Source organism: Burkholderia arboris (assembly GCF_038723655.1).
Lineage (GTDB): Bacteria > Pseudomonadota > Gammaproteobacteria > Burkholderiales > Burkholderiaceae > Burkholderia > Burkholderia arboris.
Map to the genome: position 1 here is coordinate 2,039,456 of NZ_CP109821.1, position 227,451 is coordinate 2,266,906.

The 227,451-nt window shown below is 66.6% G+C and carries 212 protein-coding genes, 3 tRNA genes, 1 other RNA gene and 2 pseudogenes (1 of these 218 running past the window's edge); 91 read left to right on the forward strand and 127 right to left on the reverse strand.

Annotation, left to right across the window (positions count from 1 at the left end; genetic code table 11):
* Positions 1-16 precede the first annotated feature (16 nt).
* Together OHZ10_RS09575 and OHZ10_RS09580 are read left to right on the forward strand one after the other, a co-directional pair.
* Positions 17-526, forward strand: coding sequence for a TraI domain-containing protein (locus OHZ10_RS09575; RefSeq protein WP_425394770.1), 510 nt, complete (start codon positions 17-19; stop codon positions 524-526).
* A gap of 38 nt (positions 527-564) precedes the next feature.
* Entirely contained in the window at positions 565-819 is a 255-nt protein-coding gene (locus OHZ10_RS09580) for a hypothetical protein (protein ID WP_176047872.1), read from the forward strand.
* Between the two features lie 166 nt (positions 820-985).
* Here the strand turns inward: OHZ10_RS09580 and OHZ10_RS09585 are convergent, their stop codons facing one another.
* From OHZ10_RS09585 to OHZ10_RS09615, 7 genes are all read right to left on the reverse strand, one after another.
* On the reverse strand, positions 986-1,831 hold the full coding sequence (locus tag OHZ10_RS09585; protein ID WP_342702232.1) for a lysozyme inhibitor LprI family protein: 846 nt from the start codon (positions 1,829-1,831) through the stop codon (positions 986-988).
* A gap of 404 nt (positions 1,832-2,235) precedes the next feature.
* Entirely contained in the window at positions 2,236-2,802 is a 567-nt protein-coding gene (gene phaR, locus OHZ10_RS09590) for a polyhydroxyalkanoate synthesis repressor PhaR (protein ID WP_059234033.1), read from the reverse strand.
* A 118-nt stretch (positions 2,803-2,920) separates the two neighbouring features.
* Positions 2,921-3,661, reverse strand: coding sequence for a 3-ketoacyl-ACP reductase (locus OHZ10_RS09595; protein ID WP_059234032.1), 741 nt, complete (start codon positions 3,659-3,661; stop codon positions 2,921-2,923).
* Positions 3,662-3,781: 120 nt separating this feature from the next.
* Positions 3,782-4,963, reverse strand: a complete 1,182-nt coding sequence (locus OHZ10_RS09600; RefSeq protein WP_059234031.1) for an acetyl-CoA C-acetyltransferase — start codon at positions 4,961-4,963, stop codon at positions 3,782-3,784.
* 99 nt (positions 4,964-5,062) lie between these two features.
* A complete protein-coding gene (phaC, locus tag OHZ10_RS09605) occupies positions 5,063-6,946 on the reverse strand; it encodes a class I poly(R)-hydroxyalkanoic acid synthase (protein ID WP_059234030.1) in 1,884 nt (627 codons plus the stop codon).
* Positions 6,947-7,306: 360 nt separating this feature from the next.
* Positions 7,307-8,146, reverse strand: coding sequence for a peptidoglycan editing factor PgeF (pgeF, locus tag OHZ10_RS09610; protein ID WP_342702234.1), 840 nt, complete (start codon positions 8,144-8,146; stop codon positions 7,307-7,309).
* A 6-nt stretch (positions 8,147-8,152) separates the two neighbouring features.
* Positions 8,153-9,364: an RluA family pseudouridine synthase gene (locus OHZ10_RS09615; protein WP_174994111.1), complete on the reverse strand. Its 1,212-nt coding sequence runs from the start codon at positions 9,362-9,364 to the stop codon at positions 8,153-8,155.
* A 41-nt stretch (positions 9,365-9,405) separates the two neighbouring features.
* On the opposite strand from OHZ10_RS09615, the gene OHZ10_RS09620 reads away from it, so the two are divergent.
* Complete coding sequence (locus OHZ10_RS09620; RefSeq protein ID WP_059234028.1) at positions 9,406-10,230, forward strand: outer membrane protein assembly factor BamD; 825 nt, start codon at positions 9,406-9,408, stop codon at positions 10,228-10,230.
* Positions 10,231-10,350: 120 nt separating this feature from the next.
* Here the strand turns inward: OHZ10_RS09620 and OHZ10_RS09625 are convergent, their stop codons facing one another.
* The 3 genes from OHZ10_RS09625 to OHZ10_RS09635 form a co-directional block, all read right to left on the reverse strand.
* Positions 10,351-12,600 carry an ATP-dependent DNA helicase gene (locus tag OHZ10_RS09625; RefSeq protein WP_059234027.1) on the reverse strand — a complete coding sequence of 750 codons (2,250 nt, stop codon included), beginning with the start codon at positions 12,598-12,600 and terminating at the stop codon, positions 10,351-10,353.
* Positions 12,601-12,655: 55 nt separating this feature from the next.
* Complete coding sequence (locus OHZ10_RS09630) at positions 12,656-12,871, reverse strand: YdcH family protein (protein WP_006478692.1); 216 nt, start codon at positions 12,869-12,871, stop codon at positions 12,656-12,658.
* A 76-nt stretch (positions 12,872-12,947) separates the two neighbouring features.
* A complete protein-coding gene (locus OHZ10_RS09635) occupies positions 12,948-13,700 on the reverse strand; it encodes a hypothetical protein (protein ID WP_342702239.1) in 753 nt (250 codons plus the stop codon).
* 164 nt (positions 13,701-13,864) lie between these two features.
* Between OHZ10_RS09635 and OHZ10_RS09640 the strand changes: the two genes are divergently transcribed.
* Positions 13,865-16,189, forward strand: a complete 2,325-nt coding sequence (locus OHZ10_RS09640) for a Tex family protein (protein WP_059234025.1) — start codon at positions 13,865-13,867, stop codon at positions 16,187-16,189.
* A gap of 407 nt (positions 16,190-16,596) precedes the next feature.
* Entirely contained in the window at positions 16,597-17,622 is a 1,026-nt protein-coding gene (locus tag OHZ10_RS09645; protein WP_174994115.1) for a terpene synthase family protein, read from the forward strand.
* Positions 17,623-17,644: 22 nt separating this feature from the next.
* Here OHZ10_RS09645 and OHZ10_RS09650 read toward each other — a convergent pair whose 3' ends face one another.
* The 17 genes from OHZ10_RS09650 to ndk all read right to left on the reverse strand — a co-directional run bounded on the left by OHZ10_RS09650 (position 17,645) and on the right by ndk (position 36,352).
* Complete coding sequence (locus OHZ10_RS09650) at positions 17,645-19,561, reverse strand: potassium transporter Kup (protein WP_342702242.1); 1,917 nt, start codon at positions 19,559-19,561, stop codon at positions 17,645-17,647.
* Between the two features lie 275 nt (positions 19,562-19,836).
* Positions 19,837-20,433: a phosphoribosyltransferase gene (locus OHZ10_RS09655; protein ID WP_059234022.1), complete on the reverse strand. Its 597-nt coding sequence runs from the start codon at positions 20,431-20,433 to the stop codon at positions 19,837-19,839.
* 7 nt (positions 20,434-20,440) lie between these two features.
* Entirely contained in the window at positions 20,441-21,787 is a 1,347-nt protein-coding gene (locus tag OHZ10_RS09660; RefSeq protein WP_059234021.1) for an adenylosuccinate synthase, read from the reverse strand.
* Between the two features lie 113 nt (positions 21,788-21,900).
* Positions 21,901-23,049: an ATP phosphoribosyltransferase regulatory subunit gene (locus OHZ10_RS09665; protein ID WP_059234020.1), complete on the reverse strand. Its 1,149-nt coding sequence runs from the start codon at positions 23,047-23,049 to the stop codon at positions 21,901-21,903.
* A gap of 103 nt (positions 23,050-23,152) precedes the next feature.
* A complete protein-coding gene (locus OHZ10_RS09670; protein WP_009687995.1) occupies positions 23,153-23,344 on the reverse strand; it encodes a DUF2065 domain-containing protein in 192 nt (63 codons plus the stop codon).
* 36 nt (positions 23,345-23,380) lie between these two features.
* Positions 23,381-24,280, reverse strand: a complete 900-nt coding sequence (hflC, locus tag OHZ10_RS09675) for a protease modulator HflC (RefSeq protein ID WP_174994117.1) — start codon at positions 24,278-24,280, stop codon at positions 23,381-23,383.
* A 15-nt stretch (positions 24,281-24,295) separates the two neighbouring features.
* Entirely contained in the window at positions 24,296-25,642 is a 1,347-nt protein-coding gene (gene hflK, locus OHZ10_RS09680; RefSeq protein WP_342702245.1) for an FtsH protease activity modulator HflK, read from the reverse strand.
* Positions 25,643-25,689: 47 nt separating this feature from the next.
* Positions 25,690-26,865, reverse strand: a complete 1,176-nt coding sequence (gene hflX, locus OHZ10_RS09685) for a GTPase HflX (protein WP_174994142.1) — start codon at positions 26,863-26,865, stop codon at positions 25,690-25,692.
* 72 nt (positions 26,866-26,937) lie between these two features.
* Complete coding sequence (gene hfq, locus OHZ10_RS09690; protein ID WP_006754897.1) at positions 26,938-27,180, reverse strand: RNA chaperone Hfq; 243 nt, start codon at positions 27,178-27,180, stop codon at positions 26,938-26,940.
* A 141-nt stretch (positions 27,181-27,321) separates the two neighbouring features.
* On the reverse strand, positions 27,322-28,659 hold the full coding sequence (der, locus tag OHZ10_RS09695; protein ID WP_059234015.1) for a ribosome biogenesis GTPase Der: 1,338 nt from the start codon (positions 28,657-28,659) through the stop codon (positions 27,322-27,324).
* A 249-nt stretch (positions 28,660-28,908) separates the two neighbouring features.
* A complete protein-coding gene (bamB, locus tag OHZ10_RS09700) occupies positions 28,909-30,054 on the reverse strand; it encodes an outer membrane protein assembly factor BamB (RefSeq protein WP_059234014.1) in 1,146 nt (381 codons plus the stop codon).
* 41 nt (positions 30,055-30,095) lie between these two features.
* Positions 30,096-30,725, reverse strand: coding sequence for a tetratricopeptide repeat protein (locus tag OHZ10_RS09705; RefSeq protein ID WP_059234013.1), 630 nt, complete (start codon positions 30,723-30,725; stop codon positions 30,096-30,098).
* 55 nt (positions 30,726-30,780) lie between these two features.
* Positions 30,781-32,121 carry a histidine--tRNA ligase gene (gene hisS / locus OHZ10_RS09710; RefSeq protein WP_059234012.1) on the reverse strand — a complete coding sequence of 447 codons (1,341 nt, stop codon included), beginning with the start codon at positions 32,119-32,121 and terminating at the stop codon, positions 30,781-30,783.
* A gap of 20 nt (positions 32,122-32,141) precedes the next feature.
* Positions 32,142-33,446 carry a flavodoxin-dependent (E)-4-hydroxy-3-methylbut-2-enyl-diphosphate synthase gene (gene ispG, locus OHZ10_RS09715; protein ID WP_059236726.1) on the reverse strand — a complete coding sequence of 435 codons (1,305 nt, stop codon included), beginning with the start codon at positions 33,444-33,446 and terminating at the stop codon, positions 32,142-32,144.
* A 112-nt stretch (positions 33,447-33,558) separates the two neighbouring features.
* Complete coding sequence (locus tag OHZ10_RS09720) at positions 33,559-34,581, reverse strand: helix-turn-helix domain-containing protein (protein ID WP_174994119.1); 1,023 nt, start codon at positions 34,579-34,581, stop codon at positions 33,559-33,561.
* Positions 34,582-34,731: 150 nt separating this feature from the next.
* Positions 34,732-35,871 carry a 23S rRNA (adenine(2503)-C(2))-methyltransferase RlmN gene (gene rlmN / locus OHZ10_RS09725; RefSeq protein ID WP_011549686.1) on the reverse strand — a complete coding sequence of 380 codons (1,140 nt, stop codon included), beginning with the start codon at positions 35,869-35,871 and terminating at the stop codon, positions 34,732-34,734.
* 55 nt (positions 35,872-35,926) lie between these two features.
* Positions 35,927-36,352 (reverse strand): nucleoside-diphosphate kinase, encoded by a 426-nt coding sequence (gene ndk, locus OHZ10_RS09730; protein WP_017332230.1) that lies wholly within the window; start codon positions 36,350-36,352, stop codon positions 35,927-35,929.
* 249 nt (positions 36,353-36,601) lie between these two features.
* On the opposite strand from ndk, the gene OHZ10_RS09735 reads away from it, so the two are divergent.
* Positions 36,602-37,300 carry a Bax inhibitor-1/YccA family protein gene (locus OHZ10_RS09735; RefSeq protein ID WP_006761414.1) on the forward strand — a complete coding sequence of 233 codons (699 nt, stop codon included), beginning with the start codon at positions 36,602-36,604 and terminating at the stop codon, positions 37,298-37,300.
* Positions 37,301-37,363: 63 nt separating this feature from the next.
* On the opposite strand, the gene rlmD is transcribed toward OHZ10_RS09735, so the two are convergent.
* Positions 37,364-38,761, reverse strand: a complete 1,398-nt coding sequence (gene rlmD, locus OHZ10_RS09740; RefSeq protein ID WP_256084957.1) for a 23S rRNA (uracil(1939)-C(5))-methyltransferase RlmD — start codon at positions 38,759-38,761, stop codon at positions 37,364-37,366.
* Positions 38,762-38,981: 220 nt separating this feature from the next.
* Here rlmD and OHZ10_RS09745 point away from each other — a divergent pair, with 220 nt between their 5' ends.
* Positions 38,982-39,836: an endonuclease/exonuclease/phosphatase family protein gene (locus tag OHZ10_RS09745; protein WP_342702251.1), complete on the forward strand. Its 855-nt coding sequence runs from the start codon at positions 38,982-38,984 to the stop codon at positions 39,834-39,836.
* 30 nt (positions 39,837-39,866) lie between these two features.
* Here the strand turns inward: OHZ10_RS09745 and OHZ10_RS09750 are convergent, their stop codons facing one another.
* The 10 genes from OHZ10_RS09750 to ffs all read right to left on the reverse strand — a co-directional run bounded on the left by OHZ10_RS09750 (position 39,867) and on the right by ffs (position 49,444).
* Entirely contained in the window at positions 39,867-40,643 is a 777-nt protein-coding gene (locus tag OHZ10_RS09750; protein WP_059234007.1) for a 3'-5' exonuclease, read from the reverse strand.
* 3 nt (positions 40,644-40,646) lie between these two features.
* On the reverse strand, positions 40,647-41,741 hold the full coding sequence (gene rpoS, locus OHZ10_RS09755) for an RNA polymerase sigma factor RpoS (protein WP_059234006.1): 1,095 nt from the start codon (positions 41,739-41,741) through the stop codon (positions 40,647-40,649).
* 11 nt (positions 41,742-41,752) lie between these two features.
* On the reverse strand, positions 41,753-42,643 hold the full coding sequence (locus tag OHZ10_RS09760; protein ID WP_174994122.1) for a peptidoglycan DD-metalloendopeptidase family protein: 891 nt from the start codon (positions 42,641-42,643) through the stop codon (positions 41,753-41,755).
* A gap of 5 nt (positions 42,644-42,648) precedes the next feature.
* Complete coding sequence (locus tag OHZ10_RS09765) at positions 42,649-43,581, reverse strand: protein-L-isoaspartate(D-aspartate) O-methyltransferase (RefSeq protein WP_059236724.1); 933 nt, start codon at positions 43,579-43,581, stop codon at positions 42,649-42,651.
* Positions 43,578-44,339, reverse strand: a complete 762-nt coding sequence (surE, locus tag OHZ10_RS09770) for a 5'/3'-nucleotidase SurE (RefSeq protein WP_174994124.1) — start codon at positions 44,337-44,339, stop codon at positions 43,578-43,580. Before surE ends, OHZ10_RS09765 begins: the two co-directional genes overlap by 4 nt.
* Positions 44,340-44,547: 208 nt before the next feature.
* Positions 44,548-45,753: a CaiB/BaiF CoA transferase family protein gene (locus OHZ10_RS09775; RefSeq protein ID WP_006496407.1), complete on the reverse strand. Its 1,206-nt coding sequence runs from the start codon at positions 45,751-45,753 to the stop codon at positions 44,548-44,550.
* A 48-nt stretch (positions 45,754-45,801) separates the two neighbouring features.
* On the reverse strand, positions 45,802-46,398 hold the full coding sequence (gene recR, locus OHZ10_RS09780) for a recombination mediator RecR (RefSeq protein WP_034181272.1): 597 nt from the start codon (positions 46,396-46,398) through the stop codon (positions 45,802-45,804).
* Between the two features lie 31 nt (positions 46,399-46,429).
* Positions 46,430-46,756 (reverse strand): YbaB/EbfC family nucleoid-associated protein, encoded by a 327-nt coding sequence (locus tag OHZ10_RS09785; protein ID WP_014896896.1) that lies wholly within the window; start codon positions 46,754-46,756, stop codon positions 46,430-46,432.
* 94 nt (positions 46,757-46,850) lie between these two features.
* Positions 46,851-49,217 carry a DNA polymerase III subunit gamma/tau gene (locus tag OHZ10_RS09790; RefSeq protein WP_342702260.1) on the reverse strand — a complete coding sequence of 789 codons (2,367 nt, stop codon included), beginning with the start codon at positions 49,215-49,217 and terminating at the stop codon, positions 46,851-46,853.
* A 128-nt stretch (positions 49,218-49,345) separates the two neighbouring features.
* Positions 49,346-49,444, reverse strand: an RNA gene (gene ffs / locus OHZ10_RS09795) — signal recognition particle sRNA small type.
* A gap of 390 nt (positions 49,445-49,834) precedes the next feature.
* Here ffs and trxA point away from each other — a divergent pair.
* The 8 genes from trxA (at position 49,835) to OHZ10_RS09835 (ending at position 58,429) form a co-directional block, all read left to right on the forward strand.
* Entirely contained in the window at positions 49,835-50,161 is a 327-nt protein-coding gene (gene trxA / locus OHZ10_RS09800) for a thioredoxin TrxA (RefSeq protein ID WP_006402348.1), read from the forward strand.
* A gap of 195 nt (positions 50,162-50,356) precedes the next feature.
* The gene (gene rho / locus OHZ10_RS09805) at positions 50,357-51,619 is read left to right on the forward strand and encodes a transcription termination factor Rho (RefSeq protein ID WP_006478662.1); all 1,263 of its coding nucleotides are present in this window, start codon (positions 50,357-50,359) and stop codon (positions 51,617-51,619) included.
* Positions 51,620-51,748: 129 nt separating this feature from the next.
* Positions 51,749-52,249, forward strand: a complete 501-nt coding sequence (locus OHZ10_RS09810) for a MerR family transcriptional regulator (protein ID WP_059234002.1) — start codon at positions 51,749-51,751, stop codon at positions 52,247-52,249.
* Positions 52,246-53,802, forward strand: coding sequence for an MFS transporter (locus tag OHZ10_RS09815; protein WP_174994127.1), 1,557 nt, complete (start codon positions 52,246-52,248; stop codon positions 53,800-53,802). The genes OHZ10_RS09810 and OHZ10_RS09815 overlap by 4 nt, the downstream gene beginning before the upstream one ends.
* 38 nt (positions 53,803-53,840) lie before the next feature.
* Complete coding sequence (locus tag OHZ10_RS09820; RefSeq protein WP_059234000.1) at positions 53,841-54,674, forward strand: zinc-dependent peptidase; 834 nt, start codon at positions 53,841-53,843, stop codon at positions 54,672-54,674.
* Positions 54,675-54,832: 158 nt separating this feature from the next.
* On the forward strand, positions 54,833-55,093 hold the full coding sequence (locus tag OHZ10_RS09825) for a type B 50S ribosomal protein L31 (protein ID WP_059233999.1): 261 nt from the start codon (positions 54,833-54,835) through the stop codon (positions 55,091-55,093).
* 145 nt (positions 55,094-55,238) lie between these two features.
* Positions 55,239-57,071, forward strand: a complete 1,833-nt coding sequence (locus OHZ10_RS09830; RefSeq protein WP_155627131.1) for an ArnT family glycosyltransferase — start codon at positions 55,239-55,241, stop codon at positions 57,069-57,071.
* A 2-nt stretch (positions 57,072-57,073) separates the two neighbouring features.
* A complete protein-coding gene (locus OHZ10_RS09835; RefSeq protein ID WP_059233997.1) occupies positions 57,074-58,429 on the forward strand; it encodes an MATE family efflux transporter in 1,356 nt (451 codons plus the stop codon).
* A gap of 11 nt (positions 58,430-58,440) precedes the next feature.
* Here the strand turns inward: OHZ10_RS09835 and lipA are convergent, their stop codons facing one another.
* From lipA to OHZ10_RS09865, 6 genes are all read right to left on the reverse strand, one after another.
* Complete coding sequence (lipA, locus tag OHZ10_RS09840) at positions 58,441-59,406, reverse strand: lipoyl synthase (protein ID WP_340624180.1); 966 nt, start codon at positions 59,404-59,406, stop codon at positions 58,441-58,443.
* Positions 59,407-59,408: 2 nt separating this feature from the next.
* Positions 59,409-60,524 (reverse strand): acetoin dehydrogenase dihydrolipoyllysine-residue acetyltransferase subunit, encoded by a 1,116-nt coding sequence (locus OHZ10_RS09845; protein WP_342702268.1) that lies wholly within the window; start codon positions 60,522-60,524, stop codon positions 59,409-59,411.
* Between the two features lie 4 nt (positions 60,525-60,528).
* Positions 60,529-61,533, reverse strand: coding sequence for an alpha-ketoacid dehydrogenase subunit beta (locus OHZ10_RS09850; protein ID WP_256084963.1), 1,005 nt, complete (start codon positions 61,531-61,533; stop codon positions 60,529-60,531).
* Positions 61,534-61,587: 54 nt separating this feature from the next.
* Positions 61,588-62,571, reverse strand: a complete 984-nt coding sequence (locus OHZ10_RS09855) for a thiamine pyrophosphate-dependent dehydrogenase E1 component subunit alpha (RefSeq protein WP_059233993.1) — start codon at positions 62,569-62,571, stop codon at positions 61,588-61,590.
* Positions 62,572-62,648: 77 nt separating this feature from the next.
* Positions 62,649-63,425: an SDR family NAD(P)-dependent oxidoreductase gene (locus OHZ10_RS09860; RefSeq protein WP_059233992.1), complete on the reverse strand. Its 777-nt coding sequence runs from the start codon at positions 63,423-63,425 to the stop codon at positions 62,649-62,651.
* Positions 63,426-63,483: 58 nt separating this feature from the next.
* Positions 63,484-64,542, reverse strand: a complete 1,059-nt coding sequence (locus OHZ10_RS09865) for an ATP-NAD kinase family protein (RefSeq protein WP_342702271.1) — start codon at positions 64,540-64,542, stop codon at positions 63,484-63,486.
* A gap of 540 nt (positions 64,543-65,082) precedes the next feature.
* Here OHZ10_RS09865 and OHZ10_RS09870 point away from each other — a divergent pair.
* Positions 65,083-66,999 (forward strand): sigma-54-dependent Fis family transcriptional regulator, encoded by a 1,917-nt coding sequence (locus tag OHZ10_RS09870; protein WP_342702273.1) that lies wholly within the window; start codon positions 65,083-65,085, stop codon positions 66,997-66,999.
* A 19-nt stretch (positions 67,000-67,018) separates the two neighbouring features.
* On the opposite strand, the gene OHZ10_RS09875 is transcribed toward OHZ10_RS09870, so the two are convergent.
* A complete protein-coding gene (locus tag OHZ10_RS09875) occupies positions 67,019-67,453 on the reverse strand; it encodes a carboxymuconolactone decarboxylase family protein (RefSeq protein WP_059233989.1) in 435 nt (144 codons plus the stop codon).
* Entirely contained in the window at positions 67,437-67,898 is a 462-nt protein-coding gene (locus OHZ10_RS09880; protein ID WP_174994133.1) for a MerR family transcriptional regulator, read from the reverse strand. The genes OHZ10_RS09875 and OHZ10_RS09880 overlap by 17 nt, the downstream gene beginning before the upstream one ends.
* Positions 67,899-68,183: 285 nt before the next feature.
* On the opposite strand from OHZ10_RS09880, the gene OHZ10_RS09885 reads away from it, so the two are divergent.
* Together OHZ10_RS09885 and OHZ10_RS09890 are read left to right on the forward strand one after the other, a co-directional pair.
* Complete coding sequence (locus OHZ10_RS09885) at positions 68,184-68,795, forward strand: ComEA family DNA-binding protein (protein ID WP_342702276.1); 612 nt, start codon at positions 68,184-68,186, stop codon at positions 68,793-68,795.
* An 88-nt stretch (positions 68,796-68,883) separates the two neighbouring features.
* Complete coding sequence (locus OHZ10_RS09890; protein WP_059233986.1) at positions 68,884-69,321, forward strand: YidB family protein; 438 nt, start codon at positions 68,884-68,886, stop codon at positions 69,319-69,321.
* A 117-nt stretch (positions 69,322-69,438) separates the two neighbouring features.
* Here OHZ10_RS09890 and clpB read toward each other — a convergent pair whose 3' ends face one another.
* Entirely contained in the window at positions 69,439-72,036 is a 2,598-nt protein-coding gene (gene clpB, locus OHZ10_RS09895; protein WP_059233985.1) for an ATP-dependent chaperone ClpB, read from the reverse strand.
* A gap of 157 nt (positions 72,037-72,193) precedes the next feature.
* Positions 72,194-72,712 (reverse strand): Rrf2 family transcriptional regulator, encoded by a 519-nt coding sequence (locus OHZ10_RS09900; RefSeq protein WP_059233984.1) that lies wholly within the window; start codon positions 72,710-72,712, stop codon positions 72,194-72,196.
* Positions 72,713-72,963: 251 nt separating this feature from the next.
* On the opposite strand from OHZ10_RS09900, the gene OHZ10_RS09905 reads away from it, so the two are divergent.
* Positions 72,964-73,524: a group III truncated hemoglobin gene (locus OHZ10_RS09905; RefSeq protein ID WP_059233983.1), complete on the forward strand. Its 561-nt coding sequence runs from the start codon at positions 72,964-72,966 to the stop codon at positions 73,522-73,524.
* A gap of 75 nt (positions 73,525-73,599) precedes the next feature.
* On the opposite strand, the gene OHZ10_RS09910 is transcribed toward OHZ10_RS09905, so the two are convergent.
* From OHZ10_RS09910 to OHZ10_RS09935, 6 genes are all read right to left on the reverse strand, one after another.
* Complete coding sequence (locus tag OHZ10_RS09910) at positions 73,600-74,076, reverse strand: molybdenum cofactor biosynthesis protein MoaE (protein WP_174994136.1); 477 nt, start codon at positions 74,074-74,076, stop codon at positions 73,600-73,602.
* Positions 74,077-74,135: 59 nt separating this feature from the next.
* The gene (gene moaD / locus OHZ10_RS09915; RefSeq protein ID WP_012328655.1) at positions 74,136-74,393 is read right to left on the reverse strand and encodes a molybdopterin converting factor subunit 1; all 258 of its coding nucleotides are present in this window, start codon (positions 74,391-74,393) and stop codon (positions 74,136-74,138) included.
* Between the two features lie 19 nt (positions 74,394-74,412).
* The gene (glp, locus tag OHZ10_RS09920; RefSeq protein WP_256084969.1) at positions 74,413-75,660 is read right to left on the reverse strand and encodes a gephyrin-like molybdotransferase Glp; all 1,248 of its coding nucleotides are present in this window, start codon (positions 75,658-75,660) and stop codon (positions 74,413-74,415) included.
* A gap of 234 nt (positions 75,661-75,894) precedes the next feature.
* On the reverse strand, positions 75,895-77,346 hold the full coding sequence (gene thrC, locus OHZ10_RS09925; protein ID WP_059233982.1) for a threonine synthase: 1,452 nt from the start codon (positions 77,344-77,346) through the stop codon (positions 75,895-75,897).
* A 14-nt stretch (positions 77,347-77,360) separates the two neighbouring features.
* Positions 77,361-78,689 carry a homoserine dehydrogenase gene (locus OHZ10_RS09930; protein ID WP_059233981.1) on the reverse strand — a complete coding sequence of 443 codons (1,329 nt, stop codon included), beginning with the start codon at positions 78,687-78,689 and terminating at the stop codon, positions 77,361-77,363.
* A gap of 53 nt (positions 78,690-78,742) precedes the next feature.
* Entirely contained in the window at positions 78,743-79,981 is a 1,239-nt protein-coding gene (locus tag OHZ10_RS09935) for a pyridoxal phosphate-dependent aminotransferase (RefSeq protein WP_059233980.1), read from the reverse strand.
* A gap of 316 nt (positions 79,982-80,297) precedes the next feature.
* Between OHZ10_RS09935 and OHZ10_RS09940 the strand changes: the two genes are divergently transcribed.
* From OHZ10_RS09940 to OHZ10_RS09980, 9 genes are all read left to right on the forward strand, one after another.
* On the forward strand, positions 80,298-80,672 hold the full coding sequence (locus tag OHZ10_RS09940) for an Mth938-like domain-containing protein (RefSeq protein ID WP_012328660.1): 375 nt from the start codon (positions 80,298-80,300) through the stop codon (positions 80,670-80,672).
* 124 nt (positions 80,673-80,796) lie between these two features.
* The gene (locus OHZ10_RS09945) at positions 80,797-82,473 is read left to right on the forward strand and encodes a glycosyltransferase family 39 protein (protein ID WP_174994138.1); all 1,677 of its coding nucleotides are present in this window, start codon (positions 80,797-80,799) and stop codon (positions 82,471-82,473) included.
* A 13-nt stretch (positions 82,474-82,486) separates the two neighbouring features.
* Positions 82,487-82,858 (forward strand): SMR family transporter, encoded by a 372-nt coding sequence (locus tag OHZ10_RS09950; protein ID WP_059233978.1) that lies wholly within the window; start codon positions 82,487-82,489, stop codon positions 82,856-82,858.
* 130 nt (positions 82,859-82,988) lie between these two features.
* A complete protein-coding gene (locus OHZ10_RS09955; protein ID WP_059233977.1) occupies positions 82,989-84,140 on the forward strand; it encodes a DegT/DnrJ/EryC1/StrS family aminotransferase in 1,152 nt (383 codons plus the stop codon).
* Positions 84,141-84,146: 6 nt separating this feature from the next.
* A complete protein-coding gene (locus tag OHZ10_RS09960) occupies positions 84,147-85,184 on the forward strand; it encodes a glycosyltransferase (RefSeq protein ID WP_174994139.1) in 1,038 nt (345 codons plus the stop codon).
* Positions 85,181-86,128, forward strand: coding sequence for a formyltransferase (locus OHZ10_RS09965; protein ID WP_059233975.1), 948 nt, complete (start codon positions 85,181-85,183; stop codon positions 86,126-86,128). Before OHZ10_RS09960 ends, OHZ10_RS09965 begins: the two co-directional genes overlap by 4 nt.
* On the forward strand, positions 86,125-87,180 hold the full coding sequence (locus tag OHZ10_RS09970; RefSeq protein ID WP_059233974.1) for a bifunctional UDP-4-keto-pentose/UDP-xylose synthase: 1,056 nt from the start codon (positions 86,125-86,127) through the stop codon (positions 87,178-87,180). Before OHZ10_RS09965 ends, OHZ10_RS09970 begins: the two co-directional genes overlap by 4 nt.
* 13 nt (positions 87,181-87,193) lie before the next feature.
* Positions 87,194-88,090: a polysaccharide deacetylase family protein gene (locus OHZ10_RS09975; protein WP_256084972.1), complete on the forward strand. Its 897-nt coding sequence runs from the start codon at positions 87,194-87,196 to the stop codon at positions 88,088-88,090.
* A gap of 108 nt (positions 88,091-88,198) precedes the next feature.
* A complete protein-coding gene (locus OHZ10_RS09980; RefSeq protein ID WP_034207483.1) occupies positions 88,199-88,660 on the forward strand; it encodes a peroxiredoxin in 462 nt (153 codons plus the stop codon).
* Positions 88,661-88,845: 185 nt separating this feature from the next.
* Here OHZ10_RS09980 and OHZ10_RS09985 read toward each other — a convergent pair.
* Positions 88,846-89,099 (reverse strand): annotated as a pseudogene (locus OHZ10_RS09985) (hypothetical protein); the annotation flags it as partial.
* Here OHZ10_RS09985 and OHZ10_RS09990 point away from each other — a divergent pair.
* Together OHZ10_RS09990 and OHZ10_RS09995 are read left to right on the forward strand one after the other, a co-directional pair.
* A complete protein-coding gene (locus OHZ10_RS09990) occupies positions 88,995-90,791 on the forward strand; it encodes a PhoH family protein (protein WP_059233972.1) in 1,797 nt (598 codons plus the stop codon). The pseudogene OHZ10_RS09985 and the gene OHZ10_RS09990 overlap by 105 nt on opposite strands.
* 237 nt (positions 90,792-91,028) lie before the next feature.
* Positions 91,029-92,123: a C40 family peptidase gene (locus tag OHZ10_RS09995; protein ID WP_342702286.1), complete on the forward strand. Its 1,095-nt coding sequence runs from the start codon at positions 91,029-91,031 to the stop codon at positions 92,121-92,123.
* A 144-nt stretch (positions 92,124-92,267) separates the two neighbouring features.
* On the opposite strand, the gene OHZ10_RS10000 is transcribed toward OHZ10_RS09995, so the two are convergent.
* The 10 genes from OHZ10_RS10000 to OHZ10_RS10045 all read right to left on the reverse strand — a co-directional run bounded on the left by OHZ10_RS10000 (position 92,268) and on the right by OHZ10_RS10045 (position 100,932).
* Positions 92,268-93,278, reverse strand: a complete 1,011-nt coding sequence (locus OHZ10_RS10000; RefSeq protein ID WP_059233970.1) for an inorganic phosphate transporter — start codon at positions 93,276-93,278, stop codon at positions 92,268-92,270.
* A gap of 10 nt (positions 93,279-93,288) precedes the next feature.
* Entirely contained in the window at positions 93,289-93,915 is a 627-nt protein-coding gene (locus OHZ10_RS10005; protein WP_034188683.1) for a DUF47 domain-containing protein, read from the reverse strand.
* A gap of 138 nt (positions 93,916-94,053) precedes the next feature.
* The gene (gene dnaB / locus OHZ10_RS10010) at positions 94,054-96,474 is read right to left on the reverse strand and encodes a replicative DNA helicase (RefSeq protein WP_342702288.1); all 2,421 of its coding nucleotides are present in this window, start codon (positions 96,472-96,474) and stop codon (positions 94,054-94,056) included.
* A 139-nt stretch (positions 96,475-96,613) separates the two neighbouring features.
* Positions 96,614-97,066, reverse strand: coding sequence for a 50S ribosomal protein L9 (gene rplI, locus OHZ10_RS10015; protein ID WP_342702290.1), 453 nt, complete (start codon positions 97,064-97,066; stop codon positions 96,614-96,616).
* A gap of 27 nt (positions 97,067-97,093) precedes the next feature.
* Positions 97,094-97,369, reverse strand: a complete 276-nt coding sequence (gene rpsR / locus OHZ10_RS10020) for a 30S ribosomal protein S18 (RefSeq protein ID WP_006486248.1) — start codon at positions 97,367-97,369, stop codon at positions 97,094-97,096.
* Between the two features lie 4 nt (positions 97,370-97,373).
* Positions 97,374-97,673 (reverse strand): primosomal replication protein N, encoded by a 300-nt coding sequence (gene priB / locus OHZ10_RS10025; protein ID WP_034188684.1) that lies wholly within the window; start codon positions 97,671-97,673, stop codon positions 97,374-97,376.
* A 40-nt stretch (positions 97,674-97,713) separates the two neighbouring features.
* Positions 97,714-98,088, reverse strand: coding sequence for a 30S ribosomal protein S6 (gene rpsF / locus OHZ10_RS10030; RefSeq protein ID WP_004193673.1), 375 nt, complete (start codon positions 98,086-98,088; stop codon positions 97,714-97,716).
* A gap of 243 nt (positions 98,089-98,331) precedes the next feature.
* Positions 98,332-99,228 carry an anti-sigma factor gene (locus OHZ10_RS10035; protein WP_342702302.1) on the reverse strand — a complete coding sequence of 299 codons (897 nt, stop codon included), beginning with the start codon at positions 99,226-99,228 and terminating at the stop codon, positions 98,332-98,334.
* Positions 99,218-99,859, reverse strand: coding sequence for an RNA polymerase sigma factor (locus tag OHZ10_RS10040; RefSeq protein WP_059233966.1), 642 nt, complete (start codon positions 99,857-99,859; stop codon positions 99,218-99,220). Before OHZ10_RS10040 ends, OHZ10_RS10035 begins: the two co-directional genes overlap by 11 nt.
* A 161-nt stretch (positions 99,860-100,020) precedes the next feature.
* Positions 100,021-100,932, reverse strand: a complete 912-nt coding sequence (locus OHZ10_RS10045; RefSeq protein WP_059233965.1) for a LysR family transcriptional regulator — start codon at positions 100,930-100,932, stop codon at positions 100,021-100,023.
* Positions 100,933-101,103: 171 nt separating this feature from the next.
* Here OHZ10_RS10045 and gcl point away from each other — a divergent pair, with 171 nt between their 5' ends.
* The 4 genes from gcl (at position 101,104) to lysM (ending at position 105,597) form a co-directional block, all read left to right on the forward strand.
* Complete coding sequence (gene gcl / locus OHZ10_RS10050) at positions 101,104-102,879, forward strand: glyoxylate carboligase (RefSeq protein ID WP_059233964.1); 1,776 nt, start codon at positions 101,104-101,106, stop codon at positions 102,877-102,879.
* A 43-nt stretch (positions 102,880-102,922) separates the two neighbouring features.
* Positions 102,923-103,732 carry a hydroxypyruvate isomerase gene (gene hyi / locus OHZ10_RS10055; RefSeq protein ID WP_011657073.1) on the forward strand — a complete coding sequence of 270 codons (810 nt, stop codon included), beginning with the start codon at positions 102,923-102,925 and terminating at the stop codon, positions 103,730-103,732.
* 41 nt (positions 103,733-103,773) lie between these two features.
* Positions 103,774-104,667: a 2-hydroxy-3-oxopropionate reductase gene (locus tag OHZ10_RS10060; RefSeq protein WP_059233963.1), complete on the forward strand. Its 894-nt coding sequence runs from the start codon at positions 103,774-103,776 to the stop codon at positions 104,665-104,667.
* 459 nt (positions 104,668-105,126) lie between these two features.
* Complete coding sequence (lysM, locus tag OHZ10_RS10065; protein ID WP_059233962.1) at positions 105,127-105,597, forward strand: peptidoglycan-binding protein LysM; 471 nt, start codon at positions 105,127-105,129, stop codon at positions 105,595-105,597.
* A gap of 86 nt (positions 105,598-105,683) precedes the next feature.
* Here the strand turns inward: lysM and OHZ10_RS10070 are convergent, their stop codons facing one another.
* Positions 105,684-106,706: an asparaginase gene (locus OHZ10_RS10070; protein ID WP_059233961.1), complete on the reverse strand. Its 1,023-nt coding sequence runs from the start codon at positions 106,704-106,706 to the stop codon at positions 105,684-105,686.
* 271 nt (positions 106,707-106,977) lie between these two features.
* Here OHZ10_RS10070 and OHZ10_RS10075 point away from each other — a divergent pair, with 271 nt between their 5' ends.
* The 3 genes from OHZ10_RS10075 to OHZ10_RS10085 all read left to right on the forward strand — a co-directional run bounded on the left by OHZ10_RS10075 (position 106,978) and on the right by OHZ10_RS10085 (position 108,811).
* Positions 106,978-107,268 carry a PsiF family protein gene (locus OHZ10_RS10075; protein WP_059233960.1) on the forward strand — a complete coding sequence of 97 codons (291 nt, stop codon included), beginning with the start codon at positions 106,978-106,980 and terminating at the stop codon, positions 107,266-107,268.
* Between the two features lie 258 nt (positions 107,269-107,526).
* A complete protein-coding gene (locus OHZ10_RS10080) occupies positions 107,527-107,976 on the forward strand; it encodes a hypothetical protein (protein ID WP_050013249.1) in 450 nt (149 codons plus the stop codon).
* A gap of 247 nt (positions 107,977-108,223) precedes the next feature.
* The gene (locus OHZ10_RS10085; protein WP_059233959.1) at positions 108,224-108,811 is read left to right on the forward strand and encodes a BPSL1445 family SYLF domain-containing lipoprotein; all 588 of its coding nucleotides are present in this window, start codon (positions 108,224-108,226) and stop codon (positions 108,809-108,811) included.
* 105 nt (positions 108,812-108,916) lie between these two features.
* Here OHZ10_RS10085 and OHZ10_RS10090 read toward each other — a convergent pair whose 3' ends face one another.
* From OHZ10_RS10090 to mltG, 9 genes are all read right to left on the reverse strand, one after another.
* Positions 108,917-109,981, reverse strand: coding sequence for a glycosyltransferase family 4 protein (locus tag OHZ10_RS10090; protein ID WP_059233958.1), 1,065 nt, complete (start codon positions 109,979-109,981; stop codon positions 108,917-108,919).
* Positions 109,982-110,260: 279 nt separating this feature from the next.
* Positions 110,261-111,436 (reverse strand): AAA family ATPase, encoded by a 1,176-nt coding sequence (locus tag OHZ10_RS10095; RefSeq protein WP_342702306.1) that lies wholly within the window; start codon positions 111,434-111,436, stop codon positions 110,261-110,263.
* A gap of 37 nt (positions 111,437-111,473) precedes the next feature.
* Positions 111,474-112,646 carry a mechanosensitive ion channel family protein gene (locus OHZ10_RS10100; protein WP_256084992.1) on the reverse strand — a complete coding sequence of 391 codons (1,173 nt, stop codon included), beginning with the start codon at positions 112,644-112,646 and terminating at the stop codon, positions 111,474-111,476.
* Positions 112,647-112,735: 89 nt separating this feature from the next.
* Positions 112,736-113,092, reverse strand: coding sequence for a Rap1a/Tai family immunity protein (locus tag OHZ10_RS10105; RefSeq protein ID WP_006485939.1), 357 nt, complete (start codon positions 113,090-113,092; stop codon positions 112,736-112,738).
* Between the two features lie 120 nt (positions 113,093-113,212).
* A complete protein-coding gene (locus tag OHZ10_RS10110) occupies positions 113,213-113,923 on the reverse strand; it encodes an ankyrin repeat domain-containing protein (protein WP_059233955.1) in 711 nt (236 codons plus the stop codon).
* A gap of 45 nt (positions 113,924-113,968) precedes the next feature.
* The gene (locus OHZ10_RS10115; protein ID WP_174992988.1) at positions 113,969-114,748 is read right to left on the reverse strand and encodes a TatD family hydrolase; all 780 of its coding nucleotides are present in this window, start codon (positions 114,746-114,748) and stop codon (positions 113,969-113,971) included.
* A 141-nt stretch (positions 114,749-114,889) separates the two neighbouring features.
* Complete coding sequence (locus OHZ10_RS10120; protein WP_059233953.1) at positions 114,890-115,918, reverse strand: DNA polymerase III subunit delta'; 1,029 nt, start codon at positions 115,916-115,918, stop codon at positions 114,890-114,892.
* A gap of 19 nt (positions 115,919-115,937) precedes the next feature.
* Entirely contained in the window at positions 115,938-116,558 is a 621-nt protein-coding gene (tmk, locus tag OHZ10_RS10125; RefSeq protein ID WP_059233952.1) for a dTMP kinase, read from the reverse strand.
* A complete protein-coding gene (gene mltG / locus OHZ10_RS10130; protein ID WP_059233951.1) occupies positions 116,558-117,577 on the reverse strand; it encodes an endolytic transglycosylase MltG in 1,020 nt (339 codons plus the stop codon). Before mltG ends, tmk begins: the two co-directional genes overlap by 1 nt.
* Positions 117,578-117,654: 77 nt before the next feature.
* On the opposite strand from mltG, the gene OHZ10_RS10135 reads away from it, so the two are divergent.
* Together OHZ10_RS10135 and OHZ10_RS10140 are read left to right on the forward strand one after the other, a co-directional pair.
* Positions 117,655-118,689: a YgfZ/GcvT domain-containing protein gene (locus OHZ10_RS10135; RefSeq protein WP_059233950.1), complete on the forward strand. Its 1,035-nt coding sequence runs from the start codon at positions 117,655-117,657 to the stop codon at positions 118,687-118,689.
* Between the two features lie 76 nt (positions 118,690-118,765).
* The gene (locus OHZ10_RS10140) at positions 118,766-119,611 is read left to right on the forward strand and encodes an NRDE family protein (protein WP_174992989.1); all 846 of its coding nucleotides are present in this window, start codon (positions 118,766-118,768) and stop codon (positions 119,609-119,611) included.
* Between the two features lie 16 nt (positions 119,612-119,627).
* Here the strand turns inward: OHZ10_RS10140 and OHZ10_RS10145 are convergent, their stop codons facing one another.
* From OHZ10_RS10145 to OHZ10_RS10165, 5 genes are all read right to left on the reverse strand, one after another.
* Positions 119,628-120,068: a GNAT family N-acetyltransferase gene (locus OHZ10_RS10145; protein ID WP_059233948.1), complete on the reverse strand. Its 441-nt coding sequence runs from the start codon at positions 120,066-120,068 to the stop codon at positions 119,628-119,630.
* 44 nt (positions 120,069-120,112) lie between these two features.
* A complete protein-coding gene (locus OHZ10_RS10150; RefSeq protein WP_342704401.1) occupies positions 120,113-121,072 on the reverse strand; it encodes an alpha/beta hydrolase in 960 nt (319 codons plus the stop codon).
* 156 nt (positions 121,073-121,228) lie between these two features.
* The gene (locus OHZ10_RS10155) at positions 121,229-121,708 is read right to left on the reverse strand and encodes a PaaI family thioesterase (protein WP_006483907.1); all 480 of its coding nucleotides are present in this window, start codon (positions 121,706-121,708) and stop codon (positions 121,229-121,231) included.
* Complete coding sequence (locus tag OHZ10_RS10160) at positions 121,705-122,019, reverse strand: Dabb family protein (RefSeq protein WP_027787175.1); 315 nt, start codon at positions 122,017-122,019, stop codon at positions 121,705-121,707. The genes OHZ10_RS10155 and OHZ10_RS10160 overlap by 4 nt, the downstream gene beginning before the upstream one ends.
* A gap of 232 nt (positions 122,020-122,251) precedes the next feature.
* Positions 122,252-122,647: a RidA family protein gene (locus tag OHZ10_RS10165; RefSeq protein ID WP_340624194.1), complete on the reverse strand. Its 396-nt coding sequence runs from the start codon at positions 122,645-122,647 to the stop codon at positions 122,252-122,254.
* Between the two features lie 840 nt (positions 122,648-123,487).
* Here OHZ10_RS10165 and OHZ10_RS10170 point away from each other — a divergent pair.
* The gene (locus OHZ10_RS10170) at positions 123,488-125,629 is read left to right on the forward strand and encodes a hypothetical protein (RefSeq protein WP_342702317.1); all 2,142 of its coding nucleotides are present in this window, start codon (positions 123,488-123,490) and stop codon (positions 125,627-125,629) included.
* A gap of 73 nt (positions 125,630-125,702) precedes the next feature.
* Here OHZ10_RS10170 and OHZ10_RS10175 read toward each other — a convergent pair whose 3' ends face one another.
* The 5 genes from OHZ10_RS10175 to OHZ10_RS10195 form a co-directional block, all read right to left on the reverse strand.
* Positions 125,703-127,103, reverse strand: a complete 1,401-nt coding sequence (locus OHZ10_RS10175) for a GGDEF domain-containing protein (protein WP_059233944.1) — start codon at positions 127,101-127,103, stop codon at positions 125,703-125,705.
* Between the two features lie 261 nt (positions 127,104-127,364).
* Complete coding sequence (locus OHZ10_RS10180) at positions 127,365-128,543, reverse strand: acetyl-CoA C-acyltransferase (RefSeq protein ID WP_174992997.1); 1,179 nt, start codon at positions 128,541-128,543, stop codon at positions 127,365-127,367.
* Positions 128,544-128,605: 62 nt separating this feature from the next.
* The gene (gene pncA / locus OHZ10_RS10185; protein WP_059233942.1) at positions 128,606-129,238 is read right to left on the reverse strand and encodes a bifunctional nicotinamidase/pyrazinamidase; all 633 of its coding nucleotides are present in this window, start codon (positions 129,236-129,238) and stop codon (positions 128,606-128,608) included.
* 44 nt (positions 129,239-129,282) lie between these two features.
* Positions 129,283-131,367: a 3-hydroxyacyl-CoA dehydrogenase NAD-binding domain-containing protein gene (locus OHZ10_RS10190; protein WP_059233941.1), complete on the reverse strand. Its 2,085-nt coding sequence runs from the start codon at positions 131,365-131,367 to the stop codon at positions 129,283-129,285.
* 189 nt (positions 131,368-131,556) lie between these two features.
* Entirely contained in the window at positions 131,557-133,200 is a 1,644-nt protein-coding gene (locus tag OHZ10_RS10195; RefSeq protein ID WP_059233940.1) for a 3-(methylthio)propionyl-CoA ligase, read from the reverse strand.
* A 151-nt stretch (positions 133,201-133,351) separates the two neighbouring features.
* On the opposite strand from OHZ10_RS10195, the gene OHZ10_RS10200 reads away from it, so the two are divergent.
* The 5 genes from OHZ10_RS10200 (at position 133,352) to OHZ10_RS10220 (ending at position 137,172) form a co-directional block, all read left to right on the forward strand.
* Complete coding sequence (locus OHZ10_RS10200) at positions 133,352-134,920, forward strand: protein adenylyltransferase SelO (protein WP_342702319.1); 1,569 nt, start codon at positions 133,352-133,354, stop codon at positions 134,918-134,920.
* A gap of 45 nt (positions 134,921-134,965) precedes the next feature.
* Positions 134,966-135,397: a peptide-methionine (R)-S-oxide reductase MsrB gene (gene msrB / locus OHZ10_RS10205; protein ID WP_059233938.1), complete on the forward strand. Its 432-nt coding sequence runs from the start codon at positions 134,966-134,968 to the stop codon at positions 135,395-135,397.
* A 133-nt stretch (positions 135,398-135,530) separates the two neighbouring features.
* A complete protein-coding gene (locus OHZ10_RS10210; protein ID WP_059233937.1) occupies positions 135,531-136,061 on the forward strand; it encodes a septation protein A in 531 nt (176 codons plus the stop codon).
* Position 136,062: 1 nt separating this feature from the next.
* Positions 136,063-136,371: a BolA family protein gene (locus OHZ10_RS10215; RefSeq protein WP_059233936.1), complete on the forward strand. Its 309-nt coding sequence runs from the start codon at positions 136,063-136,065 to the stop codon at positions 136,369-136,371.
* 18 nt (positions 136,372-136,389) lie between these two features.
* A complete protein-coding gene (locus OHZ10_RS10220; protein ID WP_059233935.1) occupies positions 136,390-137,172 on the forward strand; it encodes a peptidylprolyl isomerase in 783 nt (260 codons plus the stop codon).
* Positions 137,173-137,300: 128 nt separating this feature from the next.
* On the opposite strand, the gene OHZ10_RS10225 is transcribed toward OHZ10_RS10220, so the two are convergent.
* Positions 137,301-137,846 (reverse strand): GNAT family N-acetyltransferase, encoded by a 546-nt coding sequence (locus OHZ10_RS10225; protein ID WP_256086049.1) that lies wholly within the window; start codon positions 137,844-137,846, stop codon positions 137,301-137,303.
* A 5-nt stretch (positions 137,847-137,851) separates the two neighbouring features.
* Positions 137,852-141,916, reverse strand: coding sequence for a phosphoribosylformylglycinamidine synthase (gene purL, locus OHZ10_RS10230; protein WP_342702320.1), 4,065 nt, complete (start codon positions 141,914-141,916; stop codon positions 137,852-137,854).
* 327 nt (positions 141,917-142,243) lie between these two features.
* Here purL and OHZ10_RS10235 point away from each other — a divergent pair, with 327 nt between their 5' ends.
* The 3 genes from OHZ10_RS10235 to pgi all read left to right on the forward strand — a co-directional run bounded on the left by OHZ10_RS10235 (position 142,244) and on the right by pgi (position 146,877).
* Positions 142,244-143,545, forward strand: a complete 1,302-nt coding sequence (locus OHZ10_RS10235) for an FAD-dependent oxidoreductase (protein WP_059233933.1) — start codon at positions 142,244-142,246, stop codon at positions 143,543-143,545.
* A 53-nt stretch (positions 143,546-143,598) separates the two neighbouring features.
* Complete coding sequence (locus OHZ10_RS10240) at positions 143,599-145,143, forward strand: NAD(P)H-hydrate dehydratase (protein ID WP_342702321.1); 1,545 nt, start codon at positions 143,599-143,601, stop codon at positions 145,141-145,143.
* A 111-nt stretch (positions 145,144-145,254) separates the two neighbouring features.
* On the forward strand, positions 145,255-146,877 hold the full coding sequence (pgi, locus tag OHZ10_RS10245; protein WP_059233931.1) for a glucose-6-phosphate isomerase: 1,623 nt from the start codon (positions 145,255-145,257) through the stop codon (positions 146,875-146,877).
* Positions 146,878-146,950: 73 nt separating this feature from the next.
* On the opposite strand, the gene OHZ10_RS10250 is transcribed toward pgi, so the two are convergent.
* Positions 146,951-147,652, reverse strand: coding sequence for an ABC transporter ATP-binding protein (locus OHZ10_RS10250; protein WP_342702323.1), 702 nt, complete (start codon positions 147,650-147,652; stop codon positions 146,951-146,953).
* Here OHZ10_RS10250 and OHZ10_RS10255 point away from each other — a divergent pair.
* Positions 147,651-148,319 carry an arylesterase gene (locus tag OHZ10_RS10255; RefSeq protein WP_174993003.1) on the forward strand — a complete coding sequence of 223 codons (669 nt, stop codon included), beginning with the start codon at positions 147,651-147,653 and terminating at the stop codon, positions 148,317-148,319. The two genes, OHZ10_RS10250 and OHZ10_RS10255, sit on opposite strands and share 2 nt — an antisense overlap.
* Before the next feature lie 68 nt (positions 148,320-148,387).
* Here OHZ10_RS10255 and OHZ10_RS10260 read toward each other — a convergent pair whose 3' ends face one another.
* The 7 genes from OHZ10_RS10260 to tig form a co-directional block, all read right to left on the reverse strand.
* Positions 148,388-150,322, reverse strand: a complete 1,935-nt coding sequence (locus tag OHZ10_RS10260) for a SurA N-terminal domain-containing protein (protein ID WP_342702325.1) — start codon at positions 150,320-150,322, stop codon at positions 148,388-148,390.
* A 276-nt stretch (positions 150,323-150,598) separates the two neighbouring features.
* Positions 150,599-150,675, reverse strand: a tRNA-Asp gene (locus tag OHZ10_RS10265).
* Between the two features lie 23 nt (positions 150,676-150,698).
* A tRNA-Val gene (locus OHZ10_RS10270) sits at positions 150,699-150,774 on the reverse strand.
* Positions 150,775-150,978: 204 nt separating this feature from the next.
* Positions 150,979-153,402: an endopeptidase La gene (lon, locus tag OHZ10_RS10275; RefSeq protein WP_059233927.1), complete on the reverse strand. Its 2,424-nt coding sequence runs from the start codon at positions 153,400-153,402 to the stop codon at positions 150,979-150,981.
* A gap of 197 nt (positions 153,403-153,599) precedes the next feature.
* Positions 153,600-154,871, reverse strand: coding sequence for an ATP-dependent Clp protease ATP-binding subunit ClpX (clpX, locus tag OHZ10_RS10280; RefSeq protein ID WP_006489345.1), 1,272 nt, complete (start codon positions 154,869-154,871; stop codon positions 153,600-153,602).
* Between the two features lie 163 nt (positions 154,872-155,034).
* The gene (clpP, locus tag OHZ10_RS10285; RefSeq protein WP_010092137.1) at positions 155,035-155,688 is read right to left on the reverse strand and encodes an ATP-dependent Clp endopeptidase proteolytic subunit ClpP; all 654 of its coding nucleotides are present in this window, start codon (positions 155,686-155,688) and stop codon (positions 155,035-155,037) included.
* 140 nt (positions 155,689-155,828) lie between these two features.
* Entirely contained in the window at positions 155,829-157,175 is a 1,347-nt protein-coding gene (gene tig / locus OHZ10_RS10290) for a trigger factor (protein WP_059233926.1), read from the reverse strand.
* Positions 157,176-157,575: 400 nt separating this feature from the next.
* On the opposite strand from tig, the gene OHZ10_RS10295 reads away from it, so the two are divergent.
* Both OHZ10_RS10295 and OHZ10_RS10300 read left to right on the forward strand, forming a co-directional pair.
* Positions 157,576-158,721: a glycerate kinase gene (locus OHZ10_RS10295; protein ID WP_059233925.1), complete on the forward strand. Its 1,146-nt coding sequence runs from the start codon at positions 157,576-157,578 to the stop codon at positions 158,719-158,721.
* 62 nt (positions 158,722-158,783) lie between these two features.
* Positions 158,784-159,233, forward strand: a complete 450-nt coding sequence (locus OHZ10_RS10300) for a MarR family winged helix-turn-helix transcriptional regulator (protein WP_039367176.1) — start codon at positions 158,784-158,786, stop codon at positions 159,231-159,233.
* A 180-nt stretch (positions 159,234-159,413) separates the two neighbouring features.
* Here the strand turns inward: OHZ10_RS10300 and OHZ10_RS10305 are convergent, their stop codons facing one another.
* Both OHZ10_RS10305 and OHZ10_RS10310 read right to left on the reverse strand, forming a co-directional pair.
* The gene (locus OHZ10_RS10305; protein ID WP_342702335.1) at positions 159,414-160,412 is read right to left on the reverse strand and encodes a 2-dehydropantoate 2-reductase; all 999 of its coding nucleotides are present in this window, start codon (positions 160,410-160,412) and stop codon (positions 159,414-159,416) included.
* A 100-nt stretch (positions 160,413-160,512) separates the two neighbouring features.
* Positions 160,513-161,661: a helix-turn-helix transcriptional regulator gene (locus tag OHZ10_RS10310; protein ID WP_340624203.1), complete on the reverse strand. Its 1,149-nt coding sequence runs from the start codon at positions 161,659-161,661 to the stop codon at positions 160,513-160,515.
* Between the two features lie 302 nt (positions 161,662-161,963).
* Between OHZ10_RS10310 and OHZ10_RS10315 the strand changes: the two genes are divergently transcribed.
* From OHZ10_RS10315 to OHZ10_RS10330, 4 genes are all read left to right on the forward strand, one after another.
* On the forward strand, positions 161,964-163,010 hold the full coding sequence (locus tag OHZ10_RS10315) for a porin (protein WP_342702337.1): 1,047 nt from the start codon (positions 161,964-161,966) through the stop codon (positions 163,008-163,010).
* A 21-nt stretch (positions 163,011-163,031) separates the two neighbouring features.
* Positions 163,032-164,240, forward strand: coding sequence for an MFS transporter (locus tag OHZ10_RS10320; RefSeq protein ID WP_174993009.1), 1,209 nt, complete (start codon positions 163,032-163,034; stop codon positions 164,238-164,240).
* Positions 164,241-164,256: 16 nt separating this feature from the next.
* Positions 164,257-165,366 carry a class II histone deacetylase gene (locus OHZ10_RS10325; RefSeq protein ID WP_340624206.1) on the forward strand — a complete coding sequence of 370 codons (1,110 nt, stop codon included), beginning with the start codon at positions 164,257-164,259 and terminating at the stop codon, positions 165,364-165,366.
* Between the two features lie 110 nt (positions 165,367-165,476).
* The gene (locus tag OHZ10_RS10330) at positions 165,477-165,707 is read left to right on the forward strand and encodes a hypothetical protein (RefSeq protein ID WP_059233918.1); all 231 of its coding nucleotides are present in this window, start codon (positions 165,477-165,479) and stop codon (positions 165,705-165,707) included.
* A 105-nt stretch (positions 165,708-165,812) separates the two neighbouring features.
* Here the strand turns inward: OHZ10_RS10330 and OHZ10_RS10335 are convergent, their stop codons facing one another.
* Complete coding sequence (locus tag OHZ10_RS10335; protein ID WP_059233917.1) at positions 165,813-166,109, reverse strand: hypothetical protein; 297 nt, start codon at positions 166,107-166,109, stop codon at positions 165,813-165,815.
* Positions 166,110-166,291: 182 nt separating this feature from the next.
* Positions 166,292-166,378, reverse strand: a tRNA-Leu gene (locus OHZ10_RS10340).
* Between the two features lie 237 nt (positions 166,379-166,615).
* Here OHZ10_RS10340 and hpnD point away from each other — a divergent pair.
* Positions 166,616-167,449 (forward strand): presqualene diphosphate synthase HpnD, encoded by an 834-nt coding sequence (hpnD, locus tag OHZ10_RS10345; RefSeq protein WP_342702338.1) that lies wholly within the window; start codon positions 166,616-166,618, stop codon positions 167,447-167,449.
* A gap of 10 nt (positions 167,450-167,459) precedes the next feature.
* On the opposite strand, the gene OHZ10_RS10350 is transcribed toward hpnD, so the two are convergent.
* The 3 genes from OHZ10_RS10350 to OHZ10_RS10360 all read right to left on the reverse strand — a co-directional run bounded on the left by OHZ10_RS10350 (position 167,460) and on the right by OHZ10_RS10360 (position 170,662).
* The gene (locus OHZ10_RS10350; protein ID WP_059233915.1) at positions 167,460-168,680 is read right to left on the reverse strand and encodes a DUF1501 domain-containing protein; all 1,221 of its coding nucleotides are present in this window, start codon (positions 168,678-168,680) and stop codon (positions 167,460-167,462) included.
* A 67-nt stretch (positions 168,681-168,747) separates the two neighbouring features.
* Complete coding sequence (locus OHZ10_RS10355) at positions 168,748-170,250, reverse strand: DUF1800 domain-containing protein (protein ID WP_342702340.1); 1,503 nt, start codon at positions 170,248-170,250, stop codon at positions 168,748-168,750.
* A gap of 133 nt (positions 170,251-170,383) precedes the next feature.
* A complete protein-coding gene (locus tag OHZ10_RS10360) occupies positions 170,384-170,662 on the reverse strand; it encodes a hypothetical protein (protein WP_342702342.1) in 279 nt (92 codons plus the stop codon).
* Positions 170,663-170,920: 258 nt separating this feature from the next.
* Between OHZ10_RS10360 and ompR the strand changes: the two genes are divergently transcribed.
* The 4 genes from ompR to OHZ10_RS10380 all read left to right on the forward strand — a co-directional run bounded on the left by ompR (position 170,921) and on the right by OHZ10_RS10380 (position 174,399).
* Positions 170,921-171,655, forward strand: coding sequence for a two-component system response regulator OmpR (gene ompR / locus OHZ10_RS10365; protein WP_006478565.1), 735 nt, complete (start codon positions 170,921-170,923; stop codon positions 171,653-171,655).
* Between the two features lie 40 nt (positions 171,656-171,695).
* A complete protein-coding gene (locus tag OHZ10_RS10370) occupies positions 171,696-173,057 on the forward strand; it encodes an ATP-binding protein (protein ID WP_059233913.1) in 1,362 nt (453 codons plus the stop codon).
* Positions 173,058-173,246: 189 nt separating this feature from the next.
* On the forward strand, positions 173,247-173,795 hold the full coding sequence (locus OHZ10_RS10375) for a peroxiredoxin (protein WP_011352387.1): 549 nt from the start codon (positions 173,247-173,249) through the stop codon (positions 173,793-173,795).
* A gap of 76 nt (positions 173,796-173,871) precedes the next feature.
* Positions 173,872-174,399 (forward strand): carboxymuconolactone decarboxylase family protein, encoded by a 528-nt coding sequence (locus tag OHZ10_RS10380; protein ID WP_011352388.1) that lies wholly within the window; start codon positions 173,872-173,874, stop codon positions 174,397-174,399.
* Between the two features lie 135 nt (positions 174,400-174,534).
* On the opposite strand, the gene ispF is transcribed toward OHZ10_RS10380, so the two are convergent.
* Both ispF and ispD read right to left on the reverse strand, forming a co-directional pair.
* Complete coding sequence (gene ispF / locus OHZ10_RS10385; RefSeq protein WP_059233912.1) at positions 174,535-175,020, reverse strand: 2-C-methyl-D-erythritol 2,4-cyclodiphosphate synthase; 486 nt, start codon at positions 175,018-175,020, stop codon at positions 174,535-174,537.
* A 29-nt stretch (positions 175,021-175,049) separates the two neighbouring features.
* Entirely contained in the window at positions 175,050-175,760 is a 711-nt protein-coding gene (gene ispD / locus OHZ10_RS10390) for a 2-C-methyl-D-erythritol 4-phosphate cytidylyltransferase (protein ID WP_059233911.1), read from the reverse strand.
* A gap of 107 nt (positions 175,761-175,867) precedes the next feature.
* Between ispD and mfd the strand changes: the two genes are divergently transcribed.
* From mfd to OHZ10_RS10410, 4 genes are all read left to right on the forward strand, one after another.
* The gene (mfd, locus tag OHZ10_RS10395) at positions 175,868-179,338 is read left to right on the forward strand and encodes a transcription-repair coupling factor (protein ID WP_342702349.1); all 3,471 of its coding nucleotides are present in this window, start codon (positions 175,868-175,870) and stop codon (positions 179,336-179,338) included.
* 105 nt (positions 179,339-179,443) lie between these two features.
* On the forward strand, positions 179,444-180,664 hold the full coding sequence (gene argE, locus OHZ10_RS10400; RefSeq protein WP_059233909.1) for an acetylornithine deacetylase: 1,221 nt from the start codon (positions 179,444-179,446) through the stop codon (positions 180,662-180,664).
* A gap of 60 nt (positions 180,665-180,724) precedes the next feature.
* On the forward strand, positions 180,725-181,744 hold the full coding sequence (locus OHZ10_RS10405) for a threonine/serine dehydratase (protein ID WP_174993013.1): 1,020 nt from the start codon (positions 180,725-180,727) through the stop codon (positions 181,742-181,744).
* 145 nt (positions 181,745-181,889) lie between these two features.
* Entirely contained in the window at positions 181,890-182,324 is a 435-nt protein-coding gene (locus tag OHZ10_RS10410; RefSeq protein WP_174993014.1) for a DUF3574 domain-containing protein, read from the forward strand.
* Positions 182,325-182,409: 85 nt separating this feature from the next.
* Here OHZ10_RS10410 and OHZ10_RS10415 read toward each other — a convergent pair whose 3' ends face one another.
* On the reverse strand, positions 182,410-184,932 hold the full coding sequence (locus tag OHZ10_RS10415) for a penicillin-binding protein 1A (RefSeq protein WP_059233906.1): 2,523 nt from the start codon (positions 184,930-184,932) through the stop codon (positions 182,410-182,412).
* Positions 184,933-185,375: 443 nt separating this feature from the next.
* Here OHZ10_RS10415 and OHZ10_RS10420 point away from each other — a divergent pair, with 443 nt between their 5' ends.
* The 4 genes from OHZ10_RS10420 to OHZ10_RS10435 all read left to right on the forward strand — a co-directional run bounded on the left by OHZ10_RS10420 (position 185,376) and on the right by OHZ10_RS10435 (position 188,739).
* Positions 185,376-186,056: a PspA/IM30 family protein gene (locus tag OHZ10_RS10420; RefSeq protein WP_059233905.1), complete on the forward strand. Its 681-nt coding sequence runs from the start codon at positions 185,376-185,378 to the stop codon at positions 186,054-186,056.
* An 84-nt stretch (positions 186,057-186,140) separates the two neighbouring features.
* A complete protein-coding gene (locus OHZ10_RS10425; protein WP_256085007.1) occupies positions 186,141-187,304 on the forward strand; it encodes a tetratricopeptide repeat protein in 1,164 nt (387 codons plus the stop codon).
* Positions 187,305-187,527: 223 nt separating this feature from the next.
* Positions 187,528-187,959 (forward strand): large conductance mechanosensitive channel protein MscL, encoded by a 432-nt coding sequence (gene mscL, locus OHZ10_RS10430; protein ID WP_059233903.1) that lies wholly within the window; start codon positions 187,528-187,530, stop codon positions 187,957-187,959.
* 333 nt (positions 187,960-188,292) lie between these two features.
* Entirely contained in the window at positions 188,293-188,739 is a 447-nt protein-coding gene (locus tag OHZ10_RS10435) for a hypothetical protein (protein ID WP_027784713.1), read from the forward strand.
* Between the two features lie 66 nt (positions 188,740-188,805).
* On the opposite strand, the gene OHZ10_RS10440 is transcribed toward OHZ10_RS10435, so the two are convergent.
* Positions 188,806-189,699, reverse strand: a complete 894-nt coding sequence (locus OHZ10_RS10440; RefSeq protein WP_342702352.1) for an NAD(P)-dependent oxidoreductase — start codon at positions 189,697-189,699, stop codon at positions 188,806-188,808.
* Between the two features lie 135 nt (positions 189,700-189,834).
* On the opposite strand from OHZ10_RS10440, the gene OHZ10_RS10445 reads away from it, so the two are divergent.
* Positions 189,835-190,044, forward strand: a complete 210-nt coding sequence (locus OHZ10_RS10445) for a dodecin (protein WP_011352399.1) — start codon at positions 189,835-189,837, stop codon at positions 190,042-190,044.
* Positions 190,045-190,264: 220 nt separating this feature from the next.
* Complete coding sequence (locus OHZ10_RS10450) at positions 190,265-191,194, forward strand: LysR substrate-binding domain-containing protein (RefSeq protein WP_006490213.1); 930 nt, start codon at positions 190,265-190,267, stop codon at positions 191,192-191,194.
* A gap of 107 nt (positions 191,195-191,301) precedes the next feature.
* Here the strand turns inward: OHZ10_RS10450 and OHZ10_RS10455 are convergent, their stop codons facing one another.
* Entirely contained in the window at positions 191,302-192,714 is a 1,413-nt protein-coding gene (locus OHZ10_RS10455; protein WP_342702356.1) for an 8-oxoguanine deaminase, read from the reverse strand.
* Positions 192,715-193,223: 509 nt separating this feature from the next.
* Between OHZ10_RS10455 and uraH the strand changes: the two genes are divergently transcribed.
* Complete coding sequence (uraH, locus tag OHZ10_RS10460) at positions 193,224-193,577, forward strand: hydroxyisourate hydrolase (RefSeq protein WP_011352401.1); 354 nt, start codon at positions 193,224-193,226, stop codon at positions 193,575-193,577.
* Positions 193,578-193,629: 52 nt separating this feature from the next.
* On the forward strand, positions 193,630-194,823 hold the full coding sequence (locus OHZ10_RS10465; RefSeq protein ID WP_059233900.1) for a urate hydroxylase PuuD: 1,194 nt from the start codon (positions 193,630-193,632) through the stop codon (positions 194,821-194,823).
* 93 nt (positions 194,824-194,916) lie between these two features.
* On the opposite strand, the gene OHZ10_RS10470 is transcribed toward OHZ10_RS10465, so the two are convergent.
* On the reverse strand, positions 194,917-195,327 hold the full coding sequence (locus OHZ10_RS10470) for an ACT domain-containing protein (protein WP_059233899.1): 411 nt from the start codon (positions 195,325-195,327) through the stop codon (positions 194,917-194,919).
* A gap of 71 nt (positions 195,328-195,398) precedes the next feature.
* Positions 195,399-196,319 (reverse strand): LysR substrate-binding domain-containing protein, encoded by a 921-nt coding sequence (locus OHZ10_RS10475; protein ID WP_340624210.1) that lies wholly within the window; start codon positions 196,317-196,319, stop codon positions 195,399-195,401.
* A 133-nt stretch (positions 196,320-196,452) separates the two neighbouring features.
* Between OHZ10_RS10475 and OHZ10_RS10480 the strand changes: the two genes are divergently transcribed.
* Positions 196,453-197,268 carry an aminotransferase class IV family protein gene (locus tag OHZ10_RS10480; RefSeq protein WP_342702361.1) on the forward strand — a complete coding sequence of 272 codons (816 nt, stop codon included), beginning with the start codon at positions 196,453-196,455 and terminating at the stop codon, positions 197,266-197,268.
* 16 nt (positions 197,269-197,284) lie between these two features.
* Here the strand turns inward: OHZ10_RS10480 and OHZ10_RS10485 are convergent, their stop codons facing one another.
* Entirely contained in the window at positions 197,285-197,689 is a 405-nt protein-coding gene (locus OHZ10_RS10485; RefSeq protein WP_059233896.1) for a RidA family protein, read from the reverse strand.
* Positions 197,690-197,841: 152 nt separating this feature from the next.
* Here OHZ10_RS10485 and OHZ10_RS10490 point away from each other — a divergent pair, with 152 nt between their 5' ends.
* On the forward strand, positions 197,842-198,804 hold the full coding sequence (locus OHZ10_RS10490) for a LysR family transcriptional regulator (RefSeq protein WP_059233895.1): 963 nt from the start codon (positions 197,842-197,844) through the stop codon (positions 198,802-198,804).
* A gap of 97 nt (positions 198,805-198,901) precedes the next feature.
* Here OHZ10_RS10490 and OHZ10_RS10495 read toward each other — a convergent pair whose 3' ends face one another.
* From OHZ10_RS10495 to OHZ10_RS10545, 11 genes are all read right to left on the reverse strand, one after another.
* A complete protein-coding gene (locus OHZ10_RS10495; protein WP_059233894.1) occupies positions 198,902-199,414 on the reverse strand; it encodes an ureidoglycolate lyase in 513 nt (170 codons plus the stop codon).
* Positions 199,411-200,424 (reverse strand): allantoicase, encoded by a 1,014-nt coding sequence (alc, locus tag OHZ10_RS10500; RefSeq protein ID WP_342702364.1) that lies wholly within the window; start codon positions 200,422-200,424, stop codon positions 199,411-199,413. Before alc ends, OHZ10_RS10495 begins: the two co-directional genes overlap by 4 nt.
* Positions 200,425-200,486: 62 nt before the next feature.
* On the reverse strand, positions 200,487-201,008 hold the full coding sequence (gene uraD, locus OHZ10_RS10505; RefSeq protein WP_342702365.1) for a 2-oxo-4-hydroxy-4-carboxy-5-ureidoimidazoline decarboxylase: 522 nt from the start codon (positions 201,006-201,008) through the stop codon (positions 200,487-200,489).
* Complete coding sequence (puuE, locus tag OHZ10_RS10510) at positions 201,005-201,958, reverse strand: allantoinase PuuE (protein WP_059233891.1); 954 nt, start codon at positions 201,956-201,958, stop codon at positions 201,005-201,007. The genes uraD and puuE overlap by 4 nt, the downstream gene beginning before the upstream one ends.
* A gap of 149 nt (positions 201,959-202,107) precedes the next feature.
* Complete coding sequence (locus OHZ10_RS10515; protein WP_059233890.1) at positions 202,108-202,899, reverse strand: aspartate/glutamate racemase family protein; 792 nt, start codon at positions 202,897-202,899, stop codon at positions 202,108-202,110.
* A gap of 10 nt (positions 202,900-202,909) precedes the next feature.
* Positions 202,910-204,394: an NCS1 family nucleobase:cation symporter-1 gene (locus tag OHZ10_RS10520; protein WP_059233889.1), complete on the reverse strand. Its 1,485-nt coding sequence runs from the start codon at positions 204,392-204,394 to the stop codon at positions 202,910-202,912.
* 149 nt (positions 204,395-204,543) lie between these two features.
* The gene (locus OHZ10_RS10525) at positions 204,544-205,248 is read right to left on the reverse strand and encodes a GntR family transcriptional regulator (RefSeq protein WP_059233888.1); all 705 of its coding nucleotides are present in this window, start codon (positions 205,246-205,248) and stop codon (positions 204,544-204,546) included.
* A 308-nt stretch (positions 205,249-205,556) separates the two neighbouring features.
* Positions 205,557-206,495: a muramoyltetrapeptide carboxypeptidase gene (gene ldcA, locus OHZ10_RS10530; RefSeq protein ID WP_174993022.1), complete on the reverse strand. Its 939-nt coding sequence runs from the start codon at positions 206,493-206,495 to the stop codon at positions 205,557-205,559.
* Between the two features lie 99 nt (positions 206,496-206,594).
* Positions 206,595-207,179, reverse strand: a complete 585-nt coding sequence (tadA, locus tag OHZ10_RS10535) for a tRNA adenosine(34) deaminase TadA (protein ID WP_059233886.1) — start codon at positions 207,177-207,179, stop codon at positions 206,595-206,597.
* Positions 207,176-207,577: a DnaJ family domain-containing protein gene (locus OHZ10_RS10540; protein WP_027784729.1), complete on the reverse strand. Its 402-nt coding sequence runs from the start codon at positions 207,575-207,577 to the stop codon at positions 207,176-207,178. The genes tadA and OHZ10_RS10540 overlap by 4 nt, the downstream gene beginning before the upstream one ends.
* A gap of 280 nt (positions 207,578-207,857) precedes the next feature.
* Positions 207,858-209,075, reverse strand: coding sequence for an MFS transporter (locus OHZ10_RS10545; protein WP_342702369.1), 1,218 nt, complete (start codon positions 209,073-209,075; stop codon positions 207,858-207,860).
* Positions 209,076-209,366: 291 nt separating this feature from the next.
* Here OHZ10_RS10545 and OHZ10_RS10550 point away from each other — a divergent pair, with 291 nt between their 5' ends.
* From OHZ10_RS10550 to OHZ10_RS10600, 11 genes are all read left to right on the forward strand, one after another.
* A complete protein-coding gene (locus tag OHZ10_RS10550) occupies positions 209,367-210,137 on the forward strand; it encodes a GntR family transcriptional regulator (RefSeq protein WP_342702371.1) in 771 nt (256 codons plus the stop codon).
* On the forward strand, positions 210,134-211,873 hold the full coding sequence (locus OHZ10_RS10555) for a fumarate reductase/succinate dehydrogenase flavoprotein subunit (RefSeq protein ID WP_174993024.1): 1,740 nt from the start codon (positions 210,134-210,136) through the stop codon (positions 211,871-211,873). Before OHZ10_RS10550 ends, OHZ10_RS10555 begins: the two co-directional genes overlap by 4 nt.
* A 10-nt stretch (positions 211,874-211,883) precedes the next feature.
* A complete protein-coding gene (locus OHZ10_RS10560) occupies positions 211,884-212,129 on the forward strand; it encodes a 4Fe-4S dicluster domain-containing protein (protein WP_059233882.1) in 246 nt (81 codons plus the stop codon).
* A 48-nt stretch (positions 212,130-212,177) separates the two neighbouring features.
* Complete coding sequence (locus OHZ10_RS10565) at positions 212,178-213,602, forward strand: ABC transporter substrate-binding protein (protein ID WP_342702373.1); 1,425 nt, start codon at positions 212,178-212,180, stop codon at positions 213,600-213,602.
* Positions 213,603-213,649: 47 nt separating this feature from the next.
* Positions 213,650-214,525 (forward strand): ABC transporter permease, encoded by an 876-nt coding sequence (locus tag OHZ10_RS10570; RefSeq protein ID WP_059233880.1) that lies wholly within the window; start codon positions 213,650-213,652, stop codon positions 214,523-214,525.
* Positions 214,522-215,310, forward strand: a complete 789-nt coding sequence (locus OHZ10_RS10575; RefSeq protein ID WP_059233879.1) for an ABC transporter ATP-binding protein — start codon at positions 214,522-214,524, stop codon at positions 215,308-215,310. Before OHZ10_RS10570 ends, OHZ10_RS10575 begins: the two co-directional genes overlap by 4 nt.
* A gap of 39 nt (positions 215,311-215,349) precedes the next feature.
* Positions 215,350-216,345 carry a HEAT repeat domain-containing protein gene (locus OHZ10_RS10580; RefSeq protein ID WP_342702375.1) on the forward strand — a complete coding sequence of 332 codons (996 nt, stop codon included), beginning with the start codon at positions 215,350-215,352 and terminating at the stop codon, positions 216,343-216,345.
* A complete protein-coding gene (locus tag OHZ10_RS10585) occupies positions 216,342-216,620 on the forward strand; it encodes a gamma-butyrobetaine hydroxylase-like domain-containing protein (RefSeq protein WP_256085014.1) in 279 nt (92 codons plus the stop codon). The genes OHZ10_RS10580 and OHZ10_RS10585 overlap by 4 nt, the downstream gene beginning before the upstream one ends.
* A gap of 107 nt (positions 216,621-216,727) precedes the next feature.
* Positions 216,728-217,612: an NAD(P)-dependent oxidoreductase gene (locus tag OHZ10_RS10590; protein ID WP_059233876.1), complete on the forward strand. Its 885-nt coding sequence runs from the start codon at positions 216,728-216,730 to the stop codon at positions 217,610-217,612.
* A 50-nt stretch (positions 217,613-217,662) separates the two neighbouring features.
* The gene (locus tag OHZ10_RS10595; RefSeq protein WP_342702377.1) at positions 217,663-218,154 is read left to right on the forward strand and encodes an NUDIX hydrolase; all 492 of its coding nucleotides are present in this window, start codon (positions 217,663-217,665) and stop codon (positions 218,152-218,154) included.
* A gap of 113 nt (positions 218,155-218,267) precedes the next feature.
* On the forward strand, positions 218,268-218,732 hold the full coding sequence (locus tag OHZ10_RS10600; RefSeq protein ID WP_059233874.1) for an acetyltransferase: 465 nt from the start codon (positions 218,268-218,270) through the stop codon (positions 218,730-218,732).
* A gap of 114 nt (positions 218,733-218,846) precedes the next feature.
* Here OHZ10_RS10600 and OHZ10_RS10605 read toward each other — a convergent pair whose 3' ends face one another.
* Entirely contained in the window at positions 218,847-219,401 is a 555-nt protein-coding gene (locus OHZ10_RS10605) for a TetR/AcrR family transcriptional regulator (protein WP_174993029.1), read from the reverse strand.
* A gap of 96 nt (positions 219,402-219,497) precedes the next feature.
* Here OHZ10_RS10605 and OHZ10_RS10610 point away from each other — a divergent pair, with 96 nt between their 5' ends.
* Together OHZ10_RS10610 and OHZ10_RS10615 are read left to right on the forward strand one after the other, a co-directional pair.
* A complete protein-coding gene (locus OHZ10_RS10610; RefSeq protein WP_342702380.1) occupies positions 219,498-220,163 on the forward strand; it encodes a DJ-1/PfpI family protein in 666 nt (221 codons plus the stop codon).
* 233 nt (positions 220,164-220,396) lie between these two features.
* A complete protein-coding gene (locus tag OHZ10_RS10615; RefSeq protein ID WP_059233872.1) occupies positions 220,397-221,014 on the forward strand; it encodes a 3'-5' exonuclease in 618 nt (205 codons plus the stop codon).
* Between the two features lie 154 nt (positions 221,015-221,168).
* Here OHZ10_RS10615 and OHZ10_RS10620 read toward each other — a convergent pair whose 3' ends face one another.
* Positions 221,169-221,462: a hypothetical protein gene (locus OHZ10_RS10620; protein WP_059233871.1), complete on the reverse strand. Its 294-nt coding sequence runs from the start codon at positions 221,460-221,462 to the stop codon at positions 221,169-221,171.
* 554 nt (positions 221,463-222,016) lie between these two features.
* Positions 222,017-222,112: pseudogene (locus OHZ10_RS38620) on the reverse strand (hypothetical protein); the annotation flags it as partial.
* A 77-nt stretch (positions 222,113-222,189) separates the two neighbouring features.
* On the opposite strand from OHZ10_RS38620, the gene OHZ10_RS10625 reads away from it, so the two are divergent.
* Complete coding sequence (locus OHZ10_RS10625; protein ID WP_342702383.1) at positions 222,190-223,377, forward strand: site-specific integrase; 1,188 nt, start codon at positions 222,190-222,192, stop codon at positions 223,375-223,377.
* A 322-nt stretch (positions 223,378-223,699) separates the two neighbouring features.
* Here OHZ10_RS10625 and OHZ10_RS10630 read toward each other — a convergent pair whose 3' ends face one another.
* Together OHZ10_RS10630 and OHZ10_RS10635 are read right to left on the reverse strand one after the other, a co-directional pair.
* A complete protein-coding gene (locus OHZ10_RS10630; RefSeq protein WP_342702384.1) occupies positions 223,700-224,644 on the reverse strand; it encodes a hypothetical protein in 945 nt (314 codons plus the stop codon).
* An 11-nt stretch (positions 224,645-224,655) separates the two neighbouring features.
* Positions 224,656-225,228, reverse strand: coding sequence for a hypothetical protein (locus OHZ10_RS10635; protein WP_342702385.1), 573 nt, complete (start codon positions 225,226-225,228; stop codon positions 224,656-224,658).
* 147 nt (positions 225,229-225,375) lie between these two features.
* Between OHZ10_RS10635 and OHZ10_RS10640 the strand changes: the two genes are divergently transcribed.
* Positions 225,376-225,798 (forward strand): transcriptional regulator, encoded by a 423-nt coding sequence (locus tag OHZ10_RS10640; RefSeq protein ID WP_342702387.1) that lies wholly within the window; start codon positions 225,376-225,378, stop codon positions 225,796-225,798.
* Between the two features lie 24 nt (positions 225,799-225,822).
* Here the strand turns inward: OHZ10_RS10640 and OHZ10_RS10645 are convergent, their stop codons facing one another.
* On the reverse strand, positions 225,823-226,713 hold the full coding sequence (locus tag OHZ10_RS10645) for a hypothetical protein (protein WP_342702388.1): 891 nt from the start codon (positions 226,711-226,713) through the stop codon (positions 225,823-225,825).
* 130 nt (positions 226,714-226,843) lie between these two features.
* On the opposite strand from OHZ10_RS10645, the gene OHZ10_RS10650 reads away from it, so the two are divergent.
* Together OHZ10_RS10650 and OHZ10_RS10655 are read left to right on the forward strand one after the other, a co-directional pair.
* Positions 226,844-226,990, forward strand: a complete 147-nt coding sequence (locus OHZ10_RS10650; protein ID WP_175768849.1) for a hypothetical protein — start codon at positions 226,844-226,846, stop codon at positions 226,988-226,990.
* A 112-nt stretch (positions 226,991-227,102) separates the two neighbouring features.
* A protein-coding gene (locus OHZ10_RS10655; protein ID WP_342702389.1) for a DUF932 domain-containing protein crosses the window boundary here: on the forward strand, positions 227,103-227,451 show its 5' end (the start). 617 nt of this gene lie beyond the right edge of the window; the window shows 349 of its 966 coding nt (coding positions 1-349); its start codon is at positions 227,103-227,105; its stop codon lies beyond the right edge, outside the window.

Here is a 227,451-nt window from a genome sequence, read left to right on the forward strand (position 1 = left end):
ACAAACTCCTTGGCTGATGTTGCTGGAGCACATCCGGCAACGCGCGTTGTTGTCCAGCACACAGTTCACCGTGCCGTATCGGCAGCCGCTGGAACGCTCTGCGGTGCTGATGCAAGAGCGCCCCGCGTCGGAGCGACACCACCATGCCAAGCACAGGGCGGAATGCTGGACTACGCGGCCTGGAGATCGTCGCCTACGCGCTCAAGCTGACCCAGCCGCGCCTGCTGCCGGTCGGCACCGCACCAGAAGAGGATCAGGCGGCGCAGGCAGAATCTGGACGGCCGCGACGGCCTACGCCGCGCTGCTGCACGACCCGGGAAAAATTGCGGCGGATTTCGTTGTTGAATTGGCTTGGCGCCCATGGCATGACCCACCGAACCATCCGTATCGGTTTCGCTATCGTGACGGGCGCGCAATTCGCCTGCACTGCGCAGCCACGGGGCTGCTCTCCATGCAGCCCCCATCCTCGACTGGCCGCATCGCGCAACACCAGCACGAATGCTGCCAGCCGCTATGCGAAAATTGAGGCTTCCAGTCTCTTCAATCAGCCATATCGGGGCCCGTATGACTACCCACATCACGATCGAATTCACCGAACACGCAGCGGAAGCCATCGGCGAGCAAACCAGCACCAGTTTCTCCTACGACCAGGGTGCGCACGTACCGCAACCGGGCGACTTCGTCGAACTCGAGAATTCGCGGCAGACGTTCCTCGTGATCGGCCGCGTGTTTTCGCTCAAGGCGAACTACAGCGCCGTCAAGCTCGTGCTCGACCTGCCACCGTCAGACGACGACCAGGACTTCAGTCCCGCGCACTGAACGACAACGAAACGCATGGCCTCGGTCTGAGCCGCTGGTCATGCGACGCACGCGTGGGTGACATCGCAGCCGATGATCGATCGACATCGGCTGCGCATGCCCCCCGCCGACGAACAATAAAAAAGCCCGCCATGGCGGGCCTTGCTGGAACACGGAGCGTCACACGTTACCGCGCATCCGGAAACACCGACGCAGTCAGACACCGCTCGAACCACACCGCATCGTCGCCATCGCCGATCGGCCACATTTCCGCATCGAGTTGCGGCAAACCGGTTGCCGGTGCGGGCGTACGTTTATCGTCACCGGACACCCCCGCACGCATCCACCCCGATTGTGCGCCACCGTTATCGCACGCATGCCCATGCGCCTGCGTCTCGCAGAACGCCACCGGGCGCACCTTCCCGCCGTCGGCCGCGCTCACCGAGCGGTACTGAAAAACCGCGCCGGTCGCCCAGTCCTCGCTCTGGCTGCAGACGCGCGCACGATGCTGCACATGAACCGCGCCGAAACACGCATATGAAACGTGTGCGCCGCTCGCATCGTCGGGAATGAAATCGCAGTTGCCATCGAAGCCGGTCAACGGGCCGCCCGTGTATTTCGCAAGCCACTGGCGCTCGGCCAACGCTCGCGCGACCAGTCCTTTACCGGACTGATCGTCCAGCTCGGCGCTGCGTCGGTCGATTGCCTTGCGCACTTCATTGACGGCCAGCGGATGGCCATCGTAATCGGCATCGAGACGGTTGTTGCGCGCGGCGATCCAGCGGCGCTGGCTGCGCACGAGCATGTCGCGAATAGCGGCATCCGGCGCGGCCTTCAGCGCGCCCGCATAGGCCGAATTCATTCGCGCATCGGCTGCCCGCAGCACGGGGCTCGCGCAGATGCGCTTCTCGACTGGTTGCGCGGCCTTCGCGCAATCCATCGCCAGGGCCGGCAAGGCCAAACCCACGCCACACATGAACACCGAGGCAAGACCGGCCAGCCTGACGGTCGATGCCATTCGAATCCTTCGCATGCGCTCTCTCAGTTAGTTTGTTGTTCTCGGCCGCGCCGGATCGACGCAGCATCGCCTCTCTCGCTTGCCCGGAACCGGTACCGCGCGTTGCCGTGCAGCACCGCTCCGGGTGCGACAGGCACACACCCGCACCGGGTCGAACACACGCCCTCAGGCGCGGCGTGCCCCGGCTTTCATTCACAGGTGACTGGATCTCGATCGACTGGACAACGGTCATGCCCGCCCCATACGCGGCGCGAGCATGTCGTGCCGACGATCACGAACGATCGTCGGCGATATCTTTCGGCAGGCGGCAGCCGCGCATCGTCGTGCCCGGGCACGCGATCGGCCGACCCGCGCCACCTTGCTTCGCGGCACCGACGCCCGACGGCTCGCGCCGCCGCGGCCGGCCTGCCGCGACATCGCTACTTCTTCTCCGGCTCCGACGCACCCGGCTGCTTGAACGGGAACGTGCTGAACATCGACTTCGCCTGATTCTGCATCTGCTCCTGCATCTGCACGAACATGTTCTTCGACTGCTCGATGTAGCTCGTCATCATCCCTTGCATCATCGGCGCCTGCATGTTCATGAACTGCGACCAGACTTCCGGATTCATCGCATTCGTGTCGTACATGTTCTTCGACTGATCCGCGAGCTTGTTCTGGATGTCGATGAACGCCTGGATGTTCTTTTCCAGGTACGTGCCCATCATGCCCTGCATCGCATGGCCGTAGAAACGGATGATCTGCGACAGCATCGACGACGAGAACATCGGCACGCCGCCGCTTTCCTCTTCGAGGATGATCTGCAGGAGGATGCTGCGCGTCAGGTCTTCGTTGGACTTCGCATCGACGACCTTGAAATCCTCCTGCTCCAGCACGAGCTGCTTCACGTCGGTGAGCGTAATGTACGTGCTTGTCTCGGTATCGTAGAGCCGGCGGTTCGGGTACTTCTTGATGAGCCGTTCGGCCGTCTTCTTTGTAGTAGTCATGTAACGCCTTTCAGTGCAGCGTAGCGCAAGTGACGAATCCCCGCCGCCCGAATCCGGGAGGCGGGGGCCTTCGGAACACACCCGGCTGCGCGGCCACCCGGCCCGCGCAGCCCGGGCGTCAGCCCATGTGCAGGCCGCCGTTCAGCGAGAAGTCGGCGCCCGTCGCGAAGCCGGAATCGTTCGACGCGAGCCACGCGACGATCGAACCGATTTCCTCCGGCCCGCCGAGACGTCGCACCGGGATCGTCGCGACGATCTTCTCGAGCACGTCGGGGCGGATCGCCTTCACCATGTCGGTGCCGATGTAGCCCGGCGACACGGTGTTGACCGTCACGCCCTTCGTCGCGACTTCCTGTGCGAGCGACATCGTGAAGCCGTGGATGCCGGCCTTCGCGGTCGAGTAGTTGGTCTGGCCGAATTGACCCTTCTGGCCGTTCACCGACGAAATGTTGATGATGCGGCCCCAGCCACGCTCGACCATCCCGTCGATCACCTGCTTCGTCACGTTGAACAGGCTCGTCAGGTTGGTGTCGATCACGGCCGTCCAGTCTTCATGCGTCATCTTGCGGAACACGACGTCGCGCGTAATGCCCGCGTTATTGACCAGCACGTCGATCTCGCCGACTTCGGCCTTGACCTTGTCGAATGCTTCCTTGGTCGAGTCCCAGTCGCCGACGTTGCCTTCCGACGCGATGAAATCGTACCCGAGCGCCTTCTGGTCCTCGATCCATTTCACGCGGCGCGGCGAGTTCGGGCCGCAACCCGCGACGACCTTGAAGCCGTCTTTCGACAGACGCTGGCAGATGCTGGTGCCGATGCCGCCCATCCCGCCCGTTACGTACGCAATTCGCTGAGACATGAATCTCACTCCATTTTTTGGTTTCGAGAGCTGCCGAGGCCCCCTCTGACTTCACGTAGCGCCGGCCGAAGCCGCAATCGGCCGGCGCCCGGATTCGATACGCCGGTGACGAATGACCGGTTACGGACGCTCGACCGCGAGCGCGACCCCCATCCCGCCGCCGATGCACAGCGACGCCAGCCCGCGCTTCGCATCGCGCTTGACCATCTCGTGCAGCAGCGTCACCAGGATCCGGCAGCCCGACGCGCCGATCGGGTGACCGATCGCGATCGCGCCGCCGTTCACGTTCACCTTCGACGTGTCCCAGCCCATCTGCTTGTGCACCGCCAGCGCCTGCGCAGCAAACGCTTCGTTGATCTCCATCAGGTCCAGGTCGCCCGGCGTCCAGCCCGCGCGCTCCAGACACCGGCGCGACGCCGGCACCGGGCCCATGCCCATCACGCTCGGATCGACGCCCGCGTTCGCGTACGCCTTGATCCGCGCGAGCGGCGTCAGGCCGAGCGCCGCCGCCTTCTGCGCCGACATCACCAGCACCGCCGCCGCGCCGTCGTTCAGCCCCGACGCGTTCGCCGCCGTCACCGAGCCGTCCTTCGAGAACGCCGGCTTCAGCCCGGACAGCGATTCCGCCGTCACGCCGTGGCGCACGAATTCGTCGGTGGCGAACTGCAGCGGCTCGCCCTTGCGTTGCGGGATCGACACCGGCACGATCTCGTCGTCGAAGCGGCCGGCCTTCTGCGCGGCTTCCGCCTTGTTCTGCGACAGCGCCGCGAATGCGTCCTGCTCTTCGCGCGTGATCCCGTATTCCTTCGCGACGTTCTCCGCCGTGATGCCCATGTGGTACTGGTTGTACACGTCCCACAGGCCGTCGACGATCATTGTGTCGACCAGCTTCGCGTCGCCCATCCGGAACCCGTCGCGCGAGCCCGGCAGCACGTGCGGCGACGCGCTCATGTTCTCCTGGCCGCCCGCGATCACGATGTCCGCGTCGCCCGCGACGATCGCGTTCGCCGCCAGCATCACGGCCTTCAGGCCCGAGCCGCACACCTTGTTGATCGTCATCCCCGGCACTGCCGTCGGCAGCCCGGCCTTGATCAGCGACTGCCGCGCCGGGTTCTGCCCCGAACCGGCCGTCAGCACCTGGCCCATGATCACTTCGCTGACCTGATCGGGCTTCACGCCCGCACGCTCCAGCACCGCGCGGATCACCGTCGCGCCCAGCTCGGGCGCCGCAATCTTCGCAAGCGAGCCGCCGAATTTGCCGACCGCGGTCCGCGCGGCCGATACGATCACTACGTCCGTCATTTCCCTTTCCTCCAGGCCCGCACGACACGGCGCATCGTTACCGGCCCTGTTAAAAAAACTGCGGTGCACCGGACAGCGTGCGCCGCTGTCCGGATTTCGTCAATCGCGCTGCAACACGTAGCGTCCCGGCGCCGGCTCGATCACCGGGAACTGCGCGGAACCGGCCCCGGCGGGCGGCGCCACCTTGCGGCCGCCGTACTGGTCGAGCCATTCGACCCACGTCGTCCACCAGCTTCCCGGCTGCTCCGCCGCACCGGCGAACCAGTCGTCCGCGGATTCGGGCAGGTCGCCGTCGTTGATCCAGTAGCTGCGCTTCTTCTTCGCCGGCGGATTGATCACGCCTGCGATGTGACCCGACGCGCCGAGCACGAATTTCAGCGGACCCGACAGGATCGACGTCGATGCGTAGGCCGTCTGCCACGGCACGATGTGATCCTCGCGCGAACCGTAGATGAAGGTCGGCACGTCGATCAGCGACAGGTCGACGGTGTCGCCGCACACGGTCAGCGCGCCCGGCTCGCGCAGCTTGTTCTCGAGATAGGTATTGCGCAGGTACCACGCGTACATCGGGCCCGGCAGGCTCGTCGAATCGCTGTTCCAGTACAGCAGGTCGAACGGCGCGGGCGTGCGGCCCTTCAGGTAGTTGTCGACGACGTAGTTCCACACGAGATCGTTCGGACGCAGGAACGAAAACGTGTTCGCGAACTCGACGCCGCGCATCAGCCCCGGTTGCGTACCGTTCTTGCCGCCGATCGTCTGCTCGCGCATCTGCACGTGCGCCTCGTCGACGAACACGTCGAGGATGCCGGTATCGCTGAAGTCGAGCATCGCGGTGAGCAGCGTCATCGACGCGGCCGGATGTTCGCCGCGTGCGGCGAGCACCGCGAGCGCGGTCGCGAGCATCGTGCCGCCGACGCAGAAGCCGAGCGTGTTGATCTGCTCGCGGCCGCTGACCTGCTGCACGGCGTCGATCGCTGCGAGCAGCCCCTCGTTCATGTAGTCGTCCCACGTCTTGTGCGCGACCGATGCATCCGCATTGCGCCACGACACGAGGAACACCTGATGACCGTTCGACAGCGCGTGCGCGACGAGCGAATTCTCGGGCTGCAGGTCGAGGATGTAGAACTTGTTGATGCACGGCGGGACGATCAGCAGCGGCCGCTCGAACACCTTGTCCGTCTTCGGCGTGTACTGGATCAGCTGGATCAGGTCGTTCTCGTAGACGACCGCGCCTTCAGTACACCCGAGGTTCTTGCCGACCACGAACTGCGATTCGTCGGTCTGCGAAATCTTGCCGCGCTGCAGGTCGCCGAGCAGGTTCATCATCCCCTGCCGCAGGCTTTCGCCCTGCGTTTCGAGAATCGATTTCTGTGCGTCGGGATTGAGTGCGAGGTAGTTGCTCGGTGCGGCGGCGGCCGTCCATTGCTGGACCGTGAACCGGATGCGCTCGCGCGTCTTCGGATCGGTCTGAAGCGCGTCGGCCAGCTCCTGCAGATAGCGCGCGTTGAGCAGATACCACGCAGCCGCGAACGCATGCGCAGGCGACGACTTCCACGCGTCGCCGCTGAAGCGGCGGTCCTTCAATTCGGGAGATTCGAGCTTCGTGGCCGCGGCCTGCTGCATCAGCGTCATGCAATCGCGCGCGTAGTCGGCCTGCAGCGCCTGGAGCCGTTCGGGCGGAATCGCGGCAACCGGCAGCTTCAGCCCCGCGAACGGCGAAGCCATGCCGCCAAGGCCCGCGAGGCCACCGAGATCGGGCATCGACGGCATCTGGAACGGAAACGACGCAGGGAACTGGAATGTCGCGAACGGATTGACGGTAGCCGACGCAGTCGCGGCACGCGCCGGATCTGCAAAACCGCGCCACGCGTTCAACCACGACTCGAACATCTGCTGCATCGGCTGGGCGGCCGGATCGAAACCGGTGCTGCCCGCGGAAGTGCCCGCCTGAGCGGACGTCGACGAATTTTTCGATGCTGTCATTACCTGCCTTACCGGTGATTCGTGAGCGTCAATCGTGAAATCCTGCTCGCGCGCGGCGTGCCGGTTGCGAGCCGGGCCGTCATGCTCTGGAGAGGCGTCTCCAGATTCTGCCGCAGTGCGGTATTTTTATCATTATCGTTTTCCCCATGTGAAGCGCCAAGTCAAACCACTGAACATTTCTGCACGGAGATAATCCGCGTGCAACAGGCGGGACAAGGGTTCCGGCGAAACATAAAACATTTTGTTTGGCTTGACTTCGGGATTTTTCATTCAGATGCGCATGCCGCGCCGCATTGCCGTCTAAATATCGAGATAACCCGATTTCGCGACGCAACAAACCGCGCGCGCATGCGCATGCCGTCAATCGGCCAGCCAGATCGCTGCCGCCATGCGGCCCGTCACGCGATCGCGGCGGTACGAATAGAAGCGTGCGTGTTCGGTGACCGTGCAGGCCGTCCCGCCGCTCACGTGCGCCACGCCCGCACGCGCGAGACGCAGGCGCGCGAGCGCGTAGAGATCGGCGAGAAACTTGCCGGGCGCGCCGTCGATCGCGACGAACGCAAGCCGGGTTTTATCATGCTCCGACTGCGGAGCCGTGTCGAGAAACGCGTCGCGCACGTCCGCACCGACCTCGAACGCCTGCGGGCCGATCGCCGGCCCGAGGTACGCATGCAGCGTGTCCGCCGCGCCGCCGGCCAGCGCCGCAACGCGTGCCGCGGTCTGCTCGACGATGCCGGCCGCGAGCCCGCGCCAGCCCGCATGCGCGGCACCGACCGCCCGGCCCTGCGCGTCGCACAGCAGCACGGGCAGGCAATCGGCGACCATCACGACGCAGACGGCCCCTGCCCGGTCCGTAACGCTCGCGTCGGCCTGCACCGGCGCCGCGGCGGCGGGCGCCATCGCGATCACCTCGTCCGCGCGCGCGAACTGCGCACCGTGAACCTGTTCGAGCCATGCGGCGCTCGACTGGCCGGCAAGACCGAGCAAACGCGCGCGATTCGCGGCGACGTGGGCCGGGTCGTCACCGGTATGCAGGCCGAGATTCATCCCGCCCGGCAACGCGTCTCCATCCTGCCAGCGCCCGTACGGGCCTTCGCTCACGCCGCCGTCGCGCGTCGTGATCAGCGCACGCACGCGCGGCGACACCTGCCAGTCGGGCTGAACACAGTCCTGCCACGTCAAGGGCGCCAGGTTCGTCATCGGCACTCATGCCTCCTCATCGTCGTCCAGGTACGGCTCGTCATCGTGATACTCGCCGCCGAAATCGTCATCGTCATAGACACCGTCGTCGTCGTCGAATTCCTCGTCGCCCTGCCCGAAGCCGAGCGCCGCGACGAGCGTATTCATGTCGTCCGGCAACGGGCAGCGCCATTGCATCGCCTTGCCGGTGACCGGATGCACGAGGCCGAGCCGCCATGCATGCAGCGCCTGTCGTGCGAACCCGTCCGGCAGCGGCGTGACCGAGCGCTTGCCGCGCGCCCGCCCGTAGACGGGATCGCCGAGCAGCGGATGCCCGGCGTGCGCGCAATGTACGCGGATCTGGTGCGTGCGGCCGGTTTCGAGATCGCACTGAATCGCCGAAACCGGCTGACGTTGCCACAGGCATGTGTCAACCGTGCGGAAATGCGTGCGTGCGGGCTTGCCCGACGCGCCCGTGACGACGGCCATGCGCGTGCGCTCGCGCGGGTCGCGGCCGATCGGCGCGTCGATCGTGCCTTCCTCCGGCATCGTGCCCCACACGAGCGCGAAGTAGCGGCGCTTCACCGTGCGGGCCTGCAGCTGGCGCACGAGGTCCGTCTGTGCAGCCAGCGTGCGGGCCACCACCATCAGGCCGGACGTTTCCTTGTCGAGCCGGTGGACGATCCCCGCGCGCGGCAGGCCGGCCGCCGCGTCGCCGTAGCGATGCAGCAAACCGTTGAGAATCGTGCCGCTCCAGTTGCCGGCGGCCGGATGCACGACGAGACCGGCCGGCTTGTTGATCACGACAAGCGCGTCGTCCTCGTAGATCACGTCGAGCGGCACGGGCTCCGGCGTGAACGCGAGCTGCTCGGGCAGCAGGTCGGGCACGAGCTCGATCTTCGCACCGAGCGGCACCGGCTGGCGGATCTTCGCCGGCGCGCCGTCGACGAGCACGCGCTGCGCCTCGATCCAGCTCTGCAGGCGGCTGCGGGAGAATTCGGGGAACAGCTGGGCAAGCGCCTTGTCGAGGCGTTCACCCGCGAGCGACAGCGGCACTTCGACGACGCGCGGCGCCTCGTCGACCGCCGCGGACGGCACGACGGGCGGCTGCATCGCGTCGCCGGCCAGATCGTCATCGAGGGAATCCCCCGACGCGGCGTCGGCGGGCCGATCGCTTGGGCTATAATCTTCGCGATTTGGTGTGCCCGGCTGGGCATTCTGCGAACTTGAACGGGTCATTTAGACTGGGTCACCGAGACTTGAAGCTAGGACATGCGAGCATGATGAATTCGACCAAACGTACGGCCAGAACCGTCGCCGCCCGGGCTGCGGCGGTAGCGGCCGCGGCCCTCATCGCCGGCTGCCACGGCTTGCCGCAGAAGCAGGACGAGACGGCTACCTGGTCGAATAACAAATTATACTCAGAGGCCCAGGACGCACTGTCCGGCGGCGACTGGGGCAAGTGCGCGAAATATTTCGAATCGCTGCAAGGCCGCGATCCGTTCGGCCATTTCGCGCAACAGGCGCAGATCAACGTTGCATACTGCAACTGGAAGGACAACGAAGCGGCAGCCGCCGACCAGGCCGTCGACCGCTTCATCCAGCTCCACCCGGATCATCCGGATATCCCGTACGCGTACTATCTGAAGGGGATGATCCACTTCAACGACGATCTCGGCCTGTTCGGGCGCTTCTCCGGCCAGGACATGAGCGAACGCGATCCGCAGGCGCTGCGCGAATCGTACGATGCGTTCAAGGTCGTCGTCGACCGCTTCCCGAAGAGCAAGTACGCGCCCGACGCAGCTGCACGGATGCGCTACATCGTCAACGCGCTCGCGTCGCACGAAGTGCACGCGGCCGACTACTACTACCGTCGTGGCGCCTATGTGGCGGCGATCAATCGCGCACAGCTCGCGATCAAGGATTACAAGGGTGCGCCGGCGATCGAAGACGCACTCCACATCATGATCCTGTCGTACAACAAGCTGAACCAGCCGCAACTCGCCGAGGACACGAAGCGCGTACTCGCGGGCACGTTCCCCGACAGCCCGTACGTCACCGGCCATTCGCGCCCGGGCGCGACGAAGTCGTGGTGGCAGTTCTGACGAACGCACGACGCAACGCCCGCTGCACGAACAAAAAACCCGGCCATCGCGCCGGGTTTTTTATTGGCGCCGCATTCGAGCGGCGCCGGGGCGTTCACGCGGCAAGCGCCGCGCGTGCCGTCATGCGCGCTTGTCCGAACGGTGCTCGTCGAAGAAATCCTGCACGACCGCGATCTCGCGCGTGCGCTTGAACGGCGGCAGGCTCTGCCAGATCCGGCGCCCATAGGGCTTGTCGACGAGCCGCGTGTCGCAGATCATCAGCACGCCGCGATCCGTCTCCGCACGAATCAACCGGCCCGCGCCCTGCTTCAGCGTGATCACGGCCTGCGGCAACTGGTGCACGGCGAACGGGCTCAAGCCCTTCTTCGTCAGCGCATCGAGGCGTGCGGCCAGCACCGGATCGTCGGGCGGCGCGAACGGCAGCTTGTCGATCACGACGAGCGACAGCGCGTCGCCGCGCACGTCGACGCCTTCCCAGAAACTCTGGCTGCCGACCAGGATCGCGTTGCCGTACGCGCGGAAACGGTCAAGCAGTTCGGTACGGCTCGCATCGCCCTGCACGAGCAGCGGCGTGTTCCAGCCGCGCGATTCGATGACATCGCGCAGCTTCGAAGCGATCCGGTCGACCGCCCGCAGCGTCGTGCACAGCATGAAAACGCCGCCGCCGGACGCCTCGATCGCCGGCAGCGCGGCATCGAAGACGGCGTCGGTAAACGCCGGCGAAGACGGTTGCGGCAGGTTGCGCGGCACGTACAGCAGCCCCTGCGACTGGTAATCGAACGGGCTGGCGAGCGTCATTGAACGGCGCGAGCTGAGGCCCATCTGCGCGGCGTAGTGCGTAAAATCGCCGCGCACCGACAACGTCGCCGACGTGAACACCCATGCGCGCGGCACGCCTGCGCGCTGCTTCGCAAAGATCGGCGCGACCGACAGCGGCGTTTCATGCAGCTGGACGGTGTGCGCAAACACCTCGACCCAGCGCACTTTCTCGTTCGGGTCGCCGTCGGATGCCGCCTTGTCGCCGGCCGCCGCCGCGTCGGCTTTCGCGGCCGCCTCCGTCGCGCCGGGCGCGACCCAGCCGGCCAGCAGGTCCTGCAGCTCGCGGGCGCGCCGCAGGCAGGCGCCGAGCGATTCCGCGCGCTCGGCCTGGCTCGCGAGCGCCGACGCGAGCGCGTCGAGCGCCGCCTCGAGCGCGTCGAGCGCGCCGAACATCGGGTGATCGTCACCGAGCTGCGCGAGCGACATGCGCACGATCTGGTCGTTCGCGAACGCGAGACGCAAGTCGCGCGCCGCGCGCTCGAGATCGCCACCGAGCTTCACCCACTCGACCGCGTCGCGTGCATGGCTCAGGCCTTCGGCCACCGTGTCGCGTGCCAGCTCGAGGATCTGCGTGGTCGACAGTGTCTCGCCGAAGAACAGCGTCGCGGTCTCCGGCAACTGGTGCGCTTCGTCGAAGATGACCGTGTTGGCGTTCGGCAGCAGCTCGGCCATCCCGGTATCGCGCAGCATGATGTCCGCGAAGAACAGGTGATGGTTGACGACGACGACGTCCGCCTGCTGCGCCTCGCGCCGCGCCTGCATCACGAAGCATTCCTTGTAATGCGGGCATTCCTGGCCGAGACAGTTGTCGCGCGTCGACGTGACCATCGACCACACGGGCGCCGTTTCCGGCACGCTCGCAAGCTCGGCCTTGTCGCCGCTCTTCGTGATCTTCGCGAAGCGGACGATTTCCTGCAGATAGGCGGTATCCTGCCGCGACGGCAGGCGACCGTTGTCCGCCGTGCGTTGCAGGTAGTAGTGGCACAAGTAGTTGGAGCGCCCCTTGAGCATCGCGACCGACACCGGCACCGCGAGCGCATTGCGCACGGTCGGGATATCGCGCAGGAACAGCTGATCCTGCAGGTGTTTCGTGCCGGTCGACACGATCACCTTGCCGCCCCACAGCATCGCGGGCACCAGGTACGCATAGGTTTTGCCGGTACCCGTGCCGGCCTCGACGATCAGCGTGTTGTCGCCTGTGTCGCTGTCGGATTCGCCCGACGTGGCGCCGTCCGCGCCCGGCTCGGCCGTCTTGTCGCCGTCGCCGAGGCGGCGCGCCGGCCGTTTGCGGGTCTCGAAGATCTCGGGTTCGGGCATCCGGCGCGCGGACGCCTCCATCGCGGACGCGACTGCACGCGCCATTTCGATCTGCGACGTACGCGGCCGGTAGCCGTCGAGCGCGCGCGCCAGCAACCCGCCATCGCCGAAGATGGTGTCGAGTTCGTCGACGCGCTTGCGGCTCAGCTCGAAGGTGCCTTCGGGCGCACGAACGCGCCCGGCAGACGTCGTGTCGCGCCGGGCATCGGGGGTGGCTTCAAGCGGTGAATTCAAGGCAAGCGTTCCTGTGTCCAGCGCCCGGGCGGCGCCGGCGCTTGCCAGGCCGCGCTCAGGCGCGCTTATCCGGTTCGAGCTGCGATTGCAGCAGAATGATTTTGTCCTTGGCGGCCAGCTTTTCCTTCTTCAGCCGGTGCAGCGTGATGTCGTCGATGTCGGAGTGTCCTTCCTTCAGCTCGATCTCCCGAGCGAGCTGCTGGTGCTGCTCCTGCAATGCAGCCAAACGGTTGTGCAATTCCTGCTGCTGTTCCGTGTGACGGTTTTGCATACTTGCCTCCTCATCGAAGCAGCGCGACGGCTGGCATGCCGGCGCGCCCGAGACTGATCCCGATCAATCCAACACGTTACTGCCCCTGCTGTTGCTGCTGCTTGGCCTTGTCGGCCGCTTCCTGCTGACGCCGCTCGACATCGGCCTTGTGCTGCGCGGCTTCCTTCTGCTTCTGCTCGTAGCGCGTGGCGTTGTCCGCCCGCTCCTGCGCCTTCTGCCCAGCCTGCTGGTGCGCCTGGTCGAGCTTGTGCTGGAAATCCGCCTGCTTCTGGTCGTATGCCTGCTTGCTTGCCGCGTGTTGCGGCCCTTCCGCGCCGCGTTGCGCCTGCTTCAGTGCATTCTGCTCCTGCTTGTCGCGGAATGCAGCCGCGTTTGCCGCCTCGTTCGCCGCGCGCTGCGGCGCTTCCGCCGCATTCTGTGCCTGCTTCAGCGCCTGCTGCTGGTCGCGCTGCTGCGCGCGCACCGCACGCTGCTCGTCGTTGAGCGCGAGCTGCTCCTGGCGAATGCCTGCCCGCTCGTCGCGCATCTGGTCGCGCGCCTTGCCGAGACAGTAATTGACGAAGAACTTGCTGTAGCAATCGTGCTCGGCCACCGCATAACGATAATCGTTTTCGGCGGAGCGTTGATTGAGCACTTTTTGACGGGCGTCGAAATCCGGCGCGGCGGAGGCTGCAACGGGTGCGGCCGCGACGGCGTCCGGCGCGGGTGCGCCCGAGGCCTGCGCGAACGCGCCGGAAGGCCCGGCGGACAAAGCCGCGGCGAGCGCTGCGCCGAGCGCGACGAGAGAAATTCGGGAAGTTGGCAACGTCGTAGGAAAGCTGCGGGACATGTGTCAAATTCTATCACCCCCGGCTGGACGCTCCGCCATTTATGGCAAAATGCCCCGCTTCACTCACCCGCGGCATCTGGCCCGCCGGGCCCGCCATGCAGCCCGCCGCTCCGGGCCTGCCGGCCCTCGCCGCGATTTCAGCAGGCAGATAGACCATCTACGACATGACGGAAACCGTAGCACTCAAGATCGTACAGCGCATCGCCACCGAACTGTCCGTCCAGCCGCGCCAGGTCGCGGCGGCCGTGCAACTCCTCGACGAAGGCTCGACCGTTCCGTTCATTGCCCGGTACCGCAAGGAAGTGACCGGCAACCTGGACGACACGCAGTTGCGCCAGCTCGAGGAACGCCTCCTGTATCTGCGCGAGCTCGAGGATCGCCGCGCGGCAATCCTGTCGAGCATCGACGAACAGGGCAAGCTGACCGGCGAGCTGCGTGCCGCGATCGACGCAGCCGACAGCAAGCAGGTGCTCGAAGACCTTTATCTGCCGTACAAGCCGAAGCGCCGCACGCGCGCACAGATCGCCCGCGAGGCCGGTCTCGAGCCGCTCGCGCAGGCGCTGCTCGCGAACCCGCTGCTCGACCCGCAGGCCGAGGCGGCCGCGTACGTCGACGCCGACAAGGGCGTGGCCGACGTGAAGGCTGCGCTCGACGGCGCGCGCGACATCCTGTCCGAACAGTTCGGCGAAACGGCCGAGCTGCTCGGCAAGCTGCGCGACTACCTGCACAACCAGGGGGTCGTGTCGTCGGCTGTCGTCGAAGGCAAGGAAAACGAGGAAGGCGAGAAATTCCGCGACTATTACGACTACGCGGAAACGATCAAGACCGTGCCGTCGCACCGCGCACTCGCGTTGTTCCGCGGCCGTAACGCAGGCGTGCTGACGGTCAAGCTCGGCCTCGGTGAAGAGCTCGACGCGCAGGTGCCGCACCCCGGCGAGGCGATGATCGCGCGCCATTTCGGCATCGCGAACCAGAACCGGCCGGCCGACAAATGGCTGTCCGACGTCTGCCGCTGGTGCTGGCGCGTGAAGGTCCAGCCGCATATCGAGAACGAACTGCTCACGCAGTTGCGTGAAACGGCCGAAGCCGAAGCGATCCGCGTGTTCGCGCGCAACCTGAACGACCTGCTGCTGGCCGCGCCGGCCGGCCCGAAGGCCGTGATCGGTCTCGACCCCGGCCTGCGCACGGGCGTGAAGGTCGCGGTCGTCGACCGCACCGGCAAGGTACTCGCCACCGACACGATCTACCCGCACGAGCCGCGCCGCGACTGGGACGGCTCGATCGCGAAACTCGCGCGCATCGCCGCGCAGACGCAGGCCGAACTGATCAGCATCGGCAACGGCACCGCATCGCGCGAAACCGACAAGCTTGCGAGCGAACTGATCGCGAAGCACCCGGAGCTGCGCCTGCAGAAGATCGTCGTGTCGGAAGCCGGCGCATCGGTCTACTCGGCTTCCGAGCTCGCTGCGAAGGAATTCCCGGAGCTCGACGTGTCGCTGCGCGGCGCCGTGTCGATCGCACGCCGCCTGCAGGATCCGCTCGCCGAGCTCGTGAAGATCGAGCCGAAGGCAATCGGCGTCGGCCAGTACCAGCACGACGTGAACCAGCGCGAACTCGCGCGCTCGCTCGACGCGGTCGTCGAGGATTGCGTGAACGCGGTCGGCGTCGACGCGAACACGGCGTCGGCGCCGCTGCTCGCGCGCGTGTCGGGGCTGAACGCAACGCTCGCACGCAACATCGTCGACTACCGCGATGCGAACGGCCCGTTCCCGTCGCGCGAGCACCTGCGCAAGGTGCCGCGCCTCGGCGACAAGACCTTCGAACAGGCCGCCGGCTTCCTGCGCATCAACGGCGGCGAGAATCCGCTCGACCGCTCGTCGGTGCACCCGGAAGCGTATCCGGTCGTCGAACGGATGCTCGCGAAGATCAGCAAGCGTATCGACGACGTGCTCGGCAACCGCGAAGCACTGTCGGGCCTGTCCCCGACGGAATTTGTTGACGAGCGTTTCGGCCTGCCGACCGTGCGCGACATCCTGTCCGAACTCGAGAAACCGGGCCGCGATCCGCGTCCGGAATTCAAGACGGCGACGTTCCGCGAAGGCGTCGAGAAGGTGTCGGATCTCGTGCCGGGCATGACGCTCGAGGGCGTCGTGACGAACGTCGCCGCGTTCGGTGCGTTCGTGGATATCGGCGTTCACCAGGACGGCCTCGTCCACGTGTCCGCGATGTCGACGAAGTTCATCAAGGACCCGCACGAAGTCGTGAAGGCCGGCCAGGTCGTCAAGGTGAAGGTGATCGACGTCGACGTGAAGCGCCAGCGCATTGCGCTGACGATGCGCCTCGACGACGACGCGGCAGCGCCCGGCATGTCGTCGCGCAGCGGCCAGGATCGCGGCAACGCGGGACGCGGCGCGGCTCGCCCGCAGCGTTCGCGCGAGCCGGAACCGGCCGGCGCGATGGCCGCGGCATTCGCGAAGCTGAAGCGCTGAGCACGCGAAAGCCGTCGACGCACAAAAAAGCCCGCCTTACGGCGGGCTTTTTTATTGCATCGCCGCACGGATTCAGGATTCGCGATGAAAAACGAATATATGCAATTTCGTCACCACTTCCCTGTTTCCAATCAGCGAGTTAAACAATTCGCACTGCAGCATGCATTTTCTTGACGCGTCGGATACCGTACATAAAATTAATTCGCAAACGGCATTTCAATGCCCTGGAAAGGCGAAATGATCTTTCCGCTCGGCAACAGGATTCCCAGCGGCGCTCAGACGCGCCGCGCGCGTCAGGCCTCCCGTCTCTCATTACCACGTTCTGAAGTCGATTCACGACGCATGACATCCGGAATGGGCGCCGGCCAGCAAGCCGGCCCCTATTCGCCAAAATGGATCGGGGAATCATGAAAGCAGATGATCTGGAAACCGAACTGGCCGCCTTGCGCATTCCCGTTTTCGATGTGCCGTGGGCCGGTGCCTGTTCACCGCACGTCGAGCTGATCGAATCGCGCATGCTCGAATGGGCCGGCGCATACGGCCTGCTCGCCTCCGACGACCATCGGGAGCGCGTCGCCCGCACCCGATACGGCTGGCTCGCCGCGCGCTGTTACCCGAACGCCGATCCTCCGCTGCTGCAGGCGCTTGCCGATTATTTCGTGTGGTTCTTTCTCGCCGACGACGCGTTCGTCAATCGCGCGGAGCCGATCGGCCCCGATACGCTGCGCAACCTGACCGCGATGATCGACGTACTCGACTACGAATGTACGGGCCCCGAGCCGGTCTACGGCGAGCGAGCGTGGTTCGACGTATGTCAACGGCTGCGTGCGCGCCTGTCCGCCGAGCATTTCGCGCGCTTCGCGCAAGGGATGCGCCTGTGGGCCACCACGGCCGGATTGCAGATTCTCGGTCACCTGAAAGTCGAGCCGGTCGCCGTGCCGCAGTACGAAACGATCCGGCGCCACACGAGCGGCATGAATCCTTGCCTGGCGCTGGCGGACGTGGCCAATTCCGGCGCCGTCCCGCCCGACACGTTTCACCGGCCTGAGATCCAGGCGCTGGGCCGGCACGCGAACCATATCGTCTGCTGGTGCAACGACATCCAGAGTATCGGTATCGAAGCACGCCAGCCGGGCCAGTTCAGGAACATGGTGATGATCCACGCGGCGCGCGGTCATTCGCTGCAGGCCGGCGTCGATTACACGGCCGACCGCGTACGCGCCGAGATCGCCGAGTTCGTGCAGTGCGCCGATGCGCTTGTCCAGCACGCCGACACGCGCGTGCGCGGCCTTGTCGACGGCTACCGGTACTGGATACGCGGCTATCTGGATTGGGTGACGCGGGACACGCAGCGCTATGCGGCTGCGTTCGCGGCGGGCGATGCGGACGATCGCGGCGCGATGGCGCTGTCGGCGAACGCGGCGCGCGGCTGAACCGCCTGCGCGCCGCGCCCGGTCAGATCTCGATCTTCGTACCGAGCTCGACGACGCGGTTCGCCGGAATCGAGAAGAAGTCGGTCGGCTTCGCGGCGTTCTGGTGCATCCACGCGAACACGCGCTCGCGCCAGATCGACATCCCGGGCAGATGCGTCGGCACGACCGTTTCGCGCGCGAGGAAGAACGACGTGTCCATCAGCTCGAACGTCATGTCGTGCGTGCGGCCGAATTCCTCGAGCACGGCCTTCACGTCCGGCGTCTCGTTGAAGCCGTACTCGGCCTTGACGATGTACAGCCCGCCGCCCGCATCGCGCGAAGTCTGGCGCTTGTCGCCGCGGACGTAAGGAAAGTCGCGCGTGACGAACGTCAGGAAAATGGTCCGCTCGTGCAGCACCTTGTTGTGCTTCAGGTTGTGCAGCAGGCTGACGGGCACGAGCTTGTCGTTGCCGGTCAGGTAGATCGCGGTGCCCGACACCCGATGCGGCGGATGCGCAAGCAGCCCCTGCAGGAACGGCTCGAGCGGAATACCGTCGGCCGCCGTGCGTTCCTTGACGATGTGACGCCCCTTGTACCAGGTCATCAGCAGGAAGAACAGCAGCGCGCCGATGCCGAGCGGCAGCCAGCCGCCTTGCGCGACCTTCAGCAGGTTCGCGCCGAAAAAGCCGAGGTCGATCGCGAGAAACACCGCGATGATCGCGCCGACCAGCAACCGGTTCCAGTTCCACACCTTCACCATCACGACGCACGCGAGCACGGTCGTGATCACCATCGTCGCCGTCACCGCAATGCCGTACGCAGCCGCGAGGTTATCGGAGCTCTTGAAGCCGACCACGATACAGAGGATCACGAACAGCAGCAGCCAGTTCACGACCGGCACGTAGATCTGGCCGATCGCGAGTTCCGACGTGTGCAGCACCTTCATGCGCGGCACGTAGCCGAGCTGGATCGCCTGCGACGTCAGCGAATATGCGCCCGAGATCACGGCCTGCGACGCGATCACGGTCGCGACCGTCGACAGCACGACGAGCGGCAGCAGCCCCCACTCGGGCGCCAGCAGGAAGAACGGGTTTTCGATTGCTTTCGGGTTCTGGATCAGCAGCGCGCCCTGGCCGAAGTAGTTCAGCACGAGCGACGGCATCACGAGCCCGTATGCGGCGATCCGGATCGGCTTTGCACCGAAGTGGCCCATGTCCGCATAGAGCGCTTCCGCCCCGGTCAGCACCAGCACGACCGAGCCGAGCACGACGTAGGCCTGCAGCAGGTGGTCGGCCATGAACGATGCCGCGTAGTACGGGTTGACGGCCGCGATGATGCCCGGCACGCGAACGATGTGGTACACGCCGAGCGCTGCGATCACGACGAACCACAGGACCATGATCGGCCCGAACAGCTTGCCGACCAGCGCGGTGCCGTGGCGCTGGATCCAGAACAGCGCGATCAGGATCACGATCGTGATCGGCAGCACGAGATGGGACAGGTGCGGCGTCGCGATTTCGAGACCCTCGACCGCCGACATCACGGAGATTGCCGGCGTGATCACCGCGTCGCCGTAGAACATGCACGCGCCGAAGATCCCGAGCGCCATCAGCGCACCCGCGACCCGCGTTTTCGAGTCGAGCGGCCGCAGCGACAGCGCCATCAGCGCGAGCACGCCGCCTTCCCCGTTGTTGTCGGCCCGCATCACGAACAGCAGGTACTTGACGCCGACCACCAGGATGATTGCCCAGAACAGCAGCGAGATCACGCCGAGAATCGACCCCTCGGTGAGCGGAATGCCGTGGGCGGGGCTGAACGCCTCCTTCAGCGAGTACAGCGGGCTGGTGCCGATGTCGCCGAACACGACGCCGATGGCTGCTATCGCTAGCGCCCGCATCGAGTGTTGTTGCGTCGAATGCGGCGCGTGTGCGGCGTCGGTCGCGTGGGTCGTGTCGTTCATATGAAACGTAATAATCGGGTCCGGGTCGGACAAAACGAGCGCTATTCTACTCGCGCCCCCGTGAAACGCCGCCCTGCTCTGTTGCCGTGGAACCACGTGAGCCACACTGCGCATGCAATCCGGCGCGAGCTGTGGCAGGGGCTGCCATCATAGCCGGGGCCGCGCCGTCTGCCTACCGGATCCGCGGCACGCACCGCCCGGCGCACCCGGCGCGCCAATGAAAAACGGCGCCGCAAGCGGCGCCGTACAAGGCTTTCCTTCGATCGGGCAGGTGCTTACGCGCCCGAACCGTCGCGCTGCGCGCGACCGCGCTTGATCCACGCCTCGAGGTTGTGCGGACGAACCGTGTCCCACTCCTCGAACGGCTGGTGAATCCACGGATTCGTCGGCAGAAACTGCGTGTGATAGTCGGGCTTGACCTTCGAGCAACCCTTGTACCAGAGCACGGCCGAGCGCACGGCCGTCACGGACGGATAGCGCTCCTTCAGGTGCTCCTGCACGCGCGCGAGCGTGACGCCCGAATCGACGAGATCGTCGACCAGCAGCACGTTGCCCGCCAGATTGCCGCGCGTCATCGTGATGTACTGCGCGATGTCGAGCTCACCCTGCTCGGTGCCCGCCGCTTCCCGGTACGAGCTCGTCGCGAGAATCGCGAGCGGCACGTCGTAGATGCGCGACAGCTGATCACCGACACGCAGGCCGCCGCGCGCGAGGCACAGGATCTGGTCGAACTTCCAGCCCGAGGCGTGCACCTGGAGCGCGAGCAGCTCGATCAGACGGTGATACTCGTCCCAGCCCACCCAGAGGTTCTTGTCGTCGTTGCGCGGATCGGTCATCAAATCTGCCGCCGTCATCGAAATTTGCTGCGTCATCTGAGAATTACACCTTGAACGGATGGCGGAGCAGGATCGTTTCGTCGCGGTCCGGGCCCGTCGACACCATGTCGACCGGCACGCCAGCCACTTCCTGGACGCGGGACAGGTACGCCTGCGCGTTCGCCGGCAGCGCATCCCACGTCTTGATGCCGACCGTGCTTTCCTTCCAGCCGGGGAACGTTTCGTACACGGGTTCGCAACGCGCGACATCGGCTGCGCCGCGCGGCAGGATGTCCACATCCTTGCCGTCGATCTTGTAGCCGACGCACAGCTTGACTTCGTCGAGGCCGTCGAGCACGTCGAGCTTCGTCATGCACAGGCCCGACACGCCGTTGATCTGGATCGAACGGCGCAGCGCAGCGGCGTCGAGCCAGCCCGTGCGGCGCGGACGGCCGGTGACCGAGCCGAATTCCTTGCCGACGTTCGCGAGCGTGACGCCAACCTGGTCCTGACGCTGCGGATTGTCCGCATCGTACAGTTCGCTCGGGAACGGGCCCGAACCGACGCGCGTGCAATACGCCTTCGTGATGCCGAGGATGTAGTTGAGCTTCTGCGGACCGACGCCCGCGCCAGCCGACGCCGCACCCGCGACGCAGTTGCTCGACGTGACGAACGGATAGGTGCCGTGATCGATGTCGAGCAGCGTGCCTTGCGCGCCTTCGAACAGCAGGTTCTGACCCGCGTTGTTCGCGTCGTACAGGCGACGCGATACGTCTGCCACCATCGGCTTCAGGCGGTCGGCATAGCCGAGCATCGTGTCGAGCGTGGCCTGGAAATCGACGGCCGCGCCGCCCAGGTACTGGGTCAGGACGAAGTTGTGGAAATCGAGGTTTTCGCGCAGGCGGTCGGCGAAGGTCTTCGCGTCGAACAGGTCCTGCACGCGCAGCGCGCGGCGGCCGACCTTGTCTTCGTACGCAGGGCCGATGCCGCGGCCCGTCGTGCCGATCTTGCCCGCGCCCTTGCGCGCTTCGCGTGCCTGGTCGATCGCGATGTGGTACGGCAGGATCAGCGTCGTGGCTTCGGAGATGAACAGACGGTCGCGCACGTTCACGCCGGCTTCTTCGAGCTCGCCGATTTCCTTGAACAGTGCTTCGGGGGACAGGACGACGCCGTTGCCGATGTAGCAGGCGACGCCTTCACGCATGATGCCCGACGGAATGAGGCGCAAGATCGTTTTCTTGCCGCCGATGATGAGGGTGTGGCCGGCGTTGTGACCGCCCTGGAAACGCACGACGCCCTGAGCGTGGTCCGTCAGCCAGTCGACGATCTTGCCCTTGCCTTCATCACCCCATTGCGTTCCCACGACGACGACATTGCGCCCGGGAGTCACGTTCACTGCGCTGGCAGACATGTTGATTCGTTAGCTGGTTAAAAACGTATTCTACCTATGTTCGCGGGCGATTCCGAATTTTTCCGTTTCGCTTCAACGATATGCACGCCGAAGCACGGCCCGCGAACGCCTGTTTATCGGGGTTCGACCACCCATGCACCGTTGCGCTCGACGAGCGAACGGTCGCACGCGAACTCGTCGAGCACGTGATCGTGACCCGGCAGTGCCTGGATCACGACCTCGCCCGCATCGCGCAGCGCGGCGACGGCCGCGCCCAGCGCATCGTCCTGCGCCCACGGCGCGAGGATCGCGGTGCCGCGCGCCTCGACCGGCGAAATCCGCGCGAGCTCGCGCAGGTCGAGCGAGAAGCCCGTTGCCGGGCGGGCACGGCCGTACGCCTGCCCCACGTGGTCGTAACGGCCGCCGCGTGCGATCGCGTTCGGCACGCCGTCGATGTACGCGCTGAACATCGCACCGCTGTGGTACGCGTAGCCGCGCAGGTCGGCGAGATCGATCGCGACTTCGGCGCCCTTCGCTTGCGCCGCGAGCTGCGCCAGATCGTCGAGCGCCCGCGTGATTTCGGGCAGGACCGGCAAGCGTGCGCGCGCCTCGGCGAGCACGCTCGCGTCGCCGTAGAGGTTCGGCAGTGCGCGCAGCGCGGCACGCGTATCGGCGCCGAGATCGTCGGTGAGTTCGTTCAGGAGCGGCACGTCCTTGCCCGACAGCGCGTCGTACAGCGACTCGCCACGCTCGGCGGCCTGCGCGTCGCGCGCCAGCAGCGCCGCGAGCACGCCCGCGTGGCCGAGGTCGAGGCGGATGCGCGACAGGCCCGCGAGATGCAGCGCGTCGAGCATCAGCTGCTGGATCTCGAGGTCGGCTTCCAGCCCGGCATGCCCGTAGATTTCGGCGCCGATCTGGATCTGCTCGCGCGTCGCGTGCAGGCCGCGCGGACGCGTATGCATCACGTGGCCCGCATAGCAGAGACGCGTCACGCCCTGACGGTTCAACAGGTGCGCGTCGATCCGTGCCACCTGCGGCGTCATGTCCGCGCGCAGGCCGAGCGTGCGGCCCGACAACTGGTCAACCAGCTTGAAGGTGCGCAGACGAAGGTCCGCGCCACCGCTCGTCAGCAGCGACTCGAGATACTCGAGCAGCGGCGGCATCACCATTTCGTAGCCGTACGAACGGAAGCGGTCGAGCAGCCTGCGACGCAGCTCCTCGATCTTGCGCGCTTCCGACGGCAGTACGTCGGCGATATTCTCGGGAAGTAACCAGGTCGACATCGGTACGGTCCTACGACGGGGAACGGCGCGCGACACACGCGCCGCGAGTTGAAATCGGAACTTCGGAATCGGGCGGAACGGAACGGCGGATGCGCCTTCCGGATCAGGTGGCGAGCAGCAGCAGCACGAGCCCGAGCGCCATCACGATCAGCCCGCCGATCCGGATATGATGCGGCGGCCGCTCAGCTATTCTACGAAACGTGTCGCGCCAGGCGACGGGAAACACGAAGGGAAACGCCCCCTCGATGATCAGCATCAGCGCTACTGCGAGCAACAACGAGCCAGCCAGGTCCATGCGAGCGACGGCGCCGCTCGACGCGGCGCCCCAAGGTCAATGTTTGCGGGGAGCAGGTGCCGCCGGTGCGGCACCGCCCGTCGGGCTGCGCATGAAGCGGAAGAACTCGCTGTCAGGATCGACGACGATGATGTCGTTGCGCTTGAACGTGTTCCGGTAGGCCTGCAGGCTCGCGTAGAACTGATAGAACTGCGGATCGCGGCCGAACGCATCGGCGGCAATCGTCGCGGCCTTCGCGTCGCCCTCGCCCTTGATCGTCTGGGCGGACTTGTACGCGTTCGCGAGCACGGCCTGCTGTTCGCGTTCGGCGTCGGCCTTGATCTGCTCGACGTCGGACGCACCTTGCGCGCGCACCTGTGCAGCCTGATCGCGCAACGCGCCGATCATCCGTTGGTAGACGGCATCCGTCTGCGCGGCCGGCAGGTCGACGCGCGTCAGCTGGACGTCGACCACATCGACGCCGAAACCGGACGCTTTCGCCTTCGCCGCATCGCGGGCCGCATCGGCGATCGCGCGCTGGCCACCGAGCGCATCGTCGAGCGCGCGCGTACCGAACGCGTCGCCGAGCGCACTCTTCAGCGCGCCGGACAGCCGTTCGGTCGCCGCCGCCGGGTCGCCGCCCGTCGCGGTGAAATACTTCATCGGATCGCTGATCCGATACTTCGCCGCATACGCGACGAGCAGGTCGTGCTTGTCTTCGGTTGCCAGTTGCAGCGGATCGGACGACTCGAGCGACTGCAGGCGCGTGTCGATCAGCGTGGCCGTCTGCAGCGGCGGCGGCAGCTTGAAATGGATGCCGGGGCCTGCGAGTTCGGGCTGCGCGCCGTCGCGGCCCGACAGCACGGCCGTATGGCGCGGATCGACGGTCAGGACCGTCGACGACGCCGCGAAGGCAACGATCACGATTGCGACGACGAGCGCAATGATTCGGTTCATGTTCTGCGCTCCCCGTTACTTCGTATCGTCTTCGCGCGACCGGCTGCGAAACGCTTCACGCGATCGCAGCACATCGACGCCCGATGTCGCGGCGGCCGGTGCGGCGCTCGCGGGCACAGCTGCGGCTGCCGCCGGCGCCACGGCCGCCGGTGCCGACGCCGCGTCGGGCGCGGACGCGCCGGTCGACGCTGCGGCGTTTTGCCGCCCCTGCTCGACGAGCTTGTCGAGCGGCAGGTACACGACGCTGTTGCCGCCCTTGTTGCCGACGAACACCTTCGTCGCGTTCGAATAGATTTCCTGCATCGTCTCGAGGTACATCCGCTCGCGGATCACCGCGGGCGCCTTCGAGTACTGCGCGTAGACCTGCTTGAAGCGGTCGGCGTCGCCTTCGGCCTGCGTGACCACGCGATCGGCGTAGGCCTTCGCTTCGTCGACGAGCTTCGCGGCATCGCCCTGCGCCTTCGGCAACAGATCGCTTGCATACGCCTGCGCGGCACGCTTGGCGGCCTCGCGCTCGTCGCGCGCCTTCGCGACTTCGGCGTAGGCAGCCTGCGTCTGCTCCGGCGCCGCGACGCTCTGCATCGTGACGGCCGTCACTTCGAGGCCCGACTGGTAGCGGTCGAGATCGCGCTGGATCGCGGCGGAAAGCTGCTCGCGCAGCGCGTCGCGGTCCTGGTTCAGCATGTCGGCCGCGCTGCGCGTGCCGACGATCGCGCGCACCGCGGCCTGCGCGGCCTGCGACACGCTGCGTTCGGGATCGATGCTGCGGAACAGGTAGTCGGTCGCCGAACGGATCCGGTACTGGACGATGAAACGCACGTCGACGATGTCGGCGTCGCGCGTCAGCATCGCGGCTTCCTTCACGTTCGCGAGACGCACGACATTGTTGCGGCCGATCTCGATCGAGCGGACCTGCGACGTGTCGACGATCTCGTGCGACGCGAACGGATACGGCGCGCGCCAGTGCACGCCCTGGCCGACCGTGCCCGACAGCTTGCCGAGCTGCAGCACGACGCCTGTCTGGCCCTCCTGCACGACGAACAGCCCGCTGCCTGCATAGACTGCGACCAGCACGCCGATCACAATGCCGACGCCGACGCGTGCAGCCCGCCCGTTGTCAGGACGGAAGCCGTTGCCGCCCTTGCCGCCGAAAAGGCCGCTCAAGCGCCGGTTGAAGTTGCGCCACATCTCGTCGAGATCGGGCGGACCATCGCCGTCGCCGCCTTGCGGACGCTTCGATTCGTTCGGACGCGGACGGGATCCGTCCTTGCCATTGCCTTCGCCGCGTCCCCAGCGGGGATCGTTGATCGACAGCAAGGCGCGCATCCGCCGCCAGGTACTCCGCTCGTTGTATTCGTTCACCAGAGTTTGTTCACCAGATAAGACGCCGGCGAACCGGCCGGGACCGGTTAGCGCCCGTGTTCGGAAATCGTGTGGTCTTCGTGTGGTTCTGCGGGTGCGCCGTCGAGCGCGCCGCTGGGTAACGTCGCACTGGAGAGGTGTTCCGCGGAGGCGATTTCGGCGATGGCGGCACGCAACGTATCAAGACCCTGACCGGTGCGCGCGCTCAAAAAGACGCGCGAAATATTACCATATTCGTCCCGCTCGACCGCGTCGCCGCGGGCCGCCAGCTCGGGCACGGCGTCGATCTTGTTGAACACCAGCACCTGCCGGATCGTGTCCGCGCCGATCTCGTGCAGCACGCCGTTGACCTGCTCGATCTGCTCGAGCCTGACCGCGCTCGACGCATCGACCACATGCAGCAGCAGATCCGCGTGGATCGTTTCCTCGAGGGTCGCGCGGAAGGCCGCGACGAGCTGGTGAGGCAGCTCGCGGATGAACCCGACCGTATCGGACACGACGATCTGGCCGACCTCGTCGCCGAGGTACACGCGCCGCGACGTCGTATCGAGCGTGGCGAACAGCTGGTCGGCCGCGTAAGCCTGTGCTTTCGTCAGCGCATTGAACAGCGTCGACTTGCCTGCGTTCGTATAGCCGACGAGCGACACCGACATCGTGCCGCTGCGCGCGCGCTGCCGACGCTGCGTGCTGTGCTGCCGGCGCAGCCGGTCGAGCCGCGACTTCAGCATCTTGATGCGCTCGCCGATCAGCCGGCGGTCGGTTTCGAGCTGCGTTTCGCCGGGGCCGCGCAGGCCGATACCGCCCTTCTGCCGTTCAAGGTGGGTCCACGCACGAATGAGCCGCGTCGACAGGTATTGCAGCTGCGCGAGTTCGACCTGCAGCTTGCCTTCGTGGCTGCGGGCGCGCTGCGCGAAGATATCGAGGATGAGGCTCGTGCGATCGACCACACGCCTGTTAAGTGCCTGCTCCAGATTGCGTTGCTGGGCCGGCGCCAGGGCGTGGTTGAAGATGACGATTTCGACGTTGTGCGCGTCGCACGCAAGCCGTAGTTCTTCGGCTTTGCCGCTGCCAATGAACATCTTGGCATCGGGACTGGCGCGACGACCCGTGAGGGTGACGGCGGGACGGGCCCCCGCGCTGGAGGCGAGAAGACTGAGTTCTTCGAGACTGGCTTCGAAATCGGTCTTGCCGAAATCGATGCCGACGAGCGCTGCGTTGATCAAATTATCGGGTGTCAAGATAAGGCGGCTGGCATCGGTCGCTCGCGGCGACCGGATGCCGGCCGCTGCGATAGGTTAGGACGTGGTGGCTTCCGCGTCCGGGTGGAAATTCACCGGACGCGCCGGCACGACCGTCGAGATGGCGTGCTTGTAGACCATCTGGGTCACCGTATTACGGAGCAACACGACGTACTGGTCGAACGATTCAATGTTCCCTTGAAGCTTGATGCCGTTGACGAGGTAGATCGAAACGGGAACGTGCTCTTTGCGCAGTGCGTTCAAAAACGGGTCTTGTAACAATTGCCCTTTGTTGCTCATGGCGTACTCCATCTTTTTTTGCAGGTTGATCTGGATTGGCGGCGAAGAAAAAGAGATCCGGCGCCAATCGCTACACTATAGCCGATTTTGCCTGCCCCGCCCGGGGCGTAGGCCTTGCGGCCTACCCTTGCGGGGCGTGCTTCAGCCCTTGTCCGCGTACGGGTTGTTCGACGAACGGAACTCTATGCGCAATGGAGTCCCGGTCAGCGAGAAAGTTTCGCGGAACCGGTTTTCGAGGTAGCGTTTGTAGGTTTCCGTGACCGCGTCGAGCGCGTTGCCGTGGATGACGATCAGCGGCGGATTCTGGCCGCCCTGGTGCGCATAGCGCAGCTTCGGACGCACCGGGCCGCGACGGCGCGGCTGCTGGAATTCGACGGCCTCGATCAGCGCGCGCGTGAGCTTCGGCGTCGGCAGCTTCGCCATCGCCGCTGCGTACGCGTCATCAACCGAGCGCATCAGCGCGCCAATGCCCGTCTTCTTCGCAGCCGAAATGAAGTGCGACTTCGCGAAGTCGAGGAATTTCAGCTTGCGGGTCAAATCCGCTTTCGCGCGGTCGCGCGCGTGTTCGTCGAGACCGTCCCACTTGTTGACGCCGATCACGAGCGCACGGCCCTGCTCGACGACGAAGCCGGCGATGTGCGCGTCCTGGTCCGAAATATCCTGCTGCGCATCCAGCAGAAGAATGACGACGTTCGCATCGGAGATCGACTGCAGCGTCTTCACCACCGAGAACTTCTCGATCGCCTCGAACACCTTGCCGCGACGCCGCAGGCCGGCCGTGTCGATCAGCGTGTATTTCTTGCCGTTACGTTCGAAGTCGACGTAGATCGAATCGCGCGTCGTACCCGGCATGTCGAACGCGATCACGCGATCCTCGCCGATCAGCGCGTTCACGAGCGTCGACTTGCCGACGTTCGGACGGCCGACGATCGCGATCTTGATGCCGCGCGACGGGTCGTTCTCGTCCTCTTCCTCCGGGCGGTCGGCGTAAGCAACCTCCAGCGCCTCGTTGATCATGTCGGTCACGCCGTCGCCGTGCGCGGCCGAAATCGCGCGCGGGTCGCCGAGCCCGAGCTCGTAGAAGTCGGCCGCGACCGACGTGTACTTCATCCCCTCGGCCTTGTTGACGACGAGGAAGATCGGCCGGCCGGTCTTGCGCAGGTAGTCGGCGATCGACTTGTCCTGCGGCGCGAGCCCGTTGCGGCCGTCGACGATGAAGACGACGATGTCGGCTTCCTCGACGGCCTGCCGCGTCTGGCGCGCCATTTCGTGCAGGATGCCGTCCTTCGCGACGGGTTCGAAGCCGCCCGTATCGACGACCAGGTACGGGCGTTCGCCGACGCGCCCTTCGCCGTAATGGCGATCGCGCGTCAGGCCCGGCAAGTCGGCGACCAGCGCATCGCGCGAACGCGTGAGCCGGTTGAACAGCGTGGATTTCCCCACATTGGGGCGCCCAACGAGGGCAATGACCGGTTTCATCTGTGTTTTCTACGGTGAAGCGCAGCAGCGGGAGGCCCGCTGCTGCGGGCGGCTGCGCTGAATGAAAATATCACGAATTCGCGCCGCCTCGGATGCGCGCGCCCGGCGCGCGTTGCGCGCCGTCGTCTTTCGTCTCGAACTGCCTTTCAAATACCGAGCGGCCGGGAACACCGGCCGCCCTCATGCTGCACGGCCGGGGCGCGCGGGACAAGCCCGCCGCGCCCCGGCCGCACCTGTTTTTCCTGCGCGTCAGCGCGGACGGAACCCGTACAGGCCGCCGTCCTTCGTCTGCACCACGAGCGTATTGCCCGCGAGGACCGGCGCCGCTGCAATCGCGCTGCCGTCGGTCTTCATCCGGGCGATGAAGCTGCCGTCTTCGCGCGACAGGAAGTGCACGAAGCCCTTGTAATCGCCCATCACGACCGCGTGCCCGAGCAGGTACGGCACGCCGACGTCACGGCTCTTCAGCTTGTCGTTGCGCCACAGCTGGTTGCCCGAGGCCGCGTCGTACGCGGTCACGACCGACCAGTCGTCGCCGCCGGCGACCACCGAATCGTCCTGAGCGAGACCGCTGCGGCTCGAGAACGGCTTTTCCCACAGCGCACGGCCCGAGTTCGCATCGAAGCAGCCGAGCTGACCCTGGAACGTCACCGCGCAGGCTTCCGCACCCACGAGCGTCGGCGGGCCGCTGACATCATTGATGCGCTCGACCTCGGTCACGCCCTTCGGGAACGACACCGGGGTCTGCCAGAACGGCTCGCCCGTCTGCAGGTTGATCGCAACGAGACCGCCGCCCGGGAAGCCTGCCAGCACGGCCGCATCCCCCGCGAACGTCATGCCGGCCGACACGCGCAGATTCAGCGGCACCGCACGGTTGCGGTAGTTCCACTTCTGTTCGCCCGTCTGCGCGTTGAACGCGATCACCTGGCCGTCGATCGTGCGGACGACCACGAGGCCGTTGCCGACGAGCGGCGGCGAGAAGATCTCGCCCTGCACTGCCGTCTTCCACAGTTGCTTGCCGTCCGGGCCCAGCACGAACACACCGCCCTTCAGTGCGCCGACCGCAGTCAGGTTGCCGTCGCTGCCGACACCGGCCGACAGGTCCGAACCGACCTTCGAGCGCCAGATGGTCTGGCCCGTCTTCGCATCGATCTTCTCGACCGAACCGTTTTCGCCCGCCGCAAAGACGGCGTCGCCCACGGCCACCGGCGAGAACAGGTAGCGCCCACCCTTGCCGACGCTCGCCTTCCAGACCTGTTGCACGTCCATGACGGGCTTGAACTCGGTGAGCGGCGTCGGCACGCGGCGCGCGTCCTTCGACGACGAGCAGGCCGCCAAAGCGAGGACAGCCGCCGCGCAGGCAACGGGCACAGCGTAACGTTTCAGCAAATTCATCGGTTAGCGAAGCAGAGTTAAGAGGTTGAGGGGACCGGGAGTCAGCCGCCGAGCGCGTCCAGCTTGAACTGCACGAGCTGGCGCGCAGACTGGTCGTCCTTCGACAGGCCGTCGAGTGCGAGCTTGTAAGCGGCGCGCGCATCGTCGGTCTTGCCTTGCGCAGCCAGCAGATCGCCACGACGATCGGCCACGAGGCCCTTGAATGCATCGACCGTCGTACCCGACAGCAGCGCGAGGCCCGCGTCGTACGCCTTTTCGTCGAGCAGCAGCGACGCGAGACGCAGCTTCGCGATCTGCTTGTACTCGTCGTCCTTGGCGTGATCGACGGCCCATTGCAGCTGCGCCTTCGCGCCTGCGGTGTCGCCGGCCGCATACAGCGTCTTCGCGGCCGCGAGCGCCGTCATCTGCGCATACGGCGTGCTGCCGAACTTGTCTTCCATGTCGCCGGCCGCGCGGGCCATCGTCGCCTTGTCGTTCGCGGCGGCGGCCTTCTGAACCTGCTCGTACAGCCCGGACGCCTCGGCGGCCTGACGGCGCTGCCAGTAGTTCCAGCCGTTGAAACCGGCCGCGACGACGAGCGCCGCGAGCACGATCCACGTGGTGAGGTTGCCCCAGCGGGCCCACCACGCCTTGAGACTTTCAATCGATTCTTGTTCGTCGTGATAACTCATCGGCGAGCGATTCCTTCCTGTTCAGGCTTTTCTTGTCGAGCGGATGCCAGCGCGATCAGTCGTCGCCGTCTTCGGCGGATGCAACCATCGCATTGATTAGGAATTCGGTCAAGCTTTCGACCGGTACGGTCTGCTGAACGTTCTTTTCCCCTTCCGCACCCGCACCGCGCAACGCTTTCACGCCCACCGTGCCGTTCGCGACCTCTTCTTCGCCGAAGATCACCGCGAACGCGGCGCCGCTTGCGTCGGCCCGCTTCATCTGCGACTTGAAGCTCGCCGTCGCGCCGTCGGCGCTGCAGTGGAAGATCACGTCGAGGCCCGTATCGCGCAGGCGCTCGGCCGCGATGAACGCCTGTTCGCGCGCCGTGTCGCCCTGGTGCACGACGTACACGTCGACGCCTTCCTGCTCGGGTGCGAGATCCTCTTCCTTCAGCAGCTCGAGGATGCGCTCGATGCCCATCGCCCAGCCGCACGCGGCGGTCGGCTTGCCGCCGAGCTGCTCGATCAGCGGATCGTAGCGACCGCCGGCCGCAACCGTGCCCTGCGCGCCGAGCTTGTCGGTCACCCACTCGAACACGGTCAGGTTGTAGTAATCGAGGCCGCGCACGAGACGCGGGTTGATCTTGAACGGAATGTTGTTCGCGAGCAGCAGGCGCTGCAGCCCTTCGAAGTGCGCGCGCGATTCTTCACCGAGGAAGTCGATCAGCTTCGGCGCGTTCTGCGCGATTTCCTGCAGCGCGGGATTCTTCGTGTCGAGCACGCGCAGCGGATTCGTATACAGACGGCGCTTGGCGTCCTCGTCGAGCACGTCGGCGAACTGCTCGAGGTACTTGATCAGCTCGACGCGGTGTGCGGCGCGCTCTTCGGCGAGGCCGAGCGAGTTGATCTCGAGCTTGATGCCGGTCAGGCCGAGGTCGTCCCACAGGCGCTGGCACATCATGATGATCTCGGCATCCGCATCGGGGCCCGCGAAGCCGAGCGCCTCGACGCCGACCTGGTGGAACTGGCGATAGCGGCCGCGCTGCGGACGCTCGTGACGGAACATCGGGCCGATGTACCACAGGCGCTTCGGGCCGTCGTACAGCATGTTGTGCTCGATCGACGCGCGCACGACGGCCGCGGTGTTTTCCGGGCGCATCGTCAGGTTCTCGCCGTTCAGCGCGTCGGTGAAGCTGTACATCTCCTTCTCGACGATGTCGGTGACTTCGCCGATGCCGCGCGTGAAGAGCTGCGTGTGTTCGACGATCGGCGTGCGGATGTTCTGGTAGCCGTACGCGCGCAGCAGCGATTTCACGGTAGCTTCGAAGAATTCCCACAGGCCGGCATCCTGCGGAAGGATGTCGTTCATGCCTTTGACGCCGGTGAGCTTCTCGATCTTGCGTTTCTGTTCAGTCATCGTTCGTGTGTGTGGACGAATTAGTTCAGGGCCTCGGTGCGGCCGTAATTGCGTGCGACGTAGTCGCTGACGATCTGCTGGAATTCCTCGGCGATCCGCTCGCCGCGCAGCGTCTTGACCTTCTCGCCGTCGATGAAGACGGGGGCGGCCGGGTTCTCGCCCGAACCCGGCAGGCTGATGCCGATGTTCGCGTGCTTCGATTCACCCGGGCCGTTGACGATACAGCCCATCACCGCGACGTTCATCTTCTCGACGCCCGGATATTCCTTGCGCCAGACCGGCATCTGCTCGCGCAGATAGGTCTGGATCTGCATCGCGAGTTCCTGGAACAGCGTGCTCGTCGTGCGGCCGCAGCCCGGGCACGCGATCACCATCGGCGCGAACGAGCGCAGGCCCATCGTTTGCAGGATTTCCTGGCCGACGATCACTTCACCCGTGCGCGATGCGCCCGGCTCCGGCGTCAGCGAGATGCGGATCGTGTCGCCGATCCCTTCCTGCAGCAGCACGCCGAGCGCGGCCGTCGATGCGACGATGCCCTTCGAGCCCATGCCGGCCTCGGTCAGCCCGAGGTGCAGCGCAAAGCCGCAGCGGCGGCCGAGCTCGCGGTACACGGCGATCAGGTCCTGCACGCCGCTGACCTTGCACGACAGCACGATGCGGTCGCGGCCGAGGCCGAGTTCGACCGCACGTTCGGCCGAGCCGATCGCCGACTGGATCAGCGCTTCGTACATCACGCTTTGCGCGCCCCACGGCTGCGCACGCGCACCGTTCTCGTCCATCATGCGCGCGAGCAGGTCCTGGTCGAGGCTGCCCCAGTTCACGCCGATTCGCACGACCTTGTCGTATTTGGCCGCGGCCTCGATCATCAGCGCGAACTGCGTATCGCGTTTCGCGCCCTGGCCGACGTTACCCGGGTTGATCCGGTACTTCGACAGCGCTTCCGCGCAGCCCGGGTAATCGCGCAGCAGCAGGTGGCCGTTGTAGTGGAAATCGCCGACCAGCGGCACGGTCACGCCCATCCGGTCGAGCTGCTCGCGGATCGCCGGCACGGCGGCCGCGGCCTCGGGCGTGTTGACCGTGATGCGCACCAGTTCGGAGCCTGCGTTCGCGAGTTCCTTGATCTGGATCGCCGTGCCGATCGCGTCGGCCGTGTCGGTATTCGTCATCGACTGCACGCGCACCGGCGCGTCGCCGCCGATCGTCACGAGTTGCCCGCCCCAGCGGACATCCACCGCATGCGATACGCGGCGCGGCTGATGCCCGCCGAACACCGGCTCGGTTGAACAAATCTGACTGCTGCGTGGGGATTGAGCTTCGGATTGCATCGATAGATCCATTTACGCGGAATGCGCCGCGACGCGGCGCATGAATTGAAAAAGCGCCGTGCCCGCACGGCCTGCCGATATCGACGACAGGCCTTCGCCACGGCGCTTGACGTCAGGGCAACGTGAACCGTGCCACATTACCCCGCGCTGCCGAATATTTTGCCGGATCGACAGGTTTTCCGTCGAACGCGACTGCGTCGAGGCCTGCCTTGTTGCCGATCGTGACCTTGAACGGCCCGTCGCCGGCGACCTGCTTCGTTTCGCCAGCCCGCACCATCGCCGAGAACAGCTCCTTGCCGTTCTTGTCGCGCACGCTGAACCAGCAATCCTGCTTGACCTTCAGTTCGACCATCGACTGGCCTGCCGCGGCCACGACGCTCGCCGGCTGCGCCGGCGCGGCAGCGCTTGCCGCCGTCGTTGCCACGACGGGCTGCGACGCAGCAGCAGCCGCAACCGGCGCCACGGGCGCCGGGACAGCGGATGCAATCGCCTGCACCGCCGGGGCGGCCGAAGCGGCCGCCGGGGCCGGAACCTCATTGGCGGTGACAGCCGATGCGCCGCTCGAGGCAGCCTCTTCGACCGACGACGAGGATGCCGCCGACGCACTCGCGGCCGACGCGTGCTCCGTGTCGCCGCCCTTGAAGCGCGCGAGCAGGCTCGACGAATCGCCGCCAGTGTGCCACATCAGTACGGCGACCACCGCGACGACGACGATCGCCGTTCCCCACAGCCACGGATGGTGGCGCGACGAACCGCCCAGCGGAATCGACACGCGGCCGCGCGGCAGATCCGTCCCCGACGACGCGGGCATCGACAGATCGACTTCCGGCACCCCGCGCTCACGGCGCAGCGCCTGCGCGAACGGCTCCGGATCGACGCCGAGCATCTTCGCGTAACTGCGCACGACACCGAGCGCGAACGTCACACCGGGCAAATGGCTGATGTCGCCGGCCTCGAGTGCCCGGAGCTTCTGCGGTGCGACCTTGAGTCGCGCCGATACGTCGTCGACCGACCAGCCCTTCGTCTCCCGAAGCTGCGCCAGCCGGCTGCCGACCGCCGCCAGCGATTCCAGTCCCGCCGGTGCCGGCTTCGCGGCATTCGTCTCTGCGCCGTTAGTCGGCTGCGGCTCACTCATCCTTGTCCTCGCGTCGATTCTTCTTCACTGGCGGCCGCCGCCGGCTCCCGCCGGCCCGCGTCCGCAACTGTTCATACCATGCGCGGCGCCGAGGCGCCGCGACCGATCGCTATTCGCGTGCTGTACCGCCAAAAGGTTCGGGCATCCCCGTCAAACCGCCCGAACTTCGATGATTTTTCCTGCTGCGCCCGTTCGTTCCGCGAGGCGCGTGCGGTCCTTCACGGCGCCGGCCAACTGGCCGCACGCAGCGTCGATGTCGTCGCCGCGCGTCTTGCGCACGGTCGTGACGACACCCGCGTCGATGAGGACCTGTGCAAAACGCTTGATCTGCTCCGGCTTCGAGCGGATGAGGCCCGATTCCGGAAACGGATTGAACGGGATCAGGTTGAACTTGCACGGCACGTCGCGCGTGACGGCCAGCAGTTCGCGCGCATGCGCTTCGGTGTCGTTGACGCCGTCGAGCATGCAGTATTCGAAAGTGATGAAGTCGCGCGGCGCGACTTTCAGATAACGCTGGCACGCAGCCATCAGCTCACGCAGCGGATACTTCTTGTTGAGCGGCACCAGCTCGTCGCGCAGCGCGTCGTTCGGCGCGTGCAGCGAAACGGCCAGCGCGACCGGCAGCTCGGCGCCGAGGCGGTCCATCATCGGCACCACGCCCGACGTGGACAGCGTGACGCGGCGGCGCGACAGGCCGTACGCGTTGTCGTCGAGCATCAGCCGCATCGCGGGCACGACCGCGCTGTAGTTCAGGAGCGGCTCGCCCATGCCCATCATCACCACGTTGGTGACGACCCGTTCGGCCTTGCCGTTCGGACCGGGCGCGCGGCCCAGCGACGCTCGCAATGCAAATTCGGCCATGCGGAGCTGGCCGATGATTTCGGCTGTCGACAGGTTGCGGGAAAAGCCCTGCTTGCCCGTCGAACAGAAGCGGCAGTTGACCGCGCACCCGGCCTGCGACGACACGCACAGCGTGCCGCGCGTTTCTTCCGGGATGAACACGGTTTCGACCGCATTGCCGTTTCCGACGTCGATCAGCCACTTGCGCGTGCCGTCGGTGGAAACGTGATCGCTGGCGATATCGGGCATCACGATCGATGCGCGGCCCTTGAGCTTTTCTCTCAGGGACTTCGCAAGATCGGTCATGCCGTCGAAATCGCCGGCGTTGTACTGGTGGATCCAGCGCTGCAACTGCTTGGCGCGGAACGGCTTCTCGCCAAGGCTGCCGCAGTACGCGACAAGACCCTCGGCATCGAAGTCGAGAAGATTGACGGAAGTTTCGCTCGTCATGATGTGCTGCCTTGCCGCGTGCGCTGAATCCGGCCTACTTGCTGTCAGCCAGGGCTTAACGCGAGTAAACGTTCATTTCCGGGAAGAAGAAAGCGACTTCGACCGCTGCCGTTTCAGCCGCGTCCGAGCCGTGCACCGCGTTCGCGTCGATGCTGTCGGCGAAATCGGCGCGGATCGTGCCCTTTTCTGCCTTCTTCGGATCCGTTGCGCCCATCAGGTCGCGGTTCTTCAGGATCGCGCCTTCACCTTCCAGGACCTGGATCATCACCGGGCCCGAGATCATGAAATCGACGAGGTCCTTGAAGAACGGACGTGCAGCGTGAACCGCGTAGAACTTCTCTGCGTCAGCGCGCGACAGGTGCGCCATGCGCGATGCGATGATCTTCAGGCCGGCGCCTTCGAAACGGCTGTAGATCTGGCCGATCACGTTCTTTGCCACCGCATCCGGCTTGATGATCGACAGGGTGCGCTCGATTGCCATAAAAACTCCAAAAAATTAAGAAGTTACAGGTTCAAATGAATCCGCTATTGTAGCACGATCCCGTGTATCATTGCGATTGAACCCTTACACGAATGAAAGGTTCAGAATCCATATGTTTTGTGCCGCACGGCCATTGAAACCTCCCGGCACGGAACGTATCTTAGCCATAGCTGCTCCGGTTTGCTGCGCCGCACACCGCGTGTGCCGAACCGGCCCCGGACGCCCACGCGTTCAATGTTAGGAGAAACCATGAACGACTATCCGTACAATTTCGGCCGCGGCGGTTCCGTCAGCACCGCCGAGGTTCGCAACCGCGTGCTGCGGAACACGTACTGGCTGCTCGCGCTATCGATGGTACCGACCGTGCTGGGCGCCTGGGTCGGCGTCGCGACGGGCTTCTCGCTGTTCGCGGCCACGAGCCCGATGATGAGCCTGCTCGCATTCTTCGCGATCGCGTTCGGCTTCATGTTCGCGATCGAGCGGACGAAAAACAGCGCGGCCGGCGTGTTCGTGCTGCTCGGCTTCACGTTCTTCATGGGCCTGATGCTGTCGCGGCTGCTGAGCTTCATCCTCGGCTTCTCGAACGGCCCGTCGCTGATCATGCTCGCGTTCGGCGGCACCGGCATCATCTTCGCCGCGATGGCAACGATCGCCACCGTCAGCAAGCGCGATTTCTCGGGTCTCGGCAAGTGGCTGTTCATGGGCGTGATCGTGATCCTGCTCGCCTCGGTCGCGAACATCTTCCTGCAGCTGCCGGCGCTGATGCTCACCGTGTCGGTGCTCGCAATCGCGATCTTCTCGGCCTACATGCTGTTCGACGTCCAGCGCGTCGTGAACGGCGGCGAGACGAACTACATCTCGGCCACGCTCGCGATCTACCTCGACCTGTACAACGTGTTCACGAACCTGCTTGCCCTGCTCGGCATCTTCGGCGGCAACCGCAACTGACGCTCGCCACGCCTCAGGAAAAAACCGGCCCTCGGGCCGGTTTTTTTACGTCCGCCGCCCGGCTCAGTCGCGCTCGAACAGCGCGATCGATTCGACGTGCGACGTATTCGGGAACATGTTGACGACACCGGCACCCTTGAGCCGGTAACCGGCCTCGTGCACGAGCAGGCCCGCGTCGCGCGCGAGCGTCGACGGGTTGCACGACACGTAGACGATCCGCTTCGGCAGCGGGCCTTCGCCGCTCTGCGCGATCTCGGCCAGCGCCTTCGACACCGCGAGCGCGCCTTCGCGCGGCGGGTCGATCAGGAACTTGTCGAAGGCGCCGAGCGCGCGCAGGTCGTCGCCCGTCACTTCGAACAGGTTCCGGCAGGCGAACGTCGTGTGGCCGTCGACACCGTTCTCGCGCGCATTCGCCAGCGCGCGCGTCGTCAGCGTGTCGCTGCCCTCGATACCCATCACTTCGCGCGACAGCCGCGCGAGCGGCAGCGTGAAGTTGCCGATCCCGCAGAACAGGTCGAGCACGCGGTCGTCGCGCGACGGCGCGAGCAGGCGTAGCGCGCGGCCCACCAGCACGCGGTTGATCTGGTGATTGACCTGCGTGAAGTCAGTCGGCTTGAACGGCATGCGGATGCCGAATTCCGGCAGCGTGTAGTCGAGCGATACGTCGAGCGGGTAGAACGGCGTCACCGTGTCCGGGCCCTTCGGCTGCAGCCAGAACTGCACCTTGTGCTCGTCGGCGAACGCACGCAGCAGCGCTTCGTCGTCCGCGTTGATCGGCTCCAGCACGCGCAGCACGAGCGCCGTGACTTCCGAGCCGACCGCGAGTTCGATCTGCGGCATGCGATCGCGGATCGACAGCCCTTCGACGAGCCGGCGCAGCGGCACCAGCATCGCCGACACGTGCGGCGGCAACACTTCGCAGCTCGTCATGTCGGCAACATAGCTGCTCTTCTTCTCGTGGAAGCCGACCAGCACGCCGCCCTTCTTCGCCACGTTGCGCACGGTCAGGCGCGCACGATAGCGATAACCCCACGACGGGCCGTGGATCGGCGCGAACATCGTTTCCGCGCGCAGCTTCGCCAGGTGCCACAGGTTGTCCTCGAGCACACGCTGCTTGACCGCCACCTGCGCGCGCATGTCGAGATGCTGCATCGAGCAGCCGCCGCAGGTGCCGAAGAACTTGCATTTCGGCTGCGTGCGCATCACGCTCGGGCGCAGAATGTCGACAACCGTCGCCTGCTCGTAGCTGGGCTTGCGGCGGTAGCTCGAATAGGTCACGCGCTCGCCCGGCAACGCGCCTTCGACGAAGATGACCTTGCCCGGCTCGCCGTCCTCGGTGATCGTGCGGCCGACACCGCGCGCTTCCATGTCGAGCGATTCGATCTCGAGAACCGGGGCGGGCCCGGGCGCGACGGGCGCATTTTTCGATTTGCGCGCAGAAGTGGGGACGGCTTCGGACACCAGCTTTTCCTGACAAACGTTGAAGAAGGCGAGATTGTAGACGACGCAGGCCCGTATCGCGCGCTTTGGATCGGGCAAGCGGCGACACTTGCACATGGACGGCCCTGCGTGGCGCTCGCACGGCCGTTCACGCGACTTCGGGAGGCGCCCGCCCCGGCATGCCGCGGAACCGGCCGGGGCAAGCCCTCGGGCCCGCATCCGCCCGACAGGAGATTCGACCATGCGACTGATCGACTGGAACATCCAATGGGGTCGGGACGCGGACGGCATCGTCGACCTTTCCCGAACCGTCTCGGCGATCCAGCGCCTCGGCGATTTCGACGTGCTGTGCCTGCAGGAGGTCACGCGCGGCTTCGGCGCGCTGCCCGGCGGCCCCGGCCCCGACCAGTTCGCCGAACTCGCGGCGCGGCTGCCCGGCTACACGATCATCGAAGCGATCGGCGCCGACTTGCCGGCGATCGAACCGGGCGCTCCGCGCCGCCAGTTCGGCAACGCGATCGCGACGCGGCTGCCGGCCGGACGCGTGCTGCGCCAGTTGCTGCCGTGGCCGGCCGACGCCGGCGCGCCGTCGATGCCGCGCGTCGCGCTCGACGTCGAGGTGCAGGCGCCGTTCGGGCCGTTGCGCGTGGTCACCACGCATCTGGAGTATTACTCGGCGCGCCAGCGGCTTGCGCAGGTCGGCGCGCTGCGCGACCGGCATCGCGAGGCCTGCGCGCACGCGGCATGCCCGGCGCCCGCCGAGACCGCCGAGGGGCCGTTCAGCGCGACCGGCCAGCCGCGCGATGCGATCGTCTGCGGCGATTTCAACAGCGCATTCGACAGCGATGCGTACCGGCGCTTCCTGGCGCCGATCGCCGACGCGCCGCGCTTCGTCGACGCGTGGGTCGCACGACACCCGGGCCGCACGCCGCCGCCGACGGCCGGCGTCCACGATACGGTGCAATGGTCGGAAGGGCCGCTCGCGTGCGACTTCGTGTTCGTGACCGACACGCTGCTGCCGCGCGTCATCCGCTGCGAGATCGACGGCGACGTGCGCGCGTCGGATCACCAGCCGGTGCTGCTCGAACTGGCCTGATCGCGCCGGTTGCGGCGCGGGCCGCCCGCGCTACGCGTCGAAGCCGGCCAGGTACTCGGCCCAGTGCGGCGCCGGTTCCAGCGCGAGCGCGTTCTTCACGATCAGGATCTCGTCCGCGTACTCGCTCGGCGTCAGGCCGCCGCGCATCAACTGGAACCGGCAGTACAGCAGGTAGGTGTTGACGACGTCGGTTTCGCAATAATTGCGGATTTCGTCGATCCGGCCATCCCGGAACGCCGGCCACACCTGGCTGCCATCCATCCCGAGCTTGCCCGGGAAGCCGCACAGCTTCGCCAGCGCGTCGAGCGGCGCATTTGCGCGCGCCTGATACATCGCGAGCACGTCCATCAGGTCGGTATGCCGCGAGTGATAGCGCGAGATGTAGTTGTTCCACTTGAATTCGCGGTCGTCCTCGCCGAGATCCCAGTAGCGGGTCGCGGGAATGCCGTGCACGAGCGCGCGGTAATGCAGCACCGGCAGATCGAAGCCGCCGCCGTTCCACGACACGAGCTGCGGTGTGTATTTCTCGATCACGCGGTAAAACGACTGGATCAGCGTCGCTTCGTTGTCCTGCGGCGTCCCGAGCGAGCGCACGCGAAAGCCGTTGTTGTCGCGGAACACGCACGAGATCGCCGCGATCCGCTGCAGGTGGTGCGGCAGGAAATCGCCGCCGGTCTTCTCGCGGCGCGCAGCGAACGCGTGTTCGGCCACCGCGGCATCGTCGAGCGTCGCAGGCAGGTCTTCCAGACGGCGAATGCCGTCGACATCGGGAATCGTCTCGATGTCAAAAACGAGAATCGGAGTCATCAGTTACAGAACGGCGTCCTTGCGCACGCCGTTGGAGGCAAAGAACCGCTTGAGGCGCACCAGCGCTTCCTGCTGGATCTGCCGCACGCGCTCGCGCGTGAGCCCCATCTCGTCGGCCAGCTCCTCGAGCGTCGCCGGTTCGATGTGGTTCAGGCCGAAGCGGCGCTCGATCACATGCCGGTGCTTGTCGGACAGCCGCGACAGCCACGCGCGCGTCAGCGTTTCGAGCTCGCGGTGCTGCACCTCGGCGTCGGGCGACTGGCTCTGGTCGTCGGGCAACAGGTCGAGCAGGCTGCTCGCGGGATCGAGATCGAGCGGCGCGTCGAGCGACGCCGTGTGTTCGTTGAGCGCAAGGATATCGGTGACTTCCTCGGCGGTCTTGCCGGTGAGATAGGCGATATCGTCGATACTGGCTTCGCGGCGCTCGGCCGCCTCGCCCGTCGACATCGAATTCTTTTCGAGGTGGCGCTTCGCGCGCAGCACCTGGTTCAGTTCGCGGATCACGTGCACGGGCAGGCGCACCGTGCGGGCCTGGTTCATGATCGCCCGCTCGATGCTCTGCCGGATCCACCATGTCGCGTAGGTCGAGAAACGGAAACCGCGCGTCGGGTCGAATTTCTCGATCGCGTGCATCAGGCCGAGGTTACCCTCCTCGATCAGGTCGAGCAGCGGCACGCCGCGGTTCAGGTACCCCTTCGCGATGCTGACGACGAGACGCAGGTTGCGCTCGATCATCACCTGCCGGGCCTCGAATTCGCCGGCCTTCGCGAGGCGGGAATAGCGCTGCTCTTCCTCGACGGTCAGCAGCGGCTTCACGCTGATCCGGTTCAGGTAATGCTGAATCGTGTCGGCCGTGAGCTCGGCTTGCAGGATCGTGCGGAAATCGTCGACGTCGGGCGCTGCTTCCGAACGCCCTTCGCGCTCGTCGTCGCCACCGTCCGCGTCCGACTCGGCGTCACGTGCCTCGAGATCACGTTCGTTTTCCGCGACGTCGTCTTCGTCGTCCGTCGAAGCACCCGATCGCCCCACCGATGCTTGCGTGGCACGACTGATCTTCTCAGACTCGGCTTGCGGCTCGTGGCGCTTCGATTTCGGCATGGTCGTCTCGGTTATTGAGGCGGCAAATACTTCAGCGGATCGACAGGTTTACCCTGCCGGCGAACCTCGAAATGCAGCATCACGCGGTCGGCATCGCTGTTACCCATCTCGGCGATCTTCTGCCCCTTCGTTACCGCGTCCCCCTCTTTTACCATCAAAGCGCGATTGTGTGCATACGCCGTGAGGTAAGTTGCATCGTGTTTGATGATAATGAGGTTGCCGTAACCACGCAGGCCATTGCCGGAGTAAACGACCCGGCCGTCCGCTGCCGCCTTCACGGTCTCGCCGGCCGTGCCGCCGATATTGACGCCCTTGTTCTTCGCGTCGTCGAACCCGTTCAGCACGGGCCCGCGCGCGGGCCACGCGAACGTCACGGGGCCGCTCGGGGCAGCCGCCGTATCGCTCGACCCGGTTGCCGCAGCCGGCGGCGTGGCGGCAAGTGCCGACGACGTGCCGGCGGCCGGCGTTGCCGGACCGCTGCTCAGCGGCGCGGTCGCCACCGCGGCACCCGCGATCGGCGCGGTAGCCGGTGCGCCCGCAACCGCAGCGCCGCCCGGCGGCGCCACGCGCAGCAACTGGTCGACTTCGATCTGGTTCGGGTTCGCCAGATTGTTCCACGTCGCGATGTCGCGATAGTTCTGCCCGTTCTCGAGCGCAATCCGGTACAGCGTGTCGCCCGGCTTCACACGGTAGAAGCCGGGGGGCGGCGGGCCGAGCGGCACCGCGGGCTGCGCGGCGGCGGTCGTGCCGAGCGAGCCGGAGCGATCGACGACGGGCGCGTTGTCGAGCCGCGTCGCACAGGCGGCCAGTAGCGTGGAGAACGCAGCCACACAGATCGCGCGCTGGGCGAGCGTGAGCGGTTCCCTGGATCGGTTGTTTTGCATCGCGCGCAACATACTCATCGGTTTCAAATCACTCCGGATTTTAAAGGGACAAAGAAAACGCGATCAAGCCGGGACTCTCGCCATTGCGCGTGCGCGACGCGCTCGACGAGCGTGAGCACCTGATGCTGCCCACTTTGCGCGCCGACCGGCGCGACGAGCCGCCCGCCGATCGCGAGCTGCTCGAGCAGCGCCTGTGGCACGTCGAGCCCAGCCGCCGCGATCACGATCGCGTCGAACGGGGCTGCGGACGGCAGACCGACACGCCCGTCGCCGTAGTGCAGACGGATGTTCGGCACGCGCAGCGGCCGCAGGTTCAGCTTCGCGCGCTCATAAAGCGGCTTGATGCGTTCAATCGAATACACGTCGCGTGCCACGTGGCTCAGCACGGCGGCCTGATAGCCGCAGCCCGTGCCGATCTCGAGCACGCGCTCGAGTGTGCGGCCGGCCATCGCGAGCTCGATCATGCGCGCGACAACCGACGGCTTGGAAATGGTTTGCTGGTGGCCGATCGGCAACGCCGAATCCTCGTAGGCCTGCGTCGCGAGCCCCGGATCCACGAACAGGTGGCGCGGCACCGCGGCCATCGCGTCCAGCACGCGCGCGTCGGTCACGCCGTTCGCGCGCAGGCGTTCGACCATCCGCTCGCGCACGCGTTCCGACGTGAGCGCGAACGCGCCGGCCGGCGCGACGCTCGGCGCAGCCGGTTTCGGCATCGCGGGCTTCAGCGCAGTCGGCTTCGGTGCCGTCGCGGGCTTCGCCGTGGCGGGACCGGGCAACGGCGAGCGCGCGGCAACGGGCTTCACCGCAACCGGTTTCAGCACGGCAGCCGGCTTGTCGGCAGCCTTCGACACCGCGACCGCCGCATGGCGTTCACCGGCCCGACCTTCCGATTTGCGTGGCGCTCGCTTGAGATCTTCGAGCGCGAGCGGGAACCGCTTCGCGCGCTCGCCGCTCATGAAGCCCGCCCTCCGGCGCGCGCCCATTCGCGCGTCGCGGGCAGCATCTGCGTATGCGTGAGGTCGAGCTGCAGCGGCGTGATCGACACGAAACCGTTTGCGACGGCGTGGAAATCGGTGCCGTCGCTCGCGTCCAGCGCCGCGCCCGCTGCGCCGATCCAGTAGATCGGTTCGCCGCGCGGGTCGGTCTGGCGAATCACCGGCTGCGACGGATGACGCTTGCCGAGACGCGTGACCTTCCAGCCCTTCAGCTCGTCGTACGGCAGGTTCGGAATATTGACGTTCAGCAGCGGGTTGCCCGCCAGCGGATGCGCGAGGTAGTGCTCGACGATCTCCGCGGCGACGCGCGCGGCGTCCGCCAGATGGGCCCAGCCCTTGTCGGCCAGCGAGAATGCGATGGCCGGCACGCCGAACATGATGCCTTCGGTGGCGGCTGCAACTGTCCCTGAATAGAGCGTGTCTTCGCCCATGTTCTGGCCGTTGTTGATCCCGGAAACGACGAGATCCGGCCGCGCATCGGCCATCCCCGTCAGCGCGACGTGCACCGAATCGGTCGGCGTGCCGTTCACGTAGAAGAAACCCGTACCCGCTGCGCGCTGCACCGACAGCGGCCGCGACAACGTGAGGGAATTCGACGCGCCGCTGCAGTTCTGCTCGGGCGCGATCACAGTGAGTTCGGCCACCGGCCGCAGCGCTTCGCTGAGCGCGGCGAGACCGGGGGCGAGATAGCCGTCGTCGTTGCTGAGTAGGATTCGCATCCGGCGATTGTAACCGAGGAAAGATGGCGCGAGAGCGACAGTCCGGCGGCCGCGAAAGGACGGGTGCGCGCATGCGCGCACGGTGCGCCGCCGCATGGCGCAGCGGCTTTCCGCCTGCTCGGGAAAACGCGGGGCCGCCCCGGGTTTTCCGCCTCGAAGGAAGTCCCGCCGGGGACCTGGCGCGAAGCAACAGCGCCCCGGGCTTCCCCTAGATCGCGCCCGCTTCTCGCAGTGCGGCAATCGCCTGCGCGTCGTAACCGAGGCCGCGCAGCACTTCGTCCGTGTGCTCGCCGAGTTCGGGCCCGAGCCAGCGCGTTTCGCCCGGCGTGTCCGACAGCTTCGGCGTGATGTTCGGCAGCGGGATGTCGGTGCCGTCGGCCAGCTTGAAACGCTGGATCATCTGGCGCGCGACGAACTGCGGATCGGTGAACATGTCGGCGGCGCTGTAGATGCGCCCGGCCGGCACGTCGGCCGCGTTGAGCACGACGAGCGCCTCGTCGATCGTGCGCGGCGCGAGCCATGCGGCGATCGCGTCGTCGATCTCCTGCGTGCGCGGCACGCGCCCGTCGTTTTGCGCGAGCGCGGGATCGTCGGCCAGGTCGTCGCGCTCGATCGCCTTCATCAGCCGCTTGAAGATCGGATCGCTGTTGCCGCCGATCACGATGCTGCCGTCGCGGCACGCGTAGGTATTCGACGGCACGATGCCCGGCAGCGACGCGCCGGTGCGCTCGCGCACCATCCCGTACACTCCGTATTCGGGCACCACGCTTTCCATCATGTTGAAGACGGCTTCATACAGGGCAACGTCGACCACCTGCCCCGCGCCGCCGTTGACCTTGCGGTGATGGAGCGCCATCAGCGCGCCGATCACGCCGTGCAGCGCGGCGATCGAATCGCCGATCGAGATGCCGATGCGCGGCGGCGGCAGATCGGGGTAGCCGGTGATGTGACGCAGCCCGCCCATCGATTCGGCAATCGCGCCGAAGCCGGGCCGGTCGCGATACGGGCCCGTCTGTCCGTAGCCGGACAGACGCACCATCACGAGGCCCGGATTGTCGGCGGACAGCACGTCGTAGCCGAGCCCGAGTTTTTCGAGCAGCCCCGGACGGAAGTTCTCGATCACGATGTCGGCCTCGCTCGCGAGCTGCCGCGCGATCGCCTTGCCGGCATCGGCTTTCAGGTTGAGCGTGACCGATTTCTTGTTGCGCGCCTGGACGGACCACCACAGCGACGTGCCGCCCTGCTCCGGGTGGAGCTTGCGCCACTTGCGCAGCGGGTCGCCGCCGTTCGGATCCTCGATCTTGATCACTTCCGCGCCGAATTCGGCGAACAGCCGCGACGCGAACGGCCCCGCGATCAGCGTTCCGAATTCGAGCACTTTGACGCCCGCGAGCGGGCCCTGGCTGGTGCTCATGTGTCTCCCTGGCATGAGGAACGGCGCCGCCGGCAGGCGGCGCCCGGCTTACATCGTGCGGCGATCGAGCATTGCACGGGCGATGGTGCCCGCGTCGACGTACTCGAGCTCGCCGCCCACCGGCACGCCGCGCGCGAGGCGCGTGACCGCAAGGCCGCGTGCCTTCAGCGTCTGGCCGAGGTAATGCGCGGTGGCTTCGCCTTCGTTCGTGAAGTTGGTCGCGAGCACGACCTCCTTGACGATGCCGTCGGACGCACGCCGCACGAGGCGGTCGAAATGGATTTCCTTCGGGCCGATTCCGTCGAGCGGGCTCAGCCGCCCCATCAGCACGAAATACAGCCCGCGGTACGTCATCGTCTGCTCGAGCATGATCTGGTCGGCAGGCGTTTCGACGACGCACAGCAGCGTCGGATCACGCTCCTCGTCGCTGCAGACCTCGCAGATTTGCGCTTCGGTGAACGTGTTGCACTTCTCGCAGTGCTGCAGGTGCTCGGTCGCGAACAACAGCGACCGGCCGAGCCGTTCCGCGCCTTCGCGGTCGTGCTGCATCAGGTGGACCGCCATGCGCTGTGCGGATTTCGGCCCGACGCCGGGCAGCACACGCAACGCTTCGACGAGAGCAGACAGGGCGGACGGCTGTTTCATACGGCAGCAGACAGTGGCAAGGACGTTACGCTCAGAACGGCAGCTTGAAGCCCGGGGGCAGCGGCAGGCCCGACGTCATGCCGCTCATCTTTTCCTGCGACGTCGCTTCGGCCTTGCGCACCGCGTCGTTGAACGCAGCGGCGACGAGATCCTCGAGCATGTCCTTGTCGTCCGCGAGCAGGCTCGGGTCGATCGCGACGCGGCGCACTTCGTTGCGGCACGTCATCGTCACCTTGACGAGGCCGGCACCCGACTGCCCTTCGACTTCGATCAGCGCAAGCTGCTCCTGCATCTTCTTCATGTTTTCCTGCATTTGCTGCGCTTGCTTCATCAGTCCGGCGAGGTTGCCTTTCAACATGGGAATACTCCTTCTTGATCGTGTGAAAACCGGCACGCGGCGCGTGCCGGTCAATGTGTGCGGGCGTGATTGTGCCTGTCCCGGGGCGGTCAGTTCAATGCAGCGTCGGCGGCACGCCGTCCGGCGCCGAATCGGCGAGCGGACGCACCGAGCCTTCGACGATGCGCGCACCGAAGTCGCGCACGAGCTGCTGGACGAACGGATCGCCGTGAATCTCCTGCTCGGCTTCGCGCTGGCGAGCCGCGCGCGCGGCCGCATCGAGCGCCGCCGCGGTACGCCGTGCGGGCCCGACCTCGACGGTCACCTCGACCGGCTTGCCGAGGGCATCGGCCAGTGCAGCCTTCAGCTTCGTCACCTGCGCGGCGTCCGCATACTGCGGCACCGGCACGGACAGTTTCAACGCGGTCGCGTCGACAGCCGTCAGTTCGCTGTTGAACGCGAGCTGGTACGCGACACCCTTCAGCGGCAACTGCGCGGCCAGCGCCGGCCATTCACCGTCGAAGCCGATCGGGTCGAGCGCGATCGCGGGCGGCAACGGGCGCGCGTCGACCGGCGCAGCCGGACGCGCTTCCGCAGGCTTCGGCGTCACGCGGACATCGTCGGGCCCGCTGTCGAATACCGGCACGAAGCCGTCGTCCGGCGCGCCGAACATCTCGTCGGCGCTGAGCGGCACGTAGTCGTCGGGCGGGATGTCTTCCCACGGCGGCGACGCCTGGCGCGAATCGGCTGCTTGCGGCGCACGGGCGGCAGCACGCGGCGTCGGCACCGGCACGGCGGGGCGCGGCGCAGCCGGTTTCTCGGCGGCCGGCGCGGCAGCCGGTTTCGGCACGGCGCTCGCGCGCCCGCGGTCGGACGACACGCGCATCCCCGCATTGCGCAACACGTCGAGCGCGGCGGCGGCGCCGCCTGCACGCGACGCCGGGCGGGCGGCAGGTTCGGGCGGTGCAGCGCGCTGCACCGGCTCGGCTGATACGGCCGGTTCGTCGTTTCGCTGCGCGACGACAGCAGCGGCAGTCGCAGGCGGCTCGGGTTCCTTGCGGACGGGCGGCGGCAAGTCGCCTGCCGGTGCCGCTTGCGGCGCCTGAGGCACCGCATCCGCTTCCGGTTGCGGCGTTTCGATAACGGGTGCATCGACCGGGGCCGGCGCGGCTGCCTGGACAGGTGCCGGCTTCGCGACCGGCAGGCCTGCGTCATCGCCGGACTGCGCCGGTGCAGAACGCGCAACCGGCACAACCGGCACTGCAGCCTGCGGACGCGCTGCCTCGACCGGCGCAGCCGATACCGGCTTCGCCGCGGCAGCCGACGCCACGGCCGTACGCGGGGCCGGCACGGCACGCGGCACGGACGGCTGCCCGCCCGGCGCACTGCCGGCAGCGACGGCCGGCTCGAACGCGAGCATCCGCAGCAGCGTCATCGTGAAACCGGCGTACTCGTCCGGCGCCAGGCCGAGCTCGGCGCGCCCGACCGTCGCGATCTGATAGAACAACTGAACCTGTTCGGGGCTCAAAGTCTCCGCGAAGCGGCGCAGGTCGGCCGCTTCCGGCCACTCGTCGAGCACCGAACCCGGCGCGAACTGGGCCCATGCGATTCGGTGCAGCAGGCTCGCGAGATCCTGCAGCGCGGTCGAGAACGACAGGCTGCGCAGCGACATTTCGTCGGCGATCGCGAGGATTTCGGGGCCGCCGCCGGCCGCGAGCGCGTCGAGCAGGCGCACCATGTAAGTCTGGTCGAGCGCGCCGAGCATGCCCGACACGGCCGATTCGGTCACTTCGTTCGCCGAATAGGCGATCGCCTGGTCGGTGAGCGACAGCGCATCGCGCATGCTGCCCTGCGCGGCACGCGCGAGCAGGCGCAACGCCTGCGGCTCGAACGTGATCTGCTCTTCGCCGAGGATCCGCTCCAGATGCGACACGATGTGCCCGGCCGGCATCTGCTTCAGGTTGAACTGCAGGCAGCGCGACAGCACGGTGACGGGAATTTTCTGCGGATCGGTCGTCGCGAGGATGAACTTGACGTGCGGCGGCGGCTCCTCGAGCGTCTTCAGCATCGCGTTGAACGCGTGGTTCGTCAGCATGTGCACTTCGTCGATCATGTAGACCTTGAAGCGCGCATCGACGGGCGCGTACACCGCGCGCTCGAGCAGCGCGGCCATCTCGTCGACACCGCGGTTGCTCGCGGCATCCATTTCGACGTAATCGACGAAACGGCCCTCGTCGATCTCGCGGCAGGCGCGGCACACGCCGCACGGCTGCGACGTGACGCCGGTTTCACAGTTGAGCGCCTTGGCGAAGATCCGCGACAGCGTCGTCTTGCCGACACCGCGGGTTCCGGTAAACAGATAGGCGTGATGGAGACGCCCGCCGTCGAGCGCGTGCGTGAGCGCCCTGACGACGTGCTCCTGGCCGACGAGCGAAGCGAAATCCTTCGGACGCCACTTGCGTGCGAGAACTTGATAGGTCATCGGGAAATTGTATCAGTAACGCTGCGTCGCGCCGACACGTGAAACGGTGCGGAACACGGGCAAAGTGCGGGGTCGAACGGAGTGCGATGCAGAAATAAAAAACGCCCTGCGAACGGGGCGAGAAGGAAGGTGACGAGCCCAACCCTCGGCACTGGCGGAAAACGATTGTGGCTGCTTCGTTCCCGACCTGACCAGGTTCACCGCCCCACCATGCGAGGAGGCCCGTCACGGCATATTCTATCACCGCTTCCGGACGAATGCGACCGTTTGTTCGCATCAATGCGAATATCGCCGGGCAAACCGGCATGCCATCCGTTCGCACGACGCGCATGCGTGCCCGCCCCTTGTAATTTGCAGGCCAGCCTCCACTTGCATGGCACAACGGTCGAACGTCGCGTCGTACCCCTACTCGCGTAGCGGCTACTATCGCCGCCCGCAGCAGATAGCAATTTAGGCTAATATGACGCCCGAACGACCCGCGAGCCGCGGCATGCAGCGCCTACGCCCCTCCTTTCCGGAGCGCGGCGTGACCTGCCGCAGCGGCCGGCAGCCTACGGCGGCCGGTACGCCGCAACGCGCAAGCAGGCAGTCCCCGAACCGTAAGAGGTATTGACCCAATGAGCGAACAGATCAAACACATCAGCGACGCATCGTTCGAACAGGACGTCGTCAAGTCCGACAAGCCCGTGCTCGTCGATTTCTGGGCCGAATGGTGCGGCCCGTGCAAGATGATCGCCCCGATCCTCGACGAAGTCGCGAAAGACTACGGCGACAAGCTGCAGATCGCGAAGATCAACGTCGACGACAACCAGGCTACGCCTGCGAAGTTCGGCGTGCGCGGCATCCCGACGCTGATCCTGTTCAAGAACGGCGCGGCCGCCGCGCAGAAGGTCGGCGCGCTGTCGAAGTCGCAGCTCACCGCATTCCTGGACAGCCACCTGTAATACCGGCAGTTCCACGGACGTGTTGTCAGCCGGCAACACGTCCGTCGTCCAGCCGCCGATCGCTCGCTCAAGCGCGAATCGGCCTATGCTAGAATTAAAAAACGTCGACAAGACGCATTTAAGTCTCTGAGCGCTTCCGCTCGCCCTCCTCCCTTATTTTCTTTCGTCGCATCTCCTCCCTGGCGGGTTCTCCGTATGCATTTATCCGAGCTCAAGTCTCTGCACGTCTCCGAACTGATCGAAATGGCCAATGGCCTGGAGATCGAAAACGCGAACCGCCTGCGCAAGCAGGAGTTGATGTTTGCCATTCTTAAAAAGCGCGCCAAGACGGGAGAGACGATCTTCGGCGACGGTACGCTCGAAGTGCTTCCGGACGGTTTCGGTTTCCTGCGTTCGCCGGAAATGTCGTACCTCGCGAGCACCGACGACATCTATATCAGCCCGTCGCAGATCCGCCGCTTCAACCTGCACACCGGCGACACCATCGAAGGTGAAGTCCGCACGCCGAAGGACGGCGAGCGCTACTTCGCGCTGGTGAAGGTCGACAAAGTCAACGGGCAGCCGCCCGAGGCCTCGAAACACAAGATCATGTTCGAGAACCTCACGCCGCTGCACCCGAACAAGCCGCTGTCGCTCGAACGCGAAATGCGCGGCGAAGAGAACGTCACGGGCCGCATCATCGACATGATCGCGCCGATCGGCAAGGGCCAGCGCGGCCTGCTCGTCGCATCGCCGAAGTCGGGCAAGACCGTGATGCTCCAGCACATCGCGCACGCGATCAAGCAGAACCACCCGGACGTGATCCTGTTCGTGCTGCTGATCGACGAACGCCCTGAAGAAGTGACCGAAATGCAGCGCTCGGTCGCCGGCGAAGTGATCGCCTCGACGTTCGACGAACCGGCCACGCGCCACGTCCAGGTCGCCGAAATGGTGATCGAGAAGGCCAAGCGCCTCGTCGAAATGAAGCACGACGTCGTGATTCTGCTCGACTCGATCACGCGTCTCGCGCGTGCGTACAACACCGTGATCCCGGCATCGGGCAAGGTGCTGACGGGTGGTGTCGACGCGAACGCACTGCAGCGTCCGAAGCGCTTCTTCGGCGCAGCGCGCAACATCGAGGAAGGCGGGTCGCTGACGATCATCGGCACCGCGCTGATCGAAACCGGCAGCCGCATGGACGACGTGATCTACGAAGAGTTCAAGGGCACCGGCAACATGGAAGTGCACCTCGAGCGCCGTCTCGCTGAAAAGCGCGTCTATCCGTCGATCAACCTGAACAAGTCGGGCACGCGCCGCGAAGAAATGCTGATCAAGCCCGAGATCCTCCAGAAGATCTGGGTGCTGCGCAAGTTCATCCACGACATGGACGAAGTCGAGGCCATGGAATTCCTGCTCGACAAGATCCGCCAGACGAAGAGCAACTCCGAGTTCTTCGACCTGATGCGCCGCGGCGGCTGATCGCCCCCGCCCCGCAAAACGGCCGCCCGCGCAGCTTGCCCGGCGGCCGTTTTTCCATCCCAACATGAACGTGAACGTACAGGTTGATCTATAATCGTGCCATCACCCCAACCCAACCCACGCCTCCCGATGCCGAACGACGCCACCACCCCGCTGCTGACCGTGAGCGACGCCGCGTCGCGGCTCGGCGTCACGCCGCGCACGCTGAAGTATTACGAAGAGCGCGGGCTCGTCACGCCGTCGCGCAGCGAGGGCCGCTACCGCCTCTACGACGAAGCCGACCTCGAGCGCTTCGCGCGCGTCCTGCGGCTACGCGCGCTCGGCTTCTCGCTGCATGGCATCGCCGAAATGCTGAAGCGCCCGCTGGAAGAAACGGGCGACGGCCGGCGCCGCTATTCGGACGCGTCGTTGCGCGACATCCGCACCAGCCTCGCCGAACAGATCGACACGCTCGACCGGCGAATCGCGGCCGTCCAGCGCGAACTGAAGGAAGCCGTCGCACTGCGCAAGGAACTGCAGCACGACGTCGACTACGTCGAGCGGCGCCTCGCCGGCGAAAACCCCGATGCGCTGATCGCTCAGCGGCAGGCCGAAGCCGGCGCGCGGCGCGCGCGCAAGGATCGCGAATGAACACGGTGCCCGGTCGCCCGCCGCTGTGGAGCCGCGCGAACCTGCGCGCGGACCTGTTCCCGTGGGCGCTCGCACTCGTCACCGGCATCGACTACTTCGACAACGCGGTCTTCTCGTTCTTCGCAAGCTACATCGCGGGCGGCATCAACGCGTCGCCCGACGAACTCGTGTGGTCGTCGAGCGCGTATGCGGTCACGGCCGTGCTGGGCATCCTGCAGCAGCAATGGTGGGTCGACCGGCTCGGCCATCGCCGCTACGTCGCCGGCTGCATGCTGATGTTCTCGTTCGGCGCGATCGCGGCCGCGCTCGCCGATACATCGCTGCAACTCGCGTTCGCGCGCGGTTTCCAGGGGTATTTCATCGGCCCGATGATGGGCGCGTGCCGGATCCTGATCCAGATCAGCTTCAAGCCGCAGGCGCGGCCGCCCGCGACGCGCGCGTTCCTGATCATGATCCTGCTCGGCAGCGCGCTCGCGCCGCTCGTCGGCGGGCTGCTCGTCGCGCATTCGACGTGGCGTGCACTGTTCGCGTGCACAGCGCCGGCCGGCATTGCGTTCGCGGTCCTCGCGCTGCTCACGCTGCCCGATTCGGGCCGGACGCCCGACGACGCACGCGGCTCCGGGCACTTCTGGCCGTACGTCGTGTTCGCGCTCGCGCAAGGCGCGCTGCAGATCGTGATGCAGCAGGTGCATTACCAGCTCTACAGCGGCTCGCCGATGCTGATCGCGCTGACGATCGCGGGAATCGGCGCGCTCGCATGGTTCGCGTATCACCAGTGGAACCACCCGACGCCGCTCGTGCGGCTGCATGCGTTTCGCGAGCGGACCTTCCAGGTCGGGCTGCTGCTTTACATGTTCTATTACTACGAGACGACGGGTTTCAGTTACCTGACGTCGCGCTTTCTCGAAGGCGGGCTCGGCTATCCGGTCGAGAACGCCGGGCGCCTGGTGGGCACGATGTCGCTGATCTCGGCCACCGCGCTGTTCGCGTACCTGCGTTATGCGAAGCTCGTCACGCACAAGAAGTGGTTCGTCGTGCCCGGGTTCGCGATCGCCGTCACGGCGGCGCTGTGGATGACGCGCATGACGCCGCAGGTCGGCGAAGCCGCACTGATCGTCCCGCTGCTGCTGCGCGGGCTGCTGCTGCTCTTCATCGTGCTGCCGGTCGCCAACCTCACGTTCCGGATCTTCGCGATCGACGAATACACGCACGGCTACCGGCTGAAGAACATCGTGCGGCAACTGACGATCTCGTTCGCGACGTCGTCGGTGATCATCGTCGAGCAGCACCGCGTGGCCGTGCACCAGACGCGGCTCGTCGAGCGCGCGAACGTGTTCGACCCGCTGTTCCAGCAGACCGTCGACGCGCTGACGCGCAGCTACGCCGCGGCCGGCCACGCGCTGAACGAGGCGCACGCCCTCGCGATCGCCTCGATTGCGCGGATGGTCGCGCAACAGGCGTCGTTCCTCGCGTCGCTCGACGGCTTTTACTTCCTGGCGGGCGTCGCGCTCGTCGGCGGCGTCTTCGCAGCATGGCAAAAAGAGATCGATTGAGTTAAAAGACAGGCTTTGGATCATCGTCCGCCGCTTCCATGCTCTCGAAACTCACCCGCTGGTTCGACGACCGCCGCCGCGACCGCGCGCTGCGCAGCCACCCGATCTCCGACACGCTGTGGCACGACACGGTCGAGCGCCTGCCGTTCCTCGCGGCGCTGCCGCCCGACGCGCTGGGCCGGCTGCGTGAGCTGACGAGCCTGTTTCTCGCGAAGAAGTCGTTCTCGACCGCGCACGGGCTCGAACTGACCGACGAAATGATCGTCGCGATCGGCGCGCAGGCCTGCCTGCCCGTGCTGAATCTCGACCTGTCGCTGTACGACGGCTGGGTCGGCGTCGTCGTGTATCCGGGCGAATTCGTGATCCGCAAGACCGTGCAGGACGAGGACGGCGTCGTCCACGAAGTCGAGCAGGACGCGAGCGGCGAGGCCTGGGAAGGCGGCCCGGTGATCCTGTCGTGGGAAGACGCGCAGATGACGGACGGCCGGGACGCGTACAACGTCGTGATCCACGAATTCGCGCACAAGATCGACATGGTCAACGGCGCGGCCGATGGCTATCCGCCCCTGTTTCGCCGCTGGCACGCGCCGCACCTCGATGCGCAGGCGTGGGCCGACGTGTTCGAACATGCGTACGACCAGTTCTGCGCACGCGTCGACGCGGTGCCGGACCGTGCGTGGGCGCGCTTCGAGCGGGACTCGCTGATCGATCCCTATGCGGCCGACCACCCGTCGGAATTCTTCGCGGTGTGCAGCGAAGCGCTGTTCGTGCGGCCGAAAGCGTTCGAGTCCGAATTTCCGGAGCTGTACCGGCTGCTCGCGCGTTACTACCGGCAGGATCCGGCCGGCACCGGCGCGCTCGACGCCCCCTGAAAATTATTCGTCAACCATCTGATTTTCTGGCATAATCGCCGTTTTTCGACCTTAGGCAAGTGGCTCGCGCCGGGCTTGGCGTCGTCTGGTATTGCGCAATGTGCGCAGGCCGGCACGGCAAGCGGCGGGTTGGCTACCGCTCTCACCAAGGAAAGACCATGAAAGAAGGCATCCACCCGAATTACCGCGAAGTCGTCTTCCAAGACATGTCGAACGGCTTCAAGTTCATCACGCGCTCGACGATCCAGACGCGCGAAAACATCGAACTCGACGGCAAGACCTACCCGCTCGCCAAGATCGAAGTGTCGTCGGAATCGCACTCGTTCTACACGGGTCAGCAAAAGATCATGGACACGGCAGGCCGTGTCGAGAAGTTCAAGAACAAGTTCGGCGTCCGCGCCAACGGCAAGGCGAAGTAAGCTTCGCATCGTATCCGGTGGCTGTAACGCACCGGTACCGCACAAAAAGGGCAGCCCAGGCTGCCCTTTTTTGTCTCTGCTCGCCCGGAAACGGCCGGCCGGCGTCCGGGCATCGATCTGACGCGTCATCGCCGGCGCGTCTACAATGCCGGATGCTCGAAACCGGCCCGTCCGCGCACGACCGCGCCGGACGCCCGCCCATAACAAAACGCTCATCTGCATGAAGCCTGTCGTCCGTCTCACCGCCTCCGCCACGCGCGCGCTACCGCGCTGGCTGCTGCTCACGCTCTGCCTCGTCTACGCGGCGTTCGGCCTGTTCGGCCGCGACCCGTGGAAAAACGAGGACGCGGCGGGCTTCGGCGTGATGTGGACGATGGCCAAGGGCGGCTGGCACGACTGGCTGCTGCCGAACCTGGTCGGCAAGTTCATCACGACCGACGGGCCGCTCGGCTACTGGCTCGGCGCGCTGTCGATCCGCGGCCTCGGCCCGTGGGTCGATGCGAGCAACGCGTCGCGCGTCGATACGGGCGTGCTGTTCTGCGTCGCGTGCGCATTCGTCTGGTACGCGGCCTACCTGCTCGGCCGGCGTGCCGAGGTCCAGCCGTTCAAATACGCATTCGGCGGCGAACCCGAACCGCGCGACTACGGCCGCACGCTCGCCGACGGCGCGCTGCTGGTGCTGGTCGCATGCTTCGGCCTCGCGGAACGCGGCCATGAAACGACGCCGCAGCTCGCACAGTTCGCGTGGATCGCGATGCTCGTCTACGGGATCGTGCGCGGCATCGACAAGCCGCTGCAGGGCGCGCTGTGGTGGGGCGTCGCGATCGGCCTCGTCGGGCTGTCCGGCAACCCCGTGCTGGTCGTCGCGCTGCTCGCCGGCACGGCCGCGCTGTGGCTCGTCACGCCCGAGATGCGTAACCTGCGCCTGCCGCTGATCGGCGTGCCGCTCGCGGCCGCGATCTTCGCGCTGTGGCCGCTCGCCGCGTTCGTCGCGGCGCCCGACGACGCCGCGTGGTTCTTCAACCAGTGGATCCACGGCAGCCTGATGCGCTTTTCGGGCCCGCCGACGGCCGTGCTCGGCTACGCGGCGAAGAACCTGCCGCTGTTCACGTGGCCCGCGTGGCCGCTCGCGATCTGGGCCTGGTGGAGCTGGGCCGGCATGCGTCGCCGCGCGCACATCGCAATTCCGCTGTCGGTTGCCGTGCCGCTGGTCGCTCTCGTGATCCTGCAGAGCCAGCAGTCGAACCGCATGTACATGCTGCTGATGCCGCCGCTCGCGGTGCTCGCGACGTTCGCGCTGCCGACCCTCAAGCGCGGCGCGATCAACGCGATCGACTGGTTCGCGGTGCTGAGCTTCACGATCCTCGGCACCTTCGTGTGGCTCGTGTGGCTCGCCTCGCTCACCGGCTTCCCGCATCCGCTCGCACGCAACCTCGCGCGCCTCGTGCCCGGCTACGAACCGCATTTCAAGATCCTGTCGTTCATCTGCGCGGTGATCGTCACGGTGTGCTGGTGCTTTCTCGTGCGCTGGCGCATCTCGCGACAACCGAAGGTACTGTGGCGCAGCGTCGTGCTGTCCGGCGCCGGTACCACGCTGATGTGGGTGCTGCTGATGACGCTGTGGCTGCCGATCGTCAACTACGGCCGGACCTATCGCGATGTCGCGCAACAGATCGCCGTCCACCTGCCGTCCGACTACGAGTGCATCTCGCCCGTGCGGCTCGGCGATGCACAGATTGCGACCTTCGCGTATTTCGGCAACATGCACTTCGATTTCTCCGGCGACTGCGACGTGATCCTGCGCCAGGACCGCGCCGACTTCGGCGAGCCGAGCGCGATGTCGCAATACGTGTGGCGTCTCGTGTGGGAAGGCCGCCGCGTCGCCGACCGCGACGAGCGCTTCCGCCTGTACGAACGCATCGAACGGCCGAAGACGCCCGTCAAGAAGCGCCCGCCGCGCCGCCAGGCGGCCGATTGACGATGTTCGGCGACATCCGCCGGATCGTCGGTCTCGCGTGGCCGGTGCTCGTCGGCCAGCTCGCGATCATCGCGTTCGGCGTGATCGACACCGCAATGGTCGGCCGCTATTCGGCCGTCGACCTCGCCGCGCTGGGGCTCGGCTCGTCGATCTACGTCTCGATCTATATCGGCCTGACGGGCATCCTGTCCGCGCTGCAGCCGATCACCGGGCAGCTGTACGGCGCGCGGCGCTACGCCGAAATCGGCGAGGAAGTACGCCAGGCACTGTGGCTCGCGCTGCTGCTCGCGATTCCCGGCTTCCTGCTGCTGCATTTTCCGGAGCCGCTGCTGCGCGTCGCGCACGCGCCTGCCGCCCTGCACGACCGCACCGTCGACTACCTGCGCATCCTGTCGTACGGGCTGCCCGCCAGCCTCGTCTTCCGCATCTACAACGCGCTGACCAACGCCGCCGGCAAGCCGCGGCTCGCGATGATCCTGCAGATCGGCGCACTGCTGCTCAAGTTTCCGCTCAATGTCTGGTTCATCTTCGGCGGGCTCGGCGTACCGGCCCTCGGCGGCCCCGGCTGCGGGCTCGCGAGCACACTGATCAACTGGGGGCTCGCGCTGATCGGCTACACGCTGCTCGCGAAGCTCGACGTGTTCGCGCCGCTCGCGATCTTCTCGCGCTTCTGCTGGCCCGTCTGGGAGCGCCAGAAGGCGATCCTGAAACTCGGGTTGCCGATGGGCCTGTCGTACCTGATCGAGGTCACGTCCTATACGTGCATGGCGCTGTTCATCGCGCAGTTCGGCACGACGACGCTCGCCGGCCACCAGATCGCCGGCAACATCGGCGCGGTGCTGTACATGACGCCGCTGTCGATCGGCGTGGCGGCGTCGACGCTGGTCGCGCGCGCGCTCGGCGCCGGACGTCCCGAAGAAGCCCGGCTGCTCGGCCGGCACAGCGTGATGTTCGCGTGCGGCGTGGCCGCCGCCTACGGCGTGCTCGTCTTCACGTTGCGCCCGCTGATCATCGGCGGCTATACGCCGAACCCGGCCGTCGCCGCGGCCGCGATGCCGCTCGTCGCGATCGTCGCGTGCTACCACGTCTTCGATGCGCTGCAGGTCACGTCGGCGTTCGTGCTGCGCGCGTACAAGGTGGCGGTCGTGCCGACCGTGATCTATGCGGTCGCGCTGTGGGGCGTCGGCCTCAGCGGCGGCTACGTGCTCGGCTTCGACGTCGGCGGCATCGCACCCGCGTGGCTGACGGGCGCACGCGGCTTCTGGTTCGCGAACACGGTCAGCCTGATGCTCGCGGGTGCAGGGCTCGTGCTGTACCTGCGCCACATCAGCCGCGCGCACGTCACCGCCCCTGCCTGACACGCCACCCGCTACGCGTTCTCCAGCACGTCGGCCGCGTGATATGACGACCGCACGAGCGGGCCGGCAACGACTTCCCTGAAACCCAGCGCAAGCGCTTCGTCGCGCCACGCAGCGAACGCGTCCGGGCTCACGTAGCGCCGCACCGGCAGATGGTGTTCCGACGGCGCGAGATACTGGCCGAGCGTCAGCACGTCGACGTCGTGCACGCGCAGGTCGCGCAGCGTGTCGCGCACTTCGTCGTCACGCTCGCCGAGCCCGAGCATCAGCCCCGATTTCGTCACCAGTGCCGGCCGCGCAGCCTTCGCCTGCGCGAGCAATTCAAGCGAGCCGCGATAGTCGGCACCCGGTCGCGCCGCGCGATACAGCGACGGCACCGTCTCGATGTTGTGGTTGAACACGTCCGGCCAGGCTGTCGACAGCGCATCGAGCGCACGCGTCACGCGGCCGCGGAAGTCCGGCGTCAGCACTTCGACGCCGATGCCCGGCACGCTCGCGCGCACCGCCGCGATGCATGCGGCGAAATGCGCGGCGCCGCCGTCGCGCAGGTCGTCGCGGTCGACCGACGTGATCACGACGTAGCGCAGCCCGAGCGCCGCCGCCGCGTCGGCCAGCCGCGCGGGTTCATCGGGATCGAGCGGATCGGGGCGGCCGTGCGCAACATCGCAGAACGGGCAGCGCCGCGTGCACAGCCCGCCCATGATCATGAAGGTCGCGGTGCGCTGCGCGAAGCATTCGCCGATGTTCGGGCACATCGCCTCCTCGCAGACGGAATGCAGCCGATGGTCGCGCAGCACGGCGGCCATGTCGGCCACCGCCGCGCTCATCATCGGCCGTGCGCGCAGCCACGGCGGCTTCGGCAACGCCGTGCCGGCCGCGGGCTCGACGCGCACCGGGATGCGCGCAAGCTTGTCGCGGCTTCGCGCGCCCGGCTGGCCGAGCGCCGTGAGGCTGGGTCGTTCGAGCGCGGCGGCCATCGTCAGTCTCCGAGAAACGCGACGATCAGGCGGTTCACATCGGCAGCCGCCTCCATCTGCACCATGTGGCCGCTGCCGGCGATCACTTCGGCGCGCACGCCGTCCGGCAAGCCCTGCGCATGCTGCGCGGGAATCACCTGGTCGCGCTCCCCCCAGATCACGAGCGTGCGCGGCGCAAGTGTCGCGAGCCCGTCGCGGAACACGCGCCGCTGTGCGGCGCCGTCGAACGCGGCGTTCGCGATCTTCTCCAGCGCGGCCTGCACGCCTTCGAGCCGCTTGTACTTGACGAGATCCTCGACGAGCTGCCGCGTCACCAGCGCGTTGTCGGCGAACAGCGCGCCGAGGTGCGGCTTCAGCGTGTTGCGGCTGTTGCCGGCGACGAAACCGTCGATGTAAGCACGGTTGATGTCGGTGCCGAGCCCCGCGCTCGCGATCAGCGTCAGCGACGCGACGCGTTGCGGTGCACGCTCGGCCGCCGCCATCGCGACCGCGCCGCCCATCGAATGGCCGATCAGGTGCGCGCGCTCGATGTGCTGCGCGTCGAGCAACGCGAGCACCGCGTCGGCGAGTTCGTCGAGGCTGCCGGTGTCGACGGCCTTGCCCGACTCGCCATGCCCGGGCAGGTCGAGCGCCCACACCTGCCGGTGCGCGGCGAGATCCGCGTGATTGAACAGCCAGTTGTTCAGGTCGCCGCCGAAGCCGTGGATCAGCACGGCCGGCGTGCCCGTCCCGTCGCCGAGCTTCAGGAAGCGCACGGTGCGGCCGCCGATCTGCGCCTTCTCGGGCTGCGGGCCGGCTGCTTCGTCGGCAGCCGCGCTCGGTACGAAATCGCGCTGGAAATCGGCGATCGCCGCATCGATGTCGGCATCGCTCGCCTCGGCCGCCGCGACGACCCCGAGCAGCGCGCCGACCGGCAGCGTCTCGCCCTCCTGCGCGACCTGCCGGCGCAGCGTGCCGTCGAATGCGCATTCGACGCCCGACGAGATCTTGTCGGTCTCGACGTCGAGCACCTCATCGCCCTTCGTCACGCGTTCGCCGAGCGCCTTCAGCCAGCCGTTGACCTGCCCCTGCTCCATCGACAGCCCCCACTTGGGCATCGTGATCATGTGAATCGACATCGTGTCAGCTCCTCGTCTTCAGGACCGCCTGCGCAATCGCATCGGCCGTCGGGATGTACAGGTCTTCCAGCACGCTCGCGAACGGCGCGGGCGTATGCGGCGCGGTGACGAGCTCGATCGGCGCCTTCAGCGAATGGAACGCGCGCTGCGCGACGAGCGCGGCGATGTCGGTCGCGATCGAGCAGCGCGGGTTCGCCTCGTCGACGACCACCACGCGCCCGGTGCGCTCAGCGCTTTCGAGGATCGTTTCCTCGTCGAGCGGCGACGTCGTGCGCAGGTCGATCACGTCGCACTGGACGCCGTCCTTCGCGAGCTTCGCGGCCGCATCCGTCGCGAGATGCACCATCCGGCCGTACGTGACGATCGTCACGTCGTCGCCTTCGCGCACCACGTTCGCCTCGCCGAACGGAATCGCATAGGACTCCTCCGGCACGTCGCCTTCGCGCGTATAGAGCAGCTTGTGTTCGAGAAAGATCACGGGATCGTTGTCGCGGATCGCCTGGATCAGCAGCCCCTTCGCGTCGTACGGCGTCGACGGGCACACGACCTTCAGCCCCGGAATGTGCGTGAACAGCGACGTCAGCATCTGCGAGTGCTGCGCGGCCGCGCGCAAACCCGCGCCGTACATCGCGCGGATCACGACCGGCGTCACGGCCTTGCCGCCGAACATGTAGCGGAATTTCGCGGCCTGGTTGAAGATCTGGTCGAAGCACACGCCCATGAAATCGATGAACATCAGCTCCGCGACGGGCCGCATCCCGCACGCGGCCGCGCCGACCGCCGCGCCGATGTAGCCGCCCTCCGACAGCGGCGTATCGAGCACGCGGCCCGGAAACTTGTGGAACAGCCCCTTCGTCACGCCGAGCACGCCGCCCCATGCGTCGTCCTCGCCCGGCGCGCCCGCGCCGCCCGCGTTGTCCTCGCCCATCACGATCACGCTGTCGTCGCGCGCCATTTCCTGCGCGAGCGCTTCGTTGATCGCCTGCGAATAAGTGATCTTCCTTGCCATGTCTGTCTCCTGGAATGTTCGGTTCGCCGTGCCGGCTGCGGTGTCAGGCCGCGCTCACGGATACGACACGTAGACGTCGGTCAGCAGGTCGGCGGCATCCGGCACCGGCGCGGCCTTCGCCTGCGCGACCGCGTCGTCGATCAGCGCCTTCACCTGTGCATCGACCGCGCGCAGGTCGGCCGTCGTCAGCGCTTCGGCGCGCACGACGCGCGTCTCGAAATGCTTCAGGCAGTCCTTCTCGTCGCGCAGCTTCTGCACCTCGCCCGGCGCGCGGTAGGTTTGCGCATCGCCTTCGAAGTGGCCGAAGTAGCGCGTGAACTTCACCTCGACGAGCGTCGGGCCGCCGCCGTTGCGCGCGCGCTCGACAGCTTCGCCGAGCGCTTCGTGCACCGCGAAGAAATCGAAGCCGTCGACGATCACGCCCGGCATCCCGAACCCGTTCGCGCGATCGGCGATGTTGTCGGTCGCGACCGACCAGCTCGACGACGTCGCTTCCGCATAGCCGTTGTTTTCGGCGACGAAGATCGCGGGGAGCCGCCACACCGACGCCAGGTTCATCGATTCGAAGATCACGCCCTGGTTCGACGCGCCGTCGCCGAAGAAGCACACGCCGACGCCGCCCGTCTTCTTGTGTTTCGCCGCGAGCGCCGCGCCGCACACGAGCGGGCCGCCCGCGCCGACGATCCCGTTCGCGCCGAGCATCCCCATCGACAGGTCGGCGATGTGCATCGAGCCGCCCTTGCCGTGGCAAACGCCCGTCTTCTTGCCGTAGATCTCGGCCATCATCCCGTGCACGTCGACGCCCTTTGCAATGCAATGGCCGTGGCCGCGGTGCGTGGTGGCCACGTAGTCGTCGAGGCCGAGGTGCAGGATCGTGCCGACTGCGGACGCCTCCTCGCCGGCATACAGGTGAACGAAGCCGGGAATCTCGCCGGTCGCGAATTCGACGTGCAGGCGTTCCTCGAATTCGCGGATCGTGCGCATCAGCCGGTAGGCGTCCAGCAGCTTGTCCCTGCTGAGCTGTGTCGAAGCGGTCATGTATGTCTCCTGGGTAGGTCTGACTGCGAATGCCGCCGAGGCGGTGCCACGGCGACGGATTACACGGCCGGCGGCCGTCAGTGGAACGTGAAGCCGCCGTCGACGTTCACGGCCTGGCCCGTCACGTTGTCCATCGTCGCGAAGAACAGCGCGAGCCGGCCCATGTCCTCGGGCGTCTGCGCGCGACCCTGCGGGATCAACGCCAACTGGTGCCGCTGCCACGACGCTTCGACCGTTTCGCCGTCGGTCTTCCATTCGTCGGACAGCCGGTCCCACATGTAGGTACGGACGATGCCGGGGCAGATCGCGTTGACGGTCACGCCATCGCGCGCGAGCTCCTTCGCGAGCGCGTTCGTGAAGCCGACGACCGCGAATTTCGATGCGCTGTAGTGCGCGAGATCCGGAAAGCCTTCCTTGCCGGCGATCGACGCGACGTTGATGATCCGGCCACGCCCCTGCGCCTTCAGATGCGCGAGCGCCGCACGGCAGCCGAGGAACGTGCCCTTCGCATTCACGTCCATCACGAAATCCCAGTCGCGCTCGGTCAGTTCGGCAACCGGATGAATGCTGATTACGCCCGCGCAGTTCACGAGGATGTCGAGCCCGCCGAGTTCGGCGAGTGCCTGTGCAACCATCGCCTCGACCTGGGCGGCCTGCGTGACGTCGACCTTCGCCACCGCCGCCCGGCGGCCCAGTGTGCGCACCTCGCGCGCGGTGGCGTCGAGCGCGTCGTCGAGCAGGTCGGCCAGCAGGATGTCTGCGCCTGCGCCGGCAAGCGTCAGCGCAATGCCGCGGCCGATGCCGCGTGCGCCGCCGGTGACGATGGCGACCTGTCCTTCGAGTGGGGCTGTCATGGCAATGTCTCCTTGACGATCGTTATGGATGACGAAATGCTGTGCGCAAACCGGATGTTCAGTCGTGCCACGCGCCGGCGTCGCGCAGCAATTGCCGCGAAGACGCGTAGCGCAACGTGCGGCCGACATCGACCGTCAGCGGCCCGCGCCAGTCGAGCGAAATCTCGTAACGGTCGCCGCGCGCCACCTCGATCTCGCGCTCGCCGTCGAACGCGAGCGTGCCGCGTTCGAACGGAATCGCCTGCCACGTGCCCGGTTCGAGCCGCTCGCAACTGCGCATCACGACGCGATCGACACGCCCCGGCGCGATCGGCGCGACGAGCGGCGTGCCGGCCGTCTTGCCGGCTTGCGCGAAGCGCATCGCGAGCCCGTGCGGCGCGCTGCGCTCGAGCGGCGCCCACGCGCCGCCGAGGGCGGACAGGCCGATACCGTCCGGCTCCGCGAACGTCAGGTAGAGCGAATCGATGTCGTCGGATCCGGAGATCGCGCGCGCGCCGATGAAGCGCTGCCGCGCGGCGCACACGTCGACGAGCGCGATTTCCTCGCGCCCCGGCTGCGCGCCCGCCACGCAGCGCACGACGAGCCGCTTGTTGCGCACGAATGCAACTTCGGCCGGCACGGCGCCGGTCGCGGCAAGCCCTGCCGCGACGCCGGCGACGGTCGCCTCGCGATGTTCGGGAAACGCGTTGTTGGTGCCGGTGGACAGCGCGACGAGCGGCGTCGCGCCGCAATGCGCGGCCACCGCGCGATGGGTGCCGTCGCCGCCGAGCACGACGATCAGCGCGACTTCCATCCGGTGCAGGTACGCGGCGCCGGCTTGCGTGTCGGCGACGGAATCGGTAATCGGCAGGTCGACGAATTCGACCTCGGGCCAGCGTTCGTGCGGCGCGACCGCGCGATGCGTATCGATCGCGCGCAGCAGCAGCGTCGCGATGCCCGTACGGTCGCGCAGCGTCAGCACGCGCTCGACGCCCATCGCGCCGAGGCCGGCCAGCAGGCGCACGATCATGTTCGCCTTCTCGGCCGTCGGAAACACGGAGGCATGCGTCGTGAGGCGGCGGATGTCGCGCCCCGATGCGGGGTTCGCGATCACGCCGACGGTAACGGGCGTCGTCACGGGTTCGTCTCCATCCAGTTGGCCGGGCCGGCATCGGCGCATCGGCGCTTCGTCCAGCCCTGCCGGTTTCGTCCGCTGCCATCGACGGGCAGCGGATCGTCGTCGCCAACGCGACCGCATCGGCTTGCCCGTGATCTCTGCAAGCGGCGTGCCATCGTCACTGCGGTGACCGTGAAACCCGCGCACACGCTGGCGCGGCGGGCTGACGCGTGTTCAGGATGCGCGGCTGCGACGATGCGGACCTCGCGAAACCATCCCTGCGTCTCACGCTGTCGATGCGACGACGCGATGGCCGCGGCACCTGTGCATGCGCGCCGCGCCGCCCGCAAAACCGGCGTTCACGCGGCGCGGCGCGCGTCACGGCAGGCCCGACGACCGCCGCGCGCCACGCATGCGGACGTCTCAACCGCGCGAGACACGGCGAGATGCCGGTGAGACGAACGTCTCACGCGCGCCGCGTGCTGCGATGCAATGTGATCCGCGCAACCGGATGTGCTACAAGGACATCGATATCCCCGCCGTACGGAACCGGAGCCGACCATGCCCTACGCCGTCCCCCAGGCCCAGCACGCCGACCGTGTACTCGGCGCGCTCGCCGGACGCCTGCCCGCGCCGGCCGATTCCGAGCGGCTGGTGTCGTCGTGGCAACGCTCGCTGGAGCGTTATTGTCTCGACCCCGCTTCGTCGATCGGCCCGCGCGTGCTGACCGCGGCCGAGCTGCGCGAAGTACGCGACAAGGAAGAGGCCTTCCTGCGCGCGTCGGGCCAGTGCCTGACGCGGCTGCACGACATGATTCGCGTCGCCGACTACTGCGTGATGCTGACCGACGCGCACGGCGTGACGATCGATTACCGGATCGACCGCGAGCGCCGCAACGACTTCCGTCACGCGGGCCTGCACATCGGCTCGTGCTGGTCGGAAAGCGAGGAAGGGACCTGCGGCGTCGCGAGCGTGCTGACCGATCTCGCGCCGATCACCGTGCACAAGACCGATCACTTTCGCGCGGCATTCACGACGCTCACCTGCAGCGCGGCGCCGATCTTCTCGCCGGGCGGCGAACTGATCGGCGTGCTCGACGCGTCGGCCGTGCATTCGCCCGACGGCCGCGACAGCCAGCGCCTCGTCTACCAGCTCGTGCGGCAGAGCGCGGCGCTGATCGAGGACGGCTACTTCGTGCACAGCACCGCGCAGCACTGGATCTTGTTCGGGCATCCGAATCGTCACTACGTCGAAACGCAGCCGGAGTGGCTGATCGCGTTCGACGACTGCGGCAACATCGTCGCCGCGAACCGTCAGGCCCGCGACGCACTGCCGGCACTGCGCGAGCCGCGCCATATCGACGAGATCTTCGATGCGACCGAAATGCCGCTACGTGACGCCGCGCGGCTCGATGCGATCGTCGCGCTACGGCTGCGCGCGACGGGCGCCCCGCTCTATGCGCGCTTGCGGGCGCCGCTACGGCGTGCCGGCCGCGAGCCCGGCACGGTATCGCGCCGCGCGGGCGCCGCGCCACGTCACGTCGGCGCGCTGACGCCGTTCCTGCACAGCAGCGACACGCATATCGCACAACAGGCGGAACTCGCGCTGCGCGTCGTGAGCAAGCGGCTGCCGATTCTCGTGCTCGGCGAAACCGGGGCGGGCAAGGAAGTGTTCGCGCGCGCGATCCATGACGCCGGTGCGCGGCGCACGCGGCCGTTCGTCGCCGTCAACTGCGGCGCACTGCCGGAAGCGCTGATCGAGAGCGAACTGTTCGGCTATGCGGCCGGCGCGTTCACCGGCGCGCGCAAGCACGGCGCACGCGGCAAGATCGCGCTCGCCGATGGCGGCACGCTGTTTCTCGATGAAATCGGCGACATGCCGCTCGCGTTGCAGACGCGCCTGCTGCGCGTACTCGCCGACGGTGAAGTCGTGCCGCTCGGCAGCGATGCGCCCGTGCGCGTCGATCTCGACGTGATCTGCGCGACGCACCGCGATCTCGCGCGGATGGTCGCCGACGGGACGTTCCGCGAAGATCTGTATTACCGGCTGAGCGGCGCGACGTTCGAACTGCCGCCGCTGCGCGCACGCGCGGACGTGCGCGACGTGATTGCCACCGTGTTCGCCGAGGAAGCGCAGGCGACCGGCCACGTGCTCACGCTCGATCCGACGCTCGCCGAACAGCTCGCGGCGTACGCGTGGCCCGGCAACGTGCGGCAACTGCGCAACGTGCTGCGCTATGCGTGCGCGGTGTGCGACGCCGCGCGCGTGACGCGGCGCGACCTGCCCGCCGACATCGCCGCGCAACTCGGCGCCGCCCCGTCGGGTGCGCTGCCCGACGACGAACGCGGCCGCATCGTCGCGGCGCTCACCGCGCACCGCTGGCGGCCCGACGCGGCCGCCAAGGCGCTCGGCATGTCGCGCGCGACGCTGTACCGGCGCATCGCGAAGCACCGGATCGTCGCGCCGCATCGCGCGTGATGCGCGAGCGCGACAGCGGTCATGCAGCCTGCCCGGCCGCTTGGTTCGCCTGTCCGGCCTCGCCGGCCGCTTCGTCGCGCCGCGTGAACACCTCGTGCGCGGCGAACAGCGCGTTGAGCGCGGCCGGGAAACCCGCGTAGACGGCCATCTGCATGAACACCTCGACGATCTCTTCGCGCGTGCAGCCGACGTTCAGCGCGGCCTCGATATGCACCTTCAACTGCGGCTGCGCGTTGCCGAGCGCGGCCAGCGCCGCGATTGTCGCGATTTCGCGCGCTTTCAGATCGAGCTGCGGCCGGCTGTAGATGTCGCCGAAGCTGAACTCGACCAGCAGCCGCCCGAAATCCGGCGCGATCGGCGCCAGCGCCGCGATCACGCGTTCGCCCACTTCGCCGTCGATTTCCTTCAGTTTGTTCCAGCCGCGCGTGTAGCGGTCTTCAGCGAGTCGTTCCATGGTGTCCGTCCTGTTCGGATATAGCGTGAGAAGGGTTTGCCCGTCGTTCCGCTTCGCGCTCCTGCGCCTCGTAGTACGCGATCTTGTCGCTGATCGCGTCGAGGCTCGCCTGCAGCTCCGCGAGATGCGCGCGCACCGCGTCGCGATGCGTGACCAGCAGGCTGCGGCGCGCACCGAAGGTCGGCTCGCCTTGCGCACGCAGCGCCGCGAATTCCTGCATCTGCGCGATCGGCATGCCGGTCGCCTTCAGGCGCATCACGAAGGCCAGCCAGTCAAGGTCGGCCGGCGCGTAAAGCCGGTGCCCGGCCGCCGTGCGCGAAATCGCGCGCAGCAGCCCGGCCTGCTCGTAGTACCGCAGCGTATGCGTCGACAAGCCGGTCATTTCGGCGACTTGTCCGATCGTCAGCGGACCGGCGGCGGAAGGTTTGGATACGGTTTTCGACATGGCAGAAACAAGGTTAAGAGTTAGAGCCAACTCTAAGTCAAGCGCTTTCGAACGGCCAGTGCAACGACACCCAGCGCGCCCCTGCGACACCGTAAAGAATGGTCAAAATCGGCGCCCGGCACGGGTTTCGGCCTTTACAGCACCGCAAGCCTTCAGCAAGATTCAGTCAGCCTGTCTTAAAAAGGGCACGCATTTGTCCTATGCTTAACGGCGACGTCCGGCCGGATCTCGCCCCGCCGTCCGTTGCAACAGCCATTCATCCGTCAGAACCAGGGAGCCTTTGCCATGCTGAAGAAGCTGCTGATGCTGTTCGTCGCGCTATCGCTGTCGCTCGCCGCCGGCCTTGCCGCGGCCGTCGAAGTCAACTCGGCTGACCAGGCCGCGCTCGAATCCGTGAAGGGTCTCGGGCCCGTGAAGTCGAAGGCGATCATCGACGAACGCACCAGGAACGGCCCGTTCAAGGACGCCGACGATCTCGCGAACCGCGTGAAGGGCCTCGGCACGAAATCGGTCGGGCATCTGGAGGAAAACGGCCTGACGATCGGCGGCTCGTCGACGCCGCCGAAGGGCGTGAAGCTGTCGAAGCCGGCCGCGACCGCACCGGCCACCACGCCGGCCACGACGACGGCAGGCACCGCGTCGACGTCCACGACCGCGACGGCCGGCACGACGACTGCAGCGCCGGCCCCGGCGGCCAGCGCACCGGATGCGGCGGCGAAGCCGGCCAAGGCCAAGCGCGCATCGAAGAAGGACAAAGCAGCGGCCGCAGCGGCGGCATCCGCCGACGCGGGCGCGAGCGCGCCGGCCGCGGCGTCGTCCGCGAAGGCGGCGAAGGGTTCGAAGAAGAAGAGCAAGAAGGACAAGGCAGCCTCCGCCGCCGCGGCGTCGGGCGCCTGATGTGCGCCGCGCGCGCGACGGCGTGCGCGCGGCATTCGTTCAACGGGCGCCGTCGTCACGGCGCCCTTTTCAGTGAAGGTGAAGAACCATGGGTCTCCTCGACATCGTTGGCGGTCTGATCGGCGGCCAGGCAGGCGGCAACTCGCAAAGCGCGCTGATCACGACCGCGCTCGAATTCATCAACAACCAGCCGGGCGGCCTGAACGGCCTGATCGAGAAGTTCAAGGCAGGCGGCGCCGGCGACATCATCGGTTCGTGGGTCGGCAACGGCCAGAACCAGCCGATCTCGCCGGATGCGCTGCAGAACGTGCTCGGCTCGGACGCGATCGGCGCGCTGGCAAGCAAGTTCGGCGTCGACCCGTCGATGGCGTCGACCGTCCTCGCGCAGGTGCTGCCGCACGTCGTCAACCACGCGACGCCGGACGGCGCGGTGCCGGCCGACGGCCAGGCACAGGTCGACACGTCGAACGTGCTCGGCTCGCTGTCGCAGCTCGCCGGCCTGTTCGGCGGCAACAAGCAGGGCTAAGCACGCCACGCTACCGGGCGGCCCGTTCGGCCGCTCCATAAGCAAACACCCCGCCGAGGCGGGGTGTTTGTTTTTGCGCGCCCGGCGCGAACCGGGCACGCAGCCGCTGGCAGGCGATCAGTGCACGACGCGGTCGAACACGAACTTGCCGTCGTGGACGTCGACCGGAATCACGTCCTTCGGACCGAAGCGGCCCGCGAGGATCAGCTTCGCGACCGGGTTCTCGATCTCCTGCTGGATCGCGCGCTTCAGCGGCCGCGCACCGAACAGCGGATCGTAGCCGACCTTCCCGATCTGTTCGAGCGCCGCTTCCGACACGTCGAGCGCCATGTCGAGCTTCGCGAGCCGATCGTGCAGGCGCGCCAGCTGGATCTTCGCGATCGACTGGATGTTGCTGCGGTCGAGCGCATGGAACACGACGACGTCGTCGATCCGGTTCAGGAACTCGGGGCGGAAATGCTGCTTCACCTCGAGCCACACCGCGTCCTTGATCTCTTCCTGCGGCGCACCCGTCATCGCCTGAATCACCTGCGAGCCGAGGTTCGACGTCATCACGATGACCGTGTTCTTGAAGTCGACCGTGCGCCCCTGCCCGTCCGTCATGCGGCCGTCGTCGAGCACCTGCAGCAGCACGTTGAACACGTCCGGATGCGCCTTTTCGATCTCGTCGAGCAGGATCACGCTGTACGGCTTGCGGCGCACGGCTTCCGTCAGGTAGCCGCCTTCCTCGTAGCCGACATAGCCCGGCGGCGCGCCGATCAGCCGCGCGACGCTGTGCTTCTCCATGAACTCGCTCATGTCGATGCGGATCAGGTGCTCTTCCGAGTCGAACAGGAACGACGCCAGCGCCTTGCACAGCTCGGTCTTGCCGACCCCCGTCGGACCGAGGAACAGGAACGAACCGTACGGACGGTTCGGATCCGCGAGACCCGCGCGCGAACGGCGGATCGCATCGGCCACCGCGCTGATCGCCTCATGCTGGCCGACCACGCGCTCGTGCAGCTTTTCCTCGATGTGCAACAGCTTCTCGCGCTCGCCCTGCATCATCCGCGACACGGGAATCCCCGTCGAACGCGACACGACTTCCGCGATTTCCTCGGCGCCGACCTGCGTGCGCAACAGGCGCGGACGCGTCGGGTTGTGCTGCTCCTGCTCTTCGGCCTGCGTGACCTGCTTCAGCTGCGCCTCGAGCTGCGGCAGCTTGCCGTACTGCAGCTCGGCAACCTTCTCCAGCTTGCCGTCACGCTGCAGCCGCGCGATGTCCGCACGCACCTTCTCGATCTCTTCCTTGAGCTGGGCGCTGCCCTGCACCGCGGCCTTCTCGGCGGTCCAGATCTCTTCCAGGTCCGCATACTCGCGGCCAAGGCGATCGATCTCTTCCTCGATCAGCTGCAGGCGCTTCTGCGACGCTTCGTCCTGCTCCTTCTTCACGGCTTCGCGCTCGATCTTCAGCTGGATCAGACGACGGTCGAGCTTGTCCATCTCTTCGGGCTTCGAATCGATTTCCATCTTGATCTTCGAAGCGGCTTCGTCGATCAGGTCGATGGCCTTGTCGGGCAGGAAGCGGTCGGTGATGTAGCGGTGCGACAGCTCGGCCGCGGCGACGATCGCCGGATCGGTGATGTCGACGCCGTGGTGCAGTTCGTACTTCTCCTGCAGCCCGCGCAGGATCGCGATCGTCGCCTCGACGCTCGGCTCGTCGACGAGCACCTTCTGGAAGCGGCGCTCGAGCGCGGCGTCCTTCTCGATGTACTTGCGGTATTCGTCGAGCGTGGTCGCGCCGATACAGTGCAGCTCGCCGCGCGACAGCGCCGGCTTCAGCATGTTGCCCGCATCCATCGCGCCTTCGGCCTTGCCCGCGCCGACCATCGTGTGGATTTCGTCGATGAAGACGATCGTCTGGCCTTCGTCCTTCGCGATGTCGCTGAGCACCGCCTTCAGGCGCTCCTCGAATTCGCCGCGGTACTTCGCACCGGCGAGCAGCGCGGCCATGTCGAGCGACAGCACGCGCTTGCCCTTCAGCGTCTCCGGCACCTCGCCGTTGACGATCCGTTGCGCGAGCCCTTCGACGATCGCGGTCTTGCCGACGCCCGGCTCGCCGATCAGCACCGGGTTGTTCTTCGTGCGGCGCTGCAGGATCTGGATCGAGCGGCGGATTTCGTCGTCGCGGCCGATCACCGGGTCGAGCTTGCCCGCACGGGCGCGCTCGGTCAGGTCGACCGTGTATTTCTTCAGCGCTTCGCGCTGGCTTTCCGCGTCCTGGCTGTGCACCTGCGAGCCGCCGCGCACCGCGGCGATCGCGGCTTCGAGCGCCTTGCGCGTGAGGCCGTGCTGACGCGCGAGCTTGCCGGCCTCGCCCTTGTCGTCGGACGCGGCGAGCAGGAACATTTCGCTCGCGATGAACGTGTCGTTGAGCTTCTGCGCTTCCTTGTCGGCCTGATTCAGCAGCCCGGCCAGTTCACGGCCGATCTGGATGTCGCCGCCCGTGCCCGTCACTTGCGGCAGGCGCGAAATGGCTTCGTTCAGCGCGCCTTGCAGCGCCTGCACGTGAACACCCGCGCGCGACATCAGCGAGCGGGCGGAACCGTCGTGCTGCGCGACCAGCGCCGCGAGGACGTGAACGGGTTCGATGTATTGATTGTCGCGGCCTGCCGCGAGGCTTTGCGCGTCCGCGAGTGCTTCCTGGAACTTGGTGGTGAGCTTGTCGATTCTCATTTAGTCGAGACCTCCAATTTTCGATTAACACCAAGATGAGGATGGTTATGCGGCTTTCAAGCGAAATTCGGGTTGATTCAGCGCAAAAATTGCTGGATAGACTGGAAGTGGCCCGGGGACGGGCCGCGGTCGGCGCGCGGGGCGCGGCTCCCGCGTGTCAGTGCGTCTTGGACGGCGGTTCGGCGACTGCCGGCGCTTCGTCCGGCGACGTTGCGGCACGCACGAGCGCGACCGGACGGATGCCGAGCAGCGCCACGAGCGGCGACGCGGGCTCGGCCAGTTCGCCGAGCGTGTGACGATCGAGTTCGGCGAAAAAGGCATCGCGCGCGGCCGCCAGCACGCCCTTCAGCCGGCACTGCGGCTCGATCACGCAGCCGCGCGAGTCGCTGCCGTCAGCCGAAAAGCAGCCGACCAGCGCAAAGTCGTTCTCGGTCGCACGCACGACCTCGCCGACCGTCAGTTGCAGCGATTCGGGGAACAGCCGCAGCCCGCCATTGCGGCCGCGCACAGTGTCGACCCATCCCAGCTCGCCGAGCTGCTGCACGACTTTCATCAGATGGTTCTTCGAGATACCGTAGGCATCCGAGATCTCCTGGATCGTCGCGAGCCCCTCGCCGCGCACGGCAAGGTACAGCATCACGCGCAGCGAATAGTCGGTGTAGTCAGTGAGTCTCATGGGCGAATACGGAAATGATCGATCGTGCCCCGATAACGTGAACCGGGCCGACCGCGATGCGCGCAGGGCCGGCTGACGGCCCCGTTCCGCCACCCCGGGTTGCCGGGATCGCGTGCGCGCAATAAGATGCGTGACAGTTACACGTTTTTCAGGGGGTATTGGACGCTATTCTGCGTCAAAATCCGACCGGCGTCCTCCCCGATCACCACGCTACCGCCCGTCGCCGCCCCGATCTACCCGCCCTTTTTGCCATGACTGCCCTGCCTGCCTCGCCCGAAACCGCACCGGCGCGCCCTCGCGACGCCGAGCCGACCGAAGACAACATCCGCGAACTCGTCTACGCGTTCTACGATCGCGTGCGCGCCGATCCGCTACTGGGGCCCGTGTTCGACGCGAAGCTGGCCGGCCGCTGGGACGACCACCTGCCGAAGATGGTGACGTTCTGGTCGAGCCTCGTGCTCGGCACCAAGGGGTATCGCGGCAACGTGCAGCAGGCGCATCAGCCGCTCGACGGGATCGAGCCGGCCCATTTCAGCCGCTGGCTGGCGCTGTTCCTGAAGACCGTCGAGACGCGCTACGCGCCGCCCGCGGCGATCCGCTTCATGGAGCCCGCACTGCGGATCGCGCAGAGCCTGCAGTTGAGCCGGTTCGGCTGGGACTATCAGATTCCGCCCGAGCAGCAGGCGCTGCTCGACGCGATCGCGCCGCGCCGCCGCGACGCGGGGGACGATCCGCACGCGCCGCCGTCGCGCGCCCGCGGCGAACCGTTTCCGACGAAGATCATCGGGCGCAGCATCGATCCGGACGCGTAACCGACGGCGATACGCGACGCCCGGCGGCAACGCCACCTGCGGCACATGGCCGCACCGCCTGCCCGGATGCCGCGCTCAGCGCGGCGTGTTGCCCGACTCGACGCCCCAGCGCGCGAGCGCAGCGTCGTCGGTACTGCGCGCATCGACCCAGCGCTCGCCGTCCGGCGTCGTTTCCTTCTTCCAGAACGGCGCTTCGGTCTTCAGATAGTCCATCACGAACTCGCACGACGCGAACGCATCGCCGCGGTGCGACGCGACCGTCGCGACCATCACGATCTGGTCGAGCGGCAGCAGCTTGCCGACGCGATGCACGATCGCGACGTCGATGCCCGGCCAGCGCCGGCCGGCCTCGGCCGCAATCTTCTCGAGCGCCTTCTCGGTCATCCCCGGATAGTGCTCGAGCTCCATCGCGGCGACCGAATCGCCTTCGTTCAGGTCGCGCACCGTGCCGACGAAGCACGCCACCGCGCCGATCTTCGGGTTGCGCGCGCGCAATGCCGCGACTTCGGCGTTCAGATCGAAATCGCCGGCCTGGACTCGTACTGTTGCCATCATCTGCCCCTGTCGACCAGAGTGAGCGCTTGAGCGCTTGCTCGGATCCCATGCAAAGCTCAACCGCCCGTCACCGGCGGAAAGAACGCGACCTCGCAGCCTTCGGTGAGCCGCGTGTCGGGATCGGTCATCTCGTGGTTGCACGCCATGCGCAGCGCGCGCCCTTCGGCGAGCGTCTCGGCCCACGCGCCGCCGCGCACGCGCAGCCATGCGCGCACGTCGCCGACGGTCGTCACGCTGTCCGGCACGTTTGCCTCTTCGTCGGCGACGCCCAGTGCCTCGCGCACGCTTGCAAAAAATTTCAGCTGAATCTTCATGGTTCGGGAAGCCGTCGCGTTACGACAGCAGTTCGGAAAACGGAATGAAACGCACGGTCTCGCCCGCGCTGATCGCGTGCTGTGGCGGATTGTCGATCAGGCCGTCGCCCCAGACCGTCGACGTCAGCACCGCCGAGCTCTGGTTCGGGAACAGGTCGAGGCCGCCCGCCGCGTTGACCCGCGCACGCAGGAATTCGTTGCGCCGGTCGCCCTTGCTCTGCGAGAAGTCCGCCCGCAGCGACAGCGCGCGCGGCGCGACGTCGCGCACGCCGGACAGGCGCAGCAGGAACGGCCGCACGAACAGCAGGAACGTGACGAAGCTCGAAACGGGGTTGCCGGGCAGCCCGATGAAGTGCGCATCGGCGCGCGCGTCGCCGCGGCGCACCGCGCCGTACGCGAGCGGCTTGCCGGGCTTCATCGCGATCTGCCACAGCGCGAGCCGCCCTTCGGACTCGACGGCCGGCTTCACGTGATCCTCTTCTCCGACCGATACACCGCCGCTCGTCAGGATCACGTCGTGATCGCGCGCGGCCTCGCGCAGCGTGTCGCGTGTCGCGGCAAGCGAATCGGGCACGATCCCGTAGTCGGTCACGTGGCAGCCGAGCCGCTCCAGCAGCCCACGCAGCGTGAAACGGTTCGAGTTGTAGATCGCGCCGGGCTTCAGCGGCTCGCCGGGCATCGTCAGTTCGTCGCCGGTGAAGAACACCGCGACGCGAATCCGCCGCGCAACCGACAGCTGCGCGCAGCCGACCGATGCGGCCAGGCCGAGCGCCTGCGGCGTGAGCCGCGTGCCGGCCGGCAGGATCACCGACCCTTGCCGGATGTCGGCGCCCTGCGCGGTGATCCACTCGCCGGCCTTCGGCGTGTGCAGGATCTCGACCGCGTCGCCGTCGGCCGACGCCTGCTCCTGCATCACCACCGCGTCCGCGCCGGGCGGCACCGTCGCACCGGTGAAGATCCGCGCGGCCGTGCCGGCCGCGAGCGCTTGAGCCGGATGACCGGCCGGAATGCGCTGCGACACCGGCAACCGCCGATCGCCGTGCAGCAGGTCGGCGACGCGCACCGCATAGCCGTCCATCGCGCTGGTATGCATCGGCGGCACGTCGAGCGGCGAGCTCACGTCGGCTGCCAGCACGCGGCCGAGCGCATCGAGCGTGGCGACGGTTTCCGCGCCGGGCAGCGGCTTCGCGGCATCGAGCAGCGCGGCGAGCGCCTCGGCGGTCGACAGCATCGGCGCGCGCGGCGCCGCGGGATTCGGGTTCGACATCGATGGCATCGGGGATCGTTGGAGTCAATACGTCATTGTAGCGACGCCGCCGCACGGGCGCGCGATATGGCGGACATGCGAAAACTGTGATCGGCGCGAACGTGCGGGTCTGGCACTTGTTTCGCGCGACAGGCAATGCCCGGGCGCCAAACGAAACGGCCGGAACCCCGATCCGTTCGACGAATCGGCATTCCGGCCGTCCTGCGCCGCCGGGCCCGCGGGCCCGGCCGTGCGTCATGCGCCCGTGTGGGCGACGATGAAGTCCTTCACCTGCTGCGCGTCGGCCTTCACGACCTCGAAGCGCTGCGGCAGCGCCTCGAGCCCGTCGAATGCGGCCGGCCGCTCGGCCTCGCGATCGAGCGCTTCGCGGATCGTCTCGCCGAACTTGATCGGCTGAGCCGTCTCGAGCACGACCATCGGCACGCCTGCGTCCAGATGTTCGCGTGCGACCTTCACGCCGTCGGCCGTGTGCGTATCGATCATCGTGTCGTAGCGCGAGAACACGTCGCGGATCGTCGCGATCCGGTCGGTGTGGCCGCTGCGGCCCGACACGAAGCCAAACTCGGCGACGCGCGCAAAATCGCCGCTCGCCGCGAGATCGAAACCGCCCTTCTCCTCGACATCGCGGAACAGCTGCATCACGCGCGCCGGATCGCGGCCGAGCAGGTCGAACACGAAGCGCTCGAAGTTCGACGCCTTCGAGATGTCCATGCTCGGGCTGCTGGTGTGATACGTGTTCTCGGCGCTGCGCACGCGATACGCGCCCGTACGGAAGAACTCGTCGAGCACGTCGTTCTCGTTGGTCGCGACCACGAGCTTCGCGATCGGCAGCCCCATCATCCGCGCGATGTGGCCCGCGCAGACGTTGCCGAAGTTGCCCGACGGCACCGTGAACGACACGCGCTCGTCGTTGGACTGCGTCGCTGCGAAGTAGCCCTTGAAGTAGTACACGACCTGTGCGACGACGCGTGCCCAGTTGATCGAGTTGACCGTGCCGATCTTCTGCTGCGCCTTGAACGCGTGATCGTTCGAGACGGCCTTCACGATGTCCTGGCAATCGTCGAACACGCCTTCGACCGCGAGGTTGAAGATGTTCGGATCCTGCAGGCTGAACATCTGTGCCGTCTGGAACGCGCTCATCTTCTTGTGCGGCGACAGCATGAACACGCGCACGCCGGCCTTGCCGCGCATCGCGTACTCGGCCGCGCTACCCGTGTCGCCCGACGTCGCCCCGAGGATGTTCAGCGCTTCACCGTGCTTCGCGAGCGTGTACTCGAACAGGTTGCCGAGCAGCTGCATCGCCATGTCCTTGAACGCGAGCGTCGGGCCGTTCGACAGTTCGAGCAGCGACAGCGCCGCACCGTTCTCGGTGCCGAGCGTCTTCAGCGGCGTGATGTCGGACGCGTTCTCGCCGTGGCGGGTGTTGCTGTACACGTCGGCCGTATACGTGCGGCGCGTGATCGCGCGCAGGTCGTCGGCCGGCACGTCGTCGCAGAACTTCGACAGGATCTCGAACGCGAGATCCGCGTACGACAGCGCGCGCCAGCGGGCGAGCTCGTCGGCGGACACCTTCGGGTATTCGGCCGGCAGGTAGAGCCCGCCGTCCTTCGCGAGGCCGCCGAGCAGGATGTCGGAGAACGTATGGCGCTCGCCGATGCCGGCGCCGCGCGTGGAGATGTAGTTCATGTCGCCTTCCGTCCTCAGTTCAGCGCTTCCATGCGCAGCTTCGTCACCTTCGACACGACCGTCGCGAGGCTCTCGATTTGCGCGATCGCCGCATTGACGTTCTTCTCGACCGTTTCGTGCGTGATCAGGATGATGTCGGTTTCGCCGTTCGCGTCGTCGACCTGCTCCGACTCCTTCTGCAGCAGCGCGTCGATCGAGATGCCCGATGCGGCGAGGATGCGCGTGATGTCGGCCAGCACGCCGGTCTGGTCGGCGACGCGCAGGCGCAGGTAGTAGCCGCTCGTCACTTCCTCGATCGGCAAGATCGGCGTGTTCGACAGGCTGTCCGGCTGGAACGCGAGATGCGGCACGCGATGCTCCGGGTCGGCCGTATGCAGGCGCGTGACGTCGACGAGATCCGCGACCACGGCCGATGCGGTCGGCTCAGCGCCCGCGCCCTTGCCGTAGTACAGCGTCGTGCCGACCGCATCGCCGTGCACGACGACGGCGTTCATCGCGCCTTCGACGTTCGCGAGCAGGCGTTTTTCCGGGATCAGCGTCGGGTGCACGCGCAGCTCGATGCCGTTTTCGGCGCGGCGCGTGATGCCGAGCAGCTTGATCCGGTAGCCGAGCTCTTCCGCGTAGCGGATGTCGGTCGCATCGAGCTTGCTGATGCCTTCGACGTACGCACGGTCGAACTGCACCGGCACGCCGAACGCGATCGCGCTCATGATCGTCGCCTTGTGCGCGGCGTCGACGCCTTCGATGTCGAAGGTCGGGTCGGCTTCCGCGTACCCAAGCTCCTGCGCGGCCTTCAGCGCGGTCGCGAAGTCGAGCCCGCGATCGCGCATTTCCGACAGGATGTAGTTGGTCGTGCCGTTGATGATGCCCGCGATGTACTGGATGCGGTTCGCGGTCAGGCCTTCGCGCAGCGCCTTGATGATCGGGATGCCGCCGGCGACGGCCGCTTCGAACGCAACCATCACGCCCTTTTCGCGCGCGGCCTCGAAAATCTCGGTGCCGTGCACCGCGAGCAGCGCCTTGTTTGCCGTCACGACGTGCTTGCCGTTCGCGATCGCGCGCAGCACGAGCTCGCGCGCGATGCCCGTGCCGCCGATCATCTCGGCGACGATCGCGATCGACGGATCGTCGACGACGGCGTTGAAGTCGTCGGTGATCTGCGCGACGGCGGCATCACCGCCGAGCGCAGCCTGCGCCTTGGCCGGGTTGCGCACGGCAATGCGCGCCACCTCGATGCCGCGCCCCGCGCGTCGCTTGATTTCTTCCTGGTTGCGGCGCAGCACCGTGAAGGTGCCGCTGCCCACAGTGCCGAAGCCCAACAGGCCAACTTTGATCGGTTCCATGCTGCGTGTGATCGATGAGTAAGAAGTAGTGAATTCCGTGTGGCCTTGCCCGCTCACACCGAATGGCGCTTGCGGTAGCCGTCGAGGAAGCGTGCAATCCGGTTGATCGAATCGGTCAGGTCGTCGAGGTTCGGCAGGAAGACCACGCGGAAGTGGTCCGGCGTCGCCCAGTTGAACCCCGTGCCCTGCACCAGCAGCACGCGCTCCTCGAGCAACAGGTCGAGAATGAACTGCTGGTCGTTCTGGATCGGGTAAAGCTTCGGGTCGAGGCGCGGGAACATGTACAGCGCGGCCTGCGGCTTCACGCAGGTCACGCCCGGGATCGACGTCAGCATGTCGTACGCAAGCTCGCGCTGCTTGTACAGGCGCCCGCTCGGCACGATCAGCTCGTTGATGCTCTGGTAGCCGCCGAGCGCCGTCTGGATCGCGAACTGCCCGGGCACGTTCGCGCACAGGCGCATCGACGACAGGATGCCGAGCCCCTCGAGGTAATCCTTCGCGCGCCGGCGGTTGTCGCCGCCGAGGCCCGATACGGCCATCCAGCCCGCGCGATAGCCGCACGAGCGATAGCTCTTCGACAGGCTGTTGAACGTGACGGTGATCACATCCTCCGACAGCGCCCCCATCGCCGTGTGCTCGAGGCCGTCGTAGACGATCTTGTCGTAGACCTCGTCGGCAAACACGATCAGCCCGTGCTGGCGCGCGATCTCGAGCAGCTCGAGCAGCAATTCGTCGGAATAAAGCGCGCCCGTCGGGTTGTTCGGGTTGATCACGACGATCGCCTTCGTGTTCGGCGTGATCTTGCTGCGGATGTCGTCGAGATCCGGCATCCACGCGTTCTGCTCGTCGCACACGTAGTGCACGGGCGTGCCGCCCGACAGGCTCACCGCCGCCGTCCACAGCGGGTAGTCGGGCGCGGGCAGCAGCACTTCGTCGCCGTCGTTCAGCAGCGCCTGGGTCGCCATCACGATGAGCTCGGACGCGCCGTTGCCGATGTAGATGTCGTCGAGGCCGACGCCCACGACGCCCTTTTCCTGCGTGTAGTGCATCACGGCCTTGCGCGCCGAGAACACGCCCTTCGAATCCGAATAGCCGGACGACGCCGGCAGGTTGCGGATCATGTCCTGGATGATCTCGTCCGGCGCGTCAAAACCGAACGGCGCGAGGTTGCCGATGTTCAGCTTGATGATGCGGTGGCCTTCTTCCTCGAGGCGCTTCGCGTGCTCGAGCACCGGGCCACGGATGTCGTAGCAGACGTTGAGCAGCTTGTTCGACTTCTGAATCGGTTTCACGACGACACGGTTCCTGGGTTGGCCTTGCGGCCGGGGGGGACGGGATCAAAACTGGAAAGCGGCCGGTCTGTGCGCGCTGTCTAGACTGGAAAAAGCGGGCGGTCGGACGCGGCTTGTGGCGACGCACGACGCAAGTGGCGCCCGGGGGCGACCAAAAAGTTATAATTTAGCGGATTTTGGCCGACTTTCGCAATGCACCATAGCCGCGCCGGGCCCGCGCCGTCAGGCGCCCCCGTGTGGCCAGGCGCGTGAAACCGGCCCCCCGGGCCGCTGCGGCCCTGCGAACCATTCCCCTACGGAACCGCGGAATACCGATTTGAAACTGCACCAGGACACGAGCGGCGCGCTCAACACCGTCACCGGCTACGGCCCCGATTACGTCGACGTCAATCTCGAACGCCATGAAACGAGCGTCATCGTGCTGCCCGGCGCGCCGGTCCAGGCATGGCCCGTGTCGTCGTTCGACGCGCTCGCGCCCGAGCATTTCGCGATGCTGCTCGACCCGACGCCCGAACTCGTGATCTTCGGCAGCGGCGCGCGGCTACGCTTCCCGCACCCGCGGCTCGTCGCGGCGCTCACGGCGAAGCGGATCGGCGTCGAGACGATGGATTTCCAGGCGGCCTGCCGCACCTACAACATTCTGATGGCCGAGGGCCGCAAAGTTGCCGCCGCGCTCTTAATTGAACGTTAATCCCCGATGCGGTAAAACTCGGGCCGGCGCAGCGGGTCGATCCCTCCGATCGGCCCGGCGAGGCCGCCCGCCTCCGGCGCCACCCGCCGGCGGCCCGTCACAACAACCAACAGGCTGAAAATCCATGAACGATACGCCGTCGAGGCTACCGCTCAATCGCATCACGCTCGTCCTCCTGCTCGTCGCGCTCGCGATCGTCTGGTTCGCGCCGCTCGGGCTGCGCCACCTGATCCCGAGCGACGAAGGCCGCTACGCGGAAATGGCGCGTGAGATGTTCGTCACCGGCGACTGGATCACGCCGCGCTACAACGGCTACAAGTACTTCGAGAAGCCGCCGCTGCAGACCTGGCTGAATGCGCTCACGTTCGCGTGGTTCGGCATCGGCGAATGGCAGGCGCGCCTCTACACGGCCGTCGCGAGCTTCGCCGGCGTGCTGCTCGTCGGCTACACCGGCGCGCGCCTGTTCAATCCGCTGTCGGGCTTCCTCGCGGCCGTCGTGCTCGCGAGCTCGCCGTACTGGAACCTGATGGGGCACTTCAACGCGCTCGACATGGGGCTCGCGTTCTGGATGGCGCTGTCGCTCTGCTCGCTGCTGCTCGCGCAGCGGCCCGGGCTGCGCCCGGCCGCGACGCGCGGCTGGATGTGGGCGTGCTGGGCCGCGATGGCGTTCGCGGTGCTGTCCAAGGGCCTCGTCGGCCTGATCCTGCCCGGCGCCGTGCTCGTGCTCTATACGCTGATCGCGCGCGACTGGGCGCTGTGGAAGCGCCTGTACCTGGTGAGCGGCCTCGTGATCTTCTTCGCGATCGTCACGCCGTGGTTCGTGCTCGTCCAGCAGCGCAACCCCGAATTCTTCAACTTCTTCTTCATCGTCCAGCAGTTCCGCCGGTACCTGACCCCGGAACAGAACCGCCCGGGCCCGCTGTACTACTTCGTGCCGGTGCTGCTGGTCGGCTTCCTGCCGTGGCTGTCGGTCGCGTGGCAGAGCATCCGCCACGCGCTGCGGATGCCGCGCCAGCCGAACGGCTTCTCGCCGATGCTCGTGCTGCTGATCTGGAGCGCATTCATCTTCCTGTTCTTCAGCACGTCGCATTCGAAGCTGATCTCGTACGTGCTGCCGGTCGCGCCGGCGCTCGCGCTGATCATCGGCGCGTACCTGCCGCTGATGTCGGCCGACCGGTTCCGCCGCCACCTGCTCGGCTACCTCGTGTTCTTCGTCGCCGCGGCGTTCGGGATCATCTTCCTCGCGTACCTGGGCGATGCCCGCACGCCGAACGCGCTGTACCGCGCGTTCCAGATGTGGCTGTACGCGGGCCTCGCGGTCTCGGCCGCGCTGACGCTCGCAGCCGCGTGGCTGAACCGCCGCACCGGCGTGGCCGCCGCGATCGCCGCGTTCGGCGCCGCGTGGCTCGCGTTCGGCACGATCGGCGGCACCGGGCACGACGAGTTCGGCCGCTACAGCTCGGGCGCGCTGCTCGCGCCTGCCGTGCGCGCCGAACTGGCGAAACTGCCGTCCGACACGCCGTTCTACTCGATCGAGATGCTCGACCACACGTTCCCGTTCTATATGGGCCACACGACGATCATGGTCCAGCGCCAGGACGAGCTCGCGTTCGGGATCTCGATGGAGCCGAACAAGTGGATTCCGACCGTCGGCGAATGGATCACGCGCTGGAAGCAGGAAACCCATGCGCTCGCGATCATGCCGCCCGGCCAGTACGACGCGCTGGTCAAGGAAGGCGTGCCGATGCGCGTGATCGCGCGCGACAACCGCCGCGTGATCGTCGAGAAACCGCAATCGTAAGGACGCCCATCGCATGAATCCCGTTTCACTCGTCTGCATCGTCACCGGCGTGATGCTCAACGCCGTTGCGCAACTTCTGCTGAAAGCCGGCGTCAACGCCGTTGGGCACTTCGAATTCAGCCGTGCGAACATCCTCCCGGTCGGGCTGAAGATCGCGACCCAGCTGCCGATCATCGGCGGCCTCGGCTGCTACGTGCTGAGCGTCGTCGTCTGGATTCTCGGGTTGTCGCGGGTCGACGTGTCGATCGCGTACCCGATGCTGTCGCTCGGCTACGTCGTCAACGCGTTCGCGGCCTGGTACCTGTTCGGCGAGGTGCTGTCGGTCCAGCGGCTCATCGGCATCGGCATCATCCTGATCGGCGTGCTCGTGCTCGCGCGCAGCTGAGCACGCCCCGCGGCGTTAAGCGTCCGCCTACAAAAAATCACGGTACGAATCCGCCAACCGGTGTTTAATGCCGGTTTCGGGCGGGATCGCCCGACCCTTTTATTACACGCCATTACAGGCCAACGCGTTCATGAGCCAGACAACCGCTCCGTTTCTGCCGTTCACCCGACCGGAAATCGACGAGGAAACCATCCAGGGCGTCGTCGACGTGCTGCGCTCGGGCTGGATCACCACCGGCCCGCAGAGCCAGAAGTTTGAAGCAGCGCTGTCCGAGTACTGCGGCGGCCGTCCGGTCCGCGTGTTCAATTCGGGCACCTGCACGCTCGAGATCGGCCTGCGCATCGCGGGCGTCGGCGCCGGCGACGAGGTGATCACGACGCCGGCGTCGTGGGTCTCGACCAGCAACGTGATCATCGAAACGGGCGCGACGCCCGTGTTCGCCGACATCGATCCCGTCACGCGCAACATCGATCTCGACAAGCTCGAGCAGGCGATCACGCCGCGCACGAAGGCGATCATCCCGGTGTTCCTGTCCGGCCTGCCGGTCGACATGGACCGCCTGTACGCGATCGCGCGCGCGCACAAGCTGCGCGTGATCGAAGACGCCGCGCAAGCGTTCGGCTCGACATGGAACGGCAAGCGCATCGGCGCGATCGGCGACATCGTGTCGTTCAGCTTCCACGCGAACAAGAACCTGACGACGATCGAAGGCGGCGCGCTCGTGCTGAACAACGAGGACGAGGCAACGCTCGCGCAGAAGTACCGGCTGCAAGGCATCACGCGCACCGGCTTCGACGGGATGGACTGCGACGTGCTCGGCGGCAAGTACAACCTGACCGACGTCGCCGCCCGCGTCGGCCTCGGCCAGTTGCCGCACATCGACCGCTTCACCGCACAGCGCCGCGTGCTCGCCCGCGCGTATTTCGACGCGTTCGACGGCAGCGCGGCCGTGAAGCTCGGCGTCGGCCTGCCGGTTGCCGACTTCGAGAACAGCAACTGGCACATGTTCCTGATCACGCTGCCGCTCGAGCGGCTGACGATCACGCGCGCCGAATTCATGGCGCAGCTCAAGGAACGCGGCATCGGCACGGGCATCCACTACCCGGCGATCCATCTTTTCACGCTGTACCGTGCGCGCGGCTTCAAGGAGGGCATGTTCCCCCACGCCGAACGGTACGGCGCGTCGACCGTCACGCTGCCGCTGTTCACGCAGATGACGGAAGACGACGTGCGTCGCGTGGTCGACGCCATCAATCAGATTTGCGAACAATACGGAAAATAAGCGTACATGAGTCACCTTGAAGCACGCGCCGGGCATCCGGGCGCCGGGCACCTGGACGCCGGCCGGCCCGAAGTATCGGTCATCATCCCCGTGTACAACGAGGAAGACGGCCTCGCCGCGCTGTTCGCGCGGCTGTATCCGGCGCTCGACGCACTCGACACGTCATACGAAGTGATCCTGATCAACGACGGCAGCCGCGACCGCTCGGCCGCCATGCTCGCCGATCAGTTCCACGTACGGCCCGACACGACGCGCATCGTGCTGCTCAACGGCAACTACGGCCAGCACATGGCCATCCTCGCGGGCTTCGCGCAGTCGCGCGGCGAGATCGTCATCACGCTCGACGCCGACCTGCAGAACCCGCCCGAGGAAATCGGCAAACTGATCACGAAGATGCGCGAGGGCTACGACTACGTCGGCTCGATCCGCAAGCAGCGCCAGGACAGCCTGTGGCGGCGCAAGGCGTCGCAGATGATGAACCGGCTGCGCGAGCGCATCACGCGCATCAAGATGACCGACCAGGGCTGCATGCTGCGCGCATACAGCCGCCGCATCATCGACACGATCAACGTGTGCGGCGAAGTCAACACGTTCATCCCCGCACTTGCGTACACGTTCGCGCAGAAGCCGACCGAAATCGAGGTCGCGCACGAGGAACGCTTCGCGGGCGAATCGAAGTATTCGCTGTACAGCCTGATCCGGCTGAACTTCGACCTCGTGACCGGCTTCTCGGTCGTGCCGCTGCAGTGGCTGTCGTTCATCGGCGTGATCCTGTCGCTCGGCTCCGCCGCGCTGTTCGTGCTGCTGCTGGTGCGCCGCTTCATCGTCGGCGCGGAAGTGCAAGGCGTGTTCACGCTGTTCGCGATCACGTTCTTCCTGCTCGGCGTGATCATCTTCGCGCTCGGCCTGCTCGGCGAGTACGTCGGCCGCATCTACCAGCAGGTGCGCGCCCGTCCGCGCTACCTGATCCAGGCCGTGCTCGAACAGCACGACGGCGTGCCGGCGGTTCCGGCCGCCGCGAAGCACCCGGGAGCCGCGCAATGAAGCCGCGCGCGGTCGTCTTCGCGTATCACAACGTCGGCGTGCGGTGCCTGCAGGTGCTGCTCGCACGCGGCGTCGACGTCGCGCTCGTCGTCACGCACGAGGACAACCCGAACGAGAACATCTGGTTCGGCAGCGTCGCGTCCGTCGCGGCCGAGCACGGCATTCCGGTGCTCACGCCGGCCGATCCCGCTGATCCGGCACTGCGCCGCGCGGTGTCGGATGCGCAGCCCGATTTCATCTTCTCGTTCTACTACCGTCACATGCTGCCGGTGGACCTGCTCGCGATCGCGCCGCGCGGCGCGTACAACATGCACGGTTCGCTGCTGCCGAAATACCGGGGTCGGGTACCGACCAACTGGGCCGTGCTGAACGGCGAGACCGAAACCGGCGCGACGCTGCACGAGATGGCCGCAAAGCCCGACGCGGGCGCGATCGTCGGCCAGACCGCGGTGCCGATCCTGCCGGACGACACGGCCACGCAGGTGTTCGACAAGGTCACGGTAGCCGCCGAGCAGACGCTCTGGCGCGCGCTGCCCGCGTTGCTCGCGGGCGAGGCGCCGCATCTGCCGAACGATCTGTCGACCGGCAGCTACTACGGTGGGCGCAAGCCCGAAGACGGCCGCGTCGACTGGTCGAAGCCGGCCGCGCAGGTCTACAACCTGGTGCGCGCGGTCGCGCCCCCGTATCCGGGCGCGTTCACCGACGTCGAAGGCGCGCGCTTCGTGATCGCGCGCGCGCGCCTCGCGGCGCCCGGCAGCGCGGCGGCGGCCGCCGCGGCAGATTTGCCGCCCGGCCTGCACGTAAGCGATAATGCGCTATTCGGCGTCTGCGGCGACAGCCGCGCCCTATCCATTCTCGAGCTGTGGCAGCAGCGCGACGGCAGCGAAACCGTCGTGACGCCCGCGGAATTCGCGCAGTTCATTCATTCTTCCCGTCATTCATGAAAGCAAAAAAAGTCCTGATCCTGGGTGTGAACGGCTTCATCGGCCATCACCTGTCGAAGCGCATTCTTGAAACCACCGATTGGGAAGTGTTCGGCATGGACATGCAGACCGATCGGCTTGGCGACCTCGTCAACCACGAGCGGATGCATTTCTTCGAAGGCGACATCACGATCAACAAGGAGTGGGTCGAGTATCACGTGAAGAAGTGCGACGTGATCCTGCCGCTCGTCGCGATCGCGACGCCCGCCACCTACGTCCAGCAGCCGCTGCGCGTGTTCGAACTCGACTTCGAGGCGAACCTGCCGATCGTGCGTTCGGCAGTCAAGTACGGCAAGCACCTCGTGTTCCCGTCGACCTCCGAGGTCTACGGCATGTGCTCGGACGAGCAGTTCGATCCGGACGCATCGGCCCTCACCTACGGCCCGATCAACAAGCCGCGCTGGATCTACGCGTGCTCGAAGCAGCTGATGGACCGCGTGATCTGGGGTTACGGGATGGAAGGCCTGAACTTCACGCTGTTCCGTCCGTTCAACTGGATCGGCCCGGGCCTCGACTCGATCTACACGCCGAAGGAAGGCAGCTCGCGCGTGGTCACGCAGTTCCTCGGCCACATCGTGCGCGGCGAGAACATCAGCCTCGTCGACGGCGGCTCGCAGAAGCGCGCGTTCACCGACATCGGCGACGGCATCAGCGCGCTGATGAAGATCATCGAGAACAAGGACGGCGTCGCGTCGGGCAAGATCTACAACATCGGGAATCCGAAGAACAACTTCTCGGTTCGCGAACTCGCGCACAAGATGCTCGAACTGGCCGCGGAATACCCCGAGTACGCCGATTCGGCCAAGCAGGTGAAGCTCGTCGAAACGACGTCCGGCGCCTACTACGGCAACGGCTACCAGGACGTGCAGAACCGCGTGCCGAAGATCGACAACACGATGCAGGAGCTTGGCTGGGCGCCGCAGGCGACGTTCGACGACGCGCTGCGCAACATCTTCGAAGCGTACCGCGGCCACGTCGCCGACGCGCGCGCGCTCGTCGAACAGCAAGGCTGACCGGGACGTTCGCTTGGCTCGTATCGTCCTCAAGATCGACGTCGACACGCTGCGCGGCACGCGCGAAGGCGTGCCGAACCTCGCGCGCATCTTCGACCGCTTCAGTGCGCGCGCGACCTTCCTCTTCAGCCTCGGGCCCGATCACACGGGCTGGGCGCTGCGGCGCGTGTTCCGCCCGGGCTTCCTGAAGAAGGTGTCGCGCACGTCGGTGGTCGAGCACTACGGCCTGAAGCAGCTGATGTACGGCGTGCTGCTGCCGGGCCCCGACATCGGCCGCCGTGCGATCGCCGACATGCGCGCGATTCACGAAGCCGGCTTCGAATGCGGGATCCACACGTGGGATCACGTGTACTGGCAGGACAACGTCCGCGGGCGCGATCGCGACTGGACCGCGCGTGAAATGCAGAAGAGTCACGCGCGCTTCATCGAGATCTTCGGCGCGCCGCCCGTCACGCACGGCGCGGCTGGCTGGCAGATGAACGATGCCGCGTTCGAGCAGATCGACGCATGGGGGATGCGCTATGCATCCGACGGGCGCGGCCATTCGCCGTACCTGCCCGTCGTCGGCGGCCGCACGCTGTCGCACGTGCAGATGCCGACCACGCTGCCGACGCTCGACGAAGTGCTCGGCATCGACGGCGTCGACACGCACAACGTCGCCGCACATATCCTCAAGTTCACCGAAACCAATCCGCACGACCAGGTGTTCACGCTGCATGCGGAACTGGAAGGCCAGAAGCTCGCGCCCGTGTTCGAGCAACTGCTCGCCGGCTGGCGTGCGCAAGGCCACACGTTTGCGACGATGGGTGACTACCACGCGACGCTGGACCGCGACTCGCTGCCATCGTACCCTGTCACGTGGGGCGAAATCCCCGGCCGCTCCGGCGAACTGATCGTCCAGCCCGACTGAGTTCGCGCGAGCCGGCGTCGCCCGCAGCGCCGTTGCCACGCGCTGCCGCGACGCCCTGCCGCACCGCGCCGCCGTAGCGGCGCCTTTCCATAACAACAGGAGAAACACGTGTCTGTCGAAGTTGACCGTCAAGTTCCCGATTTCACCGCACCGGCCACGGGCGGCGACATTTCGCTGTCCGACCTGAAAGGCAAGAAGCTCGTCCTGTACTTCTATCCGAAGGACAACACGCCGGGCTGCACGACCGAAGGGCTGCAGTTCCGCGATCTCTATCCGAAGTTCAAGAAAGCCGGTGCGGAAGTCATCGGCGTATCGCGCGACAGCCTGCGCTCGCATGACAATTTCAAGGCAAAGCTCGAACTGCCGTTCCCGCTGATTTCCGATGCCGACGAAGCGCTGTGCGCGCTGTTCGATGTCATCAAGATGAAGAAAATGTATGGCAAGGAAGTGCGCGGAATCGAGCGCTCGACGTTCCTGATCGACGCCGACGGCGTGCTCCGTCAGGCATGGCGCGGCATCAAGGTGCCGGGTCACGTGGACGACGTGCTAAAGGCTGTACAAGCGCTTTGAGGCGCGTTATATTGGGCCGCAATGAATGCCAGTTCGCCCCATATTTCTCGTAGCTGCGCCGGTGCCCGTTGCGATGCTTCCCGGCACCTGACGCGCATCACGACGGTACCAGCCGAGCCGCATGTCCCTGTCGACGGGGCAGCGGCTTTTTTTATGGATTGCGCGCCGGCCCTCCCGGTCCGGCCCTAACCGCATCGAGGAGCTGATCGACACTTAGGCGAACCGGCTAGACGAACTTCCTGTGCGCCACCGCGCGCAAACTGCATGCGTCTACGTCACGCAGGATGCGATCAGCGGCGCACGCCATGCGACACGATTCCTCCCGAGGGACACCATGCCTTTGCCTACCCCCCCCAGCAAGCTCGGCAGCCTGCTGCCGCCCGACGAATACAAGGCGAAAGCGCGGCCCGCGAAAGCCGCGAAGAAATCCGCCGAAGGGGACGCATCCACAGCCGGTGACTATGGTCCGGCCAGCGTGGCCCAACCGATGATCGAAGCCGCGAACACGGCCGCGCCGCTGCGTGCCGTCGCGTCTTCGGCGCCTGACGCCGCACCCGCACGCGGCCGCAAGACCAGACAGACAGCCGCCCTGTTGCAGCCGATGCCCGCGCCCGTCGAACCCGCGGCGCCCGTCGTCGCACGCAACGACAAGCCGGCCGCCGGCAAACCGGCCGCGGCGCCCGCGCGCGACGCCGGCGCCGCGACGAAGTCGCGCAGCCGCAAGCCCGCCGAAGCCGAACTGCAGAAACTGTTCGTGCTCGACACCAACGTGCTGATGCACGACCCGAGCAGCCTCTTCCGCTTCGAGGAACACGACGTCTATCTGCCGATGATGACGCTCGAGGAACTCGACAATCACAAGAAGGGGATGTCGGAAGTCGCGCGCAACGCACGCCAGGTCAGCCGCACGCTCGACGCGCTCGTCGCCGACGGCGGCCCGATCTCGGACGGCATTCCGCTGTCGCGCCTCGGCAGCCGCGAGGCGCTCGGCCGCCTGTACTTCCAGACGAAGCTCGCCGACATCGCGCCGGTCGAGGGCCTGCCCGAAGGCAAGGCCGACAACCAGATCCTCGGTGTCGTGCGCGCGCTGCAGCGCGACCGGCCCGACCGTCAGGTCGTGCTGGTGTCGAAAGACATCAACATGCGGATCAAGGCGCATGCGCTCGGCCTGCCCGCGGAAGACTACTTCAACGACCAGGTGCTCGAGGATTCGGATCTCCTCTACACCGGCGTGCGCGAACTGCCGCAGGACTTCTGGACCAAGCATGCGAAGGGCATGGAGAGCTGGCAGGACACGAAGACGGGCACCACGTATTACCGCGTGACGGGCCCGCTCGTCGCGTCGATGCTCGTCAACGAGTTCGTCTATCTCGAGCCGCAGAACGGCGAGCCGACGTTCCATGCGATCGTCCGCGAGCTGAACGGCAAGACGGCGTTGCTGCAGACGCTGCGCGACTACAGCCACCACAAGAACAACGTGTGGGGCATCACGGCGCGCAACCGCGAGCAGAACTTCGCGCTGAACCTGCTGATGAACCCCGAGATCGACTTCGTCACGCTGCTCGGCCAGGCCGGCACCGGCAAGACGCTCGTCGCGCTCGCGGCCGGCCTCGCGCAGGTGCTCGACGACAAGCGCTACAACGAGATCATCGTGACGCGCGCGACCGTGCCCGTCGGCGAGGACATCGGTTTCCTGCCCGGTACCGAGGAAGAGAAGATGCAGCCGTGGATGGGTGCATTCGACGACAACCTCGAAGTGCTGCAGAAGACCGACGACGCTGCCGGTGAATGGGGCCGGGCTGCAACGCAGGAGCTGATCCGTTCGCGCCTGAAGGTGAAGAGCATGAACTTCATGCGCGGCCGCACGTTCGTCGACAAGTACCTGATCATCGACGAAGCGCAGAACCTGACGCCGAAGCAGATGAAGACGCTCGTCACGCGCGCGGGCCCCGGCACGAAGATCGTGTGCCTCGGCAACATCGCGCAGATCGACACGCCTTACCTGACCGAAGGCAGCTCGGGCCTGACCTACGTCGTCGACCGCTTCAAGGGCTGGGGCCACAGCGGCCACGTGACGCTCGCGCGCGGCGAACGTTCGCGGCTCGCCGACTACGCGTCGGACATCCTGTAACACCGCAAGCCGGCCCGTCGGCCGGCTGTCGACGCCACACGGCGCTCCGTTTCCGGAGCGCCGTTTTTATTTGGGGTCGAAGACAAAAGTAACGCTTCGTCACGCAACAACGCAGTTTACGCGCGAAACTTCAAGTAAATTCTCAAGAATGGTTGCTTAAGCCCCGCCGGAGCGTCTACCATCGGGTCTGTCTGTTGTCATACGATTCGCGAGCGCGCCGCGCTCGCCCGCCTTGCCATGCTTCGAATCTGGGTTCCCGTTGCCGTCGTCTCCCTGCTTGCGGCCTGCTCCAGCGTGCCGCCGCAGTCGGCATCGCGTCCCGCGTCGGGCATGAAGATCACGACGCCGCGCGCGTTCCCCGCGCCCGCCAATTTCCCGAAATTCGTCGATCACAGCGTCGGCCAGGAAGAAATCTCGATCCAGGCGATGAGCCTCGTCGGTGTCCCGTATCGCTGGGGCGGCAACACGCCGACGAGCGGCTTCGACTGCAGCGGGCTCGTGCGCTACGTGATCGGCCGCGCGGCCGACGTGAACCTGCCGCGCACGACCGCCGACATGAGCGGCCGCGGCGTGTCGGTCGAACCCGACGAGATCGCCCCCGGCGACCTGATTTTCTTCAATACGACCGGGCGGCCGCATTCGCACGTCGGCATCTATGTCGGCAAGCTGCGCTTCGTCAACGCGCCGTCGACGGGCGGCACCGTGCGGCTCGACTACCTGACGAACCCGTACTGGGCCAAGCGTTTCGACGGCATTCGCCGTGTCGCGCCGCCGCGCACGGCACCGACGCCGTTCGATGCGCCGACCTACGAGGCGAAACGCGACGAGCCCCGCAACCCGCCGGCGGCTGCGCCGGCTCCGGTGGTCGTGACGGCCGCTGCGTCGCGGCCGCCCGCCTATGCTTCGCCGCAAGCGCGAGTGACGCAGGCGCCCGCGCCTGCTCCGGTGGCCCCGGCCGCGCCGATTGTGACGACCGCTGCGGTTGCACCTGCGGCCCCGGCCGCCGATCCGTACGAACCGCCGCCGACGCGCATGCAGGCCGCCCGGCAACAGGCGACGTCGGTGAATGACGGCATGAGCGCGATGACGGCCAATTCAGCACCGACCGCGTCGGCGGAGTCCGGCACGCAGATTCCGACGACGGCGCTGACGGCCGCCCAGGCCGCCGCATTCGATGCCGAACCGCCGCCCGCCACTGCGTCCGCATCTCCGCGCAGTATCGAGCCGGCCCCCGTGCAGGTATTGCGTGCGTCAACGCAATCGGCGCCCGTCAGCCCGCGTACCAGCACCGCAGACGATCCGATTGCGCGATTCGCGAACGGAAGTTACTGACCGGTTGCCCGCCCCCGACGGTAATTCACGTTGGCGGCATCTGCCGCCGCCCCGCCCGTTCCGTCGCCCATCCCCGCCCCAAAAGAAAATGCGCCGCAGCCTTTCGGCTTGCGGCGCATTTCAGGTCGATCTGGCTGCGGACGATCAGAAGATCTGGTGACCGAGCCACCATCCGCCGGCCGCGAACAGCGCGGCTGCGGGCAGCGTCAGCACCCACGCCCACACGATGTTGCCGGCCACGCCCCAACGCACGGCCGACAGCTTCTGCGTCGCGCCGACACCGACGATCGCGCCGGTGATCGTATGCGTGGTCGACACCGGAATGCCCAGGAACGACGCGATGAACAGCGTGATCGCCCCGCCGCTTTCCGCGCAGAACCCGCCGACCGGCTTGAGCTTCGTGATCTTCTGGCCCATCGTGCGCACGATGCGCCAGCCGCCGAACAGCGTGCCGAGACCCATCGACAGGTAGCACGCGCCGATCACCCACGCAGGCGGCGCATCGGCGGTGGCCGATGCGTAGCCGCTCGCGATCAGCAGCATCCAGATGATGCCGATCGTCTTTTGCGCGTCGTTGCCGCCGTGGCCGAGACTGTACAGGCCGGCCGACAGCAGCTGCAGCCGGCGGAAACGCCGGTCGACCTTGCTGGGCGCGGTACGGAAGTACAGCCACGACACCCCGAGCATGAACAGCGAACCGAGGATGAAGCCGAGCAGCGGCGAGATGAAGATGAACGCGACCGTCTTCAGCAGCCCGTCGATGTTCAGCGAGCTCCAGCCCGACTTCGCGAGCGCCGCGCCGACGAGGCCGCCGATCAGCGCGTGCGACGAGCTCGACGGAATCCCGTAGTACCAGGTGATCACGTTCCAGCCGATCGCACCGACCAGCGCGCCGAAGATGACGTAGTGGTCGACGATCTCGGGATCGATCGTGCCTTTACCGACGGTCTGCGCGACTTTCAGGTGGAAGATGAAGTACGCGATCACGTTGAACGCGGCCGCGAACACGACGGCCTGCTGGGGTTTCAGCACCCCGGTCGACACGACGGTGGCGATCGAGTTCGCCGCGTCGTGAAAGCCGTTCATGAAGTCGAATACGAGCGCGACGAGCACCAGCGTCGCGACCATCCATAGGGCGAGTTGTATCGAATGCATCGTGGTCCGCTCAGGCGTTTTCCAGCACGATGCCTTCGATGATGTTCGCGACGTCCTCGCACTTGTCGGTGATCTCTTCGAGCAACTCGTAGATCGCCTTCAGCTTGATGAGCGTCTTCACGTCGTCTTCCTCGCGGAACAGCTTCGACATCGCTGCGCGCAGCACGCGATCGGCCTCCGACTCCCAGCGGTCGATCTCCTCGCACTGCTTGAGGATCTGTGCCGACTGCTTCATGTCGGACAGCAACCCGACCGCCTGCTGCACATGCTGGGCCGACTGCGTGACGATATGCGCGAGCTGGCTCGCCTCGGACGTGACGGAGCGCACGTCGTACAGCGACACGGCCGTTGCGACGTCTTCCATCAGGTCGAGGATGTCGTCCATCGTCGTGATCAGCTTGTGGATCTCGTCGCGATCGAGCGGCGTGATGAAAGTCTTGTGCAGCAGATCGATCGCCTCGTGCGTGAGCTTGTCGGCGGCCTTCTCGGCGGTCTGCACGTTTTGCTTGTGAATCTCGGCGTCGGCGAGATTGTCGATCAGCAGTTCGAGCTCGCGGCCACCGGAAACGATGTGCTTCGCGTGCGCGTTGAAGAGTTCAAAGAACTTGCCCTCGGTGGGCATGAATCGACCGAACATGGGATTCCTGAGAGATTGTCAAACTACTGTCACGAAAACGGGCGACATTGTACCGGTTTCGGTCGTGACGCGACGCGCGCACATGCGCGCGCCGGGATTGGATACAACGTTTGGCGATTTAGGACTTTACAATCGGCCTTACTCGCCGTAGAACGTCTGCGCCCCTGCAAAATTATCGAACTTCGTGTATTGCCCCAGGAACGTGAGCCGAACGGGGCCGATCGGACCGTTACGCTGCTTGCCGATGATGATTTCGGCCGTGCCCTTGTCGGGGCTGTCCGGATTGTAAACTTCGTCGCGGTAAATGAACAGGATCACGTCAGCATCCTGTTCGATTGCGCCTGATTCGCGCAAATCGGACATCACCGGGCGCTTGTTCGGGCGCTGTTCGAGGCCGCGGTTCAGCTGCGACAGCGCGATCACCGGCACGTCGAGCTCCTTCGCGAGGCTCTTCAGCGATCGCGAGATTTCCGAAATTTCGGTCGCGCGGTTCTCGCCCTGCGACGAACCCGACATCAGCTGCAGGTAGTCGACGATGATCAGGCCGAGCTTGCCGCATTGCCGCGCAAGACGCCGAGCGCGCGAGCGCAGTTCCATCGGGTTCAAACCGCCCGTCTCGTCGATGAAGAGCTGCGCCTCGCTCATCTTCTGCACCGCGTGCGTCAGTTTCGGCCAGTCCTCGTCCGTCAGGCGACCCGTCCGCATCCGGTGCTGGTCGAGCCGGCCGATCGAGCCGAGCATACGCATCACAAGCTGGGTGCCCGGCATTTCCATCGAGAACACGGCGACCGGCAACCCATACTCGACCGCGACGTATTCGCCGATGTTCATCGAGAACGCAGTGTTGTGGGTCACGACGTAATCGTCGGTCACGTACAGCCGCGACGGATGCGAGACCGAAATGCATTGCGTCGCTGTCCGGCGCGTCGGCTCGATGCCGGTGATAACCGGCATCTTCCGGCGCGTACGCCCGCCCGTGAGCCGCTCGCGCTTGCCCTCGAACAGGAACAGGCTCTGCGGATCCGGATGACTGATCGTGCAAGTGTAGGCCGTCGCGCCGGCCGTGCGTTCACCGTCGACCGTGAAGCTGGTCGCCTTTTCGGTTATCTGGCACCACGCGCCGATCGAACGTGCCAGTTCGCACACATCGTTCGCCAACTGCGCACTGGCGGTCGAATAGCGCACCGTGCCCCACGACTCGACCCAGCCGTCGGCATCGAGCAGTCCACGCAGCAGGTCGAGTCGGGCATCCTTGTCCGCATCGAGGTAAATGCGCGGGATGAATTTGTCGTAGCTCGTCTTCCCCCACACACCGAGCTGCTCGAGCGCAGCTTTGAGCGGGTTGACGGAAGGTCGGGCCTCTGCCGTCGATGGCCGACGCTTAATGCGCCAGTCGTACTGACCCGCATATTCGAGTTCGAGCGACGCGTCGACGCGCGTACGCATCCGGTTCAATGTTTCCTCGGCCTTCACGCTGAAACGCACGGCGGTACCGCCGAGCGCACCGTCACCCAGTAGCGCGCCGAGTACCCACGGATCGACCGGCAGCGCGTCGCGATGACCGAACTCACCGCTCGGCATGTCGACCCACAACCGGTTCCGGTACCGCTCGCGCGTCAGCAACGTGCGGATCTCCGCCGTCGACAGCACGCGCGGCTTCTCCCACTCGCGGAAATGGACGCACCAAAGGTGCTCGTCGCAGCATTCGGCCGAGCGACCATCGGAAAAGCGAACCCGATACACCTGGCGCTCGCCTTGCGGGAAGATGCCCGTCACGACCGACGAGCCGCCGTCGACAGAAGCAAGCGCATCGCCGACCGCCAGCTCGCCCATCCGCTTCCATCCCGCCAGTGTCCTGACGCGTGCATCGAGCGGCTGCGCCTTACCCATCGACGGACGCCCTGCGACGATGATCAGTTCGCCGCCATGCATCCCGGACGTCATCCGGTCGAGGTCGACGAAGCCCGTCGGCGTGCCCGTGACGTCGCTCGGGTTCGCGGTGTGGTACAGCGTGTCGATACGCTCGACGACCTGCGTGAGCAGCGGACCGATCTCGAGGAAGCCCTGGTTGCCGCGCGCGCCGTCTTCCGCGATCGAGAACACCTTCGATTCGGCTTCGTCGAGCAGCTGGCGGACTTCCTTGCCCTGCGGGTTGAATGCGTCGGCCGAGATTTCGTCGGCGACCGACACGAGCCGGCGCAGCACCGCACGGTCGCGCACGATTTCCGCATAGCGGCGGATGTTCGCGGCGCTCGGCGTGTTCTGCGCGAGGGCGTTCAGGTACGCGAGCCCGCCGACGTCGTCGGCCTTGCCGGACGTGGTCAGCGCTTCGTACACGGTCACGACGTCGGCCGGGCGCGTCGACGCGATCAGGCGGCCGATGTGCTCGTAGATGATCCGGTGGTCGTAGCGGTAGAAATCGCCCTGCGACAGGAAGTCGGCAATCCGGTCCCAGGCCGCGTTGTCGAGCAACAGCCCGCCGAGCACCGATTGCTCGGCTTCGACCGAATGCGGCGGGACTTTCAGCGATTCGATTTGAGGATCTTGCGGCGCGTTCATGGGTTGGGATTATCGCGAATTACACAGGACGACGCCATACCGGCCGCCAGCGATCGGACAATAAAAAAGGCAGGCCCCGGTTGCCCGGGCGCCTGCCCTTGTCCGGACGACGGAAGCCGCCCGGAAAGCTTGCGTACGCTTACGCGTGGTCGCCGATCACGTTGATCGTGACGTCGACGACGACGTCCGTGTGCAGCGCGACCTGAACGCTGTGCTCGCCGATCATCTTCAGCGGGCCTTCCGGCATGCGAACTTGCAGCTTCTCGACTTCGTAGCCTGCCTTCTTCAGCAGTTCTGCGACGTCGCCGTTCGTGACCGAGCCGAACAGACGGCCGTCAACGCCCGACTTTTGCGTGACTTCGAACGACTGGCCGTTCAGCTTCTCGCCGACTGCCTGCGATGCCGCCAGCTTTTCAGCGGCGATCTTTTCGAGTTCAGCGCGGCGCACTTCGAATTCGGCGATCGCTTCCTTCGTTGCACGGCGAGCCTTGCGGTTCGGGATCAGGAAGTTGCGAGCGTAACCGTCCTTGACCTTGACGATATCGCCGAGGTTGCCCAGATTGGCGACTTTTTCCAACAGAATGATTTGCATTCGAATTCTCCTTATTGCGTCGCCTGATTACGCCTTGTGCTGATCGGTGTACGGCAGCAGCGCGAGGAAACGCGCACGCTTGATGGCCGTATCCAGCTGACGCTGATAGTGCGCCTTCGTACCCGTCAGACGAGCCGGCGTGATCTTGCCGTTTTCGCCGATGAAGTCCTTCAGCGTTTCCGTGTCCTTGTAGTCGATCTGCTCGACGCCTGCAGCCGTGAAACGGCAGAACTTCTTGCGCTTGAAGAGCGGGTTTTGTTGCTGACGACGCTTGTCGAATTTCTTACCAGTCGGGCGGGGCATGATTTCAGTCCTTTCCAATGTCCTGCAATGCTGTGATGTGAAACACCAAGGTTCTCGCGTTACGGCTTTTCTTGGCCAGGAAGCCCGTGAACAGCGTTTCGACGCCCATTTCACGACTTTCCAGCCTGCCGCTCGCCTCACCGGCCGCCACTGCCTCAATCGTCATTTCGACCTGGCGGGGGATGCCTGCTTCGACGACTTCCGTGCGGTGCTGCAATGTGGCGCTAGCAATCGGAACACCTGCCGGCGTATATCGCACCGGTGCGCGTTCGACGACGCTCGCCGTCAATTGCAACCTGTTCACGAGAGTGACGCGCTCCTTGATGGCTTAATGAATGACGAACTTAAGCCTGCGCTTCGGTCGGCTGAGCTGCAGCCGCCTTTTTGGCTTCTTCGCGCTGAACTTCCTTCATCATCGGCGACGGGCCGGTTTCGGCCTTCTTCATCTTGACGATGAGGTGACGCAGCACGGCGTCGTTGAACTTGAACGCGTGTTCGAGTTCGTCGAGCGTCGTCTGGTCGCACTCGATGTTCATGCAGACGTAGTGAGCCTTCGCGAGTTTCTCGATCATGTAGGCCAGCTGGCGACGGCCCCAGTCTTCGACACGGTGGATCTGGCCGCCGTGCGACGTGATCGTGGACTTGTAGCGCTCGATCATCGCGGGCACTTGCTCGCTTTGATCCGGGTGCACGATGAAGACGATTTCGTAATGACGCATTACACACTCCTTGTGGATTAAAGCCACCCGGGCGTCTGAACCGGTGTGGCAAGTGAGAAGCCGAAGATTCTAACCCGGTTACGGGGCGCATGCAAGGCCAATCAACGATTGGCGCGCGGATTCGGCCATGTTTTCAACGACTTGAACGGGCGAGCCGGTGCACGCGGCCGCCCGTCGGTTCGTTTTACCGGGGTCTGAAGGTAGTCGGCCGGACACGCACCGGGCGCAACAGGTGTCGCGCCGTCACTCGCTGCGCGTGCCGGAGAGCCGCGTGTCGAGCGCAGCCTTGAACGCCGTGAGCGCCGACGGCTCGGCGTCCGTCACGGCCCACCACGTCATCCCGGCCGCGTCCCAGCGGTCGAGCGCATAACCCTGCGACACGGTCGTGTACGGTGCCCCGGGCCCTTCCCCGGCCGGCCGCACGTACACGTCGATCACGTGCTGCCGGTAGCGGTAGACGAGCACCGCGACACGGCGCCGCCCGACGTAGTCGAGCCGGCCGCCGACCAGCGCGAAGCCGTTCGCCGCGAGATCCTCGACCGGCGGCGCATAGTCGAGCCGGCCGTTGAACCAGGGCTTGACCGTGTGCCGGTCGGTCGAGATCACGTCGATGTCGCGCGCCGACAGGTCGGCCCGCACGTGGCTCGAGACGAGTTCGTCGACCGTGCGGTCGGTGTCCGCGTGGCGCGCGGACAACGTCATCCCGCCCGCCGCCGCGAGCGCCACCAGCAGCGCGACGCCCCAGCCGAGCCCGGGCAATGCCGCGGCGCGCGGCCCGCCGCCGGCCACGGCCGGCCGTGTCGACCCGCCCCGCCCCGCCAGCCAGGGAAACCAGCCGCGGCTGCGCGGCCGCGGCTTCGGCTGCGCTTGACGCTCGGGCGGCGGCTCTGCCCGCGCCGGCTCGCGAACGGGCGCGTCGGCCGCTGCCGGCAGGCTCGCCAGGATGCTCGCCCGCAGCGCATCCGGCGCACGGTGATAATCGGCCTGCCGCACGGCCTGCACCAGCGTGACGATCCGCGCGCGTTCGCGGCGGCACGCGTCGCACCCTTCGACATGCTGCTGGACCCGCAACGCATCGGGCGCCGACAGCTCGCGGTCGACGTCCGCGTCCAGCAACGCTCGCGCTTCGTTACAGTCCATCGATAGCCTCCGATGCGGTTCCGCCGGCCGGCGTACGGCCCGGCCTGCCTTCGGGCGCCGGTGCCGGCGCGCCGCCCAGCAGCGCGGCGAGCTTGCGCCGGCCGCGCGCGAGCCGCGACATCACCGTGCCGACCGGCACGTCCGCGATCGCCGCGATCTCGCGGTAACTCAGGTCCTCCATCTCGCGCAGCACGAGCACCTCGCGGTATTCGGGCGGCAGCTTCGCGAGCGCCGCGTTCACGAGCCGCACGTTCTCGCCGCGCAGCAAGTGCGCCAGCGGATCCTCCGTCGCCGGCTGCCAGTCGTCGGGCACGTCGGTGTCGTCGAGCGTATCGGGCAGCGCGACCTCGTGCGCATGCGTGCGACGCCGCCACTCCGTGTACCAGGTATGGCGCACGATCGTCAGCAGCCACGGCCGCGCGTTGTCGCCGCGACACGAATCGACGAAGCGCAGCGCGCGCATGCACGCGTCCTGAACGACGTCGTCCGCGTCGCCGGCATTGCCGCTCAGCCAGCGCGCGAGGTTATACGCGGCGTCGAGATGCGGCAGCACGAGCGCGCGAAACCGCTCGCCGCGCGCAACCGCATCGTCTGCCGCCCGTTCATCGACCGCCTGTCCGGCTTGCCCCACATGGCCTCCCTGGTCCCGGCGGCCGATGCCGCGCCCGTTCCGCGCACGGCGCCCGGACAGACCGGCAACGTGCACGCTCGATGACCATACCGTTGCTGCGTCGAGTTTATTCCCGCGCCGGGCGCAAGAAGCGTAAAAAAATGGCCGGGCGCCCGCGTCCGTTACGGCGTGGTGCTCCAGTAGCCGGGGCGCGCATACGCGGCGCGCAGGTAGTCGATGAAATAGCGCACGCGCGCCGGCACGTAGCGCTGCTGCGGGTAGACCGCGAGGATGTCGTAGTCGGGCAGCGCGTATTCGTCGAGCACGGTCTCGAGCTCGCCCGTCTCGAGCTGCGCGGCGATTTCCCACGTCGAGCGCCAGCCGAGCCCGAGCCCCTCGGCCACCCAGCGGTGCAGCAGCTCGCCGTCGTTGCAGTCGAGGTTGCCGGCCACGCGCATCGTCGCGATCTTGCCGTGGCGCTGGAAATACCAGCCGCGGTTCTGCCCGCCCTGCAGGTTGAACGCGAGGCAGTTGTGCTTCAGCAGGTCGTCGAGCGACTTCGGCCGGCCGTGCCGGCGGAAATAGTCGGGCGTGCCGCACACGACGCGCCGGTTCGACGCGAGCTTCACCGCGACGAAGTTCGGATCGACGGCGCCGCCGATCCGGATCGACAGGTCGTAGCCCTCGCGCACGAGATCGACGACGCGGTCGGTCAGGTTGAACGACAGCTGCATCTCGGGCTTGTCGACCAGAAAGCCGGGCGCGTGCGGCGCGACGTGCTTGCGCCCGAACGCGGCCGGCGCCGACACGATCAGGTGCCCGCTGACCGCGCGCCGCCCGGCGGCCAGCTCGTTCTCGGCCTGGTCCCATTCGGACAGCAACCCGCGGCAGCGCTCGAGGAACGCGGCGCCCTCCTCGCTGACCACCAGCCGCCGCGTCGAGCGGTACATCAGCTTCACGCCGAGGCGCTTCTCGAGCGCGTCGATGCGCCGCCCGAGCACCACCGGCGACACGCCCTCCTCGAGCGCCGCCGCCGCGAGGCTGCCGGCATCGGCCACCCGCACGAACGTCTCGATCTGCTTGAAGCGATCCATCTCCTGTCTCCGTCTCTGTTCCGGCCCCGGCGGGAGGCCCGTCCGGCCGTCATTCCATACTTTTAGTTTCGAAATAAGCGACTCGGGCTGATCTTATCAAACCTTTCCTGCAACCCTAAAGTGTCCCCAACAGACCCATTCGCAAGATCCGCCACATTCAAGGAGACATTCATGGCCAAGATGAGAGCCGTCGACGCAGCAGTGCTCGTGCTCGAGAAAGAAGGCATCCAGACCGCGTTCGGCGTGCCGGGCGCAGCAATCAACCCGTTCTACTCCGCCATGCGCAAGTCGGGTGGCATCAGCCACGTGCTGGCCCGCCACGTCGAAGGCGCGTCGCACATGGCCGAAGGCTTCACGCGTGCGGCACCGGGCAACATCGGCGTGTGCATCGGCACGTCGGGCCCCGCCGGCACCGACATGATCACCGGTCTCTACTCCGCTTCCGCCGACTCGATTCCCATCCTCGCGATCACGGGCCAGGCGCCGCGTGCACGCCTGTACAAGGAAGACTTCCAGGCCGTCGACATCGAGTCGATCGCGAAGCCGGTCACGAAGTGGGCCGTCACCGTGCGCGAACCGGCGCTCGTGCCGCGCGTGTTCCAGCAGGCATTCCACCTGATGCGCTCGGGCCGTCCGGGCCCGGTGCTGGTCGACCTGCCGATCGACGTGCAGCTCGCCGAAATCGAATTCGACATCGACACGTATGAACCGCTGCCGGTCTACAAGCCCGCGGCCACCCGCGCGCAGATCGAGAAAGCGATCACGATGCTCAACGATGCGGACAAGCCGCTGATCGTGTCGGGCGGCGGCGTGCTCAACGCGGCAGCCGAAGACCTGCTCGTCCAGTTCGCCGAAACGATCGGCGTGCCGGTGATCCCGACGCTGATGTCGTGGGGCGCGATTCCGGACGATCACCCGCTGATGGCCGGCATGGTCGGCCTGCAGACGTCGCACCGCTACGGCAATGCCACGATGCTCGCGTCCGACTTCGTGCTCGGCATCGGCAACCGCTGGGCGAACCGCCACACGGGCAGCGTCGAGGTCTACACGAAGGGCCGCAAGTTCGTGCACGTCGACATCGAGCCGACGCAGATCGGCCGCGTGTTCGGTCCGGACCTCGGCATCGTGTCCGACGCGAAGGCCGCACTCGAGCTGTTCGTTGCGGTCGCACAGGAATGGAAGGCCGCCGGCAAGCTGAAGGACCGCAGCGCATGGGTCTCGGAATGCCAGGAACGCAAGCGCACGCTGCAGCGCAAGACGCACTTCGACAACGTGCCGGTCAAGCCGCAGCGCGTGTACGAAGAGATGAACAAGGTGTTCGGCCGCGATACGTGCTACGTCAGCACGATCGGGCTGTCGCAGATCGCCGCCGCGCAGTTCCTGCACGTGTTCAAGGCACGCAACTGGATCAACTGCGGCCAGGCCGGCCCGCTCGGCTGGACGATCCCCGCCGCGCTCGGCGTGCGTGCTGCCGACCCGAGCCGCCCGATCGTCGCGCTGTCCGGCGACTACGACTTCCAGTTCATGATCGAGGAACTGGCAGCCGGCGCGCAATTCAAGCTGCCGTACGTGCACGTCGTCGTGAACAACTCGTACCTCGGGCTGATCCGTCAGGCGCAGCGCGCGTTCGATATGGACTACTGCGTGCAGCTCGCGTTCGACAACGTGAATGCACCGGAACTGAACGGGTACGGCGTCGATCACGTGGCCGTCGCGGAAGGTCTCGGCTGCAAGGCGCTGCGCGTGTTCAAGCCGGAAGAGATCGAGCCGGCACTGCGCCAGGCACAAACGCTCGCGGAAGAGTTCAGCGTGCCGGTGGTCGTCGAAGTGATCCTCGAACGCGTGACGAACATCTCGATGGGCACCGAAATCGACGCGATCAACGAATTCGAAGACCTCGCCGAAAAGGCCGAACACGCACCGACCGCGATCTCGATGCTCGACTGAACCGCACGACATTTTTGACTGACCGACCGAAGAGGCTTAGCTCATGCCGAAGTTTGCTGCAAACCTGACCATGCTGTTCAACGAAGTGCCGTTCCTCGACCGCTTCAAGGCGGCCGCCGACGCGGGCTTCGACGCCGTCGAGTTCCTGTTCCCGTATCCGTACGCGAAAGAGGAACTCGCCGAGCGGCTCGAGACGCATCGCCTGCGCCTCGTGCTGCACAACCTGCCCGCCGGCAACTGGGATCAGGGCGAACGCGGCATCGCGTGCCTGCCCGATCGCGTCGGCGAATTCCAGGAAGGTGTCGGCCGTGCGATCGAGTACGCGAAGGCACTGAAGGTGCCGCAGCTGAACTGCCTCGTCGGTATTCCGTCGGCCAGCACGGCGCGCGACAAGACGTTCGTCACGATCGTCGACAACCTGCGCTTTGCGGCCGACGCGCTGAAGCGCGAAGGCATCCGCCTGCTCGTCGAGCCGTGCAACAGCTTCGACATCCCGGGCTTCGCGCTGAACCGCTCGTCGGAAGGGCTCGACGTGATCCGCGCGGTCGGCTCGGACAACCTGTTCCTGCAGTACGACATCTATCACATGCAACGCATGGAAGGCGAACTGGCCGCGACGATCGAACGCAACCTCGCATCGATCGGCCACGTCCAGCTCGCGGACAACCCGGGCCGTAACGAGCCGGGCACGGGCGAGATCAACTACGCGTTCCTGTTCGCGCTGCTCGACCGGCTCGGCTATGCCGGCTACGTCGGCTGCGAGTACAAGCCCCGTACCACCACGACGGAAGGCCTCGGCTGGCTGCAAAGCGTCGCCGGCTGCGCACCGGGCTCCGCGCGTCGCGCCGCCTGAGAAGCGCCCTTCCCGTTATCAGCCCTATAGGAGACTTTCACATGGCAACCATCGGTTTCATCGGCCTCGGCATCATGGGCGCGCACATGGCGCGCAACCTGCTCAAGGGCGACCACCAGCTCGTCGTGAACGGCGCGTTCCCGATTCCGGACGACCTGCGCACGAGCGCGAAGGTCGTCGCCAACTCGACCGAAGTCGCGAAGAACGCCGACGTCATCGTCGTGATGGTGCCGGACACGCCGGACGTGCGTAACGTGCTGTTCGCCGACGACGGCGTCGCGAAAGGCCTGACGGCCGGCAAGCTCGTGATCGACATGAGCTCGATCTCGCCGCTCGACACGCAGGAATTCGCAAAGCAGATCAACGCACTCGGCTGCGACTACCTCGACGCGCCGGTGTCCGGCGGCGAAGTCGGCGCACGCGAAGCGTCGCTGACGATCATGGTCGGCGGCCCGGAGCAGGCCTTCGAGCGTGCGAAGCCGCTGTTCGAGAAGATGGGCAAGAACATCACGCTCGTCGGCGACAACGGCGCGGGCCAGACCTGCAAGGTCGCGAACCAGATCATCGTCGCGCTGAACATCGAAGCGGTCGGCGAAGCACTGCTGTTCGCCGCACGCTCGGGCGCCGATCCGGAACGCGTTCGCCAGGCGCTGATGGGCGGCTTCGCCGCGTCGCGCATCCTCGAAGTGCACGGCGCGCGGATGACGAAGCGCACGTTCGACCCGGGCTTCCGGATCGAGCTGCACCAGAAGGACCTGAACCTCGCGCTCGACGGCGCACGCAAGCTCGGCCTCGCCCTGCCGCACACGGCAAGCGCGCAGCAGCTGTTCAGCGTGTGCGCATCGCACGGCGGCAAGGCATGGGATCACTCGGCACTCGTGCGCGCGCTCGAGATCATGTCGAACTTCGAAATCGGCCAGACGCCGGCCGCGTAACGCGACTGCCGCAACGCGCGTTTCCGCTGCAATGGCGGAGGCGCGCGACAGACACGCGCGACCCGGCCGCGGCCGGGCGCATCGATGCGCGAATAGGCGCGCATCACGGTGGGGCGCCCCGCCCTGCATCGCCAACGGCATGCGGGACGGGGCGAAAAACGCCGCTCTGGGCTGAGAGCGGCGTGGTGGGGTCCGCAGCGGCACCCGGCGGCGCCGGGGAAGCCTTGGTCGGTCAGACGTCGTCGTCGGGTGTCCGCCTGTCGGATTTCGCGTATTACATTTCTTTACGTTCAAGCGTGCGATTTTTCATGCAATCGTCGCGCTGAACGCCTACACTTTCGCCACGCCTTTCGAGAAAACCGCCGCGCTTGCGTGCACCTCCGGTGACCGCGCCCAGCGCGGTGTTTTTTTCGCCACTTCACGGCGCGTTTTCTTTTCAACCACCTAGGGAGTGCAGCGATGGGTCTTCTTTCGTTTATCAAAGAGGCGGGTGAAAAACTGCTGGGTCATGCCGACGCGCAAGCGGCGGAAGATCCGAATGCCGCGAATCAAACCGCGGCCGACGCGATCAAGAATTACATCAGCACGCAAGGGCTCGACACGTCGAACCTGACCGTCGCGTTCGACGGCGCATCGCGCACCGTCACGCTGTCGGGCAGCGTCGCCGATCTCGACACGAAGGCGAAGGTCAAGGTCGCGGCCGGCAACGTGCAGGGGGTCGCGGGCGTCAATGACGACGATCTGCAGCCGGACGATCCGGAAGTGCAGTATCACGACGTGAAGTCCGGGGATACGCTGTCGGCGATCGCCAAGGAAGTGTATGGCGACGCGAACAAGTACCCGGTGATCTTCGAAGCGAACAAGCCGATGCTGTCGAGCCCGGACCGGATCTACCCGGGCCAGAAGCTCGTGATTCCGCCGCAGTCCTGAGCATTCCGCCGGACTGACGCAAAAAAGGCAGGCCGCAGGCCTGCCTTTTTTCATGGGCGACGCGCCGCCCGCCCGGTGCGCCCCGGTTACAGCGTATCGAACGCGCGCTGCAGCGCGTCGCGATCGTGAATGCCGTTCGCGAGCGCGAGCATCAGCAGCACGCGCGCCTTGAACGGATTCAGCGAGCCCGCGCTGACGAAACCGAGCGCGTCGTCGTTCGCGGCGCCGTTGCGCATCACATGCCCCGATCCGACGCGCGACGCGCGGACCACGGCCACACCCGCATTCGCTGCATCGGCGAGCGCCGCCTGCAGCGTCGCATGGATCGACCCGTTTCCCGTGCCGGCGACGACGAGGCCGCGCACGCCGGCAGCAACCAGCGCATCGACGGCCGTGCGCGTCACGCCCGCATAGCTCGCGACGACTTCGACCGGCGGCCAGGCCGCGGCGATCGCCAGCTGCGTGTCGCGCGCACGCGTCGCGCGGCGCGCGAATTCGACCCGGCCGTCCTGCACCCAGCCGAGCGCGCCGAGTTCCGGCGACTGGAAGGCGTCGACGGCATAGGTGCTCGTCTTCACGACATCGCGCGCGCCATGGATCCGGTTGTTGAACGCGATCAGCACGCCCTGCCCGCGCGCGGCCGGATGCGCGGCCACCGTCACGGCGTTCAGCAGGTTCAGCGGGCCGTCGGACGACAGCGCGGTCGCCGGCCGCATCGCAGCCGTCAGCACGACCGGCTTGTCGCCTTTCACGACCAGATGCAGCGCGTACGCGGTTTCCTCGAGCGTATCGGTGCCGTGCGTGATCACGATCCCGTCCACCGACGGATCGGCCATCAGCGCGTCGATCCGCGCGGCCAGCGTGTTCCACAGCGGCAGCGCGAGATCCTTGCTGTCGATGCTGGCGACCTGCTCGGCGTCGATGCGCGCGACCGATGTGAGCGCCGGCACCGCGTCGACCAGGAAATTGACGCCGAGCGCGCCGGCCTGGTAGCCGGCCGTGCTGGCCGCGTCGGGTGCGGCGCCGGCGATCGTGCCGCCGGTGGCGAGCACGGCGATGCGCGGCAGCCCCGCCGCGGACGAAGGAGATGCGGAATTCGGAGTATTCATGGCCGCGATTGTAATGGCTCGTGGCCGGGATCCGGCAGGTTCCGGCCCGGCAGCCGGTGCCGGCGGCCGCACGTCATGGTTTGTCCCGATCGCCCGGCCGCGCGCGCCGTCAACGGCCGTGGCGTCCGCAACGTTATAGGAAGTGCCGTTTTGGTGTTTTCACATTGATTTGCCATAATCGGAGCGCACGGTGCGATGCGGCCCTATCCGCAACGCCGCGTGCTTCGTGACGGCGTCGATAACACGCAATTCACCCCATGGGAGTGTCGAAATGAAAATCCAATCGCTCGTAGCCGCAGTGCTTCTCGGCGGCATGCTGGCTTCCCCCGCATTCGCGGCGAACAGCCAGCAGGACAAGATGAAGGCCTGTAACACCCAGGCAACCGGCAAGACGGGCGACGAACGCAAGGCGTTCATGAAGGACTGCCTGTCGGCGAAGCCCGCGAAGGCGATGACGCAGCAGGAAAAGATGAAGGCGTGCAACACGCAGGCCACCGGCAAGAAGGGCGACGACCGCAAGGCGTTCATGAAGAGCTGCCTGAGCAATCAGCCGGCCGCCTGAGTTCCGGCGCTCCCGTCTCGAATGCCGCGCACCGCTTCGGCGGGCGCGGCATTTTCGTTTTCGTTGCGCGCGCATCGACGCACCCGTTTCCAGCCGGCTTCACCCCTTCCCGCCCCGTTTTTCCGGCCCGCCGCCACATGGTGCGGCAATTCGCCGCGTTTTCTTCTATGATGGCTGCAACGCGGCCCACCCAAGTACAAGAAGCGCCATCGGGCCGCCCTCGAGACGGACGCGCACGCGCGTCAAACGGAGGCTTGGATGGCATGGAGACAACACCGCTGGTTCCGCCGCTGGCTGATCGTGATCGTGTTCTGGGCCGTGCCCGTCGCGATCGTCGCCGTGCGCGAGATCCGCGAGGAAATGGCCTACAACAAGGCGGACCTGCAGCTCGCGCTGACCACCTGGCAGCTCACCGATGCGCAGCAGGCCGCCGGCGCGGCCGCGAAGTGCCACGGGGATCCTGACGAGGCGCGCGCGGCCGGCTGCCCGGCCGACGTGCTCGCCGCCAACGCGCCGCGCCAGCAGGCGGCCCGCGACGAATACGTGGTGCGCCGCAATACGCTCGCCGGTTACCTGTGGCACGCGTTCGTCGGCTACTGGGTCGTCCCGGCTGCGTTCCTGTTCGCGTGCGGCGTCGTGATCGCGCTGATCCGCCGTGCGCTGCGCCGCCCGCCGATCAAGCCGCCGGTCCCGCCCGTCACGCACTGACGTGCGCCGCACGCACCCGTCGCCCTCCCGATTCACCGTTAAGTGCCCCGCGCGCCGACCACGCGCGGGGCGCGCCCCGCACGCGCCAGCGTCGCTTCGTCCGTTGGCGCGCCGCGACACCCCCAAGCGATTTGACGCTTTTTCATGACCTGACGAAAAGAGGCTGTAATCCGCTGTGATATAACTGCCGACGTGATCCGCTCCATGAGCGAGACTCACTCCGAACGTCATCCGATGGAGAAGAACGATGCAAAAACGGAATCTTGTGCTGAAAGCCGCCGCTGCGCTCATCGTCGGTAGCCTCGCGCTCACCGGTTGCACCACCACCCCGGACAAGCCGGACAACGCGGCAACCAACGCGTCGAAGCGCCAGTCGATCGACGCGAGCGTCGACGCCACGCTGTCGCGCATGTACTCCACGGTCAAGGGTTCACGCGAACTCGTCGCGAAATCGCGCGGCGTGCTGGTGTTCCCCGAAGTGATCCAGGCCGGCTTCATCGTCGGCGGCCAGTCCGGCAACGGCGCGCTGCGCGTCGGCGGCAGCACGGTCGGCTACTACAACACGTCGTCGCTGTCGGTCGGCCTGCAGGCCGGCGCGCAGTCGAAGGCGATCGTGTTCCTGTTCATGACGCAGGAAGCGCTCGACGAATTCCGCGGCTCGGACGGCTGGGCAGCCGGTGCCGGCGCATCGGTCGCGCTCGTGAAGATGGGCGCGAACGGCGCGGTCGACACGACCACGGCCACCGCGCCGGTCCAGGTCGTCGTACTGACGAACGCAGGCCTGATGGGCGACGTGTCGATCAACGGCACGAAGGTCACGAAGCTCAAGATCTGACGCTGACGCACCGCCCGTGCGCGCCGCGCGCGGGCCATGCGCAAACGGCGATGTCCTTGCGGGCATCGCCGTTTTTTTATCCGTCCGCGTGCTGCGTCAGGCCGTTCAGGTCGTCGAGTCGATCACCTTGAAGCGCGAGCGCTTCTGCGCGCGGATCACCGACTGGTAGACGTCGACGTACTGCTGCGCCATCCGGCGCGACGTGAAGCGCTCCTCGAAGCGCTGCCGCACGCGCGCACGCGGCAGCAGGTGCAGCCGGTTCACGGCAGCGACCGCGCTGATTTCATCCTCGACGATGAACCCCGACACGCCCTCGTCCAGCACTTCGGGCACCGCGCCGCGATTGAACGCGATCACCGGCGTGCCGCACGACATCGCCTCGATCATCACGAGGCCGAACGGCTCCGGCCAGTCGATCGGAAACAGCAGCGCATGCGCGCCCGACAGGAATTCGGCCTTCTGGTGATCGGCGATCTCGCCGATGTATTCGACGTGCGGCAACGCGAAGAGCGGCTTGATCTCGCGGTCGAAGTACTCCTGGTCGGCCGCGTCGATCTTCGCGGCGATCCGGATCGGCAACCCGCACTGGCGCGCGATGCGGATCGCGGTATCGACGCGCTTCTCCGGCGAGATACGGCCGAGGAACGCGAGATAGCGCGGCTCGACCGGCTGCGGCATGTACAGCGTATCGGGCAGCCCGTGATAGACGGTCGTCAGCCATTTCGCCTGCGGCAGCGGCTGGCGCTGCGAGTTCGAAATCGAGATCACCGGCGCCGTGTTGAACGTGTCGAACACCGGCTGCTGCTCGGGCAGGTCGAGCCGGCCGTGCAGCGTCGTCACGTAAGGCGTTTCCTGCCGGTTGAAGACCGAGAACGAGTAGTAGTCCATGTGGAAATGGAGCACGTCGAAATCCTTCGCGCGGCGCGCGACCGTCTCCATCAGCAGCATGTGCGGCGCGACGCGGTCGCGGATCGACGAATCGAGCCGCAGCGCGCGCGGCCAGACCGGCTCGAGCTTCGCCCGCGTCGTCGAGTCGCCGCTCGCGAACAGCGTCACATCATGGCCGAGCTCGACGAGCGCCTCGGTGATGTAGGACACGACGCGCTCGGTGCCGCCATACAGCTTCGGCGGCACGGATTCGGTCAGCGGGGCGATCTGCGCAATTCTCATGGTCCACGTCTCCTGTGTCCTGTCCGTTGCGGCGCAGCCGGCGGGCGTCCACGCTTTCGCTTTCGCGCCCGTGCCGCGCCGGCCGGCATGGCGCCAGCCAGATATCTCATTATTATTCGCGATCCCGATGCGCGGAACCGCCGGTCTTGCATTTTTTGGATGTTGTTACAGACCGGATACATTCGGCCAGCCCGGCCCGGTGGCCCCGCATCGGGCACAGCCGGGCCGATCCGGCCCCGCCAGGCGCCGATCTCCGCCGAACACGCGCCCTTCCCCCCGTCAACGCGACGGCCACTTCCAGGCCGGCAGGTCACGCGTATCGGCGTCGACGAGCGCGGTCGCACCGAGCTGCTTGTCGAGCACCAGCGATTCGCAGCCGGCCTCGCGCTCGAGCGTCGCGATGAGCCGCGCCGCGTGCGACACGACGAGCACCTGCGAGCGCTGCGCCGCCTGTGCGATCAGGCGGCCGAGCGCGGGCAGCAGATCGGGATGCAGGCTCGTCTCCGGTTCGTTCAGCACCATCAGCGCGGGCGGGCGCGGCGTCAGCAGCGCGGCCGCGAGCAGCAGGTAGCGCAGCGTGCCGTCGGACAGTTCGGCCGCCGCCAGCGGCCGCAGCAGCCCCGGCTGTCGCATCAGCACGTCGAAACGGCCGCGTCCGCCCGGATTGTCGATCTCGACCGACGCGCCGGGAAATGCGTCGTCGATCGCCGCATCGAGCGCCGCCGCGTCGCCGATTTCGCGGATCGTCTGCAGCGCGGCAGCCAGGTCGGCGCCATCGTCCGCGAGCACCGGCGTATGGGTGCCGATGTGCGACTGCCGCGCCGGCGCCTGCGCGTCGGTCCGGAAATGGTCGTAGAAGCGCCACGAGCGGATCCGCTCGCGCACCGCGATCATCTCGGGCGCACCGGTCGGATCGGCGAACTCGGTCATCATGCTGTCGAAGCTCGCGACCGGCTGCGGAATCGTCTGCCAGTCTCCCGACGCGGTGCGCGCACGGATCTGCGCGCCCTGCCGGTCGACCAGCAGCGTCGACGGGCGCAGCAGCGCGCCGCCCCAGATGCATTCACGCTTGACCACCGGGTCGAGCGCGAACTGCGAATGGCTCGGCACCGGCAGGCCGAGATCGATCGAATAGCCGAAATCGTCGCACGCAAAGCCGAGCTTCAGGCTCACGGGCCCCTTGCGCACCGTGCCCGTGACCGGCGCCTCGCCGGCCAGCATCGCGCGCGAGAAGCGCTCGGGGCCGGCCCACAGCGTCGACGGCAACCCGCCTTCGCGGGCAAGCGACGGGATCACGCGGCCCTGCGCGGTGTCGGCGAGCAAGCGCAGCGCGCGATACACGCTCGACTTGCCGCTGCCGTTCGGCCCCGTGACGACGTTGAGCGCCGCGAGCGGCACGATCAGCTCGCGCAGCGAGCGGTAATTGGCGATGGCGAGCGTCTTCAGCGCAGTCATGGGAACGGGAAAAACGGAAAAAGGCACCGGGCCGCGCTTAGCGGCCTTCGGCGGCCTGCGGATCGGCTGCGGTATGGGCCGCCGTGCTGGCGGCGGGCGCCCGCGCATGCGGCCGTTCGGGATTCGGCGCGTCCGGCGCCGATTCATGCGGATACAGCTCCATCCGGCTGCGCGGCAGGCATTGCGGATAGCGGTCCTGCAGGTACGCGATCAACCCTTCGCGCACGCGGCAGCGCAAATCCCAGCACGACGGCGAATCGGCCGCGCTGACCAGCGCGCGCAACTGCATCGTGCGCTCGGTCGCGTCGGTCACCTGCAACACCTGCACACGGCCGTCCCACTCGGGCGCCGCATGGACGAGCCGCGCGAGCTCCTCGCGCAGCGGCGCGAGCGGCGTGCGGTAGTCGACCGACAGGTAGACGGTGCCGATGATCTCCGAGCTACTGCGCGTCCAGTTCGTGAACGGGTTCTCGATGATCCACTGCAGCGGCACGACGAGGCGCCGCTGGTCCCACAGCCGTACCGACACGAACGAGCCGGTGATTTCCTCGATGCGCCCCCACTCTCCCTGGATCACGACCACGTCGTCGAGCCGGATCGGCTGCGTGAGCGCGATCTGCAACCCGGCGATCAGGTTGCCGAGCACCGGCCGCGCGGCGATACCGGCAACCAGCCCCGCGACGCCGGCCGACGCCAGCAGGCTCGCGCCGACCTGGCGCACGTTCGGGAACGTCATCAGCGCCGCGCCGGTGCCGATGATCACGATCAGCACCATCACGGTCCGCACGAGCACCCTGGCCTGCGTATGGATGCGTCGCGCCTGCAGGTTGTCGGCCGTATCGATCGGATGGGCCTGGATGATCGCGTCGCCGACGCCGGCCGCGAGCCGCACCAGCAGCCACGTGAGCGACACGATCGAGCCGACCGCGGCCGCGGTGCGCATGCCGCGCACGAACGACATGCCGTCGTCCGCCTGGACCCACAGGAATTCGAGCGCCAGCAGTGCGATCACGACGAGCGACGGCTTGTCGATGTAGCGCAGGATCGCGCTCATCAGCGGATACGGCTGCGCGATGCGCTTGACGATGCGTGCGCCGAGACGGTGCACGACCGTGACGACCAGTATGACGATGACCGACACGGCCAGCGTGCCGAGCCACGAATGCAGCGGCGCATCGGCGATGCGCTGCAGTTCCTCGATTGAAATCATCGGCGCCCTTGGCTGATGAGGCGCGCGCGCCTCGTCCTGGATGCGTCGGCGACGTCCGGGCCGCGTACGTCCCCGGACACGGCGTCAGATCAGTTGCCGCTCCTGCACGGAAACGCCTTGCCGAGACCGAGCGACACCGCGGTGCTCGCGTTGTAGTCGGCCAGCTTCGGATTTTCCGCGATGTACTTGCGCACCGCGTCGGTCATCTGCTGCGCCCGGATGTCGGGCGGCAGGCAGAAATACTGGCCGACGCGCGGCCCCGTGGTGCCGCCGATCGCGTCGATCGTGTTGTAGACGCCGTCGGCGGCGCCTTCGATATAGGCCGCGCACGACGCCCGCGACTTGACGTCCGTCTTCGCGCACAGCCGGTCGAGATCCGCGCCCGTGAAAGCCGCCGCCGACAACGGTACGGCAAACGCCGCGGCACAAAACATTGCGCGCAACATGGTGTTCCTTATGTCAATGCGGCCCGAGACCGCCTGCTGCCTTGGCCGGCGCGGCGCCGGGCACCCTGCTCCGGCCGGAATCCGGCCGGGCGGGCGTACCGTCCGCCGCACCGAAAACCGTCATTTTGCACTCTTTTGCGCATCTGCCGGCGCCGATCCGCCGACGCGCTCCGTCCGCTTGCTCAGGATGTCGATCGCGTCCGGCGCCTTGTAGTGCTTCGCGAACTCGAGCGCGGTGATGCCGAGCTGGTTCTTCACCTGCGGATCGGCACCCTGGTCGAGCAGCAGGTTGACCGTCGATGCATGGTTGCCGCGCGCGGCCATCATCAGCGGGGTCGTGCCGTTCGGCGATGCGGTGTCGATGTACGCGTCGTGATCGAGCAGCAGCTTGACGACCGCGTCCTGGCCGTTGGTCGCCGCGTAGTGCAGCGGCGCCCAGCCCTTCTTGCTGACTTCCGCGCCCTTGTCGATCAGCAGCTTCGCGAGGGCGAGATCGCCGTTCAGCGACGCGAGCATCAGCGCGTTCTCGCCGGCCTTGTCTTCCTTCTCGAGGTCGACGTTCGGCGTCGTCGCGATCGCGGCCGCGACCTTGTCCGACTTCTCGCGAGCGGCGATCACCAGGATCGGGTCGCCGTTCGGCGCGAGCGTGTTCGGGTCGAGCTTGCCGCTCTTGAGCTGCTTGCCGATGTCGGCGATGTCGTCGAACTTGACGGCCTTGACGATCGCGTCGAGCGACTCGGCGTGCGCGCCGGCGGCGGCGAACAGGCCGCTCGCGACCAGTGCGGCGGCGGCGAGTGCACGTTTGGACAGATGATTGGTCGGCTTCGTCATTGTTGTGGGCTCCTTCCCTGGGTTGTATCGGCTGCGCGCACGTCGTTAGCGGGCGATCTTGAACAGCCGGAAAAAGTTCTGCGTCGTCGCATCGGCGAGCGCCTCGACGGCGATCCCGCGCTCGGATGCGATAAAGCGTCCGACATGGCTGACGTACGCAGGTTCATTCGGCTTGCCGCGATACGGCACCGGCGCGAGGTACGGCGAGTCGGTTTCGATCAGCAGCCGGTCGAGCGGCACGCGCCGCGCGACGTCCTGCACGTCGGTCGCACTCTTGAACGTGACGATGCCCGACAGCGAGATATGGAAGTTCTGTGCGAGCGCCTGCTCGGCGACGGACCACGGCTCGGTGAAGCAATGCATCACGCCGCCCGGCACGTCCGCACGCTCCTCGGCCATGATCCGCAACGTGTCTTCCGACGACGAACGCGTGTGGACGATCAGCGGCTTCATCGTCGCGGTCGCCGCGCGGATGTGCGTGCGAAAGCGTTCGCGCTGCCATTCCATGTCGGCGATCGAGCGGCCTTCGAGGCGGTAGTAGTCGAGGCCCGTCTCGCCGATCGCGACGACCTTCGGGTGCGCGGCCAGCTCGACGAGCTCCGCGAGCGTCGGCTCGCGCGCGTCCTCGTGATCGGGATGCACGCCGACCGACGCGTAGACGTTTTCGTGCGCGTCCGCGATCGCAAGCACGTCGGGCAGCGTCTCGAAATCGACCGACACGCACAGCGCGTGCGTGACGTCATGCTCGCGCATGTTCTCGAGAACGGCCGGCAGGCGGTCGGCCAGGCCCTTGAAATTGATGTGGCAGTGAGAGTCGACGAACATCGTGTTTCCTGAATACGTAAGACGGGCGCCCATGCGCTCGCCGGCATGCGGCAACGGGCGGCGTTCGCGGGCCGGCAAGCCCGGCGCGCGTCGCCATGCGATCCGCGCATCGTTTCCCAACCCGATGGAAACGATGCCGGATCAAGCAAACATTTCCCGATATCCGAGAAACAATTCCTCGAATACGAGCCGCGCGTTGAGCGGATGGTTCTCGACCGTCCGCTGCCGCGTCACGGCTTTCATGAAGCGCGCGAACGCGTTGGCATCGACCGATTCCGCGCAGCGCGCAAGGGCTGCCGCGTGCATCGGGAAGTAGCGCGGCGCGCCCGCCATCCGCTGCGCGAGCAGATCGTACAGCCAGCGCTGCAGCCAGCCGAGCACCAGCGGCACCGGCAGCTTCTGCAGCGTCTCGCCGCACGCGAACGGATCGCATGCCGCACCGGCCGCGAGCTGCCCGAGCGTGTAGTCGCGCAGCGGGCGGTTCTCGTCGCTCGCGAGCGCCAGCGCGGCGAGCGGCGCGCCGCCGGCTTCGGCAAGCAGCGCGCTCGCGTGGTCGACGCCCTGCGCTGCAAGCCATGCCTCGGCCGCGTCGGGCGCCGGCACCGTCATCGGCCACTGCCGGCAGCGGCTGATGATCGTCGGCAACAGGCGGTCGATGCGCGCCGACACGAGCAGGAACACGACGCCGGACGGCGGCTCCTCCAGCGTTTTCAGCAACGCGTTCGACGCGGCGACGTTGAGCGCCTCGGCCGGATACAGCACGACGACGCGCAAGCCGCCGCGATGCGAGCCGACCCCGCAGAAGTCGAGCAGCGCGCGCACCTGCTCGATCTTGATTTCCTTGCTCGGCGCACGGGTCTTCTTGCCGCCTTCGTCCGCCTCGGCCGGCTTCGCGTCGTCCGCGGCGCCCGGCGCTTCGCCGGCCAGCGCCTCGGGCAGCACGATCCGGTAGTCCGGGTGGTTGCCCTGCGAGAACCAGTTGCAGGCCGCGCAGGTCCCGCACGGCTCGCCGTTCGGCTGCGGCGATTCGCACAGGAAACCCTGTGCGAGATGCTGCGCGAACTGCAGCTTGCCGATCCCGGCCTGACCGTGCAGCAGCAGCGCATGCGGCCATTGCGCGCGCAGTTGCTGCAAGCGGTTCCAGTCGTCGGTCTGCCACGGATAGATCATCTGGTGCGTTCCTTGCGGGTTACAGCGCGGCGAGCACGCGTTCGAGCTGCTGGCGGATCTCGGGAATCGACTGCGTCGCGTCGACGATCGCGAAACGGTGCGGCGCCTCTTCCGCGCGTCGCAGGTATTCGCCGCGCGTGCGGTTGAAAAACGCGTCGGATTCGCTTTCGAACTTGTCGGGCATGCGCGCGGCGCCGCGGCGCTCGCTCGCGATCTGCGGCGCGACGTCGAACAGCACCGTGAGGTCGGGCTGGAACCCGCCCTGCACCCAGCGCTCGAGCGTCTCGAGCTTGTCGCGCGGCAGCCCGCGGCCGCCGCCCTGGTACGCGAACGTCGCGTCGGTGAAGCGGTCGGACACGACCCAGTCGCCGCGCGCGAGCGCCGGCTCGATCACGAGCGCGAGGTGCTCGCGGCGCGCGGCGAACATCAGCAGCGCTTCCGTCTCGAGATCCATCGGCTGGTTCAGCAGGATTTCGCGCAGTTTCTCGCCGAGCTGCGTGCCGCCCGGCTCGCGGGTGACGACGACCTGCCGTCCGGCGGCGGCCAGCTTGCCCTGGAGCCGTTCGCAGAACCATTGCAGGTGGGTGGTCTTCCCCGCCCCGTCGATGCCTTCGAACGTAATGAATTTACCGCTCGCCATTATTGACCTCGTATGTACTTGTCCACGGCCTTGTTGTGATCGCCCAGCGTGTCCGAGAACACGCTCGTACCGTCGCCCTTCGCGACGAAATAGAGCGCGCTCGTCGATGCCGGATTGATCGCCGCCTGCAGCGCGGCTACGCCCGGCAACGCGATCGGCGTCGGCGGCAAGCCGCGTCTTGTGTAGGTATTGTAAGGAGTGTCGGCCTGCAGATCGCGCTTGCGCAGGCGGCCGTCGTACGCGTCGCCGAGCCCGTAGATCACCGACGGATCGGTCTGCAGCGGCATGCCGACGCGCAACCGGTTCACGAACACGGCCGCGACGAACGCGCGGTCGGCCGCGTGGCCCGTTTCCTTCTCGACGATCGACGCAATCGTCAGCGCTTCGTAAGGTGACTTGTACGGCAGCCCCGGTACGCGGGCGGCCCACGCCTCGTCGAGACGCGTCTGCATCAGGTGGTACGCGCGCCGGTAGATGTTCAGGTCGCTCGTGCCCTTGTCGAACAGGTAGGTATCGGGGAAGAACAGCCCCTCGCCGCTGCCGCGCTGCACGGCGCTGTCCGGTGCGCCGATCGCACGCAGCAGCTCGGCGTCGCTCATGCCGGCGGTCGAGTGCGCCAGGTCGGGGTTCGCATCGAGTTCCGCGCGCATCCGCTTGAAGGTCCAGCCTTCGATGACGGTCGCGACGTACTCGTTCACGTCGCCGCGCGCGATCTTCTGCAGCACCTCGTAAGGCGTGATGCCGGTCTTGAACTCGTAGTTGCCGGACTTGAGCCGGCTCGACAGCCCGAGCACGCGCGTCATCGCGACGAACCCGAACGGCTCGACCGGCACGCCGCCACGCTTGAGCTGCAGCGCGACGCTCTTCACGGTGCTGCGCGGCTTGATCGTGACGTCGAGCGATGCCGAGCCCAGCAGCAACGGCCGGGTCGCCCAGTAATACCCGCCGCCCGCGCCGGCAGCGGCCACAACGACGGCCAGCGCCACGATCGTCGCGGCGCATTTCTTCAGTAGGGACATGGAAACGTGACTCAGGTAAGACCCATATAATACTTGCTCGCCTCCGTCAAAGTCAGGGTTGACTGTTCCCTCATTCCATGAGCACACCGTTCGCTTCACCGGCTGCCCAGGCCGCATCTGCCTCGCTCCCCGTTTTCCCCCGCCCGTCCGCCGCCGATTTCGATGCCCCGGGCGCCTGCATGCCGCTGCCGCAGTTCGGCGTGATCGACGTGGCCGGCGACGACGCCGCGACGTTCCTGCACAGCCAGCTGACCAACGACATCGAGCATCTCGACGCCGCGAGCGCGCGGCTGTCCGGCTATTGCTCGCCGAAGGGGCGCCTCCTCGGCTCGTTCCTCACGTGGCGCGCCGGTCACGGCGTGCGCCTGCTCGTGTCGAAGGACGTGCAGCCGGCCGTGCAGAAGCGGCTGTCGATGTTCGTGCTGCGTGCGAAGGCGAAGCTCACCGACGCGAGCGACACGCTCGCGGTCGCCGGCTTCGCGGGTGACGTGCGCGACGCGCTGTCGGGCATCTTCGATGCGCTGCCGGACGGCGTGCACGTGAAGGTCGACGGCCCGGCCGGCGCGCTGATCCGCGTGCCCGACGCGGCCGGCCGCAAGCGTTATCTGTGGATCGGCCCGCGCGCGGAAGTCGAAGCGCGCCTCGCGGCGCTCGCCGGCACGCTGCCGGTGGTGTCGCCGGCCGTGTGGGACTGGCTCGACGTGCGCGCGGGCGAACCGCGCATCACGCAGCCGGCCGTCGAGCAGTTCGTGCCGCAGATGGTCAACTTCGACGTGATCGGCGCCGTTAACTTCAGGAAGGGGTGCTACCCGGGCCAGGAAATCGTCGCACGCAGCCAGTACCGCGGCACGATCAAGCGCCGCACCGCGCTCGCGCACGTCGCCGGCGAGCTCGATACCGTGCATGCCGGCGTCGAGCTGTTCCACAGCGACGACCCGGGCCAGCCGTGCGGGATGATCGTCAACGCGGCGGCCGCGCCTGCGGGCGGCGTCGACGCGCTCGTCGAGATCAAGCTCGCCGCACTCGACAACGGCACGGTGCACCTCGGTTCGGCCGACGGCCCGGTGCTTGCATTCGACGCACTGCCGTACGCATGGCCGACGGAAGTGTGACGCACTGACAACCTGTTCGGGCGCCGGCTCGCGAGTCGCAGCCGGCGCCCGATGTTTCCTGCGAGAGATTCGCCCGATGTGTCTGATTGCCTTCGACTGGCAGCCCGATGCCGCCGCCGGTCCCGTCTTTACCCTCGCCGCCAACCGCGACGAGTTCTTTCGCCGGACGAGCGCGCCGCTTTCGTGGTGGGAGGATGTGCCGGGCGTACTGGCCGGCCGCGATCTCGAAGCGGGTGGCACGTGGCTCGGCGTCTCGCGCGACGGCCGCTTCGCCGCGCTGACGAATTTCCGTGCGCCGTTCGACATCCGCGCGGGCGCGCCGACCCGCGGCAAGCTCGTGTCCGACTTCCTCGGCGGCCCGTCCGTCGCCCCGCTCGACTATCTCGGGCAGCTTGCCGAGCATGCGGCCGTGTACAACGGCTTCAACCTGCTCGTCGGCGACTGGCGGCGGCGCGAACTTGCCTGGTTCTGCAACCGTGCGCCCGAAGGCGAAAACACGGTCGCCGCGCCCGTCGCGATCACGCCCGGCGTGCATGCGCTGTCGAATGCGCGGCTCGATACACCCTGGCCGAAAGTCGTGCGCAAGCGCGCGGAGCTCGGCACGCTGCTCACCGACAATCCGAGCCCGTCGCTCGACGAGCTGATCGCGCTGATGCGCGACCCGCATGTCGCGGACGACGACGCGCTGCCGCACACCGGCATCCCGATCGAGCGCGAACGCGCGCTGTCGGCCGCGTTCATCGAGACGCCCGAATACGGCACGCGCGGCACGACCGCGCTGCGCGTCACGATGAAGGAAGGCGTGCGGCTGACGGTCGAGATCAAGGAGCGCTGCGACGACGACGGTTCGCACCGCACCGTCCGCCCGGGTTCGTTCGAGCGCGCGTTCACGTTCGACCTCGACGCGACGCCGCCGCGCTGAACGCACGCACCGCGCGCTAAGGCGCGCGCGTCATCTCCACGTGCGGCACGCCGGCTTCGACGAACGGTGCGCCGACCGTCGCGAAGCCGTGCCGCAGATAGAACGACACCGCCGAATCCTGCGCGTAGAGCCGCACGGCGGCTTCGCCGCGACGCCGCGCGGCCTCCAGCAGCGCATTCAGCACGGCTGACCCGACGCCCTGCCCGCGCACATCGGCCAGCACCGCGACGCGGCCGATCGTGCCGGACGGCAGCAGCCTCCCCGTCGCGACCGCGCGGCGCCTTCCGTCCGCCGCGTCGATCCGGTACGCGACCACGTGCAGCGACAGCGGATCGTCATCGTCGAGCTCCCATTCCGGCGGAATCTGCTGCTCGCGCACGAACACCGCGTCGCGGATCCGCGCGGCATCGCCGCCCAGTACCGTCCAGTCGCCCGTTTCCACCACACCGTCCGTCATCGCAGCCTCCATGCGGCGCGCACGCCTTCAGGCGCCCGCGCCCGTCATACGTCGTCGAATGCGGCCTTCAGCGCCGCGACCGCATCGGCATGGGCGGCCCGCACCTCGGGGATGTAGCCGCCCATCTTGAAGAATTCGTGGATCATGCCGGGATAGCGGACCAGCGTGACCGCGTTGCCGGCCGCGCGCAACTTGTCCGCGTACGCCGCGCCCTCGTCGCTCAGCGGATCGTATTCGGCCGTCGCGATCCACGCCGGCGCCACGCCCGCAAACGACGGCGCGCCGCGCGTGCCGTCGAGCGGCGCGAAACGCCAGTCGTCGCGGTCCGCCCGATCGCGCACGTATTGCGTGAAGAACCACTGGATCGTGTCCTGCGTCAGCAGGTAGCCGTTCGCGAGCCGCGCATGCGATTCGGTGTCCTGGTAGCCCGTCACGCCCGGATAGATCAGTAATTGCAGCGCCAGGCGAATGCCCGCGTCGCGCGCGAGCACCGCGCAGACGGTGGCGAGCGTGCCGCCCGCGCTATCGCCGCCGACCGCCAGCCGCGCGGCGTCGATACCGAACGTGGCGGCTTCGCGATGCAGCCACTGCAATGCGTCGTCGGCATCGTTCACCGCGGTCGGGAACCTGTGTTCGGGCGCGAGCCGGTAGCCGACCGACAGCACCGCGCATTGCGCATCGTGCGCAAACATCCGGCACAGCGCATCGTGCGTGTCGACGCTGCCGACCGTGAAACCGCCGCCGTGGTAGTAGACGAGCGCGGGCAGCGGCTCCGCAAGACTCGGCTCGACCGGCAGGTACAGCCGCGCAGCGATCGTGCGGCCGTCGCGCGTCGGTACCACGCATTCCTCCACCGAATGCATCGGCGCCGGCGCGACATCGAGAATCGGCGCGCTCTTCTCGTACGCGGCGCGCGCCTGCTGCGGCGTCTGGTGGTGATAGGACGGACGTTTCGCGCGCTCGATCATGTCGAGCACCTGGGCGATCTTCGGATTCAGCGGCATCGGTGTGGACGGCGCCGGTGCGGCGCCGTGAACGGACAAGCTTGACATGATGCCACGCGCGCACCGGGCGGGCATGGCGCGCGAAGTGCCGGAATCCCGTGCTGCAAAACAAACGGCCCTGCCTCATTCCAGAGACAGGGCCGTGCGTGTGGACGCTTACGCGTCGCTCGGACCGGGCTGCGCGTCCGGCGCCGTGCGCGAGCGTTGCCGCTTGATGTCGCGGCCCACCGCGAGCCGCCGCATGTACTTGAACGTACCGAGCGCCTTCGCGACGAAATTGCCGTCGCTGTCGCGCACTTCGCCTTCGCAGTAGGCCATCGTCGTCGAGCGGTGCATCACGCGCCCGTAGGCGCGCAACTCGCCGCGGCCCGGCTGCATGAAGTTCACCTTCATCTCGACCGTGACGACGCCGACGCCGTCGTCGGTCAGGCTGCGCGCCGCCATCGCGAGCGCGATGTCCGCGAGCGTCATCGTCACGCCGCCGTGCGCGATGCTCCACGTGTTCATGTGACGCTCCTCGAGCGGCAGCACGATCTCGCTCGCCCCGTCCTTCGCGGACACGAGCTGCACGCCGAGCAGGTCGACGAACGGGCTTTCGATCGACGGGCCTTCCGTCGGAGTTGCCGCGTCGCTCATCGTGCGCTGTCGACGATGTAGTCGACGCACTCGCGCGATTCGGCCACCGCGACGACGAATTTCTTCACTTCCTGGTGAACCGGGTGCACCTGGTATGCGTCGAGCGCAGCCTTGTCCGCGAAATCGGAGACGAGCACGATGTCGGCGGTCGCGTCGAGGCCGGGCGTCGCCACGCCGACGTCGATCTGCAGCGTACCCGGCACGAGGTCGCGGCAACCTTCGAGCTTTTCCTTCAGCTTCAGCGCGTTCTGTGCGCGCGTCGCGCCTTCGGCCGATTCCTTCAGTTTCCACATGACGATATGTCTGATCACTTCGGTTGCTCCAGTTCGTGTTGGTTCGGCAGTTCGCCTGTCACTCTTGGCAATCGGGTACGTCGCCCCCGATCACCGTTCACTCGAAATCGTGTCCAGCCCCAAGATCCGACAAGCGAAGGCAGGCGACAAGCCTACCAAACTTGCCGACGCCTAATGGATTGTATTTTGAGGCCCTTGTCGGAGATGACCCACCGTTAGCACCAAGCAGCTTGACCGGTGAAGCGAACGATCAATCAATGACCGCGATCGCATCAACCTCGATCAGGTAGCCGGGGGACAGCGTCGCGACACCGAGCACCACGTCCGCCGGCTTGTGATCGCCGAACAGCGCTTTCCGTGCACTTTCGATAATCGGCAGGCATGCGTCGCGGTCGTAATTGACGACGTAGATGGTAATCCTCGCGACCTGCTCGGGTCGCGCCCCGGCACCCGCGAGTGCCCGGCCGAGATTGCCGAATACCTGGCGCGCCTGGGCGTCAAGATCACCCTGTCCAACCAGCTTGCCGTGGATGTCCTCGGGCTCCTGGCCCGAGATGAATACCATCTTGCTCCCCGTCGCAACGACGACTTGCGTGTAGGTTTGCGGAACGGGCAGATCCTTGGGATTGATGCATTCGAGCGCCATTGAGCGGGCCTCCTGCCATGGTCGAATTCCACCCCGCCAACACGTGCTGGCCAGGTCTACAGGAATCGCGCTGCGACAGGCCTTTTCGATCGATTCCTTCGACAAATGCTAGCAGACGTCGAGGCATTTCCTGGCCTCGTCGCCAGGTACAGGCTGGATCGCGGCACTGGAGACGCCCCTGTGGATCGGGACCGCCGGCAAGCGCGACGTACGGGCCGACGGCTCCAATGACACGAACGCGATCTTCGATTGCTTGGCAGGAATGCGGATTGCTCGGTTTCGCGCGCGCCGTATCAGCGCATCCCGGCCTTTCACGACAACGGCCGATATAAACACGACGATTCATTTCCTTTCCGACGTCAATCGCCGGGATGAAACGCTATTGCCGATCGTTTCATTACCGGATATCCAGATTGCACTCCTCAAATCAATTCAATCGCACATTTTACCGATTCAACGAGTAATAATTGCGACTGGATTCTCAATCAAATATTGAAAAATCACACGACATTATTGACTTTGACTTTCCCCAAAATTTAGAATCCCCTACGACGGCTTAAGTTTCATTTTCTTCCACCGCACCCGATCCGCCACTCACTGCCGCGAAGGCGCTTTGCATCGCCTTTCCCTTGCTGCACAAAGACGCCCTCGTCGCTTCAGTTTTCCGCACTTATCAGTCATGCGTTTATTTGCAGCCTGATTTGCTTTTTAACAAGCGCCACGCTTCGATTAATTCCAGCCATTCACCCAAATAGCTGCGACACGAGACCAAACGGACCACAGATCCGCGCATTCGAACATCCAGATAAAAAATCGCCATTCATCAGGAGGGACATCAACATGCATCGCCTTGCGAAGTCGCTGTGTCTCGGGCTCGTCTGCGCCAGCCTGCTCGCAGCCTGCAACGACGACGACGTCCAGTCGAACAGCCCGCCGTCGAACCAGGCCGCGCTGTCGTTCCGCATGGACACCGGTGGCCAGATCAACGCGTTCTACCGGCAGGACAAGGTCGCCGCGCACCTGCTGGTGCGTTCGTCGACGAAGCCGCGCCTGCTCGTGGTCTTCCCCGCCGGTAACAGCGGCACCGGGCTGTGGTTCGACGACACCGCGCAACCGGTGAACTGGAGCCTCGACACGTCACCGTCCGCGCTGTCGGCGCCCGACGCGCGCGGCCGCCCGCTGTACGGCATCGGCGCCGACGTGTCGGTCGATACGAATACGCTGACGATCCGCCAGGGTGTGCTCAGCAACGTGCGCTTCCTGCGCGACTTCAACGGCGGCGCAACGATTCCGCAGCAGATTCTCACCACGCCGACCGTCCAGGGCAGCGCCGCGCAATGGCAACGCGACCGGATCGACGGCGCGCCCGGCTATTCGCTGCGCATCACGCTGCGCGACGGCGGCAGCATCGCGCCGGCAGCCGGCGGCAAGCTCGTGCTGAACGCGCCGGCGGGCTCGCACACGCTGAAGCTGCACATCGATGCGCTGTCGGGCGAGACGCCGTTGTCGCCGATCGCGCACGCGGACCTGTTCGCCCCGTCCGTGAACCCCGACCCGGTGAGCCAGAACGTCCTCGAATTCCTGAGTTTCAACGACAAGCTGCTGGCCGGCTCGTGGCAGTACGACACGTACTTCGGCCGCGACACGCTGATCTCGGTCCGCATGCTGATGCCGGTACTCGGACCGGCGGCGATCGAGGCCGGCCTGTCGTCGGTGCTGAGCCGCCTGTCGGTCGACGGCAGGGTCGCGCACGAGGAAGGCATCGGCGAATTCGCGCTGGTCGACAACCAGAAGAACGGACGGCCGAACGATCCGGCGCCGACCTACGACTACAAGATGATCGACAGCGACTACCTGCTCGCGCCGATCGCGGCCGCATGGCTGATCGACGATACGCGCGGCCAGGCGCGTGCGGCTGCGTATCTCGCGCAACGCGGCAGCGACGGGCAGACCAACGGCAACCGCCTCGTCGTGAACCTGCTGCACGTCGCGACGACCGCGCAGGCGTTCGCGCAGCAACCGACGGTCGCGAACTTGATCCACCTGCGGCCCGGCGAGATCGTCGGCAACTGGCGCGACAGCACCGACGGCCTCGGCGGCGGCGTCTACCCTTACGACGTGAATGCGGTGCTCGTGCCGGCTGCGCTGCGCGCGGCGAACGCATTCCTCGCGCACGGCCTGCTCGATCCGTATCTGGATGCCGGGCAACGCGCGACGCTCGCCAACACGGCGACCGAAGCCGCCACGTGGGAAACGCAGGCGCCGCCGCTGTTCCAGGTCAGCGTGCCGGCTGCGCAGGCGGCCACCGACGTGTCGACCTATGCGCCATCCGCCGGCGTGCCGGCCGGTGCCGCGCCAGGCGCACCGCTGGCGTTCTACGCGCTGTCGCTCGATCAGCAGGGCAACCCGATTCCGGTGATGAACTCCGACGGCGGTTTCGCGCTGCTGTTCGGCACGCCGCCGGACGACCAGCTCCAGCGGATCGTCACCGACGTCACGCGGCCGTTCCCGACCGGGCTGGTGACCGATGCCGGGATGCTGATCGCGAACCCGGCGTATGCGAATCAGTCGCTGTGGCCGAAATTCACGAGTTCCGCGTATCACGGCACGGTGATCTGGTCGTGGCAGCAGGCGATGTGGGTGGCCGGGCTCGATCGCCAGCTCGCACGGCAGGACCTGTCTGCCGCGACCCGCACGCTGCTCACGCAGGCGCGGCAGACGATCTGGCAGGTGATCTCGAACGGACGCGACATGCGGACGTCGGAAATGTGGACGTGGTCCTACGTGAACGGCAAGTACCAGACCGATGCATTCGGCACGCGCAGCGCGGACGCGACCGAAGCCAACGCGGCCCAGCTCTGGAGTACGACGTATCTCGCGATCCGCGATCCGCAGCAGCGCGCGGGCAAGTACTGGTGGCAGGCGTCGCAGCAGATGCCGGACGGGCAGCCGAAACATGCGACGGCGGTGGCGTCACGCTAGCGCATCGCCTGCCGGCCGGCATGCAAACAGCCTCGGGGGCGTTGCCGCCTCCGGGGCTTCGGCTGAAACCGGACTACCGCGACACCACGCGGTTGCGCCCCTCCCGCTTCGCCGCGTACAACCGCTCGTCGACCACCCTCAGCAACGCATCGACCGTGCTGCCGTCGACGCCGTATTGCGCGACGCCGACGCTGACCGTCACCTGCACGCGCTTGAAGTCCAGCCCGAACGGCGAACTCGCGATCGACGAACGCACGCGCTCGGCCGTCATCCGCGCGCCTTCGAGCGGCATGTCCGGCAGCAACGCCATGAACTCCTCGCCGCCGACCCGCGCGAGCCCGCCCGCCGGCCGGATCGCCTCGAGGCACTGGCGCACGACGCCGCGCAGCACCTCGTCGCCGATCTGGTGCCCGTAGGCATCGTTGATGTTCTTGAAATTGTCGAGATCGAGTGCGAGCAGGCAGAACGGCGTGCCGTCGCGTTCGGCCCGCACTATCTCGCGCTCGACCTGCGCGATGAACTGCCGGCGGTTCGACGCGCCCGTCATCGGATCGGTCGCGGCCATGTACTCGAGCTTCTGGTTCGTGCGTCGCAGTTCCTGCAACGCGCTCTCGGTACGCGACATCGATTCCGCCAGCCGGCTCATCAGGTCTTCCTGGCTGTAGATCGCCGAGAACGAACGCGTCGTCTGCAGCGCCTGCACGACGCCGTAGCTGAGCAGGAAGAAGCCGCCCGCGAAAATCGCGTGCGCCAGCCACCACATGTGATTCCACGGCTTGCCGAGAATGAACGCGAGCGACGACAGCGCGAACGCCATGATCGACACGCCGTAGATCACCATCAGCGGCGAACGGATCCGCCGCGCGAGCAGCAGGCACACGTTCAGCAGCGAGAACACGAGCGCGCCGCCTTCCATCGACAGCCGCGTCCCCAGCGCGCCGGCGATCGGCGAATACGCAATGTAGGCAACGACGACGTTGACGATCACGAAGAACACGATCCACGGCAGCCACGTCCGCACGCTCGTGCGCTTCTCGATCCGGTCGGGCGGACGCGAATACGACAGCAGGCCCGTCAGCAACAGGATCGACATCACGAGCCGCGACGCGGGCCCGTACAGCAGGAACAGCCAGATATTGTGGTGCGCCATCCCGGTGAACGCACCGTGCAGCGCATAGATCATCGCGAAGCCGAGAAAGCCGAGCGTCAGCCAGCGCAGCAGCGGCTCGCCGGACGACCGGTAGCACACCCACGTCACGTAGGTGACGAACGCGCCTTCGAGGGTCGCGGCCGCGATCGCAATTTCATGGAATGCGTGGCTCTCGAACACGACGTGCGGGTCGCTGAAGAACCACAGATAGGCAATCAGATACGCAGGCAGCAACGCGAATCCGACCAGCAGGCATTTCGCGTAGAGCCTCGCGGCCGCGCTGACGACGCGCGGCGGTTCCCCGGCTGCATAAGTCGTACTCATTCGGTCCCCGGTCGGTCTGCTGCGTTGGTTCGAACCTTCGCGGCACGGATCGCGCGATGCGCGCTCCGGCCCATCGTGCCGAAAGGCAAATGTCAGAGCAAGTATAGGTGGGGCAATTCGTTTGACAAGTAAGGGGAAACGGCATTGCCGGGCACATGCCTTTTGCTTCCCGACCGTTTCGAATTGCGGTTCAGTCGTGCCGATTCACGTCGCGGCCGCGGGCGTCGCCGAAGCGCGCCCGTGGCCGCCACCGGTCAATGATCAGAGGATTTCGAACAAGCCGGCCGCACCCTGCCCGCCGCCGATGCACATCGTGACGACCACGTACTTCACGCCGCGCCGCTTGCCTTCGATCAACGCATGGCCCGTCAGGCGCGCGCCCGACACGCCGTACGGATGGCCGACCGCGATCGCGCCGCCGTTCACGTTCAGCCGGTCCTCAGGAATCCCGAGCGTGTCGCGGCAGTACAGCACCTGCACCGCGAACGCCTCGTTCAGTTCCCACAGGCCGATGTCGTCGACCTTCAGCCCCGCCTGCTTCAGCAGCTTCGGCACCGCGAACACGGGGCCGATGCCCATCTCGTCGGGCTCGCAGCCGGCCACCGCGAAGCCGCGGAACACGCCCAGCGGCTGCAGCCCTTCGCGCTGCGCGGCCTCGGCGCTCATCACGACGCATGCCGACGCGCCGTCCGAGAACTGGCTCGCGTTACCGGCGGTGATCACGCCGCCCGGCACGGCCGAACGGATCTTCGACACGCCTTCGAGCGTCGTGTCGGGGCGAATGCCTTCGTCGGCCGATACCGTCACTTCCTTCGTGAACAGGCGGCCCGTCGCCTTGTCGGCAATGCCCGCAAGCACGGTGATCGGCACGATTTCGTCGCGGAAACGCCCGGCTTCCTGTGCGGCCGCGGCGCGCAGTTGCGACTGCACGCCGTATTCGTCCTGCCGCTCCTTCGAGATGCCGTAGCGCTTCGCGACGTTCTCGGCCGTCTGCAACATGTTCCAGTAGATCTCCGGCTTGTGCTGGACGAGCCAGCCTTCCTGGACCATGTGCCGGTTCATCTCGTTCTGCACGCACGAGATCGATTCGACGCCGCCCGCGACATAGACCTCGCCTTCGCCCGCGATGATCCGCTGCGCGGCCAGTGCGATGGTCTGCAGCCCCGACGAACAGAAACGGTTCACCGTCATCCCCGGCACGGTCACGGGCAGCCCCGCACGCAGCGCGATCTGCCGTGCGATGTTCGCGCCGGTCGCGCCTTCGGGGTTCGCGCAGCCCATGATCACGTCCTCGACGCGTGCGGGGTCGAGCTTCGCGCGTTCGAGCGCGGCCGCGACCACGTGGCCGCCGAGCGTCGCGCCGTGCGTCATGTTGAATGCGCCACGCCAGGATTTCGCCAGCGGCGTGCGTGCGGTCGATACGATTACGGCTTCGGTCATGCGAGTCTCCTTCGGTCCTGCTTCAAATATGTAAACAGACCCTGAATCGGATGGGAAATGCGCTACGCCGCCGGGCGCGCGCCCGCGGACGTCACATGTGCGACGCCCGCTGCCTGCATCTGCTGCCATGCGTGCGCGAGCGACCCGTTCAGGTCGATCGCACGGCACGCATCGTTGATCACCGCGGCGTCGAAACCGGCCGCGCGCGCATCGAGCGCCGACCACGCAACGCAATAGTCGGTCGCGAGCCCGCAGCACCACACGCGCTTCGCGCCGAGTTCGCGCAGGTAGCCCGCGAGCCCGGTGCGCGTCGTGCGGTCGGCTTCGACGAACGCGGAATAGCTGTCGACCTGCGCGTCGCCGCCCTTGCGGATCACGAGCCGCGCGTGCGGGATGTCGAGGTCGCGATGCAGCGCTGCACCTTCAGTGTCCTGCACGCAATGCACGGGCCACAGCACCTGCTCGCCGTACGGCAGCGCGAGCGTGGAAAACGGCTCGCGGCCCGGATGGTTCGCAGCGAACGACACGTGCTCGCGCGGGTGCCAGTCCTGCGTGAGCACGACCTGGTCGAAGCGCTGTGCGAGCGCGTTGATCACGGGGACGACCGCATCGCCGTCCGGCACCGCGAGCGCGCCGCCCGGCATGAAGTCGTATTGCACGTCGATCACGAGCAGGACGTCGTCGGTGCGTTTCATTGCGTGTCTCCAGACAGGATGGGTCGCGCCGCCATGCAGCGTCGTCAGCCGTTGAACCCGCGGCCGGCCTTCGCCAGTTCCGCGATCGACGGCGCGAGCTGCCATGCGTCGCCGTTCGGCGCGGCCGCGTAGCGGCGAATCGCGCGCTCGACGTTGTAGAGGCCGACCACGTCCGCGTACAGCATCGGGCCGCCGCGCCACAGCGGGAAGCCATAGCCGGTCAGGTAGACCATGTCGATGTCGGACGCCTTCGACGCGATCTTCTCTTCGAGGATCTTCGCGCCTTCGTTGACGAGCGCGAGCACCAGCCGCTCGACGATCTCGTCGTCGCCGATCTTGCGTCGCTCGACGCCGCGTTCCTTCGAATACGCGACGACCATCTCGTCGACCAGCGACGACGGCTTCGCCTTGCGATCGCCCGGCACGTAGTCGTACCAGCCGGCGCCCGTCTTCTGGCCGAAACGGCCCTGTTCGCACAGGCGGTCGGCAATCTTCGAGTACTGCAGATCGGGCTTCTCGACATAGCGGCGCTTGCGGATCGCCCAGCCGATGTCGTTGCCGGCGAGGTCGCTCATCCGGAACGGCCCCATCGCGAACCCGAACTTCTCGATCGCGCGATCGACCTGCGCGGGCAATGCGCCTTCCTCGAGCATGAACAGCGCCTGGCGGATGTACTGCTCGATCATCCGGTTGCCGATGAAGCCGTCGCACACGCCGGACACGACCGCCGTCTTGCGGATCTTCTTCGCGACGGCCATCACGGTCGCGAGCACGTCCTTCGCGGTCTGCGCGCCGCGCACGACCTCGAGCAGCTTCATCACGTTCGCCGGGCTGAAGAAGTGCATGCCGACGACGTCCTGCGGGCGCTTCGTGAACGCCGCGATCCTGTCGACGTCAAGCGTCGACGTGTTCGACGCGAGGATCGCGCCCGCCTTTGCGACTTCGTCGAGCTTCTTGAACACCTGCTCCTTCACGCCGAGTTCCTCGAACACGGCTTCGACGATCAGGTCGGCATCCTTGAGGTCGTCGTAGGACAGCGTCGGCGCGATCAGCGCCATGCGCGCGTCGAGCTTCTCCTGCGTGAGCTTGCCCTTCTTCACCTGCGCGTCGTAGTTCTTGCGGATCGTCGCGATGCCGCGCTCGAGCGCGTCCTGCTTCGTCTCGAGCAGCGTGACGGGCAGACCCGCGTTGATGAAGTTCATCGCGATTCCGCCGCCCATCGTGCCCGCACCGATCACGCCGACGCGACGGATCTCGCGCAGCGGCGTGTCGGACGGCACGTCGGGAATCTTGCTCGCCGCACGCTCGCCGAAGAACGCGTGGCGCAGCGCACGGCTTTCCGGCGTCATCATCAGCGCGACGAAACCCTCGCGCTCCGCGATGCTGCCCTTGTCGAAGCCGTTCAGCACGCCGGCCTCGATCGCGTCGATACACTTGTGCGGCGCGGGGAAATTCGGTGCGGCGGCCTGCGCGGAATTGCGCGCGAACTGGATGAAGCCTGCGGCGTTGTCGTGGACGATCTTGCGATCGCGCACGCGCGGATGCGGCCCCTTCTGCGCGCCGGCCTTCTGGGCAAACGCGACAGCCGCGTCGAGCAGGTCGCCGTCGGCCATTGCATCGAACAGCCCGCTTTTCGCAAGGTGTTCAGACAGCACCGGCGCGCCCGACACGATCATGTTCAGTGCGGTTTCGAGCCCCACCGCGCGCGGCAGGCGCTGCGTGCCGCCCGCGCCCGGCAGCAGGCCGAGCTTCACTTCGGGCAGCGCGACCTGCGCGCCGGGCGCCGCGACGCGGTAGTGCGCGCCGAGCGCAAGCTCGAGGCCGCCGCCCATCACGACGCTGTGCAGCGCGGCGACGACGGGCTTCGCGCTTGCCTCCACCGCGCGGATCACGGTGTGCAGCGTCGGCTCCTGCAGCGCCTTCGGCGTATTGAATTCGGTGATATCCGCACCGCCCGAGAACGCGCGGCCCGCGCCGGTCAGCACGATGGCCGCGACCGACGGATCCTGCGCGGCGCGATCGAGCGCGTCCATGACGCCCTGGCGGGTCGACAGGCCAAGCCCGTTGACGGGCGGATTGTTGAGCGTAATGACGGCCACGCCGTCGCGAGTCGAGTAATCCACTGCCATCTGCCTGCCTCCATGCATCGCGCGCCGGGGTGGCTGCGCTTCATTGTGCGCGGTCGAACAGCCGCATGTCCGGATGAACTGAGGCAGCATACAACGAAAAAGCACGGTCGTTCAATTTGAATTTTGTTGCCGATCCGGGGACGGATCGGGCGACCGGTTCGCGGGCCGTCGCCGGCCCGGGTGCCACGCTTACGGCTCGCACACCGCCGTCGGCAACACGTAGTCGCGGAACGTCTCGCGCAGCTTCAGCTTCTGCAGCTTGCCGGTCGCGGTGTGCGGCAGCGATTCGACGAACACGACGTCGTCGGGGATCCACCATTTCGCGACCTTGCCTTCATAGAACGCGAGCAGCGTGTCGCGGTTCAGGTTCGCGCCTTCGCGCGGCACCACGACGAGCAGCGGGCGCTCGGTCCATTTCGGGTGAGCACAGGCGATGCACGCGGCTTCGGCCACACCCGGGTGGGCAATCGCGACGTTCTCGATGTCGATCGAGCTGATCCATTCGCCGCCCGACTTGATCACGTCCTTGCTGCGGTCGGTGATCTGCAGGAAGCCGTCGGGATCGATCGTCGCGACGTCGCCGGTCGGGAACCAGCCGCCCGACAGCGGCGATTCATTGCCGCGAAAGTAGTGGTCGATCACCCACGGCCCGCGCACCTGCAGTTCGCCGAACGCGACGCCGTCCCACGGCAGTTCCTGGCCGTCCTCGCCGACGATGCGCATGTCGACGCCGCAGATCACGCGCCCCTGTTTCTCGAGCAGCCGGCGCTGCGCGTCGAGCGGCCGCTGCGACTGCGCCCAGTTGAGCTTCGCGAGCGTGCCGAGCGGCGACAGCTCGGTCATTCCCCATGCATGGATCACGCGCACGCCGTATTCGTCCTCGAACGTGCGCAGCATCGCGGGCGGGCACGCCGAGCCGCCGATCACCGTGCGATTCAGCGTCGAGAAGCGCACGCCGGCTTCGCGCATGTAGTTGAGCAGCCCGAGCCACACGGTCGGCACGCCCGCGGAGAACGTCACGCGTTCGGCCTCCATCAGCTCGTACAGCGATTTGCCGTCGAGATCCTTGCCGGGCAGCACGAGCTTGCCGCCGGTCAACGGCACCGCATACGGCAGCCCCCACGCGTTGACGTGGAACATCGGCACGACGGGCAGCACGGCGTCCATCGCGGACAGGTTCATCGCGTCGGGCAGCGCGGCGCCGTACGCGTGCAGCACCGTCGAGCGGTGCGAATACAGCACGCCCTTCGGGTTACCGGTCGTGCCGGACGTGTAGCAGAGCCCCGACGCCTGCTGCTCGTCGAGGCGCGGCCAGTCGTAGCGGCCGTCCTCGGCCTCGACAAGCGTTTCATAGCAGAGATATGGCGTCGCGCCCGACGGCAGGTGCGCGGCATCGGTCATCGCGACCCAGCCCTTCACGTGCGGGCACTGCGGTGCGATGGCGTCGACGAGCGGCGCGAAATTGATGTCGAAGAAGACGTAGCGGTCTTCCGCGTGATTGACGATGTACGCGATCTGCTCGGGGAACAGGCGCGGGTTGATCGTGTGGCAGACAGCGCCCATCCCGCCGATCCCGTAGTACGCCTCCAGATGACGGTAGCCGTTCCACGCCAGCGTGCCGACGCGGTCGCCGGTTTCGACGCCGAGCCGCGCAAGCGCCTGCGCCAGCTGCTTCGCGCGGCGTTCGCAATCGCGGTACGTATAGCGATGCAGGTCGCCTTCCACGCGCTTCGACACGATTTCCGTGTCGCCGGCGTGCCGCGCGGCATGCGAAATCAGCGAGGACACCAGCAACGGCATGTCCATCATCTGGCCCAGCAACGGCTTACCCATCGTCTTGTTCTCCGTGAGGATGCGAATCGGTGACCCGCCTCTGCGGCGCGCCCGTCAGCGGCCCCGGACGGGCGTGGCGCACGGCGCGCGCGCCACCATGCGGGCGGCGCGGCGCCGCCTTACAATATCGGCTTACCCAGAGGCGCTCAACATGTCGTTTTCCCGAAGCGCAGCCGATGCGGCTGACACCCTCCCCGACCTCGCCGCCACGCTCGGCGCGCCCGCCGCAGGCGCGTTCGTCACGCTCGGCGATGCGTTTCATACGCGGCTGCCGGCCGCGCCGCTTGCCGCGCCGTACGTCGTCGGGTTCTCCGACGAAGTCGCGCAGCGGCTCGACCTGCGGCCGTCGATCGCCGCGCAGCCCGGCTTCGCCGAGCTGTTCGCCGGCAACCCGACGCGCGACTGGCCCGCGCACGCGATGCCGTACGCGTCGGTGTATTCCGGCCACCAGTTCGGCGTATGGGCCGGCCAGCTCGGCGACGGCCGCGCGCTGACGATCGGCGAGCGCACCGGCACCGACGGCCGCCGCTACGAGCTGCAATTGAAAGGCAGCGGCCGCACGCCGTACTCGCGGATGGGCGACGGCCGCGCGGTGTTGCGCTCGTCGATCCGCGAATTCCTGTGCTCGGAAGCGATGCATCACCTCGGCATCCCGACCACGCGCGCGCTGACGGTGATCGGCTCCGATCAGCCGGTGGTCCGCGAGGAAATCGAGACGTCGGCCGTCGTCACGCGCGTGTCGGAAAGCTTCGTGCGCTTCGGCCACTTCGAGCACTTCTTCTCGAACGATCGCCCCGACCTGCTGCGCCAGCTCGCCGATCACGTGATCGACCGCTTCTATCCCGAATGCCGCGACGCGGACGATCCGTACCTCGCGCTGCTCGAAGCCGCGACGCTGCGCACGGCCGACCTCGTCGCGCAGTGGCAGGCCGTCGGCTTTTGCCACGGCGTGATGAACACCGACAACATGTCGATCCTCGGCGTGACGATCGACTACGGCCCGTTCGGCTTCGTCGACGCGTTCGATGCGAACCACATCTGCAACCACTCGGACAACAAAGGCCGCTATGCGTACCGGATGCAGCCGCGCATCGCGCACTGGAACTGCTACTGCCTCGCGCAAGCGCTGCTGCCGCTGATCGGGCTGCAGCACGACATCGCCGACGACGATGCGCGTGCCGAGCGCGCAGTGGACGACGCACAGGCCGTGCTCGCGAAATTCCCGGAACGTTTCGGCCCCGCGCTCGAACGCGCGATGCGCGCGAAGCTCGGCCTCGAGCTCGAACGCGAGAACGACGCCGAACTCGCGAACAAGCTGCTCGAGACGATGCACGCGAGCCATGCGGATTTCACGCTGACGTTCCGCCGCCTCGCACAGATCTCGAAGCGCGACGCGAGCCGCGACGCCCCGGTGCGCGACCTGTTCATCGACCGCGAAGCGTTCGATGCGTGGGCGAACCTCTACCGCGCGCGGCTGTCCGAGGAAATGCGCGACGACGCGGCCCGCGCGGACGCGATGAATCGCGTGAACCCGAAATACGTGCTTCGCAACCATCTGGCCGAAGTCGCGATCCGGCGCGCGAAGGAAAAGGATTTTTCGGAAGTCGAACGGCTCGCGCAGATCCTGCGCCGCCCGTTCGACGAACAACCCGAGCATGAAGCGTACGCGGCGTTGCCGCCCGACTGGGCCGGGTCGCTCGAAGTGAGCTGCTCGTCCTGAGCCCGCAACCCGCGCGTATCGACCGACCGATCAGGAGAACCCCACATGTCCCACGATTCCGACGACAAAACCTTCCCGTACCAGAAGGACGACGCCGACCTGCGCCGCCGGCTCACGCCGATGCAGTACGAGGTCACGCAGCATGCGGCGACCGAGCGCGCATTCACCGGCGAATACACCGACACGGAAGACGCCGGCATCTACAAATGCGTCGTCTGCAGCACGCCGCTGTTCGAATCCGGTTCCAAATTCCACTCGGGCTGCGGCTGGCCCAGCTACTTCAAGCCGCTCAACGGCGAGGTGATCGACGAGAAGGTCGACTACTCGCACGGGATGGTGCGCGTCGAGGTGCGCTGCAACCACTGCGGCGCGCATCTGGGCCACGTCTTCGAGGACGGCCCGCGCGACCAGACCGGTTTGCGGTACTGCATCAATTCGGCTGCGTTAAACTTCGAGTCCCGACCCGAAAACGAATGAGCGGCGCCGGGCGGATCTGCCGGGCGGTCAGCCTCGGGCCGGACCGCCCCGACGATCCGCGACGGCGATGCCTGGCGGGTCCCTACAACGGTGAAAGGCCGCTCAAGCGGCCTTTCACGCAGCTGCGAGCGCCATGAAATTCCTGTTCGATCTGTTTCCGATCATCCTGTTTTTTGTCGCCTTCAAGGTCTGGGGCATCTTCACCGCCACCGCGGTCGCGATCATCGCGACGCTGGCCCAGGTCGCCTGGGTCGCCTTCCGGCACCGGAAGGTCGACACGATGCTGTGGGTCAGCCTCGGCGTGATCGTCGTATTCGGTGGCGCCACCCTCGTCCTGCATGACGAGAAATTCATTCAATGGAAACCGACTGTGCTGTACTGGTTGTTTGCGATCGGGTTGCTCGCCGCGCGTTATGCGTTCAGCAAGAACCTGATCGAGAAGATGATGGGCAAGCAGCTCACGCTGCCGTCCCCCGTGTGGGACAAGCTGAATGTGGCATGGGCGCTGTTCTTCGCGGTGCTCGGCGTCGCGAACCTGTACGTGGTGCACAACTTCACCGAATCGCAATGGGTGAACTTCAAGCTGTTCGGTACGACGGGCGCGATGGTCGTATTCATCATCCTGCAGAGCCTGTGGCTCACGAAATACCTGAAGGACGAGTGACATGACGGACGCCTTTCTCAACGCCTCGACCGGCGAACGCGTCGCGCTGATCGAAGCGCGCCTCACAGCGTCGCTCGCGCCGCTGTCGCTCACCGTGCGCGACGACAGCGCGCAGCACGCGGGCCACGCCGGCGCGGCCGCCGGCGGCCATTTCACGGTCACGATCGTGTCGGCCGCATTCGCCGGCAAGCCGCGCGTCGCGCGGCACCGGCTGGTGTATGATGCGCTCGCTGATGCGATGCAGCGCGGCATTCACGCGCTCGCGATCGTGGCTTACACGCCCGAAGAATTCAACGAATCTTCAATCTAGTCTCATTAGGAATTCCCGATGATCCTGAAATCCCCCCGCCTGTGGGTCGCGGCGGCTGCTTTTGCAGCGGCACCGGCATTCGCCCAGAACATCGCCGTCGTGAACGGCACGCCGATTCCGAAGTCGCGCGCCGACGCGATGGTCGCGCAGCTCGTCCAGCAAGGTCAGGCCGACGGCCCGAAACTGCAGCAGGCCGTGCGCGAGGAACTCGTGAACCGCGAAATCCTGATGCAGGAAGCCATCCGCGAAGGCATCCCGAACCGTCCTGACGTGAAGGCGCAAGTCGCAGTCGCGCAACAGACCGTCGTGCTGCGCTCGATGATCGAGAGCTTCCTGAAGAAGAACCAGCCGACCGACGCCGAAGTGAAGGCGCGCTACGACGACCTCGTCAAGGGCGCCGGCGGCAACCGCGAATACCACCTGCACCACATCCTCGTCGACAACGAGCAGCAGGCGAAGGACCTGATCGCGAAGATCAAGGCCGGCGCGAAGTTCGAGGATCTCGCGAAGCAATACTCGAAGGATCCGGGATCGGGCAAGAACGGCGGCGATCTCGACTGGTCCGACCCGAAGGCCTACGTGCCGGAATTCGCGGCGGCTGCGCAGAAGCTGCAGAAAGGCCAGATGACCGACACGCCGGTGAAAACGCAGTTCGGCTGGCACATCATTCGCGTCGACGACATCCGCGACATCGCCCCGCCGCCGCTCGAGCAGGTGAAGGCGCAAATCGCGCAACAGCTGGTGCAGCAGAAGCTGCAGGCGTTCGAGGAAGGTCTGCGCCAGCAGGCGAAGATTCAGTAACGCCGGCGATACTCGCCCGTGCATCGAAAAGCCGCTCTTCGGAGCGGCTTTTTCGTTGGGTGCGCGAAAACGTGCAATAAAAAAGCCGCTCCGAAGAGCGGCCTGTTCCGTACCGGACGTCACCCGCACTATGCGGGATAAAACACGTCGTGATAGCGCACGTCACCCGACGGCAGCGTGGCCGAATCGTCGAACGACAGCGCGAGGAAATACTCGGGCGGCACGCCCGGAAACACGATGTCGCCGGACGGTTCGAACCCGAAACGCGCGTAATACGCCGGCTCGCCGAGCACGACGCAACCACGCGCACCGAGCCGGCGCAACGCGTCGAGCCCCGTGCGCACGAGCCCCGCGCCGATGCTCTGCCGCTGGCAATCGGGCAGCACCGCGAGCGGCGCGAGCCCGTACCACTGCTGGCTGCCGGCCGGCTCGCCGCCGATCGCAACCGGCGAGAACGCGACGTGGCCGATGAGGCGAGCGTCGCGCTCCGCGACGAGCGACACGCTCAGCGCACCGTCCGCGCGCAGCGTCTCGACGATGCGCTGCTCGAACTGCCCGCCCTGCGGCTCGCCCGCGAACGCCGCGCGGATCACGCGGCCGATCGCGTCGGCCTCGCTCGCGCGTGCGTCGCGCAGCGTGACGACCTCGACCGGCGTGTGCGGATCGAACATCATCCGGATCAGCCGATCCAGCGACGCGCGTTGCGGAACACGCGCATCCACGGGCTTGCTTCACCCCAGCTTTCCGGGTGCCAGCTCATCGCGACCGTACGATGCACACGCTCCATGTGCGGCATCAGCACCGAGAAGCGGCCGTCGGCCGTCGTGACCGACGTGATGCCGGCCGGCGAGCCGTTCGGGTTGAACGGATAGCGCTCGGTCGCTTCGCCGCGGTGGTCGACGAAACGCATCGCGATCGCGACGCGATCGATGTCGCCCTGCTGCGAGAAATCTGCATAACCTTCGCCGTGCGCGACCGCGACCGGAATCCGCGAGCCTTCCATCCCCGCGAAGAAGATCGACGGCGACTTCTCCACTTCGACGAACGAGAAGCGCGCCTCGAACTGCTCGGACTTGTTGCGCGTGAACTTCGGCCACGCTTGCGCGCCCGGGATCATCGACGCGATGCTCGACAGCATCTGGCAGCCGTTGCAGATGCCGAGGGCGAACGTGTCCGGACGCGCGAAGAACGCCGAGAACATGTCGGCGAGGTTCGCGTTGAAACGGATCGTCTTCGCCCAGCCTTCGCCCGCGCCCAGCACGTCACCGTACGAGAAGCCGCCGCATGCGACCGCACCCGCGAAATCGGCGAGCGTCGCACGGCCCGCGAGCAGGTCGCTCATGTGCACGTCGTGGGCGTCGAAGCCCGCGCGGTCGAACGCGTAGGCCGTTTCCAGGTGCGAGTTCACGCCCTGCTCGCGCAGGATCGCAACGCGCGGCCGTGCGCCCGTCGCGATGAACGGCGCGGCGATGTCGTCGGCCGGATCGAAGCTCAGCACCGGCGAGATGCCCGGATCGGCCGCGTCGAGCAGCGCGTCGTATTCGGCATCCGCGCAGGCGGGGTTGTCGCGCAGGCGCGCGATGCGCCAGCTCACTTCGCTCCATGCGCGATGGAGTTCGGCACGCGGTGCATCGAAGATCTTCTTCGCGTCGCGGTACACCTCGATCACGTCGCGGTCGTTGACCGAGCCGATCACGTGCGAGCACGCCGACAGGCCGAACTCGCGCAGCGCGCCGAGCACCGCGTCACGGTCGGACGCGCGCACCTGCACGACGGCGCCGAGTTCTTCCGAGAACAGCGCGCGCAGCGTGCGGTCGTCACGACGGCCGCTCGTCTGCTTCGCCCAGTCCTTCGCGTCGCCGTAGTCGGATTCGTGGTTCGGGTCGAGCGTCAGCATGTCGACGTTCAGCGACACGCCCGCGTGGCCCGCGAACGCCATTTCGCACACCGTCGCCCACAAGCCGCCGTCCGAGCGGTCGTGGTACGCGAGCAGCTTGTCTTGCGTATTGAGCGACTGGATCGCGTTGAAGAAGCGCTTCAGGTCTTCCGCATCGTCGACGTCCGGCGTCGTGTCGCCGACCTGCTGCGTGACTTGCGCGAAGATGCTGCCGCCCATCCGGTTCTTGCCGCGGCCGAGATCGATCGCGATCAGCACGCTGTCGCCCGCGTCGACGACACGGCGCAGTTGCGGCGTCAGGTGGCGGCGCACGTCTTCGACCGGCGCGAACGCGGAGATGATCAGCGACACCGGCGACACCACTTCCTTCGCGACGCCCTGCTCGTCCCACTTCGTCTTCATCGACAGCGAGTCCTTGCCGACCGGGATGCCGATCCCGAGTGCCGGGCACAGCTCCATGCCGATCGCCTTGACCGTGTCGAACAGCGCGGCGTCTTCGCCGGCCGTGCCGCACGCGGCCATCCAGTTCGCCGACAGCTTCAGCTTGTCGAGCGACGCGATCGGCGCGCTCGCGATGTTCGTGATCGCTTCGCCGACGGCCATGCGGCCCGATGCCGGCGCGTCGATCACGGCGAGCGGCGTGCGCTCGGCCATCGTCATCGCCTCGCCCTTGAAGCCCGCGTAGTCGAGCGCGGTGACCGCGCAGTCGGCCACCGGCACCTGCCACGGGCCGACCATCTGGTCGCGCACCGATGTGCCGCCGACCGAACGGTCGCCGATCGTGATCAGGAACGACTTGCTGCCGACCGTCGGGTGCTTCAGCACGTCGACCGCGACTTCCGACAGTGCGATGCCCGTCACGTCGACCGGCGCACGCTCGGTCGCCACGCGCGCGACGTCACGGTGCATGCGCGGCGGCTTGCCGAGCAGCACTTCCATCGGCATGTCGACCGGGTATTCGTCGGCACCCGCCGCTTCGTCGTCGACGAGCTTCAGCTGGCGTTCGTCGGTCGCGACACCGACCACCGCGAACGGGCAGCGCTCACGTGCGCAGATTGCCTCGAAGCGCGGCAGGTCGGCCGGCGCGATCGCCAGCACGTAACGCTCCTGCGCTTCGTTCGACCAGATTTCGCGCGGCGACAGGCCCGATTCCTCGAGCGCGACCTTGCGCAGTTCGAAGCGCGCGCCCTTGCCCGCGCCGTCGACGATTTCCGGGAACGCGTTCGACAGGCCACCCGCGCCGACGTCGTGGATGCTCAGGATCGGGTTTTCCGCGCCGAGCTGCCAGCAGCCGTTGATCACTTCCTGCGCGCGACGCTCGATTTCCGGGTTGCCGCGCTGCACCGAGTCGAAGTCGAGTTCGGCCGTGTTCGCGCCGGTCGCCATCGAGCTTGCGGCGCCGCCGCCCATCCCGATCCGCATGCCGGGGCCGCCGATCTGGATCAGCAGCGAGCCGGCCGGCACGTCGTGCTTGTGCGTATGCTGATCCGCGATGTTGCCGAGGCCGCCCGCGATCATGATCGGCTTGTGATAGCCATGCACCTTCCCGCCGACGTTCTGCTCGTACACGCGGAAGTAGCCGCCGAGGTTCGGGCGGCCGAATTCGTTGTTGAACGCGGCGCCGCCGAGCGGGCCGTCGATCATGATCTGCAGCGGCGACGCGATGCGGTCCGGGCGGCCATACGGGCCGTGCGCGTCGTTCGGGTTGCGCTCGCCGACCGGCTGCGCCGCGTCGCGTGCGTTTTCCCACGACTGGCGGGCGTCCGGCAGGTCGAGGTTCGACACGGTGAAGCCCGTCAGGCCGGCCTTCGGACGCGCGCCGCGGCCCGTCGCGCCTTCGTCGCGGATCTCGCCGCCCGCGCCGGTCGCCGCGCCCGGGAACGGCGAGATCGCCGTCGGGTGGTTGTGCGTCTCGACCTTCATCAGCGTGTGCGTGAGCTCGGTGTGACGGCCGTAGCGCTCGCCCGGCTCGCCGGCCGCGCCCGCGTTGCGCGGGAACCAGCGCTCGGCTTCGGCGCCGACCATGATCGACGAGTTGTCCGAATACGCGACGATCGTGCCCTGCGGGTTCAGCTTTTCGGTGTTGCGGATCATCGCGAACAGCGACATGTCCTGTGCTTCGCCGTCGATCGTCCACTGCGCGTTGAAGATCTTGTGGCGGCAGTGCTCGCTGTTCGCCTGCGCGAACATCATCAGCTCGACGTCGGTCGGGTTGCGTTCGAGCTTGCGGAACGCGTCGACCAGGTAGTCGATTTCGTCGTCGGCGAGCGCGAGGCCCAGCTCGACGTTCGCGCGCTCGAGCGCGCCGCGGCCAACGCCCAGCACGTCGACGGTCTCGAGCGACTTGGCCGGCAGCTCGTCGAACAGGTGCTTCGCGTCGTCGCGCGCCGCGACCACGCTTTCGGTCATCCGGTCATGCAGCGCGTCCACGACGGCTGCACGCGCGTCGTCCGACAGCGCCTTCTTGCCGCCGAGCAGGCCCGACTTCAGCGTGACCGTGAATTCGACGCCGCGCTCGATCCGGCGCACGTGCGTGAGGCCGCAGTGCCGGGCGATGTCGGTCGCCTTGCTCGCCCACGGCGAAACCGTGCCGAAGCGCGGCAGCACGACGAAGGTCTCGGTCGTGCCCTTCTCGCTCGCCGGCTGGAACGGCTCGCCGTAGTGCATCAGCGCGTCGATGCGCGCGCTGTCGTCGGCCGCCAGCGGCTCGGCCGCATTGACGAAGTGCAGGAACTGGCCGCGCACCGCGACGATGTTGGCGTCGATTTGCCTGAGCGTGTCGAGCAGACGGGTTTGACGGAAATCGGAGAGGGCCGAAGCGCCGGGAAAACACGAGAAGTGAGCCATGGGCTGGACTGACGTCGATGAGTCGCGCGAGGTGGCGACGTGGGGCGAAAGGAAGGCCGTAATTATACCCGGAAGTCGGCCGCCCAAGACCGGCCGATCGGTAGTCCGCATGCACCGCAACGGTGCCCGGGCACGCGGCGAGCACGGCCGCCCTCCGGGCCGGCCCGCACGGGCCCACGCGCCGGCCGTCGCGGTGCGACCGCACGGCGCATGCGCGCCCGACGCCGGCTCCCGCGATTTTGGCGCTATCATTCCGGGTTCACCGGGCCGGGCCCTCAGCGAATTCTCACCGGGCGGCGTGCGCGCCGCCCGTCATCGAAGCAATCCATGGATGTCATCGTCATCGGCGGCGGAATCAGCGGCGTCGCCACCGCCTACCAGCTGCGCGCGGCCGGCCATCGCGTCTGCGTGGTCGAACGCCACGCGACCGTCGCGCAAGGTGCGACCTACGGCGACGGCGGCGCACTGCTGCCGAGCCCGCTCGACGTCTGGTTCGGCCCGACTTTCATGCGCCAGCGCCAGCCGCGCGACAGCGGCATCGTCTACAAGCCGGGCTTCAACGGCGGCGTGCGCCGCTTCGTCAAGCAGCTCGGCGGGCTGCGCGAGCCCGACGCGTTCGCCGCACAGTACGCGCGGCTGCGCCCGCTGATCGACGCGTCGCGCGACACGCTCGCCGATATCGAAGCGCGCCTCGAACTCGAGTTCGAGCAGAAGCCCGGGATCCTGCACGTGGTGCGCGACCCGCGCGACTGGGACGCGCTGCAGCCTGCGCTCGACCTGCTGCGCACGCTCGACCAGCCGTACCGCACGCTCACCGCCGACGAATGCGCGGCACTCGAACCGTCGGTGCCGGCCGAGCCCGGCTTTGCCGGCGGCGTGCTGCTCGAAACCGAGCGCACCGGCAACTGCCCGCTGTTCGCGAAACTGGTCAAGCAGACGCTCGACGAACATGGCGTGCAGTTCCGCTTCGGCGCGGACGTCGCCGCGATCCGCGTCGATAACGGCCGCGCCGCGGTCGAGCTCGCGCCGTCCGGCCAGCGGACCGCGGCCAAGGCGCGCGAGGTCGACGTGATTTCCGCCGACGCGATCGTGGTCGCTGCCGGCGCCGGCAGCGTGCCGCTGCTCGAGCGGCTCGGCTGGCGCCTGCCGCTGCACCCGGTCCGCGTCCATACCCTGACCGCGCCGGTCGCGTACGAAGAGCACGCGCCGCATCTGAGCGTCGTCGATTCAATCAAGCGGATCTCGATCACGCGTACCCATCAGCGGCTGCGCATCGGCGGCGGCGCCGTGCTGCAAAGCCTCGCCGACACCGCCAAACCGCTCGCCGAGCCGCTGTCCGAGGCCGCGCTCGCGCTGCTCGGCCAGGCCGTCCACGACTGGGTGCCGGGCGCCGCCAGGATTTCGGCCGCGCTGTCGTGGCAGGGCATGCAGCTGCTGTCGCCGGACGGCCTGCCCGTCGTGGGTCCGACCCCGCATCCGCGTGTGTTCGTCAATTTCGGGCATGGCCCGACCGGCTGGGGGCTCGCTTGCGGGTCTGCTAAAGTGGTGACCGACTACCTGGGCGGCAACGCCCAGCACTGGCCCGCCGACACGCTCGCCGCGCTCAGCGCCGGCCGCTTCACGACCTGACCGCCGCGGGCTCGCCCCGTGGCGGCATCCTTGCCAGCCGCCACGATCCCGCGATGACCGTTCCCCGCCCGCTTCCCGATTCCGATCCGATCGCGCTGCTGCGCGTCACCGACCTGCGCGCGGCCGAAGCCGACGCCACCGCGGCGCTGCCGCCGCACACGCTGATGGGACGCGCGGGCGCCGCCGCCGCGCGCTGGCTGTCCGAGCGCGTCGCCGGCGACGCGCGCCCCGTGTGGTTCGCGGTCGGCCCCGGCAACAACGGCGGCGACGCGCTGGTGGCCGCCGCCCAGCTCCAGCAGCTCGGTGTCGCGACGCAGGCGTGGATGCCGGTACCGGTCAGGCCGGACGACGCGCAATGGGCGCTCGGCCTGGCCCGCGCGGCCGGCGTGCCGCTGTCGGCCACGCCGCCCGCGGCGCTGGACGAATTCGCGTGGGTCGTCGACGGGCTGTTCGGCATCGGTCTCGGCCGCGCGCTCGACGGCGCGTTTGCCGAGCAGGCTGCGCGCATCGCCGCGCATGCACGCGGCGGTGGCCGCGTGCTCGCACTCGACGTGCCGAGCGGGCTCGACAGCGATACGGGCCGGATCGTCGGCGCGGGCGTCGCCGTCACGGCCACCCACACGCTCACCTTCATCGGCGCGAAGCCGGGCCTCTACACGGGCGACGGCCGCGATCTCGCCGGCGAGATCGACATCGCCTCGCTCGACGTCGCGCCGCCCGCCGCACCGGCCATCATGCTGAATGCGCCTGCGCGGTTCGCCGCGGCGCTGCCCGCACGCGCGTTCGCATCCCACAAGGGCACGTACGGCAGCCTTGCGGTACTCGGCGGCGACACCGGCATGTGCGGCGCACCGATTCTGGCCGCACGCGCCGCGTTGTTCGCCGGTGCCGGCAAGGTGCACGTCGGCTTCCTCGGCGCCGGCGCGCCGCCGTACGATCCGCCATTCCCCGAACTGATGCTGCATCCGGCCGACACCCTCGATCTCGGCGCGATGACCGCGATCGCGGCCGGCTGCGGGCTCGGCACGCGCGAAGCCGCGGCGACGCTCGTACGCGACGTGCTCGCGCACGACGCCGTGACGCTGCTCGATGCCGACGCGCTGAACCTCGTCGCGACGCACGCCGACCTCGCGGCCGCCGTCGCCGCACGCGGCGCGCGCGGCAATCCGTGCGTGCTGACGCCGCATCCGCTCGAAGCCGCCCGCCTGCTCGGCAGCGACACGGCGGCGGTGCAGCACGACCGCATCGCGGCCGCGCAGGCGCTCGCGGCACGTTATGCGGCGATCGTCGTGCTGAAAGGCTCAGGCACGGCGATTGCGGCACCCGACGGCCACGTGACGATCAACCCGACCGGCAACGCGGCGCTCGCCACCGGCGGCACCGGCGACGTGCTCGGCGGCCTGATCGGCGCACTGCTCGCACAGCGCGTCGCGCCGTACGAAGCGGCGCTCGCGGGTGTCTACCTGCACGGCCTCGCGGCCGACACGCTGACCGCGAACGGCACCGGCCCGGCCGGGCTCACGGCCGGCGAGCTCGCGCTGATGGTGCGCACGCTGATCAATCGCCTTTTTTATCCGTCGCCGCGCGCCGACACGTAACGCCGCTATACTGACTGCCCCGCCGCACGGCGGGCCTTCTCGTCCGCCGGCCTTCCGATCCCGATGAGCCGGCGCGGCATTCCTCCCGATTCACGCTTCACTCGAACCGCCATGACGCTGAATTCGCTCCCCGCCTGGACTGCCCTTCAATCCCACTTCGAACAGATCCGTCACGCTCGCCTGCGCGACTGGTTCGCGCCGGAAAACGACCACGCGCCGACTCGCGCCGAACGCTTCACGATTCCGGGCGGCGGCCTCGCGGCCGATTTCTCGAAGAACCGCATCAACGACGACACGCTGCGCCTGCTCGTGCAGCTCGCACGCGACGCGGGCGTCGAAGCGCGCCGCGACGCGATGTTCGCGGGCGAAATCGTCAACCCGACCGAAGGCCGCGCCGCGCTGCACACCGCACTGCGCGCGACCGACCCGCAAGCGCCGTTCCACGCGCAGGTGAGCGCCGAGCGCGCGAAGATGGCGACCTTCGCGCGCGCCGTGCGCAGCGGCACGTGGACGGGCTATACGGGCAAGCGCATCCGTCACGTGATCAACATCGGCATCGGCGGCTCCGATCTCGGGCCGAAGATGGTCGTGCATGCACTGCATCACGTCGCGACGCCGGACATCTCGACCCACTTCGTGTCGAACGTCGACGGCGCCGATCTCGCGCGCGTGCTCGAACAGGTCGATCCCGAAGAAACGCTCGCGATCATCGTGTCGAAGACCTTCACGACGCTCGAGACGATGACGAACGCCCGCTCGCTGCGCGACTGGTTCGTCGCGCGCGGCTGCCCGGAGGACGCGCTGTCGAAGCACTTCGTCGGCGTGTCGGCGAACCCGGCCGAAGTCGTGAAGTTCGGCATCGCCGCAGAAAACGTGTTCGAAATGTGGGACTGGGTCGGCGGCCGCTATTCGCTGTGGTCGGCAGTCGGCCTGTCGATCATGATCGCGATCGGCCCCGAGCAGTTCGACGAGCTGCTGGCCGGCGCGAACGACATGGACCGCCATTTCCGCGAAGCGCCGCTGGAGCGCAACCTGCCGGTGCTGCTCGGCCTGATCGGCATCTGGTACCGGAATTTCTTCGGGTCGCAGAGCTATCTCGTCGCGCCGTACTCGGAAGCGCTGCACTACCTGCCGTCGTACCTGCAGCAGCTCGAAATGGAGAGCAACGGCAAATCCGCGCGCCTGGACGGCACGTTCGTCGATTACCCGACGTCGGCCGTCACGTGGGGCGAGCCGGGCACCAACGGCCAGCACGCGTTCTTCCAGATGCTGCACCAGGGGCCGACGATCGTGCCGATCGACTTCATCGCGGTGCTGACGCCCGAGCATCTGCTCGCGAGCCATCATCCGAAGCTGCTCGCGAACTGCTTCGCGCAGAGCGAAGCGCTGATGCTCGGCCGCACGCTCGAAGAAGCGCTCAAGGTCGCCGGGCCGGGCAAGGAAGCGCTCGCGCCGCACCTGACGTTCCCCGGCAACCGCCCGACCACGACGCTGCTCGTCGATGCGCTGACGCCGCGTACGCTCGGCGCGCTGATCGCGCTTTACGAACACAAGGTGCTCGTGCAGGCAACGGTGTGGGACATCAATCCGTTCGACCAGTGGGGCGTCGAGCTCGGCAAGATTCTCGGCAAGGTGGTGGAAGCCGATCTGTCGGCCGGATCGGTCGATCCGGCGAAGCACGACTCGTCGACCACGGCGCTGATCGAGCGCGCCCGTGCGGCGCTGAAGCGCTGACGCAACGGGCTCATGCCCGTGCCGGCCGCGCAGTACGTCCTGCGTGGCCGGCAAAAAAAACGCATGCGCGGCGCTATGCCGTATGCGGCGCGACGATGCGGCCGGCGTCGAGCGTCACGGTCGTCTCGCAGCGGCGCGCGAGTTCGGCATCGTGCGTGACGAGCACGAGCGTGGCGCCGTGCGTGCGGTTCAGTTCGAACATCAGGTCGATGACTGCATGGCCCGTCGCCGCGTCGAGACTGCCGGTCGGCTCGTCGGCAAACAGGATCGACGGGCGCGTGACGAAGGCGCGCGCAAGTGCGACGCGTTGCTGCTCGCCGCCCGACAACAGCTTCGGATAATGCGCGGTGCGTTCGCCGAGCCCGACCTGCACGAGCAGCGCGCGGGCACGGTCGGCCGCATCGCGTGCGCTGATGCCGCCCTGCAGTTCGAGCGGCAGCATCACGTTTTCGAGCGCCGTCAGGTGCGGCATCAACTGGAACGACTGGAACACGAACCCGACCGCGCCGTTGCGCAGCGCGGCGCGCGCGTCCTCGTCGAGCGAGTCGAGCGCGCGGCCGAGCAGGCGAACCGTGCCGCTCGTCGCGCTGTCCAACCCTGCAAGCAGGCCGAGCAGCGTCGATTTGCCCGACCCCGATGCGCCGACGATCGCGAGGCTGCTGCCCGGCCGCACGGCAAGCGTGATGCCGTCGAGGATCGTCAGCTCGCCCGTTGCATCGGCAACCCGCTTGCACACGTCATGGACTTCGATGATCGGATCGGTAATCTTGAACATGGACACGACATTTCGCTGGAAAAGACGCACGGCGGTCGCCGCGCTGCTGGGCACGCTGCTGGCCGTCACCGTGCCGGCACACGCCGCGACGGCGCCGACATCGGGCCCGCCCGTGATCGTCGTGCTCGGCGACAGCCTGTCGGCCGAATACGGCTTGCCGCGCGACACCGGCTGGGTTGCGCTGCTGCGGCAACGGCTCACGACCGAGCGAATCGATTATAGCGTCGCGAACGCCAGCGTCAGCGGCGACACCACGAGCGGCGGCCGTGCGCGGCTGCCCGCGGTGCTGCAGCGGCTCAAACCTTCGATCGTCGTCGTCGAACTCGGTTCGAACGATGCACTGCGCGGCGTGCCGCTCGCGACGACCGAGCAGAACCTGCGCGACATCATTGCCGGCGCGCGACGTGTGCAAGCGAAGGTCGTGCTGGTCGGCATGTACGTGCCGCCCAATTACGGCCCCGACTACACGCAGAAGTTCCACGCCGTCTACACGCGGCTGTCGAAAGATCTCGACGTGCCGCTCGTGCCGTTCCTGCTGGCCGGCATCGAGAACAAGCCCGAGATGTTCCAGGCTGACCAGATGCATCCCGCGCAGCAGGCACAGGGCATCCTGCTCGACAATGTGTGGCCGGCGCTGAAGCCGTTGCTCGGCAAGCCGCGCGGCTGACGCCCCCTGCCGGAAAACAAAAAGCCCCGCTCGAAGCGGGGCTGTTTGGATTGCGGGCGAAACGGTGTTCAGTCGTCGCCGTCCTGCTTCTGGCTCGACGTCGAACCGTACAGCTTCACCTTCGAGCGATCGCGCAGCGCGGTGAGATAGGCCTCGCCTTCGCTCTGTGCGTCGACCTGCGCCATCTGCTGCTGTGCGGCCGCCAGTTGCTGCGGATCGACTGCCGAACCCGGGATCACCGCGTTCACACGGTAGATCGCGTAGCCGTCCGCGCCGAGATCGACACCGACGTAAGCCGGCAGCGTCTTTGCATCGACCTTGTAGACGGCGCTCAGTGCAGCCGGCGTCAGACCTTGCGACTGCGTGCGCGACACCTTCTGCGCAGCGGAGAACCCGTCAGCCGACTTCGACTTCTGCAGCTCGGCGAGCTTCGCCACGCCATCCTTCTTCGCGAGTTCCGCGGCCTGCTCGGCGACGACCTTCTGGCGCACGACGTCCTTGATCGCGTCGAGCGCGGGCACGGCAGCCGGCTTGTAGTCGGTCACGCGCGCCGAGATCAGCGTGTTGTTGCCGACGTCGACCGCCTGCGTGTTGTTCTGGCTCTTCACCGAGTCGTTTGCGAATACCGCAGCCAGGAGCTTCGGATTGTTCAGCGGGCTCGTCGGCGGCAGTTGCGGATTCGGCGTCGGCGTGACGGTGGCCGTCTGGATCGTCAGCTTGTACTTGTCCGCGGCCGGCTGCAGCGTCTTCGCCTTTTCGTACACGGTCGACGTGAAGCCTTCCGCGTTGTCCGTGAACGCCTTCGATGCGTACTGCTGCTTCAGGCTGGCGGCGATCTCGTCCTTCACTTCCGCGAACGGCTTGACGACTGCCGGCTTCACTTCGGTCGCCTTCAGGATGTGGAAGCCGAGATCCGACTGCACGACACCGCTCACGTCACCCTGCTTGAGTGCGAACGCCGCATCGTCGAACGCCTTGCCGCCGGCCGTCGAACCGCGCGTGATGAAGCCGAGGTCGCCGCCCTTCGCTGCCGACGGCGCGTCCTGCGAATTCTTCTGCGCGATTTGCGCGAACTGGTCCGGATGCGCCTTCACGTCGGCGAGCAGTTGCTCGGCCTTCGTCTTCGCTGCCGTCTTGTCGGCCGCGCTGGCGCTGCCCGGCGCCGCGATGAAGATGTGGCTCACGCGCACTTGCGCTTCGGTGCGGAAGTGCGTCGGGTTGTCGTCGTAGAACTTCTTGATGTCCGCGTCGGTCGGCTGCGCGCTCGCGGCCGCTGCGGCCGGCGAATAGACGAGGTACTGGATCGTCGCGGTTTCCGGCGTCGCGAAGCTCTGCTTGTGCGCGTCATAGTACGCGTTGAGCTGCGCGTCGGTCGGCTGGACCTTCGCGGCGAAGTCGCTCGTCTTCAGCACCAGCGCCTGCACTTCGCGCTGCTGCGCGGCGAGTTCGGACAGACGTTGCGCGAGGCTCTTCGGCGTGAATGCGCTCGACACGATGCTGGCCGGAATCTGCTGCAGCGACAGGCTGTAGCGCACACGCTCCTGGTACTGCTCGGGCGTCATCCCCTGGAACGACAGCAGTTGCGCATAACGCTCGACGTCGATCGACCCATCGGGCTTCTTCAGCGAAGCGATCATCGGATCGCTCATCAGTGCATCGCGCACGGCATTGTCGGACGCAGTCAGGTGCAGACGTTGCGTCTCGTCGGCCAGCACACGTTGCTGGATCAGGCCGTCGAGCACCTGCTTGCGATGCTCGGGCGTATCGAACATCTTGACGTCGAACTGCCCGCCGAGCGCCTGGCGGGCCTGGTCGATCTGCTGGCGGAACGCGCCGTCGAATTCGACCCGCGTGATCTTGTGCCCGTTGACCGCCGCGACGTTCGCACTGTCGTCGAAGAAACCGCGGAAGCCTTGGATCCCGACGAAACCCAGCCCCGGCAACACGATCAGGAGCAGGAGCGCCATCATCAGGCGCTGGTGATTACGGAAGAAATCGAGCATGCGTGACGGGAAAATTGGACAAAACGTCCGATATTACAACATACGGGGTGGGACGGGAGAAAAGCAGACGTACTGCGCGCGAGCGCAGCCGGAAACACCCATGAAAAAGCCCGCGCGAGGCGGGCTTCTTCATTTTTCTGGCGAAGCGGACGGGACTCGTCTACATCGTGCGGGCCGCGCAGGCGGCTTCCTCCACTCCGCAATCACGCGCCCGATTACGGGCGCAATCGACGATGAAAATAAAAAAGCCCGCACAAGGCGGGCTTTCTTATTTTCTGGCGGAGCGGACGGGACTCGAACCCGCGACCCCCGGCGTGACAGGCCGGTATTCTAACCGACTGAACTACCGCTCCTTGGTCTGGCTGAATCGTGAAACTGGTGGGTGCTGAGGGGTTCGAACCCCCGACCTACGCCTTGTAAGGGCGCCGCTCTACCAGCTGAGCTAAGCACCCGTTTCCGATTCGTTCTGACTGCGATCTGCGTTTCCGCATCAACAATCAGCGAGCCCGCAAGTTTAATTCATCCCCGATCATTTTGCCAAGCCCATCCGCGAATTTTTTTAACATTCGCGCGCACGCTTCCGAAGCGCATAAAAAAACCCGCGGACATGCCGCGGGTTTCGTGAACAACCGTCAGCAACGACGGCGTTCCAGGTCTCAGTGCTTGACGACTTCCGTCGAGCCGGCATCCTTCGCCGCCTCGCCGACCGGCGCTGCTGCCTTCGCCTCTTCTTCCGGCGGCAGCGGAGTCGGCGAACGCTCGAGCGCGAGTTCCAGCACCTTGTCGATCCAGCGAACCGGCACGATCTCGATCGCGTTCTTCACGTTGTCCGGAATGTCCGCGAGATCCTTCACGTTCTCTTCCGGAATCAGCACGAGCTTGATGCCGCCGCGATGCGCAGCCAGCAGCTTTTCCTTCAGCCCGCCGATCGGCAGCACTTCGCCACGCAACGTGATTTCGCCCGTCATCGCGACATCGGCACGCACGGGGATACCCGTCAGCACCGACACCAGCGCGGTCGTCATCGCACCGCCTGCGGACGGACCGTCCTTCGGCGTCGCACCTTCCGGCACGTGGATGTGGATGTCCTGCTTCTCGAACGCTTCGTCCTTGATGCCCAGACGGCGCGAGCGCGAGCGCACGACAGAACGCGCAGCCTCGACCGACTCCTTCATCACGTCGCCGAGCGAACCCGTACGGATCACGTTGCCCTTGCCCGGCATCACCGCGGCTTCGATCGTCAGCAGATCGCCGCCGACTTCCGTCCACGCGAGGCCCGTCACCTGACCGACCTGGTTTTCCTTCGCCGCGAGGCCGAAGTCGTACTTGCGCACGCCGAGGAACGTGTCGAGGTTCTCGCCATCGACCTTGATCGCGCCCGATGCCTTCTTCAGCAGCAGCATCTTCACGACCTTGCGGCAGATCTTCGACACTTCCCGCTCGAGCGAACGCACACCGGCTTCGCGCGTGTAGTAGCGGATGATGTCGCGGATCGCCTGTTCGGTGACGTCGATCTCGCCGTCCTTCAGCCCGTTGTTCTTCTTCTGCTTCGGCAGCAGGTAACGCTGGGCAATGCTGACCTTCTCGTCTTCCGTGTAACCCGACAGACGGATCACTTCCATCCGGTCGAGCAGCGGCGGCGGGATGTTCAGCGAGTTCGACGTCGCAACGAACATCACGTCCGACAGATCGAAGTCGACTTCGATGTAGTGGTCGGCGAACGTGTGGTTCTGTTCCGGATCGAGCACTTCGAGCAGCGCCGACGACGGATCGCCGCGAAAATCCATACCCATCTTGTCGACTTCGTCGAGCAGGAAGAGCGGATTGCGCACGCCGACCTTCGCGAGGCTTTGCAGGATCTTGCCCGGCATCGAACCGATGTACGTACGGCGGTGGCCGCGGATCTCGGCTTCGTCACGCACGCCGCCGAGCGCCATCCGGACGAACTTGCGGTTCGTCGCACGGGCGATCGACTGGCCGAGCGAGGTCTTGCCGACGCCCGGAGGCCCGACGAGGCACAGGATCGGCGCCTTGACCTTGTCCACGCGCTGTTGCACCGCGAGATACTCGAGGATCCGCTCCTTGACCTTCTCGAGGCCGAAGTGATCCTCGTCGAGCACCTGCTCGGCGTTCGACAGGTCGTTGTTGACCTTGCTCTTCTTGCGCCACGGCAGGCCGATCAGCGTGTCGATGTAGTTGCGCACGACGGTCGCTTCCGCGGACATCGGCGACATCAGCTTCAGCTTCTTCAGCTCGGCGTCGGCCTTCTTCTTGGCTTCCTTCGGCATGCGCGCGGCGTTGATGCGCTTCTCGAGTTCCTCGAGATCCGCACCCTCTTCGCCTTCGCCCAGTTCCTTCTGGATCGCCTTGACCTGTTCGTTCAGGTAGTACTCGCGCTGGCTCTTTTCCATCTGGCGCTTCACGCGCCCGCGGATGCGCTTTTCGACCTGCAGGATGTCGATCTCGGCTTCGAGCTGCGCGAGCAGGTGCTCGAGGCGCTCGATGACCGGGAACATCTCGAGGATGTGCTGCTTCTGGTCGAGCTTCAGCGGCAGGCGCTCGGCGATCATGTCGGCGAGGCGGCCGGCTTCGTCGATGCCCGACAGCGACGTGAGGATCTCCGGCGGGATCTTCTTGTTCAGCTTCACGTACTGGTCGAACTGCGACACGATCGCACGGCGCAGCGCTTCCGTTTCAGCGCTGTCGGCGTGATCGGGCTCGAGCGGCATCACTTCGCAGGAGAACTGCGTCTCCTGTTCTTCGATCGACAACGCCTTCGCGCGCTGCAGGCCCTCGACGAGCACCTTCACGGTGCCGTCCGGCAGCTTCAGCATCTGCAGGATGTTGGCGATACAACCGACCTCGTACATGTCCTTTTCGGTCGGTTCGTCCTTGGCCGCGGTTTTCTGGGCGACGAGCATGATGTGCTTGCCGCCTTCCATCGCTGCTTCGAGGGCCTTGATCGATTTCGGCCGGCCCACGAAGAGCGGAATGACCATGTGCGGGAAAACGACGACGTCCCGCAGCGGCAGCAGCGGGAGCGTGATGCGTTCCGGCGGGAGAAGTTGGGTGCCTGACATTTCATTTCCCCATGAGTGGAATCAATTGTTCGGTAATTGAGGCCGCCACAACGAATTGCAAGCCTTCAAGTGCGGGAAATATTCGGTAAGAAAGTAACCACCGCGTGTCGAGTCAGAGTTACCCACAAGATAAACGAAAAAAAGCCGCCCACGGTCTCATGAACGGCCTTTTTCGCAGAACATCGTCGGCAAGCCGGTCAGTTCGAACCCGCCACCTTCGGCGTGTCCTCGTAGATCAGCAAAGGCTTGCCGTCGCCATCGATGACGTTCTCGTCGATGATGACTTTGCTGACCCCTTTCATCGTCGGCAGCTCGTACATCACGTCGAGCAGCGCCTGTTCGATGATCGAACGCAAACCGCGCGCGCCGGTCTTGCGGCGGATCGCCTTGCGGGCGACTGCCTGCAGCGCGCCCGGCCGGATTTCCAGCTCGACGCGCTCCATCGCGAACAGCTTGTGATACTGCTTGACGAGCGCATTCTTCGGCTCGACCAGGATCTTCATCAGCGCGGCTTCATCGAGCTTGCCGAGCGTCGCGACCACCGGCAGGCGGCCGATCAATTCGGGGATCAGCCCGAATTTGATCAGGTCTTCCGGTTCCGTCTCGCGCAGCACTTCGCCCGCGTCGCGCTCCTGCTTGCTCTTGACCGTTGCGCCGAAGCCGATGCCGGTTTTCTCGGTGCGATCGGTGATCACCTTTTCGAGACCGTCGAATGCGCCGCCGCAGATGAACAGGATGTTGGTCGTGTCGACCTGGATGAAATCCTGGTTCGGATGCTTGCGGCCGCCCTGCGGCGGCACCGACGCCATCGTGCCTTCGACGAGCTTCAGCAGCGCCTGCTGGACACCCTCGCCCGACACGTCGCGCGTGATCGACGGGTTGTCCGACTTGCGGCTGATCTTGTCGATTTCGTCGATGTAGACGATCCCGCGCTGGGCCTTGTCGACCTCGTAGTTGCAGTTCTGCAACAGCTTCTGGATGATGTTCTCGACGTCTTCGCCGACGTAGCCGGCTTCGGTCAGCGTCGTCGCATCGGCGATCACGAACGGCACGTTCAGCAACCGCGCGAGCGTCTGCGCGAGCAGCGTCTTGCCGGAGCCCGTCGGGCCGATCAGCAGGATGTTGCTCTTCGACAGCTCGACGTCATCCTTCTTGTCGAGATGCTTCAGGCGCTTGTAGTGGTTGTACACGGCCACCGCGAGGATCTTCTTCGCGCGCTCCTGGCCGATCACGTACTGATCGAGGATGTCGCGAATTTCCTGCGGGCTCGGCAAATCCGACCGGGACAGGCTGGCCTCGACGCCGGCGGCAGCCGCCTCGTCGCGAATGATTTCGTTGCAGAGGTCGATACATTCATCGCAGATGAACACCGACGGGCCCGCGATGAGTTTTTTCACCTCATGCTGGCTTTTCCCGCAAAACGAGCAATACAACAGCTTCTCGCTGTTCGAACCTTTTTTGTCCGCCATGAATGTAGAGCCTCCGGACAGGTAAATGACATGATACGCCGAATGCTCCGGACGCCGCGCCTAGGGCGCGACCGGAGCCGGCTGGATGTGCTTGCCGCAGATGCTCAGGGCGTTCGGGACAGCAGGGGCCGCCGCACGAATCGGGGCGGCACCCCACTTATGCTCACGGGCGCTTCAGCAGCACCTGATCGATCAGCCCGTATGCCTTCGCATCCTCGCTCGACATGAAGTTATCACGGTCGGTGTCGCGCGCGATGCGCTCGACGTCCTGGCCCGTGTGCTGCGCGAGCAACTGGTTCAGCCGCTCCTTCAGGTAGAGGATTTCGCGTGCCTGGATCTCGATGTCGGATGCCTGGCCGCGCGCGCCGCCGAGCGGCTGGTGAATCATCACGCGAGAGTTCGGCAGCGCGAAGCGCTTGCCCTTCGCACCCGACGCGAGCAGGAACGCGCCCATGCTGGCCGCGAGCCCCATGCACAGCGTCGACACGTCCGGCTTGATGAACTGCATCGTGTCGTAGATCGCCATGCCGGCCGACACCGAGCCGCCCGGGCTGTTGATGTAGAGGCTGATGTCCTTGTCGGGATTCTCGCTCTCGAGGAACAGCAATTGCGCGACCACGAGGTTGGCGGTCTGGTCGTTCACTTCGCCGACCATGAACACCAGGCGCTCCTTCAGGAGACGCGAGTAGATATCGTACGAACGCTCGCCGCGGCCGCTCGTTTCGACGACGATCGGCACCAGCCCCAGCGCTTGCGCCTCGAAACCCTGCGGCGCGTTCGAAGCAAGCATGTCCAGCAATTCAGCGCGAGTGATCATTCAATGAACCTTGTTCGAATGGAAAATTGAACGGAAGGAAGCCGCCCGCTCAATCGCCATATTAATGGCAACCGTGCGCTTGACGTAAAAACGGCGTGCGGGCCGTCGCTCCGACAGCCGGCACGCCGCTAGAGCAACACTTACGCTTGCGCCGATGCGCTCGCGAGTGCCTCGAAGCTCACTTCCTTGTCCGTCACCTTCGCCTTGCCCAGCACGAAATCGACGACGTTGCTTTCAACGACGAACGCTTCCATCTCGGCGAGGCGCTGCTGGTTGGAATAATACCAGCGGACCACTTCCTTCGGGTCTTCGTAGCTCTTCGCGAACTCGTCGACTTCCGCGCGGATCTGTTCCGGCTTCGCTTCCAGGCCGTTCGACTTCACCAGCTCGGCCAGCACGAGGCCCAGCTTCACGCGGCGCTCGGCCTGCTCGGCAAACATTTCCGCCGGGATCGGTGCGTCCTTCGCGTTCGGCACGCCGCGCTGCGCCAGATCCTGGCGAGCCATTTCGACGAGACGTTGCTGGTCCTGCTCGATCAGTGCCTTCGGCACGTCGAGTTCGGAGATCTTCAGCAGCGCGTCCATCACCTGGTTCTTGACGATCGACTGCGTGCGGCGCTTCGCTTCGCGCTCGAGGTTGTCCTTGATCTCGCCGCGCATCTTCGTGAGGTCGCCGTCTTCGATGCCGAGCGACTTCGCGAATTCGCCGTCGATTTCCGGCAGGTGCGGCCACTCGATCTTCTTCATCGTGACCGTGAATTGCGCGGTCTTGCCCGCGACGTCGGCACCGTGGTAATCGTCCGGGAACTTCAGGTCGAACGTACGCGCTTCACCGACCTTCAGGCCCAGTGCGGCGGTTTCGAATTCCGGCAGCATGCGGCCTTCGCCGAGCACGAACGGGAAATCTTCGGCCGTGCCGCCCTGGAACGCGACGTCGTCGATCTTGCCGACGAAGTCGACCGTCACGCGGTCGCCGTTCTTCGCTGCGGTGTCCGCGCCGCCGTCGCCGTGCTCGCCGGCTTCGCCGCGTGCGTGGAAGTGGACGCGCTGCTTGCGCAGGATGTCCAGCGTGCGGTCGATTTCAGCGTCGCCGATCGACGTCGTCGAGCGCTCGACTTCAGCCGTCGCCAGATCGCCGATCTGCACTTCCGGGTAGACCTCGAACGTCGCGTCGAACGCGTACGCATCTTCAGCCTGTTCCTGCTTCGGCTCGAAGCTCGGCTGGCCGGCGACGCGCAGGTTTTCCGCGCGGCTGATCGTGAAGAATTCCTGGCCGATCTTGTCGCTCAGCACTTCTGCCTCGACCTGACCCGCGTATTGTTGCGCGACCATCTTGAGCGGCACCTTGCCCGGGCGGAAACCCGGCATGCGCACGTTCTTCGCGAGTTTCTGGATACGGGCGTCGATTTCCTTCTGCACGGTGTCTTTCGGCAGGGAAATCGTCACGCGGCGTTCAAGCTTGCCGAGGTTCTCAACAACGTTAGCCATGGCTTCAATCGTCCTAAAATTATTCGAGCGAATCGGGTTTTCCTTGCCGTGCCTGCCTGCGGCGTGAAGTGCGTCACATCAAGCGTCACCTTCACACGCCGCGCCGGAGCGCCACGCCATCCCTGCACGTGCCGGATGGCTAGCGCAAGCGGCTCGGAGCACGGCTTTGGCCGGAAGAATCGACTATTCTAGCAAACAATTTTCCTCTCACCGCCAGATCAGCGCGACACACGCGTGTCCCCGCCGTGTCGACGGCCCCTTGCACGGCAATGCGCGCGGATCGCCGCTATGCCGAACGCCGTATCCACCACGGGCCCGCCATCCTGTAAGCTCCGATAGAGAGTGAGCTGCCATTGCGGCCCCGCCATTCTTCACACCAATCACGCCTTCCGGAGACACCATGCCGCAACACCCGTCCGCGCCTGTCGTCGTCATCGCGCCCGATTCGTTCAAAGGCTCGCTTTCCGCCGAGCAGGTCGCGGACGCGATCGCCACCGGCATTCGCCGCGCCCGGCCCGACGCCGTCGTGCGCTGCTGCCCGATGGCCGACGGCGGAGAAGGCACGCTCGATGCGATGCTGGCAGGCGGCGGCACGCGCCGCACGCTGCGGGTAGCCGGCGCATCGCTCGCGGCACGCGACGCGGCAGTCGGCGTGATCGACGCGCGCACCGCGATCGTCGAGACGGCCGAGATCGTCGGCATTACCGATCCGGTCGGCATGAGCGTGCCGGTCGACGCGCGCAGCACGCGCGGGATGGGCGAGGCGATCCGCACGCTGCTCGACGAAGGCGTGCGCCGCTTCTTCGTCGCGCTCGGCGGCAGCAGCACCAACGACGCCGGCGCCGGGCTGCTCGCCGGCCTCGGCCTGCAATGCTTCGATGCAAGCGGCCAGCCGGTCGAGCCGGTGCCGGCGCGACTCGCCGACATCGCGCGCATCGACGCGTCGGGGCTCGACCCGCGCCTGAAGGAAACGGAATTCGTCGGCATGTCCGACGTCGACAACCCGCTGACGGGCGCGCACGGCGCGACCGCCGTGTTCGGTCCGCAAAAGGGCGTGACGCCCGCGCAGGTCGCGACCCTCGACGCCGCCCTCGCCCGCTTCGCCGACCTGCTCGAAGCCGCACTCGACCGCCGCAGCCGCGACCTGCCGGGCGCGGGCGCCGCGGGCGGCCTCGGTTTCGCGCTGCACATGCTCGGCGCGCAGTTCGAAGCCGGCGCCGAAGTGGTCGCGCGGCAGGTCGGGCTCGACGCCGCCCTCGCCGGCGCCGACTGGCTGATCACCGGCGAAGGCCGTTCCGACGTGCAGACGCTGCACGGCAAGGCGCCGTTCATCGCATGCCGGCATGCGCAGGCCGCCGGTGTCCCCGCGTCGCTGCTGTCGGGCGCGGTCGATTCGGCCGCGCTGCCGCGCCTGTCCGAACATTTTTCCGGCTGCTTCTCGCCGGCCCCCGGGCCGATCACGCTCGACGTCGCGATCCGCGACGCGGCCAATCTGCTCGCGAACGAAGCAGAACAGTTGACACGCCTGAAGTACGGCGCACACTGACCGTTGACCCGAGCGCGCGATACAGGAACAATCGGGCCCGCCCTTTTTCTTCAGGATTCGACATGAAAGGCCGTCAAGCCGGGCTCGATCAGTTTCTGACCTATCGCCTCCACGCGCTCACGAAGCGCTCCGACCGCGGGATCGGCGAGGTGTACCGGCACAAGCTCGACATCTCGCTGCCCGAGGCGCGCGTGATCGCCGCCGTCGGCGCGTTCGGCCCGTTCTCGATCATGGATCTCGCGCGCCACACCAATCTCGACAAGAGCCAGGCGAGCCGCGCGGCCGAGGCGCTGCTGCGCCAGGGCCTGCTCGAGCGCAGCGCGAGCGAGGAAGACGGCCGGATCGTGCTGATCGCGCTGACCGCCGACGGCCGCGCGCTGCATCGCAAGATCATGCCGATCGTGCGCAAGTGGAACGACGGCTTGCTCGCATGCCTGTCCGACAGCGAACGTCAGACGTTCGAGCGGCTGCTCGACAAGGTCGTCGCGCACGCCACCGAGCGGGACGACTGAGCCGTGTCACGGCCCCGGCATCGCCGGACGGCCGAACGCAGCGGGCAGTATTGATCCGACGAATCAGACGGGCCGCCCGGGTCGCGTCATGCGCGATCCGGGCGGCCCGTTTTGCATCATGCGGCGGCATCGCGCGTTGCCGCGTTGCCGGCGGCCGCGAATTCAGCGGCCCCGCGCGTATTACAGCCCGCTGTTCGTCGCGCGCTGGCGCAACAGCCCGAGCACTGCGTCGCAGTACGGAGTCGGCATGCCAAGCTTGCGGCCGAGCTCCGGGAACACGCCGAGGATCGGCCCGATCTCGAGCGAACGCCCTGCTTCGACATCCTGCAGCATCGACGTCTTGAATGCGCCGAGCTTGCGCGTCACCGCGATCCGCTCGGGCCCGGTCATCCCGGTGGACAGGCCGAGCTTCGCGCCGATCGCGGCCGCCTCCTCCATCATCCGCAGCGCAAGTTCCTGCGTGAACGGATCGTCGAGCAACTGCTCGGCCGTCGAACCCGTCAGCGCACTCAGCGGATTCATGTTCATGTTGCCCCACAGCTTCGTCCAGATCTCGGTCCGGATCGCGGGCGTCGACTCGACGTCGAAGCCGCCTGCCGCAAGCGCCGCGGCAAACCGCGCCGTGGCGTCGGCGAGCCGCTGGTCCGGCGCGCCGACGATCAGCCGGTTGCCGCGCCCGCGGCGCACGACGCCCGGCGCGTCGGTGCTCGACGACAGGTGCACGACGCAGCCGATCGCCTGCGCGGGCGGCAACGCCGCCGACACCGCGCCGGCCGGATCCACCGCATCGAGCGGCACGCCGTCGACCGGCCCTGCGAGGCCGTGCGTGAACCACCACGGCAACCCGTTCATCGCCGCGACGATCACGGTGTCCGGCCCGACCAGCGGTGCAATGCGCGCGGCCAGCGCCGGCAGCGCCTGCGCCTTCAGCGCGATCACCACGTAGTCCTGCACGCCGAGCGCGGCCGCGTCATCGCTTGCCCGCACCGGCACCGACGACGTGGTGCCCGCTTCGTCGATCACGCGCACGCCGTACGTGTTCAGCGCGTCGAGCGTTGCGCCGCGCGCATAGGCGCTCACGGTCATGCCGGCCCGCGACAGCGCGGCCGCGAGCAACCCGCCGATCGCGCCGACACCGACCACCGCCGCGCGCACCGACCCTGAATTCGTGTCGTTCATGATGGAATTCCGTCTCCTGGGAGCTGACGAGCATAACGCTCAATGGTTGCGGGCACAACCATTCGTGCGGAAGCGCGCCGTGCGCCCGCGTTCGTTCACTTCAGCGCGGCATGCTGCCGGCTTCGACGGGTTCATCGTCGGCCATGCTGCCGCCTGTCGCGCCGAGCACGCCCGCGATCTGGCTCTTGTCGTGCATGCCGAGCTTGCGGTACGCGCAACGCAGGTAGTGACGCACGGTCGTCGGCGAAATCGCCATCTGCTGCGCGACTTCCTTGTGCGAGCGCCCCGAGCCGTAATAACGGATCGCCGCAAGCTCGCGCGGGCTCAGCCGGTCGAGCAGCGAACGGGGCCGCGCCTCGATCTGGAACAGCCCCGCGACCGGCACGCACTGGATGCGCAGCGCGTCGCCGACGAACGGCTGGCCCGACTGGCGCCGCAGGTGCGCGACGAGCGGCTCCGGCACGCGCGCGCCGCCCCAGGCCGGCCACTCGGTGCGCAGCACGTCGTCGAAGCCGTGATCGGCATGGTGGAGCACACCGAAGTTGTCGCATAGCGCACGCGCCGCCGGTGCAACCGTGTCGGCGCGCTCGCGCGTGAGCTGCGCGGCACGATTGATCGTCAGCGCAGCCGCGAGGTGCGGAATCACTTCCTCGAAACGGCGCGCGTCGTCTTCGCTGAACGGCCGGTTCAGGCCCTGACGGTAGATCGACATGAACGTCGTCAGGCCGAAACGGCGATCGAGCGTACACACGCACATCAGCTGTGCGAGCCCGTACTTCACGCACCAGTCGCGAAACCGCACGTCGAGCCCCGGCTCGACGACCGTCAGCCGCACCGCGCGGCCATGCGCGCCGTGCAACGTGCGGTGCGCGAGCGGGTCGCAATCGCGCACGCGCTTCCAGTCGATGAAGAACGCGTGCGGCAGGCGGTACAGGAAGCTGTTGTGCATCACGGGGCCGGTCGGCGCATGGGTCGCGACGCCGGTCCACGCGGCATCGAACGGAATGAGCGCCTGCAGCAACGAAAAGAACCGGTACTCGAATTCGCCGATGCCGGATTGCGCGGCGACCGCGTACAGGTCGAGCAGCATCAGCCCGAGTTCGCGCTGCGACGCGTCGCCACGCGTGACGCCGTCGAAATCGGCACGCCGGGACGGTAGCGGCGGCCATGCGAATTCATCGAGCACGATGGCGGCCGGCACGTCGCGCAGCGCTTCGAGATCCTGCCCGATATCCGTCGTGATCCTCACCTTTCGCTCCCCTGCCCGATCGGGCTGCCGATGTGCGCTACGACACCGGCCGATTATAGCGAGCGGCTTTTTTGGCAGGCCAAGGTGCCGGAACGGCCGCCAACCCCATCCATTTGAACGGTGCGCATCGCGTTGCTGCTGCGCAGCACGCCGCACTGCGGCATGCCACCGCGTCCGTGCCGCGCACCGCGGGTTTTCCACACCGTTCATCTGGACGACTGTTCGAAGGCTTTCCCGCTGCGGACACTGCGTCGCGACAACACCAACGACACACCGATGCAGGACGGTATGGAGAACCCCACGTGACGACACCCCGCTTCATCCGCACGGCCGCGGCCGCCGCGACGCTTGCCGCGTGCAGCGCCGCCGCGCATGCGCAGTCCGCCCTCACGCTGTACGGCGCGCTCGACGCCGGCGTGCAATACCTGACGCACGCCGACGGACGCCACTCGGCCGTGCAGTTGCAGAACTACGGCATCCTGCCGTCGCAGATCGGCATCAAGGGCCACGAGGATCTCGGCGGCGGCTGGCGGGCGCTGTTCAAGCTCGAACAGGGCCTCAACGTCAACGACGGCACCGCGACCGTGCCGGGCTACGCGTTCTTCCGCGGCGCTTACGTCGGCATCGCGGGGCCCGCCGGCACCGTCACGCTCGGCCGGCAGTTCAGCGTGCTGTTCGACAAGACGCTGTTCTACGACCCGCTCTGGTATGCGTCGTATAGCGGCCAGGGCGTGCTCGTGCCGTTGAATGCGAACTTCATCGACCATTCGGTGAAGTACCAGTCGCCGACGTTCGCGGGCTTCGACGTCGAGGCGCTCGCCGCGACGTCCGGCGTCGCCGGCAATACGCGCGCCGGACGCGTGCTCGAACTCGGCGGCCAGTACACGAGCAACGGACTGTCGGTCAGCGCGGTGCTGCATCAGGCATACGGCGATGTGTCGGCAGCCGACGACACGTCCTCACGACGTCGCGAACTCGGCACGCTCGCCGCGCGTTATGCGTTCGCGACGCTGCCGCTCACCGTCTATGCGGGCGTCGAACGACTGACCGGCGACCTCGACGCGGCACGCACGATCGTCTGGGGCGGCGCGCGTTACCTGACGTCGAACGGCATCGGCCTGAACGCGGGCGTCTACCACACCGATTCGCGCACGCCGGCGATCGGCCACCCGACGCTGTTCATCGCGAGCACCACGTACGCGCTGTCGAAACGCACCGTCGCGTACGTGAACCTCGGCTACGCGCGCAACAGCGGCCAGAGCTCGCAGACCGTCTACGAATACGATCCGACGCCGCTCGCCGGTGCGTCGCAGTTCGGCGCGATGGTCGGGATGTACCACCTGTTCTGATTCCTCCAACGAGATTCCGCCATGAAAACCCTGTCTCCGGATGCCGCACTCTCGCCCGACGGCCGCGCGTCGACATTCGCGCGCTCGACGCTCGCCGCACTCGTCGTGTTCGCGGCGATCACGCCGCTGTTGCTGCTCGTCGCACCGGCCGTCGCCGGCCAGCTCGCGACGCAGCTCGGGCTGTCCGCGTCGCAGATCGGCACGTACTTCTTCGTCGAACTCGGTGCGTTCAGCCTCGCGACCGTGCCGTCGTACCTGTGGCTCGGTCGTGTCGACGCGCGCCGCGTCGCGGCATTCGCCGTCGCGCTGTTCGGCGCGGGCAACCTGCTGACCGCGCTGTGGATGCCGGGCTTTGCCGCGCTGCTCGCGCTGCGCGCCGTCACCGCGCTCGGCGGCGGCTCGCTGATGGTGCTCTGCATGACGAGTGCGGCAACGAGCAGGAACAGCGACCGCGTATACGGCCTGTGGGTCGTCGGCCAGCTGATCGCGGGCGCGGTCGGCCTGTTCGTGCTGCCGCACGTGTTCGCCGCATTCGGGCTGCGCGCGCTGTACGTTGCGCTCGCCGCGCTCGCCCTGCTCGCGGCGCCGCTGTCGCGCGGCTTCCCGTCGTCGCTCGGCACGCAGCCGGCAGCCGCGCACACGGCGCGCGGCGACGCGACGCAAACGCCGCGCAGCTTCGTCGTGCTCGCCATCGGTGCCGTGCTGACGTTCTATCTCGCGATCGGCAGCGTGTGGACGTTCGCGAGCCGCGCGGCGGCCGAGGCCGGGCTCGATCCGCAGTCGACCGGCAACATGCTCGCGATCGCGAGCGTGATGGGGATCGCCGGCGCGGTGCTCGCCTCGTGCGCGGGCGGCCGGCTCGCGCGGCGCGCGATGCTGGCGGCCGGCTATGCGCTGCTTGCGGCGTCACTCGTCGCGCTTGCCACGATGCGTCACACCGGCGGCTACAGCGCGGCGATCTTCGCGTTCAAGTTCGCGTGGACGTTCGTGCTGCCGTTCATCCTCGCGACCGTCGCGCAGATCGACACGTCGGGCCGCCTCGTCGCGACGCTCAATTTCGTGATCGGCGCAGGCCTTGCCGCCGGCCCGCTGCTTGCGGGCCTGATGCTCGACGCCGGCGGCACGATGCGCGCGCTGTTCGTGGCCGCGACGGCCGTCGCGATCGTGTCGTTCGCCGCGCTGCGCCATATCGATCGCCGCGCGCGCCCCACCCTTTCTCCCCAACCGTGACAGGTCACGCACATCCATGAATCGCACTGCCTTTTTCACCGACGAACGCACCTTCTGGCACACCGGCGGCACGCACGCGCTGTTCTTCCCGGTCGGCGGCTGGGTGCAGCCGCCGTCGAGCGCGGGCTACGCGGAATCTCCCGATTCGAAGCGCCGCTTCCTGTCGCTCGTGCAGGCGTCGGGCCTCGCCGCGCAACTCGACCTGCGCGGCGCCGAGCCGGCCACGACCGCCGACCTGCTGCGGATTCATCCGGCGCATTATCTCGACGCGTTCCGCGCCCTCAGCGACGCGAACGGCGGCGACCTCGGCGATCTCGCGCCGTTCGGCAAGGGCAGCTACGAGATCGCCGCGCTGTCGGCCGGCCTCGCGATCGCGGCGGTCGATACGGTCGTCGGCGAGCGCGCGGCGAATGCGTTCTCGCTGTCGCGGCCGCCCGGCCATCACTGCCTGCGCGACCGGCCGATGGGCTTCTGCATGCTGGCGAACATTCCGATCGCGATCGAGGCCGCCCGCGCGAAATACGGCATCGAGCGCGTTGCCGTGATCGACTGGGACGTGCATCACGGCAACGGCACGCAGTCGATCTACTACGACGATCCGGACACGCTGACGATCTCGCTGCACCAGGACCGCTGCTTCCCGCCCGGCTACAGCGGTGCGAACGATCGCGGCGAAGGCGCGGGCGTGGGCGCGAACCTGAACGTGCCGCTGCTCGCGGGCAGCGGCGACGATGCGTATCGCTACGCGTTCGAGCGGATCGTCGTGCCCGCGCTGGAGCGCTTCCGCCCCGAGCTGATCGTCGTGGCAAGCGGCCTCGACGCGAGCGCGGTCGATCCGCTCGCGCGCATGCAGCTGCATACCGACAGCTACCGGTTCATGACGCGCGCGGTGAAGGATGCCGCGCAGCGCCATTGCGGCGGGCGGCTCGTGATCGTTCACGAAGGCGGGTATTCGGAGGCGTACGTGCCTTTCTGCGGGCTCGCGATCGTCGAGGAACTGGCCGGCATTCGCACCGATGTCGACGATCCGATGCTCGATCTCGCGATCGCGCAGCAACCCGGCGAGCGATTCGTTGCGTTCCAGCGCGAGCTGCTCGACGAACTGGCGGCATCGTTCGGGTTCTGACGCGCGGGAACGGACATGAGGGGCCGGCAGGCGCCGGCCCTTGCGCGATCCGCGCGGATGGGGTTTGCTGTGCTTTTATCCCTGTTCCGGCCCGATGCCGCACTCATCCGATGAAATCGTCCCCGCGCGATGACAACGACAACGCCAAAACGCGCCGCCAGCCATCGAAGCTGGTCCTGAACATCGCTGCCGTCACGGTCGGCCTCATCACGTTCGCGATCGGCGCGGCGTGGGTGATCTACAGCTGGGTCGTCGATCGCGAAGCGCAGTATTTCGCGATTCCGCTGGTGTTCTCGGTGCCGGTGATCGTGGCCGTCGCAATCCGGAGCTTCTGGGAGTAGGCGCGCCTGTAATGATGAAGCGCAGCGGGTCGGGTGACGCGCGGCGCCGGGTATCGGGCTTGTCTTAGATAACGCGGCGGGCACCGCGATTCGCATGCACGCCGGTCACAGGCCGGGACGCGGGCACGGATTGGAGACCCCGCCCTGATATCCGCCAGTGACGACGCCCAGCAAGGCGCCCGCCAGCGACGTGCCGAGCGCTTTCAGCACGTTCTCGGCCGACAGCGACTCGCCGCTCGACATCACCCGCCCCGAGTACGCGGAACACGCCGACGACGTCGACGTAACCGTCTGTACCGGTTTGGCACTCCACGCGATGTTGTCGGCAGGCGTATTGGCGAATGCCGGCGCGGCCAGCATCAGCGTCAGAACGGAAATCGGGATGCGTATGGTGTTTTTCATCGGCGGCCTCTCGGTTTTGTTGTGCGTCTTGCATGAAACGTGAGCACGATATTACACGCGACTCGGTTTTCCGTGCGAGGCCTGCCTGTCCGGAGAATATTCGCACCAACAAAAAAGCGCTGCGGTCAGCCGACCGGCAGCGCTTTTTCGTGAACGGCCCCTGACGGGGGGCGTCCGACTTCTGGTGCGTGAGGCCGGACTCGAACCGGCACACCCTTGCGGGCGTCAGGACCTAAACCTGGTGCGTCTACCAATTTCGCCACTCACGCGCAATTTCCGTCGCCTGACCGCGCGGCACGCAAGATACATGCGCCACGCGCCCGGGACATCACGCCGGCCCGAAAACCGGCACGCCCGATCAGGCGAGCGCGAGATTCTACCCGATCCGCGCGGCCTTGTCTCGCCCTGCCGGCACCCGTCGTGCCGCGGTGCTAGAATGCCGCGCTCGACGTTTCGGCACCGCGCCGCCGCGCGTCCCCCGAACCCGCCCCCACCCGATTCCGCCCGTGAACTTCGACGACTACTGTCAGCAAAAGGCTGCCCCCGCAGGCTCCAGCGCCTACTACGCGCTACGCCAGGCGCCACTCGCCACGCAGCCGCGCCTCACCGCGCTGTTCGCGCTGCGCCGCGAACTCGAGGAAACCGTCAAGGAAACCAGCGACCCGACCGTCGGGCACACGAAGCTCGCGTGGTGGCACAAGGAACTCGCAGCGCTCGCCGACGGCCAGCCGTCGCACCCCGTCACGAAGGCGCTCGCGCAACATCATCCGGCGATCGCCGCCGAGGCCGATGCGTTGCGCACACTCGTCAACGGCTACGGGATGGACCTCGAACAGGCGCGCTACCTCGATTTCGCGAACCTGCAGCGCTATATCGCGCAGGTCGGCGGCACGTTCGCGTCGCTGGTTGCGCGCGCCAGTTCCACGAACCCGGCCGACCCGCAACCGTGGGCCGCGGATGCCGGCCGCGCGCTAATGCTCGCGCAGTTCGTGCAGGAACTCGGCAACGACGCGCGCCACGGCCGCATCTATTTGCCGATCGACGAACTGCAACGCTACAACGTGACCGCGTCCGACCTGCTGAATGGCCGCTACAGCCCGGCCTTCACCGAATTGCTGCAATTCCAGACGGCCCGCGCGCGCGAAGCACTCGCGGCCGCCGAAGCGGCGATCCCCGCGACCGAACGCCGCACGCAGCGCACGCTGCGCGCGCAGCTCGCACTGGCCAGCGCGCTGCTCGACGAAATCGAGCGCGACGGCCACCAGGTGCTGCACCAGCGCATCGCGCTGACGCCGATCCGCAAGCTGTGGATCGCGTGGCGCGCGTCGCGCCGCCGCTGACCCCCACGCGTCACGCCTTCAACAGCGGCAGCGTGTCGAAGCGCTGCTGCAGCACGCGCGTCGCGTCGAGCCCCCACCACGGCCCGAGCACGGTCGCGTAGAGCTGGCGGAAATCCACCGAGACCGGCAGGTTGCCGTTGCCGTCGAGCCGGCCGAGCGCCGGCGGCGCACCGTACAGCCCGCCGGCCACGCGGCCGCCCATCACGAAATGCGGCGCGGCCGTGCCGTGATCGGTGCCGTTGCTCTGGTTCTCGCGCACGCGCCGCCCGAATTCCGCATACGTCATCACGAGCGTCTGGTTCCAGCGCCCGAGTTCGATCAACGCGCCGCGCATCGCACTCATCCCTTCCGCGAACTGCTTGAGCAGCGCAGCCTGCTGCCCCGGCTGGTTCTGGTGCGTGTCGAAGCCGTTGAGCGTCAGGCGCAGCACCGCGACGCCATCCTGCGCGCCGGGCCCGGACGCCTCGCACGCGGCCAGCACCTGCATCGCGGTTTTCACCGATGTGCCGAACGCGCCGGCCGGAAAGGCCGTCCTGAATTCACGCATCCCGCCACGCGGGCGCAGCCGGTCGGCCGCCTTCACGATGTCGTTCTCGACGTCGATGATGTGCGCGAGCGCCGGGTTCTGCTCGCGCAGCGACGACGGCTCGGCGAGCCGGGCCGCCCGGATGAACTGCGCGGGATTGACGAGCGCGATCGCACGCGCGCCGTTCGACAGCGGCCCCATTTCGGCGCTGCCGAGCACGACGCCGTCCGCCGCGAAACCGGGCGGCACGGGCGCCTGCGCAAACGTGCGCGTGAGCCAGCCTTCATGCAGGTACTGGTCCGAGCGCGATGCGGTGTCCCAGATCTCGATCGAGCGGAAATGCGACAGGTTCGGCTGCGGATAGCCGACGCCCTGCACGACCGCGACCTGACCGTCGCGCCACAGCGGCATCAGCGGCGCAAGCGACGGGTGCAGCCCCGTGTGCGCATCGAGCTGCAGCACCTGCTCGCGCTTGATGCCGATGCTGCGCCGGAACGTGTAGTACAGCGGGTCCGCGTACGGCACCACCGTGTTGAGGCCGTCGTTGCCGCCCTTCAGCTCGACGAGGATCAGCACGTTCGCATACCCGGCCGCCGGCTGCCGCCCCGCCTGCGTCGCGGCAGCCGCCATCGCGGGCGCTTGCCACATCGACACGCCGGCCGCGGCCGCAGCGCCCGTCAGCGTCAGAAAATCACGTCGGTTCATCGCGCATCCTTTGGTTCGCCGTCCGGCACCTTGGCCGCGGCGGCGCCCCGCTTCGTCGTCGTTCGAATCATTTCAGTTGATAGGCCGGATCCATCAGCAGCGCCTCGAGGTACGCGCTGCCGGTCGAATCCGTGTCGATCGCCGCGACCGGCGACAGCTGCAGCACCGCGTGCTGCAGCTGAAGCTCGGTCGACAATCCCGCGATCGCCTGCGGCCGCGCACGATACTGTGCCAGCCAGCGTTCGAGGTCGAAACGCAGGCCGCCGCGCGCCGGTTTCGCGGGCGTGCCGCGCATGCCGGCCGCGGACGCCGTGTCGGCCACCGGCATCGCGTGCGCACGCGCATTCGGCGGCGGCGCCATCGGGTGCGCCGGCGGGTGCATACCGGCCGTCTCCGTCGCACGGAACAACTGCTCGACGAACTGCTTGCGCGACAGCAGCGTGGTGCTGTTGATCCACAGCGCACCGCCCGGCCAGCCCTTCACGTTCGGCGGATAGAACAGGTTCTGCCCGAGCGTGCGCACGGTGTTCGCGAGCATCTGCGGATCGCCGTACGCCACGTCGAACAGCCGCACCGACCCGACGACGAATTCCGCCGGCGACTTGACGAGCACGCCGCGGTTGCGCGGATCCCAGAACGCGTCGGTCGACCACAGCGCGGCGAGCGCCGCGCGAATATCGTAGCCGCTCGCGCGAAACCGTTCGGCCACCGCATCGAGCGCGCCGGGATCGGGCGTATCGGACACGAACTCGCGCCACAGCTTGCCGGCGATGAAGCGTGCAGTGCCCGGCCGCTTCAGCAGAACGTCGAGAAAGCCGTCGCCGTCGAACGGCCCCGTTTCGCCGAGGATCGTCTTGTCGCCGGCATCGTGCCACTCGGGCCGCGCCTCGAAGCGCAGCGTGTCGGGATCGATCGTCCAGCCCGTCATCGCGCGCGCGGCTTCGGTCACGTCGTACTGCGTGTAATGCCCTTCGCCGAGCGTGAACAGCTCCATCACCTCGCGCGCGAAATTCTCGTTCGGACGCCCCTTGCGATTGCTCGCGCCGTCGAGATACTGCAGCATCGCCGGATCCTTCGCGACCGCGTGCAGCAGCGTGCCGAAGTTGCCGAGCGCCTCGCGGCGAAACAGCGCGTTCTGCGCGGCCATCGTCTGCGGGTAAGGCACCTTGTCCTGCCCCGACGTGAAGTGCCCGTGCCAGAACAGCGTCATGCGCTCGGTCAGCGGCGACGGCGTGACGACCATCTCGTTGACCCAGGCCGCGCGCAACGCATCGTAGCGGACGTTGCGCTCGCGCTGCTCGTCGCGCCGCATGTCGGGTGTCAGCGCCTGGCGCTGCGCGCGCGTCGGCGGCAGCTCGGCGATCCAGTCGGGCCAGGTCGTGACGGGTTCGTGCCGCACGCTGCCGAGGGTGTCGGCCACGGCCTGCGCGCGTGTCATGCCGACGATGCGCGCGACGTCGGCGGGCGCGGGGGAGAAACCGGTGCGGCTCAGGAAAAACAGTGCGTCGTCGGCATCGAGCGGCGACTGCATGGCAGGCGACGGCGCCGGTGTGGCAGCGTTCGCTTTCATCGTCATGGACTCCCGGAACGCACCGGCGGTGCGGATGCCAGTACAACGGCATTCGGCAGGCGAAAGTTGACGGAAAAAGTGCTACGAATTCTTTCCGCGCGGGATGGCCGCGCAGGGGGAAAGACCGCGCATGTCAGCGCTTGTACAGCTCGCGAACGGCGTCTTCGATGTGCTGGCGCAGCAGGTGCCGCTCCTCGGGCGTCATGTGCCCGTCGCGGCGGTGCTGATCGAGATCGGGAGGCACGGCGGAACGAACCGTCATCTCGGCGGTACGGTCGGACTGCGGCGCCTTGCCGCGCGACAGCTTGCGCGACGGTGCGCCCTGCTCGGGGCGCTGCGCATACGCGAAGTTCGACGCATACGGACCGGCAAGCGCGATCGTCAGCATCAGTGCAATCCGGGCAGATCGCATGACCGTCCTCGCTTCTTTGGTCGATTTGTTCCCTTCGTCACGCGGCAACCGGCTACCTCTGGTACTTGAAAAACCCTGCGGAAATCGGGTGTACAAAGATGAATGATGGAGTGCAGGGGAGTATCTACCGAATTTCGGCTTCGAGTAAAGGAATCTCTATAGCCTGCCTTTACTCGGCGCGACACTACGGGTAAATTTTGTAACCGACTGTAACGCACGAAAATACGTGGCCGTGCGTCAATTCCCATTCGCGATAAGATGCCGATCATGGAAACGAAAAACCCCTCCAAGATTCTCGTCGTCGACGACGACCCTCGCCTGCGCGATCTGCTGCGCCGCTATCTCGGCGAGCAGGGTTTCAACGTATACGTCGCGGAAAACGCGACCGCGATGAACAAGCTCTGGGTACGCGAGCGTTTCGACCTGCTCGTGCTCGACCTGATGCTGCCTGGCGAAGACGGCCTGTCGATCTGCCGCCGCCTGCGCGGCAGCAACGACCGCACGCCGATCATCATGCTCACCGCGAAGGGCGAGGACGTCGATCGCATCGTCGGCCTCGAAATGGGCGCCGACGACTACCTGCCGAAGCCGTTCAACCCGCGCGAACTCGTCGCGCGCATTCATGCGGTGCTGCGCCGCCAGGCGCCGGCCGAACTGCCGGGCGCACCGTCGGAAACCACCGAGGTGTTCGAGTTCGGCGAATTCTCGCTGAACCTCGCCACGCGCACGCTGACGAAGTCGGGCCAGGAAATTCCGCTGACGACCGGCGAATTCTCGGTGCTGAAGGTGTTCGCACGCCATCCGCGCCAGCCGCTGTCGCGTGAAAAGCTGATGGAGCTCGCACGCGGCCGTGAATACGAAGTGTTCGACCGCAGCCTCGACGTACAGATCTCGCGCCTGCGCAAGCTGATCGAACCGGATCCGGGCAGCCCGCGCTTCATCCAGACCGTCTGGGGCCTCGGCTACGTGTTCATCCCCGACGGCGCCGCCTGACCTTTTTCCTTCCCGGTTTCGCCCGCCCACGGCCCGTCCCATGCGTATCGACCGGCGCCTCCTGCAGCTCGCGTTCGGCGGGCTGTTCTGGCGCACCTTCCTGCTGATCGCGCTGCTGATCTCGGTCAGTCTCGCCGCGTGGTTCCAGAGCTTTCGCGTAATCGAGCGCGAGCCGCGTGCGCAGCGCGTCGCGCTGCAGCTCGTCGCGGTCGTGAAGCTCACGCGCACCGCCCTGCTCTATTCCGATCCCGATCTGCGGCGCGCGCTGCTGCAGGATCTCGAGAGCAACGAGGGCGTGCGCGTGTACCCGCGCGAGAAAACCGACAAGTTCAAGCTGCAGCCCGACGAATCGCTGAACCGCCTGATCGAACACGACATCCGCAGCCGCCTCGGCGACGACACCGTGATCGCGCAGTCGGTCAACGACATTCCCGGCGTGTGGATCAGCTTCAAGATTGACGACGACGATTACTGGGTCGCGCTCGACCGCGACCAGCTCGACAACGTCACGGGCCTGCAGTGGGCCGGCTGGGGGCTGTTCGCACTCGCGCTGTCGCTGTTCGGCTCCGCGTTCATCACGAGCCTCGTGAACCGGCCGTTCTCGCGGCTCGCGCTCGCCGCGCGGCAGATCGGCTCGGGCCAGACACCCGAGCTGCTGCCCGAGCGCGGCATGGGCGTCGCGGCCGAGACCAACCGCAGCTTCAACCAGATGGTGCGCGATCTCGAACAGCTCGAGGCCGATCGCGCGCTGATGCTCGCGGGCATTTCGCACGACCTGCGCACGCCGCTCGCGCGGCTGCGGCTCGAAACCGAGATGAGCCCGTCCGACCAGGCGACCAAGGACGCAATGGTCGACGACATCGAGCAGATGGACCGCATCATCGCGGCCTTCATCGACTACGCGCGCCCGTCGCAGCGCAAGCCCGAGCCGATCGACCTGTCGTCGATCGCGCAGGAAGTTGCCGCGCGCGTGTCGGGCGAGGACGGCGTCGAGATCCGCACGCGGCTCGCGCCGAGCGCGATCATCGAAGCCGACGAGACCGACATGCGCCGCGTGATCGGCAACCTCGTCGAGAATGCGCGCAAGTACGGCCAGAGCAAGCACGACGGCATCTCGCGCATCACGGTCGAGACGCGCGTGACGCATGCGCGCGTCGAGCTGTCGGTGAGCGACGAAGGCCCCGGCATCCCCGAGGATCAACTGCCGCTGGTGATGCGGCCGTTCTACCGCGTCGACACCGCGCGCACCAAGGCGGACGGCACCGGTCTCGGGATGGCGATCGTGCTGCGGCTCGTCGGCCGCTATCGCGGCGCGCTGCGCCTGCGCAACCGCAACCCCGAAGCGGGCCTCGAAGCCACGGTCGAATTCCCCGGCGCCGGCAAGGCGCGTGCGACCGCGTGACGCGCTCGCGCACGCATCCGGCACGTCACACTATCGATCCGGTTGAAAAAAGCTATGAAGATCGTTAGTCAAAATCTATTGAAGTACTTTACTAATAGTGTTATAGTTTTGCCCATGCTGTCACATCATCGTTGCAGCACCGAGGTAGCTTGACTCAGTCTTCTTCCCAACTCATACAGGAGTATCCGCATGAAAACCGTGGGCGATAAACTCGAAGCTTTCACCGTCGTAGCCGCGAAGCCGGGCTTCAACCATCACGAGGAAAACGGCCAGTCGGCATTCGAGACCGTCACCGAAGCGTCGTTCCCGGGCAAGTGGAAGATCATCTACTTCTATCCGAAGGATTTCACGTTCGTGTGCCCGACGGAAATCGTCGAGTTCGCGAAGCTCACGAAGCAGTTCGAAGAGCGCGATGCCATCCTGCTGGGCGGCAGCTCGGACAACGAATTCGTCAAGCTCGCATGGCGCCGTGAGCACAAGGACCTCGACAAGCTGAACCACTACGCGTTCGGCGACGTCAAGGGCGAGCTGATCGACCAGCTCGGCGTGCGCGACAAGGAAGCCGGCGTGGCCCTGCGTGCAACGTTCATCGTCGATCCGGACAACACGATCCAGCACGTTTCGGTGAACAACCTGAACGTCGGCCGCAGCCCGGAAGAAGTCCTGCGTATTCTGGACGGCCTGCAAACGGACGAACTGTGCCCGTGCAACCGTGCAGTCGGCGGCGCAACGCTGTAAGCGCATCGATGCACGAAGCCCGCGGCGCACGTCCTGCCTGCGGGCTTTTTTAACGGCCAACCCATAGGAGATATCAATGGAATTCATCGACTCGATTAAGGCACGTATCCCCGACTACGCGAAGGACATTCGCCTGAACCTCGACGGCACGATCTCGCGCTCGTCGCTCGAAGGCACCGACGCGGTCGGCGTCGCGCTGGCGGCGGCCATCGCCGCGAAGAGCACGGTGCTCATCAAGACGATCCGCGAAGCCGGCGTCCTGTCGCCCGAAGAAACGAACGCCGTGCTGACGGCGGCCGCGCTGATGGGGATGAACAACACCTGGTATCCGTATGTCGAAATGGCCGACGACGCCGACCTGAAGACGCAACGCGCCGAGCTGCGGATGGGCGCGTATGCGACGCACGGTGGCGTCGACAAGCGCAAGTTCGAGATGTACGCGCTCGCCGCGTCGATCGTCGGCAAGTGCCACTTCTGCGTGAAGTCGCACTATGCGCTGCTGAAGAACGAGCAAGGGATGACCGTCACGCAACTGCGCGACGTCGGCCGCATCGCGTCGGTGATCAATGCCGCCGCGCAAGTGATCGCCGCCGAAGGCGAATAAGCGGTTGCGCCGCCCGACCGGCAGCGATGCCGCGCGCGGCGTCCGTTTCAAACGAAAATGCCACGCTGATGCGTGGCATTTTTCATTTCCGCGGCCCGGTGCGCGGCGCGAACCGCGCGCCGCCGCACGCGGCCGTCAGGCGCCCTGCTTCACCAGCAGCGCGGCGGCCTGCGCCTCGATGCCTTCGCCGCGGCCGAGATAGCCGAGCTTCTCGTTGGTCTTCGCCTTCACGTTCACGCGATCGAGCGGCAGCCCGAGATCGGCCGCGATGTTCGCGCGCATCCCGTCGATATGCGGCGCGAGCTTCGGCGCCTGGGCGATCACGGTGCTGTCCACGTTCTGGATCGTGAAACCGGTCGCCTTCACGCGCTCGGCGCATGCGCGCAGCAGCACGCGGCTGTCCGCGCCCTTGAATGCCGCGTCCGTGTCGGAGAAATGGCGGCCGATGTCGCCGAGCGCCGCCGCGCCGAACAGCGCGTCGGTGATCGCGTGCAGCAGCACGTCCGCATCCGAGTGGCCGAGCAGGCCGCGCTCGTACGGAATCGTCACGCCGCCGATGATGAGGGGGCGCCCTTCGACGAGCTGGTGCACGTCGTAGCCTTGTCCGATTCTGAAATCCATGCGTGTTCCGATTGAGATGGGGGTGAAAGTCAGGAAGCGTTCGCGGGGCGCGCGAGGATCGCCTCCGCGAGCGCGAAATCTTCCGGGTACGTGACCTTGAAATTGCGCAGGCTGCCCTGCACGACGCGCGGCGTGTGGCCCGCCCATTCGATCGCGCTGGCTTCGTCGGTCAGGTCGTGCCCTTCGCGCTGCGCGCGCAGGATCGCCTCGCGCAGCATGCCGATGCGGAACATCTGCGGCGTCTGCGCCTGCCACAGCGCGTCGCGCGACTCGGTGCGCGCGATCGCGTCGCCGCCGGCCGGCACGCGCTTGAGCGTATCGGCCACCGGCAGCGCGACGATGCCGCCGACCGGGTCGTCCTTCAGCGTCGCGACGAGCGTGCGGATCAGCTCCGGCGTGATGCCGGGGCGCGCCGCGTCGTGCACGAGCACCCAGTCCTGGTCGGTCGCGCCGAATTCGGCCAGCTCGAGCAGCCCGTTCAGCACCGACGCCTGCCGCGAGCCGCCGCCGCAGCGGCGTACCGCAAAGCGCAGGCCCGCGAAGCGGCGCGCGTCGAAATGGGAATCGTCGGGCGCGAGCACGACGAGCGTCTGCGCGAACTCGCTGCACGCGTCGAACGCGGCGAGCGTGTAGTGCAGCAGCGCGCGGCCGGCCAGCGTGCGGTATTGCTTCGGCACGGCGGAGCCGGAACGGCTGCCGGTGCCGGCACAGGGAATCAGGGCGAAAAGTCGGGGAGTCACGAAGGGAAACGCCGGAAAGATGAAATCGAGAAGCGGATTTTATAATAGGTCTTTCGTCTCGACCGGCGCACCGCGATGCGCCCGTGCACGCCACCCCTGTCGTCCCTATGCCAGATAACGCCTCCAACCCGTCCGCCTCACCCGTTGCGCGCGTCAAACCCGGCCAGCGCTTCGCCTTCGACGGCACGCACGGCTCCGCCGACGCGCTCGCCATCGCCCGCTATCTCGCCGACAATCGCCAGGACGTGCCGCTCCTCGCGGTGATCTGCGCGAACGCGGTCGACGCGCAACGGCTGTCGCAGGAAATCCGCTATTTTTCGCCCGACGCGCGCGTGCGCCTGCTGCCGGACTGGGAAACGCTGCCGTACGACACGTTCTCGCCCCACCAGGACCTCGTGTCCGAGCGGCTTGCCACGCTGCACGACCTCGGCGAAGGCCGCTGCGACATCCTGCTCGTGCCCGCGACCACCGCGCTGTACCGGATGCCGCCTGCGTCGTTCATGGCCGCGTACACGTTCGCGTTCGCGCAGGGCGAGCGGCTCGACGAGGCGAAGCTGAAGGCGCAGCTGACGCTGGCCGGCTACGAGCACGTGAGCCAGGTCGTGCGGCCCGGCGAATACTGCGTCCGCGGCTCGCTGATCGACCTGTACCCGATGGGCTCGCCGCTGCCGTACCGGATCGACCTGTTCGACGACCAGGTCGACTCGATCCGCGCGTTCGACCCCGACACGCAGCGCAGCCTCTACCCGGTGCGCGACGTGCGCCTGTTGCCCGGCCGCGAGTTCCCGTTCGACGAAGCCGCGCGCACGGCCTTCCGCAGCCGCTGGCGCGAAACTTTCGAGGGTGACCCGAGCCGCGCGCCGATCTACAAGGACATCGGCAACGGCGTGCCGTCGGCCGGCATCGAGTATTACCTGCCGCTGTTCTTCGACGAAACGGCCACGCTGTTCCACTACCTGCCGCAGGACGCGCACCTCGTGTTCACCGGCGATCTCGAAGCGTCGATCCGCCGCTTCACCGCCGATACGAAGCAGCGCCACGCGTTCCTCGCGCACGATCGCGAGCGGCCGATCCTCGAGCCGCAGCGGCTGTTCCTGTCCGACGAGGATTTCTTCGCGTTCGCGAAGCCGTTCGCGCGCGTCGTGCTGCCCGCGCAGCCGCCCGGCGGCTGGGCGACCGCGCTGCCCGAGCTGACCGTCGACCGCCATGCGGACGACCCGCTCGCGTCGCTGCGCACCTTCGTCGAATGGTCGGGCAAGCGCGTGCTGCTGACGGTCGAATCGGCCGGCCGCCGCGAAACGATCCTGCAACTGCTCGCCGAGCACCACCTGCGCCCCGCATCGAACGACCACTTCGCGGGCTGGCTCGCGAGCGACGAACGCTTCGCGCTCGGCGTCGCGCCGCTGTCGAGCGGTTTCTCGGTGCCGGGCGAAGGCTACGCGATCGTCACCGAAACCGAGCTGTACGGCGCGCTCGGCCGCCGCGCGGGCCGCCGCCGGCAGGAACAGGCCAGCAACGTCGACGCGATGGTGCGCGACCTGTCCGAGCTGAAGGTCGGCGACCCGGTCGTCCATGCGCAGCACGGCATCGGCCGCTACATGGGCCTCGTGTCGATGGACCTCGGCGAAGGCGAAACCGAATTCCTGCATCTCGAATACTCGGGCGACAGCAAGCTCTACGTGCCCGTCGCCCAATTGCACGTGATCTCGCGCTACAGCGGCGCCGATCCCGACAGCGCACCGCTGCACGCGCTCGGCTCCGGCCAGTGGGAGCGCGCGAAGCGCAAGGCCGCGCAGCAGATCCGCGACACGGCCGCCGAACTGCTGAACCTGTACGCGCGCCGCGCGGCCCGCGAAGGCCACGCGTTCTCGCTCGACCCGCGCGATTACGTGAAATTCGCGGAAAGCTTCGGCTTCGAGGAGACGCCCGACCAGGCCGCCGCGATCGCGGCCGTGATCGGCGACATGACGAGCGGCAAGCCGATGGATCGCCTCGTGTGCGGCGACGTCGGCTTCGGCAAGACCGAGGTCGCGCTGCGCGCCGCGTTCATCGCGGTGCTGGGCGGCAAGCAGGTCGCGCTGCTGTCGCCGACCACGCTGCTCGCCGAACAGCACACGCAGACCTTCGCCGACCGCTTCGCCGACTGGCCGGTGCGGATCGTCGAGCTGTCGCGCTTCAAGACCGCGAAGGAAGTGAACGCGGCCATCGCGCAGATCAACGAAGGCAGCGTCGACATCGTGATCGGCACGCACAAGCTGCTGTCGTCGGACGTGCAGTTCAAGCGCCTCGGCCTCGTGATCATCGACGAGGAACACCGCTTCGGCGTGCGCCAGAAGGAAGCGCTGAAGGCGCTGCGCGCGGAAGTCGACGTGCTGACGCTCACCGCGACGCCGATCCCGCGTACGCTCGGGATGGCGCTCGAAGGGCTGCGCGATTTCTCGGTCATCGCGACCGCGCCGCAGAAGCGGCTCGCGATCAAGACCTTCGTGCGCCGCGAGGAAGAAAGCGTGATCCGCGAGGCGATGCTGCGCGAACTGAAGCGCGGCGGCCAGGTGTACTTCCTGCACAACGAGGTCGAGACGATCGAGAACCGCAAGGCGATGCTCGAGGCGCTCGTGCCCGAGGCGCGGATCGTGATCGCGCACGGCCAGATGCACGAGCGCGAACTCGAACGCGTGATGCGCGATTTCGTCGCGCAGCGCGCGAACGTGCTGCTGTGCACGACCATCATCGAGACCGGCATCGACGTGCCGAGCGCGAACACGATCATCATGCACCGCTCGGACAAGTTCGGCCTCGCGCAGCTGCACCAGCTGCGCGGCCGCGTCGGCCGCTCGCACCACCAGGCCTATGCGTACCTGCTGGTCCACGATCCGCAGTCGCTGACCAAGCAGGCGCAGCGCCGGCTCGAGGCGATCCAGCAGATGGAGGAACTCGGTTCGGGCTTCTATCTCGCGATGCACGACCTGGAGATCCGCGGCACCGGCGAAGTGCTCGGCGACAAGCAGTCGGGCGAGATCCACGAGATCGGCTTCCAGCTCTACACGGACATGCTGAACGACGCGGTGAAGGCGCTGAAGAACGGCAAGGAGCCCGACCTCACCGCCCCGCTCGCCGCCACGACGGAAATCAACCTGCACGCGCCGGCGATCCTGCCGGCCGACTACTGCGCAGACGTGCAGGAGCGGCTGTCGCTGTACAAGCGGCTCGCGAACTGCGAACACGGCGACGCGATCGACGGCATCCAGGAAGAACTGATCGACCGCTTCGGCAAGTTGCCGCCGCAGGCGCACGCACTCGTCGAGACGCACCGGCTGCGGATCGCCGCGAAGCCGCTCGGCATCGTGAAGATCGACGCGAGCGAGGTGGCGATCGGGCTGCAGTTCGAGCCGAATCCGCCGATCGATCCGATGCGGATCATCGAGATGGTGCAGAAGCATCGCCACATCAAGCTCGCGGGGCAGGACAAGCTGCGCATCGAAACGCGCTCGCCCGATCTCGCGATCCGCGTGTCGACGATCAAGGAAACGCTGCGCGCGCTCGGCCCGAAACAGGGAGCGGCCGCCGCGGCGCGCTGACGCGATACTGACGGGCGCGACGTTGCTGCACCGCATCGCGCCCGACGCAGGCGGGCCGGCGCGTTTTTGAGTATGATTTTCCCATTCATCAGACGGAGTTTTGCCATGTCCACTCTCGACGCGACGGCGCCGTCCGCCGCAACCCAGGGCGATGCATCCCTTGTCAGCCTGCCGTGGGTCAAGCAACTGGTGTCGATGGACACGACGAGCCGCGTGCCGAACCTCGGCCTGATCGAAACGGTGCGCGACGCACTCGCCGCGAAAGGGATCGCGTCGACGATCACGCACGATCCGCGCGAAGGCTGGGCGAACCTGTTCGCGACCGTGCCCGCGCACGACGGCTCGACCAACGGCGGCATCGTGCTGTCGGGGCATACCGACGTCGTGCCGGTCGACGGCCAGCAATGGGACAGCAACCCGTTCGCGCCGGAAATCCGCGACGGCCGCCTGTACGGCCGCGGCACCTGCGACATGAAGGGCTTCATCGGCACGGCCCTCGCGCTGCTGCCCGAGATGCAGGCAACCAGGCTCGCGCAGCCGATCCATTTCGCACTGTCCTACGACGAGGAAATCGGCTGTGCGGGCGCGCCGCTGATGATCGCCGACCTCGTGAAGCGCGGCGTGCAGCCGTCCGGCTGCATCGTCGGCGAACCGACCAGCATGCGGCCGATCATCGCGCACAAGGGCATCAACGCGTACCGCTGCTGCGTACGCGGCCACGCGGCGCATTCGTCGCTGACGCCGAAGGGGCTCAACGCGATCGAGTATGCGGCGCGCCTCATCTGCCATATTCGCGACATCGCCGACCGCTTCCGCGCCGAAGGCCCGTTCGACGCACTGTACGACGTGCCGTTCACGACCGCGCAGACGAGCACGATCCAGGGCGGCAACGCGATCAACACGGTACCGGCCGAGTGCCGCTTCGACTTCGAATTCCGCAACCTGCCGACGCTCGATCCCGAGCAGATCTTCACGCGCATCGAAGCGTATGCGCGGGAAACGCTGTTGCCGCAGATGCTGCGCGAGCATCCGAACGCCGCGATCGAATTCTCGAAGATCGCCGCGGCGCCGGGCCTCGACGCGACCGAACAGGCCGCGATCACGCAGCTCGTGCGCGCGCTGACGGCCGACCAGGACAAGCGCAAGGTCGCGTACGGCACCGAGGCCGGCCTGTTCGAACGCGCGGGCATCCCGAGCGTCGTGTGCGGGCCCGGCAACATCGAGCAGGCGCACAAGCCGAACGAGTATGTCGAGCTCGCGCAGCTCGCCGGCTGCGAGCAGTTCCTGCGCAAGTTCATCCGCAGCATGTCGGTCGACGCGCACTGACTGCCTCCCGCCACGCCGGCTCGCGTGTGCGGGCCGACCCACTCCGCCACCCGCCACGTCATGTCGACTGAACAACAGGGCACGGCCCATACGACGATCGACGGCGAGCCGATTCCGACGCTCGACGAAATCGCCGCGCAGCATTTCGCTTTGTCGCCGTGGGTCGCGCGCACGCCCGTGTTCGAGCGCGCCGACCTGCCGTCCCTCGAGGGCACGCACGTCAACTTCAAGTTCGAGCTGCTGCAGGCGAGCGGCAGCTTCAAGGCGCGCGGCGCGTTCACGCACCTGCTCGCGCTCGACGAGGCGCGCAAGAACGCGGGCGTGACCTGCGTGTCGGCCGGCAATCACGCGGCGGCCGTCGCGTATGCGGCCATGCGGCTCGGCAGCAGCGCGAAGGTCGTGATGTTCCATACCGCGAGCCCGGCGCGCATCGCGCAATGCAAGCAATACCGCGCGGAAGTGGTGCTCGCGGGCAGCGCGTCGCAGGCGTTCGATCTCGTGCGGCGCATCGAGGCCGAGGAAGGCCGCTTCTTCATCCATCCGTTCAACGGCTATCACACGATCCTCGGCACCGCGACGCTCGGCTACGAGTGGGCGACGCAGACGCCCGACCTCGACGCGGTGATCGTGCCGATCGGCGGCGGCGGGCTCGCGGCCGGCATGGCGACCGCGCTGCGGCTCGCGAATCCGCGCGTGCACGTGTACGGCGTCGAGCCGGAAGGCGCCGACGCAATGAGCCGCAGCTTTGCGGCCAACCACACGATCAAGATGAGCGCGATGCAGACGATCGCCGATTCGCTGATGGCGCCGCATACCGAGGAATACAGCTACCAGCTGTGCCGGCGTCACGTCGACCGCATCGTCACCGTATCCGACGACGCGCTGCGCGCCGCGATGCTGTTCCTGTTCACGCACCTGAAGCTGTCGGTCGAGCCGGCCTGCGCGGCCGCGCTCGCAGCACTCCTCGGCCCGCTGCGCGAAACGCTGCAGGGCAAGCGCGTCGGCGTGCTGCTGTCGGGCACGAACACCGACCCCGGCACGCTCGGCATGCATCTCGCGCACGCAAAACTGCAGCACTGACCCCACATCGGGCACACGCAGGCCAACCTAGGGTTATCCCCAGATTATGTTGACAGCCCTGTTGATAACCCGCCGGACAAGCACGCAAGTGGTTGAGCGCGCAGCGTTTTGCGCGCGCGAAGGTCAATCGTCACGAAATGGGCAGATGCGGCCGTTGGTCGCATGCGCGGTGGCGCTCACGCTGCTCGCCGGTTGCGCGACGGCGCCCTCGCCCGTCGCCAACGCGCAACCGGCGTCCTGCACGCAACCGGGCGAAAGCCGCATGCTCCAGGCCGACCTGCTGTTCGGGCGCGACATCACGGGGCGCGGCCCCGTCACCGATGCGGAACGCGCGGCGTTTCTCGCCGACACCGTCACGCCACGCTTTCCCGACGGCCTCACCTACTGGGACACGCACGGCCAGTGGCGCGACCGCACGACCGGCGGCGTCACGCGCGAAGACAGCTTCGTGATCCGGATCATCGCCGACGATACGCCCGACACGCGTACGCGGCTCGCCGCGATCCGGCAAGCGTACCTGCAGCGCTTCCACCAGCAATCGGTCGGCATCACGGTCGTGCCGGCCTGCGCATCGTTCTGACGCCCCTTCTCCCGCTGCCGGCCATTCGCGCAAAAAAACGGGCGCCCGAAGGCGCCCGTCTCATGTCTGAAGAACAGCGTACCGCTTACTTGCTCTCGAACATGTCCATGATCTGCTGCTTCTCCTGCGGCGTGACAGGCGGCGGCGCAAGCCCTGCCGCGCCGGCCGAACCCAGCGCGTCGTTCGCGCTGATCGCGTTCTCGGCCGGGTTGATGTCGACGTTCGCGACGAAGCCGTTGCCCGGCGTGCGATCGGCGTAGTACAGCTCGCCGTCGATCGAGGTCAGGCCGTCCGGCATCGGCATCTGCTGCTCGGGCACGCCGTTCAGCGCGGTGCGCATGTAGTTCACCCAGATCGGCAACGCGAGCTGCGCGCCGAATTCACGGCTGCCGAGACTCTTCGGCTGGTCGAAGCCCATCCACGCGACCGCGACGAGCGACTGCTGGTAACCGGCGAACCAGCCGTCTTTCGCGTCGTTCGTCGTACCCGTCTTGCCTTGCAGGTCGCTACGGCCCAGTGCGTTGGTACCCGCGCCCGTGCCGGCCGTCGCGACCGAGTGCAGCAGGCTGTTCATCACGTACGCGTTGCGGCCTTCGATCGTGCGCGGCGCCGTGCCGCCCGCGATCACCGGCTGAGACTTCTGCAGTGCCTGGCCGCGCGCGTCGTCGACTTCGGCGATCAGGTACGGATCGACCTTGTAGCCGCCGTTCGCGAACACCGCATAGCCGGTCGCGAGCTGCAGCGGCGTCACGAGGCCCGCGCCGAGCGCCATCGGCAGGTACGGCGGCGTCTTCGCGGGATCGAAGCCGAAGCGCTGCGTTACGTACTGCTGCGCATACTGCGTGCCGATCGATGCGAGGATCCGGATCGACACGAGGTTCTTCGAACGCTGCAGGCCGGTGCGCATCGTCATCGGGCCGTCCGGCTGGTCGTCGTCCTTCGGCTCCCACGCGGTGCCGCCCGGTACGCTCGGCGGGAAGTACAGCGGCGCGTCGTTGATCATCGTCGCCGGCCCCATGCCCTTGTCGAGCGACGCCGAGTAGATGAACGGCTTGAACGACGAGCCCGGCTGCCGCCACGCCTGCGTCACGTGGTTGAACTTGCTCTTGTTGAAGTCGAAACCGCCGACGAGCGAGCGGATCGCGCCGTCCTGCGGGGCAATCGCGACGAGCGCGCCTTCGACCTGCGGCAGCTGCACGACCTGCCAGCCCGTCTTGCCGTCCTTCAGCACGCGCACGACCGAGCCCGGCTTGATGCGCAGCGCGTTGTTCGCGCGCGGCCCCAATGCAGCCGACACGAAGCGCAGCCCGGCCGGCCCGATCGTCGTGGTCGCACCACCGACGAACTGCACCTCGACCGCGTTCGGCGACGCCGACAGCACGACCGCCGACTGCAGGTCGCCGTTGTCCGGGTGATCGGCGAGCGCGTCGTCGATCGCCTCGTCGCGCTCGTCGCCGGCCGCAGGCAGGTTGATCGATGCTTCCGGACCGCGATAACCGTGGCGGCGCTCGTAGTCGAGAATGCCGCGACGCACGGCCTGGTACGCGGCCTCCTGATCGGCCGAGTTGATCGTCGTCGTGACGGTCAGCCCGCGCGTATAGGTTTCGTCCTTGTACTGCTGATACATCATCTGCCGCACCATCTCGGCGACATATTCGCCGTGCACCGCGTACTGGTTACCCGGCGTGCGCACGTGGATCTCTTCCTTGATCGCTTCGTCGTACTGCGGCTGCGTGATGTAGCCGACCTCGAGCATGCGCTTCAGGATGTATTCCTGACGCACCTTCGCGCGCTTCGGATTGACGACCGGGTTATACGCGGACGGCGCCTTCGGCAGCCCCGCGAGCATCGCCGCTTCCGCGAGCGTGATGTCCTTCAGGTCCTTGCCGAAATACACGCGTGCAGCGGCCGCAAAACCGTACGAACGCTGGCCGAGATAAATCTGGTTCATGTACAGCTCGAGAATCTGGTCCTTCGTCAGGGCCTTCTCGATCTTGTACGCGAGCAGCATTTCGTAAATCTTGCGCGTGTAGGTCTTTTCGCTCGACAGGAAGAAGTTGCGCGCAACCTGCATCGTGATCGTGCTCGCACCCTGGCGCGCGCCGCCGTGCATCAGGTCGGCCACACCCGCCCGCAGGATGCCGACGAAGTCGACGCCGCCGTGTTCGTAGAAGCGGTAGTCCTCGATCGCGAGCACGGCCTTCTTCATCACGTCGGGAATGTCCTGGAAGCGCACGAGGCTGCGGCGCTCCTCGCCGAATTCGCCGATCAGCACGTGATCGGCCGTGAACACGCGCAGCGGCACCTTCGGCTGGTAGTTGGTCAGCGCATCGAGCGACGGCAGCTGCGGCGCCATCACGACCAGCGCATAGCCGACGATCAGCGCGCCGACGATCGCCAGCGTCACGAACAGGCCGGCGAACCACAGCGCGACGCGCGAGCCGAACGTGCGACGGCGGCCTCCGCCGCCGCCGCTGCGCTGCTGCGCGCGGCGGTCGTCGTCGCGATCGTCGTCATCGGGGTAATAGGCTCCGGACGGCGAACGGCGCAGCGTGTAGTGGGGTTCGTTCCTGTCGGAAGAAGAAGGCGGTCGTTTGATAATTGGCATGTCGGAATGGCGGGCGTACGTGGCGCCCTCGGACGCATGCGGAAATGCAAGCGGATGAATCAGATTGAGTGCATCGAGATGCGGCTGTCACGTCGACAGACCCCGCCGCGCGGCGATCCGTTCCCGCGACGTGACAGCGCATTTTAATGAAATCGACCGGGTGCCTTCGCGATTTTTTGTAAAAATTCCCGCAATGCCGTGATTTGCGGAACGTATTGTCGGCATCCTCGGCCTATGATGGACACGCAATATCGCGCGTTACCGATTCTTTCTTTCAATTGCGAAAGGTTCGGCATCCCGATACACGCGCCGCTTGAACTCTCGCGTTTAAGCCGTATTTAAGTGAGCCGGTGGTCTAATATTCACCGGCTCACGCGGGTCGGAACCGGCCCGCAGCGGGCACTGCCGCGGTCACGCGGCGCCTATCAACCACGGAGGATTTCATGTCGCTTTTCGACTCTGTTTCGCGCACGATCAAAGGCCTGCTGAACGATGCGGCCGATTCGGTACAGGATCCGTCGCGCGACGCACGGCAGATCGTGCGGGAGCTCGACGACAGCATCGGCCGTGCCGAGAATTCGCTGATCGAGATCGAGGCACAGGTCGCGACCCAGCGCAGCAAGCGCGATGCGGCCGACGACAAGGTGAAGAAGTACGAGGACGGCGCGAAGCGCGCGCTGCAGTCCGGCGACGAAGCGCTCGCCCGCGAGGCCCTCGCCGCGCAGTCGAACGCGGAAGCCGAGCGCGATGCGCTCGCGGCCGAGCTGACGACGCTCGAGCCGTCGGTCGACAAGCTGAAGGGGCAGATCGCCGACATGCGCCAGCGCCGCAACGACCTGAATGCGCGCTCGAACATCCTGCAGGCCAAGCAGGAAATCGCGCAGGCGAAGGATGTCGCAGCGAGCGCGCTGGGCGGCATCGGCGGCAAGAACCTGTCCGAGGATTTCCAGAAGCTCGAGGACAAGGTCGCGCTGCAGAACGCCCGCTCGGACGCCCGCCTGAATTCGGCCGACACGTCGAGCGGCAAGGCGCTCGACGACAAGCTCGCCGCGCTGAACAAGGGCCCCTCGGTCGAGGATCGCCTCGCCGCGCTGAAGAAGCAGCTCGATACGCCCGCGCAGTAACGGCCACTGCGGGCAACCGCGCCGCGCCCGGGCGCGCGGCGCGAACCGATCGTCAGGAGACGGGCCCCGGTGCCCGGTTCGACCATGAAGAAATCTCTCGCCGCACTCGGCCTCTCGCTGATGGTGCTGTCGTCCGCCGCGTTTGCGGTGCCGTCGTTGCAGCAGGTCGAGCAATCGATCGCGCAGCGCAACTGGCAGCAAGCCGACACGCAGTTGTCGCAAGTCATCGACGCCCATCCGAACAACGCGCATGCGCGCTACCTGTATGCGCAGGTGCTGGACCGTGAAGGCCGCGCGTCCGACGCGCTCGCGCAACTGCAGCAGGCGAAAACGCTCGATCCGCAACTGCGCTTCACCGACGCGTCGCACTTCGCGCAGACCGAGTCGCGCATTCGCGCCGACGCCGCGCGCGTGAGCGGCAACGCGCCGTCCGCCACGCAGGCCGGCACGCTGCAATCGTCGCTCGCGCCCGCCGTACCGGCTGAAAAACACGGTCCGTCGACCGGCATGTGGATCGGCCTCGGGCTGATCGTCGCGATCGTCGCGCTGGTGCTGCGCTGGACGCTGCGGCGCGCACGCACGGCCGACGACGGCCGCGCCGACGACGAACGCCGCACGCAGCTCAAGCGCGCGACCGACGTGCTGAACGACATCCGTCCGCTGAAACTCGACGCGAAGCTGTCGACGGCGCCCGGCGCCGCGGCGCTGCTGGGCGAAATCGAGGCGGTCGAGACCGACGCGCGCACGCTCGTCGAGGCGCTGTCGAACGGCAAGAATCCGGTGCCGCCGTATCGCGTCGACGAGCTCGAACAGCGCCATGCGAGCGTGAAGGCCCGTGTCGAGGGCCGCCCCGACCCGGCCGCGCAACCCGCAGCGCCGGCGAACGGCAGCGGCTCCGCGTACGCACAGGAAGCCGATCGCATGACGGGCGCGCAGGGCCAGCCCTACCCGCCACAACCCTATCCGCAACAGCAGCCGCCCGTCGTGATCCAGCAAGGCGGCGGTTTCGGCGGCGGGATGGGCGGGCTGCTGACCGGCGTGCTGCTCGGCGAGGCGATGTCGGGCGGCCGCGAGCGCGTGGTCGAGCGCGACGTGATCGTCGACGGCGAGCGCCGCCGGCAGGAAGCCGACCCGGGCTTCGACCTCGGCCGCGGCGACGCGTCGAACTGGAGCGACGGCAACGGCGGAGGCGGCGGCGGCATGGACCTCGGCAGCAACGACGACGGCTGGACCGACGACAACACCTGACCCTGCCCGGCGCGTCGCCACGCGCTGCCACGCACGCCACGCTCCCCTGCCTGGCCGGCCGCGCCGACGCGCGGATTTGTCAATCATTTCAAGATGGACTACCGGCAATGGGGAGCGTTCGCTATCATGCGGCCATCGGCGTGCCACCGACCCTCATTCGACGCAATGCAATCCCGCGCGTCGCGGCACGCTTCCCCTCGCCCCAACCAGGAGAAAGCCGCTCATGAGCATCATCAAGGAATTCAAGGAGTTCGCCGTCAAGGGCAACGTGATGGATCTCGCCGTCGGCGTGATCATCGGCGGCGCGTTCTCGAAGATCGTCGATTCGGTCGTGAAAGATCTCATCATGCCGGTCATCGGTGTGCTGACCGGCGGTCTGGATTTCTCGAACAAGTTCGTTCTGCTCGGCACCATCCCCCCGACGTTCAAGGGTAATCCCGATTCGTTCAAGGACCTGCAGGCCGCGGGCGTCGCCGCATTCGGTTACGGCTCGTTCATCACCGTGGCGATCAATTTCGTCATCCTCGCGTTCATCATTTTCCTGATGGTGAAATTCATCAACAAGCTGCGCAAGCCGGACGAAGCCGCGCCGGCCGCGACGCCGGAAGACACCGTGCTGCTGCGCGAGATCCGCGATTCGCTGAAGCAGCGCTGATCGCCGCGCGCTCCGCCCGCCAGGCCCGCCGCGTGCGGGCCTTTTTATTGCGCGCGCGATGCGCCGCCGCAAGCGGCCCATCTCACTTTTTTGTGACGGGCGAATGCACGCGCGGGAAAAGCAGGTCTATGATGGAGACTAAACGACAGTACGGGCGCCAAGACGCTGGCTGTGTCGATCAAGGCGAGCAGGTCGACGGGAGACATTGATCGTCGTACTGCACGAATGCAGCATTTTCGTGTGCTATAAAGGATCGACATGCGGCGTACATAGCCGGGAGTGGGTCGCATGAAAGTGCCGCATTTCTTGCAATTGTTTTTGAGGCGAGTGTTTATGTCCTTCCCGAAAAAACGTCGGCGTGCGCAGCAAGATGGCCAGGAGTCATTCCTCGCGGTCTTGCGCCACTCGAAACCGTTTGCTCAACTCGACACCAAGATTGCCCGCGCCCGTGCGCAGGACGAACCCGTCCTGTATGCGCATGTGCTGCCCGGTCTCGACGTGCTCCTGTGCAGCGTGCGCGGCGCCCAGCCGCCCTATCCGGCGATCGCCGAGCTGCGCAAGCGCTGCATCGAATCGATCGCCAACGCACTCGAGCAGCCGCTCGACGGTCTCGAGAACGGCGGCTACTGGTACGAAGCGAACGGCTTCGGCTTCCTCGTATTCGCAAGCCGTGCGCGCGCGCGCATCCTGCCCGAGTTTGGTGCAGGCACGAAGGCAAGCCTGCGCGGCGGCCTCGGCCGCCAGAACGCCGGCGACACGACACCTCGCTCGCTCGGCTGATCCGCCTGCCATTCGATGGGCCGCCTCCGGGCGGCCCATCTGCCATTCACGTGCCCCGCTTGTGCGTCACGACGCCTGCTGACGGCCGTTGCCCGGCCGCACGATGTCGATGAACGCCGCGAAATCGGCGCCGGCGAGCCCTTGCGCGGCGCCGAGCCGCAACACTTGCTGGACCGTGGCCGATACGGGCATCACCGCGCCCGTGTCGCGCGCGGCGTCGGCAATCGCATCGACATCCTTCTGGAACGTGCTGAGCGCGCCGATCGGTGCATGACCACCCGACGTCATGCGCGGCACGAACGTCTGCAGCAGCACCGAGTCGGCCCAGCCGCCGGCCAGCGCCTCGGCCAGACGCGCCGCGTCGATGCCGCTCGCCTGCGCGAGGCCGACAGCCTCGGCGATGGCCGTAACCGTCGCGGTCACGATCGCCTGGTTGCACAGCTTCGCCGTCTGGCCCGCGCCCGCGTCGCCCATGTGCGTGATGCGCGACGCGTACGTGTCGATCAGCGGCCGCACCGCGTCGAGATCGGCCGCGCGACCGCCGGCCATCACCGCGAGCGTGCCGGCCTGCGCGCCCGGCACGCCGCCGGACACCGGTGCATCGACCCAGCCGACGCCGAGTGCAGCCGCGCGCGCCGCGTAGTCGCGCGTCGCCGCGGGCGGAATGCTCGAATGATCGACGATGCGCATCAGACGGCGCGCGGCGGCATCGCCGGAAAGCAGCCCGTGCTCGCCGAATACGACGTCGCCAACCGCACGGCCGTCGAGCACGCACACGAATACCGTCTCGACGCGTTCGGCCAGCTCACGCGGCGTGCCGACCACCTGCGCGCCGTCCTTGACCAGCGCCTCGGCCTTGCCGCGCGAGCGATTCCACACGCTGACGCGATGCCCGGCCGCCAGCAAATGCCGAATCATCGGCGCGCCCATCAATCCCGGTCCGCAAAATCCGACTTCCACGATGTTCCTCGTCTCCAATATGGGTTGCACTTGCCGCCCATCATACCTATCACTCAAGAAGCCGGGCACGCACGGCACCGCTTCGGGACCGCGGCTTGCACCGGCAATACAGACCGATATCCCAGGGAGCGCATCATGAGCGACCACGTGTACAAGATGATCGAGCTGACCGGTTCGTCGAAGCAATCGAGCGACGACGCGATCCGCAACGCGATCTCGAAAGCCGGCAAGACGCTGCACAACCTGCACTGGTTCCAGGTGACCGAAACGCGCGGCCACATCGAAGGCGACCAGGTCGTGCACTGGCAGGTCACGCTGAAGGTCGGCATGCGCATCGACGACTGACGCGTCTCCGCCTCACCCGCCGCGCCGCGATCCGGATCCGCGCAATACGGATCCGTGCGGCGCCGCGCTCCCCGCTTCCCACCCCGCTCGGGCCCCTTGTCGTGGCCCGGCCGGCGGGTGTCTGCGGGTATCCATCTCTTGACGCTGGGCCGGCTTCATATTAAAAACGATATACCCCCCTTGCCCCTCGATCAGCCCAGCCATATAAAACGGAGATATCATGAGTCAGCAACGCGAGGCGATCGACACGTACCTCTTGCGCGTCTTGCACACCTTGTTGATGGAGCGCAGCGTCACGCGCGCGGCCGTCAAACTGAACCAGTCGCAACCGGCGATCAGCGCCGCGCTGCGGCGCCTGCGCGACATCACCGGCGATCCGCTGCTGGTGCGCGGCAAATCCGGCATGGTGCCGACCGAATACGGGCTGCGCCTGCTCGAGCCCGTGCAGAACGCGCTGCGTGAAATCGAGCGCATCAAGTTCCAGCAGCACAACTTCGACCCGGCCACGTCGATCCGCTGCTACCGGATCGGCTGCCCCGACTACCTGAACGTGCTGTTCGTGCCGACCGTCGTCGAACGCTTCCGCCAGGCCGCGCCGAACGCGACGCTCGAGTTCCATTCGCTCGGCCCCGCGTTCGACTACGAGCTCGCGCTGGAAGACGGCAAGCTCGACATCGTCGTCGGCAACTGGCCCGAGCCGCCCGAGCAGCTGCACCTGTCGAACCTGTTCGTCGACGAAATCGTCTGCCTGATGAGCAACACGCACCCGTTCGCGAAGCGCGGCGGGCTGACGCTCGACCAGTACCTGAACGCGCCGCATCTCGCGCCGACGCCGTACTCGGTCGGCCAGCGCGGCGCGATCGACGTGCATCTCGCGCGCGAACGCCTCAAGCGGCACGTGGTCGTCACGCTGCCGTACTTCAACCTCGCACCGTACGTGCTCGTGAAGTCCGACCTGATCTTCACGACGACGCGCCTGTTCGCCGATCACTACGCGAAGTTCCTGCCGCTGTCGGTCGTGCCGGCGCCGCTCGACTTCCCGCCGATGCAGTACTACCAGCTGTGGCACGAACGCTGCCACTACTCGGACGAAGTGCGCTGGCTGCGCAGCCTCGTCGCCGAAGCCACCCGCACGCTGATCGAGCCGTAACGGCACACGCTGCCCGCGCCGGCGGGGCGCGTCGCGACAACCTCGCGGCGCGACGACGGCCGGCGGCACGCCCGGCAAGGCGGCCGCCGCACGGCTTCAGTCCTGCTTCAGCGCGACGCCTCGACGAGCGCGTGCGCCAGCGCGTTGTGACGCTCGATGACGGGCGGCAGATCGAGCGTCGCCAACCGCCCTTCCCGCACCACCACTTTCCCGTTCACCACCGTGTACGCCGTCTGCGACGGCGCGCAGAAGACGAGCGCCGCCACCGGATCGTGCAGCGCACCCGCGAACAGCGGCTGGCGCAGGTCGAACGCGGCGAAATCGGCGGCCATGCCGGGCTTCAGCGCGCCGATGTCGTCGCGGTTCAGCACCTTCGCACCGCCGAGCGTCGCGATCTCGAGCGCTTCGCGCGCGGTCATCGCATCGGGCCCGAAGCCGACCCGCTGCAGCAGCAGCGCCTGACGTACTTCGGCGACCATCTGCGCGCCGTCGTTCGACGCGGAGCCGTCAACGCCGAGACCGACCGGCACGCCCGCGAGCCGCATCTTCTTCACCGGCGCGATGCCCGACGCGAGCCGCATGTTCGAGCACGGACAGTGCGCGACGCCCGTGCCGGTGCGCGCGAACAGGCCGATACCCGCATCGTCGAGCTGCACGCAGTGCGCATGCCACACGTCGTGGCCGACCCAGCCGAGATCTTCCGCATATTCGGCCGGCGTCATCCCGAACTTCTCGCGGCTGTACGCGATGTCGTTGACGTTCTCCGCAAGGTGCGTGTGCAGCGACACGCCGTACTCGCGCGCGAGCGCGGCCGCGTCGCGCATCAGGTCGCGGCTCACCGAGAACGGCGAGCACGGCGCGACCACCACGCGCAGCATCGCGTAGCGGCCTTCGTCGTGATAGGTCTCGATCAGGCGCTGCGTGTCGCGCAGGATGTCGGGCTCGCGCTCGACGACCGAATCGGGCGGCAACCCGCCGTCGCGCTGGCCGACGCTCATCGAGCCGCGGCTCGCGTGAAAGCGCATGCCGATCCGCTGCGCAGCACCGATGCTGTCGTCGAGCCGGCTGCCGTTCGGGTAGATGTACAGGTGATCGCTCGACGTCGTGCAGCCCGACTGCAGCAGCTCGGCCATCGCGGTCAGCGTCGACACCTCGATCATCTCGGGCGTCAGGTGCGCCCAGATCCGGTACAGGTTCGTGAGCCAGCCGAACAGCTCGGCGTTCTGCGCCGCGGGCACCGCGCGCGTGAGGCTCTGGTACATGTGGTGGTGCGTGTTCACGAGCCCCGGGATCACGAGGTGGCCGCGCAGGTCGAGCACTTCGTCGGCCGTGTCGGGCAGCTCGGCGGTCGGGCCGACCGCGACGATCCGGTTGTCTTCGATATAGAGCCCGGCATCGCGCAGCTCGCGACGCGTGTCGTCCATGGTCACGAGCACGTCGGCGTGCTTGACCAGCAGGGTTTTCGGGCGGGATGAGGAGGTGTTCGGCGCGCGTGCGCCTGCGTGCTGCTCGAGGTTCATGCGTTCTCCGCGTCGGTCTGCCCCCAGGGGCTGTCCTGGAGGCGGTCACACAGCCGTTCGAACGCTGAATCGCGGCACGCTCCGGTGCCTGCGTCCGTTCGAACGCCCTGGCCCGGTTACCCGGCGTGCTCGCCGTCTTCGGGGTACGCGCGGGCCACCGGCCGACGCGCACGGCGGGAGGATCGCCCAAGCGCGCGCCGCACACAATGCGCGATCCGGAATACCGCGCTTCAGGGTTCCGATATGGTACGCCGCGCAGGCCCTCCCCGAGCGCCTGAAAGCCCGCCGGAAGCCGCGCCCGGCGTGCCGTCGACAGCCGCTCATGCGCGGCGCATTATCTTTGATATCGCGCCCGTATTTGCGCGGGGAACCTTTTTACAATGCCTGCACGGCGCTCGCTTCAATCTCGCCGACGGGTATGTAGCCACGTGACGTGGAGCCTCGATCCGCCGCACAGTCAATGGATCGAGTCGCCGCCGAACCTCGCATTCACACAAGGACAATTGCGAATGGGAAAGCTCACTACCCACGTACTCGATACGGCGCACGGCCGTCCCGGCGCTGCAATCAAGGTGGACCTCTACGCGCTGGACGGCGAATCGCGCCGCGCGATCAAGACCGTGCTGACCAATAGCGACGGCCGCTGCGACGAACCCCTGCTCGAAGGCGCCGCGCTCGCCGCCGGCGAATACGAACTCGTGTTCCATGCCGGCGACTACTTCGCGTCGCTCGGCGTGAAGGTGCCCGAACCCCGTTTCGTCGACCGCGTCGTACTGCGCTTCGGCATCGCCGACACCGGCTCGCACTACCACGTGCCGCTGCTCGTGTCGCCGTGGTCGTACAGCACCTATCGCGGCAGCTGACATACGCATCAGCGCCCACATCAAACAAACGATTTGAGTCTGGAGGAGTTTCATGGAAGGCTTCATCACCGACTGGCTGAACCTCGCGCTGCGATGGCTGCACGTCATCGTCGCCATTGCGTGGATCGGCGAGTCCTTCTATTTCGTCGCGCTCGACAACAGCCTGAAACCGCCGACCGACCCGAACCAGCGCAAGCGCGGTGTGTTCGGCGAGCTGTGGCACGTCCACGGCGGCGGTTTCTACAACATGCAGAAGTACACGGTCGCCCCGCCGGAAATGCCGGATGACCTGCACTGGTCGAAGTGGCCGTCGTACACGACCTGGCTGTCGGGCTTCTCGCTGTTCTTCGTGCTGTACCTGCTCGCACCGAACACGTACCTGATCGACAAGAGCGTGCTCGACATGGGCCCCGTCGTCGCCGTCGCTTCCGCACTCGGCTTCCTCGCGGCCGGCTGGATCGTCTACGACTCGCTGTGCCGCGTCCTCGGCACCAACGATCGCGTGCTCGGCATCTGCGTCGGGATCTACGTCGTCGTCGCAGCGTACCTCGCATGCCACATCTTCTCGGGCCGTGCCGCCTATCTGATCGTCGGCGCAATGCTCGCGACGATCATGTCGGCGAACGTGTTCTTCGTGATCATCCCCGGCCAGCGCAAGATGGTCGACAAGATGCTCAAGGGCGAAGAACCGAACCCGATCTACGGCAAGCGCGGCAAGCAGCGCTCGGTGCACAACACGTACTTCACGCTGCCGGTCGTGTTCGCGATGCTGTCGAACCACTACGCGATGACGTACACGAACAAGTTCAACTGGATCGTGCTCGTGCTGATCATGCTGGCCGGCGCGCTGATTCGCCAGTTCTTCGTGATGCGTCACCGCGGCAAGCAGCTGTGGTACCTGCCGATCGGCGGCGTCGCGCTGCTGTCGGGCGCGCTGGTCTGGACGATGCCCAAGCCGGTCGCACCGGAAGCGCAAGCTGCAAACGCGCCGAAGATCGTGATCAACGACATCATGCCGATCCTGCAGCAGCGCTGCGTCGAGTGCCACTCGTCGAAGCCGACGCTGATGGGCAGCGCTCCCGCAGGCGTGATGTTCGACACGCCGGACGAAGTGTCGAAGAACGCGCAGCGCATCTACGAACAGGCCGTGCGCCTGAAGGCGATGCCGATCGGCAACGTCACGCACATGACCGACGACGAGCGGACCAAGCTCGCCGCCTGGTTCGAGGGTGGCGCGGTCAAGTAAGCCGCCGTGCGCCGGTTGCCGGCGCAATCCTCTCCGTTCGCGGGCCCGGTGACGGGCCCGTTTTTTTTGCGTGCGCGCAATGCGTTTCGTGCGCTAGCCGCGCAGCGCGTCGCGCTGCAGTGCGACGAGCGCCTCGAGTGCGCGCGGGCCGTCGTCGAACGGTACGAAGATGTGATCGTGGTATGCAGCGGCCATCACGTTGCAGCTGATGCCCGCTGCACCCAGCGCCCGCGCGAATGCGGCCGTGAGGCCGACGGCCGCGAGGTCGGAATGGACGGTCAGCGTGATCCATGCGGCGCGGAACAGCACGGGCCAGCCGTAACGGGCAGCCGCTTCCTCGTCGACCACGACCGTCAGCCCTTCCGCTTCACGGAACGTGGCAACTACTTCGGATAACGATACGTCTGCGTCAGACGGCAGCGCGACGAAGGCGAACGCGCCGGGATGCAGGTCGGGCTGCATCGTGCGCAGCAGGATCGCGAGGTCGTTTTCAGGTTGGCTCATCGGAGAATCGCGTCCGGAACCGGACGTCGTACGGTGGCGATGCGGGCACGATAGCACGTGCGGCGATCGCGTCACGCACGCACCATCGCCACCTCGTCCGCAAGCCAGTCGCACAGTGCAACGATGCGAGGATCGCCCTGCGTGTGCTCCGGATACACGACGTGATACGCGAGCCCCGGCGCCACCTCGACGTTCACGTCGAACAGCCGTACGAGGCGCCCGTCCGCGAGATCGCGCGCGATCATGTGCGGCTCCGCCAGCCCGACCGTCGTACCGTCCATGACAGCCTGCACGACGTGGCTTGAATCCGGAAACGCGACACACCGGCTATCGTCGAAACCGTCGATGCCCGCTGCGGTCATCCATGCCGACCAGCGCGGCCAGATCACGCCGTCGACTTCGCAGTCGGCGTGGCAAAGCGTGTGACGAAGCAGGTCGCGCGGCTTGCGCAACGGTGGGCCGGCCGACAACAGCGCGGGGCTGCCTATCGCGACGACCGACGTGCCGAACAGGCGCTGCGTACATGCGTCCCGGTAACGCCCGGTGCCGAAACGGATCGCGACATCCACATCGTCGCCATCGAAATCGCGCAGCCGGTCGGTGATGTCGAACGTCAGTTCGAGCGCCGGATGCGCGGCCTTGAAGCGCGGCAGGCGTGGCAGCAACCAATGCGTCGCGAAGCGCGCGCCGACCGACACGCGCAATTCCGTCTGCTCGCGCGCGATGCGCCGTGCGCGTGCGCTCGCGTGCTGCAGGCCCGCGAGCGCATCGGCGGCCGCCGCAGCCAGCACGGCACCCGCCGGCGTCAGCCGGATGCTGCGGCTCGTACGGACGAACAGCGCCATGCCGAGCTGCGCCTCGATCTCCTTGATCTGGTGACTGACGGCTGCCGGCGTCAGCCCGACCTCGTCGGCCGCCCGCGAAAAATTCAGGTGCCGCGCCGCCGCATCGAACGTTCTCAGCGCGCGCGTACCGGGCCACATGCGTTCCATCGATCTTCAAACAGAATTTGATGACCGTGACAAAACTACTCGTTTTTCTTGTCGCCATCAATCGGCAAACAATAGGCTTTCTTGAAGATGCCGTGCGCCGGCCCGTGCGCGCGGCCAACCTGGAGATTCGTCGATGACCGCTGCCCCCTTCCCGTCCGTCACCCAGATCAACGGCGTGGCCGCTACACGCGAAACACTCGCCGCGCTGGCCTTCGCAGGGCATGCGCATTTCACCGCGATGCAGATACGCGACGGCCGCGTGCGCGGGCTCGACCTGCATCTCGCACGGCTGCGCGACGCGTCGCACGCGCTGTTCGGTCGTGCCCTGCCCGACGAGCGGATTCGCGCGTTCCTGCGCACCGCGCTCGATCGCGCGCCGCCGGCGCTGTCGCTGACCGCGACCGTGCACGCGACGACGGGCGAATTCGTCGCGCCGCGCGATGACGAAGCGCTCGACGTGCTGGTCCGCACAGCCGCGCCGTCGTCGGGGCCGGCCGGCCCGCTCGATCTCGCGCTGTTCGAACACGAGCGCGTGCTGCCGGACATCAAGCACGTCGGCGAAGTCGCGAAGACGCACTTCCTGCGCCGTGCGGTCGCGCAGGGTTTCGACGATGCGGCGTTCATCGATCGCCGCGGGCGCATCAGCGAAGGCTCGATCTGGAACGTCGCGTTCTGGGACGGCAACGCGGTCGTATGGCCGGTGGCCGACATGCTCGGCGGCGTCACGATGGGCATCCTGCGGCGGCAACTGGCGCGCCTCGGCATCGCGCAGCACGATCGCGAAGTGACGCCGGCCGACCTGCCGTCGATGGCCGGCGCCGTCGTGATGAATTCGTGGACACCAGGAATCGCCGTGCACCGGCTCGGCACGGCGGCGCTGCCCGAGTCGTCGTCGCTCGCCGTGCTGCTGCGTCGCGCATATGAGCAGGAGCCGCCCGTCGCGCCGTGACATGCGCACGCCCTGCTCAACCGTCGACAGCCTCCGGCAGCCGCGCGATCACCTTGATCTCGAACTGGAAGCCGTACAGCCAGGTCACGCCGACGGCAGTCAGCGCGGGATGCGGGGCATCGCCCCAGTATTCGGGAACGATCTCCCAGATCCGCTCGAACGTCGCCTCCGGATCGACGAGGAACACCGTCACGTCGACGACGTCGTCGAACGTGCAGCCCGCCGCGTACAGCACCGCATTCAGGTTGTCGAACGCGCGGCGGACCTGCGCGCCCAGCTCCGGCTCGGGCGAGCCATCGTCGCGGCTGCCGACCTGCCCGGACACGAACAGGAAGCCGTTCGAGCGCACAGCCGGCGAATAACGGTTGCGGTCATACAGCGCCTGGCGACCAGGCGGAAAAACTACGCTACGCTTTGCCATTCAACCCCTCCATCGGTCTGCGGGGCGACACCGCCCCTGTCTCAACGATGAAGGCACTTTAAGGACCGTTGCGCGGCGGATAAACCGGCAACCTTGTCCAACACTGTTTGCGCTCTCCAAACAATGTCCGAGCGACGCGGAGCCCTGACCCGATGGATCGATTCGACGCAATGCAGGCGTTCGCCCGCGTGGTGGAAGCCGGCAGCTTCACGAAAGCGGCCGACACGCTGCACATGAGCCGCACCACCGTCACGCAACTGGTGCAGCAGCTCGAAGCGCGGCTGCGCGTGAAGCTGTTCAATCGCACGACGCGCAAGGTCGTCGTCACGGCCGACGGCGCCGCGTACTACGACCGCGTCGTGCGCCTGCTGGCCGACATGGACGATGCCGAAACGAGCCTGTCCGCTGCGTCGGCGTCGCCAAGGGGGCGGCTGCGCGTGGACGTGCCGAGCCCGTTCGCGCGCCTGATCCTGATCCCCGCGCTGCCCGCGTTCCATGCGCGCTATCCGGACCTCCAGCTCGACATGGGCGTGAGCGACCGCGTGGTCGACGTGATCGGCGAGAACGTCGACTGCGTCGTGCGCGGCGGCGAACCGGCCGATCGCTCGCTGGTTGCACGCCGCGTCGGCGACCTGCGGCTCGGCGTGTACGCATCGCCGGCCTATCTCGCGCGCGCCGGCACGCCAACGCATCCGGGTGACCTCGAAGATACGCATCACCGCATCGTCGGTTTTCTGTGGGCGCGCACCGGCAAGGCATTGCCGTTTGCGATGGCGCGCGACGGCGAGCAGATCACCGTGCGCGGACGCTACGTGCTCGCGGTCGACGACGGCAATGCGTATCTCGAAGCCGGTCTCGCGGGGCTCGGCATCCTGTGGCTGCCCGACTACATGGCCAGCGCGTATCGCACGCGTGGCGAACTGGTGCCGCTGTTCGAGCAGTGGCAACTCGAACCGATGCCGATGTACGTCGCGTTCCCGCCGAACCGGCACGTCAGCGCGAAGCTGCGCGTATTCGTCGACTGGGTCGCCGACCTGATGGCGCAGCATGCGCCGGTCGCGAACCGGCGTCGCGGCGGCGGTTCGCGCGACACGCGCAAGGCCGTGGCAACCTGAATCGCGAGACAGCGACCGCACATAAAAAAACCCGCGCACCTTGCGCGGGTTTCGGCAGGCATGCAAACAGCCTGTCAGTCGCGAGAACGCCGGCGACTCAGGCCGTCAGCGCATGCAGCGCTTCGTCGGTGAGCCACAGCGATTCCTGCAGATCCTGCTCGTTCAGGTTCAGGCCATCACCGCCGCGATCGACGACGATGAAGTCGCTGACGCCGCCGAGCGCGATCAGCGGGTGATGCCACACGCCCTTCGCGTAGTTGACGCCCTGCCAGCCGCTCGTCACGAATGCGCGGATCTGCGCCGGATCGAGGTCGCCCGCGGGCGCGACGACGACGAGATACGGCTGGTCGTTCAGCGGCACGAAAGCCTGGCTGCCGAGCGGGTGCCGCTCCAGCATCTTCACCTCGAACGGCAGCGTGCGCGGCTGGCCGCGGAACAGGTTCACGAGCGTGCGGCCGTCTTCATCGGTCACGTCGACTGTCGCGAGATCGTGAAAGCGGATCGTCGTGCCGAGGTTGATCGGGATCTGCTTCGCCCCTTCCGTTTCGATCACGTCGCCGAACGGCGCGAAGGCTTCCTTGGTCAGCGGTTCGATTGCAAGCGTCTTCATTTGTCGAGCGTCCCCCACAGACGCAGGCGCGACACGCCACCGTCCGGAATGATGTTCAGTCGCACGTGCGTGACGGGGCCGAGCGACACGATGCCGTGTTCGAAGTAATGCTGCTTGTCCATCTGCAGCTTCTGTTCGCCGAGCAGCACCGGCCAGAACATCGACTGCGTGATCAGCGAGCTGTCCGTGCCGCCCGACACGTACGCGGCCTGGATCGAGCAGCGGTCCGGGTAGTTGCCCTTGAAGAACGCGGTATCGACTTCGATCTTGCGGATCACGCCCGGCTGCGCGAGCGCGATGATCGCCCAGTCGTTGCCCGGTTCGCGACGGCGGCGAGTTTCCCAGCCGTCGCCCATGTTCACGCCGCGGCCCGGCAGCAGCAGGTTCGACGCGACACCGAAGTGCTGGTTGTTCGCGGCCACGACGTAACCGCCGTTTTCCATCGCCGCGAGGTCGAACTGCTCGGTCGCGCTCGCACCGGCCCAGTCGAGCTGCGGCTGGCCGTACACGCGCAGGCGCGCGATGCCGCCGTCCGGGTAGATGTTCACGCGCAGGTGCGTGAACGCTCGCGCGTCGCTCGCTTCGACGTAGTGATGGCTGTTGCCCTGCAACGTCGTCGACGGCACGATCTCGACCCACTCGGTCGCATGCGTCGGTGCGCCGTCGGCCACGAACGCGGCCTCGATCGACGCGGCCGGCGGGAAGTTGCCGGTGAAGTGGCTCGTGTCGATGTCGAAGCCCTTGATCACGCCCGGGCGCGCGAGCTTGACGATGCACCAGTCAAAGCCCGTCGTGCGCTTGCGGCGCGTTTCCCAGCCGTCCATCCACTTGCCGTGGTCGTCGTACTTGCCGGGAATGAAGACGGCCGGCTCGGGGTTCAGCATCCGGTCCTTCGGCGCGAAGAAATCGTCGCTGGCCTCGAGCGCCTGCGCACCGAGACGCGGGTCGGCAAGATTCACGTAGCGCCGCGTGAAATCGGGTGCGTTGGGATCGAGAAGCGGAACAGCCATGATGTTTCCTTGTTTCAGTGATGCGATCAGGCCGCTGCGACGCAGCAGGCCGCATTGCGGTGTCAGGCGTCGATCAGGTCGTCGAGGCGGAAGCGCGCGATCCGGTAGATCTGGTCCAGGCTCGCACGCAGTTCCTCGTTGCGCGAATGATTCACACGCGACTCGAAGTTCGCGATGATGCCGTGACGGTCATAGCCGCGCACCGCGAGGATGAACGGGAAGCCGAACTTCTCGCGATACGTGCGGTTCAGCGTCAGCAGCTTGTCGAACTCTTCCTGCGTGCACTGGTCGAGGCCCGCGCCGCTCTGCTCGCGCGTCGACTCGGCCGTCAGCTCGCCGCGCACGGCGGCCTTGCCGGCCAGCTCCGGGTGAGCGTTGATCAGCGCGAGCTGGCGCACTTCGCCGCCCGCTTCCACCGCACCCGACATCGTCTTGTGCAGCGCGTCGATGCTCGCGAACGGCCGCTCGCCCGCGGCGACTTCGGCCACCCACGGCGAATGTTCGAAGATCCCCGACAGCGCCGCGACAAATGCGCTCGGCGCCATCGTGTTCAGTTGTTCCAACGTGTAGCGCATCGCCTTCATGCTTTCCCTTCGTTTTGATGATTGGGCTGATACGGATGATGTTCACGCCAGTGACGCGCGATATCGACACGGCGCGTCACCCATACGCGCTCGTGCTTCTCGATGTGATCGAGGAAACGCTGCAGCCCGCGGAACCGGCCCGGCCGGCCGAGCAGCCGGCAGTGCATGCCGATCGACAGCATCTTCGGCGCCTCGTCGCCTTCCGCGTACAGCACGTCGAATGCGTCGCGCAGGTAGTCGAAGAAGTGATCGCCGGTGTTGAAGCCCTGCGGCGTCGCGAAACGCATGTCGTTCGTGTCGAGCGTGTACGGCACGATCAGTTGCGGCGACGTGCCGCCGCCCGACACCTTGACGTCCATCCAGAACGGCAGGTCGTCGCCGTAGTTGTCGGAGTCGTACAGGAAGCCGCCGTGTTCGGCGACCAGGCGGTGCGTATTGGGGCTGTCGCGGCCGGTATACCAGCCGAGCGGGCGCTCGCCCGTCACGCGCTCGATCGCTTCCATCCCGAGGCGCATGTGTTCGGCTTCGAGTTCCGGCGTCATGCTCTGGTAGTGGATCCAGCGCCAGCCGTGGCACGCGATTTCATGGCCCAGCTCGACGAAGGCGCGCGCGAGCTCCGGATGACGCTCGATCGCCATGCCGACGCCGAATACCGTCAGCGGCATCCCGCGCTTCTCGAATTCGCGCAGGATCCGCCACACGCCGGCCCGCGAACCGTATTCGTAGATCGACTCCATGCTCATGTGGCGGTCCGGATACGCGGCCGCGCCCACGATTTCGGACAGGAACTGCTCGGAGCCCGGATCGCCGTGCAGCACGCAGTTCTCGCCGCCCTCCTCGTAGTTCAGCACGAATTGCACGGCGACGCGGGCGCGCCCCGGCCAGTTCGCCTGAACGGGATGGCGGCCGTAGCCGATCAGGTCGCGAGGATAGTTGGGATCGAGTGACATGGGTTCGAAATGCGGCGAAAGCGGGCTGAAATAATGGGTTCGCATCGACTGCGCGGCGCCCGGAGGCCGACCGCACAAGCCGATGCGATGACGGCCCAGTGTAGCGAAAACGTTCATACGCGCCCATACAGCGACGCAGATAGTGCGTGTCAGACGGTGTGTATGTGCGGTTGCGGCAAATTCCCGACCGGTTCCGCCGCATCCCCGTCCGGCGGGCTGAAGCGGGCGAATGCGCCGTCGTAGCGCTTCGGCAGCGGCCGCGCGAAATCGCCGCGTTTCGCGGTCGCGAGGCGCAGCGCGACGAGCGCCTCGGCCCATTTGACCGCCGCCGTGACGCCCTCGACCACCGGCGCGCCGATCTGCTGCTCGATCTCGTGCGCGAACTCGGCCATTCCCGCGCAGCCGAGCACGATCGCGTCGGCGCCGTCCTCGTCGAGCGCGCGCCGGCATTCGTCGACGATGATCCGGCGCGCGGCCGAGCCCGGCCGGTCGAGTTCGAGCACCGCGACGTCGGTCGCGCGCACGTTGCGGCAGAACCGCTTCATCCCGTAGCGCTCCGCGAGGTGCCACGCCATCCCGCAGGTGCGGGCGAGCGTCGTGACGACCGAGAAGCCCGGCGCGAGCACGCTCGCCGCATGCATCGCGGCCTCGGCGATACCGATCACCGGCCCGCGTGCGAGCTCGCGCGCCGCATACAGGCCCGGGTCGCCGAAGCATGCGATCACGTACGCATCGCAGCCGTCGCGCTCGCCCTGCGCGATCTCGGCGAGCAGCCCCGGCGTCGCGAGCGCCTCGTCGTAATAGCCTTCGATCGACGGCGGCCCCATCGGCGGGCTCACCGCAACGATCTCCGTGCCCGCGGCCGCGACCTCGCGTGCGCAGCGACCCATCGCGTCGGTCATCCGCTGCGTCGTATTCGGATTGATCAGTCGAATCTTCATCGCTCGCTCCTCACGCCTTCGTGCTCACGAGCAGCCGGTAGAACACGAAGCCGAGCCCCGCGCCGATGAACCACGAGAAGTTCGCGACGCCTTGCCAGCCGGGCACCATCACGCAGACGACAGCGATCACCGCGGCCGGCAGCAGCGCGGCGAGCGCGCGGCGGTTCACGCCGCCCGTGTACCAGTACGCGCCGCTCTCCGACATCGTGTACAGGTCGTCGCGCACGAGCCGGCCGCGCTTGACGAGGTAGAAGTCGGCGATCAGCACGCCGTACAGCGGGCCGATGAACGCGCCGAGCACGTCGAGCGTGTAGTGGATCACGGCCGGGTTGTTGAACAGGTTCCACGGCGTGATGAAGATCGACGCGACGGCCGCGAGCATCCCGCCCGCGCGCCAGCTGATCAGCCGCGGTGCGACGTTCGAGAAATCGAACGCGGGCGACACGAAGTTCGCGACGATGTTGATGCCGATCGTCGCGATCGTGAACGTCAGCGCGCCGAGGATCACCGCGGTCGGATGGTCGATGCGGCCGACCGTCTCGACCGGGTCGGTGATGAGTTCGCCGAACACCGGCAAGGTCGCTGCCGTCGTGATCACCGTGACGAGCGAGAACGCGAGGAAGTTGACCGGCAGCCCCCAGAAATTGCCGCGCTTCACTTCGCCGAACGAGCGGCAGTAGCGCGAGAAATCGCCGAAGTTCAGCATCGGCCCGGAGAAATACGACACGACCAGCGATACGGCCGTGATCATCACCGGGATCACTTCCGCGCCGTGATACTTGACGCCGCCGAGGTTGATGCCGATGTTGCGCCAGCCCGCGCGCCACACCATGTAGCCGGCGAGGATGAACATCACGACGTAGACGGCCGGGCCCGCGAAGTCGATGAACTTCTTGATCGTCTCCATCCCGTTCCAGAACACGAATGCCTGCAGCACCCACAGCAGCATGAAGCCGGCCCACCCGACCGCCGACAGCCCGAGGAAGCCATAGCGGTGGACGTCCGCATACGGCAGCCATTGCGGGACAAATTTCAGCACGACGATCACGAGCGCGCTCGACGCGAGATAGGTCTGGATGCCGTACCACGCGATCGCGATCAGCCCGCGAATCACGGCCGGCACGTTCGCGCCGAGCACGCCGAACGTCGCGCGGCACGCGACCGGATACGGCACGCCGATCTGCTGGCTCGGCCGTGCGATCAGGTTGCACAGCACGTTCACGAGGCCGATCCCGACGATCAGCGCGATCAGCACCTGCCAGCTCGTCAGCCCGAGCGCGAACAGGCTGCCTGCGAACACGTAGCCGCCGACGCTGTGCACGTCCGACATCCAGAACGCGAAGATGTTGTACGAGCCCCATGTCTGATTCTTCAGGGGTGCCAAATCTTCGTTGTACAGACGTTCGCTGAAACCATTCGGCAGCGCCGGGTCGCCGCCCTCGCCGCCTTCTTCCGCCGGATAGGCGCTGTCGTGCGCCACACTGAACTGAGCCATGACTTCTCCTTGACGCGGCCGGGCGGCCGCTCCACCGTCATCGATATCGCTCCGGATCGACGCCCGGAGTCGGACCAGCGGCCCGCGGCAAACGCCGCAGGCCTGCATTGCTCTCGTTCTGTGGCGCGCGGCCGGGTTCGCGTCGCCGCTCAGGCGCCGCCGAACACTTCGCGCAGATCGACCTGCCCTTGCGCGGGCCGGTCCAGCATCTTCAGTTCGACATGCTGCAGGTGGCGCGCCATCAGCGTCACCGCCTGCTTCGGATCGCCCGCCTCCAGCGCGGCGAGGATCTCGTCGTGGTCGTCGCACGAGCACGGGCTGCGCCCGTGCGATTCGTACAGCGCCGACATCAGCGTCGAGCGTGCGACGAGCCCTTCGAGGCACTCGCTGAGCGTCGCATTGCCCATCAGTGTCGCGAGCGCCGTGTGGAATTCGCCCGACAACCGGATCCATGCCGCGACGTCGTGCCGCTCGAACGCCCTGCGTTCCTTGTCGATCAGCGTGGCGACACCCTTCAGCCGCTTCGCGCCGGGCCCGGTTGCGAGCCGCTCGACCACCGCAAGCTCGATGATCCGGCGCATCTCGAACACCTCGTGCACGTCCTGCAGCGTCGGGCTCGCGACGAACGCGCCGCGGTTCGGCTCGAGGTCGACCAGCTTGTCGGTCGCGAGCTGCGCGAGCGCCTGGCGAATCGTCCCGCGCTTCACGCCGAACACGTCGCAGAGCTGCGCCTCCGTCAGCTTCGCGCCGGGCGCGAGCCGATGCTCGAGGATCGCGGTGCGGATCCGCTCGGCGATCGCTTCGGGACCGGCTGCGCCGGACGGATGGGAATCGGGCTCGTTCATGATCTGCATCGTGTGATGGTCCTCATCCTAGGGCGGACATAAAGATTGTCAACAATTCTTTTGGCGGATTCCGCACAATCGGCGTGCAGCGGTGTGCCGTCACGCGGTGCAAGACGCACGAAATCCATGCATGACAAGGCTGACAGGCATGACAGAGGCCATTCTCGTCGTATACCCTCCCAGCGATTTTGTTGACAAACTTGGTGCACAACCGGGTCAACAACGGGTTTGCGTCGACGAAAATTCCAGACCGTTAGTTGCGTACTTACATAAAGAAAAAGGCGGGGAAACCCGCCTTTCGATCGATCGCGCCGGCATCAGCCGAGATGCGGATAGTCCGACAGCGTCAGCCGGAAGCCGTGAGCATTCGCGACCAGTTGCGCCTGCGCGCCGAACGGCAAAGTCAGCAAGTCGGGCACGTGGCCGAACTGGAGCCCCGTGACGACCGGAATCCCGATCACCGCCCGCACCTGGTCGATCATTGCCTGCATGTCGTAGCCGTTGTCGTACTCGAACGGCCGCGCACCGGTGAACTGGCCGAGCACGAGCGCCTGCTGGCGCGCGAGCAGGCCCGACAGATGCAGTTGGTAGATCATCCGCTCGATCCGGAACGGCTGCTCGTTGACGTCCTCGATGAACAGGATGCCGCCCTCGATATCGGGCATGTACGGCGTGCCGACGAGCGACGTGAGGATCGCGAGGTTGCCGCCCCACAGCGTGCCCGTCACGTTTACCGCCTGCACCTGCGGCGCCTCGGTGACGATCGTCGTGCTCGGCTGCGTCAGCGTCTGCCAGAAGTGCTGCATCGTGAAGTCGCTCGGCGCCTCTGCGCCGAAGTCGGCCGACAGCATCGGGCCGCCGAACGTCTTGATGCGCGCCTTCGCGTACAGCGCAAGCTGGATCGCCGTGAAGTCGCTGTGGCCGACGAGCGCAACCGGCTGGTCGCGCAGCCGGCGTTCGAGCCCGCGATAGTCGAGCCCGTGCAGGATTCGCGCGGCACCGTAACCGCCGCGCACCGCGAGCGCGATGTCCGGCAGCGGCCGCTCGGGATCGGCGAGGCGGTTCAGGTCGCCTGCCCGCTCGCCGTCGGTCCCGCCGAACCGCTGGAAGCGCCGCTGCGTCGCCTCGATGTTCTCGATGCGTTGCTGCGCGGTGCTGAGGCGCTCGAGCGCGCGGTTGATCGCATCGGGGTCGTGCGGATAGCCGGACGGCGCCAGCAGGCGGATGGTGTAGGACGCGGCGGGCTGGAAGGACATGGCGAAAGGTGTCGGGTCGTCAAACCTGCTTAGAGGGTCCGAACCGTCTCCGGTTCACGGAACCGTGCACGCCCGGAACGCCGGGCGCGGCCGGGGCGCCTATGACGCGCCGGATTCGGCGTCGCGGGCGTGCCGCGCTTCGCGCAGCGCGCGGCGGCGCTCGGCGAAGAACGACTTCAGCGCGGCCCCGCATTCGTCCGCGAGCACGCCGCCGGTCACTTCGGTATGGTGGTTGAGCTGCGGATTCGCGAACGCGTCGATCACGCTGCCGCAGGCGCCCGTCTTCGGATCGGCGGCGCCATAGACCACCCGTGCGATGCGCGCATGCATGATCGCGCCGGCGCACATCAGGCACGGTTCGAGCGTCACGTACAGCTCGCATCCGGGCATCCGGTAATTCTGCAGATGCTGCGCGGCCATGCGCAGCGCGGCCATTTCCGCATGCGCCGACGGATCGTGCCCGCCGATCGGATGGTTGAAGCCGCGTGCGATCACTTCGTCGCCGCGCACGAGCACCGCGCCGACCGGCACTTCGCCGGCCGCCCGCGCCTCTTCGGCGGCAGCCTGCGCAAGACGCATGAAATGCAGGTCGCGCGCCGATACGGGCGCGGCTTCGGGAACGGGAGAATCGGCAGCGGGGTCAGCGGCCGGGCGGGCTGCGTCGTGCAGCGCGTCGGACGTCACATCGTCCCCGCTTCGGCGGGCGCGTCGTCGAGCCCGCGCTCGCACAGGCGTTCGGCGATGCGCCGGCAGTAGTCGCGCGGCATCACCATCGGGCCGCCGCGCAGCGATTCCAGCGCCATGTCGAGTGCAAGGATCTTGGCCTGCAGCCGGCAGCGCGCGGCACGGTCGCTGACCGCCTGCACTTCGTCGTGCAGGTTGCGCAGCGCGCGCAATTGCTCGACGGCCGGCGGCACGAAGCCCGCGTTCTTCAGGATACGGTTGGCCACCCGCACCTCCTCGGGCACGAGCAGGTCGTCATCCAGCGCCTGCGGCGCGCCGGTACCCGGCAAATCGTCGAACTCGCCCCGCGCGGCGGCGGCGGCGATACGTTGTTCGACCAGGGCGTCAAGCAATCTCATCAGTCAATCGGAACAATGCGGCAGGCCGAATTCTAGCAGGGTGACGCGGCGATGACAGGCTCTTCGAATATATGCTCGATATTGCGTTTTTTAGGGGCCGAATCGCGGCGCATGCACGCCGATCGCCGTCACTTCCCGCTCTGCTGCGCCGCAGCAGGCTGAGCGCCGTCCGGGCCATCTCAAATGCAAGCGGTGTCGGGCCCTGTTTTTTGTTCGTAACGACGCGGGCCGAACCGCGCCGGTCCGGCGAAACGGCAGCAGACCTGCTTCCGTCGCCGTGTTACGCGGCCACCGTTTCCGGCCGCGTTTTCGCGAACGGCCGGAACGTCGTCGCGATCAGGAACGCACCGATGCCGATCGCGAACGAACCGAGGTACAGCCAGCCGTAGCTGCCGAACGTATCGACGATCAGGCCGCCGGCGACCGGGCCCGTGGCCATCCCGAGGCTGCCGGCCATCGCGCAGCCGCCGATCACGGTGCCCATCATCCGCAGCGGGAAATTCTCGCGCGCGAGCACCGAATACAGCGGCATCACGCCCGCATAGATGAAGCCGAACAGCGTCGCGACCGCGTAGAACCCGTCGAGCGAGCGCACGAAGTAGTAGCCGAGCGCGCCGAGCGCCTGTGCGAGCAGCCCGGCCACCAGCATGCGCTTCGCACCGAGGCGGTCGCCGAGAATCCCGAACGCGATCCGGCCGCCCATGCCCGCGAGCCCTTCGACGCTGTAGATCGACACCGCGACGATCAGCGGGATCCCGCACGTGACTGCGTAGCTGACCGTATGGAAGATCGGGCCCGAGTGCGTCGCGCAGCAGAAGAAATTGGTCAGCAGCAGGATCGTGAACTGCGGCGAGCGCAGCGCGTCCGAGACCGACATCGCCGCGGGTACGCCTGCAGGCGCAGGCGCCGCGTGCGCGGGAGCGTGATCGAGCGCGGGCGCCCGCCGCACCAGCAGCGACGCCGGAATCATCACGACGGCCGCCAGCGCGGCAATCAGCAGCATCGACGTGCGCCAGTCGCGCACCGACACGAGCCACGCGGCGAGCGGCGCCATCGTCATTGGCGCCATCCCCATGCCGGCCGACACCAGCGACACCGCGAGGCTGCGATGCGTGTCGAACCAGCCCGTCACGCACGCCATCATCGGCGCGAATATCGCGGCCGTCGCACTGCCGACGGCCAGGCCGAAGGTCAGCTGGAACACGAGCAGCGACGGCGCGCGGCTCGCCAGCGCGAGGCTCGCCGACAGCAGCACCGCGCCCGCGATGACGACCGGCCGCGTGCCGATCCGGTCCGACAGGCTGCCCCACGCCATGCTCGCGAAGGCCATCGCGATGAAGCCGAGCGTCATCGCGCCGGAAATGCCGGTCATCGACCAGCCCGTGTCGCGCGCAATGGCCCGCAGGAACACGGGCAACGAAAACATCGCGCCGATCGCGACGCAGCCCATCAGGCCGCCCGCGGCGACGATCACCCAGCGGTATCGGGAATCCGGCATGTGACGTCTCCTGGTTCGTTCTTACCGTCCTCGGCAACCCGGTGCAGGCCACGTGCGCGGCGCGATACCCGGTCGACATGACTACGACGGGCGACGCATCGGGAAATCGACATGCGCGGCGCACGGACGCGTGGTTTTTTTCATTGTCGGCGATTCCACGCGGCTCGCAAGGGGCGGATCGTCCGTACGCCCCGCTTTTCCGCAACCGGAAATTCGAAATCAGAAAAAGTTGGTTGGGGCACGCGATCGCGCTGACTACACTCGCCCCATCTTGTCATAACAAGTTGACCGATGACCCCATCCAACGTCGTGCCGCTGTCGGCGGCCCCGCTCTACGTGCAGATCAAGGACACGCTGCGCGCGCGCATTCTCGACGGCACCTATGCGCCGCACAGCCGCATGCCGTCCGAGCACGAGCTCTGCGCGATGTTCGACGTCAGCCGCATCACGGTGCGTCAAGCGCTCGGCGACCTGCAGAAGGAAGGCCTGCTGTTCAAGCTTCATGGCAAGGGCACGTTCGTGTCGAAGCCGAAGGCATTCCAGAACGTCACGTCGCTGCAGGGGTTCGCCGAGGCGATGTCGTCGATGGGCTACGAGATCGTCAACCAGCTGCGCAGCCTGCGCACCGTGAAAGCCGACCGCCATCTGGCCACCAAGCTGAACGTGCCGGAAGGTGCGCCGCTCGTCGAGATCCACCGCGTGCGGCTGCTGAACCGCGAGCCGGTGTCGCTCGAACAGACCTGGGTGCCCGAGGCGCTCGGCAAGCGGCTCGCCGGCGCCGATCTCGCGACCCGAGACATCTTCCTGATCCTCGAAAACGACTGCGGCGTCCCGCTCGGCCATGCCGACGTGTCGATCGACGCGATCCTCGCCGACGACGAGATCGTCGACGCGCTGCACGTCGAGGAAAGCAGCCCCGTGCTGCGCATCGAGCGCCTCACGCACGACGCGTCGGGTGCACCGATCGACTACGAATACCTCTACTTCCGCGGCGACGCCTTCCAGTACCGGTTGCGCGTCGACCGGCAGAAGGCGCGCAAACCTGCAAGGAACCCGCGATGAATACCCATGTGCACGAATACGACATCGTCGTGGTCGGCGGCGGCACGGCCGGCCCGATGGCGGCCATCAAGGCGAAGGAGCGCGATCCGTCCCTGCGCGTGCTGCTGCTCGAGAAGGCCAACGTGAAGCGCAGCGGCGCGATCTCGATGGGCATGGACGGCCTGAACAACGCGGTGATCCCCGGTCATGCGACGCCCGAGCAGTACACGCGCGAGATCACGATCGCCAACGACGGGATCGTCGACCAGGAAGCCGTGTACGCGTATGCGACGCACAGCTTCGCGACGATCGAGCAGCTCGATCGCTGGGGCGTGAAGTTCGAGAAGGACGGCACCGGTGACTACGCGGTCAAGAAGGTCCATCACATGGGCTCGTACGTGCTGCCGATGCCGGAGGGACACGACATCAAGAAGGTGCTGTACCGGCAACTGAAGCGCGCGCGCATCGCGATCACGAACCGGATCGTCGCGACGCGCGTGCTGACCGACGCGCAGGGCCGCGCGAGCGGCGTGCTCGGCTTCGACTGCCGCACCGCCGAATTTCACGTGATCCGCGCGAAGGCCGTGATCCTCTGCTGCGGCGCGGCCGGCCGCCTTGGGCTGCCGGCGTCGGGCTACCTGATGGGCACGTACGAGAACCCGACCAACGCGGGCGACGGCTACGCGATGGCCTATCACGCGGGCGCGGCACTCGCGAACCTCGAATGCTTCCAGATCAACCCGCTGATCAAGGACTACAACGGCCCCGCGTGCGCGTACGTGACGGGCCCGCTCGGCGGCTTCACCGCGAACGGCAAGGGCGAGCGCTTCATCGAATGCGATTACTGGAGCGGCCAGATGATGTGGGAGTTCTATCAGGAGCTGCAGAGCGGCAACGGTCCCGTGTTCCTGAAGCTCGACCACCTCGCGGAAGAAACGATCCGCACCATCGAGCAAATCCTCCATACGAACGAGCGGCCGAGCCGCGGCCGCTTCCATGCAGGGCGCGGCACCGACTACCGCAGCCAGATGGTCGAGATGCACATCTCCGAGATCGGCTTCTGCAGCGGTCACAGCGCATCGGGCGTGTACGTGAACGCACGCGCGGAGACGACCGTGCCCGGGCTTTACGCAGCCGGCGACATGGCGGCCGTTCCGCACAACTACATGCTCGGCGCGTTTACGTACGGCTGGTTCGCCGGGCAGAACGCGGCCGACTACGTGGCCGGCCGCGAACTCGCACCGGTGGACGACCAGCAGGTCGATGCCGAGCGCACCCGCGCGCTCGCCCCGCTGCTGCGCGAGCGCGGCCTGGCGCCGGCACAGGTCGAGTACAAGCTGCGCCGCATGGTGAACGACTACCTGCAACCGCCGAAGGTGACGCGCAAGATGGAAATCGGCCTTCAACGTTTTGACGGAATTATTGAGGATATCGAAGAAATCAAGGCAAACCACCCGCACGAGCTGATGCGCGCGGCCGAAGTGCGCGCGATCCGCGACTGCGCGGAAATGGCTGCGCGCGCGTCGCTGTTCCGCACCGAGAGCCGTTGGGGGCTGTACCACCATCGCGTCGACTTCCCGCACCGCAACGATGCCGAATGGTTCTGCCACACCTGGCTGCGCAAGGACGCCGACGGCGCGATGCGCAGCGAGAAACGGCCGGTGGAACCGTACCTCGTGCCGCTCGCCGACGACGAACGCGGCGCCTATGCGCAACTGCGCATCCGCGAACCGGCCGCGCCCGCGGCCGCCCTTTGAGGAACCTGCCATGCCCCATACCCCGCACGACATCTTCCAGCGCAGCAGCGCACCCGTCACGATCGACGAGGCCCTGTGCATTGCCGACAAGGGCTGCACCGTCTGCGTCGACGTGTGCCCGCTCGACCTGCTCGCGATCGACGTCACCCAGGGCAAGGCCTACATGCAGTTCGACGAATGCTGGTACTGCATGCCGTGCGAGCGCGACTGCCCGACGGGCGCGGTCAAGGTCGACATCCCTTATCTGCTGCGCTGACACGGTGCGCGACCGGCGCACCGCCCCCCTCTCCCGGACTCACGACACATGAAAAGAACGCTACGGATGTTCCGCCTGCTCGCCGCGTCGATCGCGGTCATGGCCACCGGTTTTGCGCATGCGGAGACGATCCGCGTGGCGATCGGCACGCAGGACACGACGATCAACTGCGCGACCGGCGGCTTGCTGATCCGCGAATTGCACCTGCTCGACAAGTACCTGCCGCGCACCGGCAAGTACCAGGACGTGAAGTACGACGTGCAGTGGAAGGATTTCACGTCCGGCGCGCCGCTGACCAACGAGATGGTCGCCGGCAAGCTCGACTTCGGCGCGATGGCCGATTTCCCCGGCGCGCTGAACGGCGCGGCATTCCGCAAGGCCGGCCGCCGGAGCATATTCATCACCGTGCTCGACGGCAGCATCGACGGCAGCGGCAACGGGATCGTCGTGCCGGTGAATTCGACGGTACGCGCGCTGGCCGACCTGAAGGGCAAGACGATCTCGGTACCGTTCGCGTCGACCGCGCACGGCATGCTGCTGCGCGCGATCAAGGCCCAGGGCTGGAACCCCGACACCGACGTGAACATCGTCACGCAGGCGCCGGAAGTAGCCGGCAGCGCGCTGAAGGCCAACAAGATCGACGCGCATGCGGACTTCGTGCCGTTCGCCGACCTGTTTCCGTACCGCGGCATCGCGCGCAAGATCTACGACGGCGCGCAGACCCATGCGCCGACCTTCCACGGCGCGCTCGTCGACGCGGACTACGCGCAACGCTATCCCGAAGTCGTGGTGGCCTATCTGCGCGCCACGATCGAGGCAAACCGCCTGTTCGCGCAGAACCCGGAGAAGTACAGCCTGCTGATCGAGAAAGTCACCGGCATCGAGGCGCCCGTCGACTACCTGTATCACGGGCCGCTCGGCATCCAGACCCGCGACCTCACCTGGAAGCCCGAATACCGGCAAGCCGTCGCGACGGCCATCGATACGCTGAAGCTGCTGAAGAAAACCGACTCGGCGCCCGACCCCGCGACATTCGTCGACGACCGCTATATCCGCGCGGCGTTCAAGGCGTCCGGGCTCGACTACGACGCCGCGCTGACGCACTACGGCAAGCAGCCGCTGGCCGCGAACGATGCGCCGACCGGCAAGCCGATCCGCGATTTCAACGACGTCGCGCAAGTATGGCTCGCCGGCGACGACGCCGTGCGTCACTACGCGAGCCCCGCGGCCGCCTTCGCCGCGCTCGGGAAGCTCGGCCCGTCCGCGAAGGTCCGTGCAGTGTTCGTGCACGACCACGCGAGCGGCCTGAAGCTGTTCGCCGACCAGGCGTGGTACGTGAAGGACGCGCACGGCGTGCTGACCGCGTTCCTGCTGAAGTCGGGCGCCGATGCGTATGCGCAGCAGGTAGCGGGCGCGGTGGTCGACTACGCGGCCGCGAAGGCCGTCACCGCGCCGGCACTCGCCGCGCGCTGAACGCCGCGCGCGCCCCTTCTCTCCATTCGTCGACACGGGACCTCCGTATGGCCGCCACCCTCGAACTCGTCAAACGCCGTTTCACCGCGGCACCGCGTACCGGCGACGCGCGCCTGCCGCACAGCGCCGCGCGCCGCCATTCGACGCCCATGCGCCGCCGCGCATGGCGGATCGCGTCGCTCGCCGCGTGCATCGCGCTGTGGCAGGCAGCCGTCCACTGGCGGCTGTCGCTCGGCATCGTCACGTTCGCGAACGTGCCCGCGCCGGCCGACGTCGGCCCCGCGCTGGCATCGTTCCTGCAATCGCCGAAGCTGCCGATGCACCTGTTCGCGAGCGTCACGCGCGTGCTGGCCGGCTTCGTCGCCGCGGCGGTCGCGGGTATCGGCCTCGGGCTCGCGATCGGCCGCTATCGCCTGCTCGAAGACGCGCTGCTGCCGCCGCTCGAGATGCTGCGGCCGATTCCGGCCGTCGCGTGGATTCCGCTCGCGATCCTGATGTTTCCGTCGTCCGAGCTGAGCATGATGTTCATCACGTTCGTCGGCGCGCTGTTCCCGATCCTGCTCAATACCGTGCATGGCGCCGAAGCCGTCGACCCGCGGCTCGTCGCGACCGCGCGCAGCCTCGGCACGCGCGGCATCGCGCTGTATGCGGAAGTGATCCTGCCCGGCGCCGCGCCGTCGATCTTCACGGGCCTGTCGATCGGAATGGGCACCGCATGGTTCTGCCTCGTCACGGCCGAGATGATCGCGGGCCAGTACGGCATCGGTTACTTCACGTGGGAGTCCTATACGTTGCAGAACTACCCGGACATCGTGGTCGGCATGGCGCTGATCGGCCTGCTCGGGATGGGCAGCAGCCTGCTCGTCAAGCGCATCGGCACCGCGCTCACGCCGTGGTACGCCCCGCGCGGAGGCCGGCAATGAGCGCGACAGGCGTTGCACCGCCCGCATCGGGCCGCGTCGGCGTGCGTGCGCTGACGATCGAGCTGGGGCCGCCGCATGCGCGCTTCGCGGCGCTCGACGCACTCGACGTCGACATCGCGCCCGGCGAATTCGTCTGCGTGCTCGGCCCGTCGGGCTGCGGAAAATCGACGCTGCTCGGCGCACTCGCCGGCCACGTCGCGGCCACGCAGGGCGAGATCGTCGTCGATGGCGAGACCGTCGATCGCCCGCATCCCGATCGCGGGCTCGTGTTCCAGCAGCACACGCTGTTTCCGTGGAAGCGCGTGATCGACAACGTCGCGTTCGGCCTGAAGATGAAGGGCGTGCCGGCGCGCGAGCGCCGCCGCGAAGCCGCCGCGCTGCTCGAACTCGTCGGGCTCGGCGAGTTCGGCGCGCACTACCCCGCGCAGTTGTCCGGCGGCATGCAGCAGCGCGTCGAGATCGCCCGCGTACTGATCAACCGTCCGCGCGTGCTGCTGATGGACGAACCGTTCGGCGCGCTCGACGCGCAGACGCGCCGGATGATGCAGACGCTGTTGCTCGACATCTGGTCGCGGATCGGCACGACCGTGCTGTTCGTCACGCACGACATCGAGGAAGCGCTGTTTCTCGGCGACCGCATCCTGATGCTGTCGCCGCGGCCCGCGCGCATCGTCGCCGACATCCGCGTGCCGCTCGCGCGGCCGCGCACCGACGACAGCACGACCGAGCCCGCGTTCGTCGACATCAAGCGCCGCTGCCTTGCGCTGCTGCGCGATGCGGCCTGAGCACGCGCCCCGTCCATTCATCGCTCCGACTTTGCTCCCATGACCGTCTCCTCCTCCGCTTTCCCGCTGCCCGGTGTGCCGGCCTCCGACCACGCCGCGCTTGTCGCGCGCCTCGCCGCATCCGATGCGTCGGTGCGCCGTGTTGCGCTGCTCGAACTCGCCGATCTCGATACGCCCGAACTCGTGCCGTCGTTCGTCGCGGCGCTGCGCGACGACCCGTCGGCCGACGTGCGCAGCGAGGCTGCGCGCGTGCTCGACGCATGGGAACAGCCCGATGTCGTCGACGCGCTGTGCCATGCGCTGCTCGATCCGGACGACCGCGTGCGCGCGACCGCCGCGCAGAGCCTGTCCGAACTGAAGGACGCGGCATCGGGCGCCGTGCTGTGCCGCTGGGCCGACCGGCAGGAGCCGTTCGTGCGCGGCGCCGTGCTGCGCGGGCTGCGCGAGTTGCGCGCCCCCGATGCGTTTGCGCCCGCGCTGCGTGCCCTCGACGCGAGCACCGCTGCCGTCCGCGCGGAGGCGGTCGTCGTGCTCGGCTGGCTCAAGGATGCTCGCGCGCTGCCGCCGCTCGCCCGCGTTGCAACGACGGACGCCAGTGCGGACGTGCGGCGCGCCGCGGTCGGCGCGATCGGCTTCGCACCAGCCGGCGACGCGGCCGTCGCCGCCGCGTTGCTCGCGGCGCTGCGAGACGCCGAATGGCAGGTGCGCGAGGAAGCGGCCGCCACGCTCGGCAAGCTGCGCATCGCGGCTGCGCGCGACCCGCTCGTCGCCGCGCTCGACGACGACTACTGGCAGGTGCGCCTGCGGGCCGCGCGTGCGCTCGGGCAATTGCGCGACGCCGCCGCGGCACCGGCCGTCGCCGCACTGCTCTCGCATACGATCAGCAACCTGCGCAAGGAAGCTGCGCTCGCGCTCGGCGAATTGCACGACCGGGCGACGCTGCCCGCGCTGAACGACGCGCTGGAAGATCGAGATCCGGAAGTCCGCAAGGCCGTGCGGATCGCGATCCAGCAAATCGGCGCGGCGGCGCGATGATCGTACCGACCGAAATCGCACTCGATCATCCGGCACGCGCACTGACCCTGCGCTGGCCCGACGGCGGCACGCAGCGCATCGGCTATGCGCAGTTGCGCAGCGATTGCCCGTGCGCGGAATGCCGACGGATCCGGTTCGACGGCGGCCAGATCGACGCGCGGCCCGGCCTGACGCTGGACGGCGTGGAAGCACTCGGCTACGGCATCCGCTTCGTGTTCGGCGACGGCCATGCGCGCGGCATTTATCCGTGGCCGTACCTGGCGGACATCGCCTAGCGTCCGTGACGCGGCTTCCCCGGATCGCACGGGCGGAATGGCAGGCGTACGAAAACGCTGCGATACTGACGCCCATGATCGTCTCCACCCACCGTGGGAGCAGGCACATGCAAACAGCAGTCGGATTCATCGGACTCGGCGTGATGGGCACGCCGATGGCGCTCAATCTCGCGCGGGCCGGCACGCCGCTCGTCGCATGGAGCCGGTCGCACGGCAGCGACGATGCGCTGCGCGACGCCGGCGCGCGCGTCGTCGAGCATGCCGACGACGTGTTCGCTGCCTGCCGCACCGTGATCCTGATGCTCGCGAACGACGCGGCGATCGATGCCGTCCTCGCGCGCGGCACACCCGGTTTTGCTGCCCGTGTCGGCGGCCACACGATCGTGAACATGGGCACCAACGCACCCGGGTATTCGCGTGCGCTGGCCGATGACATCGCCGCCGCGTCGGGCCGTTACGTCGAAGCGCCCGTGTCGGGGTCGCGCAAGCCGGCCGAAGCCGGGCAACTCGTCGTGATGCTCGCCGGCGCACCGGAAGACGTCGACGACGTCCGCGCGCTCGTGAAGCCACTGTGCCGCGACAGCTTCGTGTGCGGCGACGTACCGTCGGCGCTGACGATGAAACTCGCCGTGAACCTGTTCCTGATCACAATGGTCACCGGCCTGACCGAAGCCACGCATTTCGCGCAACGCCACGGCATCGATCTCGCCCGCTTCGCCGACGTGCTGAACGCGGGCCCGATGGCGAGCGACGTGTCGCGCGTGAAGCTCGGCAAACTCGTCGCGGCCGATTTCTCCGTGCAGGCCGCGATCACCGACGTGCTGAAGAATGCGCGCCTCGTCGCCGAATCCGCGCGCGGCATCGGCATCGCGTCGCCACTGCTCGACATCTGCCATGCGCTTTACGGCGAGACCGAGCGGGCCGGACATGGCGCGGACGACATGGTCGCCGTGATCCGCGCGATCGAGCGGCGCACCGGCGACGCGCAATGAATCGTCGCCGGCCGCCACACATACTCGAACGCACCCGCGCGTAGAACCGCATGTCCGACTCGCCACGCTCCCCGACCGGCGTCACCGCTTCCGTCCGCCCCGTTCCCGCCGTGATCGGCATCGTCCTGCGGGAGCGCGACGTGCTGCTGGTACGCCGCGCCAATCCGCCCGATGCGGGCTGCTGGGGCTATCCCGGCGGCAAGATCGAAGCGGGGGAATCGATTGCGAACGCGGTCGTGCGCGAGATCGTCGAAGAAACCACCGTCGACGTCGAGGCACTCGACGTCTTTACCGCGCTCGATGCGTTCGATTACGATGCTGGCGGCGACGTGCGCCAGCATTTCGTCATGGTCGCGGTGCTGTGCCGATGGTTGCGCGGCACGCCCGCCGCCGGCGACGATGCGCTCGACGCGCGCTGGTTCGATCTCGCCGAACTCGGCCGCAACGATTTGCCGATGAGCGCAGGCGTTCGCGAGGTCGCGCGCTGCGCGCTCGAGCGTGCGGCGGCTCTGGGTAACGCGCGGCGTCCGGCCAACGCCTGAATACCTGAAACACCGCCGTCGTTCTCGCAGCCCTTGCGAGCAGCCCGACCGGGGCCATGACGGCGCCGGCTACCCGCCGAACTTCCAATTACAAATCAAAGATGGGCCAAACCATGATCAGAATTCGCAAATCCACCCAGGCCGACGGCGCACGCGTTTTGGACATCTGGCGCAGCGCGGTCGATGCCACGCACCACTTCCTGAGCGACGACGACCGTCGCGCGATCGAATCCGACGTCGTCGCGTTCCTGCCCGATGCGCCGCTCGATCTCGCCGTCGACGATACCGACCGCGCGATCGGCTTCATGCTGCTCGACGGCGGTCACTTGGAAGCGCTCTTCGTCGATCCCGCCCACCACGGCGCGGGCGTCGGACGGCGGCTTGTCGAAGCAGCGCTCAAGCGGCATCCCGACCTGTCGACCGACGTCAACGAGCAGAACGAAGCGGCGGCCGGATTCTATGAACGGCTCGGTTTCGAGCGCACCGGGCGATCGGCGCTCGACGGGCAGGGGCGCGCCTATCCGCTGATTCACCTGCGCTATCGAGCAACACCGTCGTCCTCGCCGCGGCACGCATGACCGTGGCCGACGCGGGGTATCGCGCCGCCCTCCACGTCATGCGCACCGGGCACGCGAACGCGCTACCCGATACCGGGCCGGCTCCACGCATGCGTCACGCGGCCACATGACGCATCAGGCGCGACGTATCGGCAGCACGCGTTCGACCATTGCAACCGCGCGCTGCATGAAACCGTTGAACCGGACGGCATCGCGCCGCAGCCCGGCCTGTTGACCACCGATCAGGCACATGTGCACGGCCTGCCCGACGATCTCCGCCTCGTCCGGCGTACGCACGAGCCTGCGTGACGTCTCGATCGCAAACGCGAGCCGGGCCGCATCGACGCGCTGCTGGAATTCCGCGACCAGCGGATCATGCAACGCCCATGCGCGGATCGCGATTTCACGCCCGGACCGCTTCTCGGCGGCAATGCGCAGATAGCGCGCCAGCGTGTCGACGGCGCCGCGACCGTCCGCCGCGTAGGCAAGCATGCGCGCGGCGTAGTCGTCCTCCCATGCGGTCAGCAAGGTCCTGACGAAGTCCTCGCGATTACGGAAGTGGTGATAGAACGAACCGCGGGTCACGTTCAGCCGTCGCGCGAGACACTCGGCCGAAATGCCCGCATACCCTTCCCCGTCGAGGGCGTCGAAGCCCGCTGCAATCCAGTCGTTTCGCGTCAGTGTGCTCATCGTCATCGCCATACAGGCTGTGTATGGTGCGGCATGGACAGATAGGCTGCGAACTCTATCACGGCCGCCGCCGCTTCCGGCAGCGCGCCACTACGCATGGAGTCCACCTTGAAAGAAATCGCTCTCGTCGCATTCGACCGGTTCACCGACGTCGACCTGTTCCTGATGTGGGACATTCTCGGTCGCAACTGCCGCGACTGGCGCGTCCGGATTCTGGGTGCGCAGCCGGTGCTGCATTCCGCACATGGTCTGGCCATCCCGACGCACGGCCCGCTTGCCGACGCCAATCACGCCGACGCGGTCCTCTTTTCGAGCGGCAAGGAAGGCGTACCGGCCGCACTGGCCCATCCCGATTTCCTGCCGTCGTTCGATCTCGATACCGAGCACCAGCTTGTCGGGTCGATCTGCGGCGGGGCTTTCATTCTCGAGCGGCTCAGGCTGCTGCCGGAGCGCCGCGCCACGACGCATCCCGACGCGCGGAAAGGCTTGCAGGCACTCGGGCTGGACGTGCCGAACCAGCCGCTGGTATGCCGTCGCAACGTCGCGACCGCGGGCGGATGCCTTGCGTCGGTCTATCTGACAGGATGGCTGGTGGAATCGATGTTCGATGCGGACAAGCGCCGCGAGACCCTGCAACCCGTGCTGCCCGCCGGGCAACGGGAGATTTATGAAGACCTGATCGAGTTCAGCATCAGGCAGGGTGCGGGGCAAGCCACGGGCACGATCCGGATGGTCGAAGGCGAAAACGGGCTTGCGGCATGACGCACGGGCCAACGCGCTACCGATAGTCGGCGGCCGGCACCCTGTTGCACCATGTGCGTCCCGCCAAGCCAATGGCGGATCGGGGCGAGTTCGCGGGCGGTCCGGGTCATCGACCGGGTCGGCGCTCACCGCACGGATGGTCGTTTCCCGGGCAGAACGAGCCTGTCGCGGGCCTGGAGATGCTAACCTCTCGGCCACTCTAACGACACCGCGTGAAGCAACAGGATTCGACCATGCAAACCGTTGCAGTACTGGACTTCGAAACAACCGGACTTTCGCCCAATATGGGCGACCGAGCGACCGAAATCGCCGTCATCCTGCTCCGGGATGGACAAGTCGTCGACCGTTTCCAGAGCCTGATGAATGCGGGCAGGCGCATCCCGTCCGATGTCGTCGCGCTGACCGGCATCACGAACGAGATGATCGCAGCGGCTCCGCCGGCGTCGAAAGTCATGAAGGAAGCCGCGGCGTTCGTCGGCAAGCATGCGGTCGTGGCCCACAACGCCGGTTTCGACAAACGGTTCTGGCAGGCGGAACTCGAGCTTCTCGGCATGTCGGCCGAGCATGCCTTTGCGTGCACGATGCTGGTGGCGAGGCGCATCTACCCGGATGCCCGGAGTCACCGCCTGTCGAGCCTCGTGGATATGCTGCGGTTGCCGAAATCGGGGCGTGCGCACCGGGCGATGGTCGACGCCGAGATGGCCGGTCACCTGTGGTGCCGCTTGCAGCACGACATTGCGCGGACTTACGGACTGGATCGCATCGATCACGCGCTCATGACGCGTGTCCAGGCCACGGCGAAGGCGAAAGTGCCGACGTACCTGCGTTCGCTCGTGGGCACGCACGCGTGAGCATCCGAGGCGCGACGGCGCTGACTTGCGCCATCCGTCAATGAAAAACGGCGTGGCAACCCGCCAAACCGTTTTCGTGTCGCAACAGTCTTCCAGTCGATTTCGACGTGACCGGCCCACGGCGCCGACAAACCGAGTCGCGACTTGTTTTTTACTACGCGAGGCCGATAAGGAGCACTTTGAGGGTACCTCCGTGGCTGAGGTCTCCCAGGTAGGCCACGACCTTCTGCTTCTGTCCAAGCGCCGTGAGCGCGTTGCCGATCTGGATCAGCAACGCCGTGTTCGACGCATCCACTTCAAACGAATTCGCCCCCTCGTTATTGAGCATGAACGGAAAGGTATCGTGCTGGTCCCAATAGCCCAGCTGGATTGACTCCACCTCGACGCGCTTCAAGCCGTCCGCCTGCTCCGCGAACTTCTGAATTTCGCTGAAATTTTCGTTCGACATGACAATTTCTCCTGCAGTGAGTTGAAAAAAAGCCGAAACCCAGGGTCGTATAGGCCGAATCTGACTTGCGCGAGTCACGCATCGACAACGTTCATCACCCTCTCCGTGGTGGCTTGGGCCAGCCATCCGCCAAGAGCCCTGCGGGGACGAAGTTAGGCTGAGCACGAGGCGCAATCAATTACACTCGATTACAGTCGCGGCGAAACGGGGGGGTAGCAGCGCGTCGTTTTCCGATTTCGCCATCAAGCGGTCTCGCTCCGCACGCGGACGCTGCTTCAAACCCGCACCTCTTGCGCCGCAACTGAGTGCAGGCGCCGATTGAGTACGGCTTGGTGCAGTCGACGAGCGGAGCCGCTGGTCGAACGAGAACGGAACAGCGGAACTAAAGGCACCCGCGACGCCTCACGGCGCACGAATGTTCTCGGTGTGTTCTGGCCGATGAAGCACGAAATCCGCGCGATGCGCCAAGCGGGCCAAAAACAAAAAAGCCCGCTGTGAAGCGGGCTTTGATGTGTTCTGCGGTCAGTTCGTACCGGTACGTGCCGGACGTCCAGTTATTCCCACTCGATCGTCGCCGGCGGCTTGCCCGAGATGTCGTACACGACCCGGTTGATCCCGCGCACCTCGTTGATGATCCGGTTCGACGCGCGGCTGGACACCATGTCTAGCACGGGTCTACGCGGCTTCAGCTCGTCCCTGTCCAAGCTCTGTCCAAGGGGTCAGAGCAATGAGTATCCGTTTACGTCGTAGCAAGTTCCAGGTTCGTGTCACCGTCAATGGCCGTACAGCTTCGAAAAGCTTCGACACGGAAGCCGAAGCGCAACGCTGGGAAGTCCAACAGAAAGTCCTGCTGGGCCACGGCATCGTCGAGCAAAGCAAACCCGCCTCAGAATTACCTGAGCTCACGCTAGGCGAGGCCATCACTCGATATAGCGCAGAAATTCTCCCCGGCAAACGAGGGCAACAGTCGGAACGGTACCTCCTGAGGTACTGGCACGGGTCCGCCCTAACGACGCGCACGGTGAATGAGATTTCCCGCCAAGATCTCGTCGCAGAACGGGACAAACTCCTTCGAGCTTCGCTTGCGCCGTCCAGTGTGCGCCGGTATCTCGATTGCCTCTCAGCTGTGCTGACGGCATGTGCCCGAGACTGGCTACTGCTCGACACCAACCCGATGAGTGAAATCCGCAAGCCGCCGAACGGGAAACCAAGGGAACGCCGTGTCAGCCAGCAAGAACTGAATTACATTCTTCACGCAGCCCGCTTCGCTCCTGATCTTCAGGCTATCATCCGCATTGCGCTGGAGACAGGCATGCGTCGCTCTGAAATCCTGGGCATGGAATGGCGATACATCGATCTCGAAAGGCGTGTGGTCTGGCTCCCCTTGACCAAGAATGGTGACAGCCGCACCGTTCCATTGTCACTTGATGCCGCCAAGACCCTTGAAGCCCTTCCGCGTCGCACGGATGGCAAGTTGTTTTCGAAAAATGGAACGAGCTTGTCAGGAGCGTTTCAGCGTGCGGTGCGACGTGCCCGGCAAGCCTACGAACTTGAGGCGAAGGAACATGGTAGGTCAGCACACGAGTTGGTAAGTGACCCATTCCTAAGAAATCTCCGCTTCCACGATCTTCGCCACGAACGGATCAGTTCCCTTGTAGAGGGAGGATTCAATCTGATTGAAGTCGCTGCGATTTCGGGACATCGGACGATGCAATGCTTGAAGCGATATAGCCACCTGCAAACAGCAACCCTGATAGATAAGCTCGATCGGATTTCCCCGCCATCCACAGCGACAACGAGCACTCCATCGGGCCGGGATGCCGGTGAGCAGGCTACATTGGCGGTCACCGGCATCGGGCTCAGTCGGTCGCCTGATTTACGCGGTAGCGGCGGCAAGGCTTCCGACAATGCCTGAAGCCCTGAATTGCCTCTCGCATCCACGATGCGGGGCCGCTTTGTGACGTTTGTGACGGAGCCGTAACGTCTCGCGGCCCCAGCAAATCCGCATGGATACTGGGATGTGACATTGTGACAGGCAAATGCGTAAACTGCTGGGGCAAATCCCCCTTGCCGGGACTACAGCCCGTCTGGCTCGCTCCGGCAGTTCCTCGGCGGCCTCCCCGAAGGACGTTACAACGTCACATTGTCACTTTCGTTTGTGCAGCAATAGTTTTACCCCGTCACCCTGAGCACGTGGCTCCGTCACAAGCGTCACATTTCGCTGCTTGATCGCCCGATCAAAGCCCAAACGCGGCCTGAATACCTTCAAGCAGCGACGGCTCACCAACGGCCTTCGCGGTCCGCTTTCCTTGAGGCGTATCCTGGGCGATTTTCAGGTACGCCTTACGGTGTGTCAGGTCAAGTGCAATGAACCCAGCCCCTCCGGGTGCGTCATGAGGCTTTGTAACGCCACGAGCGTACCAGTCTGCTCCGTTCCATCGAGCACAGCTATCGCCGAGCGTCGGCGGATCGTTAAGTGCTGGAGTCAGCCATCCATCAATAGGATTGAGCCAGGCGGGCAGCTTCGCATTTGCGGGCATTGAAGAATCAAATAGCTTGACTGCGGCCATGCTTGCCGGGGTTTTGGACGGGTCTCCGTTCATATCGTCAGACACAAAAACCTTGTTTTCCGGCCCCAAATCCTTGAAGAATTTGACTTCGGCACAACTGATCGGCTGCGCAGCTTGAGTCACCTGAGCCGGTGCAGTAGATGTGGATACTGCATGGCATGCTTCGGCGCTCATGAAAACCATCGGGCTGCCGGTCCGAATTTTTATCCACTCCTGCTTATCTGGGATATCGGTCGCCCGCAGCACGCCTCGATAAAAATATTTTGTCTTAAGGAATTTCATCGACCGATCTGCCGCTCTTCCTTGACCGCAATTTACTTCCACCGAATAAAACGCCATGTCAAATGGCACCATTCCTTTTCCCGGAACGTAGTTCTCGGGTTGCATCTGGGCCAAAAACACAAGATCTACCAGTCCATTTCCGCTTTTCTGGGGGGAGTTTCGATCATAAAATATTTTTTCGGAGCTATTTCCATACGGAGCATTCGCAACCCACTCCCAATCCCCATTATTTTCGTAGATGGTCTTTGCGGACGCACCTACGCCGAGCAAAGCCATAAGAAGCATGAGAAAGGAGGAAAAAGAAAGTATTCTCATTTGATTTTCTCTCATACCAATCACTATTACCCTATTACAGTGCGACCCGCTATGCCGATGTATCGCCATTCCGACCTCACCGGCGTACTTCCGACCGAACGGCGCTCTTCTTTGCATTGCGTGACAAGGTTCTTCCCGAGGTATGCAGCAGTGACTTTCATGCTCTTCTCGGCGTCGTCTTTCTCAAGAAACCACGCCCCAGCCACCGGAATCTCCTGACTCACGGAGTTGGGTACTCGTCCTTGATAGCGGGCACTATAGGTCGTGACTTGGCCAGCAGCATCGAGCGCCATCTCGTAGCGCCGATACTGCGCCCCCCAATGCCCTTGGTGGAAGCATTGCAGACAGACTTGCTCAGCGGCCGGACGCTCGTTTTCTGCCAACCACGTCCAGTCGAGTGTCGTGAGATCCCGGGATTTGTCAACGCGGACACCGCAGGCATCACAGCGACGCGCCTGATAATTCTTATATGCTCCGACCGCTGCCGAACCCACCACAACAGCGGCGCCAGCAACCACGATCTCTGGAAGTGCGGCGACAGCCGCAGCCCCCGCGACCACCGCCCCCGCTCCCGCCACAACCCATTCGAGCTTGCCCATTCTCTTGCCTTCCCAAGATGGCGATCTTCCACATCCGATTTGTTTACAGGCCAAGGACGACGGAGGATCGCACTCAAAGAACCATATGGTTTATAACAACAACCATTAGGTTATCACGAGAGGGCAGGCTTTTCGCACACTCGCGGAATGCCCGACGTTGACGACAAGAAAGCCTTTGCCAGCCGCCTCAGGCAGGCCCTCAAACGCAGCTCGAAGAAGATCGAGACTGCGTCGGAACTTGCTACCCAGTTCAATCTGCGTAGCAATGAGCCGATCACTCCGCAGGCGGCCCAGAAGTGGTTGACGGGAACAGCCAGACCGACTGTCGACAAGATCAAAACGCTTGCAGACTGGCTCGACGTTTCGCCAGAATGGCTTCGTTTTGGGGTTACTGACATGAAGCGCAGTCGGCCTGCAAAGAGCGCACCGCCGAACGACGAAGCTATCGAACCAACAGCTGAAGAACTAGAAATTCTTCGCCGCCTCCGGAGCCTATCGGCATATCGACGTCAGCTCGTTGAGGGAGTCATCGAGCAGTTCAGCCTAGACGCTGAAATCTGGAAAGAATAACCGGCTAACCGTGACTGCAGCGGATTAAGGGCTCTCAGCAGCGTTGGAACCGGATTCACTCTTTTTCGACTTCTCGATGAGCCGAAGACAAGCGTGGATCGTTGCGAGGTAGTAATAAAACATCCAGCTCAGCCAGATCGATGAGTCGTAATCCGTTTTCTGATCTTTACGATGATGCCGGATCCCGAAATTGTTCGCCAACTGAAAGAGATCGGCCTCATCCTTTGAGTTCAACACCGACTTGACTTCGAGCCTCAAGAACTCAAGCACGTCCGCCAAATCTCGAATAGCATCCCTTCTCTCGGAAATCGACCGACGCCGATATTTCACTTTCGCAGCTTCTATCCGATCTCGAACATTTTCGTTATCGGAATGTGGAATTTCGGCAGATAGCATCGGGGCGAATTCGTCTTCGGCTAAGGTGAGAATCTCCTCATCACGGGAAAGCTCGAAGCCACGCCCGTAGTCCGCCAATATTTCATTCATCTCCTGGCGGAAGATCTCCCGACCACCTTGAGGATCAAATTTACTGTAGTGCCAGCCACACTGGCTGTATTGATGATAATTCCCATCAATGCCCTTCGATGCATGATCATGCAGAAATTCGATCATGTCGAACAAATTTTCCTCTGAATAACTGTTTAACTTATCCCAGATCGGCCAAAGCCCCGTTGCTCGGAGCTTTCGAAACACGAACAAATCAATGTCTCTCCCCGCCTTACCATCTACGTCGCCAGCGTCAACACACGAATAGCCGAACCACTCCTGAAATAGGCCGTCTTCCCACAATTTATCAAATGCCGTTCGAAAAAATCTCTTGAATTCATCCAAATTAAAACCATCACCAGGCGGCCGCTTTCCACTTCTAACCGAATAGTAGCTTCTGCGAGGAGGTGCTTTATCACGCGCCGTCATTGCAATGTCCTTTAGTCATCACTTTGGGTTTAGTTCTGATATGTACGGCGTCCGGTCAATTTTCCTTGGTGCCGCAGGTATAAGAAGAATACAGGAAGCGAGTTGCTTCCTCTATCCACGGAGCCCAAAAGTGAAAAATGCCGCTATCAGTTTTCTGCTTGTCGTACTGATCGAAGCTGTCAGTGCAGTTGCTACCTATCTGAAACAACGCCTCACTGGCAACCTTCGCCGCTCGGACGATGACGAACCGTGGGCCAATCACCGCGAATTCACCTGACTCCTTCCGTTGCTTCTGGTAGCTGATCCTGCTACTGCGTTCCCCCACATTCCATTCTCAACTAGTTCGACTTCGTCCGAGCCGGATCCGCTCGTCTATTCAGGGAGCTCATATGCATCTCGTCAAATCAATGGCCTACGTCGGGGAGGTACCCTGGCACGGCCTCGGCAATCAGCTTGCCCCGAATCAACCCCTCGAAGTGTGGGCTCGGCAGGCGGGCATGGACTGGGTCATCGAATCGTCCGAAGTCCGTTTCGTTGCTGGCGGCGACGGTCTCGGCACGATTCACGCTTTCCCCGAACAGAAAGTGCTTTACCGCAGCGACACTAAGGAGCCGCTGTCAGTTGTCTCGGATCGCTACAAGGTCGTTCAGCCGATGCAGATTCTTGAGTTCTACCGGGACCTTACCGAAGTCGGCGGCTTCGAGCTTGAAACCGCAGGGGTATTGAAAGGTGGCAAGA

Bases quoted from the DNA above. Each gene is read 5' to 3' on its own strand.
- OHZ10_RS09775 (WP_006496407.1), bottom strand. From the start codon at position 45,753: ATGAGCACCAGCCAGGGCCCGCTCGCGGGCGTCAAAGTGCTCGAATTC.
- OHZ10_RS09640 (WP_059234025.1), top strand. From the start codon at position 13,865: ATGACGGAAACCGTAGCACTCAAGATCGTACAGCGCATCGCCACCGAA.
- clpB (WP_059233985.1), bottom strand. From the start codon at position 72,036: ATGAGAATCGACAAGCTCACCACCAAGTTCCAGGAAGCACTCGCGGAC.
- OHZ10_RS09660 (WP_059234021.1), bottom strand. From the start codon at position 21,787: ATGTCTGCCAGCGCAGTGAACGTGACTCCCGGGCGCAATGTCGTCGTC.
- OHZ10_RS10235 (WP_059233933.1), top strand. From the start codon at position 142,244: ATGGATGTCATCGTCATCGGCGGCGGAATCAGCGGCGTCGCCACCGCC.
- surE (WP_174994124.1), bottom strand. From the start codon at position 44,339: ATGCGAATCCTACTCAGCAACGACGACGGCTATCTCGCCCCCGGTCTC.
- OHZ10_RS10625 (WP_342702383.1), top strand. From the start codon at position 222,190: ATGAGTATCCGTTTACGTCGTAGCAAGTTCCAGGTTCGTGTCACCGTC.
- OHZ10_RS10260 (WP_342702325.1), bottom strand. From the start codon at position 150,322: ATGCTCGATTTCTTCCGTAATCACCAGCGCCTGATGATGGCGCTCCTG.
- OHZ10_RS10630 (WP_342702384.1), bottom strand. From the start codon at position 224,644: ATGAGAGAAAATCAAATGAGAATACTTTCTTTTTCCTCCTTTCTCATG.
- OHZ10_RS10570 (WP_059233880.1), top strand. From the start codon at position 213,650: ATGGCCGCCACCCTCGAACTCGTCAAACGCCGTTTCACCGCGGCACCG.
- OHZ10_RS09735 (WP_006761414.1), top strand. From the start codon at position 36,602: ATGAACGACTATCCGTACAATTTCGGCCGCGGCGGTTCCGTCAGCACC.
- OHZ10_RS10370 (WP_059233913.1), top strand. From the start codon at position 171,696: ATGCGTATCGACCGGCGCCTCCTGCAGCTCGCGTTCGGCGGGCTGTTC.
- OHZ10_RS10425 (WP_256085007.1), top strand. From the start codon at position 186,141: ATGAAGAAATCTCTCGCCGCACTCGGCCTCTCGCTGATGGTGCTGTCG.
- OHZ10_RS09750 (WP_059234007.1), bottom strand. From the start codon at position 40,643: ATGACTCCGATTCTCGTTTTTGACATCGAGACGATTCCCGATGTCGAC.
- pgeF (WP_342702234.1), bottom strand. From the start codon at position 8,146: ATGACGAACCTGGCGCCCTTGACGTGGCAGGACTGTGTTCAGCCCGAC.
- OHZ10_RS10490 (WP_059233895.1), top strand. From the start codon at position 197,842: ATGGATCGATTCGACGCAATGCAGGCGTTCGCCCGCGTGGTGGAAGCC.
- OHZ10_RS10540 (WP_027784729.1), bottom strand. From the start codon at position 207,577: ATGAGATTGCTTGACGCCCTGGTCGAACAACGTATCGCCGCCGCCGCC.
- ispF (WP_059233912.1), bottom strand. From the start codon at position 175,020: ATGGATTTCAGAATCGGACAAGGCTACGACGTGCACCAGCTCGTCGAA.
- mscL (WP_059233903.1), top strand. From the start codon at position 187,528: ATGAGCATCATCAAGGAATTCAAGGAGTTCGCCGTCAAGGGCAACGTG.
- thrC (WP_059233982.1), bottom strand. From the start codon at position 77,346: ATGAACTACATCTCCACGCGCGGCGCCGGCATCGGCGAGCGCCATACG.
- OHZ10_RS09910 (WP_174994136.1), bottom strand. From the start codon at position 74,076: ATGGCAACAGTACGAGTCCAGGCCGGCGATTTCGATCTGAACGCCGAA.
- OHZ10_RS10115 (WP_174992988.1), bottom strand. From the start codon at position 114,748: ATGTTCGTCGACTCTCACTGCCACATCAATTTCAAGGGCCTGGCCGAC.
- OHZ10_RS10375 (WP_011352387.1), top strand. From the start codon at position 173,247: ATGAAAACCGTGGGCGATAAACTCGAAGCTTTCACCGTCGTAGCCGCG.
- OHZ10_RS10045 (WP_059233965.1), bottom strand. From the start codon at position 100,932: ATGGATCGCTTCAAGCAGATCGAGACGTTCGTGCGGGTGGCCGATGCC.
- OHZ10_RS10640 (WP_342702387.1), top strand. From the start codon at position 225,376: ATGCCCGACGTTGACGACAAGAAAGCCTTTGCCAGCCGCCTCAGGCAG.
- OHZ10_RS09970 (WP_059233974.1), top strand. From the start codon at position 86,125: ATGAAAGCAAAAAAAGTCCTGATCCTGGGTGTGAACGGCTTCATCGGC.
- OHZ10_RS10330 (WP_059233918.1), top strand. From the start codon at position 165,477: ATGAAATCGTCCCCGCGCGATGACAACGACAACGCCAAAACGCGCCGC.
- phaC (WP_059234030.1), bottom strand. From the start codon at position 6,946: ATGACAGCATCGAAAAATTCGTCGACGTCCGCTCAGGCGGGCACTTCC.
- OHZ10_RS10220 (WP_059233935.1), top strand. From the start codon at position 136,390: ATGATCCTGAAATCCCCCCGCCTGTGGGTCGCGGCGGCTGCTTTTGCA.
- OHZ10_RS10180 (WP_174992997.1), bottom strand. From the start codon at position 128,543: ATGACCGAAGCCGTAATCGTATCGACCGCACGCACGCCGCTGGCGAAA.
- ispG (WP_059236726.1), bottom strand. From the start codon at position 33,446: ATGCAATCCGAAGCTCAATCCCCACGCAGCAGTCAGATTTGTTCAACC.
- OHZ10_RS09635 (WP_342702239.1), bottom strand. From the start codon at position 13,700: ATGTCCCGCAGCTTTCCTACGACGTTGCCAACTTCCCGAATTTCTCTC.
- mltG (WP_059233951.1), bottom strand. From the start codon at position 117,577: ATGTCCCTACTGAAGAAATGCGCCGCGACGATCGTGGCGCTGGCCGTC.
- OHZ10_RS10320 (WP_174993009.1), top strand. From the start codon at position 163,032: ATGAAAACCCTGTCTCCGGATGCCGCACTCTCGCCCGACGGCCGCGCG.
- lipA (WP_340624180.1), bottom strand. From the start codon at position 59,406: ATGGCCGCCGCGCTCGAACGACCCAGCCTCACGGCGCTCGGCCAGCCG.
- OHZ10_RS09830 (WP_155627131.1), top strand. From the start codon at position 55,239: ATGCCGGATGCTCGAAACCGGCCCGTCCGCGCACGACCGCGCCGGACG.
- OHZ10_RS10225 (WP_256086049.1), bottom strand. From the start codon at position 137,846: ATGATGTTCGATCCGCACACGCCGGTCGAGGTCGTCACGCTGCGCGAC.
- OHZ10_RS10380 (WP_011352388.1), top strand. From the start codon at position 173,872: ATGGAATTCATCGACTCGATTAAGGCACGTATCCCCGACTACGCGAAG.
- OHZ10_RS10620 (WP_059233871.1), bottom strand. From the start codon at position 221,462: ATGTCGAACGAAAATTTCAGCGAAATTCAGAAGTTCGCGGAGCAGGCG.
- OHZ10_RS09620 (WP_059234028.1), top strand. From the start codon at position 9,406: ATGATGAATTCGACCAAACGTACGGCCAGAACCGTCGCCGCCCGGGCT.
- OHZ10_RS09950 (WP_059233978.1), top strand. From the start codon at position 82,487: ATGAATCCCGTTTCACTCGTCTGCATCGTCACCGGCGTGATGCTCAAC.
- hisS (WP_059234012.1), bottom strand. From the start codon at position 32,121: ATGACTGAACAGAAACGCAAGATCGAGAAGCTCACCGGCGTCAAAGGC.
- OHZ10_RS10610 (WP_342702380.1), top strand. From the start codon at position 219,498: ATGGAGTCCACCTTGAAAGAAATCGCTCTCGTCGCATTCGACCGGTTC.
- OHZ10_RS09825 (WP_059233999.1), top strand. From the start codon at position 54,833: ATGAAAGAAGGCATCCACCCGAATTACCGCGAAGTCGTCTTCCAAGAC.
- OHZ10_RS09900 (WP_059233984.1), bottom strand. From the start codon at position 72,712: ATGAGACTCACTGACTACACCGACTATTCGCTGCGCGTGATGCTGTAC.
- lon (WP_059233927.1), bottom strand. From the start codon at position 153,402: ATGTCAGGCACCCAACTTCTCCCGCCGGAACGCATCACGCTCCCGCTG.
- OHZ10_RS09855 (WP_059233993.1), bottom strand. From the start codon at position 62,571: ATGACCGCTTCGACACAGCTCAGCAGGGACAAGCTGCTGGACGCCTAC.
- OHZ10_RS10110 (WP_059233955.1), bottom strand. From the start codon at position 113,923: ATGACGAAGCCGACCAATCATCTGTCCAAACGTGCACTCGCCGCCGCC.
- OHZ10_RS09820 (WP_059234000.1), top strand. From the start codon at position 53,841: ATGCTCTCGAAACTCACCCGCTGGTTCGACGACCGCCGCCGCGACCGC.
- OHZ10_RS10140 (WP_174992989.1), top strand. From the start codon at position 118,766: ATGTGTCTGATTGCCTTCGACTGGCAGCCCGATGCCGCCGCCGGTCCC.
- OHZ10_RS10585 (WP_256085014.1), top strand. From the start codon at position 216,342: ATGATCGTACCGACCGAAATCGCACTCGATCATCCGGCACGCGCACTG.
- rho (WP_006478662.1), top strand. From the start codon at position 50,357: ATGCATTTATCCGAGCTCAAGTCTCTGCACGTCTCCGAACTGATCGAA.
- OHZ10_RS10495 (WP_059233894.1), bottom strand. From the start codon at position 199,414: ATGAAGACGCTTGCAATCGAACCGCTGACCAAGGAAGCCTTCGCGCCG.
- OHZ10_RS10190 (WP_059233941.1), bottom strand. From the start codon at position 131,367: ATGGCAGTGGATTACTCGACTCGCGACGGCGTGGCCGTCATTACGCTC.
- gcl (WP_059233964.1), top strand. From the start codon at position 101,104: ATGGCCAAGATGAGAGCCGTCGACGCAGCAGTGCTCGTGCTCGAGAAA.
- OHZ10_RS10070 (WP_059233961.1), bottom strand. From the start codon at position 106,706: ATGAATACTCCGAATTCCGCATCTCCTTCGTCCGCGGCGGGGCTGCCG.
- pgi (WP_059233931.1), top strand. From the start codon at position 145,255: ATGACGCTGAATTCGCTCCCCGCCTGGACTGCCCTTCAATCCCACTTC.
- OHZ10_RS10350 (WP_059233915.1), bottom strand. From the start codon at position 168,680: ATGAACCGACGTGATTTTCTGACGCTGACGGGCGCTGCGGCCGCGGCC.
- OHZ10_RS09615 (WP_174994111.1), bottom strand. From the start codon at position 9,364: ATGACCCGTTCAAGTTCGCAGAATGCCCAGCCGGGCACACCAAATCGC.
- OHZ10_RS09665 (WP_059234020.1), bottom strand. From the start codon at position 23,049: ATGTCGACCTGGTTACTTCCCGAGAATATCGCCGACGTACTGCCGTCG.
- OHZ10_RS09905 (WP_059233983.1), top strand. From the start codon at position 72,964: ATGACTGCCCTGCCTGCCTCGCCCGAAACCGCACCGGCGCGCCCTCGC.
- OHZ10_RS10435 (WP_027784713.1), top strand. From the start codon at position 188,293: ATGTCCTTCCCGAAAAAACGTCGGCGTGCGCAGCAAGATGGCCAGGAG.
- OHZ10_RS10525 (WP_059233888.1), bottom strand. From the start codon at position 205,248: ATGCAGATCATGAACGAGCCCGATTCCCATCCGTCCGGCGCAGCCGGT.
- uraH (WP_011352401.1), top strand. From the start codon at position 193,224: ATGGGAAAGCTCACTACCCACGTACTCGATACGGCGCACGGCCGTCCC.
- OHZ10_RS10560 (WP_059233882.1), top strand. From the start codon at position 211,884: ATGCCCCATACCCCGCACGACATCTTCCAGCGCAGCAGCGCACCCGTC.
- OHZ10_RS09945 (WP_174994138.1), top strand. From the start codon at position 80,797: ATGAACGATACGCCGTCGAGGCTACCGCTCAATCGCATCACGCTCGTC.
- OHZ10_RS09960 (WP_174994139.1), top strand. From the start codon at position 84,147: ATGAGTCACCTTGAAGCACGCGCCGGGCATCCGGGCGCCGGGCACCTG.
- OHZ10_RS09575 (WP_425394770.1), top strand. From the start codon at position 17: ATGTTGCTGGAGCACATCCGGCAACGCGCGTTGTTGTCCAGCACACAG.
- OHZ10_RS10215 (WP_059233936.1), top strand. From the start codon at position 136,063: ATGACGGACGCCTTTCTCAACGCCTCGACCGGCGAACGCGTCGCGCTG.
- OHZ10_RS10590 (WP_059233876.1), top strand. From the start codon at position 216,728: ATGCAAACAGCAGTCGGATTCATCGGACTCGGCGTGATGGGCACGCCG.
- rpsF (WP_004193673.1), bottom strand. From the start codon at position 98,088: ATGCGTCATTACGAAATCGTCTTCATCGTGCACCCGGATCAAAGCGAG.
- OHZ10_RS10415 (WP_059233906.1), bottom strand. From the start codon at position 184,932: ATGCCAATTATCAAACGACCGCCTTCTTCTTCCGACAGGAACGAACCC.
- tig (WP_059233926.1), bottom strand. From the start codon at position 157,175: ATGGCTAACGTTGTTGAGAACCTCGGCAAGCTTGAACGCCGCGTGACG.
- OHZ10_RS10240 (WP_342702321.1), top strand. From the start codon at position 143,599: ATGACCGTTCCCCGCCCGCTTCCCGATTCCGATCCGATCGCGCTGCTG.
- hyi (WP_011657073.1), top strand. From the start codon at position 102,923: ATGCCGAAGTTTGCTGCAAACCTGACCATGCTGTTCAACGAAGTGCCG.
- glp (WP_256084969.1), bottom strand. From the start codon at position 75,660: ATGTCGAACCCGAATCCCGCGGCGCCGCGCGCGCCGATGCTGTCGACC.
- OHZ10_RS10410 (WP_174993014.1), top strand. From the start codon at position 181,890: ATGCGGCCGTTGGTCGCATGCGCGGTGGCGCTCACGCTGCTCGCCGGT.
- OHZ10_RS09885 (WP_342702276.1), top strand. From the start codon at position 68,184: ATGCTGAAGAAGCTGCTGATGCTGTTCGTCGCGCTATCGCTGTCGCTC.
- OHZ10_RS10195 (WP_059233940.1), bottom strand. From the start codon at position 133,200: ATGGGTAAGCCGTTGCTGGGCCAGATGATGGACATGCCGTTGCTGGTG.
- OHZ10_RS10580 (WP_342702375.1), top strand. From the start codon at position 215,350: ATGACCGTCTCCTCCTCCGCTTTCCCGCTGCCCGGTGTGCCGGCCTCC.
- OHZ10_RS10520 (WP_059233889.1), bottom strand. From the start codon at position 204,394: ATGGCTCAGTTCAGTGTGGCGCACGACAGCGCCTATCCGGCGGAAGAA.
- OHZ10_RS09850 (WP_256084963.1), bottom strand. From the start codon at position 61,533: ATGGCAAGGAAGATCACTTATTCGCAGGCGATCAACGAAGCGCTCGCG.
- OHZ10_RS09765 (WP_059236724.1), bottom strand. From the start codon at position 43,581: ATGAGCGGCGAGCGCGCGAAGCGGTTCCCGCTCGCGCTCGAAGATCTC.
- pncA (WP_059233942.1), bottom strand. From the start codon at position 129,238: ATGAAACGCACCGACGACGTCCTGCTCGTGATCGACGTGCAATACGAC.
- OHZ10_RS09585 (WP_342702232.1), bottom strand. From the start codon at position 1,831: ATGCGAAGGATTCGAATGGCATCGACCGTCAGGCTGGCCGGTCTTGCC.
- OHZ10_RS09860 (WP_059233992.1), bottom strand. From the start codon at position 63,425: ATGACAGCCCCACTCGAAGGACAGGTCGCCATCGTCACCGGCGGCGCA.
- rplI (WP_342702290.1), bottom strand. From the start codon at position 97,066: ATGCAAATCATTCTGTTGGAAAAAGTCGCCAATCTGGGCAACCTCGGC.
- OHZ10_RS09790 (WP_342702260.1), bottom strand. From the start codon at position 49,217: ATGACCTATCAAGTTCTCGCACGCAAGTGGCGTCCGAAGGATTTCGCT.
- OHZ10_RS09930 (WP_059233981.1), bottom strand. From the start codon at position 78,689: ATGGAACCGATCAAAGTTGGCCTGTTGGGCTTCGGCACTGTGGGCAGC.
- OHZ10_RS10300 (WP_039367176.1), top strand. From the start codon at position 158,784: ATGAAAGGCCGTCAAGCCGGGCTCGATCAGTTTCTGACCTATCGCCTC.
- OHZ10_RS10090 (WP_059233958.1), bottom strand. From the start codon at position 109,981: ATGAGAATTGCGCAGATCGCCCCGCTGACCGAATCCGTGCCGCCGAAG.
- OHZ10_RS09890 (WP_059233986.1), top strand. From the start codon at position 68,884: ATGGGTCTCCTCGACATCGTTGGCGGTCTGATCGGCGGCCAGGCAGGC.
- OHZ10_RS09995 (WP_342702286.1), top strand. From the start codon at position 91,029: ATGCTTCGAATCTGGGTTCCCGTTGCCGTCGTCTCCCTGCTTGCGGCC.
- OHZ10_RS10595 (WP_342702377.1), top strand. From the start codon at position 217,663: ATGTCCGACTCGCCACGCTCCCCGACCGGCGTCACCGCTTCCGTCCGC.
- bamB (WP_059234014.1), bottom strand. From the start codon at position 30,054: ATGAATTTGCTGAAACGTTACGCTGTGCCCGTTGCCTGCGCGGCGGCT.
- OHZ10_RS10465 (WP_059233900.1), top strand. From the start codon at position 193,630: ATGGAAGGCTTCATCACCGACTGGCTGAACCTCGCGCTGCGATGGCTG.
- OHZ10_RS10150 (WP_342704401.1), bottom strand. From the start codon at position 121,072: ATGCCGCTGAATCCGAAGATCGCCCAGGTGCTCGACATGATCGAGCGC.
- OHZ10_RS09785 (WP_014896896.1), bottom strand. From the start codon at position 46,756: ATGTTGAAAGGCAACCTCGCCGGACTGATGAAGCAAGCGCAGCAAATG.
- OHZ10_RS10175 (WP_059233944.1), bottom strand. From the start codon at position 127,103: ATGAGTACGACTTATGCAGCCGGGGAACCGCCGCGCGTCGTCAGCGCG.
- OHZ10_RS09720 (WP_174994119.1), bottom strand. From the start codon at position 34,581: ATGAGTGAGCCGCAGCCGACTAACGGCGCAGAGACGAATGCCGCGAAG.
- OHZ10_RS10295 (WP_059233925.1), top strand. From the start codon at position 157,576: ATGCCGCAACACCCGTCCGCGCCTGTCGTCGTCATCGCGCCCGATTCG.
- der (WP_059234015.1), bottom strand. From the start codon at position 28,659: ATGAAACCGGTCATTGCCCTCGTTGGGCGCCCCAATGTGGGGAAATCC.
- trxA (WP_006402348.1), top strand. From the start codon at position 49,835: ATGAGCGAACAGATCAAACACATCAGCGACGCATCGTTCGAACAGGAC.
- OHZ10_RS10475 (WP_340624210.1), bottom strand. From the start codon at position 196,319: ATGGAACGCATGTGGCCCGGTACGCGCGCGCTGAGAACGTTCGATGCG.
- OHZ10_RS10105 (WP_006485939.1), bottom strand. From the start codon at position 113,092: ATGTTGCGCGCAATGTTTTGTGCCGCGGCGTTTGCCGTACCGTTGTCG.
- OHZ10_RS10515 (WP_059233890.1), bottom strand. From the start codon at position 202,899: ATGAAGATTCGACTGATCAATCCGAATACGACGCAGCGGATGACCGAC.
- OHZ10_RS10360 (WP_342702342.1), bottom strand. From the start codon at position 170,662: ATGCGATCTGCCCGGATTGCACTGATGCTGACGATCGCGCTTGCCGGT.
- OHZ10_RS10200 (WP_342702319.1), top strand. From the start codon at position 133,352: ATGTCGTTTTCCCGAAGCGCAGCCGATGCGGCTGACACCCTCCCCGAC.
- OHZ10_RS10145 (WP_059233948.1), bottom strand. From the start codon at position 120,068: ATGACGGACGGTGTGGTGGAAACGGGCGACTGGACGGTACTGGGCGGC.
- rpsR (WP_006486248.1), bottom strand. From the start codon at position 97,369: ATGCCCCGCCCGACTGGTAAGAAATTCGACAAGCGTCGTCAGCAACAA.
- OHZ10_RS09875 (WP_059233989.1), bottom strand. From the start codon at position 67,453: ATGGAACGACTCGCTGAAGACCGCTACACGCGCGGCTGGAACAAACTG.
- OHZ10_RS09705 (WP_059234013.1), bottom strand. From the start codon at position 30,725: ATGAGTTATCACGACGAACAAGAATCGATTGAAAGTCTCAAGGCGTGG.
- OHZ10_RS10135 (WP_059233950.1), top strand. From the start codon at position 117,655: ATGAGCACACCGTTCGCTTCACCGGCTGCCCAGGCCGCATCTGCCTCG.
- OHZ10_RS10450 (WP_006490213.1), top strand. From the start codon at position 190,265: ATGAGTCAGCAACGCGAGGCGATCGACACGTACCTCTTGCGCGTCTTG.
- phaR (WP_059234033.1), bottom strand. From the start codon at position 2,802: ATGACTACTACAAAGAAGACGGCCGAACGGCTCATCAAGAAGTACCCG.
- OHZ10_RS10095 (WP_342702306.1), bottom strand. From the start codon at position 111,436: ATGACTGCGCTGAAGACGCTCGCCATCGCCAATTACCGCTCGCTGCGC.
- OHZ10_RS10035 (WP_342702302.1), bottom strand. From the start codon at position 99,228: ATGGACTGTAACGAAGCGCGAGCGTTGCTGGACGCGGACGTCGACCGC.
- OHZ10_RS09955 (WP_059233977.1), top strand. From the start codon at position 82,989: ATGAGCCAGACAACCGCTCCGTTTCTGCCGTTCACCCGACCGGAAATC.
- clpX (WP_006489345.1), bottom strand. From the start codon at position 154,871: ATGGCGGACAAAAAAGGTTCGAACAGCGAGAAGCTGTTGTATTGCTCG.
- OHZ10_RS10000 (WP_059233970.1), bottom strand. From the start codon at position 93,278: ATGCATTCGATACAACTCGCCCTATGGATGGTCGCGACGCTGGTGCTC.
- moaD (WP_012328655.1), bottom strand. From the start codon at position 74,393: ATGAAGATTCAGCTGAAATTTTTTGCAAGCGTGCGCGAGGCACTGGGC.
- OHZ10_RS10565 (WP_342702373.1), top strand. From the start codon at position 212,178: ATGAAAAGAACGCTACGGATGTTCCGCCTGCTCGCCGCGTCGATCGCG.
- OHZ10_RS10085 (WP_059233959.1), top strand. From the start codon at position 108,224: ATGCAAAAACGGAATCTTGTGCTGAAAGCCGCCGCTGCGCTCATCGTC.
- lysM (WP_059233962.1), top strand. From the start codon at position 105,127: ATGGGTCTTCTTTCGTTTATCAAAGAGGCGGGTGAAAAACTGCTGGGT.
- clpP (WP_010092137.1), bottom strand. From the start codon at position 155,688: ATGATCACTCGCGCTGAATTGCTGGACATGCTTGCTTCGAACGCGCCG.
- OHZ10_RS09655 (WP_059234022.1), bottom strand. From the start codon at position 20,433: ATGACGCAGCAAATTTCGATGACGGCGGCAGATTTGATGACCGATCCG.
- OHZ10_RS10600 (WP_059233874.1), top strand. From the start codon at position 218,268: ATGATCAGAATTCGCAAATCCACCCAGGCCGACGGCGCACGCGTTTTG.
- OHZ10_RS10305 (WP_342702335.1), bottom strand. From the start codon at position 160,412: ATGAACGACACGAATTCAGGGTCGGTGCGCGCGGCGGTGGTCGGTGTC.
- OHZ10_RS09600 (WP_059234031.1), bottom strand. From the start codon at position 4,963: ATGACGGACGTAGTGATCGTATCGGCCGCGCGGACCGCGGTCGGCAAA.
- OHZ10_RS10605 (WP_174993029.1), bottom strand. From the start codon at position 219,401: ATGAGCACACTGACGCGAAACGACTGGATTGCAGCGGGCTTCGACGCC.
- OHZ10_RS10335 (WP_059233917.1), bottom strand. From the start codon at position 166,109: ATGAAAAACACCATACGCATCCCGATTTCCGTTCTGACGCTGATGCTG.
- OHZ10_RS09880 (WP_174994133.1), bottom strand. From the start codon at position 67,898: ATGTCGAAAACCGTATCCAAACCTTCCGCCGCCGGTCCGCTGACGATC.
- OHZ10_RS10120 (WP_059233953.1), bottom strand. From the start codon at position 115,918: ATGATCTATCCGTGGCAGACCGACGACTGGAACCGCTTGCAGCAACTG.
- tmk (WP_059233952.1), bottom strand. From the start codon at position 116,558: ATGGCGAGCGGTAAATTCATTACGTTCGAAGGCATCGACGGGGCGGGG.
- rlmN (WP_011549686.1), bottom strand. From the start codon at position 35,871: ATGACGAGCGAAACTTCCGTCAATCTTCTCGACTTCGATGCCGAGGGT.
- purL (WP_342702320.1), bottom strand. From the start codon at position 141,916: ATGGCTCACTTCTCGTGTTTTCCCGGCGCTTCGGCCCTCTCCGATTTC.
- hflC (WP_174994117.1), bottom strand. From the start codon at position 24,280: ATGAACCGAATCATTGCGCTCGTCGTCGCAATCGTGATCGTTGCCTTC.
- recR (WP_034181272.1), bottom strand. From the start codon at position 46,398: ATGAAACAGCCGTCCGCCCTGTCTGCTCTCGTCGAAGCGTTGCGTGTG.
- OHZ10_RS10155 (WP_006483907.1), bottom strand. From the start codon at position 121,708: ATGAGCGACGCGGCAACTCCGACGGAAGGCCCGTCGATCGAAAGCCCG.
- dnaB (WP_342702288.1), bottom strand. From the start codon at position 96,474: ATGAACGCGCCGCAAGATCCTCAAATCGAATCGCTGAAAGTCCCGCCG.
- OHZ10_RS09760 (WP_174994122.1), bottom strand. From the start codon at position 42,643: ATGAGTATGTTGCGCGCGATGCAAAACAACCGATCCAGGGAACCGCTC.
- OHZ10_RS10575 (WP_059233879.1), top strand. From the start codon at position 214,522: ATGAGCGCGACAGGCGTTGCACCGCCCGCATCGGGCCGCGTCGGCGTG.
- OHZ10_RS10170 (WP_342702317.1), top strand. From the start codon at position 123,488: ATGCATCGCCTTGCGAAGTCGCTGTGTCTCGGGCTCGTCTGCGCCAGC.
- OHZ10_RS09815 (WP_174994127.1), top strand. From the start codon at position 52,246: ATGAACACGGTGCCCGGTCGCCCGCCGCTGTGGAGCCGCGCGAACCTG.
- ldcA (WP_174993022.1), bottom strand. From the start codon at position 206,495: ATGTCCTTCCAGCCCGCCGCGTCCTACACCATCCGCCTGCTGGCGCCG.
- OHZ10_RS10255 (WP_174993003.1), top strand. From the start codon at position 147,651: ATGGACACGACATTTCGCTGGAAAAGACGCACGGCGGTCGCCGCGCTG.
- OHZ10_RS09595 (WP_059234032.1), bottom strand. From the start codon at position 3,661: ATGTCTCAGCGAATTGCGTACGTAACGGGCGGGATGGGCGGCATCGGC.
- argE (WP_059233909.1), top strand. From the start codon at position 179,444: ATGTCCACTCTCGACGCGACGGCGCCGTCCGCCGCAACCCAGGGCGAT.
- OHZ10_RS09835 (WP_059233997.1), top strand. From the start codon at position 57,074: ATGTTCGGCGACATCCGCCGGATCGTCGGTCTCGCGTGGCCGGTGCTC.
- OHZ10_RS09670 (WP_009687995.1), bottom strand. From the start codon at position 23,344: ATGGACCTGGCTGGCTCGTTGTTGCTCGCAGTAGCGCTGATGCTGATC.
- ndk (WP_017332230.1), bottom strand. From the start codon at position 36,352: ATGGCAATCGAGCGCACCCTGTCGATCATCAAGCCGGATGCGGTGGCA.
- OHZ10_RS10545 (WP_342702369.1), bottom strand. From the start codon at position 209,075: ATGCCGGATTCCCGATACCGCTGGGTGATCGTCGCCGCGGGCGGCCTG.
- alc (WP_342702364.1), bottom strand. From the start codon at position 200,424: ATGGCTGTTCCGCTTCTCGATCCCAACGCACCCGATTTCACGCGGCGC.
- OHZ10_RS10480 (WP_342702361.1), top strand. From the start codon at position 196,453: ATGACCGCTGCCCCCTTCCCGTCCGTCACCCAGATCAACGGCGTGGCC.
- OHZ10_RS10060 (WP_059233963.1), top strand. From the start codon at position 103,774: ATGGCAACCATCGGTTTCATCGGCCTCGGCATCATGGGCGCGCACATG.
- OHZ10_RS10080 (WP_050013249.1), top strand. From the start codon at position 107,527: ATGGCATGGAGACAACACCGCTGGTTCCGCCGCTGGCTGATCGTGATC.
- hfq (WP_006754897.1), bottom strand. From the start codon at position 27,180: ATGAGCAACAAAGGGCAATTGTTACAAGACCCGTTTTTGAACGCACTG.
- puuE (WP_059233891.1), bottom strand. From the start codon at position 201,958: ATGTCACTCGATCCCAACTATCCTCGCGACCTGATCGGCTACGGCCGC.
- OHZ10_RS10005 (WP_034188683.1), bottom strand. From the start codon at position 93,915: ATGTTCGGTCGATTCATGCCCACCGAGGGCAAGTTCTTTGAACTCTTC.
- OHZ10_RS09870 (WP_342702273.1), top strand. From the start codon at position 65,083: ATGCCCTACGCCGTCCCCCAGGCCCAGCACGCCGACCGTGTACTCGGC.
- OHZ10_RS10075 (WP_059233960.1), top strand. From the start codon at position 106,978: ATGAAAATCCAATCGCTCGTAGCCGCAGTGCTTCTCGGCGGCATGCTG.
- msrB (WP_059233938.1), top strand. From the start codon at position 134,966: ATGTCCCACGATTCCGACGACAAAACCTTCCCGTACCAGAAGGACGAC.
- OHZ10_RS10165 (WP_340624194.1), bottom strand. From the start codon at position 122,647: ATGGCGCTCGAATGCATCAATCCCAAGGATCTGCCCGTTCCGCAAACC.
- OHZ10_RS09645 (WP_174994115.1), top strand. From the start codon at position 16,597: ATGAAAGCAGATGATCTGGAAACCGAACTGGCCGCCTTGCGCATTCCC.
- OHZ10_RS10485 (WP_059233896.1), bottom strand. From the start codon at position 197,689: ATGGCAAAGCGTAGCGTAGTTTTTCCGCCTGGTCGCCAGGCGCTGTAT.
- OHZ10_RS09580 (WP_176047872.1), top strand. From the start codon at position 565: ATGACTACCCACATCACGATCGAATTCACCGAACACGCAGCGGAAGCC.
- OHZ10_RS10325 (WP_340624206.1), top strand. From the start codon at position 164,257: ATGAATCGCACTGCCTTTTTCACCGACGAACGCACCTTCTGGCACACC.
- OHZ10_RS09965 (WP_059233975.1), top strand. From the start codon at position 85,181: ATGAAGCCGCGCGCGGTCGTCTTCGCGTATCACAACGTCGGCGTGCGG.
- OHZ10_RS10470 (WP_059233899.1), bottom strand. From the start codon at position 195,327: ATGAGCCAACCTGAAAACGACCTCGCGATCCTGCTGCGCACGATGCAG.
- mfd (WP_342702349.1), top strand. From the start codon at position 175,868: ATGCCAGATAACGCCTCCAACCCGTCCGCCTCACCCGTTGCGCGCGTC.
- ompR (WP_006478565.1), top strand. From the start codon at position 170,921: ATGCCGATCATGGAAACGAAAAACCCCTCCAAGATTCTCGTCGTCGAC.
- OHZ10_RS10645 (WP_342702388.1), bottom strand. From the start codon at position 226,713: ATGACGGCGCGTGATAAAGCACCTCCTCGCAGAAGCTACTATTCGGTT.
- OHZ10_RS10635 (WP_342702385.1), bottom strand. From the start codon at position 225,228: ATGGGCAAGCTCGAATGGGTTGTGGCGGGAGCGGGGGCGGTGGTCGCG.
- OHZ10_RS10355 (WP_342702340.1), bottom strand. From the start codon at position 170,250: ATGAAAGCGAACGCTGCCACACCGGCGCCGTCGCCTGCCATGCAGTCG.
- OHZ10_RS10250 (WP_342702323.1), bottom strand. From the start codon at position 147,652: ATGTTCAAGATTACCGATCCGATCATCGAAGTCCATGACGTGTGCAAG.
- rpoS (WP_059234006.1), bottom strand. From the start codon at position 41,741: ATGCCGAAATCGAAGCGCCACGAGCCGCAAGCCGAGTCTGAGAAGATC.
- OHZ10_RS09990 (WP_059233972.1), top strand. From the start codon at position 88,995: ATGCCTTTGCCTACCCCCCCCAGCAAGCTCGGCAGCCTGCTGCCGCCC.
- OHZ10_RS09845 (WP_342702268.1), bottom strand. From the start codon at position 60,524: ATGTCGATTCACATGATCACGATGCCCAAGTGGGGGCTGTCGATGGAG.
- OHZ10_RS10615 (WP_059233872.1), top strand. From the start codon at position 220,397: ATGCAAACCGTTGCAGTACTGGACTTCGAAACAACCGGACTTTCGCCC.
- OHZ10_RS09650 (WP_342702242.1), bottom strand. From the start codon at position 19,561: ATGAACGACACGACCCACGCGACCGACGCCGCACACGCGCCGCATTCG.
- OHZ10_RS10445 (WP_011352399.1), top strand. From the start codon at position 189,835: ATGAGCGACCACGTGTACAAGATGATCGAGCTGACCGGTTCGTCGAAG.
- uraD (WP_342702365.1), bottom strand. From the start codon at position 201,008: ATGAAGGCGATGCGCTACACGTTGGAACAACTGAACACGATGGCGCCG.
- OHZ10_RS10210 (WP_059233937.1), top strand. From the start codon at position 135,531: ATGAAATTCCTGTTCGATCTGTTTCCGATCATCCTGTTTTTTGTCGCC.
- OHZ10_RS10550 (WP_342702371.1), top strand. From the start codon at position 209,367: ATGACCCCATCCAACGTCGTGCCGCTGTCGGCGGCCCCGCTCTACGTG.
- OHZ10_RS10405 (WP_174993013.1), top strand. From the start codon at position 180,725: ATGTCGACTGAACAACAGGGCACGGCCCATACGACGATCGACGGCGAG.
- OHZ10_RS09630 (WP_006478692.1), bottom strand. From the start codon at position 12,871: ATGCAAAACCGTCACACGGAACAGCAGCAGGAATTGCACAACCGTTTG.
- OHZ10_RS10555 (WP_174993024.1), top strand. From the start codon at position 210,134: ATGAATACCCATGTGCACGAATACGACATCGTCGTGGTCGGCGGCGGC.
- OHZ10_RS09745 (WP_342702251.1), top strand. From the start codon at position 38,982: ATGCGACTGATCGACTGGAACATCCAATGGGGTCGGGACGCGGACGGC.
- OHZ10_RS10100 (WP_256084992.1), bottom strand. From the start codon at position 112,646: ATGATTTCAATCGAGGAACTGCAGCGCATCGCCGATGCGCCGCTGCAT.
- OHZ10_RS10455 (WP_342702356.1), bottom strand. From the start codon at position 192,714: ATGAACCTCGAGCAGCACGCAGGCGCACGCGCGCCGAACACCTCCTCA.
- OHZ10_RS09810 (WP_059234002.1), top strand. From the start codon at position 51,749: ATGCCGAACGACGCCACCACCCCGCTGCTGACCGTGAGCGACGCCGCG.
- OHZ10_RS10420 (WP_059233905.1), top strand. From the start codon at position 185,376: ATGTCGCTTTTCGACTCTGTTTCGCGCACGATCAAAGGCCTGCTGAAC.